The following is a 230686-nucleotide window of genomic DNA, read 5'->3' as shown; positions in this document are numbered from 1 at the left end:
CAGGTACGCCGCCAGTGCGGTGTCGGTGGTCAACCCGTCGAGGGTCCAGCCGCGCCCACGAACCGCATGCAGGGCCCACTTGGCCTCGTGCAGCGCCTTGGGTTGCGCCGGATCGGCGAGCCAGGCGGCGAGTGCCTGCTCGTCGGATTCGTCCAGAGCGGTCGTCGTGACGAACGCCCCCTCACCGTCGGCCGCAGCGATCGCCACCGACGTCGCGTCGCTGTCGAACGGCCGACGCGGGCCGAGGACCGACAGCCCGCTTCGCCGGCCGTCGGCTGCGTGTTCTTCCAGCCATGCGGCGAGTTCGCCCGGCGCGACGATGCCGCCGCGGACGTCGAAACCTTCCTCCGCTTCGGGTTCGACCGACGCGAGAGTCTCGAACAACCGGTCCCGCAGAATGCGGAATTCCAGATCGTCGAACAAGGCGTGGATCTTCTCGCGATCCCACGGAGCCAGTTCGAGCTGATCGGGGGTGTAGGGCAACGGCACATCGCGCACCATCTCGGTGAGCTCGCGGTTGAGCACCACACTCGACAGGTTGGCGCGCAGTGCATCTCCCACTTTGCCCTTGACCTTGTCCACGTTGTCGACGAGAGCGGTGAGGGAACCGTATTCGATGATCCACTTGGTCGCCGTCTTCTCGCCGACCCCGGGAATGCCGGGAAGGTTGTCGCTCGGGTCTCCGCGCAGGGCCGCGAAATCCGGATACTGCGATGGCGTCAACCCGTATTTGGTGGCGACCTCGTCGGGGGTGAACCGAGTCAGATCCGAGACTCCCTTGCGCGGATACAACACCGTGACGTTGTCGGTCACCAGCTGAAGCGCATCGCGGTCGCCGGTGACCACCAGGATGCGGTAGCCGAGCGCCTCCGCCTGGGTCACCAGCGTGGCGATGACGTCGTCCGCCTCGAAGCCCGCCTCTGCCATCACCGGGATACCCATGGCCCCGAGTACGTCCTTGGTGATGTCGACCTGACCGGCGAACTCGTCCGGCGTCTTGCTGCGGTTGGCCTTGTACTCGGGGAACCGCTCTGCGCGGAAGGTCTGCCGCGAGACGTCGAACGCCGCCGCGATGTGCGTCGGCTTCTCGTCCCGCAGCAGATTGATCAACATCGAGGTGAACCCGTACACGGCATTGGTGGACTGACCGCTGGTGGTCTTGAAGTTGTCCGCAGGCAACGCAAAGAAGGCCCGGAACGCCATCGAGTGGCCGTCGATGAGCAGCAACGTGGGCCGTTCCCCACCCGCTTTCGCATCGGTCTCGGCTGCGGGCGCTGCACTTCTGTCCGTTACTGGGCTCACGGTTGACCAGTCTAGGGAGCCGGTCCGACAACTCGTAGCCGGATGCACGCCCCACGACGCGATGGCACTCAGGGCCAGCGTCGCGCACCGCGAAACACAACCGATACTTTCCGGAAATCTCAGTCGCCGATTTTGCGTCGTTTCAGCGGATAGAGTCCGACAATTGCAGGAAACCCACATACCCGTGGCATAACGACAACCGTCCGGAGGACGTGCGTGGCTCCAAATGTTCGATGGACCAGAAAGGTGCAACCGCCGAGGTTGCGCGCAAGATCTGCCGTTCGGCTCTTCCAGCGAACACTCCTACTCGCCGTACTGAGTTCCATTGCCGCGCTGCTGTTCAGTGCGCCGGCATTGGCCCAGGAACCCACCCCCACTCCCCCGGTAGCACCGGGGACCAGTGCCGAACAGGCACCGCCGGCGGACGCGGTCAGCGTCGCCGGATCTCTCAACAACGGTGGCGAACGACTCATCGGCGTCGACGTCGCAGCGCTCGACGCGTCCGGCTCCGAAGTCGCCCGCACCACCAGTGAAACCGGCGGCCGGTGGACCCTCGAATTGTCTCCCGGCACATACACATTCCAGGTCGTTCAGGAAACGCTCCCCGATGGAGTCAGCGTCCAGGGCGAGGTCCAGCGCGATGTGCAGGCCGGGCGTTCCAACACCGTCATCTTCTCGTTCGGTGAGGCCAGAACGGCCACCAGCATTCCGTTCTACGAGAAGTTCGTCCGCACCACGGTCGACGGCTTTCGCTTCGGCCTGGTCATCGCGCTCGCCGCGGTCGGACTCAGTCTGATCTTCGGCACCACCGGCCTGACGAACTTCGCGCACGGAGAACTCGTCACGCTCGGTGCCGTCGCGGCGTGGTTCTTCAACGTCAGTGTCGGGATACAACTGATCCCGGCCACGCTGCTGGCGATCGTCGTGGGAGTCGCGATCGGCTGGCTCAACAACGCCCTGATCTGGCGGCCGTTGCGCAAGCGACGAACCGGCCTCATCGCTCAGCTGGTGGTGACGATCGGCCTCGCGATCGCGCTCCGCTATCTCATCCTGATCTTCTTCTCGGACCGCTCCGAACCCTTCGACGACTACCAGGCTCAGACCGAGAACGACTGGGGTCCACTGTCGATCACCAACGTCAACCTCGCTTGCATCGTCATCAGCATCGTCGTCCTGGTCGGCGTTGCACTGATGTTGCAGCGCACCAAGATCGGCAAGGCCATGCGCGCGGTGGCCGACAACCGGGACCTCGCCGCATCCTCCGGCATCAACGTCGAGCGCGTGGTCACGTTCGTCTGGTGCCTCGGTGGTGGCCTGGCTGCCCTCGGCGGCGTGTTGTTCGGGCTCTCCGAACTCGGCGGGCGCGTCCAGTGGGAGATGGGCTTCAAACTCCTGTTGCTCATGTTCGCCGGCATCACACTCGGTGGACTGGGAACGGCCTACGGCGCATTCCTCGGTTGCGTCATCGTCGGTCTGCTCGTGCAGTGGTCGACGCTGGTCATCAATCCCGATCTCAAATACATCGGAGGGTTGCTCGTCTTGATTCTCATCCTCGTCGTCCGTCCACAGGGCATCCTCGGCTCGCGACAAAGGATCGGGTGACCTTCACATGGATATCATCGGCGCACTTCAGATCTCACTCGCTCAGCTCGTCGGCCCGTCCGCCATCTTCTACGCTCTGCTCGCCATCGGCCTGAACCTGCACTTCGGCTACGCCGGACTGCTCAACTTCGGCCAGATCGGCTTCGCACTGCTCGGCGGATACGGCGTCGGCATCACCACGATCACCTACGAACAGCCGCTCTGGCTCGGCATTCTGGTCGGACTCGCCGCGGCGGGGCTGCTCGCCCTGGTGCTCGGCATTCCGACCCTACGACTGCGAGCCGACTATCTCGCGATCGTCACCATCGCCGCCTCCGAAATTCTGCGACTGGTGTTTCGTTCGACCGCAACGGATTCGGTGACCAAGTCGACCAACGGCATCACCGGCTTCGCCGGCCCGTTCACCAGCATGAGTCCGTTCGAGGGCGGCAAGTCGTACAGCTTCCTCGGCGTGCGCTTCCTGGGCAACGACCTGTGGGCCATGCTCGTCGGCTGGACGCTGGTCCTGCTGCTGTGCGGCGTCGTCTACCTCCTGACGCACAGCCCATGGGGACGCGTACTCAAGGCCGTTCGTGAAGACGAGGACGCTGCCCGCTCACTGGGCAAGAACGTCTTCGTCTACAAGATGCAGGCGCTGGTTCTCGGTGGCGTCATCGGCGGCATGGGCGGTGTGTTCAATGCATTGCAGACCCAGTCCATCAACCCGGACTTCTACTCGACGGCGCAGACGTTCTTCGCCTTCGGTGCCCTGATTCTCGGTGGTGCCGCCACGGTGTTCGGCCCCGTCCTCGGCGCGATGCTCTTCTGGTTCCTGCTGTCCATTCCCGATGCGATTCTGCGACAACTGATCTCCGGCGACGACCCGGTGCTCAACCTCACCGGTGCCCAGGTCGGTGCCACGCGATTCGTGCTCCTGGGAATCCTGATCGCCGTCTTGATGGTGTTCAGACCTCAGGGCATTCTCGGCAACAAGCGAGAGGTTCAACTCAATGCCTGACCCGAGCAAGGATGCCGCCGCACCCGCGGCACCGAGCAAGAAAGCAAGCACCCTCGAATCACGTGCTGCCAAAGCACTGTCGAGTGATCAGCGGTCGGCGTTGTTCGCCGGTGTCGCCAACGAACCCGGATCCCCCAAGCCCGACGCCACCCTCGTGGTCGACGGCGTCTCACGCACCTTCGGCGGCCTGAAAGCCGTCGACGTGGCGCACCTGGAAATCCAGCGTGGCTGCATCACCGGACTCATCGGGCCCAACGGCGCAGGCAAGACCACCCTGTTCAACCTGCTCACGGGATTCGATCGACCCGACACCGGCACGTGGTCGATGGACGGCCAGGAACTGGGCCGGATGCATCCGCACCAGGTGGCACGCAAAGGTGTGGTGCGCACGTTCCAGTTGACCAAGGCGCTGTCGAAACTGACTGTGCTGGACAATGTTCGGCTGGGCGCTACCGGTCAGCGCGGCGAGCGCATGATCAACACGTTCATGCCGTGGACGTGGAAGGCCCAGGAACGTCAGATCACCGAACGCGCCTACGAGCTACTGAGCCGCTTCAAGCTCGACGCCAAGGCCGACGACCTGGCCGGCTCGTTGTCCGGCGGCCAGCGCAAGCTGCTGGAGATGGCGCGTGCGCTGATGACCGATCCGTCGGTGGTCATGCTCGACGAGCCGATGGCCGGAGTCAATCCGGCTCTGACGCAGTCACTTCTGGGACACATCAAGTCGCTTCGCGACGACGGTATGACGGTGGTGTTCGTCGAGCACGACATGGACGTCATCCGCGACATCAGTGACTGGGTGGTGGTCATGGCGCAGGGCAGCATCATTGCCGAGTCCACCCCGGAGGAGCTCTCCAACAACGGAGCCGTCGTCGATGCGTATCTCGGTAGCCATCACGATCAGGCTCTGGAATTCGATGCCGACGGCAATCCGGTCGGAGCCACCGCCGAACTGGCAGAGGCATTGAAGCAGGCCGAGAAAGAGGAACTCGAAGCGGGAGGCGATCTTTCGGAACCGGAGTTCGTCAGCCCAGTGCTGCCCGACGTGGCCGAGGGCGGCTCACACCGGGCCAAGGAGGACAACTGATGAGCGAACAGACATTGACGCCGGCGGAATTCGCCGCAACACCCGGGGAGCACGCCCGCCTCGCCGAAGGTGCGCTGCTGCGCGCCGACGGCTTGGTGGCCGGGTACATCCCCGGTGTCAACATCCTCAGCGAATGCAACTTCTTCCTCAACGACGGCGAGATCGTCGGCATCATCGGGCCCAACGGCGCCGGCAAGTCGACACTGCTCAAGACCCTGTTCGGGCTGGTCGCCGTCCGTGAGGGCAGCGTCAAACTGCGAGGTGACAACATCACCTCCGCAGAAGCGCATGTCTTGGTCACCAAGGGAGTCGGCTACGTTCCGCAGACGCAGAACGTGTTCCCGTCGCTCACCATCGAAGAGAACCTCGAAATGGGAATCTATCTGCGCCCCAAAAAGTTCGGCGAGCGTTTCGAGTTCGTCAGCGAGCTGTTCCCTCTGCTCGGTGAGCGCAAGAAGGTCAAGGCCGGCGCGCTGTCCGGCGGCGAGCGACAGATGGTCGCCATGGGACGCGCACTGATGATGGAGCCGTCGGTACTGCTGCTCGACGAACCGTCGGCCGGATTGTCACCGATGTTCCAGGACGAGGTGTTCATCCGCTGCAAGAAGATCAATGCAGCGGGCGTCTCGATCATCATGGTCGAGCAGAACGCCCGTCGCTGCCTCCAGATCTGCGACCGTGGCTACGTCCTCGATCAGGGCCGCAACGCCTACACCGACACCGGTCCGGCATTGATGAACGACCCGAAGGTGATCGAGCTGTATCTCGGCACACTGGCAGGAAGCAAAGAGAAGAAGTAGCTGCTCGGCAACGACGAAGGCCCCGGTTCGATCGACATCGAACCGGGGCCTTCTCGCTGCCGTCGAACGTGCGGCACATACGCAAGACTCTGGGCCCGAGTCCTGATCGAGGACTCGGGCCCAGAGGCTGTGTGACAGTTACAGATCACTCACCGACGACGATGTAATCTTCCGTCGTCAGGGTGTTGTCCGGTCCGAAGACCAGGTTGCCGTAGGAACCGGTGGCGGGCTCTCCTGCGTCACTGAAGTTCAGCGCGCCGGTGACTCCGTCGTAGTCGATATCGGTTCCGGCCTTGACGAGCGGAAGGCACTCGACGTAGCTGGTGCACTTGGTGCCGTCCTTGGTGACGCTGTTGATGTTGGCAGCGATGTCGGTGCCTGCCGTCGACTTGGCCTGCTCGGCAGCGAGCGCCGAGATGACCACTGCGTCGTAGGACTCGCCTGCGTAGTTGAAGTCCACCAGGGCCGGATCGACGCTCTTGAGACGATCCTGGAATCCGGTGCCGACATCGGTCAACGGGGTGGTGCCGCGCATCGTGTCCAACAGACCCGCTGCCACCGACTCGCCGAGGGCGTTACCCATGTTGCCGTCGACGCCGTAGACCAGCGTGCCGTCGGACGGTCCGACGCCGATCTCGTGCATACGGGTGATGATCTTCGCGGACTCCTCGAAGCCGATGATGGCCACGGCGTCCGGATTGAAGTTCTTCACACCGTCGACCTCTGCGTTGAACGACTGTGCGTTCGGGTCGTAGATCGTGGTCTGGATCTGGTCCGCCGCGATGCCCGCCTCTTCGAGGTTGTCCGCGGTGTTCGCGGCCAGGCCCGTGCCGTACGGGTCGTTGAGCGCGAGGATGGCGACGCGCTGCGCACCGTCCTGGGCGATCAGCTGGGACAAGGCCTGTGCCTGCAGCACGTCGGTGGGTGCGGTACGGAAGTACTGCCCCTTGTCCGGGTAGCAGACGAACTGATCGGATGTGTTGGCCGGCGAGAACTGCACGACGCCTGCACTGGCGATCTTGTCGATGACCTTGAGCGAGACCGAGGACGACGCTGCACCGACGATGACGTCGGAGCCGCCGGCGAGCAAGCGGTCGACCGTGGTGTTGGCGGTATCGGTCGTCGTGTCGCCCGAGTCACCGGGGATGAGCGTGACAGGCTGCTCGAGGACGCCACCGGCACCGTTGACGTCGTTGACGGCCAGCTGCACACCGGCAACTTCGGGCGGGCCGAGGAAGGCCAGGGTTCCGGTCTCGGGGAGGAGGGTTCCCACCACCAGCGGTGCCGTGTCCGGGGTTGCCCCGGCAGTGGCCTGCTCGGGCGTGCAGTCGGTGGAGACGGTCGTTTCCGCGGCTGCAGTGCCGCCGCTGGCACTGGTGGAGTCGGTCGAGCCCGAGTCGTCGCTCGACGAACAGCCGAACAGTGCGAGCGAGGTAACGCTCAGCACCGCAGCCGTGCGGACATAGGTCCGAATTGCCATCTAGGTTCTCCTTGAAATTGCTCGTCGATGAAGCGCACCTGAGTTACATGTGGCTCACGTGTGGATCAGACGCTAATGCTCGGAGCTGATTCGCAAGGCCTAGAACGACGCTCGTGACCTGACTGTGACCTAGGGAGTCGAAGTTTTACGTGGCCGTAGCTTTCGCGGGCCGATCAGCTCTCTGCCACAGGCTTGTTCGCAGGGGTACCGAGCGTGTCGATCACGACCTCCGCTACGGCCTTCATCGTCGTCCTGCGATCCATCGCGGCACGCTGAATCCACTTGAACGCCTGCGGTTCTGTGAGCGATTGCGATTCCATCAGGATGCCCTTGGCCTTCTCGATGAGCTTGCGCGTCTCGAGCCGATCCTGCAGATCCACGATCTCGGATTCGAGCGCGGAGATCTCACCGAAACGGCTGGCGGCCAACTCCACCGCAGGCATCAGATCGGCTTTCGTGAACGGCTTGACCAGATACGCCATCGCTCCGGCATCGCGAGCCTTCTCCACGAGCTCACGTTGACTGAACGCGGTGAGAATGACCACGGGCGCAATGCGCTTCTCGGCGATCTCCGATGCCGCATCGATTCCGTCCCGACGCGGCATCTTCACATCCATGATGACCAGATCGGGACGCAGTTCGACGGCCAACTCCACCGCCTGCTGACCGTCGGCCGCTTCACCGACCACGTCGTAGCCCTCCTCGCGGAGCATCTCCACGAGGTCCAATCGGATCAGGGATTCGTCCTCTGCCACCACCACGCGAAGCGGGGGCTTGCCAGTACCGTGCGCACCAGGAGCATTCATCTGTATCGGTCTCCTTTGACTGTCATCGCCCATCAGGGCCGTCGAGCATCTGAAGGGTACCGGTGCGCGCCGCCGAAAGCGCATCTTCTAAACTCGTCAATCGTTGCTTGAAAGACGCCAGCCCTCGTATCCCAATTGGCAGAGGAAACGGATTCAAAACCCGTCCAGTGTGAGTTCGAGTCTCACCGAGGGCACCACAGCAACGCAGGCGAGTCGCCACGACGGTAAACGCTGCCCACGATCGCGCCTACAGTGGAGTGATGTACATACCCAGCAGTCTTCGTTGCCATGACACCAGTGCGGGCAGTTTGTGCGCAGCGAAGGTCGACCATCGTTTCGGGGATTCGGCGGACCAGTCGGCGCAGTGGGTCTACTACTCCTGCAGCGCCGATTCCACCCACGAGACCGGTTACGTCGACCGCCTGGTCACTGCCTGAATCATGTTCGTAGAACGCGCCTATGTCCACGCCGACGATGTCGGATCGGCCTGGCCCTTCACCGTGCCTGCAGTCGCCGACCTCGCTCGCGACGGACTCGAGTTCCTCGCACCGGTCACAATTCTTGTCGGCGACAACGGTTCCGGTAAATCGACCCTCGTCGAGGCGATCGCCGAGGGTTTCGGAATCGATGCCCGCGGCGGTCGGGCGGCGCAGCAGTCGCGTCGACTCGACGAGGTGACCAGCGCCCTCGGCGAGGTACTCGAACTCGAGACCACGCCGCGGGGTTCTCGAATGCTCCGTGGCCCGCGACTGAACAAGCGCGGCTTCTTCCTGCGCGCCGAGACCGCATTCGACATGGCCGAGAACCTCGGCGGCATACCGGGTTTCTGGGACGAGAACACCGCCGAGATGAGCCACGGCGAAGGGTTCCTGACCATGTTCGGTGCGATGTTGACCGAGCCCGGTTTCTACGTTCTGGACGAGCCGGAATCGGCCCTGTCGTTCACCGCGAGCCTGCAGCTCGTTGCTCTGATGTCCGAGCTGGGCGACGAGGGCGCGCAGATCGTCTGTGCCACCCACTCACCGATTCTGGCGTCGACCCCCGGTGCCGACATCGTCGAAGTCGGCGAACACGGTCTACGCCGAAGTGCCTGGGACGAACTCGAATTGGTACAGCACTGGCGTCGCTACCTCGACGACCCGAACAGCTATCTCCGTCACCTGCTCGACTGACCGTCGGCCATCGACACCGCTTCTCGACGGCGCACACTTCCCGGGGAGATGCCCGTCGCGCGTTTGAACGCCTTACCGAACGCCGCCTCCGACAGATATCCACTGCGCCGGGCCAATTCGGCCAACACCACATCCTCGGATCGCAATGTCTCGTAGGCGACCTGCATCCGCCACGTTGCCAGATAGCTCATCGCGGAGTCGCCGACCAGCTCGGTGAACCGTGCCGAGAACGCCGAGCGGGACATGTTCGCCCTCGATGCCAGAGCCGCAACGGTCCACCGCTCATGAGGGTGTCGATGAATCAGCGCCAACGCCGTTCCGATCCGATCGTCCTGCAATGCGCCGAGCCAACCCGACTGCGCGCCCGGCGTGTTCGCGATCCACGACCGTAACGCGTGGATCACCAGAATGTCGGACAGCCGGGTGATCACAGCTTCTCCCCCGGGCTCGAGCACGCGCGCTTCGTCCGCGACCATGGCCAGCACGCTCTGCATCCTCGATTGCCTCGGGCCGGGATCGGCGTCGACCACCACCAGCGCGGGCAGCAGGCGAACGAGCTTCTGCGCTGCAGGATGATCCAATCGAACCGCCCCGCAGACGAGGCTCGCAACATGGCCGGCACCGCCCGCGTCGTGAGTGATCACCGCGTAGCGATCGCTGATGTACTCGTGCGGGAGGTCGTGGACGCTCGTCGCGCGAACCGACGCGTCGACGCCTGCTGCGAGCACGTGCCCTCGCCCGTGCGGTACCAACGCGAAATCGCCGGGCACCAGCTCACGCGTCGGCTCGCCGGGAACCGACAGCAGGCACCGACCGTCCACCACAGTGTGAAACCACAGCGCATCCTCCATGGCGGGCAGTGCGAGACCCCAGGATCCGCTCAGCTCGGAGCGGACGTAGAACGATCCGGTCATTCGTAGAAAGTGCAGCGCTTCACCCAAGGGGTCGGAGGACTTCCAGGGATCCGCGCCGCGCATGCGCCGATCGTCTCACGAGATGGACGATCCGACATCGAATGCAGCTTTTCGGGCATTGCCCATCCAGCTTTTCGGGGCCACAGTGGACAACAGAACGCCACCGGACGAAAGGAACCACCTGATGGACCGAATGCTCGCAGTCGCCGCCGCCGTTGCCGCCGTCGGATGCGGGCTCGTCGCAGGAGTGCTGCTCGCCTTCTCCATCAGCGTGCTTCCCGGCCTGGCAACATTGCCGGTGCCCGACGCGATCGCCGCGATGCAGAGATTCAATGCGGCGATTCTCAATCCGGTGTTTCTCGGCCTGTTCTTCGGGACGGCCGTATCGTGCACTCTCGCAGCGATTCTCACCGTGTCGACAAGTCGGGGTTCACCCGTGCTCGTGGTGAGCGGTGCCGTTCTCTACGTTCTCGGATGCTCCGCGATCACGGCCGTTCTGAACGTCCCCCTCAACGACGCGTTGGCCGGCGTGGATCCCGGCAGTGCTGCCGGCGCCCAGGCGTGGCAGAACTTCACCGACAAGTGGACGCGATGGAACAACATCAGGACAGTTGCTGCGACTGCCGCCTGCGCCGTCCTGATCTTGGGTCAGGGCAAATCGGCACTGGGCTGATCTGACACCGAATCCTGGTGTCGCTTGCGGATTTCTTCCTCGAACCGCGCGATGAGGTGGTCGGTGTCGGCGGTCGAGACATCCCGCGCGCCTTCGTCCATCGCGGCGTCACGCCCCCGGCGCAGTGCGGCGAGTTCGGCTTCGAGTTCGTTGTTGTCGAGTACGCGTGGATCCAACATGACATCCATTGTGGTCCCCCGTCCGGTGCCCCCGCGGGGATTTGCTGTAATCACGGAATGAACGTCGTGCACAGCTTCGAGCCGATAGTCGGACCGGACGCAACCATCCTGATCCTGGGGTCCATGCCCGGCGTCGCGTCGCTGACCGCGCAGCAGTACTACGCCCACCCACGAAATGCGTTCTGGCCGATCATGGGAACGGTATTCGGTGTCGGCCCCGAACTTCTCTACGACGATCGCACCGAGCGCCTTCGCAGCCACGGGATTGCGGTCTGGGACGTACTGAAACTGTGCACACGTGCGGGAAGTCTGGACTCGGCGATCGTCGAATCCTCGATCGTGGCAAACGATTTCGAGAATCTGTTCGCCGAGAATCCCGGCATCGACAGGGTGTTCTTCAACGGAGCCAAGGCCGCCGAGAGCTACCGTCGCCACGTGAAGACGGTGACGCCCGACGTGACATTCACACGACTACCGTCGACCAGCCCGGCGCACGCCTCACTGAACCTGGATGCGAAGACGCGCGCGTGGTCGGATGCACTCAGGCCCGGACCCGCTTCGGAAAGTGGCGAATGAGACCTTCCTGCACGACGGTAGCCAGCAACAGACCGTCCATCGAAAAGAAGCGGCCGGTGGCCAGGCCGCGCGAGCCGGCGGCGACCGGTGATTCGGTGGCGTAGAGCGCCCACTCGTCGAATCGGAACGGGCGGTGGAACCAGATGGAATGGTTGACCGTCGCCGCGACGATGCGGTCGAGTCCCCACGACAGGCCGTGGGTGGTGATGATCGAGTCGAGCACCGTCGTGTCCGACGCGTAGCCCATGGTCGCGGCGTGGAAGATCGAGGCGTCGGGCAGGTCCCCGTCGGCCTTCATCCACACGCGATTGTGGTTGAGCTTCTCGCCGGTGCCGTGCATGATCCACGCCGGATCGTTCGCATAGCGCATGTCGATAGGTTTGAGGGCGTCTACGAACATCTGTAGCCGGTCCTCGTACCCGACGAAGTGATCGCCGAGCGGAGGCAGTGCGTCGGGGTACGGAACCTCGGGCACCTCGACGCTGTGCTCGAGTCCCTTGCCGAAATCCTGGAAGGCCGCGAGCATGACGAACAGCTCGTTGCCGTCCTGCATCGCGGTGACCTGGCGGTTGGCGAAGGCTCGGCCATCGCGTTGACGAGAGACCCGGTACTCGATGGGCTTCTTGACGTCGCCGCCGCGGATGAAGTGCGCATTGATCGCGTGCACGTCCCGCGAGGTACCGGAGACGGTACGGCCGGCCGCGATCAAGCCTTGAGCAACGAGTTGCCCCCCGAACGTACGGCTCCCCACCTGCTCGGGGTGTACTCCGACGAACACGTCCTCCTCGATCTCCTCCAGTGCGAGGAGATCGAGGAGCGTCTCGAGATCGGTCTTGCGTACAGCTGTACTGCTCGACGCGCTTTCGCTGACGCCGGTTCCCCCCGCTTCGACCACTTACCGGTCCTCTTCTCCGATTCGGTGCACATGGATCAAGTTGGTCGAGCCTACTGTGCCGGGAGGGGCACCGGCCACGATCACGACCTGATCGCCCTTGTTGTACCGACCGAGTTCGAGCAGCGCCTTGTCGACCTCTTTCACCATCGCGTCCGTCGAGCCCACATCGGGGACCAGGAACGTTTCGGTTCCCCAGCTCAGCGACAGTTGGCTCCGGACCTCGGAGATGGAGGTGAAGGCGAGCAACGGAAGCTTGGTGTGCAGACGAGCCAACCGTCGAACGGTGTCACCCGACTGGGTGAACGCCACGAGTGCCTTCGCGTCCAGGCGCTCGCCGATGTCACGGGCGGCGTACGAGATGACGCCACGCTTGGTACGCGGGACGTGCGTCAGCGGAGGAACACTGTCACCCTCGGTCTCGACCGTCTCGACGATGCGGGCCATCGTCCGCACAGTTTCCATCACGTACTTACCGACCGAGGTCTCACCGGAGAGCATGACCGCGTCGGTACCGTCGAGCACGGCGTTGGCGACGTCGGACGCCTCGGCGCGCGTCGGGCGGGAGTTCTCGATCATCGATTCGAGCATCTGGGTCGCGACGATGACGGGCTTGGCGTTGGCGCGGGCGATCTGGATGGCCCGCTTCTGCACCAGCGGCACCTGCTCGAGCGGCAACTCGACGCCGAGGTCACCGCGGGCGACCATGATCGCGTCGAACGCGAGCACGATGGCTTCGAGGTTGTCGACGGCCTCGGGCTTCTCGAGCTTGGCGATGACCGGAACTCGGCGGCCGACGCGGTCCATCACGGCGTGGACGAGTTCGACGTCCGCGGGCGAACGCACGAACGAGAGCGCGATGAAGTCGACACCGAGGGCGAGGGCGAACTCGAGGTCGGCGATGTCCTTCTCGCTCATGGCGGGAACGGACACGTCCATGCCCGGCAGGGACACGCCCTTGTTGTTGCTGACCGGTCCACCTTCGGTGACACGGCACAACACGTCGTTGCCTTCGACACCGGTGACCACGAGGCCGACCTTGCCGTCGTCGACGAGCAGGCGGTCGCCTTCCCTGGCGTCCTGGGCCAGCTCCTTGTAGGTGGTCGACACCCGGTCGTGAGTGCCCTCGCACTCTTCGACGGTGATGCGGATCAGCTCGCCGGCCGCCCAGGTGGTCGAGCCCTCGGCGAAACGCCCGAGACGAATCTTCGGTCCCTGCAGGTCGGCCAGAATGCCCACGGCTTTGCCGGTGGCGTCCGATGCTGCTCGAACTCTCTCGTAGTTGGCCTGATGATCGGGATGATCACCATGGCTGAAGTTCAGTCGTGCGACATCCATTCCACTCTCGACGAGTTCGCGGATGCGCTCTGTGGTTGCGGTTGCGGGTCCAAGGGTGCAGACAATCTTCGTACGTCGGCTCACGAAAGCGAGCCTAGCCGCTGGACGCCGCGTTCTCTATCGCAGACGCATCCACCGCAATACTACCGATCGGTAGCCACGCTACCTTGCTGCTGGGACGGTCTGTACCGGTTCAGAGACACGGGTCACACGACCGCCAGAGGCAGTGCAGTCGGGTGCACCGGCGACGGTAATTCCGAGTGTCCGGTGAGGAAAGCATCGACTCCGTGGGCCGCCGAACGACCCTCCGCGATCGCCCACACGACCAACGACGCACCGCGATGCGCATCCCCGCACACGAACACCCCGGGTGCCGTGGTCTGCCAGTCGGGACCACACGAGAGCGCGCCCCGCTTGGTCAGCGCGAGGCCGTATTCGTCGAGTAGCGGACCGTGCTCGACGCCCTCGAAACCGATGGCGAACAACGCCAGATCACAGGGCAATTCGATCTCCTCCCCGATGGGCGTGACGATGCGTCGACCGTCCGCGTCGCGCTGCACCTCCACCTCGGCGAGCACCATCACGCGAACGTGCCCGCGCTCGTCACCGAGGAATCGCTGGACCGCGACCTGATGACGCACGACGCCACCCTCGGCGTGGGCAGGCGAGGTGCGCAGTACCAACGGCCAGGACGGCCACGGCGAGAGACTCTCGTCGCGAGCCCCGGGCAGCGCGGGGTTGTAGTCGAGTTGCGTCACCGACGCAGCGCCCTGTCGGTGGGCCGTTCCCAGGCAGTCGGCTCCGGTATCGCCACCGCCGATGATGACCACATGCTTGTCCGCAGCGGAGATGGAGGTGGGACCGTCGCCCTCGCATTCCTTGTTCGACGGCACCAGATGCTCCATGGCCAGGTGAATGCCGTCGAGATCACGACCGATGACCTCGGCGTTGTCACGAGCCCGCAGAGCTCCGACCGCGAGAACGACTGCGTCGAAGGATTCGCGGAGTTGCTCGACGGTGAAGTCGATGCCGACCTCGCAGTCGGTGACGAAGTGTGTTCCCTCGGCTCGCATCTGCATGAGGCGCTGATCGAGTACGGACTTCTCGAGCTTGAACTCGGGGATGCCGTAGCGGAGCAGTCCGCCGAGACGATCGTCCCGCTCGTAGACGGTGACGTCGTGCCCGGCGCGTGTGAGCTGTTGCGCCGCAGCCAATCCCGCAGGACCCGATCCGACGACGGCGACCCGCTTGCCGGTGGTGATCGTCGGCGGCTGCGGAACGATGCTGCCGTCTTCCCAGGCCAGGTCCGCGATCGTCTGCTCGACCCGCTTGATCGTCACGCTACCGCCGGTGGCCGCCTCGGAGATCGACAGCACACACGCCGATTCACACGGGGCCGGGCACACCCGCCCGGTGAACTCCGGAAAATTGTTGGTCGCATGGAGTCGGTCGCTGGCCGCATCCCAGCGGCCACGGCGCACCAGGTCATTCCACTCGGGAATCAGATTTCCCAGCGGGCAGCCCGCAGTTCCCGAGTGGCAGAACGGGATACCGCAGTCCATGCAGCGACGCGCCTGGTCGGAGACCTCGGCGGCACGCTCGCTCGTCGGCTGGTGCGAGTACACCTCGCTCCAGTCCTTGACGCGATCGCCGATCGGACGCTTGACAGCCTCACGCTTGACGACTTTCAGAAATCCCTGTGGATCAGCCACGTGCAGCCTCCATGATCGCAGCATCGACGTCGCGCCCTTCGGCTCGCGCCATTCTTGTCGCTTCCAGCACTCGCTGGTAGTCGACGGGCATGACTTTGGTGAACAACGCAGACCGGCGGGGCCAGTCGGCCAGCAACGAGGTCGCAACGGTCGAACCGGTCCAGCGCTGATGATTCTCGACGGTCTCGCGCAGCCACACCAGATCGTCCGGGTTGGGCACCTGCAGTTCGACCATCGCCATGTTGACGTCCGCAGGATCGAGACCGAGGACGAATGCGATGCCACCGGACATACCCGCCGCCATGTTGCGGCCGGTCGGCCCGAGCACCACGACACGACCGCCGGTCATGTACTCGAACGCGTGGTCGCCCACACCCTCGTTCACCGCGATCGCGCCCGAGTTACGGACCGCGAACCGCTCCCCCGCCTTACCGCGCAGGTACACCTCGCCCGAGGTGGCACCGTAGAGAATCGTGTTTCCTGCGATCACGTTGTCCTCTGCGACGAACGGCGCATCCTCGGCGGGGCGCACGACTATTCGGCCGCCCGACAATCCCTTGCCGACATAGTCGTTCGCGTCACCGACCAGGTCGATGGTGATACCCGGCGGCAGGAAGGCCCCGAGAGACTGACCGGCCGATCCGGTGAACGCGATGCGAATGGTGTCGTCCGGCAACCCGACCGCGCCGTAGCGCCGAGTGACCTCGGACCCCAGAAGTGTTCCTACCGTGCGATTGACGTTGCGTACCGGCAGCTCCAACGTGACCGGGTGGGCGTCCTCGAGCGCTCCCTCGGCCAACTGGATCAGCGTCCGATCCAGCGCGAGGTCGAGACCGTGGTCCTGCGCGCGGAGGCGTCGACGCTGCGTCATCGGGGCACCGTGCCGGTCGACGGGCATCGCGAAGATCGGCGCGAGATCGAGTCCCTTGCTCTTCCAGTGCGCCACTCCGGCTGCCGTCTCGAGCACATCGGCGTGACCGACCGCCTCGTCGATACTCCGGAAACCGAGCTGCGCGAGATACTTTCGCACGTCCTCGGCGATGAACTTGAAGAAGTCCTCGAGGAACTCGGGCTTGCCGGTGAACCGCTTGCGCAGCTCCGGGTTCTGCGTCGCGACACCGACCGGGCAGGTGTCGAGGTGGCAGACGCGCATCATGATGCACCCCGCCACGATCAGCGGAGCCGTCGAGAATCCGAATTCCTCAGCGCCGAGCAGCGCCGCGACGATGACGTCGCGTCCGGTGCGCATGCCGCCGTCGCACTGCACAGTGATCCGGTCGCGCAGGCCGTTGAGCACCAGCGTCTGCTGAGCGTCGGCCAGCCCGATCTCCCAGGGAGCGCCTGCGTGCTTGAGCGAGGTCAACGGCGCAGCACCGGTTCCACCGTCGTATCCGGAAATGAGGACGACATCGGCGTGCGCCTTGCTGACGCCCGTCGCCACCGTGCCGACGCCGACGGAACTGACGAGCTTGACGTGCACGCGAGCCTTCTCGTTGGCGTTCTTGAGATCGTGGATCAGCTGCGCGAGATCCTCGATCGAGTAGATGTCGTGGTGCGGGGGCGGCGAGATGAGGCCGACACCCGGCGTCGAATGTCGGGTCTTGGCCACCCACGGATACACCTTGTAACCGGGCAGCTGACCGCCCTCGCCCGGCTTGGCACCCTGCGCCATCTTGATCTGAATGTCCGTGGCGTTGACCAGGTAGTCGCTGGTGACGCCGAACCGACCACTGGCGACCTGCTTGACGGCACTGCGTCGCGTCGGGTCGTACAGCCGGTCGACGTCCTCGCCGCCCTCGCCCGAGTTGGACCGTCCGCCGAGATTGTTCATCGCGACGGCCATCGTCTCGTGCGCCTCGGCGGAGATGGATCCGTAGCTCATCGCGCCGGTGTTGAACCGCGTGACGATCGACTCGACCGATTCCACCTCGTCGAGGGGAACCGGCGGTCGCACATCGTCCTTGAACTCGAACAGACCGCGCAGTGCACCGCCTTCGCGAGCGAGCCGGTCCACCTCGTCGGTGTACTTCTGGAACACGTCGTATCGGCCGGTACGCGTTGCGTGCTGCAGCAGGAACACAGTCTCGGGGGTGAAGAGGTGCAGCTCGCCTTCGCGACGGAACTGGTATTCGCCGCCGATGTCCAAGCGGCGATGGACGCGGTCGGTCGGATTCTCGGGGTACGCCCGACGATGGCGCAGCTTGACCTCCTCGGCGAGCACGTCGAGACCGACGCCGCCGAGCTTGCTGACCGTGCCCTTGAAGTACTCGCGCACCACCTCGCGGTCGAGACCGACGGCCTCGAAAACCTGTGCGCCGGTGTAGGACCCGACGGTCGAGATGCCCATCTTCGACATCACCTTCAGTACGCCCTTGCCGAGCCCGTACAGATAATTACGTACCGCGATCGTCGGTTCGACTCCGGTCAGTTCGCCCTCGCCGACCAGATCCTCGATCGACTCCATCGCCAGATACGGGTTGACCGCTGCGGCACCGAAGCCGATGAGCAGCGCCAGATGGTGCACCTCGCGCGCGTCACCGGACTCGACGACGAGTGCGATCTTGGTGCGCTCCTTGGTGCGAACCAGGTGATGGTGCACCGCCGAGGTGGCCAGCAGGGACGGGATAGGGGCCCGAGTGTGGTCCGAATCGCGATCGGAGATGATCAGCGTGGTGTACCCCGCAGCGATCGCCTCCGACGCCCGGGCACGCAACTCCTCGATGGCCTCGGCGAGACCTTCGCCGCCTCGCTCGACCTCGTACAGTCCACGCAGGACCGTGGCCGACAGTCCTGGATGGTCTCCGTCCTCGTTGATGTGAATGATCCTGTTGAGCTCGTCGTTGTCGAGAACCGGCCACGGCAACACGATCTGCCTGCACGACGCCGCAGTGGGCTCGAGCAGGTTCTGCTCCGGACCCATCACCCGCGCGAGCGAGGTCACGATCTCCTCGCGGATCGAATCCAGCGGCGGGTTGGTGACCTGCGCGAACAGTTCGATGAAGTAGTCGTAGAGCTGACGCGACCGCTGCGACATCACTGCGGCCGGAGTATCGGTTCCCATCGAGCCGAGCGGCTCGCCCCCGGATGCGGCCATCGGCGTCAGCACGACGCGTAGGTCTTCCTCGGTGTAGCCGAACGCGACCTGTCGGCGCACCACCGAGTCGTGGTTGTACAGGATGTGAGCACGCTCGGGCAGGCTCTTGATCTCGAGCAGGCCGGCATGCAGCCACTCCTGGTACGGATGTTCGGTTGCCAGTTGGAGTTTGATCTCCTCGTCCGGCACGAGACGTCCGGCGACAGTGTCGATCAGGAACATCTTTCCGGGCTCGAGACGACCCTTGGCGACGACCTCGGATTGCGGCACGTCGAGCACGCCTGCCTCACTGGCGAGGATCACGCGGCCGTCCGCCGTCTGCCACCAGCGGCCGGGGCGAAGGCCGTTGCGATCCAACACAGCTCCGACATAACTGCCATCGGTGAACGTCACGCAGGCCGGACCGTCCCAGGCCTCCATCATCGACGAATGGAACTGGTAGAACGCCCGCACCCGCGGGTCCATCGTGCGGTGGTTCTCCCACGGCTCGGGCACCATCATCATCACCACGTGCGGCACGCTGCGGCCGCCGAGGTGCAGCAGTTCGAGCACCTCGTCCAGGGACACCGAGTCCGAGGCATCGGGGTTGCAGATCGGGAACAAACGCTCCAGGTCCCCGGGAATCAGGTCGCTCGACAGCAGCGCTTCGCGAGCCCGCATCCGGTTTCGGTTGCCCTTGACGGTATTGATCTCGCCGTTGTGCGCAACGTAGCGATGCGGGTGCGCCAGCGGCCACGACGGGAACGTGTTGGTCGAGAAGCGACTGTGCACGATGGCAATGGCACTCTTGCACAAGGGGTTACGCAGTTCCGGGAAGTACAGCGGCAGCTGCATCGTGGTGAGCATGCCCTTGTAGACGATGGTGCGCGAGGACAACGACGGAAAGAACAGCCCCGAACCCTCGGCCTCGATCTCGGGGGTGACCCGCTCGGAACGCTTGCGTAATCCGTACACCAGACGGTCGAGAGCGAGACCGGCCGGGCGCGTGCCGTCGAGCTCGGGGGCGGTGACGTAGAGGTAGCTCATGTACGGCATACATCCGAGGGCGGTGAGGCCCACGTCGGCTCGATCGGGATCGACCTCGACCGGAACCCAACCCAAGATGTCCAGACCCTCTTCGGCCGCAACGGATTCGACGCGCTCGACGGCCATCGCTCGCTCACGGATGCCCTGCGGCAGAAAACACACTCCGGCCGCGAACGTGTTGTCGCCGTCGGCTCCGGCCGCGGGCAGATCGAACGGCGCGAGCGAGGCGAGGAGTTCGACCGGCAGCTGAATCAGAATGCCCGCGCCGTCACCACTGTTCGGCTCGGCACCGGCAGCTCCGCGATGTTCCAGGTTCTCCAGTGCCAGAACCCCGTCGGCGACGATCGCATGGGAGCGGCGACCCGCGATGTCGGCGATCATCGCCACCCCGCAGGAATCCTTCTCCAAGCTCGGGTCGTACAGACCTTGCTCCGCAGGCATCCGAGAAAACAGCACCACGATCACCTCCACGTAGGCCGGTGGGGTGCGTGAAGGCGGTGCAGTGTCTTCGACCCTGCACCGGAAGTCTCGGCAACCCCGCCGGCTGGTCGGCTCGAGTCGACCGAAACGGTCGGAAGAGCCGAATTGAACTGCCTGTCGGGAATTCACCGGGACAGCTCTGGCCCGCGAAAGAATCCGGGATCTCTCCCGGATGGCGAAATCGTAGCAGCTGGCATTCGCATCGATGCAACTGCGAATGCCGGCTGTGACGAATGTGATCGTCAGTCGCGCAGCGGTCGACCGTGCTGATCACGCACGCTGCCGGTGAGCATCATGATGCCGTCGATCAACGGCCAGATTCCGCCGATACCGCAGGTGAGCCACGTGACGGCTATCTGCGCCACCGCCATGCCCGGCTGGTTGAGATAGAAACGCCCGGCTCCGAACGCGCCCAACAGAATGCCGAGCAGACCTGCCGTCAGCTTCTGCTTGTCTGAGAACGGCTCACCGGTGACCGGGTGCCGACCGTACGGAGCCGTCGGGTCCATGTATCCGGGCCCGCCTGCGTACTGGGGACCACCGTATTGGGGACCGCCGAACTGTGGAGCGCCGTACTGCCCGCCCGCATACGGCGGGGGCGGCGGCGCACCGTACTGGCCGGAACCGTCGGATGGTGGTGGGTAACCAGCGCCGGTTGGAGGTCCGAAGTGCCCCTGATCGTCGGCGTCGGGAGTGCCGTAGTTCGGGGTGCTGTAATTCGGGGTGGTGTAGTTCGGGTCGGGAACCCCGTACACGGGACCCGAGCCTGCGGGAGAGCCCTTGTCGAACGAGATGGTCGGCTCCGACGGACTGGATCCGTCGCCCGAGGATCCGTCCGAGGACGATGTACCTGAGTCACTCACGTCGAGCTCCCTTACTTCCGATGCAGTATCAGCAAGGGCATCAGTCTCTCAGTTTTCGCCCCTGAGCGTCCGTCACATTGCCCACCAGTATCAGCACGCCGTCGACGACGTGCCATACGAAGAGCCCCAACAGCAGAATCACTCCGAGGCCGAACGCTGCGGTGAGGAGGAATCCGAAGAAGAACAGGAGCAATTGCGCGATGCCGATTCCGGTACTTCCGAGGTAGAAGCGGCCGACTCCCAACCAACCGAGAAACAGCTGCAGCAGGCCGCCGACGATCTTGGACTTGTCCGACAACGGCACGCCGGTCACCGGATCGCGCCCGTACGGTGCATCTGGGCCCACGCCGAACGCGGGTCCACCCGGATAGCCAGGGGGTACGCCGTAACCCTGTTGGCCGTAACCCTGCGGGCCGTAACCCTGCGGGCCGTAACCCTGCGGGCCGTAACCCTGCGGGCCGTAACCCTGTTGGCCGTAACCCTGCTGTTGCCCGAAGCCCTGCTGGCCGTAGCCCTGCTGGCCGTAACCCTGCTGGCCGTAACCCTGCTGACCGAAACCTTGTGGGCCGTAACCCTGATTCGGGTCGGTCTGCCGGCCGTACTCGTGCTGTGGGTAACCGGGGGGTGCCGGAAATCCGCCGAGCGGATTGTCGGTACTGCCGTCCGGGCTCGGCGCCGGGTAGCTCGGCGTGCTGGACCAACCCGGCCCGTTTCCGATACCCGAGTATGTGTCCCACCCCGGGCCCGTGGGACCGGTCGGACCGTGCGAGGGCGCGGACTCCGAGGTTCCGGGCGGCTCCGAGAGCGACGCTTCGGCCGTGGCGTCGTAGTCGAACGGCGTGCCGAACGACGCAGTCGGCTTCGTCACGCCGTCGCTCGAATCGGCAGTGGAACCCGGTTCGGGATCGGGTTGAGGGGTCTTGTCGAAATCAACCACGCGTACTGCCTTCTTCCTCGGCTTTCTTGTCGGACGCCTGAGCGGGCTGCGCGTCGACGGTGCCTGCGTCCGTGGTGTCGTCGGCCGGCGTCGGGCGCGAGCCTTCCGCATCCGAGGAGGTGTCCTCGGAAGCGGCCTCGCGATCCTCGTCGTCGTTCGACCTCAGCGTCGCCGGTTCTTCACGGCCCTTGGTGGCGATCACGAAGTACGCGAGCGCCAGAACGAAGATGATGGCGGAGGTGAAGGTGTTGACGCGTATGCCGGCGATCGTCGTGGCGAAGTCGTCTCGCATGAGTTCCACCCAGAAGCGTCCGGCGCAGTATCCGGCCACGTACAGCGCGAACAATCGACCGTGGCCGATCGTGTACTTGCGGTCGATGAGAACCAGAAGCACGACGACCGCGACGCTCCACAACAGCTCGTACAGGAACGTCGGATGCACCACCTTTTCCACGAAACCGGTCGAGATCCCGTTGAGTGGATCGAGCCGTCCGTTGGCGTCGACACGTTCGTAGATCTCCAGACCCCACGGCTGTGTGGTGGCGCGTCCGTACAGTTCCTGGTTGAAGTAGTTGCCGATGCGGCCGATCGCCTGGGCCAGCAGAATCGGGGGGCCGACGGCGTCACCGAACGCGGGCAACGGAATTCCGCGTCGACGGCAGGCGATCCAGGCACCGACGCCGCCGAGGAACACCGCTCCCCAGATTCCCAGCCCGCCGTTCCAGACGTACAGCGCTTCGATCGGGTTTCCGCCGGGACCGAAGTACGTCTTCCAGTCGGTCGCCACGTGGTACAGACGTCCGCCCAGCAGACCGAACGGGACGGCCCAGACTGCGACGTCGAGGACTGTGCCCTTGGTTCCACCTCGGGCCACCCAGCGTCGATCACCCCACACCACGGCAACGACGATGCCGATGATGATGAACAGGGCGTAGGCCCGCAGAGCCAGCGGTCCGACGTGCCACACCCCCTGTGGCGGACTGGGAATGTAGGCCAGGATCGCGGTCGAAGTCACGACGCTACGTTAGCGGAACGGACACCCTCGGCGAGTTCCGTCGTCAGGTCACGCACGGCGTCGAGTCCCTTGTCGACGGCACTGACCAACGCCGAACCGACGATCACGGCGTCGGCGTACCGGGCGATCTCGGCGGCCTGAGCACCCGAGCGAACCCCGAGGCCGACGCCGATGGGGATGTCGGAATGCTCACGGATGCGCGCCGACAGCGCGGGAGCCATCGAAGACACCGCGTCGCGGGCACCGGTCACGCCCATCGTCGACGCGGCATAGACGAAGCCGCTGCTGGCTTCGACGGTGCTCACGAGACGCTCCTCGGTGGACGACGGGGCGACGAGGAAAATTCGGTCGAGTCCGTAGGTGTCGGAGACCCCGATCCACTCCTTGGCCTCGTCCGGAATGAGATCAGGGGTGATGATTCCGAGCCCACCCGCATTGGCCAGATCCCGAGCGAAGTTCTCGATGCCGTACTTGAGCACCAAATTCCAATACGTCATGACGACCGCTTTCCCACCCGCGGCAGCAACCTGCTCGGTGACGGCGAACACGTCCTTGACTCGCGCACCGGCTCTCAACGCCACATCCGCTGCAGCTTGAATCGTGGGACCGTCCATCACCGGATCGGAGTACGGAATGCCGACCTCGACGATGTCGCATCCCGCGTCGACCATCGTCTTGAACACCTCGACCGAGCGCGGCACGGTGGGAAAGCCTGCGGGTAGATACCCGACGAGCGCTGCGCGCCCTTCGGCGCGGCACTGCGCGAAAGTACCCGACAGGCGAGAGTTGTTGTTGCTCATGGCTTGATACCCACTTCGTCGTCCACGTTCGGTTCGCCGTCTCCGTCGATCAGTCCGAACCATTCGGCCGCGGTGTCGACGTCCTTGTCGCCGCGTCCGGACAGGTTGACCAGAATGATCGCGCCCTTGCCCAGCTCCTTACCGAGCGTCATAGCGCCGGCGATGGCGTGCGAGGACTCGATGGCGGGAATGATGCCCTCGGTGCGGCACAGCAGCTTGAAGGCGTTCATCGCTTCGGTGTCGGTGATTCCGCGGTACTCGGCCCGCCCGATGTCGTGCAGGTAGGAATGTTCCGGACCGACACCCGGGTAGTCCAATCCCGCTGAGATGGAATGAGAGTCGACGGTTTGACCGTCCTCGTCCTGCAGTAGGTAGGAGTACGCACCGTGCAGCGCACCAGGCGTTCCACCGCTGATGGTCGCAGCGTGACGACCGGTTTCGACGCCGTCACCCGCCGCCTCGAAACCGATCAGCCGAACATCGGCATCATCGATGAAGGCATGGAAGATTCCGATGGCGTTGGAGCCACCGCCGACGCAGGCAGCAATGGCATCGGGCAGCCGTCCCGTGGAGGCGAGCACCTGCTGCCGCGCTTCGAGGCCGATGATGCGCTGAAAATCGCGCACCATGACCGGGAAGGGGTGCGGACCGGCGACGGTACCGAAACAGTAATAGGTGTTGTCCGCGTTGGTGACCCAGTCGCGCAGCGCCTCGTTGATGGCGTCCTTGAGAGTTCGTGATCCCGACTTCACGGCCACCACACTCGACCCGAGCAAGCGCATGCGGGCGACGTTCAGAGCTTGCCGCTCGGTGTCGACCTCACCCATGTAGACAACGCATTCGAGCCCGAGGAGGGCGCATGCCGTCGCGGTGGCCACTCCGTGCTGGCCGGCACCGGTCTCGGCGATGATGCGGGTCTTGCCCATCCGCTTCGCCAGCAGCACCTGGCCCAGAACGTTGTTGATCTTGTGAGAACCGGTGTGGTTGAGGTCTTCTCGCTTGAGGAGAATTCGAGCGCCGCCTGCGTGCTCGGACAGCCGGGTCGCCTCGAAGACCGGAGAGGGTCGGCCGGTGTAGTCACGCTGCAGCCGATCGAGCTCACCGAGGAACTCGTTGTCGCTGCGCACCTTCTCGTACTCGGCGGTGACTTCCTCGATCACACCCATCAGCGCCTCGGGCACGAATCTGCCGCCGTAGACACCGAAGTGACCGCCCACATCGGGCTCGTGCGCGCTGCGATCGGTGAGGCCGATGCTGCTCTGCGGCAGATCAGCGCCCTTGAAACGGACTACCTGTGGGGCGTCCGTAGTGCCTGAAGAATTGCTGGTGCTCACCGGTCCAGTGTGCCCCAACGGCGGACAGCCGCCGCGCTCGGGTCGGGTGCCGGGTCAGCCGTGTTCGGGTCAGCGTGCGGGCTTGGGGCACGACGGATGCGTTCCCGCCGTCACCAGGTCCGAGACGGCCGTGCGCGGATCTCCTGCGGTGACCAAGCCCTCGCCGACGAGTACCGCGTCGGCACCGGCACCGGCGTAGGCGAGCAGATCTGCAGTGCCACGCACCCCGGACTCCGCGATTCGAATGATCTCGCTGGGCAACCCGGGCGCGATGCGGCCGAAGCTGTCACGATCGATCTCGAGTGTCTTCAGATTGCGGGCGTTGATGCCGATGACGCTGGCACCGGCCTCGAGGGCGCGATCCGCCTCGGCCTCGGTGTGCACCTCGACCAGCGCCGTCATACCCAGCGACTCGGTGCGGTCGAGCAACGACGTCAACGCGTCCTGTTCGAGAGCGGCGACGATCAGCAGAATCACGTCGGCACCGTGCGCCCGAGCCTCGTGGATCTGATACGGACCGACGATGAAGTCCTTGCGCAGCACGGGAATCGAGACGGCGGCACGGACTGCGTCGAGGTCAGCGAGAGACCCGTGGAACCGACGCTCCTCGGTGAGAACGCTGATGATCCGAGCGCCGCCCTGCTCGTACGCGCGAGCCAGAACGGCCGGATCACCGATGTCTGCCAGCGCGCCCTTGGACGGGCTCGCCCGCTTCACTTCGGCGATGACTCCGATGCCGTCCTCACGGAGGGCAGCTGCCGCGTCGAGGGGGGCCGGGGCTGCCTTCGCCGCTGCTTTCACGGCGGCGAAATCGACCACCGATTCACGCGCGGCCACGTCGGCTCGTACACCGTCGAGAATCGAGTCGAGAACAGTCATGGTGCCCCCAGTCCTTTCTGAGCGTCGACGTCCGATGTGAGGAATCTCATCGGGGTCGGATCTAGCGTAGAGGGCCGTTTCAATCCGACGAACGCCGGGTACCGGACTCGTCGGTAGGGTCTTCACCGGCATCGAGCGCGTCCCACATCATGCGTTCGGTGAGGTCCTCTCCCTCGTCCTGCACGCCGGCACCGGATGCCGTGGTCCGCGCGCGCCGAGCGACCTCGTCGCGACGCACCGCCGGGGCGTCGTACTTGGATGAGAGTACCTGCGGGGCAAACGTTTTCCGAATCGACACCACGGCAGCAGCGAAGGCGCAGACTGCACCGACGAGGGTGACGATCGCAGGCAGAAGCGAGACGTCCGTCATCGAGACCTGGGCGCGTGCCGGAAGCTCCGCCAGCGCCGCGGACTCCGAATCGGATGCCCCGGCAGTGAGCAAACGAACCGCCGGAATCGCGGCCGCCGCGGCCACCACCGCGATCAACAGGGCCAGCACCCGAGAGGCCCACCCCCGCACGGCGAACGACGCGGCGATCGCCGCCACGAGCACCAGCGCGAGCGGCGTCGTGGCAGCAGCCCAGGTGCTGCCGAGAAGCTCGTCGGTTCGGCTCTCTCCGAGGCCGTCGAACGACGTCACCCGAACCCACGTCATCCTCGACGCGCCCCACAGGCACGCCGCAGCAACGACCAGAAGGGCGACGGGTAGAGCGGCCGACCCGCGGCGACCGGTCATCGGCCGCCGACCTCACGGAGCGATTCCGCTGCGGCGACGGCTCCCAGCACCGCCATCGCCTTGTTCCGCGCCTCGTCGTCCTCGTATTCCGCAACCGAGTCGGCCACGACGCCTGCCCCGGCCTGAACGTAGGCGGTGCCGTCCTTGATCAGTGCGGTGCGAATCGAAATGGCAGTATCGGCGTCCCCCGCGAAATCGAGGTAGCCGACGATGCCGCCGTAGATGCCGCGTCGCGTCGGCTCCAGCTCGTCGATCAGTTCCATCGCGCGCACCTTCGGTGCCCCGGACAGGGTGCCCGCCGGGAAGCAGGCCTTGACCGCGTCGAGGGCGCGCTTGCCCTCGGCCAACCGTCCGGTGACCGTCGACACCAGATGCATGACGTGGCTGTATCGCTCGATGTGTCGGTAGTCGCTCACTCGCACGGTGCCGGGAGCGCAGACGCGTCCGAGGTCGTTGCGTCCGAGATCCACGAGCATCAGGTGCTCGGCGTTCTCCTTCTCGTCGGCCAGCAGATCTTTCTCGAGCAGCACGTCCTCTTCCTCGGACGTGCCGCGCCAACGAGTGCCCGCGATGGGATGCGTGGTGGCCAGACCGTCGACCACCGTCACCAATGCCTCGGGGCTCGATCCGACGATGGAGAAGGCCGTTTCGTCGTTCTCCCCCGGTACGTGCATCAGATACATGTACGGGCTCGGATTGGAGGCCCGCAGCATCCGGTAGACGTCGAGGGGTGACGCGTCGGTATCCATCTCGAAACGCTGGGAGAGCACCACCTGGAACGCCTCACCTGCTTCGATCTCCTCCACCAGGCGAGCGACGTCGGCACCGAAGCCCTCGGACGTGCGCTGTCGGCGGAACTGCGGCGCGGGCTTGGACACGGTGGAGACGGTGGAGGCAGCGGGCTTCGACAGGTCCGCGCACATACGGTCCAGACGACGCACCGCGTCGTCGTACGCCTCGTCGACGCGATCGTCGGTGCCGTTCCAGTTCACCGCGTTCGCGATCAGGGTGATCGCGCCCTCGTGATGGTCGACGGCCGCGAGATCGGTGGCCAGCAGCATGACCAACTCCGGAACACCGAGGTCGTCCTGCGCGTGCTCGGGCAACTTCTCGATGCGCCGCACCGAGTCGTATCCGAGGTAGCCGACCATGCCGCCGGTCAACGGGGGCAGACCGGGCAACCGCTCCGAGTGCAACAGCTCCAATGTCCGCGCCAGCACTTCGAGAGGGTCGCCGCCGCTCGGCACCCCCGCGGGGACGTTGCCGCGCCACGCGGCCTCACCGTCGATGACCGTGAGCGACGCCGGCGCGCCTGCACCGATGAACGACCACCTGGACCACGAACTGCCGTTCTGTGCGGACTCGAGCAAGAAGGTTCCGGGTCGGTCGGCACCGAGCTTGCGGTACGCCGACAGAGGAGTCTCGGAGTCGGCGAGCACCTTTCGCGTCACGGGCACCACGCGGTGCTCTGCGGCGAGCTGCCGAAACACCTCGCGCGAGGTGGTCGAGTCCGAGTTCTCGGTGTCGGGGGTAGGGCTGGGGTCGGTGGTCGTCTCGCCGTGCATCGCTCCATCCTCCCAGGTTCGGCGCGAGGGTCGTCGCTCGCGGTAACCTGCCCAGCATGAAACCAGGCGAGCTCGTTCCCGATTTTTCCCTGCCGGATCAGACCGGAGAGACCCGAACACTGACCGAATTGCTGGCGAACGGTCCGATCGTGCTGTTCTTCTACCCCGCTGCCTTCACCCCCGGTTGCACCGCCGAGGCATGCCACTTCCGGGACCTGGCATCGGAGTTCGCCGAGGTCGGAGCAACCCGCGTCGGCATCAGTGCCGATGCCGTCGCCAAGCAGGCAGAGTTCGCCGCCGCCAAGTCCTTCGACTACCCACTGCTCTCCGACGAGGACGGCACCGTCGCCACAGCATTCGGCGTCAAGCGCGGTCTGTTGGCCAAGCTCTCCCCGGTCAAGCGCGCGACGTTCGTCATCGGCACCGACCGGAAGGTCCTCGAGACCTTCTCGAGCGAAGTACGGTTCGAAGCCCATGCGGACAAGGCTCTGGAGTACCTGCGGGCACACCGCACGTAGAGCACTGTCCGACGCGATGCCTCGGGTGGGGGGAACCTCGAGGCATCATGTGCAGACCACAACTATCTGTATAGGAGTGGAGCCTGCAGGAACGACCCAGAGACACAGCAGTGGAGCCTGCAGGAACGACCCAGAGATCGAGAGGTTCCCCGCGATGGATACGCCGGCTACACCGAAGGAGGCGACACCCGAGGATATGGTGGATGCCCGCTGGCTCACCGAGAGCCAACAGCAGGCGTGGCGATCACTCGTCGCTCTGGTCACTCGGTTGCCGGCAGCTCTGGACGCGCAGCTGCAACGCGATGCGCAGCTGACTCACTTCGATTACTTCGTCCTCGCAGTGGTCAGCGAGAACCCACAGCGCCGCATCCAGCTCCGGGATCTGGCCGAATACGCCAACGCGTCACTTTCACGCTTGTCACACGTGATCACCAAGCTGGAGAAAGCCGGGTGGGTTCGGCGCGAGAGCATCCCGGGCAGCCGAGGATCCTATGCGGTGCTGACCGACGCCGGAATGGACAAGGTCGTCGGATCGGCACCGGGTCACGTCGCCACCGTGCAGGCGCTGATCTTCGACGGTCTGTCCGAGTCGGAGGTCGGCGAGCTCGCCACCCTGAGCTCGACTCTGCTGGCGCAGTTGGACAAGGGAATAGCAGCAGGAACCGGTCACGCCTGAGCGTCGGGGCCCAACAGGACGTCGGCATCGAAACAGGTGTGAGCGCCGGTGTGGCACGCCGCGCCGGTCTGATCGACGACCAGGAGCACGGTGTCACCGTCGCAATCGAGCCGAACCTCGTGCACGTACTGCGTGTGACCCGACGTCTCACCCTTGACCCAGTACTGCTGCCTGGACCTGGAATAGTAAGTGCCCTTGCGGGTTTCGAGAGTTCGAGAGAGCGCCTCGTCGTCCATCCAGGCGACCATCAGTACCTGACCGGTCGACCGTTCCTGCACGACGGCGCTGAACAGTCCGGCCTCGTTGCGCTTGAGCCGCGCGGACAGCGTCGGGTCGAGTGTCATCGGTAATCCTCTTCGCTATCGAACGACGATGTGCTCGGCGCGCATCGCATCTTTGACCTGGCCGATGGTGAGATCGCCGAAGTGGAAGACGCTCGCGGCAAGAACCGCGTCCGCTCCGGCGTGCACTGCCGGCGAAAAGTGTTCCACGACGCCCGCTCCGCCGCTGGCGATCACCGGCACGTGCACCGCGGACCGGACTGCAGCGATCATCGGCAGATCGAATCCGGCCTTCGTTCCGTCGGCGTCCATCGAATTGAGCAGGATCTCCCCAACGCCCAGTTCTGCACCACGTACCGCCCATTCGACGGCGTCGATGCCGGTGCCACGTTTGCCGCCGTGAGTGGTGACCTCCCAGCCCGACGCGGTGTCCTGCTGCCCCTGCGGGACGGTTCGGGCGTCGACCGAGAGCACGATGCACTGTGAGCCGAACCGTTCGCTGAGCTCGCGCAGCAACTCCGGTCGGGCGATCGCAGCGGTGTTGACACTGACCTTGTCCGCCCCGGCTCGCAACAGTCGATCCACGTCGGCGACGGTGCGCACTCCCCCGCCGACGGTGAGCGGGATGAACACCTGCTCGGCGGTGCGGCTGACGACGTCGAGCATCGTGCCTCTGTCCGACGTCGACGCGGTGACATCGAGGAAGGTCAGTTCGTCGGCCCCCTGCGCATCGTAGGCGGCCGCGAGCTCCACGGGATCGCCTGCGTCACGGAGGTTTTCGAAGTTGACTCCCTTGACGACGCGTCCGGCGTCGACGTCGAGGCACGGAATCACTCTGACCGCGACGCTCATCGCACCGGTCCTTCCAGATAGTCGACGGGATCACCGAGTTCGGTGATCACCTTCAGCAATTCGTCGTGCACTCCTGGTCCAGCTGCGAGGACCGACGCCGAGTCGACCGTCCATGGTTCACCCGCGAGGTCGGTGACGATTCCGCCTGCCGCGCGCACCAGCAGCGCACCGGCTGCATTGTCCCAGGCACGGTGACCGAAGACCACCGCGCCGCCGAGGACTCCGCTGGCCGTGTAGGCCAGATCGACCCCGGTGGCACCGTGCATCCGCAGTCGCGAGGAATGCATCGACAACTCTTCGAGAATGCGAAATCGGAACCGACCAGGCAGAGGACCGCGGCTGGCGACGTTGAACGCACCGAACCCGATCATGGATTCGCGCAACGCTTTCGGCTGCAGCGCCGGAAGGACGACGCCGTTGAGCAACAGGGGGCCGCCTGCCACAGCGGCGAAACGCTGATCCACCAACGGCAGCCAGGTGAGCCCGAGGACCGGCTCGCCATCGTCGAGCAACGCCAACAGCGTTCCGGCCGAGGGCAATCCCGACGAGTAGTTGAAGGTGCCGTCGATCGGGTCCAGCACCCAGACGAGTCCCGAGTTCAGATCCGGTCCCCCGAACTCCTCACCGTGAACGGCGATTCCGGTGGCCTCGAACAATTCCGCACTGAGCCGCCGCTCGAGTTCCAGGTCCACTGCAGTGGCGAAGTCGTCGGGGCCCTTCTGCACTGCGCTCGGTGCGCCGACGCCGGCGACGAACCGATCGTGGATGCCGTCGAGCAAACCACCGGCGATCTCGAGCAGACGAGTCGGTTCCTCGGGAAGGGTCATTACTGCGCTACCGAGACACCGCAGCGAGGGCGTCCGGGAGCGTGAAACGTCCGGCGTACAGCGCCTTTCCGACGATGGAACCTTCGACACCGCGGTCGACCAGTCCGGCGATCGCTTCCAGGTCTGCAATCGTGGACACGCCGCCCGATGCGATGACCGGCTTGTCGGTCTTGGCGCACACATCGGCGAGCAGTTCCAGGTTGGGCCCGGTCAACGTGCCGTCCTTGGTGACGTCTGTGACGACGTAGCGCGAGCACCCGTCGCGTTCGAGCCGCTCGAGAACCTCCCATAGATCGCCCCCGTCGCTCACCCAGCCGCGGCCGCGCAACCGCGGTGCTCCGTCGACGATCAGCACGTCCAGACCGACGGCGACGCGATCGCCGAACTCGCTTATCGCGCGGGAGCACCACTGCGGATCCTCCAGGGCTGCGGTGCCGAGATTGACTCGCGCGCAACCGGTCGCCAGCGCCGCGCGCAGCGACTCGTCGTCACGAATTCCGCCCGACAGCTCCACCTTGACGTCGAGCTCGCCGACGACCGACGCCAGCAGCTCGCGGTTGGATCCGCGTCCGAACGCAGCGTCGAGATCCACGAGGTGGACCCACTCGGCACCGTCGTTCTGCCACGCGAGTGCGGCGTCGCGAGGCGACCCGTACTTCGTTTCGCTTCCTGCTTCTCCTTGAACGAGACGGACAGCTTCGCCGCCTGCGACATCGACAGCAGGCAATAAGACCAGGCTCACGTGCGGTTATGCTACGGGCCGAGCGGCCGTGAACTCAAAACGGGTCGTCTGTGGTCCTACCGGAGTTCCTTGCGCGTAATGCGCGTGGACACCACACCCATGGCCGCGATCGCGCCGACCACACCGGCCAACGCGATGACCAGACCTACCCCGGCACTCGGCTGCAGCACAGCGATCAATGCCGTCGCGAGGGCCAGCACGGCCACAGCCGCACCGAGGGCTCGAAAGGCCAAGCGCCCGAGTGAGAACTCGCGGTCGCTCACACCGATCGGACCCAGTTCTCCAGCAGCGCGGCCCCGGCGTCACCGGACTTCTCCGGGTGGAACTGGGTGGCCGAGAGCGCGCCGTTCTCGACCGCGGCGAGGAACCGGCCGCCGTGATCGGCCCAGGTGAGCAACGGGGCGGCGATGGTGTCGCTCGGTTCGAGCTCCCACTGCTGCGCGGCGTAGGAGTGGACGAAGTAGAACCGGGTCTCGGGATCGATGCCGTCGAACAGCACGCTCTTCTCCGGTGCCTCGACGGTGTTCCACCCCATGTGGGGCAGCACCTCGGCCTGCAAACGCTCGACCGTTCCCGGCCACTCCCCACACCCGTCCGCCTCGACCCCGAACTCGACGCCGCGGTCGAACAGGATCTGCATTCCTACACAGATGCCCAGCACGGGGCGTCCGCCGGCCAGACGACGCCCGATGATGCGCTCGCCCTTCACCGCCAGCAGACCTTCCATGCAGGCGGCAAACGCACCGACACCGGGAACGACCAGCGCTTCTGCATTCAGGGCCTCGTCGAAGTCCGAGGTCACGGTCACATCGGCACCGACCCGGGCGAGAGCCCTCTTCGCCGAGTGCAGATTGCCCGAGCCGTAATCGAGCAACACCACAGAAGTCATGCGGGAAGTCTATCGGGGCGTGGTCTCGCGATGAGCGCCACCGCCGCGACGACGACCACCGTGGCAGCGGCTGCGCTGAATCCCGCGGTGTACCCCACACTTGTCGCCAGGACACCGAGGGCGAGTGCGCCCGCCCCGGTACCCGCGTCGAAGCTGATGTTCCAGACGGCACTCGCGCTGCTGTAGCGGGCAGGACCGGCTGCGTCGAACGCCATCACGAGACTGTCGTTCTGGCATGCGCCGTACCCGATTCCGAACAGGACGGCTGCGACGAAGAACAGCGCCGCGGGCATTCCGCCGAGCGCAGCGAGCGCGAACAGAGCGATACCGATCGCCGCCGACACCAGCGCCGGAAACACAGAGCGTCCGATTCCGATGCGGTCCGCCACCGACCCCGCGGCGTAACGCCCGACGAGCATCGCGGCACTGACAACGGCCAGTGCGAGTCCGATCATCGCGGCTCGGTTCGACTCGGCGATGGGCAACAGACTGGTGATTCCCCCGTAGGCCGCGGACACCGAGGCCACGACGAGACACGGCACCAGAAATTGACGCACGTCGAGACGAACCCGCTCGATCCTGGGCGGCTGCGGCGCGGGTCGGGTCGGCGGCAACAGCGCCACGCCGATCAGGCCTGCTGCGGGCACCAGAGCACCGAGTACGAACACGGCCGTCGGACTCGCCGCGAAAATCACCAGACCCAGTGGCAGCGTGACCATCTGAGCCAAGGCGACAGCGATCCCCTGCGCGCCCGTCGCCCGGCCGAGCAGCGCTGTCGGAGCGAGCTCGGCGACGATGGCGGCACCGGCGACCGTCAACAGTCCGAAACCGGTGCCCCGCAGCGCGGACACCGCCAGCGCCGGTACGGCCTCGACGGAAACGATGAACAGCAGTGCAGGCAACCCGAGGAGCAGACACCCGGCAGCCAGAACCGCACGATGGCCGACTCGCATCAGCATGCTCGGCACGAACAACTGAGTGATCACCGTCGTGGCCATGAAGATCGCGGTGCTGGCAGCGGCCACCGCGTCCGATGCCCCCGACTGGGACACCGCGAGGGGAACCACCGGGAGCAGCAATCCCCAGCCGCCGAACGACGCCGCGCCCATGGCCATCGCGGCCGGAAGACCGCGGATGGAGCTCAGGCCACTCAACGCACGAGCGCCGATCGACCGATCACAGACTTCCCTTGGTGGACAGCACGCCGGTCACGCGAGGGTCGTACTCGGTGGCCTGACGTAGTGCCCGAGCCACGGCCTTGAACTCGGCTTCGGTGATGTGGTGCTGATCGCGGCCGTAGATCACCCGGACGTGCAGTGCGATCCGAGCGTTCGACGCCAGCGTCTCGAACACGTGCTTGTTGATCACCGTGGAGTACGGAACGCCCGGATAGCCGCCGATGACGGAGTGCACCATGTAGTCGGGCTCACCGGTGTGCACGCAGTACGGACGACCCGACACGTCGACGGCCGCGTGCACGAGCGTTTCGTCCATCGGAATGAACGAATCGCCGAACCGGGTGATGCCGGCCTTGTCGCCGAGGGCCTGACCGAGCGCCTGGCCGAGCACGATCGCGGTGTCCTCGACGGTGTGGTGCGCCTCGATCTCGATGTCGCCCTTCGCGCGCACCGTCAGGTCGAAACGAGCATGGGTGCCGAGCGCGGTGAGCATGTGGTCGTAGAACGGAACGCCGGTGGAGATGTCGACGATGCCGGTGCCATCGAGGTTCAGCTCGACCGAGATGTCGGATTCCTTGGTGGTGCGCTCGATCTTGGCGATGCGGGGAGCGGGAGTGGTCACTTCGATGCCTCTGCTGTTTCGGTCGATGCGAGTGCTGCGCTGACGGTGAGGAATCGGTCGTTCTCGTGCGCCAGTCCGATGGTGACACGTAGATATCCGGGAATTCCGACGTCCCGGATGAGCACGCCTTCGTCCAGGTACCGCTGCCACGTCGCGGCCGCATCGGAGAACCGGCCGAAGAGCAGGAAGTTGGCGTCGGACGGCACCACGTCGTAACCCTGGTGGCCGAGGGCCGCTGCCACCCGATCTCGTTCGGCGGAGAGTTCGGCCACGCTCCCGAGAGTGTCCGAGGCGTGCCGCAGCGCCGCGCGCGCAGCTGCCTGCGTGACGACCGAGAGGTGATAGGGCAAGCGCACCAACAGCATTGCGTCGACGACGGCCGGGGCAGCCACCAGATATCCCAGCCGACCGCCGGCGAACGCGAACGCCTTGCTCATGGTTCGGCTGACCACGATCTTGCTGGGGTAGCTCTCGATCAACCCGATCGCGCTGGGCGCAGAGGAGAATTCCGCGTAGGCCTCGTCGACCACCACGATTCCCGGTGCGGCGTCGAGGATTCGGCGCAGACCCGCCTCGTCGATGCTGTGGCCCGTCGGATTGTTGGGGCTGGTGACGAACACGACGTCGGGCTTACGTTCCGCGATCGCCTCCACCGCGTAGTCGACGTCCAGTGAGAAATCTGCCCGACGCTTCGCCGGAATCCATTCGGTCTGCGTCCCGGAGGAGATGATCGGGTGCATCGAGTACGACGGCACGAAGCCCAGCGCGGTGCGATCCGGTCCCCCGAACGCCTGCAGCAACTGCTGCAGAATTTCGTTGGAGCCGTTGGCCGCCCAGACGTTGGCGGTGTCGACAGCGAAGCCGGTCTGCTCGGTGAGGTAGCGAGCGAGGTCTGCCCGCAGCGCGTCGGCATCGCGATCCGGGTAGCGGTGCAGCTGCCCGGCGGCGATCCGAACGGAGTCCGCCACATCGTCGATCAATGCCTGCGTCGGCGGGTGCGGATTTTCGTTGGTGTTCAGCTGAACCGGCACGGTGAGCTGCGGCGCACCGTACGGTGACTTGCCGATGAGCGCCTCGCGCAGCGGGAGGTCGTCCAACGAGACCGACTGTCCCACAGGATCACTCATGACGCATCACCGGTACGCAGCCCTTCGAACCGCAGCCGCACCGCTTCGCCGTGGGCCGGCAGATCCTCGGCATTGGCCAATGCAATGACGTGCGCCGCAACATCTTTCAGCGCGGTCTCGCTGTAGTCCACCACATGGATTCCGCGTAGGAATGTCTGCACACTCAGGCCGGACGAGTGCCGCGCGCATCCTGCCGTCGGCAGTACGTGATTCGAACCGGCGCAGTAGTCACCGAGGCTCACCGGCGACCACGCTCCGACGAACACGGCACCGGCGCTGCGCACCCGGGCTGCGACGTCGGATGCGTCCTTCGTCTGGATCTCGAGGTGCTCGGCGGCGTAGGCGTTGACCACGGCCAATCCCTGCGTGACGTCGTCGACCAGCACGATGCCGGACTGGCTTCCGTTCAGTGCGGTGGCCACGCGCTCGGCATGCCGGGTGGACGCCATCTGTGCGTTGACGGCCTGGTTCACGGCATCGGCCAGTTCGATGCTGTCGGTGACCAAAACGCTGGCCGCCATCACGTCGTGTTCGGCCTGGCTGATGAGGTCCGCTGCCACGTGAATGGGGTCCGCGGTGGCGTCGGCGAGAATCGCGATCTCGGTGGGCCCTGCCTCGGAGTCGATTCCGATGAGCGAGCGGCACAGTCGCTTGGCAGCGGTGACGTAGATGTTGCCGGGACCGGTGATCAGATCGACCGGTGCCAATTCACCGCCGTCGGTATCGACACCGCCGTACGTGAGCAGCGCAACGCCCTGGCCGCCGCCGACAGCCCAGACCTCGTCGACGCCGAGGAGCTGCGCGGCCGCGAGGATGGTCGGGTGGGGCAGGCCACCGAAGTTCTTCTGCGGCGGTGACGCCACCACCAGCGAACCGACACCTGCAATCTGGGCCGGAACGACATTCATCACGACCGAGGACGGGTACACGGCGTTGCCGCCGGGTACGTAGAGCCCTACGCGATCGACCGGAATCCAGCGCTCGGTCACGGTGCCGCCGGGTACCACCTGAGTGGTGTGGTCGGTTCTGCGCTGATCCGAGTGCACCAGACGGGTTCGCTCGATCGCGACCTCGAGCGCCGCCCGGACGGCCGGATCCAGCTCCTCGAGTGCTCGAACCAATTCCTGCTGAGGAACTCGAATGCGGTCCGGTCGAACTCCGTCGAACTTCTCGCTGAACTCGAGGGCCGCGTCGGCACCGCGCTCCTTGACCGCGTCGACCACTGGGCGAACCTGATGCAGCACCGAATCGACATCCACTCCGCCTCGGGGAAGTGCGCCGCGTAGTTCGGCGGTGGATGGAGTTCGTCCGCGTAGATCGACGCGGGCGAGCTCGATGCGGGCAGGCATAGTGGGCCCCTTCGTGAAGTCGGTTCGGTGCCGGGGTTCGGTCGAATCAGTGTTGTCCGAACTCCCAGGATAGTTCCACCGAATTCGGCTCAGCCCCGCACGTCCCACAGATGGTGAATCGGATCGTGGATGTAGTACGCGGCCAGTGATTCGACGGAGAAGTTCGACCCGTCGCTGCGTCGACCCGCCCGGTGCCGCTTCTCCGGCGGTACAGCGGCGAAATCGTCGGCCAGAGCGCGGGCGGCGTAGCCGAGTTCCGACGCAACCTCCCCAGGATTCTGTGCGTTGTAGTCCTCGGCCAGCGCGGTGGCATCTTGGTCCCAGTTCGCGAACTCCGGATCGTCCTCGGTCAACACCAACGCGAGCCGGGTGCGGAAGATGCGGTGCGCGTCACGTACGTGCGCGGCGTACTCCAGCGCTGACCACGTCGAGTCGTCGGGGCGCAGTGCTACGTCGTCGCGCCGCAGAACTGCATCCCAACGCTCGACGTCGGCGCGGATCAGGTCCGGGATGTCGTCGTAATCGACGGCACTCGAGTCGAACCCGCAATCCGGGCACGCTCGCTCGAGTACCCAGGTCCAGTTCTTGGTGTCGGGATCGATCGGCATGCCGGTCAGGATAGATTCAGGTCAGGCGTAGCGAGCAGCCAGGTTGTGCAGTGTGCTCTTGATCCCCTGCGCGTTCTTCTGCGGCATCTTGAACAGCTCGAGCATCTTCGGGACCTTGGCGGTGCCGTACTTGAAGCTTTCGGTCACCGTGGTCAGCCCCGGCTGCTTCTCCTCGAACTCCCAGCGCCAGCTGTGACCCATCGGGTGCTGCCACTCGACGACCTTGTGCTTGTCGGCGTCGACGAACTCGGTGACGGTGCTGGTGATCTTGTACGGCACGCCGTACTGCTTCATGCCGACAGAGAACTTCGCGCCGGTGCTGAGGCGATCGGGACCGCGGACGGTGTCCTTGACCGTGCCCGATCCATCCAGTTCGCCGTGCCGGGTGGGATCAGCAACGATGTCGAACAATTCGGACGCCGACGCCCGCACCTCGGTCTGACGGGTGACTTGCTGCGGACCTGTGTCGATAGTTCTGATGTCTGCCATTTCCCCGGCCTACCCCACAGCGCCTCGTTCGACACACCGGTCGAGACGAAAGCGAATTGACGGGCATAGTTCAATGAACACATGTCCTGGTCAGTGTGGCTCGCCTTCCTCGGTGCGAGCATCGTCATCAGTCTGTCCCCCGGTGCCGGTGCCATCGCATCGATGTCGACCGGGCTTCGCTACGGCCTGCGCCGCGGTTACTGGAACATCTTCGGTCTGCAGATCGGCTTGCTCCTGCAGATCGGCATCGTCGCCGTCGGACTGGGTGCAGTACTCGCCAGCTCGGCGCTGGCGTTCACCGCGATCAAATGGTTCGGCGTTGCCTACCTCGTCTACCTCGGCATTCGGCAATGGCGGGCGGCCCCGACCGAGGTCGCCGACGCCCCGGCAGTGGCCGACCGTGGCACGACGATGCTGGCACGAGGCTTCCTCGTCAACGCCAGCAACCCCAAAGCCGTCGTCTTCATGGTCGCGGTGCTCCCCCAGTTCCTCGATCCGACACGACCTCTGCTCACTCAGTACCTCGTCATCGCGGCCACGATGGTCGCGGTCGACATGCTCGTGATGACGGGCTACACCTCGCTGGCCTCGCGGGTGCTGCGCTTGATGAAATCGCAGCGCCAGCAGAAGACGATGAACCGCACGTTCGCCGGACTGTTCTTTGCCGCCGCAACATTCTTGGCGACCGTTCGGCGCGTGACTCCGTGAGGAAATACCGCGTGATCATGAAAAATGCCCTCGGCGGCGATCCGATTCCACTGGGACTGTTCGACACACTCCTCGAGGCCAACACGTGGATCCAGGACGTCGGCAAGCGGGACGAACACGAACTCGGCACGTACACAGTCGAAGTTGTCGACGAGTGAGTGGACGGTGTCCGTGTTCGAGTGGTGACACGTTCGACGCATGCTGTGAGCCGTATCTGCTCGGTGTGGAGAACGCACCGACGGCGGAGAAGCTGATGCGATCGCGATTCACCGCATTCGCCGTCGCAGACGTGGCCTATCTCCGCGCATCGTGGCATCCCGACACCGCCCCGGCCGAGCTGGAGTTGGACCCCGACCAGCGGTGGTATCGACTCGACATTCTCGCAACCGACGCCGGTGGATTGTTCGACGACGCGGGAACCGTCGAGTTCCGAGCTCGATACAAGCAACCCGAGGGTGCGGGCTCGATGAGTGAGGTGAGCCGCTTCGTCCGAGTGGACGGCCGGTGGCTCTACCTCGACGGGATCGTCTCGCGCTAGAGGTTGCGCAGCTTGGTCGGTCGGTTGCCCGAGGTACGACGCGCTTCCTGCTTCTCCTTGATGCGTTCGGCATCCTTGCGCACCTGAACCTGGGTGCGACGCTCGCGAACCAGCCACTGCGGCGGGCTGGCGACGAGTTCCTCGATCGCCTCGGTGGTCAGCGCTTCGGTGACACCGCCGCGGGCCAGGCCTGCGATGGACACGCCGAGCTTCTTCGCGATGACGTCGCGCGGGAAGGGTCCGTTGGCCTGCAGGTCGGTCAACCACTGCGGCGGATCGCTGCGCAGTGCGTCCAGGTCGGACCTGCTGACCATCGAGTTCTGGAATTCTTCGGGTGCTGCGGGAAGGTAGATGCCGAGCTTGTTCGCCGCGGTCAATGGCTTCATGGTCTGCTGCTTGTTCTCCGGGCTCACCGCACCAGCTTATCCGGCCGTCGACGCTCTCGACGCCACCGTCCCTCACTGCCCTCCTCGTCCCATAGGCTCGACCCCGTGAACATCGATGTGCAGACACTGCGCTGGTACGCGGCGGTGGCGCAGCAACTGCATTTCGCGCGCGCTGCTCAGTCACTGGGAATCTCGCGAATCCGCTTGAGCAAGACGGTTGTGGAACTCGAGGAACAGCTCGGCGTCGATCTGTTCGTGCCGAGAGCATCCCCCACCGAACTCACTTCCGACGGCCGCGACCTGCTCGAGCGGGCGCTGGCGGAGATCGCCGAAGACGATCGGCGGTCGGAACTCGCTCAGGTTGCTGCGGCGGAGCCGACGACCTTCACCATCGGATACGCCGAGGGAGTGACGCTGACGAAGTGGACACGCATCTGGGCGGATCGGTTCCCGGACGTCACGCTGTCCGTGGTGGCGACCACACCGGAGAACCAGGTGGCGGCCTTGCACGACGGCACGGTCGATGTGAGCTTCGTTCGACCGCCGATCGACCGCGAGGGGCTCAACGCCATCGGTCTCTACCAAGAAGTACAGGTCGTGGTGGTACCGAAGGACCACGCGGTCGCAGCGTTCGATTCGGTCACCGCGAGCGATCTCGCCGACGAGCATCTGCTCGCCGACCCTGCGACGGTGCCCGAATGGGCTGCTGCGGCAACCGAACTCGTGGTCGGCAATCGACCGGAACTGCCGCCGATGAATTCAGTCGCCGAGACGTTCGAGTACGTGGCCGCCGGGCTGGGGGTGGCGATCGTGCCGCACTCGGTCGCCCGATTCAACGCCCGTAAGGACCTCGTCTACCGACCGGTGACCGACGTCGAGCAGTCGCAGATTGCACTGGCCTGGGTCGCCGAACGCGAGGACGACCGCATCGAGGAATTCATCGGCATCGTCCGCGGCCGCTCGACCCGCAGCTCGCGCGGACCGTCGGACGAGGCACCCGCAAAGAAGAAGAAAGCGCACCCCTCCAAACCTGCTCGCCCCGTTGCCAAGACGAAGACGAACGCCCGGCGCAGCGGCAAGCGTCGCTAGGCGGACTCACGACCTGCGAAGAACCGGGCGCACTAGAGGCCGAGGCCCCGCAGTCGGTCGATCTCGCGACGATCGCGCTTGGTGGGCCTGCCTGCCCCTCGATCACGCCTCGGTGCGGAGGCCAGAACTTCTTTCGGTGGCGGCGCAGGACTGCGATCGATCAAGCACTCGGGAACGACCGCTGCGCCGACGCGTTTGGTGATGGCCCGCACCACGACAACGATCTTCTCCACTCCGTCCGCCCGGAGCCTGATTTCGTCGTCGGGGCCGATGCGATGCCCGGGTTTGGCGGGAGTCCCGTTGACGCGGACGTGTCCGCCGCGGCAGGCAGCAGCCGCGGCAGACCGCGTCTTGAACAACCGGACCGCCCAGATCCAACTGTCGAGGCGGACACTCTGAACTTCCATCTTCGAACGAATTCCTCACATTGCGAGGCTCGATTACATGTCCAGGCCGAGATCGAGCACTGTCACCGAGTGTGTCAGACCGCCCACCGCGAGGAAGTCGACCCCCGTGCGCGCGTAGTCCCGTGCCACGTCGACGGTCAGGCCGCCCGAGGATTCCAGCTTCGTCTGCGGCGCGAATGTGTCGCGACGTTGCACCGCCATCTGCGTCTGCCACAGCGCGAAGTTGTCCAGCAGAACCAGTTCGACGTTCTCCGCCAGCACCTGGTCGAGTTGCTCGAGGCTGTCGACCTCGACCTCGCACGCGATGTCGGGAGCCGCAGCCCGTACCGCCTTCAAGGCAGCGACAACCGAACCGGCTGCCGCCACGTGATTGTCCTTGATGAGCGCGGCATCTCCCAGACCCATCCGGTGATTGACGCCGCCACCTGCGCGCACCGCGTACTTCTGCAGTGAACGTAGCCCCGGCAACGTCTTTCGGCTGTCCCGGATCTTGCACTCGGTGTCCGCGACCTCGGCGACCCAGCCGGCAGTCGCGGTGGCGATCCCCGAAAGGTGACAGACGATGTTGAGCATCGTGCGTTCGGCAGTGAGCAAACCACGAGTCGGGGCCTCGACCGTCAGAACGGCTTGTCCGGGTTCGACATCGGATCCGTCCTCGATGCGATGCACGACGGAGTATCCGTCGGCTCCGATCACCTCGTCGAGAACCAGGAGGCCGACATCGATCCCGGCGATCGTGCCGAAGTGGCGCGAGACCACCGACGCCGTTGCGACGGCATCCTCGGACACCGTTGCCAGCGTGGTGATGTCGGGTCCGTACCGCAGGTCCTCGTCGAGCGCGGTACGAATCAGTGCGAGTACCTCGGCGCGATCGACGCCCGGGTTCACCTCGTTCGGGGTATCGGTCATGTCAGCGTGCTCCCGTCATCACATCGTCGTTCACTATCGCCAACCGTCCATCGAGATCTCGTTCGACGAACAGACTTCGGCGTTGCGCCGGATCGCTCTCCGGGACATCGCGTCGGGTGTGGCACCCTCTGCTCTCGCGACGCTCGGACGCGGCCAGCACGATCACGTCCGCCGCAGCGGTCAACGCTGCGTCCTCGACTGCGCGCGCATCCACTGGTGGCTCCGATACCACGCCGTGCGCCAGAATACGGTGCGCTGCAGCAAGACCCGGTGCATCTCGTACGACGCCGACCTCGGCGGTCATGGTGCGCTGCAGCACTGCGCGGTCGATACGGCGATACGTGGGCAACGCGACATCCGAAACGCTGCCGGTGCGTCCGACCCGTTCTGCAGCCACGTACGCCGCACGCTCACCGACGACGAGACCCTCGAGGAGACTGTTCGACGCCAACCTGTTGGCACCGTGCAAGCCGGTGCGCGCCACTTCCCCTGCGGCGAGCAAGCCGGGAACCGAGGTGCGTCCGGATGTATCCGTCGCCACGCCCCCGCACGAGTAGTGCGCTGCGGGTGCCACCGGAATCAGGTCCGTCGCCGGGTCGATGCCGGCCTGTAGGCACGAGGCGGTCACGGTCGGGAACCGTTCGTGGACGCGTTCCACTCTGCGGGCGTCCAGCAGAACGTGGTCGTCGCCGCGCTCGTGCAGCAGTTCGGCGATGGCACGGGACACCACGTCGCGTGGCGCGAGGTCACCGAGCGGGTGCACTCCCGCCATGAAGGCCCGACCGGTGACATCGACCAGGCGAGCTCCCTCTCCTCGCACCGCCTCGCTGATCAACGGGCGGCGGCCCGTGGACCCGGCGGCGAACAGCACCGTCGGATGGAACTGCACGAATTCCAGATCCGCGATCCGGGCACCGGCATCGAGTGCGAGTGCAATGCCGTCGGCCGTCGCGCCCGGCGGGTTGGTGCTGCACGAGAAGAGTTGTCCCAGTCCGCCGGTGGCGAGCAGCACCGTCGGGCAATGAACGACGCCGACGCCGCGAGGCCCGTGCACGAGGAGACCGACAACCTCGCCGTCGGTGGTCAGCACCCGCAGCGCGGTCGTGTCGAACTGCACCGTGGGCACGGAGGCGTCCAGCGTGCGCTGCACCTCTGCCCCGGTGGCGTCTCCCCCGGCGTGAATGATGCGACGAACGCTGTGGCCGCCCTCGCGGGTCCGCGCAACCGCGCCGTCTGCCGCCAGGTCGAACTGTGCGCCCGCAGCTTCGAGCGAGGTGATCGCCGCGCGGCCGCCTGCGACGATGGAGCGCACCGCGTCCTCGTCGCACAGACCGGCACCGGCAACGCAGGTGTCGGCCACATGCGATTCGATCGAATCCTCGAGTTCCGGACCGACGACCGCGATCCCACCCTGGGCGTACTGCGTCGCCGTGTCGGTGGACTGTCCCTTGCTGACGGTCATCACCCGCAGGCCGCGGGCAGCCGCGGTGCGGGCCGCGGTCAGTCCGGCAATTCCACCGCCGACGACGACGAGATCGGCCGCGGTTTCCCACGCGACCGATGGATTCACTCGCCGCCGCCCGGGGTGCCGATCTCGATCATCCGCTGCACCGACTTGCTCGCGATGTTCGCGGTCTCGAGGTCGACATGCACCTCGTCGCGCCCCTCGACGAGGCAGCGCAGCAGAGCCGCAGGAGTGATCATCTTCATGTAGCCACACGATGCACGGTCGTTGACGGCGAGGAAGTCGACGTCGGGTGCCGCCATCCGCAGCTGATGCAGCATGCCGATCTCGGTGGCGACCAGAACCTGCTTGGACGCGGTGGTGCGCGCAGCGTCGAGCATGCCGCCGGTGGAGAGGATCTTGACCTTGTCGGCTGGTACGAATCCCTCGCCTGCTAGATACAGAGCCGAAGTGGCGCAACCGCATTCGGGGTGTACGTAGAGCTCCGCATCGGGGTGGGTGCGCGATTTCTCGGCCAGCTCGTCACCGTTGATACCGGCGTGCACGTGGCATTCTCCGGCCCAGATATGCAAGTTCTCGCGCTGCGTGATGCGCTTGACGTGTGCACCGAGGAACTGATCCGGCAGGAACAGGATGTCGCGGCCCGGATCGATCGACTGCACGACCTCCACCGCGTTGGACGAGGTGCAGCAGATGTCGGTCAGCGCTTTGATCTCGGCGGTGGTGTTGACGTACGACACGACGGCTGCGTCGGGGAAATCGGCCTTCCATTCGCGGAGCTGGTCCGCGGTGATGGAATCGGCGAGCGAGCAGCCGGCGCGCTGGTCCGGGATGAGAACCGTCTTCTGTGGGCTCAGAATCTTCGCGGTCTCGGCCATGAAGTGGACGCCGCAGAACACGATGGTGTCCTCGGAGACCTCGGCTGCGATGCGCGAGAGCGCGAGAGAGTCACCGACATGGTCGGCGACATCCTGGATCGCAGGCAGTTGGTAGTTGTGCGCAAGCAGCGTCGCACCGCGCAGATGGGCGAGCCTTCGGACCTCGGCTGCCCATTCCGGTGTCGCTTCGACTCCCCCGTAACCCCCTGCTCCGTCGACGATGTCGCGAACTCCGGCGAATGCCGAGTCCAGGATGTTCACCCGGGTAGCGCTGCTGGTCATGACGGTTCTCCTTCACCGATCATCCGGTCGTCGGTGACCGAATTTCCTCCGAGGGAGTTTTCGACCTATGATCGAAAACATGATTCATCGTAGCACCGTCCACGAAGTGCTCATTGCGGTGTTCCAAGTTCGAGCCTTTTCCGACCCCGACACCCCCGAGCTGGCGGTGCTGCTGTGGCAGCGCGCTCTCGACCCCGAGGCCGGCACCTGGTCATTGCCCGGTGGCACGTTGCGCGACGACGAGAATCTCGCCGCGTCCGCGCGTCGCCAGCTCGCCGAGAAGGTCGATGTGCGCTCGGTGGCACACCTCGAGCAGCTGTCCATCTTCAGCGAACCCGACCGGGTGCCGGGAGACCGACGGATCGCGTCGACCTTCCTCGGCCTGGTGCCGATCTCGGCCGAGCCGACACTGCCTGCGGACACGGCGTGGCACCCGGTCTCGGCACTGCCCGACATGTCGTTCGATCACGGAACCGTCGTCGCGCACGCAAGACATCGACTGGTCGCGAAACTCTCGTACACCAACATCGGATTCGCACTCGCACCGGTCGATTTCGCGATCTCGTCGCTGCGCGAGATCTACGGTGCCGCACTCGGATATCAGGTCGATGCCACTAACCTGCAGCGCGTACTGAGCCGGCGCGGCGTCATCGAACCCACCGGACGGCGCGCGCCGTCGGGCAAGGCAGGTGGCAGACCGCCTGCACTGTTCCGCTTTGCCGACAACAGCATTCGAGTCACCGACGAGTTCGCTGCATTGCGCCCGCCCAGCCCCAACACTCCCTAGCCCGCGCGCTCCCGAAGGCCGGACGTCGGCGGGACAACCATGGCACCCTCGACCTGTTCGCCGGTAAGTTCCGTGCGGTGGAAGAAACGGCATTCGATTGGTATCTACGAGACGTCATGGATCCAGTCGATACCTCGACGATCGGCCTCTGCGACGAAACGAACGCCGAATACTGCGGCCTGGTGGCGCAGCTCCACGGTGAACGGTGGAGGGTGCGCACAGCTCGCGTGACGCCGCGTAAACCCGGTCTTTTCCTGGCCTTTTGGCGACGAGGGGCGGACGGAACCACAGAACCGTTCCGATCGACGGACCAGGATGGACTTCTGGTGTTGATCGACACGGACGGTCACCGCGCGGGATTCAGATTCACGGCAGAACAACTCGACCGACTCGGGATCACCGCATCCCAGGCACACCCGGGAAAGCGGGGCTTTCGCGTGTACCCGACCTGGTGCACCGGGCTCAATCCCCAGGCACGACGAACGCAACAGCAGCACGCGGAGTCATTCTTCGAGGTCTGATCCTTCGGAGCTGCCGACGTCGAGCCCTGGACGCACCGCTGCTCTCGTGCACGCAGAAAGATCGCACAAATGAATAGACGTCAGTCGGCGCGATTCGAGTCGAACGACGGTGGCGGCGGGTAGAACTCGACGTCGAGGTCGTCCGGTTCGGGATCGGTATGTTGCAGGTTGTCGTTGGGATTCATCGCCGCAAGCAGCAGGATCACCAGCGAGGCCGTCAGCGCCTGAACGATCAGCACCAGCGGAGTCTCGATACTCGGCGCAACGGTGACGATCGACCCGATCGCAGGGTCGGTGGCCTTCGGAAACCGAAGAGCAGCAATCCCGTTGCCCACGAGGATCGCCGCGACCGAGCCGGCGAGAGCGCCGACGAACACGGCACCGAACAGCCGCGGACCTCGCTCCGATCTCCACAGCCACCACCCGATCGGGAGAACGAGACCGAGGGCCAAGGACACGAACGAGAAGAGCGCGAGGCCGTCGAAGCGGTGCAGACTCTCCCCGGTCAGGGCCGCCCCGCGATCCTGCGCCACCACGAGCAGCTGCTGCGCCGGTGCAAGGAACCCCCACAGCACTCCGCCCAGGGCCGACACTGCCACCGAGATTCCGACAACCACCGACAGCACACGAACGGTGCTGCTCCGCGATGGGACTTCGAGAACTTCCGACGTGACCACCTAGCGCCTACCCGTCGCGGCCGAATCGACGAGGCCGTGACGCGAGCACAGCGACGTCCACCCGTCGGGGACGATCTGCACCACCATGCGGCGGCCGCATTCAGCGCAGAACCGCGGCGGCTCCAACCCGAGCCGGACGGCGACGGACAACGAATTCGCGCCCACCTCGGCTCCGGCTTCGACAGGCCGACCGGTGTGCGGGTCGTAGTGGGTCTCGCTCGTCATTCGACCCACCCTAATACGCCCATCAGATAGTCGAGTTGAGCGCTTTGATCGGCATCTGCAGCTCGCCGAGAAGATCGAGATCCTGTTCTGCCGGACGACCGAGCGTCGTCAGGTAGTTGCCGACGATGACCGCATTGATACCGCCGAGAATGCCCTGCTCGGCGCCCAGATCACCGAGGGTGATCTCGCGGCCGCCGGCGAATCTCAGAATCGTGCGCGGCAGAGCGAGGCGAAACGCTGCGACGGCGCGCAGAGCATCGGATGCCGGCAGCACATCCAGGTCTCCGAACGGGGTTCCCGGTCGGGGGTTGAGGAAGTTCAGGGGCACCTCGTCGGGTTCGAGCGCGGTGAGATCGGCAGCGAACTCGGCCCGCTGTTCGAGTGTCTCCCCCATACCGAGAATTCCGCCGCAGCACACCTCCATGCCCGCCTCCCGCACCATCCGCAGGGTGTTCCATCGCTCCTCCCAGGTATGGGTGGTCACCACGTTCGGAAAGTACGAGCGAGAGGTCTCGAGGTTGTGGTTGTAGCGATGCACACCCATCGCCGCGAGCTGATCGACCTGATCCTGATCGAGCATGCCCAACGAGCAGGCGATATCGATCTCGACCTCGTTTCGAATGGCTTCGATACCTGCGGCGACCTGCGCGAGCAGCCGAGCGTCGGGTCCGCGTACCGCGGCGACGATGCAGAATTCCGTCGCTCCGGTCTTCGCGGTCTGCTTCGCAGCTTCCACCAGCGACGGGATATCGAGCCACGCAGCACGAACCGGGGAAGCGAAAAGTCCGGACTGCGAACAGAAGTGACAGTCCTCGGGACAGCCGCCGGTCTTGAGGCTGACGATTCCTTCCACCTCGACCTCGGGCCCGCACCACTTCATCCGCACCTCGTGGGCCAACAGCATCGTCTCTTCGAGACGGTCGTCACCGAGCTCGAGAACTTCGAGAACCTGAGATCGATCGAGCGCGATGCCGTCGCCGAGCACCTGAGTACGCGCCGTGCGCAAAATGTCCATTCCGGGTCCCCTCGTAGTCGAACGGCGTCGTCATTGAACACCGTTCAAGTTGAACGGTGTTCACGTTAGGCGCCGCGCTCGGCTACTGTCAAAGCGACGAGGCGTCGAACGACTTGGGGGAAGCAGTGCAACTGAACAGGCAGGACGTCCTGGACGGCGCGATCGCCATTCTCGACGAGTACGGCCTGGCAGACCTGACGATGCGGCGTCTGGCGACGTCCCTGCACGTGCAGCCGGGCGCGCTGTATTGGCACTTCCCCAATAAACAGACTCTGCTCGGTGCCATCGCCGACCACATACTCTCGGGTGCCGATGCACCGTCCACCGAGGATTCGTGGGACGCACAGATCGCGCAGATCGCGCACCGACTGCGCGACGCCCTTCTCTCCCGACGCGACGGTGCCGAATTGGTGGCCGCGACCTACGCGTCGAGGCTGACCACCAACCACATTCGCGAACGTATTGCCGCCGTGTGCATTCGAGCGGGACTGCCGCGCCGCGACGCGGAACTCACCGCCGACACGTTGCTGTACTACATCCTGGGTCAGACCGTGGACGAGCAGGCACGACTCCAGATGGACTCCGCCGGAGCCCTCACGCCCGACGCGTCACCGCTCTTCGAAAGTCCCGACCCGACGAGCAGATTCGATTTCGGACTGAAGCTCTTCCTCGACGGAGTACGCCACACCGCGGCGGACCGCATCCGCCGTTGATCGATCAGAATTCCGCGAAGACAATGCGCTGACTCCCGCTGTCCAAGGTCATGGTGCCGTTGTCCCGAGACCACTGTGGAGTGGAGGTCAGGAACGCCGACAGCCAGCGGTCCTGCTCCATCAACGCCTCCGGGCAGGCCATCCGCGTCGACCCGAGAGAGTCGATGATGATCCTGCCCTGCGAGGTGTCCACAGTGCCGAACAGCCTGTTGCACCCCGCCTCGGCCGAGATTCGGTCGTCGACGAATTCGAGCCTGACCGTCGTTCCGGCGACCGGCGTGTAGGAGTCGGGTGAGTCGACCGACGAGTACGTCTTGCCTGCCGGGAATTCGCCGTACGAGTCGGCACACCCGGAGGCCACCACGGTCGCACCGAACGCGAGAGCGACCAACGCGCGCCGCGCGTCAGCCACCGAAAATCGGCCCCAGACCGGCCGCACCGGCATTTCCGCGGGACGCGAACGGGTTGTCGTGCACCATGTACGTCCAGGTCGACGTCGGTCGACGCAAGCCGGCGTCGTCCAGATCGATTCCGTCCGAGGTGATCTCGGCCGACTCGAACGTAGCGTGCGAGAGATCCATCGCCTTGGAGGACACCGTCTTGAACGCCTCGACCGCGATCCGGTGATACTCGTCCAGCGGATTCTCCCGACCGAGTGCACGCAGGTGAATGCTCTCGCGCACGTCGGCGAGGTGCGCGAGGTAGTCCGACCACGACCGATCGAGGTGGTACAGAACGATCTGACGGGCGACCTGGACCAGAGTCTCCTCGGACACGGTCTCGCGCAACTCCTTCGAGCGCGTCGGTGCGTGCTGCTCGAGCAACGTCAACGCCTCGTCGGAGTCGAGCAGCGTGGCCCGGCGGCGATCGAGGATCTCACGGTGCTGAGCCGTCAGCTGGTTGTAACGCCACGTGCGCGAATGTATTTCGAGCATCTGCCCCTCGGCGATACGTTGCGCATGATCGACGCGGTCGGCCGCGGCCGAGGAGGTGTACATTCCGCTCTCGTCGGTGCCCTTCGGTGCATCCTTGTCGCCGATGTTGTTCTTGACGACGTCGTCCTCCCAACTTCCGAAGAACAGCGACCGGCCTGGATCTCCCTGCCTACCTGCGCGTCCTCGGAGCTGATTGTCGAGTCGCTCGGTGGTATGGCGACCGGTGCCGAGAACGAACAGTCCGCCGAGCTCGGCAATCCGTTCGCGATCGGCACCGTCGGGACCACCGAGCTTGATGTCGGTTCCGCGTCCGGCGATCTGCGTCGATACCGTCACCGCGCCGTGTACACCCGCCGCCGCGATGACCGCCGCCTCCTCGGCGTCGTTCTTGGCATTGAGCACCACCACCTCCACGCCCGACGCAGTGAGCGTGGAGGCCAGCGCCTCGGACTCGGCGACATCGTGGGTTCCGATGAGGATCGGCTGACCGGTCTCGTGAACGTCCTTCACCTGCAGCGCAATTGCGGCGTTCTTGTGCTCGATCGTGTCGTACACGTGGTCGTCTTCGTCGACGCGCACCGTCGGCACATTGGGCGCAATGACCGAAACTCCGAGGCCGTAGAACGTGCGAAGCTGCTCCCCCGCCGCCATGGCCGTGCCGGTCATTCCGCACACCGTTGCGTACCGATTGATCAAGGCCTGCACGGTGATCGTGTCGAGAATTTCACCGGTCTCGGTGGGGGCGAGCCCTTCCTTGATCTCGACCGCGGCCTGCAACCCGTCCGGCCAGCGCTGCAACTCGGCCACCCGGCCACGCGAAGCGTTGATCAGCTGCACCCGTCCGTCACGGACGATGTAATCGACGTCGCGCTGGACCAGCACCTGGGCGTGCAGTGCCACGTTGACCGCCACCAACGTCGTCCCGACGTGATGCTCGGAGTACAGGTCGATTCCGCCCAGTTCCTTCTCCATCCGCAGCGCGCCCTCGTCGGTGAGGAACACGTTGCGTCCTTCGGTATCGGTGTCGAAATGAACACCCTTGTCCAACAACCGAACTGCATCCATGACCGTCGACGTCGAGACGTCGCCGGAGACCGAACCGGCCAACACCAGTGGAACGAGCGCCTCGTCGACCAGCACGGAATCGGCCTCGTCGATCAGGGCAACGTCCGGCGCGGGCGCGACCAGATCGTCTCGGTCGTTCACCAGATGATCACGCAGAACATCGAAACCGATCTCGTTGACCGAGGCATAGGTGATGTCGCAGGCATAGGCGGTGCGCCGCTCCTGTGCTGTCGACGACTCGCCGATGGAACCGACGGTGATGCCGAGGGACTCGAACAACGGCTGCATCCATTGCGCGTCACGTTGCGCGAGAAAGTCGTTGACCGAGATGACGTGCACCGCACGCCCCGACAACACATATCCGACGGCACCGATGGCACCGGCCAACGTCTTGCCCTCGCCGGTTGCCATTTCCACCACGTCACCGGCGAGCAATCGCACGGCACCGTGCAGCTGCACATCGAAGGGCCGTAGCTTCAGGGCACGCTCACTCGCCTCGCGCGTCAACGCCAGATACCGCGGAACGTCGAGACGCTCGGCATTGTCGACACGGAGCGCGGTCGCCTCGGTCGCCAACTCGCTCTCGCTCAGAGCAGCTGCCCACTCCGCATGCTCCTGGGCTCGGTCGACGCGTCGACGCGAGGTGCTCTGCGCCTTCTGCGCGGAGCGGCCGAGTACACGCCAGAATCGGTCGGAGCCCAAAGCCATCTGTCATCCCTACCTGAGAAAGAAAAACCGTTCCCACCCACAGTACCGAGTGCGGCTCCGCCCAGCTCTAGGCATCGAGCGGCGTCGTCACCGCGATCCGGCGCGTGCCGTCGTCCAGCGTCACCACCTGATAGGCATTGCGCTCGGTTCCCACCGGCGAACCGTCGGAGTCGAGGTTCTCCAGGAGAAGATGCCCGACCCAGATACCCGGCACCTCTGCCTCGGTGACGATGTCGCGGGCCCGCACACCCTGTATTCCGCGCGACCGATAGTAGGTCTGCCCCTGCTGAAAGAACTCTCGGGTCTGCTGCGGCTCGGCGATCGCCGCACAACCCCGCGCCGTGACCGCCAGAGCCGGATAGTTGTAGATCTCGGCCAGACCGTCGAGATCACCCGAGGTCAGGTACCCCGTATAACGAGCGAAGAAGCTGTCGATCGATTCGGTGTCAGGTGTCATATCGACAACGGTAGGACCCATTCCCGTCAGGGCTGTGTCGGGAATCGGGAAAAATTCGGACGGTGCCGAAGGAAAATGCGCCCCAGTCACTCGACAGCGTGCTGACCCTGCGCCGCGTCGCGCGTCAGCAGCGGATCGTCGAATGGCTGGGGTCGGCGGCTGCGCCGTTGACCTCGCCCGAACTCGCGCAGCGGCTCGGGGTTTCCGTGCGCACCGTGGAACGCGACCTTGCCCGGTTGCGTGAGTCCGGGGTTCCTATCGATGCGGTGCCGGGCGTACACGGCGGATCTCGGCTGGCGAGTGTCGCCGCGCCCCGGCCGGTGCGGTTGACCGCCCCCGAGATAGCAGCACTCATCGCCAGCCTCGCCGCTCTGGGACCCAGCGAAACCGACAGTGCCGCATCGGCAATGAGCGCTCTGATCGAGGCATTGACCACCGACTGACCGCGAAACCTGGACAAACCGAGGAGTTCGCATTACCGTCTTTCACTAATCAACTAGTGAAAGGGTCTTGATGATCGCGTACCGCATCGATCGTCAGTCCGGCATCCCCACCTATGTCCAACTGATACTGCAGACCAAACAGGCCCTGCGCCTCGGATCACTCGCTGTCGGCGACAAGCTCCCGACGGCAAAGGACGTGGTCACGGCACTCGCCATCAACCCGAACACCGTGCTCAAGGCCTACCGCGAACTGGAACGAGAAGGCCTGGTCGAACCACGGACCGGATCGGGAACCTTCGTGGTCGCCTCGCTGGCGAAACCCGGTATGGCCGAAAGATCGGCACTCGAGGCCGAACTCGGCCGCTGGATTCGCCATTGCCTGGCAGCGGGACTGGACAGACCGGACCTCGAGGCCATCGTCACCGCAGCACTCGACACGCAATTCGACCGACCCGAAAGAGACGATTCATGACCGACACGGTTCTCACCATGGACGAGGTGGTCAAGTCGTTCCGACGCAGGGCCGTACTCGACGGATGCTCGTTCGACATCGAAAAAGGAAGCGTCACAGCATTGGTCGGCTCCAACGGTGCAGGCAAGTCGACTCTGATGTCGTTGGCCGTCGGGCTGCTCACGCCGGACGCCGGATCCATCCGGGTGCTCGGTGAAGTCGTGGGCCAACGAGGAATAGCGCCCGGCCTGTCCTACCTGGCCCAGCACAAACCCCTGTACCCCCACTTCACCGTCGACGACATGCTGAAATTCGGCCGAAACACCAACGTGCACTGGGACGATGCCTACGCCGCCGAGCTCGTCGAGTCAGCCGGCATCTCCGTCTCGGCGCGAGTGAAATCACTCTCTCCCGGTCACCGCACCCGCGTCGCCCTCGCACTCGCATTGGGACGACGACCGGAAGTACTTCTGCTCGACGAGCCTCTTGCAGACCTCGATCCTGTTGCTCGACGTGCCGTGGCCCGAACACTGATGCGCGACGCGGCCGAGAACGGAACGACCATCGTCCTGTCCTCGCACGTGCTGTCCGAACTGGTCGACGTCGCCGATCGACTACTCCTGTTGCGCGACGGACGAATTCGACTCGACGGCGAACTCGACACCATCACGGCCGAGCACTACCTTCTGGTCGGTAGCACCGATGCCGAACCCACCGTCGACGACGGAACCATCGTCTCCGACGTATCCGGTTCCAGCGCAGCAGTATTCGTCGTCCACGGCACCCGACCGGACACGGCGCGACCGGGCTGGACCGTCGAAGACGCCACCCTGGACGACGTCGTGCTCGCCCACCTCGGTGCGGCGGTGGCGGCATGATCTGGGTGACGTGGAGACAGTTCCGCGCGACAATTCTGTTCGGGGTGCTGACCCCACTGCTGTTGGCAGCGATCACCGTTGCGATCACCGTTATCGACGGTGGAGTTTTCCCCACGGCTTCCCTGAGTGGATGCTTGTCGTTCGACGCCACGGAGTGCAGGGCGGAAACCGCCCAGACTGTTGCCATCATGCTGACCGTCGTCCTACCGGTGGCGCTGGGTGCCTTCGTCGGCGTGACGGTGTTCTCCCGTGACCTCGAACGTCGAACGCACGTACTGGGTTTGAGCCAGTCGGTCAGCCGACGGCGGTGGTACACGACGCGAGTGGCCGTGGTGTTCGTGCCCACTGTGCTCGCCATGACGCTGCTCGGATGCTCTTTGTACTGGGCCAAGTACCAGACCGTGCCCGATGAGTTCGCCGTCGCGTTCGGCGGATACGATTCGGCCCTCGAGTTTCCGGTTTTCGGTGCAACAGGATTCGTCGCAGGTGGGTACACCGCCGTCGGATTGATGCTCGGTGCGGCCCTTGCATTGGCTCTACGAAACACAGTGGCAGCGATGGTAGGGACCGTAATCGCCACCTCGCTACTGATCGCGTTGTTCCCCACACAGATTCGGGAGCACTACGCGGTGGCGTCCGTCGAAGAGCTGACCCTGGAACAGAAAAGCAACGAGATGTACGGCGGCGATACCCCGGACTTCTATCTACCGGTGGATTCGAGTGACCTTTTCTATGCGCGTTGGGTTTTTTCGTCTGACTATGTCGATTCGAATGGACAACCCGTGGCGATCGACTGGCAACAATGCGCCCAACTCGAGAACCGTCGAGAGATGAGCGAATTCGAGACGGTCGCCGAGTACGAGGAATACTCGGACGGTCTACTCGAGCGAGTCAAGGGCCTACATCTCGACTGCTTCCGTAGTCAGGGTGCCGAGGCCTTCGAGACGAAGTACCACGAGGATCGGCTGTTCTGGCGATTCCAGGCGATGGAGACAGCCCTGACTCTGGTGATCGCTGCCCTGTTCGGTGGGCTGTCACTGCTCCTGGTTCGGAGACTGCGCCCGTGATGGCAGGTCCTTCACCATACGAAGCGGCGAGTTGCCACCGGGATCAGAGTTGCGCAACCAACGCAGGCAATGCCGCCGCGGCCGTGGTGCGCCACCGGTGATCGGCCATATCCGAGACCTCGGTCTCGACCGGGTTGATCTCGACCACCGTTGCTCCGGCGCTGCGGGCGATCGCAGGCAGCCCGGCGAACGGATACACGACTCCCGACGTGCCGACGACGAGAACGAGGTCGGCCGCGCGAACAGCGTCCTCGGCCGCGCTCCAGGCGTCCTCGGGCAGCGATTCGCCGAACCACACCGCTCCCGGCCTGATCAACCCACCACACAGCGGGCACTCCGGCGGCGGAACCCGCTGGTCCGCCTCGGCCGGTGCGTCGGCGGCACCGTCGAACTGCGCTCGTGTCCCACAGTCGCTGCAGTACGGCTCGAACAGACTGCCGTGGACGTGCGAGAGGACCGTGGCCCCGGCCCTCTCGTGGAGGTCGTCGACATTCTGGGTGGCGATGTCGACGTGCGCGCGGGCCTGCCACCGCGCCAGCGCCACATGACCGGCATTGGGCTCGGAGCGTCGGACCAATTCGGCTCGCCATCGATACCAGCCCCACACCAGATCGCTGTCGGCCAGCCACCCCTCGGGGCTGGCGAGATCCTTGGGGTCGAAGTCCTTCCACAAACCGCTCTGGGCGTCCCGAAATGTTGCGATCCCCGACTCCGCAGACATGCCTGCGCCGGTGAGTACGGTGATTCGCGATGCCTCTCGCGCGGCGTCGACGACGGGCTTCGGAACGGAAACGGGCGACTGATTCTCGAAAGTGGTCACCCGGCTATTGTGCCGAGCGGTGTGCCACGTCGCGCTACCGTGGTCGCATGAGCATCGACACCACCGTGCGCACTCGACGACGCTGGCCCCTGTGGTCGGCGGCCTGCACTGCTGTCGTCGTCGTGGTGGCGGTCGGGGTTCTGTGGTTGGCGCCGAGCCGGTATCTCCCGTGGGACACCGAAGCATTCCCCGAGGCGAACGCCGGCGAGCTGACCACCGATCAGGCCCGGGTGGTCGAACTCCTGCGCACCGAGCACGAGCTGCAGCGGCCGGGAACGTTCTACGCCGAAGGGATCGACGAGGCCTGGTGTGCCGACTTCGTCAGCTGGATCATGAAGGAGGCCGGACTGCCGCTGTCGAACCCCCATTCGGGTTCGTGGCGCATACCCGGCGTCTACACCCTGCAGGAGTACTACCAGGAGCAGGGACGATTCGAGGCCGTCGGCGATTACACGCCATCGGTGGGCGATGTGGTGCTCTACGACAACACCAGCTGGATCGGCCAACACACCAATGTGATCGTCGCGGTCGACGGCGACGAGGCCATCACCGTCGGCGGCAACGAAGCCGGCAAGATCAGGGTGCACACGCTGCACTACGCATCCGATTCCGGAGTCGTCGGATTCGGTCGCCTGCAGAGCTGACGGTCACTACGTCGGGATCGCGTCTGCGTCGCCGTACGAACGCGCACCACCGTCTCGTTTGGCTCGGTAGAGCAGCAGGTCCGCGCGGTCGAAGCAGTCGTCGACGGACTCCCCCACACGCAGTGTCGTGTAGCCGGCAGAGAAGGTCTGTCCGTCGGGCACGACCGCCGACAACTCGGTCAGCACGGCCGATATGGTCGTCGAACCCACACCGGGCATCGCGAGAGCGAACTCCTCGCCGCCCCACCTGGCGATGGAGGCGCGGCCGCCGAGCAGGTCCTCGGCAGCAGCAGAGAACTGAATCAACAGCCGATCTCCGCGTCCGTGACCGTACTTGTCGTTGTACGACTTGAACCGATCGAAGTCGACCATCGCCAGAGCCAATACGACATCGGCACCACCCGGTGTCGTCAACTGATGCAGCCGATCGCGCCATCCACGCCGGTTGAGCAATCCCGTGAGGGCATCGGTCTGCGCGGCCTGGCGGAGGTCGTCCTCGATGCGCCGACGGTCGGTGGTGTCGTGCACGACGGCCATCGTCCACCGAATACCCCCGGGGCCGGGAACCTCACTGGCCGAGATCCACCCCCACCGGACCGTGCCGTCGGAATGCAGGTAGCGCTTTTCGAGGTGAACCGATTCCCCGCGCGCCTTGGCGTCGGCCATGATGTGTTCCATCGCGGCGTGCTGGGCCAGATCGTCGGGATGGGTGAATTCGCGAGAGGACCGGCCGGCCAACAGGTGGCGCGGGCAACCGACGATGGCCGCGTACGCCTCGTTTGCGAGAACCAACAATCCGTTCTCGTCGGCCAGCGCCAATCCGTGACGTAGCGTCACGGTTCACACTGAACACATGAAGATCGGATCCCTGGCCGACGCAGCCGGAACGACACCTCGAACAGTGCGGCACTATCACCGTCTCGGCCTGCTCGATGAGCCACGCCGTCTGTCCAACGGCTATCGCGAGTACACGATCGACGACGTGGTCCGACTGATGAGAGTCCGCTGGCTCGCCGATGCCGGAATGCCCCTCGGCGCGATCGCGGCCGCCCTCGACCGGTCCGCGACGGACGAAAACGATGTGGTCGCCGATCTACGCGCCCTGCTGGCCGGTATCGAATCGGAGCAGAAGGCGCTGGCGCACAGGCACGCTCGCTTGTCGGCCCTGCTCGACGACGCCATCGAGCATCGTTCGCTGACAGCCCTGCCGCGCGATGCAGCGGACACACTGGCCGCGTTGATCGATGCTGCTACCGAGTCCGACCGAGAAGCGCTGCTCCGTGAGCGTGACCTGCTCGAGGTGATGGCGATCTCGGGCACCGTCCCCGCGTCGTTCTTCGAAACGATGACAGCGACGCTGGCCGATCCCCGCACCCGGCAGAAGTACCTGGCGCTCCTTCGCAGATTCAGCGCGCTCGAAGGCCGAGACGTAGACGATGCCGCAGGTGACATCGATGCGCTCGCAGCAGAATTGGCGTCGATACTCGATATCCGCGCCCTCGCTTCGGCGGAGCCCGATCTCACTGCCCACGAGACCGGCCCGCTCCGTATCGACGACATCGTGCCCGATCCCGCTCAGCGCGCAGTCATCATCGAAGCCACGGCACGTCTGCAGACCACCGAACCGAGCCGACCGGGTGATGCTCGATGACGGTCCACACCCCGGTCCAGGTCGGCAGATGGCACGCACTGCTGCTGTGGGCTCGGGGACGGCATGCGCCGATCGGCGCGGATTCGGCAGCATTCAACGCAGTGCGTGGAACTCTTGCGATGCCTGTGATGTTCGGCGTCGTCACTGTCATCGAGATGGTCGTTCTGCATCTGCTGATTCCGGTGCTGTGGATCAGCGCAGTGGTTGCAGCCCTGTCGGTGGCGTCACTGGTGGTGCTCACCTCTTCGGTCGCGCTGGCCCGCGTCCATCCTCACGTTCTCTCGCCGACGACGCTCACTCTGCGAACCTCAGGGAGGGTCGTCGCGACGGTGGACCGAGCGACCATCGTCTCCGCCCGAATCCATCGCCGCTACGGCGTCGTGTCACCGGCTCTCGACGGCGGCCGACTCGTCCTACCGAATCAGGACGGCACCACCGTCGACATCGACTTGGCTTGCGCCACAACGGTTACCGTGCCCGCACCCCTGCGGCGATGGAGGGTCGACGGCAGTGCCGACTCCTTCGGCCTTCAGGTGGACGATCCCGCGGCACTGGTTGCAGCGCTCACTCTGCCCGCCCCCGCGATCGGATCGGCGTCGGCGCATCGGAGCAGACCGGTGGCGAACAACAGAACCATCAGAGCCGCCGCGGTGATTCCGGATCCGGCCCAAATGGGTGAGGTGTAGCCGAGACCGGCCGAGATCGTGACACCGCCGAGCCACGCGCCCACGGCGTTTCCGAGATTGAACGCGGCGATGTTCGCGCCGGACGCCATCGTCGGAGCGTCGGATGCGAACGACATCACCCGCATCTGCAGCCCCGGGACCGTCGCGAAGCCGAACGCACCCATGAGCACGAGAGATGCGATCGTCGCGGGGCGACTCTCCGCGGTGAGCGCGAAGAAGACGAGTACCACGGTCAATGCACCGAGCAGAACCGTCAGTGTGCCGGTGAGGTTGCGGTCTGCCGCCTTTCCGCCGAGGTAGTTGCCGACGAACAATCCGCCGCCGAACAGCACGAGGAGCCACGGCACCGAACTCGACGCGAAGCCACTGACGTCGGTGAGCGTGAACGCGATGTATGTGAACGCACCGAACATGCCGCCGTACCCGAGCACCGTGACCGCGATGGACAGCCATACCTGCACCGACCGGAAGGCGCGCAGCTCTCGGCGCAGATTGCTCACCTCACCGCTCCCGGTGTCGCGAGGAACGAGGGCGGCGATACCGATCAGCGCGACGATGCCGATCACCGTGATCGCCCAGAACGTCGAGCGCCAACCGTGGCTCTGACCCAGGAACGTCCCGAACGGAACTCCGAGGACGTTGGCGGCGGTCAGACCGGCGAACATCATGGCGATGGCTCCGGCCTTCTTCGCCGGCTCGACCAGGCCGGCCGCGACGACGGCACCGATGCCGAAGAACGCTCCGTGACACAGCGCTGCGAGAACGCGGCCGAGCAACATCATCTCGTAGCTGCTCGACAGTGCGGAGACGAGATTGCCGACGATGAACAGACACATCAGAGCGAGCAAGACGTTCTTGCGAGGAAACCGTGTCACGGCGGCGGTGACGACGAGTGCCCCGACGACGACGGACAGCGCATAGCCGGTGATGAGCCAACCGGCGGTGGCCTCGGTGACCGCAAAATCGGCCGCGACTTCGGGCAGTAGGCCCATGATGACGAATTCGGTCAAACCGATTCCGAATCCCCCGATGGCGAGGGCGAGTAAGCCGAGTGGCATGTCTGAACTCCTGAATGGAAGATGCGTACGCAATTAGCGAGCTATCGCGCGTAGTTGCACGCGCCTGCTAAATGCTTGCATACGCCTCATGTATGCGCAAGCCGGTCAGTGTGCCGATCGGCCCGACACCATCCGCGAACTGGGACTATCGCCGCGACCAGACTCCGAGGGGTACTTCACCTCACGTACACGTATTGTTTGCCCCTGAATCCCGATCTCACCAGAATCGGGTACCACCGTCCGCGACCCCCGACCGAGTGGTCGATACAGAGCCGGGAAGTCACTTCTCCTCCATGCACGTAACCCAGAGCAGCGCCGAGACCGATTCGGTCGCCGACGCCTCGACCCCAGTTGCGGACCCGGCTCAGGGGGACACAGCTCCGCCGCCCAGCGGACCGCGTCGGCCGCCGCAGCGGAATGATCTCAACGGCCTGCGCGGTGTCGCCATCGCCCTTGTTGTCGTCTTCCACATCTGGATGGGTCGAGTGTCGGGCGGCGTCGATGTATTCCTCACTCTGTCCGGCTTCTTCTTCACCGCATCTCTGCTGAGATCGGCCGAGTCCGGCGCGAGCCTGAACCCGATCACTCGCATCTCGCGGGTACTGCGCAGACTCGGGCCGCCGTTGCTGATCACCTTGTTCGCGGTGGCCGTCACATCGGTGTTCCTGCTTCCGCGGACCCGATGGGCCGACCTGGGCGATCAACTGGTTTCCGGTGTCTTCTACTTCGTGAACTGGCAGCTGGCGACGACGGCGAACGACTACCTGGCGGCCGACCCCTCGGTGAGTCCCGTTCAGCACCTGTGGTCGGTGGCCGTGCAGTTCCAGTTCTATCTACTGGCCATTGCCGTCGTGTTCGGTCTCGCATGGGTCCGACGCTTGGCCCGACCCGAGGGACCACGAAGTCTCGGGCCACGCACCTTCGCCGTGATCTTTGCGCTCATCGCCGTGCTGTCCTTCGTGTATGCCGCGGACGGTGTTCGACGCCACCAGGCGTGGAACTACTACGACACCGGGGCGCGGCTGTGGGAGATCATGCTCGGGGCCGCAGTCGCCGCCGTGTTCGCCGCACGCCGCGGCAACCCGGCGGCCGAGCCGTCGTCCCGTGACAGCCGAACGTGGTCGACCGCACGCGGGGCCCTTGCCGTCATCGGCATGGCCGTCATCGTCGCGTGCGGCTTTCTCGTGGACGGTGTGGCTGCCTTTCCCGGTCCCCTGGCCCTCGTTCCGGTGCTGGCCACCCTCGCATTGATCGTCGCGGGCCCCAAGACCGCCGTAGCGGCCACGCTCTCCAACCCGTTCTTCGCCTGGCTCGGATCAATCGCGTTTCCGCTCTACCTGTGGCACTGGCCGCTGCTGATCTTCTACCTTTCTGCCACCGGTCGGTCCCACGTCGACGTCCTCGGCGGCCTCGGCATCGTCGCTGCCTCGACAGCACTCGCGTTCCTCACCGTCCGGCTGGTCGAGCGACCCACGCAGTCGACGACGTTCACCCCGGGACGCATCGCGGTGACCGCCTGCGCAGTGGTGGCCGCGATCTCGGTCACCGCGAGTTCGATCGGATGGAACGCCTACGTCAGCCGATCGATCACCGCCGTGCACGCCGATGAATCGGTCGACGAGCTGACCCACCCGGGGGCGCTCGAGTTGACCGACGGGATTCGCGCGGACCCTGCCGACCTGAGCCCGCCGCTGTACTCCGCACCCGAGGACTTGCCGGCCACCACCCTCGAGGGCTGCATCGCGGACTTCGAGACCCGGGACGCGATCTCGTGCTCCTACGGCGACGTCGACGCGACCCGAACCATCGTGCTGGCGGGCAGCTCGCACGCCGAGCACTGGGTCACGGCCCTCGACGCCCTGGGACGCGAACACGGCTTCGCGGTGGTCACCTTCCTGAAGATGGGATGCCCGCTGAGCGCGAACACGATGCCGATGCTCGGTCCGAACGAGTACCCGGATTGCCTGGACTGGACGCAGACCGTGCTCACCGACATCGCCGACATGAATCCGGACTACATGTTCACCCCCGCCACCCGGCCTCGGGAGGACGCCCCCGGCGACTTCACGCCCCCCTGGTACGCCTCGGTGTGGCAGCAACTGACCGCGGACGGCGTCGGAGTTCTTGGCGTCCGAGACACACCGTGGCTCGCGTATCGGGCCATCGACTGCCTTGCCGACGGCGGCACGGCCATCTCCTGCGGTATCCCGAGGGACGAGGCGTTGGACCCCGTCAACCCGGCCCTGGCGTCCTCGTTCCAGCTGCGCGGGTTCTCTGCTCTCGACCTGTCCGATGCGGTGTGCGACGACAGCGTGTGCCGCGCCGAGCAGGGAAACGTTCTGATCTACCGTGACGAACACCATCTCACCGCGACTTACGTGCGAACCCTCACCACCGAGCTGGGCCGACAGCTCGGATCGGCCACCGGCTGGTGGGCCGGACCGTGAGTGGAGCGGCTCGCGCTCGGTAAGCCCGGGCTCACCCGCCACAGTAGGGTTGATCCATGCTGCACGAAGCCTCCGACGACACGCCTGCCATCGCAGTATGGCCGGGATCCGCTTATCCGCTCGGCGCGACCTACGACGGAGCAGGAACCAATTTCGCACTGTTTTCCGAGGTGGCGGAGGCCGTGGATCTGTGTCTGATCGCCGACGACGGAACCGAGACCCGCATCCGTTTCGAGGAATCCGACGGCTACGTATGGCATGGATATCTGCCCACGGTGGTACCGGGTCAGCGCTACGGCTACCGCGTTCACGGCCCGTGGGATCCGGCAGCCGGGCATCGTTGTGATCCGAGCAAGCTGCTCGTGGATCCGTACGGCAAGGCATTCGAGGGATCGTTCGACGGCGATCGATCGCTGTTCTCGTACAACATGGACGCGCCGGCTCCCGAACCCGAGGCCGAGGTACCGATCGACGAGGAATCCGCGGATTCACTCGACTCCGAGGCCCCGTTCGAGGACGCAACCGATCTCGCCGATCCCGACGACGAGATCATCGAGGAAGCTCCGATCGCGCACGACGACGTGCCGAACAACGGCTTCCCCCAGCACGATTCGCTCGGGCACACGATGACCACCGTCGTGATCAACCCCTTCTTCGACTGGCAGGCCGATCGCGCCCCCAAGCGCCCGTATCACGAGACGGTGATCTACGAGGCCCACGTCAAGGGCATGACGATCAACCATCCCGACATCCCCGAGGCCGAGCGCGGCACCTACGCGGGCCTGGCGCATCCGGTGATCATCGACCACCTCAACCACCTCGGTGTCACGGCCATCGAGCTGATGCCGGTGCACCAGTTCATGCAGGATCAGGTTCTGCTGGACAAAGGATTGCGAAACTACTGGGGCTACAACACATTCGGCTTCCTCGCCCCGCACGCGGAGTACTCCTCGCTGCAGTCTCCCGGTGCCGCGGTCACCGAGTTCAAGGCCATGGTTCGTTCGTTCCACGCCGCCGGCATCGAGGTGATCCTCGACGTGGTCTACAACCACACCGCCGAGGGCAACCACATGGGCCCGACCATCAGCTTCCGCGGCATCGACAACGCCGCATACTACCGGCTCGTCGACGGCGACCTCGAGCACTACATGGACTACACCGGTACCGGCAACAGCCTCAACGCGAGACACCCGCACACGCTGCAGCTCATCATGGACTCACTGCGCTACTGGGTCACCGAGATGCACGTGGACGGATTCCGATTCGACCTCGCATCCACCCTGGCACGCGAACTGCACGACGTCGATCGCCTGAGCGCGTTCTTCGATCTGGTGCAACAGGATCCGGTCGTCAGCCAGGTGAAGCTGATCGCCGAGCCCTGGGACGTGGGAGAAGGCGGCTACCAGGTCGGCAACTTCCCCGGCCTGTGGACGGAGTGGAACGGCAAGTACCGCGACACCGTGCGCGACTACTGGCGGGGCGAGCCTGCCACGCTGGGCGAGTTCGCGTCGAGGCTGACCGGATCCTCGGATCTGTACGAGGCCACCGGTCGTCGCCCCGGTGCCAGCATCAACTTCGTCATCGCGCACGACGGGTTCACGCTCAACGACCTGGTGTCGTACAACGACAAGCACAACGACGCCAACGGCGAGGACAACAACGACGGCGAGAGCCACAACCGCTCGTGGAACTGCGGCGTGGAGGGCCCGACGGACGATCCGGAGATCCTGGACCTGCGTGCCCGCCAGATCCGCAACATCATGGCGACGTTGCTGCTCAGCCAGGGCACGCCGATGATCGCTCACGGCGACGAGATGGCGCGCACTCAGCAGGGCAACAACAACGTCTACTGCCAGGACTCCGAACTGGCCTGGATGGACTGGTCGTTGGCCGAGAAGAACGCCGAACTGATCGAGTTCACCCGCAACGCCATCGCACTGCGCGCCGACCACCCGGTGTTCCGGCGTCGACGGTTCTTCGAGGGCCGGCCCATTCGAACCGGCGAGCAGGCCCGAGACATCGCCTGGCTCACCCCCGCGGGCGAGGAGATGACTCCGGAGGACTGGGACAGCGGATTCGGCAAGTCGCTCACGGTGTTCCTCAACGGTGACGGAATCCCGGAACCGAACCAGCGCGGCGAGCGCGTGGTGGACGACTCGTTCCTGTTGTGCTTCAACGCACATCACGAGACCATCGAGTTCGTGACCCCGGACGGAAACTACGCCAAGGAATGGACGGTGGCGCTGAACACCGCGTCGCGAACCGGGACAAGTGAGAAATCGATCGAAGCGGGTACACCGGTGGAAGTCACCGCTCGTTCCCTACTCGTTCTACGAAAGACTGCCTGACACATGCCGCTGCCCACCAGTACATACCGGTTACAACTGCGGGGCGATGCCTTCACCCTGGCCGACGCCTCCGACGTGGTCGATTACCTGCACGACCTCGGGGTCACCCACCTCTATCTGTCGCCCATCCTCACTGCGACCGAGGGCTCGACTCACGGTTACGACGTCACCGACACCGCCACGGTCTCGGCCGCACTCGGGGGCCGAGAAGCATTGACGCAGTTGCATTCTCGGGCCGCCGAACTGGGCATGGGGATCATCGTCGACATAGTGCCCAACCACGTCGGAGTGGAGGATCCGCGACAGAACGGATGGTGGTGGGACGTTCTGCGTCGTGGTCGCGACTCCGAGTACGCGACGTACTTCGACATCGACTTCGGAGGCGACAACGGCGTCGACGGCAAAATCGCCATTCCCGTCTTGGGTAGCGCGAGCGACGTCGGCGAGCTGACCGTCGACCGCTCCGAGGACCAGCCTCTGCTCGCGTTCTACGAGCACCGCTTCCCCATCGCCGACGGCACGGACAGCGGCGACGCGCAGGCCGTGCACGACCGTCAGTCGTACCGACTGGTGAGCTGGTCCGACGGGCTGATCGGGTACCGACGATTCTTCTCGGTGAACGGCCTGGCGGGAATCCGGCAGGAAGACCTCGACGTCTTCACCGACTCCCATCGTCAGGTGGCCAGCTGGATCGAGGACGGTCTGATCGACGGACTTCGCGTCGACCATCCCGACGGCCTGGCCGACCCCGCCGGCTATCTCACCGAACTACGCGGTCTTCTCGGTCCCGACCGATGGCTGGTCATCGAGAAGATCCTGGCCGACGGCGAACCGCTGGACGAGTCGCTCCCCGTCGACGGTACGACCGGATACGACGCCTTGGCCGCGGTCGGCGGAGTGTTCGTCGACCCCGAGGGCGTGCACGCGCTCACCGCGTTGTCCCAGGTGCGCTCGGGCATCGCCTACGACAGCGAGACGCTGCACGAGACGGAGCTCGACCTCAAGACCGGCGTCGCCCGCGGTGATCTGTCCCCGGAGGTGCGACGCCTCGCGCGGGCCGTCGTGCGCGAGTCCGGCACCACCGTCGATCTCGAGTCCGTCATCGACGCGATCGTCGCCGTCGTCGCGGCCGTCCCCGTGTACAGGACCGACTACGCGCCGCTCGCCCGCGTACTGCCCGGCGTGATCGCGGAGATCGGCGAGGAGCAGCCCGAGCTGGCAGCCGGCCTCGGCGCGTTGACGACAGCCCTCATCGGCGGTGCCGAATCGCCGGTGCGATTCGATCAGGTGTGCGGTGCCGTCACCGCCAAAGGCGTCGAGGACTGCCTGTTCTACCGCGCGAACCGGCTCATCTCGTTGCAGGAGGTCGGAGGCGATCCCAGCCGATTCGGTTGCAGCACAGAGTTCTTCCATCTCACCAACGCGGACCGCGCGAAGCGCTGGCCTGCGGCGATGACCACGCTGTCGACTCACGACACCAAGCGAGGCGAGGATGTGCGGGCTCGCATCGGCGTGCTGTCGCAGACTCCCGAACTGTGGGCCCGATGCATCACCGACTGGGAAGAACTGGCCCCGAGTCCCGATGGCTCCACCGGAATGTTCCTGTGGCAGAACCTGTTCGGAGTCTGGCCGACCGACGGAGTGATCACGTCCTCGTTGCGTGAACGCGTACACGCGTACGCGGAGAAGGCGATCCGCGAGGCCGCCCTTCGCACGACGTGGACCGACCCGGACGAGGAATTCGAGTCCGCAGTACACAGCTGGCTCGACGCGATCTTCGACGGTGCCGTCTCGCGTTCCATGTCGATGCTCGTCGAGAAGCTCGCTCCGCACGGCCATTCCGACGCACTGGGTCAGAAGCTGTTGAACCTGGCCGGGCCCGGCATCCCCGATGTGTACCAGGGCACCGAGTTGTGGGAGGACTCGCTCGTCGACCCCGACAACCGCAGGCCCGTCGACTACTCGGTCCGTCGATCGATGCTCGCCGCGTCGAGCACCGCCGCGCTCTCGATCGATACGGGTGCCGCCAAGCTCGCCGTCGTTCGCTCCGCACTGCACGTGCGACGCGAGCGGCCCGAGAGTTTCGTCGGCGGAACCTACACCCCCATCGTCGCCGACGGATCCGCAGCCGAGCACCTCGTCGGATTCGCACGTGGCCCACTGCCCGGCAACGCCGACGTGATCGCACTGGCCACCAGGCTCTCGCTCGGCGTATCGGAGAAGGGCTGGGGCGCGACAACAGTGACCCTGCCCGACGGCCGCTGGCGCGACCGCATCACCGACGTCGAACACACCGGCACCGTGTCGGTGGCCGAGGTGTTCGCCGCACTCCCGGTCGCACTTCTGGTGCGCGACAACGAAGAAGGGTCCGTGCAGTGACATCCTCGGCAGCGACTCGTCGGTTCCAGGTCTGGGCACCGACCCCGAAGACGGTCCGCCTCCAACTGGACGACACGGTGCATCCGATGCAGCGCTCGTCGAACGGGTGGTGGCATGCGGACGTCGACTGCAGCCCGACAAGTCGCTACGGCTTCTTGCTCGACGACGCAGACAAGGCGCTCCCGGATCCGCGTTCGCCGCGGCAGCCCGACGGCGTCCACGAACTGTCGCAGGTCTTCGAGATCGATCCGACGCTGTGGACCGACGCGGCCTGGACCGGACGGCAATTGCCCGGTTCGTCGATCTACGAGCTGCACATCGGCACATTCACGGACGAGGGCACGTTCGACGCGGCCATCACCAAGCTCGATCACCTCGTCGACCTCGGCGTGACGTTCATCGAGATCATGCCGGTCAACGGGTTCAACGGCGTGCACAACTGGGGCTACGACGGTGTCCTCTGGTACACCGTGCACGAAACGTACGGCGGCCCGGAAGGGTTGCAGCGCTTGGTCGATGCCTGCCATGGCCGCGGCATCGGCGTCGTTCTGGACGTGGTCTACAACCACCTCGGCCCGTCCGGCAACTACCTGGACCGCTTCGGCCCGTACATGACCGAGGGCGCCAACAGCTGGGGCCAGGCGATCAACTACGCAGAGGCCGACTCGGGCGAGGTGCGGCGCTACGCCCTCGACAACGCGCTGCGTTGGTTCTCCGAGTTCCACATCGACGCGCTGCGACTCGACGCGGTGCACGCGATCGTCGACCACACTGCGGTGCACCTTCTCGAACAGCTGTCGATCGAAACTCGCAGTCTCTCGGCACATCTGGGCCGGCCACTGACCCTGATCGCCGAGAGCGATCTCAACGACCCGATGCTGATCACTGCCCGCTCGGGCGGCGGTTACGGACTCGACGCCCAGTGGGACGACGACATCCACCACGCGATCCATGCCGCGGTCTCCGGCGAGCGGCAAGGTTACTACGGCGATTTCGGATCACTGCAGGGATTGGCGAACACGTTGCGGCAGGGCTTCTTTCATGCCGGAACGTACTCGAGCTTCCGCGGCCGCATCCACGGTCGCCCACTGGACACCCGGCGTATCCCGGCCAGTTCCCTGGTGACCTACACGACCACGCACGACCAGGTGGGCAACCGCGCGATCGGCGACCGACCGGGCTTCTACCTCTCCCCCGGCCAGCTCGCGATCAAGGCCGCCCTGGTGCTGACCTCGCCCTACACTCCGATGCTGTTCATGGGCGAGGAATGGGGAGCGTCGACGCCGTTCCAGTTCTTCACCTCACACCCCGAGCCCGAGCTGGGCAAGGCCACCGCAGAGGGGCGCAAGGCGGAGTTCGCCGAGCACGGTTGGGACAAGAGCGATATCCCGGATCCGCAGGATCTCGAGACGTTCACGAGGTCGAAGCTGAACTGGTCGGAGCTGGGCGACGGCGATCACGCGCGACTGTTGGCCGTCTACCGCGATCTGTTGCGGCTGCGCCGTGACCGGACCGAACTGACCGATCCGTGGCTCGACCACGTGAAGGTGGAGTACGACGAGGACGCGCAGTGGATCGTCGTTCGCCGAGGCCGCATCAGCGTGGTGTGCAACCTGTCCGAGTCCGCGGTGACGGTGCCGGTCGGCGGCTCCGCACTGCTCGAGTGGGAGCCGACGACCTCGGACGACACCGGCTCTGCCACCACGGTTCCCGGTCACTCCGTCGTCGTGCTGGAGTCCTGACGCTTACGTAGATTGACCAGGACGAACACGGCGGTGATCGCCAGCACCACCGCGGTGGCGACGGCCGCGACATGCATGCCCGATACGAACGCAGCATGTGCGGAATCGAGCAGAACCGTCGCCACCGAGTCCGGCAACTCACGAGCCACCGCATCCGCGCCGCCGAGTGTTTCCCCTGCCTTGGCTCCGAGTTCGGGGGTCAGCTGGCTGACGTCGATTCCGCGACGGAAGATGGCCATCACCACGGTGCCGAGAACGGCGACACCCAACGCGATACCCAGCTCGTACGCGGTCTCCGACACCGCCGAGGCAGCTCCCGCTCGTTCGGGCTCGACAGAGCTGACGACCAACTCGGAAGTCAGTGTGAGCGCCACACCGACGCCTGCTCCCACCAGGACGAATCCGGCGATGAACATGGCCGGTCCGCTGTCCGTCGCGAGTCCGACCAGGATGCCTGCGCCCACAGCGGCGACGATCATCGCGACGCCGAGAACCGTTCCCGCGCTGAAGTATCGAACCAGGACCGCGACCAGCAGTGAGGTGACGATACTGGCGGCGGTGCCGGGCAGCAGTAACAGTCCGGCCTCGAGTGGGCTGTTGCCGAGCACGAGCTGCAGGTACTGCGAGCCGAAGAACAACACGCCTGCGAGTGCGAAGACCGACAGGAAGTTCGTGGCTACGCCCGTCGAGAATGCCCGGTTGGCGAACAGTCGCAGATCGATCATCGGGGCGGCAAGAGTCCGCTGCCGACGGACGAACACGAACCCGGCGATGACGCCGACCACCGCGGAGAGCAGGTAGATCACGTCGAATCCGTGTGCCGCAGTCTCTTTCACCGCGAACACCACGGGAACGATGGCGAGCATCGACAGTGCCGAGCTCGTCAGGTCGAAGCGCCCCGGGTTCGGATCCTTGGACTCGGGGATGACCAGCGGCCCAAGAGCGATCAGCACGATCATCACCGGGATGTTGATGAGGAACACCGATCCCCACCAGTAGTGCTCGAGCAGCCAGCCGCCCACGAGCGGCCCTGCGGCGGCACCGCCACCGGCCATCGCGCCCCAGACTCCGATCGCGGCGACGCGCTGACGCGGGTTCAGGAAGATGGTCCTGATCAAGCCCAGGGTCGCAGGCATCAGAGTTGCGCCGGAGATGCCCTGAAGCACTCGGGCGGCGATGAGCATCTCAGCGCTGGTCGAGACGGCGGCGACGAGCGAGGCGATACCGAAGCCCGCTGCTCCGATCAACAGCAGTCGACGACGACCGATTCGATCGCCGAGCGTGCCCATGGTGATGAGCAGGCCGGCCAGGACGAACGAGTAGACGTCGATGATCCACAGCAGCTGGTTGCTGGTCGGTGCCAGATCCGAGCTGACGAACGGCAGAGCCAGATCGAGGACCGTGCCGTCGACAGCGATGAGCAGTACCGCGAACGCCAGCACCACCAACCCGAGCCAATCTCGGGGGCCGGCCCGGTGCTCGGACGCTCTGTCGACCTCGTGCACCGAACCGGTGCGCACGTCACTCACGACGATCTCCTACATTCTGCGCTCGGAGACCGTGCAAGCCGGCCTGAAGCGACGATGAGTACCGACCGTCCAGCCGGTACAGTGATCGAGAGTACCTCGAACCGTCCAGCCGGTAAAGTGACTTTCATGTCATCGGACACCCGCGACCGAATACTCGACGCACTCGAATCGATGCTGATCGAACACGGCATGACCAAGGTGACCCTCGACAGCGTCGCCGCCGCCGCTGGCGTCTCCAAGGGCGGACTGCTCTATCACTTCAAGACCAAGGACGCGCTGATTGCCGCCATGGTGCGACGACTCGGTGCCCAGGCCGATCAGCAGCGCGCCGACGCCGCAGCAGGCGGCACCTCGGTGGCCGAGTGGTATCTGCAGCCACCCGACTCCATCTCCGAGAAGGAGATCGCACTGTATCGATCGACCCTGGCCGCGTTGCGCAGTGTCGACGGCAATTCCGGCGAGGTGCAGGACGCCGTCACGGAGATGATGCGGTTGTGGGACGAGGGTCTGCGCACCGAGATCGACGATCCGGTTCAGGCCGAGATCATCCGACTCGTCGGCGACGGGATCTACCTCGGAGCCCTTCTCGATCTCCCGGGCGTGGACCCCGACCTGCACCGACAGGTAGTCGATCGCCTCCTCGGCCGGTGACTCCGCGCAGGTAGGTCCCGGTGCTCCGACTCAGGTCAGGTAGCGGTAGACCGGGGAACCCGGCTCCAGCTGCTCGACGTGCAGGTGGGACTCCCGCATACGTTCGAGGAGCGGGCTCAATCCGCTCGCGAACCCGAGTTGGATGCCGACCAGAGCAGCGCCGGTCTCGCGGTTGTTGCGCTTGACGTACTCGAACAGCGTGATGTCGTCCTCGGGGCCGAGCACCTCGTCGAGGAATCGGCGAAGCGCTCCTGGTTCCTGCGGGAAATCGACCAGGAAGTAGTGCTTGAGCCCCAGGTGAACCAGAGAGCGCTCGAGAATTTCGCCGTAGCGGGAGACGTCGTTGTTGCCACCCGAGACCAGGCACACAACGGTACTGCCGGGGGCGATGTCGAGGTGCTCGAGCGCAGCCACCGCGAGTGCGCCCGCGGGCTCGGCGATGACGCCCTCGTTCTGGTACAGCGCCAGCATGGCAGTGCAGATCGCGCCCTCGTCGATCTGCGTGATCAAGAACGCACCGGGGCCTGCACTGTCGAACACCGGCGCGGTGAGCAATGGCAACGACGCGTGCGAGACCACGCTCGCCCCCAGCGACCGCAGCGCGGCGTACGGCACGTCTCCGATGCGGCGGACGGCAGCTCCGTCGACGAACGGATCGATGTCGGCGAGCGTCACCGGACCACCGGCGATCAGTGCGGCGGTCATCGACGCGGCTCCGGACGGCTCGACGCCCACGAGCGAGGTCTGCGGTGCGCGCTCCCGGAGGTAGCTCGAGATGCCCGCGATGCATCCACCGCCGCCGACGGGCATCACGACGACGTCCGGCGCGCTACCGAGCTGGTCGACTATCTCGGCGGCGATGGTGCCCTGTCCGGCGACGGTACGAGGATCGTCGAACGGCGGCACCATCGTGGCACCGGTACGAGCGACATCCTCGGCGGCCGCGGCAGCTGCCGCGTCGAACGTGTCGCCGATGACGATGAGATCGACGAACTCGCCGCCGTGCACACGGATGCGGTCACGCTTCTGCTTGGGGGTGTTGGCCGGGACGTAGATGCGGCCACGGACCTGCATCGTGCGGCATGCGAACGCGACGCCCTGCGCGTGGTTCCCGGCGCTCGCCGTCACCACCCCCACTGCGCGCTCGGCATCCGTCAACTGATCCATCAGGTTGTATGCGCCGCGAATCTTGTACGACCGCACGATCTGCAGGTCCTCGCGCTTGAGGTAGACCTTCGCGCCCGTCTCCGCAGACAGCCGCTCGCACAGCTGCAGGGGTGTCGCGGCCACCACCGAAGAAATTCGCACCGCAGCGGCATCGATGTCGGCAGCGGTGACGGCTACCGACGATGAGTGCTGGGAAGCGAGTTCAGGGGATGAAGACACCAGGACATGCTGCCACCAGCGTGGAACGGTTGCCCATCCGGGACCGTTCCACTTACCCGGCGACGGCGTTTCAGGCGCGTGAGAGTACGAGAACAGGTATCTCGCGGTCGGTCTTCTTCTGGTACTCCGCGTAGTCGGGGTACGCGGCAACCGAGCGTTCCCACCATACGGCCTTCTCGTCGCCGGTCACCTCGCGTGCGATGTAGTCGTGCTTGTCCACACCGTCCTGCAGCTCGACGAGCGGCTCGGCCTTCACGTTGTGGTACCAGACCGGGTGCTTCGGGGCACCGCCGAGCGAGGCGACGATGGCGTACTCGCCGTCGTGTTCGACCTTCATCAACGGCGACTTGCGGAGCTTGCCGCTCTTGTTGCCCTTCGTGGTCAGCAGCACTACCGGCATGCCGTTCATCATCGTGCCTTCGGTTCCGCCGGAGTTCTCGTACAGCTCGGCTTGCTTGCGGGCCCAGTCGGATGAACTCGGTTCGTATTCTCCAGTCAATGGCATGACTTTCAGTCAACACCTCCAGGCGTCGGGACGCCACGGGATCGACGACATTACCAGGCCTGGACCCCAAGTTCGGTGGACCGAATTTTTTGCCGGGTATAGTCTGAACTTCCCGCAGCGGATACCCGAACCTGCCGGTGTCACCAGAGGAGAACGCGATGACCTACACGAGTACCCAGGTGAGCCGTCGACCCGCTGCTGCCCTCCGTACCGCGGACGTGGCAGGCATCGCGTGGCCCATGTACAAGCTCGAAGCCCTCGCACTCGGATTGCTGGTGTTCGCCGCGACCCTCGTCGTTGCCGGCTCCCTGCAGGTAGCAGTGCTGGCCGGCGCAGCGGTCGCCGTCGTCGCCTGGTGGACACTGCGCCTGACCGAGCTGGGTTCGATCCGTCCGGCGTCAGCCCGTCAGGCAGCCCGGCCCCAGTAGCGCTTTCAGGTCTCCCATCAACGCCGATGTCGGCGTGACGCGCAGACTGTCGTCCAGCTTCATCGTGGTGATCTTGTCGCCACTGACCAACCGCAGGTGCACATCCGAGGTTCCCGGGTGGCTCGACAACACCCGCTTGAGGGCACCGACCTTGTCCGCCGTGCACAACCGAGTCGGCAGGCTCACCGCGAGTGGCTTGTCGATGCCGATCGCGGACAGGTCGGGTACCGCAAGATCGTTGGCGATCAACGAGATTCGATCGTCGCGCACCGATACGCGGCCCTTGACCAGCACGACGGAGTCCTCGGTGACATCGGCACCGAACACCGAGTACGCCTGCGGGAAGAACAGCACCTCGATACCACCGGCCAGGTCCTCGAGCTGAGCCGACGCCCACGTCAGGCCGTTCTTGTTGATCCGACGATTCACCGAGGCCAGAATGCCGCCGACGGTGACCTGAGTGCCGTCCTTGATGTCACCCTCGAGGATGGTGGGGATGTTGCAGTCGGACTTCGCGGCCAACATGTGCTCGACGCCCAGGAGCGGGTGGCCCGAGACGTAGAGGCCCAGCATCTCGCGTTCGAGGGCGAGCCGATGCTTGGATTCCCACTCCTCGTCCGGTACGCGGACGTTGAACACCGCGGAAATGGACTCGTCGGCATCCTCGCCGCCGAACAGGTCGAACTGACCGATCGCCTCGGCCTTCTTGGTGCCCATCACCGCATCGATCGCGTCGGCGTGGATGAGCATCAGGCCCTTGCGCGGATGATCGAGCGAGTCGAAAGCGCCTGCCTTGATGAGGGATTCGGTGACCTTCTTGCTGCACGCGATGGCGTCGATCTTGCCGAGGTAGTCGGAGAAGTCGGTGTACTTCGACTTCTCCGATCGCGCCCTGATGATCGACGCGACCACATTGGTACCGACGTTGCGGACAGCGCCGAGACCGAACCGGATGTCCTTGCCCACCGACGCGAAGTTCAGTTCGGATTCGTTGACGTCCGGTGGCAGCACCGTGATGCCGAGCTTGCGACAGTCGGCGAGGTAGATCGCGGCCTTGTCCTTGTCGTCGCCGACGCTGGTGAGCAGGCCGGCCATGTACTCGGCCGGGTAGTTGGCCTTGAGGTATGCCGTCCAGTACGACACCAGGCCGTAGCCCGCGGAGTGAGACTTGTTGAACGCGTAGCCCGCGAAGGGCAGCACGGTGTCCCACAGCGCCTTGATGGCCGCCTCGGAGAAGTCGTTGTCCAACATGCCCTGTCGGAACCCGGCGTAGGCCTTCTCCAGCTCGGAGAGCTTCTTCTTGCCCATGGCACGACGCAGTAGGTCGGCCTGGCCGAGGGTGTATCCGGCCACCTTCTGCGCCAGCTGCATGATCTGCTCCTGGTAGACCACCAGGCCGTACGTCTCGCCGAGAATCACCTTGAGCGGCTCTTCGAGCTCCGGGTGAATCGGCTTGACCTCTTGCCTCCCGTTCTTGCGGTCGGCGTAATCGTTGTGCGAGTTCATGCCCATCGGACCCGGCCGATACAGGGCCAGGACGGCGACGATGTCCTCGAAGCCTGTGGGCTGCATACGGCGGAGCAGATCGCGCATGGCGCTGCCGTCGAGCTGGAAGACGCCGAGAGTGTCTCCGCGAGAAAGCAAGTCGAAGGTCGCCGGATCGTCGAGCGGGAGAGCGTCGAGATCGATCTCGATGCCGCGGTTGGCCTTGATGTTGTCGATGGCGTCGCCGATGACGGTGAGGTTGCGCAGTCCGAGGAAGTCCATCTTGAGCAGACCGATGGCCTCGCACGACGGGTAGTCCCAGCCGGTGATGATCGCGCCGTCCTGCGCGCGTTTCCACACCGGAATGGCATCGGTGAGCGGCTCGGAGGACATGATGACGGCGCAGGCGTGCACACCCGCGTTACGGATCAGGCCTTCGAGGCCCTTCGCCGTCTTGTAGATGGTGGCGACATCGGGATTCGAGTCGATGAGCGCTCGAACCTCGACGGCCTCCTTGTAGCGCTCGTGCGCTGGATCGGTGATTCCCGCGACCGAGATGTCCTTGGCCATGATGGGCGGCGGCAGCGCCTTGGTGATCTGATCGGCGATACCGAACCCGGGCTGGCCGAACTGCACACGTGCGGAGTCCTTGATGGCAGCCTTGGTCTTGATGGTGCCGAACGTGATCACCTGGGCCACTCGATCGCTGCCCCACTTCTCGGTGGCGTAGCGGACCATCTCACCGCGGCGACGATCGTCGAAGTCGATATCGATATCGGGCATCGACACGCGCTCGGGGTTGAGGAATCGCTCGAACAGCAGACCGTGCGGCAGCGGATCGATGTTGGTGATGCCCATGGCGTAGGCGACCAGCGACCCGGCAGCAGAGCCTCGGCCCGGTCCCACGCGGATGCCGACGGCCTTGGCATGGTTGATCAAGTCGCCGACCACGAGGAAGTAGGCCGGGAAGCCCATTTCGAGGATGACCTTGATCTCGTATTCGGCCCGCGCGAGGTAGTCCTCGGCCGGGCCGTCGGGGAAACGACGCTCGAGGCCGGTCATGACCTCGTGGCGCAGCCAGGTGCCCTGGGTGTAGCCCTCGGGCACGGGGAAGATCGGCATCCGGTCGCGGTGCGCCCACACCTCGTCGTAGGGCTGCACTCGCTCGGCGATGAGCAGAGTGCTGTCGCAGGCACCGGGCACCTGATCGTCCCAGAGCTCGCGCATCTCCGCTGCGGACTTCAGGTAGTAGCCGTCACCGTCGAACTTGAAGCGAGTGGGATCGCTGAGCGTCTTACCGGTCTGGATACACAGCAGCGCCTCGTGGTTCTCGGCGGCGTCCTTGGTGACGTAGTGGCAGTCGTTGGTGGCCAGCGGCGGAATCGAGAGCTTCTTGCCGATGTCGAGCAGGCCTTCGCGGACACGCCGCTCGATGGACAGGCCGTGATCCATCAGTTCGAGAAAGAAGTTCTCCGGGCCCCAGATCTCGCGCCACTTGGCGGCGGCCTCGAGCGCCTCACGCTCCTGGCCGAGTCGCAACCGAGTCTGTACCTCGCCCGACGGGCAGCCGGTGGTGGCGATGATGCCCTCGGCGTGCGAGGCGATGATCTCCTCGTCCATCCGGGCCCACTTGCCCAGCTGACCCTCGATGGAGGCGAGGGAGGACAGCTTGAACAGGTTGCGGACTCCGGTGGCGTTCTCGGCGACCATCGTCATGTGCGTGTACGCACCACTACCGGAGACGTCGTCGGACTTCTGGCTGCGGTCACCCCACAGCACGCGCTTCTTGTTGAACCGGGACTCCGGGGCGATGTAGGCCTCGATGCCGATGATCGGCTTGATCCCGGCCTTCTTGGCCTCGTTGTAGAACTCACTGGCCCCGTACATGTTGCCGTGGTCGGTCATGCCGACTGCCGTCATCTCCAACCGCGCCGCCTCGGCGAACATCGCCCCGATCTTGGCGGCACCGTCGAGCATCGAATATTCGGTGTGGTTGTGCAGATGAACGAACGAATCGGCCACGAAGGTTCTCTCCTGAAGGTCGTGCGCTATCGAAATTACGAGCCGCGAATGCACTCACTCTAAGCGGTGGAACCGACAGATTTTTCGTAGCAGCCGGTGTGTCCTGGGAGGACGTGACAGGTGTGACGGATGCGACGTGAGTTCCCCTCATTCGGTCGGTACGGGACCGTCGTCCGGCAACGGTGCGACGACGTCGACGTACTCCGGCAGGAGCGGCTCGACCGCGAACTTGCCGGACACTGCATCCGGCGGAAGCGCCTGCACCGCTCGCACATCGGCACGGCCGGCCAGCTCGGTCATTTCGGCAGGGGTCCCGCGCACCACCACTGTCACCACACACGCACACCCGTCGAGCAGACGTTGCTGCGACACTGCGGCGATCTGCGCCTGCCGATCCCCCGCCCCGAACGATTCCTCCGCCAGGCTCGCCGCACGCGCGGTCGAATTCAGGACCGAGCGTTCGCTGCCCGGCACGCCGACGGTGAGAATGGGAGTTTGTACGCGATCGAGCGGAACACGCAGGAGCACCTGCGAAATCCGGACTCCGTCGGCGACGGCGTAGGCCTGTTCGACGGTGAGTTCGCGATCGAACGATACCGAGCCCCATCGAGGTTCGGCGTTGTCGCTCCGCAGGCTCGCCTCGGCGCGGGCCAGATAATCGGTCACCTGCTCGCCGCTCTCCGGGCCGAGCCGGTCGGTGCTCACGCTCAGCTGTCGTACCGGATTCAGGTACCCGACCACTGCGAGCGCCCCGATCACGAGTGCAGCGACAACGACGCCGCCGAGCACACCGGAGACTCCCCTGGTGCGCATCACGCCTTCCGAAGCACCTCGAGTGCGTGCTCGAGGTCGGCCGGATACTTGCTCTCGATCTCGACCCAGCGGCCGTCGGACGGATGCGCGAAGCCGAGCGACCGTGCGTGCAGCCACTGTCGTTCCAGGCCCAACCGTTCGGCCAGCCGCGGATCGGCGCCGTAGGTCAGATCGCCGCAGCACGGATGCCGCAGAGCCGAGAAGTGCACCCGAATCTGATGCGTGCGACCGGTTTCCAAGTGCACGTCCAGCAGGCTCGCGGCCTGGAACGCCTCCACCGTGTCGTAATGGGTGACGCTGGGCTTGCCGTCGGCACGGACGGCGAACTTCCAGTCGTTGCTGCAGTGTCGACCGATCGGAGCATCGATCGTTCCACTGCTCGGATCCGGGTGGCCCTGTACCAGTGCGTGGTAACGCTTGTCGATGGTCCGCGCCTTGAACGCCCGCTTGAGGACGGTGTACGCCCGCTCGGACGTGGCGACCACCATGACCCCGGACGTGCCGACGTCGAGGCGATGGACGATGCCCTGCCGCTCGTGCGCACCGGAGGTCGAAATCCGGAAACCGGCGGCCGCGAGTCCACCGATGACGGTGGGGCCGGTCCAGCCGACGCTGGCATGCGCGGCGACCCCGACGGGCTTGTCCACGGCCACGATGTCGTCGTCGGCATAGAGGATTTCCATCCCCTCGACCGGCTCCGCCTCGATCGTCAACTCTCGGGCAGGCTCGGGCAACGTCACTTCGAGCCACGAACCAGCGGCCAGCCGGTCGGATTTGCCGACGGCACCGTGATCGACCAGAACCGAGCCCTCCTCGGCCAGGGTCGCGGCGACGGTACGCGAGAGCCCGAGCAGCCGAGCGAGACCGGCGTCCACCCTCATTCCGTCCAGACCGTCGGGCACCGGCATCGAGCGCGATTCCCTCACTTGTCGGCCTCGCCTGCGGCGTCGGAACTCGACTTGGTGGCCCGTTCGCCGTTCGGCTCGAACCCGAACAGGCTCAGGACGACGAGCAGGATCGCACCACAGACGATGGACGAGTCGGCAACGTTGAACACCGGCCACCAGCCCACCGACACGAAGTCGACGACGTGTCCCTGGAACGGCCCCGGTGCACGGAAGAAGCGGTCGATCAAGTTACCGAGTGCGCCGCCGAGGACCAGACCCAATCCCAGTGCCCACCACGGCGATCGCAGCGTCCGACCGATCTTGATCACTCCGATGACGACCGCGACGGCCACGACCGTGAGCAACCAGGTCATCCCGGTGGCCATGGAGAACGCTGCACCGGGGTTGCGTACCAGCCGCAACGTCACGACGTCTCCGAAAATCGCGATCGGATTGCCGGGCTTGACGTAGTGCACCACCACGATCTTGGTCACGAGGTCGAACAGCAGAATCACGGCCGCGATCGCGATCAGCAACCGCGTCCTGAGCGGCTTCGGAAGTCGATTCACGGCGCTCTCGGTATCGGTCACCTGCGAGTCCGCGGTCTCGTTCGGTGCCGGAACACTACTCGTCTCGGCTGGCGGATCGTCGGCGCGGTCTTCACTCACCTGTCCATCATGGCGTATGGACGGCGGCCGGTCCTCATCCGTGCCGCGCACCACCCGTCACTACGGGCGGTGTCAGTAGCCTGGTGCCCGTGAAGTCGACCTTTCGTATCCGCACCGTCCGCTCCGGCACCGTCCGCTCCGGTTTTCTCGCTGCCTGCTGCGCAGTGGCTCTCGTCGCCGGATGTTCGAGCACCGACACCGACACCGATCCCGCTCCCGAGCAGGCCGCGTCCTCGAACGAGGTGACGATCGCCGTGACGCCGACGACCACCACCGTCGTCGACCCCGGCGCCGAGCCGCGGCGCGTGCTGGCTTTCGACACCTCCGACTCGGACGAGCAGAACGTCGACCTCACCACCACCTCCACCGTCTCGCAGCAGATCAACAACGATGCTCCGCAGGACTTCTCCAGCCCCGAACTGACTGTGCCCCTGTCCGCATCGACGTCCGACGCCGTCCCGGACGACGACGCCGCGACCGGCGCGACACGCTCCGTCGAGCTGACGATCGGAGCTGCGACGTCACCCGACGAGGGACTGACCGACGCACTCTCCGCGTCCGAGAGCTCGACGGCGCGGCTGGCGACCACCGACTCGGGAGCGATCACCGCACTGCACATCACCCCCGCCGACGCCGCGCTCGATACCGCCCGCGCGGCGATCGAACGCTCGTTGAACGCAGCGGTGTACCGCTCCGTCGACTTCCCCGACGCAGAGGTGGGAGTGGGCGCGGTATGGACCGTGGAACAGCAGGTACTGAGCGGCATCACGTTGAACCAGCGCACCACGGTCACGCTGCGAGCACTCGACGGTGACCGCGCGACTCTGGACGTCGCGATCACCCAGACGCCCGAATCGACGACATGGAACCTGCCCGACGATTCCGGCACGCTGAACATCGCGACGTACACCTTCACCGGCTCGGGAACGCTCGAGGTCGATCTGACCCGACCACTTCCTGTCGGCGGGTCGATCACCGCAGGTGGCGAGCAGATGTACACCGACCCCGACAGCACGACGGTATTGCGCCAGACCGTCGGAGACTCGATCACCTGGGCTGCCCGATGACGGCGCGGACCACGACGCAGTTGCTGGCGGCGCTCTCGCTCGTCGGCGTTGCCGCGGCCGGGTGCGGCGCGGACGAACCTGCCTCGACCCCTGCACCCGCGCCAAGCTCCGTCGCCGCGCCCGATCCCCTGCTCGGTGCCCCCATCACCGACTCCGGCGTCCTGGCCGCAGCGATGTTGGGTCTCGGCGACCTCCCGGACGGGTTCTCCTCGATCCCCGACCCGGTCCAGGATCTGGGACTCGACCCGGCTCCCGAGTACGACTCCCCCGACAAGTCCGGTACCGACCCGGCCGAGTGCGCCGCGGTCCTGGCACCGACGTCGGAACAGCAGGGCGGTGCGGCGTCGAACGCGGTCGCCCGCTTCTCGGGACCGAACTTCTCGTCGATCGACGAGGATGCGGCCAGCTACCCCGATACGGGCACGGCCGAGGCCTTCACTGCGGTTCAGCAGGCATGGGCCGGATGCACGGCGTTCAGCGGCACGGATGCGGACGGGGTGAGCGTCGACTACGCGTTGGCAGGCCGGGAGCAGTCGTCGGTCGGCGATGCATCGGCCTCGGTTCGCCTGACCACCAGCAGCGAAGGGTTCACCTTGATCTCCGATGTGGTGGTGGCCGTGGTCGACTCGACCGTCGTCCAGATCGTCGTCTCGGATCAGCGCGGCCTCGAACCCGAGACCGTCACCGCTGTCGCCGAGGCCGCCGTCGAGCGCATTCGATCGGTGACACCCAGCATGTGAATCGGGCCGGTCGGCCGACGAAAACTGCCGGTGACACATCCCCGAGGGGACATGTCACCGGCAGTTCGTCATGTCGGTCAGAGACGATCGGCAGGACTCAGGGTGCGGGGCACGCCGGGCTGGTCAGCTGCGCGAGCGAAACGATGCCGCAGGCGTTGTCCTTCGACAGCTTCCAGACGCCGTCCTCGGGGACGAACTGGAAGGTGCCGGGGTTGGCCTGACCGTTGAGCGTGATCGTGATGCCGGCGTTGAGGACTCCGGTACCGAGATCGTCGATGCTGGTGATCTCGATCTGCGCGTTGTTGGCCACAGCAGCGGCAGCGACCTGGTTGATCAGATCCGGGTCCTCGGCCGCGCCCTGGATCAGAGCCGCCTTCTCCTCGACCGGAACGTTGGGATCGAGTCCGCGCATGAGCTGAGTGTTGAGTTCCTCGACCGTGGGTGCCGGCGGGTACGCGGCATTCTCGGTCGGGGTCGATGCCGTCGTGGTGGCAGCGGTCGTCGTGGTGGCCGTCGTGTCACCCTCGTCGGAGCTGCAGGCGGTCATGGTGAGCGCTGCGGCGATGGCGATGCCGGCAACCATTGCCCGTCGGGTGTTGCGAAGCTTCAAGTGCTTGTCCTTTTCACTCTGAGTCACGTCTCGATCGTTCTGTGACTCGTCGGTCGTCTGGGTAGTGGTCGTCTCGGACCGGAGTCCACTATGTCAGCTCGGATCGGTCGAGTCACAACCCGCGACCCCTACCTGTGAAACCTCACAGAGTTTCCTCAGCGATGCCACAACTCACGTCAGGCTGTCGAGAACGTCGGCAACGACCAGGTTCTCGTCCGATTCGGCGAAGGTGCGCGCGATTCCAGGCCCGCTGGTTCGGGTCTCGAATCGGACGGTCACCACCGAGTGACCGGCCCCTTGAACCCAGCCGTGACCGAAGTCGGGATGCCGGACGTCCATACCCGGTTGCCACCGCGGGCCTTCCGGAACGACGACATCCGCGGCGGCCTCGATCGGGGCGGGCGACTCCTCGGTCGCATCGGCGACCGGCTCGTACTCCAGTTCGGGAAACAGCGATCCCTGGCGCACGGCCGACAGCCCGGCCAGTCCGACCCCGACCAGCCTGATCGGACCGACGTCGACCGGATCGACGGCAAGTCGCTGGGCCGTGGCCACGATGGTCTGCTTGTCCACCGTCGCGTACGGCAACGTTGCCGATCGGGTGATGATGCTCATGTCGGACTTTCGCAGCTTGAGCACCACCGTCCTGGCACCCCGGCCGTCCTTCAGCAACCGGCGATGCGTCGAGTCGACGATGGACTCGATGGCCGGGCGGAGCTGAGCAAGGGAGATCAGGTCCTGTGCGAACGTCGTCTCGGCGCTGACCTGTTTGGCCTCGGCCCGCTCGGCCACGACACGATTGTCGATTCCGCGTGCGAGCTGATGCAGGCTCGGCCCCATCGTGGCCCCGAGAATCGACGCCACCTCGGACTCGGGCGTGGCCACGAACTTACCGATGGTGTCGATGCCCAAGCGTCGCAAACGCTCGCCGGCCACCGGTCCGATCCCCCACAGTTTCCGCACCGGAAGAGCCGCCATCAGCTCGGCCTGGATTCCCGGAGCGACGACGGTGATGCCGTCGGGTTTGGCCAGTCCCGACGCGATCTTGGCGATCTGTTTTCCGGACCCGGCACCGATCGAGGCGACCAGCCCGGTCTGGGCGAGTATCAACGCGCGTAGGCCCGCGCAGAACTGCTCGACCTCGTGCACCGTCGCTCCGGCGAGTTCGAGCGGCTCACCGAACGCCTCGTCGATCGAGAGTTGTTCCAGGACGGGCATGGGTCCCCGTAGTGCCTCGAAGGCTCGTCGGCTCAGCTCCGAGTAGAGAACGAACCGCGGCGGCAACACCACGGCCCCGGCTCCCACGAGTCGGCGAGCCTGATGCATCGGCATGGCCGAACGCGCCCCGAACGCACGGGCCTGGTAACTGCATCCGGCCACCACTCCCCGCCCGCCCGCGCCGCCGACGAGAACCGGGCGACCCCGCAACGTGGGGCGAGTCAGCTGTTCGGCGGAGGCGAAGAACGCGTCCATGTCCAGATGCAGCACCCAACGACGACTCCGCAGGGTGTCGTCGGTGATATCGGGCACGGTCGTCAACGACGGTCGTCGGTGGCGAATCCGAGAGCCCGTGAGGCGCGCTCGGGTGTCGGATCAGACCACAGCTCGCCGTACACCTCGCTCGTCGTCAGCGATCGCATGTGCGCAGTGTCGATGTACAGGGTGCCGTGAAGATGATCGGTCTCGTGGGCCACGATCCTGGCCGGCCAGCCACGCATCACCTCGTCGATCTCGCGGCCGGTCTCGTCGGTGCACTCGAGCCGCACCTCGGCCGCTCGCGTCACGACGGCCTGATACCCGGGAACACTGAGGCAACCCTCGTAGAAGCCGGCAGTCCGCGCTCCGACAGGGGTGTACCGGGGATTGACCAGTACGCGGAACGGAAGCGGCGTGCGCTCCCGGACCCGGGCGACATCCGCTCCGACGTCGCAGCGATCCTCGATCACCGCGATCTGCAGCGGGATTCCGATCTGCGGAGCGGCCAGACCGACACCGGGCGCGTCGTGCATGGTCGCGCGCATCACCTCGATCAACTCCGCGAACGTCTCGGAGCCGAGCTGACCGGAATACCGCGCAGCCCCGGACCGCAGAACCGGGTCACCCGCGGCGACGATGGGCACCACGCCGCCGCGAGCTTCGGCGAGAAGCTCACGGACGGCGTCGACCGATACGTCGCCATTCATCATGACGACTTGGTGATCGCTGCCCGCACTCCCTCACCGAGATCGCTGCCGTCGTCCCCGACGCGTCCGTCGACGAGCGAGAGCGCGAGCACCTCGCCTGCGATCAGATCGCGATGGGTGTCGAGCCACGCCTGTCGGTGTTCGGGCACCTCGATGACGATGTCGATGCGGTCCGAGACGTCGAATCCGTGATTACGACGCGCGTCCTGCAGTTCGCGGATGCGGTCCTTGGCCCAGCCCTCCGCTTCGAGCTCCTCGGTGACGGCGGAATCGAGCACGACCAGTCCGGCGTTTCCGGGCAGCGGCGCTGTCGATTCGGGCTCGGCGGCAACGAGTTTGCGTGTGTACTCCTCCGGCAGCAACGCGATGCCTGCGGCGCTCACCACTCCGTCGGCGTCCTCGGACCAATCGCCTGCCTTGACGGCCTTGATGACCGTCTGGACGTCCTTGCCGATACGCGGCCCCGCAGCACGGGCGTTGACGACGAGCTCGAACTTTCCGTGTACGGCAACGTCTTCGGTCAGATCGACCTTCTTGACGTTGACCTCGTCGGAGATGATGTCGACGAACGGGCGCAGGCGCTCCGCATCGGCGGCCGCGACCGTCACCTCGGGCAGCGGCAACCGCACGCGCAGGTTCTGTGCCTTGCGCAGACCCAGCACCGTGGAGCACACGGTGCGGACCTCGTCCATGCTCTCGACCAGTTCGGGATCCGACGGCAGTTCGCCTGCCTCGGGCCAGTCGGTCAGGTGCACCGAGCGTCCACCGGTCAATCCACGCCACACCACTTCGCTGATCAGCGGCAACAGCGGGGCGGCGATGCGAGTGAGCACCTCGAGCACGGTGTGCAGGGTGTCGATCGCGTCGGCGTCCTCGCTCCAGAACCGCGAACGCGACCGTCGCACATACCAATTGGTCAACGCATCGCAGAACGTGCGCAGCTCGTCGCAGGCACCGGCGATGTCGTTGCCCTCGAGCGCATCGGTGATGGCATCGCGGGTGGCCGACAGCTTCGCCAACACGTAACGATCGAGCACGTTCGGCGAATCGGTTCGCCACTGCCCGGGCGTCGACGCGTAGAGCTGCAGGAAGCTCCACGCATTCCAGATCGGCAGCAACGCCTGGCGAACGCCCTCGCGGATGCCCTGCTCGGTGACGATGAGGTTGCCGCCGCGCAGGATCGGTGAGGACATCAGGAACCAGCGCATGGCGTCGGAGCCGTCGCGGTCGAAGACCTCCTTGACGTCCGGGTAGTTGCCCTTGGACTTGCTCATCTTCAGGCCGTCGTCACCGAGCACGATGCCGTGTGCGGCAACGGTCTTGAACGCCGGGCGGTCGAACAGCGCAGTCGCGAGCACGTGCAGGGTGTAGAACCACCCGCGCGTCTGCCCGTTGTACTCGACGATGAAATCGCCCGGGTTGTGCGTGGAGAACCACTCCTCGTTCTCGAACGGAAAGTGCACCTGCGCATACGGCATCGAGCCGGATTCGAACCAGCAGTCCAACACCTCGGGGACGCGGCGCATCGTCGACTTGCCGGTCGGATCGTCCGGGTTGGGCCGGGTCAAATCGTCGATGTAGGGGCGGTGCAGATCAGTCGGTCGCACGCCGAAATCACGCTCGAGCTCGTCCAGGCTGCCGTACACGTCTAGGCGCGGGTAGGCCGGGTCGTCAGAAGTCCACGCCGGAATCGGGCTGCCCCAGTACCGGTTTCGGCTGATGTTCCAATCGCGTGCACCTTCGAGCCACTTGCCGAACTGGCCGTCCTTGATGTGCTCGGGAACCCAGGTGATCTCCTGGTTCAACTCGACCATGCGATCACGGAACTTGGTGACCGCGACGAACCACGACGGCACCGCCATGTAGATCAGTGGCTGACCACTGCGCCAGCTGTGCGGGTACGAATGCTCGATGGTCTCGTGCCGCAGCAACCGACCCGAGGCCTTGAGGTCCTTGATGATCACCGGATTGGCGTCGAACACCATCAGGCCCTCGTACGGCGGCACCAGCGAGGTGAACTTGCCGCCCGCATCGAGCGGCTGCACCACCTCGATTCCGTTCGCGGTGGCGACGTCCATGTCCTCTTCACCGAAAGCCGGTGCGAGATGGACGATTCCGGTACCCGAATCGGTGGTGACATAGTCGGCCTGCAGCACGCGGTGTGCGTTCTCGTGGCCGAGGAAGAACTCATACGGCGGCGTGTACGCGAGCCCGACCAATTCCGCACCGGTGTGCTCCGAGAGCACCTCCGGATCTTCCCCGAGCTCCTTCGCATAATGCGAGAGTCGCAGCGCGGCAAGCACGTAACGCTCGCCGTCTGTTCCTCGCACCTGCACGTACTGCACCTCGGGGTGCACCGCGATCGCCAGGTTCGACGGCAGGGTCCACGGCGTGGTGGTCCAGATCAGCGCGTTCGCGCCGTCCAGGGGCGAGCCGGGGGCCGTCAACGGCATCGTGACGGTAACCGCGGGATCCTGACGCATCTTGTACGCGTCGTCCAGGCGGGTCTCCTGATTGGACAAGGGCGTCTGCTCGTACCAGCTGTACGGCAGCACCCGGTATCCCTGGTAGATCAGGCCCTTGTCGTGCAGCGTCTTGAACGCCCACATGACCGACTCCATGAAGTCGACGTCGAGGGTCTTGTAGTCGTTGTCGAAGTCGACCCACCGCGCCTGCCGGGTGACGTAGTCCCGCCACTCATCGGTGTACTGAAGTACCGACTGCTTGCAGTAGGCGTTGAACTTCGCCAGGCCCATCTCGTCGATCTCGGACTTGTCCTTGATACCGAGCTGCTTCTCCGCTTCCAGCTCTGCGGGCAGACCATGGCAATCCCAGCCGAAGCGACGCTCGACCTTCTTGCCCCGCATCGTCTGGAAGCGCGGGACGAGGTCCTTGACGTAGCCGGTGAGCAGATGGCCGTAGTGCGGCAGACCGTTGGCGAAGGGTGGGCCGTCGTAGAAGACGAACTCCTCGGCATCTGCTCGATTGTCGATGCTGGCTCGAAAGGTGCCGTCCTCTGCCCACTCGTGCAGAACGATGCGCTCGAGATCCGGGAACGGGACGCTGCCCGAACGGCCCTCGGCCAGGTCGACCAACGGGTACGACCCCGAGTTCGGACGTGCTGTCGCATCTGTCATGTCATGTCTCCTCCGTGCCGGCCGCGTACGAGACGCTGCGCAAAGTTGGCACGGGGACGACATCCGGGCGATCCGTTCACCCGATACCGCGGTACCACCCCGCTTGCACGCTCTCGACGACCCTGCGTCGGAGTGCGCCACTCCTGATGAGCTGTGACGGGCTCACCCGTTCGGTTCTACTGAACGCCGTTCCGAAGCACCTGGGCGCTTCGTGCCGTCGTCGTTCTTCCGAAAGCTCCCCGGTGATGGCCGGATCGACGCCTGAAATCTGACTGCCTGGGTCGTGATGTTACCTGTCGAGCTCGGACGGAGGCCGTCGGCCCGTGAGCGCTCCGACCAGTAGTAGCACTGCACCCACGATACAAACGACGATGCAGGCCCACGCCCAGACGACGGACCCCGTCATCAGGGCGAGAACCAGAAAGCCGAAGCCGATCGCTGCTGCGCCGAGAGTCAGGACCAACACACCGATTCCTCGCTCACCACTCGACGCGACAACTTGGTCCGACGCTGTCGAAATCGACAGCGTCGGAGGTCGGGTGGTGCGTCAGTTGCCCTTGGCGTACGACTGGCTGTACCCCGACGACTGGTTGTCCTGGTTGAAGTTGTCCTGCCCGTTGTCCACCGGCAGCGCCGAGGAACGGTTCTCGAGCTCTTCGAGCTGCGATTCGAGGTAGGACTTGAGCCGCACGCGGTACTCGCGCTCGAACGTCTTGAGCTGCTCGATGCGACCTTCGAGCACGGAACGCTGCTGGTTGATCGTCGCCATGATCTCGGTGTGCTTGCGCTCGGCGTCGGCCTGCAATGCGTCGGCCTTCTCCTTGGCCTGACGCAGCTGGGTCTCGGACCGTGTCTGCGCGTCGGACAACAGCGACTCGGACTTCTGCCGAGCCTCCGACATCATCGACTCGGAACGCGTACGTGCGTCCGACACCAAACGCTCGGCGTTGGTGCGCGCGTTGCCGAGCAGCTGCTCGGACTCCGACTTGGCATCACCGGTCAGACGATCGGCCATCTCCTGAGCAAGGCCCAAAATCTTGGCGGCCTGCATGTTGGAGTCGCCGCTCTGCTGCGGAGCTGCTGCAACGGGCGCGACCGGCGCGGGCTGCACGACGGGCGGTGGCTTGGGGGGATCCACCGGGCGCTGTGGCTCGGCCTTCGGTGCCGCGACCTGAGCCGGTTGCGGGTTCTGCCGCGCAGCGTTCTTGGCATCCGCAAGCTCCTGGTCGAGCTCACCGACCCGCTGGCGTAGGTCGGCGTTCTCTTCGATCAGTCGCGACAACTCTTGCTCGACGAGGTCGAGAAAAGCGTCGACCTCGTCTTCGTTGTAACCGCGCTTACCGATGGGCGGCTTGCTGAACGCAACATTGTGCACATCAGCTGGAGTCAGCGGCATGGAAGGATCCCTTCACGCGTCTTGGGGCGGTAGAGCAAGCATTCAGTTATATGCCATTCCGCGCGAGTGCAGAACAATCAAACTGTAACTGGCGTCCATTCTGTCACACAGGACACGCAGCATGCGCTGGGTCCCGCGTTCTAACATTTCGTCTGCAGCCTCAGGCCGCGAGACCGCTGGTCACATTCCACGCAATGAAGACGACGAACAACAGGACCATGATGGACAGGTCCAGTCGAACTCCACCCAGGTTGAGCGGCGGAATTATCTTCCGGAGGAACTTCACCGGCGGGTCGGTGACCGTGAAGATCGCCTCGAGCACGATGACGACCAACCCGGTCGGTTGCCAATCTCTCGCGAAAGTTCTGATGAACTCGACGATGATTCGACCGATGAGAAGGAGCCAAAAAAGAAACAATACGATGTTGATCACCGTGAACACGATCACGGCTATACTCTGCCTGACTTCGCCGGGCTGAGCAAAGCGCGCTGGTCACAGCCCCGAACTACCACCCCGAACAGCGAATCTCTCACTGCTGACTGTAGAAACCGGTCTCGGCGATTCGCCTGCGCTCCTGCGGCGAGACGTCGACGTCGGCAGGCGAGAGCAGGAAGACCTTCGTCGCCACCTTGTCGAAGGAACCGCGGAGTGCAAAAGCGAGCCCGGCAGCGAAATCGACCAGCCGCTTGGCGTCCGCGTTGCTCATCTCGACCAAGTCCATGATGACCGGGGTGCCGTCGCGGAAGCGCTCACCGATGGTGCGTGCCTCGCTGTAGTCACGCGGTCGCAGCGTGGTGATCTTCGAGAGCGGGCCGCCGTCGTCCACGATCGGGCTACGTCGGGTCTCTGCGCGCACGTCCATCCGAGTGTCCATGGCAAGCGCTCCTCGAGTTGCCGCCCCTCGCGTGGTCGGTGTCGCGCCACGTCCTCGTCCACCGATCGGCGCGAGCGTGGCCGCCGGACGGGGTGCCTCGTAATCGTCGTAGTCGTCCTCGACCTGTGAGTGCCGAGACCCACCGAAGGACGGCTTCACGAATTCACGCTCATCGATGTCGTCGTAGCTGTCGCGACCACCACGGGAGCTGCGTCGCGTGTCCGGATCGTCGAGGTAGTCGTCCTCGTAGTCGGCGAGCGGAACCATGCCGAAGTACGCCTTGAACTTGTGCAGGGTGCTCATCGTTCTGCCTTCCGTGGCGGTGTGTCTACTGTCCATCTCCAGGTTCGCAAGTGTCTGTTGTGACTGATGTGATCCATGGACTGTTATTGCGAGGTTATCGGCCGCGCGCCGAGTATTGCGGTACCGACACGCACGCACGTCGATCCGTGCCGCACAGCAGCTTCCAGGTCTCCGGTCATGCCCGCGGACAGCTCGAGCGCTCCGGGATGATCGGCCGACAGCCGACGGTGCAGACTCTCGAGGTCGGCGAATGCGGCGTCCGGATCGGCATCGAGCGGTGGCACCGCCATCAACCCCGCGAGACGCAACCCGGACGCATTCGACACCGCGTCCGCAAGCTCGTGTAGTTCGTCGCGTTCGACGCCTCCGCGATGCACATCCCCGTCGAGACTGACCTGAACGATCATGTCGAGTTCGGTCCGACGCACACCGTCGTCCAGGGCCGCGGTCGTCGCCTTCGACAGTGCAGCCACCAACCGCGCACTGTCCACGGAATGAATGGAGTGCGCCCATGCGGCCACCGACTTCGCCTTGTTTCGCTGCAGGTGTCCGATCATGTGCCACCGGGGCGGATCGCCGCTGAAATCGTCTGCCGTCTCGGCGACCTTCGGCGACGCGTCCTGCTCCCGGGACTCTCCGAAGTCGCGGCACCCGAGGTCGTACAGGATCCGCACATCCGAGGCGGGGAAGAACTTGGTCACCGGCATCAGAGTCACGTCGGCGGGCGACCGTCCCGCGTCGACACAGGCGACGTGCAACCGCTGGCGCACCGACGTCAACGCCGTCTCGATCTCTCGCGCCCGGTCCGTGCCCGACGCGCTGTCGGTGGGTTCGCTCATGACAACCTTCTCTGCCGATTCACCGATCGGCCGTTTCGGGCCGATCACCTGGGGACGTGCTGTCCATCCACACGACACTGGCAATTCGGCCGGTCGATCCTTCGCGACGGTGACTGAACAAGGCCCGGTCCTCGATGGTGCATCGCGGATCCTGAGCCACCCCCGACACTCCCGCAGCGAGCAGTTGAGCGCGGATACCGGCGGGAATGTCGAGCCCGGGCGTGTGGCGGACGGTCGTCGTCGCGCTGCCGGGGAGATGCTTGTCGACGTCCGCTCGCATGGACGCGGGTACCTCGTACTGGCGACCGCTCGCGGCCGGACCCAGAAATGCACCGATCCGCGCCGGGACCGCACCGAGCTCGACCATCGCGGCCAGCACGCGAGGAACGATCCCGATGCGAGCTCCGACCCGACCTGCGTGCACGGCGGCGATCACTCCGGCCTCCTCGTCGGAGAGCAGGACCGGCACGCAGTCGGCAGTCAACACCACCAAACCGAGATCACGTTGCGTCGTCACCAACGCATCGGTCATCGGCAGCGGCTCGGACACCGGACCGTCGACCACCGTGACGGTGCGTCCGTGGACCTGCTCCATGAAGACGAGCCGTTCGAGTCCCATGCCCAATCGATCGCCGAGGCGTCGACGGTTGGCCTCCACCGCAGCGGGGTCGTCACCGACGTGGTCGCCGAGATTGAACGTGTCGAACGGCGGTACCGAGACGCCGCCCGCCCGCGTCGTCGAGACGCGTCGGACACGAAACGGACCGGCGGATGCGGTGTCACTCACCGCCGCATGAAGGACGGCACATCGACTTCGTCTTCGCCCTCGTCCTCGGCGATCGGCACGCGACGGCCGGAACCGACGGACTCGCGGCCCTGACCGGCCGAGTCACGGCCGTAACCGGCTGCGGATTCGCGGCTCGACGATTCGCGGTTGGACGAGCTCGACGAGTTCAGCGGCGGCAGACTGCTACCACTCGGTGCGCCGACCGGGTCGCGGAACACAGCACCGTCGGAACTGTCGTTCGACCTGGAGGACACCTCGCCCGAGCGAGCCGATCCGATCGGGCCACGGGTGGAGGTGGCCGCTTCGACCGGACGCCGCGTCGGAGTTCCGCCGTCGAAGCCCGCGGCGATGACGGTCACCCGGACCTCGTCACCGAGCGAGTCGTCGATGACGGTGCCGAAGATGATGTTGGCGTCGATGTGTGCGGCTTCCTGCACCAGCGAGGCGGCCTCGTTGATCTCGAACAGGCCGAGATCGGATCCACCGGCGATGGAGAGCAGCACTCCGCGTGCACCTTCCATCGAGGCTTCGAGCAGCGGCGAGTTGATCGCCGATTCGGCTGCCTTGATGGCTCGACCCTCACCGCGTGAAGATCCGATGCCCATCAATGCACTGCCTGCGCCGGACATGACGCCCTTGACGTCGGCGAAGTCGACGTTGATCAGGCCGGGGGTGGTGATCAGGTCGGTGATGCCCTGGACGCCGTTGAGCAGTACCTCGTCGGCGCTGCGGAACGCGTCCATGAGGCTGACGGCGGCGTCCCCGAGCTGGAGCAGTCGGTCGTTGGGGATGACGATGAGCGTGTCGCAGGACTCACGGAGCTGCTGGATGCCGGTGTCGGCCTGTCCACCGCGCCGCTTGCCCTCGAACGAGAACGGCCGGGTGACGACACCGACGGTCAGCGCACCGAGCTTGCGAGCGATGTTGGCGACGACGGGAGCACCGCCGGTGCCGGTGCCGCCGCCCTCGCCTGCGGTGACGAACACCATGTCGGCACCCTTGAGTACCTCTTCGATCTCGTCCTTGTGATCGTCCGCTGCGCGGCGGCCGACCTCGGGATCGGCACCTGCGCCGAGTCCGCGGGTCAGTTCGCGGCCCACGTCGAGCTTGACGTCTGCGTCACTCATCAGCAAGGCCTGAGCGTCGGTGTTGACCGCGATGAACTCGACTCCCTTGAGTCCCTGTTCGATCATGCGGTTGACCGCGTTCACGCCGCCGCCGCCGATGCCGACGACCTTGATTACGGCGAGGTAGTTGTGCGGGGGCGTCATGGGCTCTCGCCTTCCGTGGATTGTTGCGTGAAATGTGGAAAACCCTCAACCTAAACCACAGGCTTAGAGTTATGTCAAGTACTGAACTGGTCGAAACGCTATTCATCGCCGACGACTATCGCCATTAGGCGCGCCGACGCCGCGCGAGAAATTCCCATCCCGCGCGTCGAAACTATTTGGTGGTGGGCAGATCCGGACTCGACACGTCGAAGATCTGACCGGGCTGAGACAGCAACGCAATCGCCACCGCAGCCTTGCGCTCCGAGTCGTCCTTGCTGCCCCACACCACGGTGCGCCCGTCGAGCAGCAGAATCGAGATGTCGGACAGCGTGCTCGCCCGCAGCTCACCTGCCTGATCGCGCAGCAGCGGTGGCAACGTATCGAGCACCGCGAGTGCATCTTTCGTCACCAGATCACCGAACACCGGGTTGTCGGTCACCAGACGCACCACCCCGGGCGGTGGCGGCGCGATCGCGAAATCGACCCCGGTGGAGTCGAGCAGATGGGTGCCGTCAGGAGAATCGAAGAACGCCACCGGAACTCGCTCTTCCACCGTCACCTGCACCGTGGACGGATACTTCCGTTGCACGCGAACCGTAGCCAGCGCCGGAATCGTCGCCACCCGCTGCGCCGCGGTCGCCGTGTCCACCCGAACCAGCGGAAGGCCGACGGGTACGTCGAGCCGATCGAGGATCTCCTGCTCCGACACCGACGATGCCCCCGCGACCGCGATGGTGCGAACGGACAACAGCGGTGTGAAGTACACCAGCGCAGCCGATCCCACCACGACGACCACGACGGCCAGCGCGATGACCAGGGCCTTGCGCCGCGACCGCTTCACCCGGGCGCGCTCTTCTTCGCGCGCCAGAGCGCGCGCCTGCTTGTCGGTGATCGCGGACGGCGAATCACCCTCTCCTGCAGCTGTTCCCGACCTCGAAGAACGGACTCGATCGGAGCGGCGGGTCACGTCGACGGCCGATCCTTCGGTACTCCGCGGCCGGTAGCAGCACCGAAATCGGTCTTCGACCGAAGCGCATCGAGAATCGGTCCGCCGAGCATCGTCACGTCGCCGGCACCCATGGTGATGACGACATCGCCGGGCACACTCAGATGTGCGACCTGCTTGGCCACCAACGACAGATCCGGCTGATAGTTGACCGGCTTGGTCACCGAAGCGGCAACCAGCGCCCCCGTCACACCGGGCAACGGCTCCTCGCGCGCGCCGTAGACGTCGAGCACGACGATCTCGTCGGCCAACGACAGCGCGGCACCGAACTCCTCGGCGAACGTCGCGGTCCGCGAGTACAGGTGCGGCTGGAACACCACCACCACCCGTCCCTGCTCGAGACCCGAACGGTCTTGGCCTGCGACCAGGGCCTGCGCGGCCGTCAACACCGCACGCACCTCGGTCGGGTGGTGCGCGTAGTCGTCGAACACACGGACGCCGTGCTCACGCCCGGTGAACTGAAAGCGTCGATGCACTCCGCCGAAACCGGTGAGCCCGGCCAGCAGTTCCTCGACTCCGGCACCGACCTGGCGCGCCGCGACGAACGCCGCCAGCGCGTTCAGTGCGGTGTGCCGGCCGGGGACGCCGAGCCGTACGGTGCGCGCCGCGTCCTCGCCTGCGATCTGCAACTGCGCGACGCCGCCGATGTCCTCGGGCTCCCACGCCAGCAGTCGCACGGCCATCTCGACCGGCCCGGCGTCGACGTCCGAGGACCCGTAACCCAGCACCTTCACTCCGGGAAGGTTCCGCTCGACCACGCGTCGAGCGAGCGCCGCCGAACCCGGGTCGTCCATGCAGGCCACGAGCACACCGCCGGGACCGAGGAGCGCGGCGAAGTCGTCGAACACCTGCACGTAGGCCTCGGTGGTTCCGAAGTAGTCCAGGTGATCGGCCTCGATGTTGGTCACGATGATGACGTTGGCCGTGTACTGCAGCAGCGAGCCGTCGCTCTCGTCGGCCTCGGCCACGAACACGTCGCCGCTGCCGTGATGAGCGTTGGTCCCGGCCTCGTTGAGCTCGCCCCCGACGGCGAACGACGGATCGAATCCGCAGTGCTGGAGGGCAACGACCAACATCGAGGTCGTCGACGTCTTTCCGTGCGTACCCGAGACCAACAACGTGCGGTATCCCTGCATGAGAGAAGACAGCACGGCCGGACGCAGGACCACCGGGATTCCGCGTTCACGAGCTTCGACGAGTTCGGGATTGGTCTTGGGAATCGCGGCGTGGGTCGTCACCACCACGGTGGGTCCGCCGTCGATCATGTCCAGGGCGCTGGCGTCGTGACCGATGCGGACCTGGGCACCGCGTGCGCGCAGTGCGAGCACGCCGCGCGACTCCTTGGCATCCGAACCCGACACCTGTCCCCCGCGAGCCAGCAGGATCCGCGCGATGCCGGACATTCCGGCACCACCGATTCCCACCATGTGTACTCGTTCGAGCTCTGTCGGCAGATCCGACATCGCACCATCAGTTGTCACGCGGACGTCTCCCTCGTTCTCTTCTCATGCTCGACGCCGCCCAGCTCAGCGCCGCGCCGCGTGTGCGGTATCGAGCACGATCTGCGCGACGGCAGCTGCTGCGCCCTTGTGCCCGGCACCGGCGGCGGCACGAGACATGGTCGCAATTCGTTCGGTGTCGGCCAGCAGCGCGACCACCGTCTCGCTCACGTACTGCTCGGTCAGTGTCGCATCGGATACCAGGATGCCACCTCCGGCGTCGACCACAGGACGGGCGTTGAGTTCCTGCTCGCCGTTGCCGTGCGGCAGGGGCACGTAGACGGCAGGCAGACCGGTCGCGGAAACCTCGGCGACCGTCATGGCACCGGACCGGCATATCGCCAGGTCTGCGGCCGCATACGCCAGATCCATCCGGTCGATGTACGGCAGCGCGACGTACGGCGCGTCCGGATTGCGCTGCTCGACGTCGAGCGAGTTCTTCGGACCGTGAGCGTGCAGAACCGAGATGCCGGCACCGGCGAGGGCAGCCGAGGCTCCGGACACCGCATCGTTGAGCGATCGTGCCCCCTGGGAGCCACCGAACACCAACAGCACCGGGCCGCTCTCGGGTAGGCCGAAGTGCGCGCGAGCTTCCGCGCGGACGGCAGCCCGGTCGAGGCCGGTGATGGTGGGACGCACGGGAATTCCGATCACATCCGCGTCGGCAGCACCGCGCGCAGCGATCCCCGAGCCCGCGACCGCAGCGAGCACCCGCTCAGCCGACCGGGCACCGACCTTGTTGGCGATGCCCGCTCGCGCGTTGGCTTCGTGGATGACCACAGGAATTCGGCCGCCACGGCCGAACAGTCGACCGCGGGCGGCGAGATAGGCCGGCAACGCGACATAGCCGCCGAATCCGACGAGCACGTCCGCCTCGACGGCCGCGAAGATCTCCCGGGTGCGATGCACCGATCGCACGACGCGCAGCGGCAACTTGAGCAGGTCAACAGTCGGCTTACGGGGCAGCGGAACGGGCGGAATGAGTTCGAGTGCGTACCCGCGAGCCGGCACGAGCGTCGTCTCCAGACCACGGCTACTGCCGAGAGCAGTGACGGTGACAGTGGGGTCGAGAACACGCAAGGCGTCGGCCACAGCGAGCGCGGGCTCGATGTGCCCGGCCGTTCCGCCCCCGGCAACCACTACGGAAATCGGTCGAGATGTCTGCTTCACCGTCGATATCCTCGCTCACCCGAGCGGACGGGTGGGCGACCGGGTTGTGGTTCCGGCCGCGGACGGTAAGCCGATCGCGATCCTGCGGCGGGCTCTCGCCGGACCGGCTCACTACGACGGGGGTTGCCGCGGGACGAGTCGCCCCGATACGCAGTCGATGTGGGCGACATCGTGTCGGTCCGTGAGCTGGACACTCGCGTGCGGGTACGTCCAGGCTCGGCAGCTCTCGCTGCGCGCCCGGGCTCGGCTGCCCTCGCTGCGCGCCCGGGCTCGGCTGCCCTCGCTGCGCGTCCGTCCTTGCCCTTACGGGACTCGAGGCGCTTGCGATCCTGCGCCGCCAGCGTGGGGCGAGTGGACTTCGAGCGTGCCATCGCGGCTCGCTTGGGCGAGAACACGGCGGGCAGCGGCAGCTTCAGAGCTCGCGCGATACGGCCCTCCTGACCCGCGTGCAGGGCTGCGATCGCCTCCGGTTCGTGCCGGGCGGCGCTCGCGACGATGCCGAACATCAGCAGCGTGATCGCGGTCGAGGTACCACCGTAGGACACCAGCGGCAGCTGCAGACCGGTCACCGGCAGCAGCCCGACGACGTAGCCGATGTTGATCATGGCCTGACCGAACACCCAGCACGTGGCACCCGCGGTCAGCAGACGCAGGAACGGATCGACCGAACGCATGGCGATGCGCAGGCCGGTGTAGACGAAGAGGCCGAACAATCCGATGACTGCCAGGCAGCCGATCATCCCGAGTTCCTCGCCGATGATGGCGAAGATGAAGTCGTTGTGCGCGTTGGGCAGGTAACTCCACTTCGCGCGACTCTGTCCGAGCCCGCGACCGAACATTCCGCCGTCGGCCAGTGAGTATTTCGCCTGGGTGGACTGATACGACAGACCCTGGGTGTCCTCCCCCGGATTGAGCCAGGCCTTGACGCGATTGGATCGGTAACCGGCGGTGAACGCGAGCACGGTTGCCAGCGCCAGACCGGTCATCAGCACCGCACCGAAGAGCCGAGCGTTGAGGCCGGCGAACCACAGCAGCGCCACCAGGATGATGCCGAGGGCGATGGCGGTACTGAGGTTCGGCTGCAGCACGACGAGCAGACACATCAGCAGACCCGCAGGCAGCAGTGGCACCAGCAGCGACTTGATGTTGCCGTGTTCGCTGCGGCGCGAGGCCAACAGGTGCGCGCCCCACAGAACCAGTGCCACCTTGGCGAGCTCGGACGGCTGGAAGGACACGACGCCGAAGTCGAACCAGCGGCGCGCACCTTGGCGTTCGGCACCGATACCGGGAATGAGCACCAGCATCAGCATCGTGATCGAGACCAGGAACAGCGGAAACGACAGCTTCCTGAGGTACCGAACCGGCAGCCGGAGAGCGACGTAGAACGCAACGACTCCCAGCGCGACACCGATCAGCTGCTGGGTGAAGAGCGCGTACCCGGACTCGTCGGCTGCGAAGGATTCCGCGGACGACGCCGACAGCACCATCACCAGGCCCAACACCGTGAGCAGGACTGCGATCGTGACGATGAGGTGGAAGGACGCAAGCGGCCTGCCGAACCACAGGCCGAGTCGGGTGCGCGGAGCGGTGGTGCGGCGAGGTGGACGCGGCGGTTGACCGGCGGCGGTCACGATCGCGGCGATCCGATGTCGGTGGCATCGAGGCGCTGGACCGACTCGGCGAAGCTGCGGCCGCGGTGGCCGTAGTCGGCGAACATGTCCAGTGACGCGGCGGCCGGGGCCAGCAGGACCGTATCCCCCGGAGCGGCGAGTTCGGCCGCATGGGCCACGACCGCCCGCATCACCGCATCAGCATCTTCAGCACCATGAGTCACACCAGCATCGTCTCCCGAAGGGAGCCTGACGACCGGAACATCGGGCGCGTGTCGCGCCAAAGCCTCTGCGATCTGCATCCCATCGCGCCCGAGAACGACCGCAGCCACGAGCCGATCGGCGATCTCGACCACCAGATCGTCGATCACCGCACCCTTCAACAGCCCACCCGCGATCCACACGACGCGATCGTGCGCCGAGATCGAGGAGCGCGCGGCGTGCGGGTTCGTCGCCTTCGAGTCGTCGATGAACGTCACCCCGCCGAGCTCGCGCACCACCGCCGCACGATGCGGTCCCACCCGGTAGGTCTGCAGACCAACCCGAACAGCGCCGGCCTCCACCCCGATCGATCGAGCCAGTGCGCCTGCCGCGAGTGCATCGAGGACGCCGGACGGGCCGCTCGGCTCCACGTCGTCGGCAGCGAGAAGCTCGACGTTCTCGCCGAAAGCATTGTCGACGAGCATTCCTGCCCGCACTCCCAGCTCACCCGAAGCCGGCTCACCCAACCGGAAACCGACGACGGTCGACGCCGCAGACCCGGCCGACAATCCCGCCGCCCTGGAGTCGTCGAGACCGACGACCGCCACGTCGCCGCTCAACGCACGAGCCTTGGCCTGGACGTATCCGTCCATACCGCCGTGCCAATCGAGATGGTCCTCGGCGATGTTGAGCACCACCCCGGCCGCCGGACGCACCGACGGAGCCCAGAACAACTGGAACGACGACAACTCCACGGCGAGCACACTCGGATGTGGGGTACCGCGCAACGCCTCGGCGATGGGGAGTCCGATATTGCCGCAGGCCACCGACTCGATGCCGGCGGCGTCGAGTATCGACGCCAGCATCGAGGTGGTGGTCGTCTTTCCGTTGGTGCCGGTGACCACCAGCCAGCGAGTTCGGGGTCCGTACAGCTCGGCCCGGTCCACGTGCCAGGACAACTCGACATCGCCCCACACCGGAATGCCCTGTTTCGTGGCAGCCGCCAACACCGGCGAGTCGGGACGAAAACCGGGACTGGTGACGACGAGCGAAAACGCTGCGAGCGCCGCGGGATCGGCGAGCAGGTCGTCCTGCAGCACCACCGCGGCACCGGAGTTCGACGCCTCGTCCAACGCGGCGCGATTCGAGTCGGTGACCGTGACGACGGCACCGAGATCGAGCAGTGGTCGCACGACGGCGAGTCCCGAGATGCGGGCACCGGTCACCAGCACCGCACTGCCGCGCAACCAGGTCAGGTCGGTCGAGGATTCGTCCATGCCCTATCCGCCGACAGCAGCGAGATACTCGCTGTAGAACAGGGCGAGCCCGACGGCCGACGCGATGGCGGCCAACAACCAGAACCGGATGATCACCGTCGTCTCGGCCCATCCGGCCAACTCGAAGTGATGATGGAACGGTGCCATTCTGAACACGCGTCGGCGACTGGATCGGAACACCGCGACCTGGATGACCACCGATGCGGCCTCGGCGACGAACAGTGCACCGATGACCACCATGATCAGCTCGGTCTTGGTCACCACCGACAGGCCTGCGATCAGACCGCCGAGGGCCAGGGATCCGGTGTCGCCCATGAAGATCTTGGCCGGCGCGGCGTTCCACCACAGGAAGCCGATGCAGGCTCCCGCTGCCGAGGCGCAGACCAGGGCCAGGTCGAGAGGATCCCGAACGTCGTAGCAGCCGGGGGCAGGCCCGGCGGGGCCTGCGCACGCCTGGCGGTACTGCCAGAAGGTGATGACGGTGTAGGCACCGAGCACCAGCGTCATCGACCCGGCTGCGAGGCCGTCGAGTCCGTCGGTCAGGTTGACCGAGTTGGACCACGCGATCACGAGCAGGCAGACGAAGAACACGAAGACCACCGCGGACATCGACCAGGTTGCGATATCGCGAACGTACGACAGTTGGGTGCTGCCCGGAGTGAGCCCGCTCTCGCTGCGGAACTGCAACACCAGGATCGCGAACAGCACGGCAGCCGTTATCTGACCGACGTACTTACCGGTGGCGTTCAGACCCAGGTTGCGCTGTTTGCGGATCTTGATGAAGTCGTCGAGAAAGCCGACGAGACCGAGCACCGTGGTCAGGCCGAGAACGAGCAGAGCCGAGGCCGACGGACCGTCTGCGTCGTAGCCGATGCCGATCAGGTGCGAGCCCCAGTAACCGGCCCAGATGCCGACCAGAATTGCGACGCCGCCCATTGTCGGTGTGCCCCGCTTGGACTGGTGACTCGCCGGGCCCTCCACTCGAATCTCCTGGCCGAAGCCCTGTTTCGAGAAGGTCTTGATCAGCACCGGGGTCAGCAGGATCGCGACCGCGAGTGCGATGCCTCCGGCGAACAGGATCTGCCTCACTGCTCACCCTCCGCAGTGGCGCTCGACGAATCGGCAAGCAGGGCGTCTGCGACGGTCCACATCGCCCCGGACTGCGAGGCCTTCACCAGCACGATGTCGCCGGGTCGCACCTCCTCGTGCAGTACTTCGATCGCCGATTCGCGGTCGGGCACCAGCATCGATTCCTCGCCCCACGAACCCTCCATGACCGCACCCTGATGCAACGCCCGAGTAGGACGGCCGCTGTCGACGATGATCAGGCGATCGACGTCGAGGCGGACGGCGAGGCGGCCGATCGCGTCGTGCTCGACCACCGAGTCCGAACCCAGTTCGCCCATCTCCCCCAGCACCGCCCAGCTGCGGCGTTTCGGTCCATCGTCGCGACGCGACATCGACACCAGTGCTTTGAGTGCGGCGCGCATCGAATCGGGGTTGGCGTTGTACGAATCGTTGACGACGGTGACGCCGTCGGCGCGGGTGCGCACGTCCATCCGCCTGATCGACGTCGGTGCGGCGGCCCCGAGCGCCTCGGCAACCTGCGTCAGCGTTGCTCCACACTCGAGTGCGACGGCCGCTGCCGCAAGGGCGTTGCCGACCTGATGCTCACCGTGCACCGCCAGGGTGATCGGTACCGAGCCCGCTGCGCATTCGAGCGTGAACGACGCCCGGGCGTCGGTGTCGACCTGCACGTCGAGTGCTCTGATGTCGGCCTCTGCGTTGCGTCCCACCGTCACGACGGATGCCGTTGTGCGCGTAGCCATTTCGGCGACGAGTCGGTCATCGATGTTGAGAATCGCCACTCCCCCGTCGGCAGCACTCGGCAGAGCCTCGACCAGTTCGCCCTTTGCCAGTGCGATGGCCGCGCGCGAGCCGAACTCGCCCAGGTGCGCGGTTCCGACGTTGAGGACCACCCCGATCCGGGGCGGTGCGAGCGTGGCGAGTTCGGCGATGTGGCCGATTCCTCGGGCGGACAACTCCAGACAGAGGAAATCGGTCTCGGCATCCGCTCGCAGCGCCGTCCAGGGATGTCCCAGTTCGTTGTTGAACGATCCGGGCGGTGCCACCACCGAGCCCAGAGGCTCGAGAACCGCAGAGATCAGATCCTTGGTGGAGGTCTTCCCCGAGGATCCCGTCACGCCGACGACGGTCAGGCCGTGCTCGGCGGTCAACTCGAGCACCGATGCCCTGGCCAGAGCGCCGAGTGCGGTCAACACTGCCGAACCGGAGCCGTCCGGGTCGTTTTCGAGTGCCATCGCGCGACTGTCGTGCGGAACCGGACGCACAACCACGGCCGGCACGCCCACCGGACGCGCGGCCAGGACCAGTGCCGCACCCGCGGCAACCGCGTCGGCGGCATGGTCGTGACCGTCCACCTTCGCTCCGGGAAGGGCGAGGAAGATACTGCCGGGGGTCACCTTGCGGGAATCGAACTCCACCGGTCCTGGCACCACGAACGTCGGATCCGGCGCGTCGTGCACCGTGCCTCCGACGATCTCGGCGATGCGGTCGATCGAGAGCGGGATCACCGTACGCCCGCGCTCGTGCCGACCCGACGCGCATCGATGGCCGAGGCGAGTATCACTCGATCGTCGAACGGATACTTCACGCCCGCTACCTCTTGGCCGGTTTCGTGCCCTTTACCTGCGATCAACACAACATCCCCTTCGCGTGCCCACGCCACGGCCTGCTCGATCGCCGCTGCGCGGCCTGCCACGTTCCGTACTTCACCGCGGGCCTCGTCCGGCACCGACAGCGCGCCGTCCTCGACGGCCTGCCGAATGGTGGCCGGATCCTCGCTGCGCGGGTTGTCGTCGGTCACCACCAGCAGCTCGGCACCGCGCGCTCCGGCGGCACCCATGAGAGGACGCTTCGCGGTGTCGCGATCGCCACCTGCTCCGAGCACCACTGCTATCCGTCCGCGCGACGATTCGCGCAGCGTCGCGAGCACGGCCTCGACGGCCGCAGGCTTGTGCGCGTAGTCGACCACCGCCAGGAAGTTCTGTCCACGATCGATCCGCTGCACGCGACCCGGCACGTCGACCGTCGCGACCCCGGTCACGGCTCTGCTCACATCGGCCCCGGCGGCCGCGCAGGTCGCCAAGGCCAACACTGTGTTCGCGACGTTGTAGCGCCCCGGCAACCGGACCGAGACCGGCAGCGACGCACCCTGCGGATCGGCGACGGTGAACGACTGCGTTCCGTCGTCGTGCTTGGCCCAGTCCGAGACCGTCCACTGTGAATCGGCACCGGTCGACGCGGTCACCACGGTCGACCCAGCCGATCGAGCGATGTCTGCCATCCGCACGCCCCACGCGTCGTCGACACAGACGACGGCCGTGTCGGCACGAACCGCCGAGTCGGCCGCGAACAGACGACTCTTGGCCGAGAAGTAGTCCTCGAGAGAATCGTGAAAATCGAGGTGATCCTGCGAAAGATTGGTGAACGCACCGATCGCGAAGCGGGTGCCGTCGACCCGGCCGAGGGACAACGCATGCGAGGACACTTCCATCACCACCGTGTCGACACCCTCCTCGACCATGACGGCGAAGAGCGCATGCAGTTGCGGAGCCTCGGGCGTGGTGAGCGCGCTCGGTACGTACCGGCCCAGAACACGTGTCTCGATGGTGCCGATCAGACCGCACCGACGACCGGCAGCGGTCAGTCCGGCTTCGAGCAGATACGACGTCGTCGTCTTTCCCGACGTACCGGTGATACCGATGACGGTCATCTTCGACGACGGGTTGCCGTACACCAGAGCGGAGACCGCCCCCAACACCTGGCGTGGACGATCGTGCACGAGTACCGGAACCTGTCGATCCGTGCCTGCGAGCGCTCCCCGCACGATCTCGAGTCCGGCCGGGTCGGTGAACACCGCCACCGCACCACGCTCGACTGCGTCGGCGACGAACTCGGCACCGTGTCGAGCCGATCCGGGCAGTGCTGCGAAGAGATCGCCGGGAAGAACGGACTGTGCGCGCAGATCGATACCGGTCACGCTCACACCGGCGGGGTCGCCCTCGCCGATCGTTGCACCGACCGCGGACGCCACCTCCCGGACTTCGGTGTGCGGTGGATGCGCCGGACGTGAACCCGGAGCCGGTTGTGAATCCGATGACACAGTCACTCCTGCTCCCTTCCTCTCTACTGCCGGCCGCGCGCCTGCCGCGGCTCGATCACGCCGCGGCGGCAGCCGAACGAAGACGCCCGAGCCGATGTGTCAGATTACCGGCGTCCAGGATCGTGATGTCGCCGCCCCGACGCGAAGGACCGGCGGGTTCGGATCTCAGTCCGCCTGCAGAACCAGCTTGGGGCCGGGGTCGGCGGACATCGGCACGCTGTCCCGCTGCAGCATCCAGCTGGCGATGTTGTGGAACAGCGGTGCTGCCGACTGGCCGCCCGAACCGTCCGCGCTGCGCGTCGGGGCGTCGAGCATGATCCCGATCACGTAGCGGGGATCGTCGGCGGGCGCGATGCCGGCGAACGTGATCCAGTAGTTCGAGTTCGAGTAGCACTTGCACTCGGGGTCGACCTGCTGAGCCGTACCTGTCTTGCCACTGATCTGATAGCCCTCGACCCCCGCGGCAACTCCGGTACCGCGCTGGTTTCCGGTGTCGTCCTGGGTGACCGATCGGAACATGTTGCGGACCGTCTTCGCGGTATCGGGACTGACCACGTACACACCGTCGGGCTGCTGGGTCTCGGTTCGCTGACCGTTGGCGTCCACCGTCGCTTCGACGATCCGCGGCGGGATGCGGACCCCGTCGTTGGCGATGGCCTGATACATCCCGGTCATCTGCAGCAGCGTCATGGACAGTCCCTGGCCGATGGGGAGGTTGGCGAACGTGCCGCCCGACCACTGATCGCGGCTCGGTACATTTCCCGCGCTCTCGCCGGGCAGACCGACGTCGCTGCGTTGGCCGAGGCCGAACTTGGTGAGCATGTCCGCGTAGCGGTCCTCGCCGACGCGCTGCGCGAGCATCAGCGTGCCGACGTTGGAGGACTTACCGAACACGCCGGTCGTCGTGTACGGCGCGACACCGTGATCCCACGCATCCTTGACCGACACGCCGGACATGAAGATGCTGCCCGGTACCTGCAGCACCTCGTCGGGCGTGGTGAGTCCGTACTCGATGGCTGCGGCCGCGGTGATGATCTTGTTCACCGAACCGGGCTCGAACGGCGTGGTGACGGGCAGATTGCCCATTTCCTTGGTGCGCTCGTTGTTGCCGACTCCGATACCGGGGTTGAAGGTGTTGTCGTTCGACATGGCGAGCACCTCGCCGGTGTGCGAATCCTGCACGTATGCCGAGGCGTTCTTCGCTCCCGACAGGTCCTTCGCCAACTGCACCTGCTGCTGCACGTAGTACTGCAGATCTGCATCGATGGTCAGTTCGACGCTCGAACCGTTGACGGCCGGCTGCTTGTCCCGCCAGCTTCCGGGAATGACGGCACCGTCGGATCCGCGGTCGTAGGTCTGCGAACCGTCGGTTCCGGCCAGGGTCGCGTCGAGCGAATCCTCCAGACCGAGCAGACCGTGTCCGTCCCATCCGGTGGCTCCGACGATGTTCCCGGCCAGCGATCCGCCCGGGTACTCACGGATGTCCTGACGCTCCAGTCCGACCTGCTTGAAATCCTTGCTGATCTTCGACGCCACGGTGGCGTCCACCCCGCGGGCGAGGTAGGTGAATTCGTCGTTGCTCTTCAACTTCGCGAGCAGGTCCTTCTCGCTGATCACATCACCGAGGTCGCTGTGGATGCGCGCGGCGATGTCCTCGAGGTACTGATCTGTCTCCGGTTCGGTCGGGTCCTTCGCCCGGGCCTCGTCGAGTTCCTTTCGAACCCGAACCGGTTGGAACGTCAGCGCTTTGGCCTCCATCGTGAAGGCGATCGGATTGCCGTTGCGGTCCAGGATGGATCCACGCATCGCCGGATCGACGAGAGTGGTGGTGCGTTGCGACGCCGACTCGGCCGACAACCTCGGCGCGTCGAATCCCTGAATCCACAGCAACTGTGCCGCCGCGACGGCGAGCGCCAGATACATCAGAACGCGGCCGGTGCCGTGACGAAACCGAAAGGTGGACGAGTCCATACGCTTTCGGCTCGGTGGCCGGCGGCGTGGAGCAGGCGAAGGCCTGGTCACTGCCCGTCACCCGATGCTTCGCCGGTGGACTCGGGGGCTTCGACCGCAGGTGTTTCGAGCGAGGGGATGCTCATGGGAACCAATTGTTCAGCAAGCGCAGTGTTTCCAGCTCCATTGCTCGAATTCGGCGTGGCGGCGCGGGTGTCTGTCGTGCCCGACGTTCGATTGGGCTGCGACGCGCTTCTCGGCGTCTGCTGCTGTGGTGACTGCGTGCTCGGATTCGCGACGGTGCCCTCGCCTGCGGCCGCGGACGACACCGGATCGAGCGGTGCCACCGGTGCACCGTCCGCCGGAGCAGGTGCGCCGACGACCTGGACGCCGCCGTCCGGCGCGACGATCAGACGCGCGGGGTTCTTCGCCGGGACCATTCCGAGCTCGGCTGCCCTGCGCGCCAACTCCGGAGCCGACTCCGCCAACTCGACATCACGCTGCAACGACGCCCGCTCCTGAGCCAGCTCGGCGTTGACGGCCTTGGCGGCGCTGAGATTGTAGGAGTCGCCCGCGGACCGTGTGGTCAGGAGCAATGTCAGACCGAGACCGATGGCGAGCAGGCCGATGATCAAGGCGACGAACGGAATTCGCGCAGCGATAGCGCTTCCGTTCAGCGAAGGCCGCGCACCGGCTCCGGAACCATGCGCAGAATCCGAGGTATGGATCGACGCGCGCTGCTGCCTACGCTCGTATGCGCGCAGTGCAGCACCGGATCGTCCACCGCCCTTGCTCGTACGTTCGTGCCGCGGCGCTGGAACCCGATTGCGTTGTGTTCCAACGGTTGTGCCTGGAACCGTCATTCCGATCTCCTTGCAATCCGCTCGGCGGCGCGCAATCTCACCGGAGCCGAACGTGGGTTGACGTCGATTTCTGCATCCGAGGCACGCTCGGCACCTCTGGTCAGGAGCCGGAACTCCGGACCCATTCCGGGAAGCTCGACCGGCAGCCCCTCGGGACTGCGCGACTTGATCCGAGGTGCCAACTCCTGCTTGACAACTCGGTCTTCGAGCGATTGATACGACATGAAGACAACCCGACCGTCGACAGCCAACGCGTCGAGCCCGGCAGGTACCGCCGCCTTCAACGACTCCAGTTCACCGTTGACCTCGATGCGCAGCGCTTGGAAGGTGCGCTTGGCAGGGTGTCCGCCGGTGCGCCGCGTTGCGGCCGGAATTGCGGCATAGAGCAATTCGACCAACGGGCCGCTGGTGGTGAAGGGCGTGTGCTCTCGGCGACGCAGTACAGCGGAGGCGATCTTGCCGGCGAACCGTTCCTCGCCGTAGGTGCTGAGGACCCGTGCGATGTCGCCGTGCGAGTACGTGTTGAGGACGTCCGCGGCGGTGATTCCCACGGTCGGATTCATCCGCATGTCCAGCGGGGCGTCGACGGAGTACGCGAATCCGCGATCGGACTCGTCCAACTGCATGGACGACACTCCGAGATCGAACAGGATGGCGTGAACGGCGTCGACCGCAGGCAGGCCGGCCTCGTCGAGCGCTTCGGCGATACCGTCGTAGGTCGTGTGCACCAACGTGATTCGATCGGTGAATGGAGCCAACCGGGCTCCGGCCAACGCGAGCGCGTCGGGATCCCGGTCGAGTCCGATGAGATGCAGGTGCGGATAGGTCCGTAGGAAGTGCTCGGCATGACCGCCGAGTCCGAGTGTTGCGTCGATCATGACTCGGGTGGCGCCGGTGGATTCGAGTGCGGGTCCGAGCAATTCGTCGGCTCGTTCGAGACGAACCGGAACGTGGACCGGGCCCGCGGATCGACGGTGGGTTCGGTCGGCGGACGACTCACTGTCGTCCGGTCCGGTGCCCTCCGTCATGGTTCCTCCCGGTCGCGCGTACGTACTTCTCGCCCGGGTCCGGGCCGTGCGGGTCGCCCACCGAAGCCGATGCGAATGCATCGAGGTCCCTGTCCGATAGGGAACCTGGCGTTGGGGAAGAACGTCAGGGTCCTGATCTGCGAAACCTGGCGTTGGGGAAGAACGTCAGGGTTCTGATCGGGCAGAGGCCTCGCTGCACTCGCAGGCGACCTGGTCGGGCTACAAGATCCCTCCGAGGGACTCGTCGAAAGCGTCGGAGAAATCCTGCTCGTTCTCGGCGGAGTAGCGCGCCCACGCTTCGTCGTTCCAGATTTCGATGAAGTCCATCGAACCGATCACCACGCAGTTTCGTTCGAGCCCCGCATAGCGGCGATGCTCGGGACTGATGGTGATACGACCCTGTCCGTCCGGCCGCTGTTCGTCGGTTCCCGAAAAGAACTGGCGAACGTAGGCACGGGCTTTGGGGTTGGCACGAGAAGCCGCCGTCAATTTCCGTGAGCGCTCGGCGAAGTCCGCCGCGGTGTAGACAGCGAGGCTGAAATCCTGCCCCTTGCTCACCATGACACCTCCCGCAAGCGCGTCCCGAAACTTGGCCGGCAACGTGAGTCGACCCTTGTCGTCGAGCTTCGGCGTGTAGGTACCGAGAAACACTCGCCACCTCCAGCCTCGACTCTCCGCTGCGGACCACTTTACCCCACTCTCCCCCACTTCGAACCATTCGCGGCCGGAAAACTTTGGCGAAGTTGATATCTGCGCTGCTCAGCACGCACAAGATCGACACTTGCCGACAGCGATACCGCGGGCGCCGTCGTGCGTTCGATTCGGAAGCTACGGCCCACAATTCCAGCGCCCGAGCAATCTGACCAGCGCCTCAGCACCAAGCGTGGCAGTCGAAGGTCGATCCCCGCCCTCGCGTGGGGCCCTGGTGGGGAGAAGTGGGGAATGTGGGTGAAAGTGGGGAACATCGGGGAGGTATCCCAGAACTCCCGTGCGCGGGGACGATCGAGTCGGCCCTCGACGCGGAGCGGAGGGCTGCAGGCGATTCGGCGGCGTCTGTTCGAGGGCAGAAACGACAACAGCACCTCACCGAAGATGAGATGCTGTTCTACGTTGACGCGTGAAGTTGTGGAGACGAGCCGGTATGGGTCGGTTCGGTGGAACCCGGTCGACTCAGTCCTGCTCGAACCTCTTTCGGAACCGATCTTCCATGCGAGAGGTGAAGCTGCCGCCTTTGCGACCACCCTTCGATTTCTGCCCGGTACTACGTCCGGACGTTTCGGCAGCATCGTTGGCTGTGCTGCCTTCGTCCTGCGACGCTGCGGCTCCCTTGTTGGAACCGCCGAACAGGAACAGTGCACCGGCACCGAACATGAACAAAAAGCCGATGAGACTGACGACGAGAAAAGCCAGACTGTTCGTCGACAATGCAACACCGGCGACGAGCAACACGAGTCCCACTACGAACAGCGCGGCAGCCTGAAAGCGCCTCCTGCTCGACGCCGCGCGTACGCGACCGCCCCTCACATGAGACGCGAATTTGGGATCCTCGGCGTAGAGAGCGCTCTCGATTTGATCGAGCATGCGCTGCTCGTGCTCGGAGAGTGGCACGGTACCTCCCCCTGCACAGATATTGAAGGTCATTTCGGTTGCGAAACGACGGGAAGCTGACCTTGGCGGCTACCTGCTGTCGATGATACGAGCTGAATCGGCCGCTTACCACCTACTCGGTCGATGTGTTCCTGAGAAACAACGAAGTTTTCGAGACGGACGTCCCGAAAACTCCGGGCGAACACCGTATGACGTGGCGATTGTCACCTGACGTCCAGCTCGATGAGCTACGCCGACAAGGGTGCAGTCATCGGGTCGACGGACGCGAATCGAGCCTGGCCGCCGAGTCGATCCTCGACCGAGTTCAGAAAACGACCGACATGCCGATGGAAATCGTCGGCGTCGAGATCGGCGATCGTGCTCGACGCTCCGGCCTCGACCGCAGCCCGGGTGGCCGAGAAGGACGCGAAATAGTCGGCCCAGACCGCGAGATCCGGTGCCGCCTTTGCCATCAACACCCACGCACTGCGCGAACGAGGACGCGCTCCGATCGAATTCGGCAACGACGCCAGCACAGCTGCCGCCCCTTTCAATGCCGCGGCGTAGCTCCCGAGAAATCGATCGCCGGCATCGCTCTCCCCGATGGACTCGGACAGCAGAGCATCGGCTCGACCCAGCAGAACCTGAGCCTGACGCGACACCGGCGACCGCACTCCGGCATCGAATGCCTTCGTGATCGTCATACTCGAACACCTCCAGTTCGAATCTCCGGCGCGCACCTGACGCGGCCGGAACCGTGGCGAAGCCTTACAGTCGAACTCCGGAGAATCCGACTCGAGGACCCGAGCCGAAGCCACCGGCGCACTCGGCCCCGATTGTCGAACACCCGTTCGACACATTCAATATAGCTGTGCCCACCGACAAGTTGCCGAAGAAAGGTTGAGAACAGTCGTCACCGATGCGCAGACAACGCCGTACCTGGTCGATCTGACGCCCCCGGAATTCCGCCAGCGACTGTTCGAGGCACTGTCCATCTACGTCGAGGCCATGGGCTATCCGCGTGGAACCGAACAGAGCAGAGCCCCGATGTGGAGCGAACACCTGCACCGGCCGGGCTGGCGAGCAGTCGGTGCACTGCTCCCGAACACAGACCCGACACAGCCCGATTCGCTGGTGGCCGTCGCATACGGCTACCACGGCGCTGCGCACCAGTGGTGGCATCAGCAGGTTCGCGACGGATTGCGGCGCACGGGGCATTCCCCGCATCGCGTCGAAGCCACTCTCGACGACTACTTCGAGCTCACCGAGTTGCACGTCCTCCCGAGCGCTCAGGGGCACGGCCTCGGCGGACGACTGTGCAGCCGACTGCTGGGCGGCGTCTCCGCGGACAACGTGATGTTGTCCACACCCGAGGTAGCGGCAGAGGACAACCGAGCCTGGCGGCTGTACCGGCGGCTCGGCTTTCAGGACGTGCTGCGCGACTTCACCTTCACCGGCGACCGACGCCCCTTCGCAGTCCTGGGCCGCCGGTTACCTCTCGACGGGCCAGTAGCCTGAAGATGTGATCGATGCTGTGGTGGTGGGCTCCGGCCACAATGCCCTGACCTCTGCCTGTTACCTGACCGATGCCGGCATGTCGGTGGAGGTTCTCGAGCGCGACTCCGTCGCGGGTGGCGCGGTGTCGACGGTGGAACGCTTTCCGGGCCACCGTGTGGACCGTGGTTCGTCGGCGCACATCATGATTCGTCACACCGGCATCATCGAGGAGCTCGGACTCGCCGAGTTCGGACTGCGCTACATCGACTGCGATCCCTGGGCGTTCGCGCCGGGAGCCGTCGACACCGACGAACGCGGCATCGTCTTCCACCGCAACCTCGACCGAACCTGCGACTCCATCGCCGCCGCCTGCGGCCCAGCCGACGCGCGCGCCTACCGCACCTTCGTCTCCGTCTGGGGTCCCCGCAGCGAACGCACCATGCGTGCGTTCGGTGGGCCACCCACCGGCCCGAAACTGCTCCGATCCTTCTGGGGCCTCGGCGCGCCCGACGGCGGCAGCATGCTCTCGCGTGAATTCCTCGCCACCGGCGACTCCCTGCTGGACGAGATGTTCTCGAGCGAACGACTCAAGGCTGCGCTCGCCTGGTTCGGCGCACAGTCGGGTCCGCCGATGTCCGAGCCGGGTACCGCACCGATGGTCGGCTTCGCTGCCCTCATGCACACCCTTCCGCCGGGCCGGGCCGTCGGCGGCAGCGGAGCCCTGACCGAGGCGATGATCGCTCGGCTGCAGCGCGACGGTGCCGAACTGACACTCGGCGACGCCGTGGTCTCGCTCGTACGCCGCCCGCACGGCTGGACCACCAGGACCGCGTCGGGACGGGAGATCGACAGCCGCATCGTCGTGGCCGGCTGTCACATCGTGACCACCCTCGACCTTCTCGAAGCCGGCGGGCACGACTCGGCGCAGCTCGCGCGGTGGCGCAGCACGATTCGCGTAGGGCCCGGGATCGGTACTGCGGTCAGACTGGCCACCGACGCCCTCCCGACGTACCCGAGCGCCGACCGGATCGAGGACGGCACCCACGGCCTGGCGCTGCTGGTACGCGACCGCAGCCAGCTGCGGTTGGCGCACGGGCACGCGTTGGCCGGCGATCTGCCGCCTACCCCGGCCGTGCTGGGAATGTCTTTCAGCGCACTCGATCCCACCATCGCGCCGCCGGGACAGCACCAGATCTCACTGTGGTCGCAGTGGCATCCCCACACCCTCGCCGACGGCAGACAGTGGCGATCGAACGTTCCGGGCGAGCGCTCGTTGGCCGAGTTCGAGGCGGATCGGATCGTGGCCGAACTGGACCGGTACGCACCCGGTTTCGCGGGATCGGTGTTGGATCGGTTCGTTCAATCGCCGCCGGACATCGAGCGTGAGCTCGGTCTGATCGGAGGCAACATCATGCACCTGGACATGTCGTTGGACCAGATGATGATGTGGCGGCCACATCCTCAACTGGCCGGGCATCGGGTCCCCGGTGCCGACGGGCTCTATCTCACCGGCGCATCGACCCACCCCGGCGGAGGGGTCACTGCGGCCAGTGGTCGGTCGGCGGCGCGAATCGCGATCGCCGACGCCCGCGCAGCCCGCCGTCGCACGTTCTTCGGAAGGAAACGGGAATGAAGGTTGCGCCGATCGTCGTGGCGGCCGCTGCTGTCGGCTGCCAGATCGTCTACCCACTGGTGTCGGGATCGACCAGGGACGCAGTGACGGTGGCGGTGGTGGCCCTGCTCGCGCTCGCGTCGATCCTGCACGCGGCGCTGAACCGCGGCGTCGTGTGGGCCACCGTTCTCGTCGTCGTGACCGCAGGTACCGGGTTCGCGTCCGAACTCGTCGGCACGGCCACCGGCATCCCGTTCGGCGAATACTTCTACGCACAGAATCGCTTGGGCCCGAGCCTGTTCGAGGTGCCCGTCGTGGTTCCCCTGGCGTGGACGGCCGGGTTCTACCCGATCTGGTGTGCAGTGACCTTCGTCGTTCGCCGGCTCGACACGACGCATACGCGCGCCACCGCGCTCCGAATCGTGGCGGTGGCGGTGGGGATGGTCGGCTGGGACCTCTACCTCGATCCACAGATGGTCACCGACGGACAGTGGACCTGGACCGCCGGTTCCGTCGGGCTGCCCGGTGTGCCGTCGATTCCGCTGACCAACTACCTCGGCTGGCTGGTGGTGGCCACGCTGATGGCTGCGGTGATGGAATCGCTCGACCGAGCCGTCGGTCGATCACAGCAATCCGACGACAGGGTGCCCATCGGGTTGTTCCTGTGGACATGGCTCGGGTCGGCGCTCGCGCACGCGGTATTTCTCGACGGCCCGGAGCTTCGGTACTCGGCGGTGTACGGGTTCGTCGTCATGGGCGTCGTCGGTGTACCTCTGTTGTGGAATGCCCGTCGCGGTCGACCACTTCGGTCCGGGCCGCGTGTGGCCGTCGATCGCTCCGGTACCGACACGCCTCGCTGACAACCCCTGCCGACTGACATCACCTCGATGCCCTGGCACGATGTCGCTGTGCAGTCGACATCGCGAACATCTCATCGAACCCACCGCCGCCGTGTTCTCTCGGTGGTCGCACTGGCGCTGCTGGTCGCGCCGATGCTGGCCGGTTGTCTGCGCGTGCAGGTCACGATGGGCGTGTCGGCGAACGACCGCGTCGCGGGTCAGATCGTGGCTGCCAGTGTGCCGACATCGGACTCCGACACCGGCCCGGAACTGGTGGTTCCCTCTTCGATCGAGGACAAGGTTCGCGTCGAGCCGTACAACCAGGACGGATACGTCGGGTCGCAGGCCATCTTCGACGATCTTTCGTTCGGCGACGTGCAGACCCTCGGCTCGATCTTCCAGAACGCGGCCGGATCGTTCCAGCTGACACTGCAGCGCTCGGGTGACACCGTCACTCTGGCAGGCAACGCCGATCTGTCCTCCGTTCCGGTTCAGGGCTCGGACGTACAGTTCACCATCGCGTTCCCGGCCCGCATCGGCACCACCAACGGCACTCGCGAGAGCGACAACTCGATCTCGTGGAAGTTGCCGGCAGGCGAGGTCACCTCGGTGCGCGCCGAGGTCAACTACCCCGATCCCAACACCCGAAGCTTCGCCGGCTGGGCCGGCATCGTGGGCGGCGTGACCGTCGGCGTCGCAGCCATCATCGGAGCCATGGCCTGGGTGTCGCGCAACCCACCGCTGCGGGGCCGCGGGTCGCGCGGTACCGAGTCCGGAAGCTCGACCGACAGAACGTCTGTGTGAAAGACCGCCTGCTCGCGCGTACGACGGCGACCGCAAGCGTCCTCGCGACGGCGTCGGCCGCGGTGTCCGTGTTCAACTCTCGGTTCATGCCGACCCTGAGTTCCCCGGAGCAGGACGTCACCGAGCGCGTCGTCGTCTGCATTCCCGCCCGCAACGAGGTCGCGACACTGCCTGCGCTGATCGGCGATCTCGCGCGGCAACGATCGTGCACAGATCTGCGGGTCATCGTCCTCGACGACGACTCGACCGACGGAACGGCGTCCGCTGCCCGTGCGGCTGCGGACGGTGATCCGAGGATTCGCGTCGTGACCTCCGGTGTCGCTCCCCCGGCCGGCTGGACCGGTAAGGCCGCAGCGTGCGCCGAACTCGCGAGACTGGCCGACGATGACGACCCGATGGCGTCGGTGATCGTGTTCGTCGATGCCGACGTGCGCCTCGAACCGGAGGCCGTGGCGGCAGCGGCCTGGATGCTGCGCCGTCGCGGCTCCTCCCTGCTGTGCCCGTGGCCGGAGCAACTGGCCGAGAGCGCCGTCGAGCGACTCGTCCAGCCCCTGCTCGCGTGGTCGTGGATGTCCACGCTTCCCGTCCCTCTGGGCAACGCGACGCTCGCACCGTCGATGGCGGTCGCCTGCGGGCAGTTCATGGCTTTCGACGCCGCCGCCTACCGCGCCATCGGGGGCCACGGCAGCGTCGCCGCGAGCGCAACCGAGGACCTGGATCTGGCACGCGCTCTGCGTCGGCGGGGATTTTCGACGGCGGTGGCGTCGGGTGCGGGTTTCGTTCGCTGCCGGATGTACCGATCGGCCGCGGAGTTGCGGTCCGGCTACAGCAGGTGGCTGTGGAACGAGTTCGGTGGACCGGCCGGTTCGGCTGCGGCGGCCCTGACACTGACCGCCGTGTACGTGTTGCCCCCGATCACCGCGCTCACGTCCTCGGGTTTCGCGCGTCGCCTCGGCTGCGCCGGGTATCTCGCCGGCACGGTGTCTCGGATGTCCACGCGGCGGAGCGAGGTGGGATCGCGGTTCGGGGTGGGCGACGCCGTAGACGCTGCACTGCACCCGGTGTCGATTCTCGCCTTCGTCGGACTCGTCGCGGAATCCCACCTGCGCAGGCGTCGCGGCTCGCTGTCGTGGAAGTCGCGCCCGATGCCCGCGCCGCAACCCTGATCCGTCTCACACTCGCGCGGCCGCGAGCCCCAGGTTGCTCAACACCTCACGCGTCGCGCGCGCGAAGTTCAGGGTGATGAAGTGCAGTCCGGGCGCGCCCTCGGAGATCAGGCGCTCACCGATGTTCGTGGCGAGTTCGATGCCCACCTCTCGGACGGCGGCGCGGTCCTCCTCAGGACCGGATCCGGCAGCGCGAGTGAATTTCTCGTCCAGGTGCGACGGGAGCGTCGTGCCCGAGAGCTCGAGCATCCGGCGAACCGACCGAAGCGAGGTGATGGGCATGATCTCGGGAATGATCGGCTTGGCACCCTGCTCGGCGTCGAACGCACACACGCGATCCCGTAAGCGCAGGTAGTCGTCCACATCGAAGAACATCTGGGTGATCGAGTACTCCGCCCCCGCCCGCAACTTGCCGACCAGGCATCGGGTGTCCTGCTCGAGGTCGCCGGCGCGGTGGTGTCCTTCGGGGAACGACGCCACGCCGACGTGGAAGTCGCCGAGATCGCGCACCAGCCGGACGAGCTCCTCGGCGTACTCGACTCCGTCCGGATGCTTCTCCCAGTCGCCGAGTGGATCTCCGGGGGGATCTCCGCGCAGTACGAGAATGTTGGTGATACCGCGGTCCGCGTACGACCCGACCATCGATCGCAACTCGTCCACACTGTGCGAGACGGCAGTGAGATGCGCCACAGGAAGGAGGGTGGTCTCCTCGGCGATCTGCCCGGTGACGCGCACCGTCCGATCGCGGGTTGAGCCGCCTGCGCCATAGGTCATCGACACGAATGCGGGCTGAAGTTGCTCGAACTCACGAACCGCCCGCCACAGCCTGGCCTCGGCGGCCGCGTCTCGTGGAGGCGAGAACTCCACCGAGAACGGGATCCTGGCCTCGGGTTCTGTCCGTAGTCGGTCGACGATGGACGGCGTTCTCGTCACGAATCCTCGACTCGACCGCCCCCTGACGGAATCTTCGCTCACTCGAGAATCATAGGTTGCGCCCCACCGGAGCCCGTCGGGCCTCCCTGACGAAAGATGTTCGCTGGACGTCGGTCCAGGGTTTCCAGGGCCATTACTGTGGGAATCAGCATCCACGCAATCCACAGCAACCTTGGAGGATCGTCCTGTCCGGAGACTTTTCTTCGCCCGTAGTCGACACCCCCGCCGCCGCGAACGACCCCAAGGCGATGCGCACGGCGGTCGACGCGACACTCGCCGAGTTCTTCGCCTCACGCCGAGGTGTCGTCGACACCGTCGGCGGCGGCTATCCCGCGGCGGTGGCCGATCTCGAGGCGTTCGTGCTTCGTGGCGGCAAGCGCATGCGCCCCGCGTTCGCCTGGACCGCGTGGCTCGGTGCAGGTGGTGAATCCACCGGTGCCCGCGCGGAGGCAGTGCTGCGGGCGTGTTCGGCGCTCGAACTGATCCAGGCCTGCGCTCTGATCCACGACGACATCATCGACTCGTCCAGCACGCGACGCGGTTTCCCGACCGTGCACGTCGGCTTCGCCCAGCGGCACCGGGACGCGGGCTGGTCCGGCTGCGCGGACCATTTCGGTGAATCGGCAGCGATCCTCGTCGGCGATCTCGCCCTGTGTTGGGCCGACGACCTCCTGCGCGAGTCGGGTATCGACGCCGATGCCGCGCGGCGAGTCCAGCCGGTGTGGTCGGCGATGCGCACGGAGGTTCTCGGCGGCCAGTTGCTCGACATCGAAGCCGAGGCAGGCACCGACGAGAGTGTCGCGGCTGCAATGCGCGTCAACCGCTACAAGACCGCTGCCTACACCGTCGAGCGGCCGCTGCATCTCGGCGCAGTACTCGCCGATGCCGACGAGAACCTGATCTCGGCCTACCGCAACTTCGGTGCAGACATCGGAATTGCGTTCCAACTGCGCGACGACCTCCTGGGAGTGTTCGGCGATCCCGAGGTGACCGGCAAACCGTCGGGCGACGACATCACCGAGGGCAAACGCACCGTGCTGATCGCGCTGGCACTACAGAAAGCAGACGAGACCCGGCCGGATCGTGCAGCCACGATCAGAGCCAGCCTCGGAACCGAACTCGACGCTAACGAAGTGGCCGACATCCGTTCCATCCTCGTCGAACTCGGCGCAGTGGACGCGGTCGAGAAGCAGATCGACGAGCTGGGGACCCGGGCCGTTGCAGCCCTCGACAACAGTTCGATCGAACCGGTCGCTGCCGCGCACCTGCGCGCCATGGCAACCGCCGCCATCCAACGGCAGTACTGAAAGAGAGCGTCATGTCTTCGATCCGCACGGTCTCCGGCACCACCGACTCCGTCGTCGTCGTGGGAGCCGGATTGGCCGGCCTGGCCGCCGGTCTGCATCTGCTGGGAGCAGGCAGGAAAGTCACCATCGTCGAGCGCGACGAGACCGTGGGCGGCCGCGTCGGGGTGTACCCGGTATCGGACGCCGACGGATCGCACCTGTACGACATCGACAACGGCGCGAGCGTGCTGACGATGCCAAACCTGGTGCTCGAGGCGCTCTCCGCCGTGGGTGCCGACTTCGAGTCGACGACGCCGCCGATTCGACTGACGACACTGTCGCCGTCCTATCACACGCGCTACGCCGACGGCACCTCCATCGACGTCTACTCCGATCCCGAGGCCATGGCGGCCGAGGTGGAACGCACCTGCGGCCCCGCCGAGGCGAAGGGATATCGCGAACTGCGGCGCTGGCTCGCCGACATCTTCGACGCCGAGTTCGACCGCTTCATCGACTCGAACTTCGATTCACCGCTCGATCTCGTGGGATCGAAAGCTGCGATCTCCGACACCGCGACGCTGACGAAGCTGGGCGGCTTCGGCCGCCTCGGGCCACGCGTCGACAAGTTCCTGAAGGACACCCGTCTGCGCCGCGTGTTCACGTTCCAGGCGCTCTACGCAGGCATGGCACCCCAGAAGGCCCTCGCGGTCTACGGAGCCATCGCGCACATGGATACCTCCCTCGGAGTGTTCTTCCCCGAAGGCGGTATGGCGGCCATCGCCAAGGCCATGGCCGACGCGTTCGTCACCGCAGGCGGCACGCTCGAACTCGGCACCGAGATCGTCGACATCACCGTCGACCGAGGTCGTGCCGACTCCGTGGTCACCGCAGCCGGTAGTCGAATCGCCTGCGATGCACTCGTTCTCACCGCAGACCTGCCCGTCGTCGATCGACTCCTCGACCGGGCGTCGGTGTCGAAGAAGGGCCGACGGAACGGATACGGCGTGGTCTCGCCGTCGGCGGTCGTCGCGCACGGAACCGTTCCCGTCGAGCTGACTGCGACGTGGCCCGCCCGCGCGCACCACACCATCGACTTCGGCGACGAATGGGCCGAGACGTTCCGCCGCATCACCGCACGATCGGGCAAGGGATCCTTGATGGCCGATCCGTCCCTGCTGATCACTCGACCGTCGGTGAGCGATCCCGATCTCGAAGTGGTGCGCGGCGGAGTCCGCAGCGAGCCGGTATCGATCCTTGCACCGTGCCCCAATCTCGACAGCGCTCCACTGCCGTGGGGCGAGCTGGCGCAGCCGTACCTCCGTGAGATCCTGACGACTCTGGAAGCTCGCGGATACAAGGGCTTGCTCGAGGGATTCACGCTCGACCACATCGACACACCCGAGACCTGGGCACAGAAGGGCATGATCGAGGGTTCTCCGTTCTCGTCCGCCCACGTGTTCAGGCAGACCGGGCCGTTCCGACGCAAGAACATGGTCGCCGGGCTCGACAACGTGGTTCTCGCCGGCTCGGGTACGACGCCGGGAGTGGGCGTTCCCACGGTTCTGGTGTCGGGAAAGCTCGCCGCAGAGCGGGTGACGGGGCGCACGGGACGGTAGGTTCGTTCGATTCACTGCGTCGACCAACTAAGCTGAGCGCGACCGTTTGCCGGTCGCGCTCATTGCTGCGACCATGATCGTTCGGTGACCGGCGTGAACCACCGGCCGGCGTACAGATCTCGACCCACAACTCGTTGCAGAGGAGGAGCAGGCGGCAATGTCTTCGATCTCGTCGCACTCCACCTCCGAGGATCGATCGTCTGACGGCGGCCCCCCGTCCTCGGCTTCGCGACGACCGTCCAGACTGACCGCAACGGGCAATTTCCTGCGCAGTCCCGAGGGCAAGGCGGCACTACTCGGTGTGGTCGGTGCCGTCTGCATCGTGTTCGGCGGGTTCGGCGCCGGCAGTGTGCGCCGACGTGATCCGTTGCTCGAGGAGATGCACCTGTCGTGGCTGCGATTCGGCCACGGATTCGTACTCTCGACCATCATCGTCTGGGTCGGCGTCCTGCTGATGATCACCGCCTGGGTTCGGCTCGGGCGCGCGACCCTGCACGGCCGCACCACGGTAGGCGAACTGCGCTGGATCGTCCCGGCATGGACCGCACCGCTGCTGCTGTCGGTGCCGATGTTCAGCCGCGATGCGTACTCCTATCTGGCGCAGGGCGCTCTGCTCCGCGACGGATTCGACCCGTATGCCGTTGGACCCGTTGCCAATCCAGGAGTTCTGCTCGACAACGTCAGCAATGTCTGGACCACCACCACTGCGCCGTACGGCCCGTTGTTCCTGCTGCTCGGTCGCGGAATCACGAGCCTGACCGGCGACAACGTCATCGCCGGAACCATGCTGTTGCGCCTGACGATGTTGCCCGGTCTGGCCCTGATGATGTGGGCGGTCCCGCGGCTGGCGAAGCACCTCGGCGGCAGAGCGACCACCGCGGTGTGGCTCGCCGTCCTCAACCCTCTTGTCCTGATCCACCTGATCGGCGGAGTGCACAACGAGTTGCTCATGGTGGGCCTGATGACCGCGGGGATCGTGCTGACGCTCGAGCACAGACACGTGGGCGGCATCGCCCTGGTCGCGATCGCGGTGGCGATCAAGGCAACAGCAGGCCTGGCGCTGCCTTTCCTGGTGTGGATCTGGATGATCCATCTGCGGGAGAAGGCGCGGGCGGAGGGTCGAACGCCGATGTCGCCCGGCCTGGCGTTCATCAAGACCGCAGGCATCGGTGCCGCCGTCTTCGTCGCCGTGTTCGCCGTGGCATCGGTGATCGCCGGAGTCGGAATCGGTTGGCTGACGGCTCTTTCCGGATCGGCCAAGATCATCAACTGGCTCTCGCTCCCCACGATCCTGGCGCACCTGGTGACCGTCAGCACATCATGGTTCCTCGATCTGCGCCTCGGACCCGTCCTCGATGTCACCCGTCTCCTGTGCGCGATCGCACTGGTGGTCGTTCTTGCGGCGGCCTGGTGGTTGGGCCGCAGATCCGAACGCGATGCGGTCAAGGGCATCCTGATCGCCCTGGTTGCCACCGTGGTCCTCTCCCCCGCAGCCCTGCCCTGGTACTACTCGTGGCCACTGGCGATCGCCGCCGGCTTCGCACTCTCGCGCACGACCCTGATGATCCTGACGGGTCTGTCGACATGGCTCATGCTCGTATTCCAACCCGACGGATCGATCGGCCTGTACACCTTCGGACACGTCGCACTGGCGATCTTCGCCGCGGTCGTCGCAGCTCTGGCTCTGACGCGCGTCGATCCGCTGCGTTTACGATCGGACCGATCCAGGGAACACCGTGCCGTGCCGAACGCGCCCAAGACCCCAGCAACGGAACCGACCGGAGACGAATCCACGTCATGAAGGCCCGCGTGATGAAAGAACTGGACGGTATCGATCCGGAGCTGCACGAGGCTTACCGCATCTGTCGCGAACTCAACGCCCAGCACGGCAAGACGTACTTCCTCGCCACTCGCCTACTCCCCACCGACAAGCGCGCAGGCGTGCATGCGCTGTACGGGTTCGCCCGGATGGTCGACGACATCGTCGACCTCGAGGGCACCGACATCGCCGTGGGATCGGACGAGCTCAACGCCCGTCGCATCGTCGAACTCGACGTGATCGAATCCCGGGTGCGCGACGCATTGGCGGGAAAACCGTTGTCCGACAGCGTGTCCGATCAGGTATTGAGCGCGTTGTGCGACACCGTGAAGCGCTACGACATTCCGCACGACTATTTCTTCGCGTTCATGCACTCGATGCGCATGGACATTCCGGGAAGTCCGATGTTCGTCTCGCGCTACCGCACGATGGAGCAGTTGCGCGAGTACATGTATGGCTCCGCTGCGGTCATCGGACTGCAGATGTTGCCGATTCTGGGAACCGTCGTCGAACGGTCGGAGGCCGAGCCGTCCGCCGCAGCCCTGGGCGAGGCGTTCCAGCTCACCAACTTCATCCGAGACATGGGTGAAGACCTCGATCGCGACCGCATCTATCTGCCCACCGACGAACTCGCGGCGTTCGGCGTCGACGAAGAACTACTCCGGTGGTGCCGCACCACGGGGAATGTCGACGCCAGGGTCACCAGGGCCCTCGCACACCTGATCGCCGTCACCCGCTCGATCTACCGCACGTCCGACGCGGGCATCGAGATGCTGGATCCGCGAGTGCGACCGTCGATGCGCACGGCGTCGATCCTGTACGGCCGCATACTCGACGAGGTCGAGTCACAGGGCTACCGTGTGCTCTCCCAACGCGCGACGGTGCCGCAGTGGACCCGAGCACGCATCGCGCTCCCGCAGTTCGCCGTCACCGGCTGGAAGCGCGCGACGGTCCGCTAGAAGGCCATTGCCTGTGCGCGCCTGATCACTTCGCGCATCAGGTCGCCGTGCAGAGCGGCGACGGGTGCACCGGGCAGGCTCTCGTCCTCGGTGAACAGCCACCGCAGGATTTCCTCGTCCTCGTAACCGCCGTCGTGCAGCACCGCCAGCAGACCGGGGAGCCCTTTGACGATGGTGCCCTTGCTCGTGTCGAGGAACTGCTCGGGTACACCGGGCACCCGGGAACGTTTCAGTGCCAGCAGCTGGCGGTCTCTGATGAGTTGTTCCACGCGGGTCTTGGGGACGTCGAGAATCTTCGCGACGTCGGCGAACTGCAGCAAAGACACCGACGGATCGAGCACGTCGTCGGCATAGGGAATGGCACTCACGCAGGTAACGTTAACGGGTCCGGCGTCCAGACTTCAAAAGCGTGACAGCCGGGCCCGCAGGACCGAAGACACGATCCGCGATCGTCGGTCACCACCTCCGGCACCGATACGATCGTCTTCAGCGTCCGGCGACCGAGCCGGAAAACGAGTGGACGACGAAGGGAGGTTCGGTGATACCGGGTTCGATGCTCGATCGTCGATACCGAATAGACGCACCGATCGCGCGCGGCGGTATGTCGACGGTCTACCGCGGACTCGACACCAGGCTCGACCGCCCCGTAGCGGTGAAGATCATGGACCCGAAGTTCGCCGAGGACCCGCAGTTCGTCCAGCGCTTCGAGTTCGAGGCGCGGGCCGTGGCCAGGCTGAGCCACCCGGGCCTCGTCGCCGTCTACGACCACGGGCGCGACGGCGAACACGCCTTCCTCGTCATGGAACTCGTCGAGGGCGGCACTCTGCGCGAACTGCTACGCGAGCGCGGACCGATGCCCCCGCACGCGGCAGCGGCCGTCATCCGGCCGGTTCTCGACGCCCTCGCAGTCGCCCACCGAGCCGGTCTGGTACACCGAGACATCAAGCCCGAGAACATCCTGATCAGCGACGACGGCGACGTGAAGATCGCCGACTTCGGCCTCGTCCGAGCCATCGCAGCCTCCACCGTGACGTCGAGCAGTGTGATTCTGGGCACCGCCGCGTACCTGTCTCCCGAGCAGGTCACCACCGGCTCCGCGTCCGCGAGCAGCGACGTCTACGGCGTCGGTGTCGTGTTGTTCGAGCTGCTGACCGGACGCACGCCGTTCACCGGCGACACCTCACTGTCCATCGCCTACCAGCGAATCGACAACGACGTACCGCTCCCCTCCACCCTCATCGCGGGCGTACCCCCGCAGTTCGACGAGGTGGTCCAACGCGCCACCGTCCGCGCCCCGGAACACCGGTACCGCAATGCCGACGACATGGCCCGCGCCCTGCGCGCTGCCGCGTCGGCGCTCGCGCTGCCCGAGTACCGAGTGCCCGCACCCAAGCGCTCGGCCGAACACTTGAGCTCGGCCGCAGCCGGAGCACCGACGACGGTCGCAGGCAACCGTCCGCCGTCCGCTCGCGCTCAGGTCGTGGACAATTCGCCGCCCCCACCCCCGCAACACGGGGTGCAGCACACCCGAGTGGTCACCTCGCCCACGTCCCGAGGTGTCGACGACGGCCAGGAACCGTTCGATCCGCCACCGGCCGGGCCACCGCCGACCGGCAGACGGCACTACGAGTTCCCCGACTTCGACGCCGATCGCCAACGCTCGCGTCGAGCGATCGTCATCTGGCTCCTCGTCGTCGCCCTGCTCGCCGTGCTCGTCGGCGTCGGCGGATGGTGGATGGGCTCGGGTCGTTACACCGCCGTCCCGGTGGTGGACGGACTCGACACCACCGGTGCCACGAGCGCCGTGGAAGCTGCCGGTCTCGAGGCTGCGGTGCGCGGAACCTACTCCGACTCGGTGGACACCGATCTTCTCATCGGCACCGATCCCACCGGCGGATCGCGAATCGCCAAGGGCGACACGGTGTTTCTCTTGGTGTCACTGGGTCGCCCCACCGTTCCCTCCATCGACGCGGACGCATCCGTCGCAGACATGGAACAACAACTACGAGACCGGACCTTCACACCCGTCGACGGCGGCGAGGCCTTCAGTACCTCCGCACCGATCGGTGGGGTCGCAGCATTGGACCCACCGCCCGGCACCGTACTGTCCACCGGAACCGCGGTCACAGTGCTGCGCAGCAAGGGAGCACCGCCGGTCGAAGTACCCGACGTACGCGGGCAGAGCGTCGACCAGGCCCGAACGACGCTGGAATCGGTGGGCATCACCGTCGGCGAGGTTCGGGAGACCTTCGACGAGGACACCGACGGCGGCAAGGCGATCGCAACCACGCCGGAAGCCGGCCAGACGGTGAGATCCGGGTCCTCCGCGGTGCTCGAGGTGTCCAACGCCGTGACCGTGCCGTCGCTGCTGGGTCGCTCGGTCGGCTCGGCCCGGACCACTCTCGCGACGTTGGGCCTGACGATCGACGTCCGTCAGGTGGTGGACACCGACGGGTCTCTGGTCATCACCCAGAGCCCCGGAGCCGGTTCTCGTGTGGAACCGGGCTCCGAGGTCATGGTCGTCTCGCTGCCCTGATCAGTCGCGGAGCATCTCGGCGACGAGGAACGCCAGTTCGATGCTCTGCTGCGTGTTCAGACGCGGGTCGCAGGCGGTCTCGTAACGGCCGGCGAGGTCGAGGTCCGAGATGTCCTGGGCACCGCCGAGGCACTCGGTGACGTTGTCGCCGGTCAGTTCGACGTGAATTCCACCCGGATGCGTTCCGAGGCCGTTGTGCACCTCGAAGAATCCCTGCACCTCGTCGACGATGCGGTCGAAGTGACGCGTCTTGTAGCCGGTCGACGCCTCGTGGGTGTTGCCGTGCATCGGATCGCACTGCCAGATGACCTGGTGGCCGGTGGCCTGAACCTTCTCGATGATGGCGGGCAGGATGTCGCGCACCTTGCCGTTGCCCATGCGTGAGATCAGCGTCAGACGTCCCGGTTTGTTGGTGGGATCGAGACGCTCGACGTACTCGACGGCCATCTCGGGCGTGGTCGTTGGCCCGATCTTGAGGCCGATCGGGTTGGAGATCAGCTCGGCCAGCGCGATGTGTGCCCCGTCGAGTTGGCGGGTGCGGTCGCCGATCCACAGGAAGTGCGCGGACAGGTCGTACAGCTTCGGGTGATCGTCGGTGTTGTCCAGGCGCAGCATCGCACGCTCGTAGTCCAGGACAAGGGCTTCGTGGCTGGCGTAGATCTGTGCGGTATGCAGATTGGGGTCGTTCACGCCGCAGGCATCCATGAAGCGCAGGCCGCGATCGATCTCTCCCGCGAGTGCTTCGTATCGTGCACCTGCGGGTGAATTGGCGACGAACTCACGGTTCCAGTCGTGCACCTTGTGCAGATCCGCCATACCCGCGCCGGTGAGCGCGCGGACCAGGTTCATCGCTGCGCTGGCATTGGCGTAGGCGCGCACCAGTCGCGACGGATCGTGGCCGCGGACGCTTTCGTCTGCGACGAGCGAGTTGATCATGTCGCCGCGGTAGGACTGCAGACCGAGCGCGTCGATGTTCGACGAACGCGGCTTGGCGTACTGCCCGGCGATACGGGCGACCTTGACCACCGGCATGCTCGCGCCGTAAGTGAGCACCACCGCCATCTGCAGCAGCGTGCGGATATTGCCCTTGATATGCGGCTCGGTGTTGTCGACGAACGTCTCGGCGCAATCGCCACCCTGCAGCAGGAAGGCCTCACCGCGGGCGACAGCGGCAAGCTTGTCCGACAACGCCTCCACCTCACCGGCGACGGTGATCGGTGGAACGCTCTCGAGCACCTTGCGCATGTCGGCAGCATGCTCCGGATCCCATTGCGGTTGCTGCGCAGCCGGCTTGGCCAACGCATCGTCCAATCGAGACCGCAGCGTCGGTGACAGCGGCGGCAGGTCGGGCAAGCGATCGATGGGTACGTCGACAGTCCAGTTCACCGCTACAGGATATTCGCACCGCCGAAGCCGCAGGACAACGGGTATTCACCCGCGGTACGAGTACTCCTCGATCGCCTGGAACTTCGCCAGATTGTGCCGCGCGTCGGCAAGGGCGTCGTGAGCGTCGTCGGGCACCGACGGCAGCTCGGGACTGCCGCGATCCTCCCAGTGCTGCCGCAGCTCACGGGTGAACCGCGGCAACGAACGCGGCAACTCGGTCATCGAGCCCCACAGCTGGCAGAGCGCCACATGGTCGTACGCCGCCACCCACGCCCACAGTTCGACCTCGGCACCGTAGTGCGGAACGAGAAATTCGAGCAGTTCGTCCCGGATTCGCGACCGGCTCATCCACAGCGGCGACGAGTACGGTGGCAGCTTGGGAAGCACGTTGCGTCGAACCCAACGGCCGGCGCGCTCGGGGTCGAACTCGGAGGACACCGCATAGAACTCGCGACCGTCCTCCGACACCACACCGATCGAGACCAACTCGATTGTGCGACCATCCTCGATGAACTCTGTGTCGTAGAAGTAGCGCACGCGGCTCACCCTAGCGCGTCCCCGACACGTCCCCCACGTACCGGTAGCCCCGATCCGAACAGCCCTGAAAGGGAACGTTGTGACTTCGCCCGACACCAACCGTCCGGTCGCCGAAGCATCGGAGCCGGCCGCGCCGACGCGACGCCGGTGGCCGAGTTGGGCGGTGGCGTCGAGCAGGGTCCTCGTCCTGATCGGTGCCGTCGTCGGCGTGCTGTTCCATCTCAACGGCTTTCCGGGTCTGCGTCCGATCGGTGAGCATTACCGACTCGATCTGGATGTGTATCGACTCGGCGGTCAGGTGTTCGCCGAGGGCGGGGATCTCTACGGTCAGCTGCCACCGATCGCGACCGGTACGACGCTGCCGTTCACCTATCCCCCGATCGCTGCGGCGATCTTCAGCCCGCTGTCGTCGGTGTCGCTGTACGCCGCCTCGATCGCGGTCACCGTGCTGTCGATGCTCTTGCTGCTGGTGACCGTCGTGGTGACCCTCACCTCGCTCGGTGTGCGTCCCCGGACGCTCGTATGGTGGTCTGCCGGCGCAGTGTTCGCCGTGGCCGTGCTGCTCTTCGAGCCGGTCACCTCGACGCTGAACTACGGGCAGATCAACATCGTGTTGATGGCGTTCGTTGCACTGGACTGCCTGCCGAAGAAGACGCCGTGGCCCCGAGGTGTGCTGATCGGTCTCGTGGCCGCCGTCAAGCTCACACCCGCGGTGTTCGTACTGTTCTTCTTGTTGCGTAGGGACTTTCGAGCAGCGGTGGTGTCGGTACTGAGTTTTGCGGTGTTCACCGCGATCGGTTTCGCGCTGACGTGGTCGGATTCGGTGAAGTACTGGACCGAGACGATCGTCGATTCCGACCGAATCGGCGGCCCGGCGTACCCGCCCAACCAGTCGATCACCGGAGTGCTCGCGCGGCTCGGGTTGGACGAAGTGCCCCGGTCGATCCTGTGGCTCGCGCTGTCGGTGGTGGTGCTCGCCATCGCGGCGGTGGCGATGCGAAAAGCGTTCGCCGCAGGCGAGACTGCGCTCGCGCTGACGATCAACGCCATGTTCGGTCTGCTGGTGTCGCCGGTCTCCTGGTCACACCACTGGGTGTGGGCCATTCCGTTCACCGTGGTGCTCGCCGTCCTCGGCTACCGCCGCCGCAGTGCGCTGCTGGCGACTCTGGTGGCCGTCGGGCTGGCGTTGATGCTCTACCCGCCGCACTGGAAGCTCGGCGAGGGCCGATGGAGCGGTCTCGGCTGGCCACTCGTGGATCAGTTCGCTGCCTCGGGCTACGTGTGGTGGGCGCTCGCGTCGATCGTCGCGTTGGCCGCGATCAGGTGGACCGACCGAACCGATACGACAGCCGGCACCCGCTCCGCACTCTGATCGCGGTGCGGGCCGGACAGATTCAGCTGGCCTTGGAATCCGGGATACGTTGCGCGGTCGAAGCCGACTCCGCTGCGGGTGCAGCCTTCTTCAGCGAAGCGGCGTACACGTCCACGTACTCCTGACCGGAGAGCAACATCAGGTCGTACATCACCTCGTCGGTGACGGCACGCTCGACGAAACGGTTGCCGGCCATACCCTCGAAGCGAGAGAAGTCGATGGGCTTTCCGATCCGGATGGTGACCTTGGCCGGACGCCACACGCGCGAACCGATTGGGTTCATCTTCTCGGTACCGATCATCGCGACCGGTATCACCTGGACTCCGGTCTGCAGCGCCAGACGCGCCATCCCGGTCTTGCCCTTGTACAGCCGCGCGTCGGGTGACCGTGTGCCCTCGGGGTAGATACCGAGAACCTTGCCTGCTTCGATCACGCGCACACCTGCATTGAGCGCGTCCTGTGCCGCGTCGGCTCCGGTGCGATCGATCGGCACCTGCCCGACCGCGGTGAAGAACCATTTCTGGAACGCGCCCTTGAGGCCCGGCCCGGTGAAGTACTCGCTCTTGGCGAGAAAGGTGATGCGTCGAGGAGTCTTGAGTGGGAGATAGAAAGAATCGAGAACGGCCTTGTGGTTGCTGGCCAGAATGACCGGACCCTCCGTCGGGATGTTCTCCGCACCCTCGATCGTGGGCCGACCCAGAGCGATGAGAAGGGGACCGACGAAAATGTACTTAACCAGCCAGTACCACATTGACATGCTCCCTGATGATGGTCGGGAAATCGTTTGGTGCCGCCTCGCCCTGGAGCGAATCGACTGCGGTCGTGCATCCTCGAACCGTGCCGCGTAGTGAACTGTACCCACGGTTTATGACACCAGCCACATCATCGCCGACACGGGGACAGAGGTCACAGGAAGCGAACCCGAACAGTCAGCGAACCCCGGTGACGAACTGCGCCCGGGCCAATTCCGCGGCCCCGATCATGCCTGCTGCCTCACCGAGTTGAGTACTGCGAATTCGGGCCAGGGGTCGATGCCCCCCACCGGTCACCAACTCCGCGTACTTGTCGGTCGCGCGGGCCAGGAACTGACTCGACGACGTCGCAACTCCACCGGCCAACACGATCAGATCGGGGTCGTACACGTCGCTGACCATCGAGAGCCCGACGCCGAGCCACTGCGCGAAGTCTTCCATCGTGCGACGGGCGATCGAGTCACCCTCGTGCGCAGCACTGGCGATCCGGCGGCCGGTCAACGAACCCGGATCGAGGAACACCTCACGTGCCAGGGTCGTCGAGGACGCCGGGTCCGCCGCCAGCAACTCGACTGCGGTGTCCACCAGAGCGGTGCCGCTGCAGTACCGCTCCCAACAGCCCCGCTTGCCGCAGGGGCATGCCCGGCCGTCCGGCACGACCTGAATGTGACCGAGTTCCGGTGCCACGCCGTGGCTACCCCGATAGATCCTGCCGTCGATCAGCAGCGCCGCACCGATGCCGGTACCGATGGCCACCATCACCACATTGCGGCCCCCGGACGCGGCACCGAAGCGATACTCGGCCCACGCCGCAGAATTGGCGTCGTGCTCGAGCAACACCGGCAGACCGATGCGCATGCTCATCTCCGTCGCCACGGGGGTGTTCACCCACGGCAGATGCGGGGCGAAGAGAACCGTGGTGCGATCGGAGTCGATGAACCCGGCGACGGCGAGCCCGACGGCTGCGATGTCGTGTCGCCCGGCCAGCTCCTGCACGGCCCGGTCGAGACCGCGTTCGAGCGCGCGTGCAGTGTGCGGAGTAGGAGCGGCCGTCGAGTCGAGCACCTGACCGTCCTCGTCGACGACGGACGCGCGCAGGCTCGTCCCGCCCACGTCGATCCCTACCGTCAATCTCTGGTGGTGCCGCTTCATTCGTTCACGCCTTCCTCGGCCGTCCCCCACGCGGCCTGCACCCGAGTCGCTCCGCTCACGGACGCTCCTGCCCGTCCGAACGCGAATTCTTCACTCGAACGGTAATCGGAACGAACGACGCGGGGCGGTCATCTCGAAGTTTCGTGTCGATCGACACGTCCGCGACCTCCGCCGGGTCCGAGGGGGTTCCGGCGCTACCGGGCCCGGATTCGGCCGCGGTCCCAGGTGACGGCGGGGTGGTCGGAGCCTGCGCTGCGGAGTGCGCCGCCCCGGAGGTCGTGTGATCGGCGAGCAACTGACGCAACAGCGCGATCACCACGGCGCTCTCGGAGGCCACGAGCTCGACGAGATCGTGACGCTCCCCGCGCACCAGTGCCGCGAGTGCGCAGACCGGACACCAACTGCATCCCTGTTGGTCACGATCCTGCTGTGTCTCGGCGACCCGGCGCAGGATGGGCTCGAGTCGCGTCAACACGGTGTCGGCCAGGGCCATCAGGTCCGCCCCCAGCTCGGAATGGTCCGAGTTCATCGCCACACCCCGACCGTCAGGGTTGTAGGAGTCACAGTGGCCACACGTCGGGGTTCGGACGAAAACGCACCACCAGGCACGGTCCGTCGAGCTCGGCGGAGTCGGCGACGCACCGACGCAGCACCGACGCCAATCTGATGCGCCGTCGCCTCCCGTCGGCACTGACTATCAAGTCGTCCTCCACTCGCCCCAGGCCCAAGGTCGTCGAATCCACCACCGGCAGCAGCATTCTCATCGCGTACACGGATTCGAGACCGCCACCCGACTCGAGCACCACCGAAGGCTGCTCACCCCAACCCGGCGCGCGCCGTTCGAGGGAGTCCGGTTCGAGGCGATCGGCCACATCCTGCAAGGGCCCCAACCCTACCGGTTCACCGGGAGCGTGCTCCACCTCCACGATCGGCACCGTACCGATGCGTCGGCGCAGCTCGGCGACCGCGTCGAGCTGCGCCGCCCGCCACCTCTCGAACCAGAACACGGCCGGATGAGCGCCCACCAGACCGATCGACGACGCATTGAGCTTCGGCAGGATCTTGTTGACCAGAACACGATCGATTCTGATTCCGAGCAGAGCAGCTGCCGACAGAGTTCTTTCCGCGTCGACGACCGAGAGCTGTTCGGCGGTGACGACCACGGTGGCACCGGTACGGGCGGAGTCGGTGATCAGGGACCGCACGGAGTCGACCTGCGCAAGGATTCGCTCGATCATCGCCACCACCAGGGTGAGACGTACATCGGAGCCGGTACCGGCGACCATCCGAGCGTGCAGCGGCCAGATCCGTTCGACGTACGCGGCGACGGTGTCGGGCAACTGCAGCGTGCGTAGGGCATCCGCCGATGCGGGAAGGTCGACTATCACTGTGTCCCAGCGATTCTCGTCGGCAAGACGGCCGACCTCGTGCATTCCGAGCAGCTCCTCGACCCCGGGAAGACCGAGCAGCTCCTCCGGTTCGATCGCTCCGAAGCTCACCCCGTGCTCGTGTCCCGCGGACGCGACGGCCATCAGCGAGCCCAGCCCCCGGTACCGCGCCTCGAGCAGCGTCATCGTGTCGATCTCGACGATGTCGAGGCCAGGCGCGATCGAACGAACGCCGGACGGGTCCTGCGCCTCGCCGTCTCCCGCGAATGCATCGGCGAGCGAGTGCGCCTGGTCGACGGAGGCGATCAGTACCCGTTCACCGGCCTGGGCGAGTCGCAGCCCCGACGCAGCCGCCAGCGTCGTCTTGCCCGCGCCACCTTTGCCGAGGAACAGCAACACCGTGGTGCGGGCTTCGGTGCGAGCTTCGCTCAGCCTTCGACCCGCTTCTTCAATTCCTTGAGTGCAGTGTCGGTGATGACTTTTTCTGCCTTGCGCTTGAACAGACCGATCATCGGGATGTTCAGATCGACGGTGAGCTCGTACGTCACGTCGGTGCCGCTGCCGGTCTCTTTCAACGAGTACGAGCCGTTCTGCGACTTCTGCATCTCACCCGATACGAGATTCCAGGACACCGAGTTACCGTCGGCTGCCCAGTCGTACTCGAGCTCGTAGGTGTCTTTCACCATTCCCGCGTCCAGCACGAACTTGACGCGCTTTCCGCGGCCGTCCGCACCGACCTCGAGGACCTCGACGGATTTCGCGGCCGACACCCACGTGGGATATGCGTCGAAATCGGCGATGACGTCCATGACCCGGCTCGGTGGGGCTTCGACGACGATCGACCTCTGGGTTTTCTCCGCCATGACTACTGGTCCGCTTCCTCTCGGGTACTTCGATCAGCTCGGTTCGCTTCGGTGCAGTCGAACTCGCGCAGGCCTATCTCACACGATCGATCCGCCGACGCACAACGCGAACCGGCCGACCGTATCGCGCGGTTCATTCGCGAGCCGAAGTCGACGCTACGTGGTGGGGTGCCTCACCTGCAGACCGACCGGCCTCGAGCTCCCGTTTGAGCTCGAACGTCATCGCACGTCCGGCCACCCGCCGGGCGTGCTGATGCGCCGCCACGTCGGCGTCTGCGGCGGGTTCGGCATGCAGGAAATAATGCACGATCACTCCGTCGAGCGCGGGCTCGAGCCACAGTTCCATAGTTCCGACGACACCGCCGCGCACTGCCCAGCGGATCCCCTTCTCACCCCGGTCCTCGGTGATGGTCAGGTTCAGGTCCGGCCACCATCGACGCCACCGCGCGGGTGACGCGAACGCCTGCGCCACCCGCTCGCCGGGGGCGGCCACGAATGTCTGATCCGCAACTTGAATACTGCTCATCGACAGAGCTTCACATATCGGGTCCCCGGCCGTGCGCGTCCCCTCTCTTCCCGGTCGTTCCTGCAGGCTCCACTCCGGTCTTTTCCGGGTCGTTCCTGCAGGCATCATTCGAGGCGCATTTCGACGCCGTGAGCCCGGGTCTAGAGTATCTGTGAAGCCGACCTATCGACTTTCGTTCTCCCCGTTCTATCCGGAGGTAATCCCGTGCGCGAGTTCACCGTTGCCGCAAAATACGACATCGCGGACACCGACTCGGCTGTCGATACCGTTTTTGTCCGCGCCCGTAACTCACCGGACGCGGTGGTGTTCCGCCGCCAGGCCGATGGGCAGTGGCTCGACGTCACCGCCGCCGAGTTCGAGCAACTGGTGGTGGGCGTGGCACAGGGCCTGATCGCCGCTGGCATCGAGCAGGGCGATCGCGTCGCCCTGATGTCGTCGACGCGATTCGAGTGGTCGGTTCTCGACTACGCGATCTGGGCCGCGGGCGGCGTGACGGTGCCGATCTACGAAACCTCCTCCGCCGGGCAGGTGGAATGGATCCTCGAAGACGCCGAGCCCGTCCTGCTGATCCTCGAGAACGACGCACACGTGCAGGAGACGAAGGCCGTTGTGGCAGCTGCCCCGTCGGTGCGGCAGACGTTCGTCGTAGTGAACACATCAGGCACAGACGCCGTGCAGGCACTGATCGACAACGGTGCCGCGGTCTCCGAAGACCAAGTGCACGAACGTGTTTCAGCACTCGCCTCGTCCGACCCCGCCACATTGATCTACACCTCCGGAACCACCGGCCGCCCCAAGGGCGTCCAGCTGACCCACGCAAACCTGCTCGCCGAGTCACTCGGCATTCGTGAGACGTCGCTGAAATCGTTGATGACGCAGGGCCGCAGCACGCTGATGTTCCTTCCACTCGCGCACGTCCTGGCACGCGCGGTGAGCATCGCGTCGTTCGACGCCGGGGTCACCCTCGGCCACACCAGCGACATCCCCAATCTCGTCGCGACGTTCGGCACGTTCCAGCCGGATTTCATCCTCTCGGTACCGCGAGTGTTCGAGAAGGTCTTCAACACCGCCAAGCAGAAGGCGCACGCCGACGGCAAGGGAAAGATCTTCGACCTCGCCACCGAATGCGCAGTGGCGTGGAGTGAAGCACAGGACACCGGCGGACCGGGAATAGTGTTGCGCGCCAAGCACACCGTGTTCGACAAGCTGGTGTACGGCAAACTCCGTGCAGCGCTCGGCGGCAAGTGTGAACTCGCAATCTCCGGCGGAGCGCCCCTCGGTTCCCGTCTCGGCCACTTCTACCGGGGCATCGGCGTGACGATCTACGAGGGCTACGGGCTGACCGAAACCACCGCGGCGTTCGCGGTCAACACCATCGGATTCCAGCGCGTGGGCAGCGTCGGGCGTCCACTGCCCGGCAACACCGTGCGCATCGCCGAGGACGGCGAGATCCAACTCCGCGGACCGGTCGTGTTCGACGGCTACTGGCGCAACGAGGTCGCGACCGCCGAGTCGCTGGACGACGGCTGGTTCCGCACCGGCGATCTCGGTTCCGTCGACGACGACGGATACATCACTATCTCGGGTCGCAAGAAGGAACTGATCGTCACCGCAGGCGGGAAGAACGTCTCACCGGCAGGACTGGAAGATCAGCTGCGGGCGGGCGCGCTGATCAGCCAGGCAGTCGTCGTGGGCGATCAGAAGCCCTTCATCGGCGCGCTCATCACCCTCGATCCGGATGCGTTCGATCGCTGGAAGTCCGCCCACGGCAAGGCCGCCGACGCCACCGCAGCGGATCTGCAAACGGACCCCGAACTCGTAGCGGAAATCGACGCCGCCGTCGCCGACGCGAACAAGTCCGTCTCGCATGCAGAGTCGATCAAGAAGTATCGGCTTCTCCCCCACGACTTCTCTGAGGAGAACGGCGAGCTGACTCCCACCATGAAGCTCAAGCGCAACGTCATCACCGCGGCCTACGCCGACGAGATCGAGTCGATCTACGCCCGTTGAGCCGCACTGTCTAGATCAACGAACGCAGCTTTTCCGTCAGTACGTCCCAGCGCCATTCCGCGTCCACCCAGGCGCGGCCGGCGTTGCCCATCTGTGCGGCGAGTGTGCGATCGGACAGGATTTTCACGATCGCGTCGGTGATGTCCGAGACCGATGTCCCGTCGACGACGAGGCCGGTCTTGTTGTGCTGCACAGCTTCCGGCGCACCCCCGGACATGCCTGCGACAACTGGTACACCGCAGGAAGACGCTTCGAGGTAGACGATGCCGAGACCTTCGACATCGAGACCGGCGCCTCGGGTTCGGCTCGGCATCGCGAACACGTCGGCGATGGTGTGGTGGGCGGCGAGCTCCGCCGACGGCACCGTTCCGGTGAACACCACGTGTTGCTCCATCCCGGTGGATCGAACGAGCTCGCGCAGAGTGTTCTCGTACGGCCCGCCGCCGACGATGACCAGAACGGCTCCGTCGACGGCCCGGCGGATCCCCGGGAGCGCCCGGATCAGGAAATCCTGACCCTTGCGCGGAACGAGCCGGGACAGGCACAGAACGGTGGGGCGATCACCGAGGCCGTAGCGCGCGCGAAGTTCCGCTCGCGCGGCGTCGTCGGGCACGAAGCGATCGGTATCGACACCGGGCGGCAGATGTTCGAGGGCGGCAGACCGACCGAACGCCGAGCTGAAGCGCCCCCGGGTGTACTTGCTGACGTAGGTCACCACGTCGGTGTTCTCCCCGATCGTGCGCAGGGTCGCACGCCCGCCCGGAACCATCGACCAACCGACCTCGTGACCGTGCGTACTCGCCACGATGCGGTCGGCCCCGGCCTTGCGCAGGTACGACGACATCACCGCCAACGGAGCCGACGCACCGAACCACACCGAATCGCAGCCTCGGGACTTCAGGATTCGAGCCGCACGACGTGCGACGAGCGGAGTCGGCAACATCAGCGTCGTCGGATGCCTGATCACCTCGAAAGGCTGCCTGGCGTCGAACTTCTCGTGCGAGTCGCCCCGCCACCGGGGTGCGTAGACCACCAGCTCGTCGGCCGGCAGCTGCGAGGCGAAGCTGTGGAGATAGGACTGAATACCGCCCGGGCGAGGAGGAAAGTCGTTCGTCACGAGCAGAGTACGACGCATGGCGTCAACCGTAGCGCCCCGTCTCAGCGGGACTGGAGAGCCACCCAGTCGCCCCATGAGGCCACGAACTGTGCGCGGCTCGACCCCAGCACCGACGCGAAGGCAGAATCTGAGGAGCTCTCGGACGCGAGCGCTTCGTACAGAGTGCGCAGCGTCGGTTCCCCGAACCGATCGGCCACGAATGCGAACACCGACCACGCCGATTCGTAGGCCACACTCGACCTGGCACCGCCGGCACCGAAATCCTCGTTCTTCGGCAGCACCGTCGGCGGCCCACCCGCCGCCACGATCGCCGCGAGAGTGGGGGCCAATTGCGCGAACTCGGCGCCGGAATTCCGGTAACCGGAATAGTCGGCGAACCCCTCCGACACCCACAACTCCGTACCGTCGGACGTCCGCGCCCTCGCTGCCACATGAGTCAACTCGTGTCGCAGAACCGAGCGCACAGTGAACGGCGTCAACCGCGACGCGGCGTCGGGACCGAACACCACCCGCTGACCCGTCGGACGGGAGCCGTCGCCCGCAACCGCGTCGGACACCGTCACCGCGGCCACATCGGTGGACGGATCGGACCCCGTCAGTTCGGCGAACTCCTCCGCAGAGGATGCGACGAAAACCAGCCCGTCGCGCGCCCAGTCGTCTCCCCAGAAATCGGTGACGGCCGCGGTTGCCGACGGAAGTTCGGCCGCAAGGCTCTCGACGAACTGCTCGCGGTCCGGATGCCCCATGACCACCGATGTACCGGCTGCGGTGGGCACCGAACGCACAGTGAGAGGCCCGAAATCCCACGGCCCACACCAGGTGTGGCGTCGGTATTCGGTCAGGTCCGCGTCGTCGACCAGCCGCCATCGACCGTCCCGCTCGGCGACGACGAGTGAGACCGGCCGACGCGTCGGCGAGGCGTCCGGCCCGGTGACCGCGTACCGCAGATACACCGAGGGTGCCCAGACATCGGTGGAATCCAGCGCCTCGGCGATCGGCGGCGGCACCGGAGTTTCGGGCTCGTCACCCAGGTCGTAGTCGAACTCGGAGAAGGGGACGCCCGGTACCACTGCTGCCCGGCGAACCTGTGCTTCCACGAAGTCGGGGTCGGCCTGCGGATCCATCAACTCCCGCAGTGCATCGAGATCGCCTGAGCGAACCGCACGGGCCCACTGGTCCAGGAGAACGGTCACATCGGCGCGGCGCTGCTGATCGTAGGTCGGCGGGTCCTGAGCGACTGTCACGTCGGCGGTCCCTGCGCTGGACGTGCCGTCGAATCGGTGAATCAGGACGACCGAGACCGCCACGAGTGCGACGACCACGACCGCTAGCCAGCGCAGCAATGACGATCGGAGGAGAACATGCAACCCGGATGGCCGGTTCGGGGCGCTCATGCCGCCATTCGTCGATCGTCGAGACACACCCTCAGTATCGACGCGCCCCGTAGTACGGGAACGATGCCATCGACTGCACCTTCACGGGGACACCGAAGGTGGAGGCATGCAGCACGTTGCCGTTTCCGGCGTAGATGCCGACGTGCGAGATGTCCGGATAGAACAGGACGACGTCCCCCGGCTGCAGATCCTTCTGATCGACCGGAGTTCCGCCTGCTGCCTGTGCCTGACTAGATCGCGGCAACGTCTTGCCCACCTGCTTGTACGCCCACACGACCAACCCGGAGCAGTCGAAGCCATCCGGGCCGGTTCCGCCCCAGACGTACGGCTTGCCGATCTGCGTCAGGCCGGCCTGCAACGCACTGGCACCCGATCCCGGCGTCAGGTTCTGCAGAATCGTCGTGGGGTCGAAGCCGTCGGGCATGGCCGAACCGGCCAGAGCCAGTTGCTCCGAGGACGAGAGGGCACTGTAGGCGGCCATGACCTCGGCGATCTGACCCTGCAGCTCACTCTGCTTGGCCTGAAGGTCGTCGCTGACGGCCTTGGCCTGTTCGGCGGCGACACGTGCCTGGTCGGCGGCCGTCGTCGCGGCCTGCTCGGCCGTCACTGCATCCGAGCTCGCCTGCTTGAATCGAGCGACCTGGTCGGCGGTCTCCGCAGAGATCACGTCCAGTGCCGACATCTGGTCGAGCAACTGCTGTGGCGAGTCGCTGACCATGACGGCGAACAGTCGGTTGGTTCGCGCACCCTGATAGTTGACGTTGGCGACCTTGTCCATGGCCGGTTTGAGCTGCGCCAACTGAACCTTCGCTGCGTCCAGGGCGGCACGGCTCTGGTCGACGACGACCTGAGCGTCGAGTTGCTGCTGGTTCTTGGCATCGAGATCGATCTGAGCGTTGTGTATTGCTTCGTTGGTCTGTTCGGACTCGTCGGAGAGCTCGGCAAGCTGTGCCTGTGCGTCGGACGGGGAGTCGAATCCCGGCTGCGCGGTCGCCGTCGTCATCGGCACGACGGCGATGCATGCGGTCAGTGCTACAGCAACCACCGAATTACGGGCCAGCCGAAACGCACGGGTAGATCTCGATATCGCCACGGAAAGCGACTCTCCGTCCTCACACATGTCGCCTCGACCGAGGCAACGGTTGGAAAAGTAGACCGGAAACGAACCATACCCATGCTCTTACCGGCGCGGACGTGAACACGGTCCGAAATCGATGGGGGTTTCAGGTGACAGGTCACAAAGTAAACATCGACCAGGTCTCGATCAGATTACGAACTGGATGCTTCCCTGTCCACCGGACCGGCGTGTCGCGCGGTCCGTGTCCGGATACGACGACAGGGCCGAGCCGATACACGGCTCGACCCTGTCGGTCGATCACAGCAGACGTGGGTCGCTCGAATCAGTAACGGCGAGCACCATCGAACGGCATCGAGGCAAGCGGAGCAACCTTGACCGGCACGCCGGATGTGGATGCGTGCACTACGTTGCCGTTGCCGATGTACATGCCCGAGTGCGAGCCGTCGTAGAACGAGACGACGTCACCGGGTGCCAAGCTGTCACGCGAGACCGGAGTGCCCGCGGCTGCCTGGTCGTAGCTCGTGCGGGGCAGGCTGACGCCGGCCTGCTTGTAGGCCCACTGGATCAGCCCCGAGCAGTCGAACGAATCCGGACCGGAAGCGCCGTACACGTACGGTGCTCCGATCTTGGATTCTGCGGCCTGAACGGCCTTCGCTGCCGGGGTGACCTGCGGTGCCAACGGCGCACCTGGCGCAGGCACACCCGGAATGTTGAGGGGAGGGAGGCCCGGGATGTCAGGAATCTCGAAGGTTCCGACGCCGGGAATGGTGAGGGGGGCCGCCATTGCGGGTGCAGCGGGAAGAATGACCACGCCTGCCGTGAGCGCTCCGGCTACGAGAACTCGCCGCAATGATCGGTTGGAAAGTTGTGACGCCACGAAAGATGGTGCTCCGTTTCTTCCTATCGTCCGCCGACCGAGTTAGCTGACGGGTTCGGGCTGGGAAGAGCAGCCCTACCCACCGGCCACCGTGTGGTGGCTCAGCGGGATTCACCCCAGTAGATATCGGGTTCCCGGTACGAACACTCTCGCGAGTGAACGATTAGGCGGTGACTTGCGACGCCGCTCCGGTTTGGATTGGCGAGACTCCGCAAGGTCTCAGGAAGGTTACGAAATGGCATACCCCCGTGTCGACCCCAACTCGCCGACGGGAGTGGATTCGGCTCGATTCTCGCTAGCCGGCGCGCTGATCCCCCGGTGTGTCACGAGTCGATAACAACGGAACCTCGGCGGCGTCGTCGTCGTTCACCACGAGCTTGAGAGTGGGCACGAGACCGACATCGGCGAGCACGCCCATGGCGCCGAGTTCTTCCTGCTCGAGAGTGATACGAGACGGCGGACCGACCCACCGCCCGTCCGATCTCGTCGGCATCCCCGGAGCCCCCAGAAGCACCGTCACGACGCAGTCCGCGCAGGCGATGTCACGGACCAGGCAGTCACTGCAGTCGATGATCATTGTGATCCTTGTCTCTTTGCGGTTTCCGGCGGCCGAATCGGCCGACGAAGCGAAAGATAGCGTCGGGCACCGACAGGTTTCACGACACGACGACGTTCGACGGCGCGATGAGCGTTCTTGTCGGAGGTCGGCCCTAACGTCGTCCCGGTGAGCCTGCCCATCCAGCTGACGTTCGACGAACTCGATACCCCGCTGCACGAGACCACGTTCGTCGTCGTCGACCTCGAGACCACCGGCGGAAGCGCGGACACCGAGGCCATCACCGAAATCGGGGCAGTCAAGGTTCGAGGCGGCGAAATTCTCGGCGAGTTCGCCACACTGATCGACCCGGGCAGGTCCATCCCGCCGTACATCGTGGAGCTGACCGGAATCACATCGGCGATGCTCATCGGCGCGCCGCGCATCGAACGGGTTCTTCCCGGTTTCCTCGAATTCGCACGAGGTTCGGTGCTGGTGGCGCACAACGCCGGCTTCGACACGGGATTCCTCAAAGCCGCCGCCAGTCGTCTCGACATCGCGTGGCCACGGTTTCAGGTGCTGTGCACGGTCAAGCTGGCTCGTCGAGTTCTGACGCGCGACGAGGCTCCGTCGGTGAAGCTGTCCGCGCTGTCGACGTTGTTCCGATCCGGCACCAGGCCTACCCACCGCGCGCTCGACGACGCCAGGGCGACCGTCGACGTTCTGCACGGCCTCATCGAACGCGTCGGCAATCAGGGGGTCCACAGCTACGCCGAGTTGGTCGACTACCTACCCGCGGTATCAGCCGGCCAGCGCGCCAAACGCGGCCTGGCCGCTCATCTTCCCGGTACGCCCGGTGTCTATCTGTTCCGCGGCCCGTCCGACGAGGTGCTGTACGTCGGTACGTCCAACAACCTCAAGCGACGTGTGCGCAACTACTTCACCGGCTCGGAGACGAGAGGCCGGATGAAGGAGATGGTGGCACTGGCCACTCGCGTCGACCACGTCGAGTGTGCGCACGCGCTCGAGGCCGGGGTCCGCGAGTTACGTCTGCTCTCGGCGCACATCCCGCCGTACAACCGCCGCTCGAAGTTCCCCAGGAAGGGGTGGTGGATCACCCTGACCGACGAGGCGTTTCCTCGCCTGTCGATCGTTCGCACACCGACACCGAACAGTCTCGGACCGTTCTCGGTTCGCGGTGACGCCGCGGAAGCCGCTGCGCTCGTCGCGGAGTTCTGCCGCCTACGAACGTGCACGCGACGTCTGGCTCGCTCGGTTCGCCACGGTGACCACTGCCCGGCAACCGACGTCGGAGGCTGCCCTGCGGCACTGTCCGGCCCGTTGACGGCCGACGAGTACTCGGACGCCCCGACGCAGTTTCTCGCGCTCGTGTGCGGTCAGGACGACACCGTTTTGTACTCCATGCGCCGCCGCGTCGGCGAGCTCGCGGACAAGGAGCTGTACGAGACGGCCGCTCGTCTGCGCGACCGAATCGCGATCACCGTCGATGCACTACGCAGGATGCACCGATCGGCAGCAGTGGCATCCATTGCCGAACTCGTTGCGGCGAAGCGGACGGCCGACGGCGGGTGGGAATTGATCGTGGTGCGCTTCGGCCGTCTGGCCGGCGCTGCCGTCGCGCCGCGCGGAGTGCATCCGATGCCCGTTGTCGATGCCATCACCGCGTCGGCCGAAACGGTGCTGCCCGATACGACCCCGCTTCGCGGCGCGCCGCCGGAGGAAGTCGGACTGATCGCGGCCTGGTTGCGCACAGACGGAGTCCGGATCGTGCGCACGAGCAGTGGGTACTGCAGCCCGGCACGGTCGGCGGGTTCGTGGGAGTCGTGGTGTCGGACGGCGAGAGAAGCAGCGAGGGCAGGAGTGGAGCCTGCGGAACGACCAATGAGGGCAGGAGTGGAGCCTGCGGAACGACTAGTAAGGGCAGGAGTGGAGCCTGCGGGACGACTCCTGGAGTACGGCAGCAACTAGGGTCTGGGGGTAGCTCGCGTCGGACACCGAGCTCGAGATGCTTGAGGAGCACAGATGATCAATGCCATCGTCTTGATCGACGCCGAGGCCGACTTGATTCCGGAGGCGGCGCAGGCTGTTGCCGACGTCGACGGGGTGTCGGAGGTCTATTCGTGTGCTGGGGACGTCGATTTGATCGCCATCGTCAAGGTTCGTGATCATGCGTCGATCGCAGAGGTCATCACCAAGCACATCAATCGTGTGCGGGGTGTGCGCAGCACCACCACTCACATTGCGTTTCAGTCCTATTCGAGTGCCGATGTCGATGCGGGGTTCTCGATAGGCGAGTAGGTGCGCTCGACGTCAGCCGGCGAGTTCGGTGGTGCATCGACCCCAGTCGGCGAGTAGCCGTGCTGCCGCGCCTGAATCGACTGTCTTTGCGGCAGTGGCCAATCCGGCTTCGATCCGGGTGTGGAGGTCGTCGGACACGCCGTGGTGCGCTGCCATTGCTGCGGCGGCATTGAGCAGTACTGCGTCGCGGACGGGGCCGTGTTCACCGGCGAACACGCGGTGCGCCACGGCCGCGTTGAAGTCGGCGTCTCCGCCTCTGAGAGCTTCGATGGGCGCTCGGGCGATGCCGTAGTCGAGCGGGTCGATCCTCTCGACGGTCACCGAACCACCGGACACCACATGCACGGTGGTGGTGGTGGACAGAGTGATCTCGTCCAGTCCGTCGTCGCCACGTACGACGAGCACCGAGCTGCCCCGGGCGGCGAACACGTCGGCGACCACGGGGACGAGGTTCTCGAACGCGCAGCCGATCAGGCCTGCGCGCGGGCGGCCCGGGTTCGTCAGTGGCCCCAGCACGTTGAAGACCGTGGGGATTCCGATTTCCTTGCGCGGTGCGGCAGCGAAGCGCAGTGCGGGGTGGTGAATCGGCGCGAAGCAGAAGCCGATGCCGATCTGCTCGACGCTCGCCGCGACTGCGTCGGCCCCGAGTGTCACGCGGACACCCAACGCCTCGAGCACGTCGGTCGTGCCGCTCTTCGACGACGCTGCGCGGTTGCCGTGCTTGACGACTCGGATCCCGCTGGCAGCCACGACGACGGCGGCCATCGTGGAGATGTTGACGGTGTCTGCTCCGTCCCCTCCGGTCCCCACGACGTCGACGGCGTCGGTGTCGGTGTGCACCAGCACTGCGTGCGCCAGCATCGATTCGGCGAGCCCGTTCACCTCCGCCGGCGTCGGACCTTTCATCTTGAGCGCTACGCCGAAGGCTGCGATCTGCGCGGCTGTCGCGTTGTCGGCCATGATCTCGTCCATGACCCAGCCGGTGTCGGCGCTGGACAGGTCGGTGTGGTTCGTCAACGCGCCGAGGATTCGACGCCAGGTTCGCGGCTGTTCGTCGCTGATCGCTGCGGTCATGGTGGTTCTGCCGTGCCCTTCTGCCGTCGATGCACTCGGTGCCGTGGAAGCTTAGCCAGACGCTGCGTCGGGCGGCGCAGGCTGCAATGCATCCCACCCCAACACCGCACCCGCTCGGCGCTGGGCGAGGCCGGCCATCCGCGAACGCTCCTGCGAGCAGTGCAGCGCGTCGAGCACCTGCACACGTTGCAGTACCAGTGGGACGCCACCGTCGACCTTCGGGCGGTAGCCCTCACTGTCCGCGAGTTCGACGTTCGGTCCGACTTCGTAACCGTCCTGCGCCGCGACGGACGCGGCGTCCTCCACTTCGTGTGCGGGCAGCAACAGATGATGCCGAAGCAGCACGTCCGACGCCTCCGTCCACACCGGCTGCGTTCTCGCGGCATCGTCGAGCACAGCCGAGCATGCCTGTGCGTCGTCGAAGCAACTCGCCACTATCACCAGATCCTCGCGCGTGGGGTCCAGACGTTCTGCGGTCGACCGCGAGAACAGCCGCCGAAACCACCCACCTTCGGTGCTCTTTGCCATGAGGCCAGCCTTGCACGACTGGACCCTACCGGCCCGTACGGGGCCCCTGACCAGCCCGGGAACTACAAGGCTTACGAATTCGTTGCGTCGCGACGCGCCAAGAGCGGACCCGGATATGCCTTCCGTACTACGACGGGTCATACTTCTTTCTGTGACGAGCGCTGTAGGGACTCAAGGATCGGCAATCACCCAACGCGTGCACTCGCTGAACCGTCCCAATATGGTCAGCGTCGGCACGATCGTGTGGCTGTCGAGTGAACTCATGTTCTTCGCCGGGCTGTTTGCGATGTACTTCGTCGCACGAGCCCAGGCGAACGGAAATTGGCCGCCGGAACCGACCGAGTTGAACCTCACTCTGGCCGTTCCGGTGACGGCCGTGCTGATCGCATCGTCGTTCACGTGCCAGTTGGGCGTGTTCGCCGCTGAGCGTGGCGACGTCTTCGGCCTTCGGCGTTGGTACATCATCACGCTGGCCATGGGCACGTTCTTCGTGTCCGGCCAGGCGTACGAGTACTACCACCTGGTGCACGAGGGCACGACGCTGTCGAGCAGCGTGTACGGCTCGGTCTTCTACATCACGACCGGCTTCCACGGACTGCACGTCATCGGCGGACTCATCGCGTTCGTCTTCCTGATCACCAGAACCCTGGTCAGTAAGTTCACGCCCGCGCAGGCCACCGCCGCCATCGTCGTCTCGTACTACTGGCACTTCGTCGACATCGTCTGGATTGCCCTCTTCGCGACGATCTACTTCATCCGCTAGTGACAGCAAGCACGCCAAAGATAACGAACGAACGGATTCAGCCCCCGACGTTCGGCCCGTCCCGACACGACAAGGGATAGAAGATGAGTACATCTCCCCCAGCAGCATCCGTCGACAAAGCCGCCCCCAAGACGAGACGGCAGCGTAAGACGCGTCGACGCATCACCGGTGCTCTCGTTCTGATGATGGGCCTTCTGAGCGCGGGATTCCTCGCTTCGGCCCTCACCCCGACCCCGCAGGTCGCAACCGCCGATACGGACTCGGCTGCGCTGATCCGCGAAGGTAAGCAGCTCTACGACACGTCCTGCGTGACGTGCCACGGTGCCAACCTGCAGGGCGTCCAGGATCGCGGCCCGAGCTTGATCGGCGTCGGCGAAGCCGCTGTCTACTTCCAGGTCTCGAGTGGCCGTATGCCGGCCGTGCGTAACGAGGCACAGGCGCTGCGGAAGCCGCCGAAGTTCAACGACAAGCAGGTCGACGCCCTGGGTGCTTACATCAACGCCAACGGCGGCGGACCCACGGTCATCCGCGACGAGAACGGCGAGATCGCTCAGGAATCGCTGCGCGGCGAAGACATCGCGCGCGGCAGTGAGCTCTTCCGGTTGAACTGCGCGTCCTGCCACAACTTCATCGGTCAGGGCGGTGCCCTGTCCTCCGGCAAGTTCGCGCCGGATCTCGGCCCTGCCAACGAGCAGGAGATCTACACGGCGATGGTCACCGGACCGCAGAACATGCCGAAGTTCTCCGATCGTCAGCTGACGATCGAGGAGAAGTCCGACATCATCGCGTACGTCAAGTCGGCTCAGGACACGAAGGCCGCGGGCGGTTGGGGTCTGGCCGGCTTCGGACCGGGCACCGAAGCCATCGCCCTGTGGGTTGTCGGCATCGCCGCAGTCGTCGGCGCAACACTGTGGATCGGAGCTAGATCATGAGCGACGGCGATTCCGGCCGTAAGGACGCGAACAACGATGACGAATCCGGGCGCAAGGATGCACCCGGTGCCGAGGGCGTGAACGCGGACAAGAAGTACACCGACGAGGAACTCGCCGCGATGAGCCGCGACGAACTGGTCGAGCTCGGCACCAACCTCGACGGCGTCGACGTGGCATTCCGTCGAAACCGCTGGGCAGTAGAGGGCACCCGCGCCGAGAAGCGGGCCGAGCGCAGTGTGGCGATCTGGTTCGCCATCGCAGGCATCTCCGCCGTCGCGTTCATCGGTATCTACCTGTTCTGGCCATGGCAGTACGCCGGTATCGGCGACGAGAACTACAACCTCTACTCGCTGTACACGCCGTTGATCGGCGGCACGATGGGTCTGGCAATTCTCGCCGTCGGCGTCGGTGCCGTGCAGTTCACCAAGAAGTTCATCCCCGAAGAGGTCTCCATCCAGGACCGCCACGACGGAAGTTCGTCGGAGACGGACCGCAAGACGTTGGTTGCCGAGCTCGGCGACTCCCTCGACACCTCGACCATCGGTCGACGCAAGGTGATCAAGCGCTCACTGTTCTTCGGCGGCGGCGCACTCGGTGTCATGGCACTGCTCCCCCTGGGCGGACTGATCAAGAATCCGTGGGCCAAGGGCGAAGATTCTCCGTTGTGGGTATCCGGCTGGACTCCTCGGTACGATGGAGAGACCATCTACCTCCGACGAGACACCGGGCGACCGGAAGATGTAGTTCTCGTTCGGCCCGAGGACTTGGACGCTGGTGCCATGGAGACCGTCTTCCCGTTCCGCGAAGCGGACCGCGAGAGCGAGCACGAACTGCTCGTGTCGTTGCGCGGCATTCGCAACGCCGTCATGCTCATCCGCCTGCGTACCGACGACGCCACTACGGTCGTCAAGCGCAAGGGCCAGGAGAGCTACAACTACGGCGACTACTTCGCCTACTCCAAGATCTGCACGCACTTGGGTTGCCCGACATCGTTGTTCGAGCAGCAGACCAACCGCATTCTCTGCCCTTGCCATCAGTCGCAGTTCAACGCGCTCGAGTACGCCAAGCCGATCTTCGGACCGGCCGCGCGCGCGCTGCCCCAGCTTCCCATCACAGTCAACGAGGAGGGATACCTAGTGGCATCTGCAGATTTCAACGAAGCACTGGGCCCCGCCTTCTGGGAACGTCGACCGGAGCGTGATTCATGAGTCCTTCACTGCAAACCCTCGCAGCCAAGCAGGCCGACGACGTAGACAGTCGTTACCACCTGGCACCGGGACTGCGCCGTCAGATCAACAAGGTGTTCCCCACCCACTGGTCGTTCCTGCTCGGTGAGATCGCGCTGTACAGCTTCGTGATCCTGCTGATCTCCGGCGTGTTCCTCACCCTGTTCTTCGATCCATCGCTCAGCGAGGTCGTCTACCAGGGCGCATACACCCCGCTCAACGGTGTCACCATGTCGCGTGCGTACGCCACTGCCCTCGACATCTCGTTCGAGGTCCGCGGCGGTCTGTTCATGCGACAGATCCACCACTGGGCAGCGTTGATGTTCGCCGCCTCGATCATCGTGCACATGGCGCGCATCTTCTTCACGGGTGCATTCCGTCGCCCCCGCGAGGCCAACTGGGTCATCGGCTGCCTGCTGCTGATCCTGGCCATGTTCGAGGGCTTCTTCGGTTACTCCCTCCCTGACGACCTGCTCTCGGGCACCGGTCTTCGTGCAGCCTTCTCCGGCATCACGATGAGCATCCCGATCGTCGGCACCTGGATGCACTGGCTGATCTTCGACGGCGACTTCCCCGGCACCATCATCATTCCGCGCCTGTACGTGGCCCACGTGCTGCTGCTACCCGCGATCATCCTGGCGTTGATCGCAGCTCACCTCGCGTTGGTCTGGTACCAGAAGCACACGCAGTTCCCCGGACCGGGCCGTACCGAGACGAACGTCGTCGGCGTTCGTATTCTCCCGGTGTTCGCGGTCAAGTCCGGTGCATTCTTCGCCGTGACTTTCGGTGTTCTCGCCGCAATGGGTGGTCTGCTTCAGGTCAACCCGATCTGGAACCTGGGTCCGTACAACCCTGCGCAGGTCTCGGCCGGCTCGCAGCCCGACTTCTACATGATGTGGACCGACGGTCTGGCTCGACTCTGGCCGGCATGGGACATCTACATCGCCGGTCGCTACACCATTCCGGCCGTGTTCTGGGTCGCCGTGATCATGGGTCTGGTGTTCACCGTCATGATCGCCTACCCATGGATCGAGAAGCGTCTCACCGGAGACACTGCGCACCACAACCTGCTGCAGCGTCCCCGCGACGTGCCCGTCCGTACGGCAATCGGTGCGATGTCCATCGCGTTCTACGTCGTTCTGACGCTCTCCTGCGTCAACGACCTGATCGCGTACAAGTTCGACATCTCGCTCAACGCCATGACCTGGATCGGTCGAATCGGCGTCTTGATCCTGCCTCCGATTGCCTACTTCGTTGCCTACCGGTTCTGCATCGGCTTGCAGCGCAGCGACCGGGCAGTGCTCGAGCACGGAATCGAAACCGGAATCATCAAGCGGCTTCCGCACGGCCAGTACGTGGAAATCCACCAGCCGCTCGGACCTGTCGATGATCACGGACATCCGATTCCCCTCGACTACCAGGGCGCACCGGTACCCAAGAAGATGAACAAGCTCGGCTCGGCCGGAAAGCCCGGCTCGGGATCGCTGTTCACCCCGGACCCGGTGGCACAGAGCAAGGCTCTCGAGGACGCGCTGCACAAGGGTGAACACGAGCAGCTCGCGATGCTCCGCAACTACCAGGCGGGAATTCTCGGTAGCGGCTCGAACGGTCACTCGAACGGCAACGGCAACGGCCATGCCAATGGCAACGGCCACTCGAACGGCAACGGCCACTCGAACGGCAACGGCCACTCGAATGGCCATGCCAATGGCAATGGGAACGGTCATTCCAACGGCAACGGTCACGAAGACGCTGCAATCACATCGGGTCGACAGGACAACAACGGCGATCGCTGACATGTGAACACCGAAGAAGGGCGGCACCGGCTACGGTGCCGCCCTTCTTCGCGTCTGTAGTCGTTTGCGGACGTAGTCGCCCCGCCTCCGGTACGCCGGAGGCACGACAGCCACTCCCCTCCCCCGGCCTCGACTGCGCCCGCACGCCAGGAGCAGGACTCCTGATGAACGATCTCGTGCGGCAGGACGACGAGCCCGCGGTGTTTCTCCCTACCGGTATTACTATCGGTAGATGGTCCGCATTCCCCTCACCCCCGGCGAACTCGCCCGCGGTGCCCGGCTCGGCACGGCCCTGCGTCGATCGCGAGGCACCCGCACCATGACCGATGTCGCCGACGCGGCCCGCATCTCCGTCGAGACGCTCAGGAAGATCGAGACCGGACGGATACCGACTCCTGCATTCTTCACCGTCGCGGCACTGTGCGAGGCGCTGAACATCTCACTGGACGCCTTGGCCGACTCGACCTCGAATACCGCCCCTACACACTCCGAGGCCGACGCATCCTGAGGACCATCGTCGAACTATCCTCTTCCACGCTTTCGTCGACCGGTATCCGCCGCACCGGCCCCTCGCTCCATGGCCTCTGTGAGCCTGTCGGTTGCATCGCCCTTGCCTGTTGACAGCGAAAAAGGCCCCAGCCGTTCGTGAGAACAGCTGGGGCCCTTATCGGCTATGCCTGAATCAGTGGCGCTCGGCACCGACGTGGTACTCGAAGACCAATCCTGCGGCCGAGACAATTACGCACACGACTCCCAGTGCGATCAACCATGGCTGGAAGAAGGCGAACCCGAGGGCGGTGATGGATGCGGCTCCTGCGAGCACGATCGGCCAGAAGCTGCCGGGGCTGAAGAAGCCCAGGTCGCCTGCTCCGTCGCTGACCTCGGCGTCGTCGAAGTCCTCGGGTCGGGTGTCGAGACGGCGCGCAACGAACCGGAAGTAGGTGCCGACGATCAACGTCAGGCCTACCGACAAGAAGATCGCGGTGACTCCGGCCCACTCCACTCCGGTGCGGCTCAGACCTGTGAACAGTGCGTACACGATGCCGACCAGCAGGAAGAAGACAGTGAGGATTTCGAAGATCTTCGCTTCGATTTTCATATCAGCATGCTTCCTTGGTCAGTTGCCTTCGGCGACGGTGGCGGTGCGGACAGTGCGATCGGTCTCGAACGGCGAGGTGCTCGTTGCGAGGGGACTCTCGCCGATACCTTCGAGGGCCTGCGCGTTGGTGAGCGCTTCTCCACCCTCGGACAGCGGCTTCCTGAGTTCGATGTACTGCTCGAACCGCTCCGGCGATACGGCGCGCACCTCGAAGTTCATCATCGAGTGGAAGGTGCCACACATCTCGGTGCACCGCCCGACGAAGGAGCCTTCGCGTTCGATTTCGCTGATCTGGAAGACGTTGTCGGAGTTGTTTTCCTCAGGGTTCGGCATCACGTCGCGCTTGAAGAGGAACTCCGGCACCCAGAATCCGTGGATGACGTCCGAGGACGCGAGCACGAATTCGATGCGCTTGCCTGTCGGCAGAACCAGCACCGGGATCTCATCGGAGGAGCCGACCGTTTCGATCTTGTTGTAGTGCAGGTACGACAGATCCTGGGTGGATGCTCCGTTGATCGGTCCTGGAACGAACTCGCCGTCCTCGCTGCCCTCGGCACCTTCGCCCGGGGTGGCGGCGGCCTCGGCGGCAGCCTGCTCTTCCTCGTCGGTGCCCTCGTACTTGGCGGCACCGTCCTTGAGGTCGATGGTCCGGTATCCGAACTTCCAGTTCCACTGGTACGCCGTGACATCCACCTGGACGTCGGGATCGGCCTGCTTCTCGTCGACGTAGTTCTGCACCACGACGGTGAAGTAGAACAGTACGGCGATGATCACGAACGGAACCGCCGTGTAGAACAGCTCGAGCGGAACGTTGTACGCCGTCTGGCGGGGGAACTCCGGTGAGCTCTTCTTCTTACGGTGGAACAGCACCACCCAGAAGATCAGCACCCACACGATGATGCCCATGACCAGGGCAGCAATGACCGACCACGTCCACAGGTCGCCGATGCGTCGCCCCTGAGGGGTGACGCCCGAGGCGAAGCCGAAATTGAGTACGTTGTCGCTGCTGATGGAACAGCCCGACAGCATCAACGCGGCTACACCGAGAAATGCTGTCAGCCCCGCTCGCCGAAGGATCCGACTCTGCGCCACGTTCACGCCTTCCTGATCGCCCACCACTGAAGAATGAGGGCTTCCACATGGGATGCCCTAGTACTACGCAGCGTAGACCAAAGCCGGCGAAGAACCACCCTTGGGTCGTTACCTACGACCGAGCGTGTCTGCGGCATACTCGGATCCTGATCTACAGTCCCGCTGACGACACTCGCGGAGACCAGGACCCCTGCACTGTCCCCAACTGCGAGAAGAGGTAGCAGACGCCGTGTGTGGACTGCTCGGAGTACTCACGTCTCACGGAACGACCGCCGCCGGAGTCGAACTCGTCGCTGCGGCGACCCATTGCATGCGTCACCGCGGCCCGGACGAGCCCGGTGGCACCTGGCACGACGACGACGTCGTCTACGGCTTCAATCGGTTGTCCTTCATCGACATCGAACACTCCCATCAGCCGATGCGTTGGGGTCCACCGGAGTCACCGAACCGGTACGCGCTCGTCTTCAACGGCGAGATCTACAACTACCTGGAACTGCGCGCAGAACTGGCACGCGATCACGGTGCCGAGTTCACCACCGAGGGTGACAGCGAGTCCATCGTCGCTGCGTTCCACTACTGGGGCCCTGCTGCAGTACAACGACTGCGAGGCATGTTCGCGTTCGCCGTCTGGGATACCGAGACCCGCGAGATGTTCATCGCCCGCGATCCCTTCGGCATCAAGCCGCTGTTCCTGGCCACCGGTCCGGGTGGCACCGCGTTCGGTAGTGAGAAGAAGAGCGTGCTCGAGCTGATGGATTTGCTCGGCGTCGGCACCGATCTCGACCCGCGCGCTATCGAGCACTACACCGTGCTGCAGTACGTCCCCGAGCCCGAAACCCTGCACGCAGGCGTTCGCCGGCTCGAATCCGGTTGCTACGCCACTCTGTCTCCCGGTACGCCGCCGAAGGTCACCCGCTACTTCACACCGAAGTTTCCGGTGCAGCCCTTCGCACCCGGCAGCGAGAAGGCGCGGTACCAGGAAATCGCCGAGGCACTCGAAGACTCGGTTGCAAAACACATGCGCGCCGACGTCACTGTCGGCTCGTTCCTCTCCGGCGGCATCGATTCGACGGCCATCGCGGCCCTGGCGATTCGTCACAATCCCGACCTGATCACGTTCACCACCGGATTCGAGCGTGAGGGCTACTCCGAGGTCGACGTGGCAGCGGAGTCGGCGGCCGCAATCGGTGCCCGGCACATCGTGAAGGTCGTCGGGCCCGAAGAGTTCGCGACGTCCATCCCCGAGATCGTCTGGTATCTGGACGATCCCGTGGCCGACCCCGCGTTGGTGCCGCTGTACTTCGTCGCCAAGGAAGCACGCAAGCACGTGAAGGTGGTGCTTTCCGGTGAAGGTGCGGACGAGTTGTTCGGCGGCTACACCATCTACCGCGAACCGCTGTCGTTGAAGCCGTTCGAGTCGCTTCCCGCCTTCCTTCGACGTGCGGCCGGCTCGTTGAGCGAGCGAATCCCGGAGGGCACTCGCGGCAAGAGCCTGCTCAACCGTGGATCGATGACTCTCGAAGAGCGGTACTACGGCAACGCTCGCAGCTTCAACGACGCGCAGTTGCGCTCGGTGTTGCGCGAGTTCCGATCCGAGTGGACCCATCAGGACGTCACCGCGCCGATCTACGCGCAGTCGCAGGGATGGGATCCGGTGGCTCGCATGCAGCATCTGGATCTGTTCACCTGGTTGCGCGGCGACATTCTGGTCAAGGCCGACAAGATCACCATGGCGAACTCACTCGAGCTGCGAGTCCCGTTCCTGGACTCCGAGGTCTACAAGGTCGCCGAGAAACTCCCGCTCGAGCAGAAGATCACCAAGAGCACCACCAAGTACGCTCTGCGTCAGGCGCTCGAGGGAATCGTTCCCGGTCATGTACTGCACCGCGCCAAGCTGGGATTCCCTGTGCCACTGCGCCATTGGCTGCGCGGCCCGGAACTCTTCGACTGGGCGCACCAGCAGATCGCCGATTCGCAGACCGATCACCTGCTGAACAAGGCCGCCGTCGTCGCAATGCTCGACGACCATCGCGCCGGCAAGTCCGATCACAGCCGTCGACTGTGGACGCTGCTGATCTTCATGGTGTGGCACGGAATCTTCGTCGAGAAGCGCATCGTGCCGCAGATCGCCGAACCGGAGTACCCGGTCAACATCTGATCGGGTCACCTCGCCGCCCCTGATATCTCGGGGGCGGCGAGATCGGCCTCAGACGGGGAGCAGTGCCCCGATCTCCTCGCCCGCTTCGGCACCATAGGCCTCGGTCAGACGCTTGATCGCGTCGTCGCGGTTGAGATCCCACTCCTGAGTGCCGGTGGTCTCGAGTACCAGCACGGCCACGAGCGAACCGAGTTGCGCTGCACGTTCGATGCTGGCTCCGGCCATGTGCGCGGTGAGAAAACCTGCCCGGAAGCCGTCGCCGACACCGGTCGGGTCGACCTTGCTCGTCTCGGGTACGACACCGATGTGAGTGTGTTCGCCGCCCTTGGCAACGATGTCGACGCCGCGCTTACCCAGGGTGGTGACACGCAGATCCACCTTCGCGGCGATGTCTTCGTCGGACATGCCGGTCTTCTGCTTGAGGAGTGCCCATTCGTACTCGTTGGTGAACAGGTACGCGGCGCCGTCGATCAAGTCGGTTGCCTGCGCGGCGTCGAGCCGGGCGAGCTGCTGCGACGGGTCGGCCGCGAACGGGATGCCGGCAGCGCGGCACTGCGCCGTGTGCGCCGTCATGGCGTCGGGGTCGTTTGCACCGATCAGAACCAGGTCCATCTCGTGCTGCGCCGCGAGTGCCTCGATGGAAATGTCACGGGCCTCGCTCATCGCTCCGGGGTAGAACGACGCGATCTGCGCCATGTCCTCGTCCGTGGTGCAGACGAAGCGGGCAGTGTGTGCGGTAGCGGACACGCTCACACCACTGCAGTCGACTCCGTGCTCTTCGAGCCAGGTCCGATATTCGGCGAAGTCCGGTCCCACAGCTCCGACGAGCAGAGGCGCACCGCCGAGAACTCCGAGTGCGTACGCGATGTTTCCGCCGACGCCTCCCTTGCGGATGACCAGATCGTCCACCAGAAAGCTCAACGAGATGTTCGAGAGCTGATCGGCGACAATCTGCTCGGCGAACCGTCCGGAGAATCGCATCAGATGGTCGGTCGCTATCGAGCCGGATACCGCGAGAGTCACGAAGAAGGGCCTTTCGGTTCATAAATGCTGGGGAGCTGATGGGCAGACACCACTGTGACCGGTACACGCATGCGTGTACCGGTCACAGTCGAGTACGAGTCAGCTCAGTTGAACGAGTCGCCGCACGCGCACGATCCCGTGGCGTTCGGGTTGTCGATCGTGAAGCCCTGCTTCTCGATCGTGTCCACGAAGTCGATGGATGCACCCTCCACGTACGGGGCGCTCATCCGGTCCACTGCGAGGGTGACGCCGTTGAAGTCGACCGCGAGGTCGCCGTCGAGGCTTCGGTCGTCGAAGAAGAGCTGGTAGCGCAGTCCTGCGCAACCACCTGGCTGCACGGCGATGCGCAGCGCGAGGTCGTCGCGGCCTTCTTGGTCCAGCAACGCCTTGGCCTTGGTCGACGCGGTCTCCGTCATGGTGACCTTGTGCGCTGCGGTTTCGGTCGTTGTGGTCTCATTCGAAACGGTCATGGGCTCTCCCTATCAGTCGTACAAAACCCGTGAACTACTCAACCGTACTCCCGGTGGCTCTATTCCTCACGCTCGCCGCCTCGGTTGCACAGCGGTGTCGGCCACCTTGGCCGCGACGCGCGCGGCCAGCTGTTCGAGCTGGTTCGCCGCGTCGGACATCGCCAGCTCGACCGATCCAGCGAACTCACTGATCGAGTGCGCAGCCGAGATACCCGCCGATTCCAGTTCGTCTTCGGACAGCGTGACCTGTCCCGCGAGCACGATCGTGTCGATACCGGTCGCACCGCCCGCGGCAGCGATTCTGGTCACCAGCTTTCCTCGCAGCGATTGTGAGTCGAACTTCCCCTCACCGGTCAGCACCAGGTCGACGGTCTCGAGCAGTTCACGTTGCCCGGTTCTCTCCGCAACCACGACGGCACCGGGTTGCTGCCTGCCGCCGAGGGCGAACAGGGCCGCGCCCAGACCGCCCGCGGCTCCGGCACCGGGTCGGTCTGCCACGTCGTAGCCGGCGGCCGAGAGCACTGCGGCCCAATCGGTGTTCGACTCCTCGAGCCGAGCCACGGTGTCTGCGTCGGCACCCTTCTGTGGGCCGAACACTCGGGCTGCACCGGCGTCGCCCAGCAGCGGGTTCTCCACGTCCGACGCGGCGACGAGGTCGACGTCCGACAAGCGCGCGACTGCTGATCCGAGTCCACCCAGCGCACGAATCATCGCCCGCCCGCCGTCGCTGCAGCTACTTCCGCCGAGTCCGACGAATACCGTTCGAGCCCCGGCGTCGAGGGCGGCGTCGAGCAGCTGACCGACGCCGTAGCTGCTTGCCTTCAGTGCGGAGAGTGGAGTGGGCGGGCCGTCGAGCAGATGCAGTCCGCAGGCCTGAGCCGATTCGATGTACGCCGCCATACCGTCGAGCAGCCAGTGGGCTCGCACCGGGTTGCCGAGGGGCCCGTCCACGTCCGCGAACTGCACGATGCCGATGCGCGAGGCCAAGACCTCGACGAAGCCGGGGCCGCCGTCGGATTGGGGCGCGAGTTCGAGTTCGTCGGTCTCGCGAACCGAGGCCCATCCCCTGGCGATGGCGTCGGCCGCAGCGGCGGCAGTCAGGGTGTCTCCGAACGAATCCGGCGCAATCATCACTCGCATCGTCGGAAGTCTAGGGCTGCAGCGCCGGAACGGCATCCGCTGTTTCACCGCTGACCTGGCCGGTGTTCGATACCGACGAGCCATCCCATACTCTGAGTGCGTGAAGCTGCTACGCCGTGGAAACTCTGACAATTCGGACGGAAACGACTCGAACGAATCCGAGTCGACGACGGCCGGGAGCGACGCGACCTCTTCGGTGTCTCTCGGCAAGGGCCGGCCGACCCCCAAGCGTCGTGATGCCGAGGCTCGGCGTCGCGGACCGGTCGCCCCTGCTCCCCTGACGAGCAAAGAGGCACGCGAGCGTCGCAAGGCGAACAAGGGCACCAAGGAAGATCGCAAGGCCGCCTCCAACGAGCGACGCGCCGCCGCAGCCGAACGACGAGCACGCATGCTCGCGGGCGACGACAAGTACCTGCTCCCCCGCGACAAGGGTCCGGTGCGCGCATACGTGCGCGACATCGTCGACGCGCGGCGCAACCTCGTCGGTCTGTTCATGCCGCTCGCGTTGATCCTGATCTTCGCGTTGTTCCTGCAGCCTCAGGTGCAGCAATACGTCACCCTCGGCATGTTCGTGATGATGCTCTTCATGGTCGGCGAGGGCGTCTACCTCGGCAAGATGATCAACAACAAGATTCGGGTGCGGTTCCCCGAGACCACCGACGGCGGTTTCAAGATCGGGTGGTACGCCTTCGTCCGCGCATCCCAGATCCGCAAGATGCGCGCTCCCAAGCCGCGGGTCAGCGCCGGCGAGGCCGTCTGACGTCGGTGGGCGTACCGACTCGAACCCTCGTGCTCGGTGGAGCCAGATCCGGCAAGTCCGGGCACGCCGAATCGCTTGCCGTTCTCGAGCCGGTTCGCTACCTCGCCACCGGTAGGCGGGACGCAACCGACGAGGACTGGCAGCGCCGTATCGAGCGGCATCGCGCGTCGAGACCGAAGCATTGGTCCACCGTCGAAACCGTCACATCCCTGGCCGGTGTCGTCTCGCAGCCGTGGGACGGCACCACCGTCGTCGACGATCTCGGGACGTGGCTGACGGGAATGCTCGACGACGCGCAGGCCTGGGAGCGTCCCCGCGGCACGATCGCACCGGCTGTCGACAACCTGGTCGGGGCAGTCGCGAACTGCGCGTACCCCCTCGTGCTCGTCAGCCCCGAGGTCGGCCTGTCCGTCGTGCCCGAATCCCGTTCCGGTCGCCTCTTCCGAGACGAGCTGGGCTTGCTCAATTCTCGGCTCGCCGCAGTGTGTGACAAGGTTCTGCTGGTCGTCGCAGGACTCGCGCTGACCCTCAAGGAACCTCCGGCGGACTTCATCACCGCGAAAGGCACAGTGTGACAATTCTTTCGGAAGAGGATTCGGCGTCGTCGTCACCGTTTCGTCCGGTGACCGCTCCATCGGACTCGGCTCGATCGGCTGCCGTGGACCGGCAACGGGAATTGACCAAGCCTGCCGGAAGCCTCGGTCGCCTCGAGGCGCTCGGTGAGTGGATCGCCGCCTGCCAGGACGCCTGCCCGCCACGATCTCTCGAGCGAGTGCGTGTCGTCGTTTTCGCCGGAGATCACGGCGTCGCTGCGCACGGGGTCTCTGCTTATCCTCCTGAAGTGACGGCCCAGATGGTCGAGAACATCCGCGCCGGAGGTGCCGCGGTCAACGTGCTCGCCGATATCGCCGGTGCCACCGTTCGGGTTGTCGACATCGCGGTCGACGCCGATACAGATTCTTCGGTGTCCGCGTTCAAGATTCGACGGTCAAGCGGATCGATCGACCGCGAGGATGCGTTGAGCGAGGACGAGGTTCGGGCCGCGATTGCCGCCGGAGCCGCCATTGCCGACGAAGAAGTGGACGGCGGCGCAGATCTTCTCATCGCAGGCGATATGGGAATCGGAAACACCACTCCTGCAACGGCATTGATCGCCACCCTGACCGACACCGAACCGGTAGCCGCTGTCGGTCGCGGCACTGGAATCGACGATGCGGGGTGGATCAGTAAGACCGCAGCGATCCGGGACGCGATGCGTAGAGCACGACCGGTCGCGAAGAACCCCACCGACCTACTGCGGGTCGCGGGCGGTGCCGACATCGCGGCACTCGCCGGTTTCCTTGCGCAGGCCGCCCATCGACGGACGCCGGTGATACTCGACGGCCTCGTGGTGACGGCAGCAGCGCTCGTGGCCGAGGATGCCGCAGCCGGTGCCAGAGCGTGGTGGGTTGCCGGGCACCGCTCGTCCGAGCCGTCACACTCACTTGCGCTGCGGCACTTACGGATCGAACCGTTGGTCGAATTGTCCATGCGCCTCGGTGAAGGCTCGGGCGCGCTCGCAGCATTGCCGCTGGTTCGCGCAGGCATCGACACCCTGAACTCGATGGCGACCTTCGCCGATGCCGGGGTCAGCACCGGCGACACCGAAGCCCGCTGACCGTGCGGTGGCGAGCCGAAGGGCTGGTGCTCGCGTTCTCCTGGCTGACAGTGCTACCGGTACGCGGCCCCGCCGACGTCGATCGAGACTCGGCCGGGCGAGCCATCGCATGGGCTCCACTCGTCGGCCTCGCCCTCGGCGGTGTCGCCTCGGCAATCCTGTGGGTGACGACCGCGGCGGGGTTGTCACCTGTTCTCGGCGGGCTGATCTGCGTTGCGGCCGCCGCACTGCTCACCAGGGGCATGCACCTCGACGGATTGGCCGACACTGCCGACGGGCTCGGCTGTTACGGCCCTCCCGAGCGCGCTCGGGAGGTCATGAAGTCCGGTAGCGCAGGCCCGTTCGGTGTGGCAGCACTTGTTCTGATCCTGGGGATACAGGCCGCGAGCGTCGGCCAGCTCGCTCAATTGCACATGTGGTGGGCCATCGTGTTCGTCTCGGTGATCGGCCGTGTGTCGGCGGTGCTCGCCTGTCGTAGAGGCATCGACGCGGCAGCACCGAGCGGTTTCGGCGCACTCGTGGCAGGCACACAGTCGAGCGCAGCGGTGGCGTTGTGGGTAGGCGCGGCAACGGCGATGTCCGTCTACGCGCTGCCCGACCGACCGTGGCAGGGACCGTTGGTGGTCGTCACCGTGCTCGCCCTCGCGGTGGTTGTCGCTCGCCACTGTGTCCGACGCTTCGGCGGGCTCTCCGGCGACGTGCTCGGAGCCGGAATCGAGACCACCACCGCGCTGGCCGCGGTCGGCCTGCTTCTGGGGAGCTAGCGGAGCGTGGTCATCCAGCCGTGCGTATCGGCGAACGTTCCGCGCTGAATGCCGGTGAGCGTGTCACGCAGTGCGAGCGTGATCTCGCCCGGCTCGCCGCCTGCGATCTCGAACGTTCCCTCGGTGGACTTGACGCTGCCCACCGGCGTGATGACGGCTGCTGTACCGCAGGCGAACACCTCGGTGATCTCGCCGGAGTCGGCACCCTTGCGCCACTCCTCGGTGGAGATCCGCCGCTCTTCGACGGGGATGCCTGCGTCGGTCGCCAGGGCAAGCAGCGAGTCGCGGGTGATGCCGGGGAGAAGCGATCCGGACAGCGACGGCGTCACCAGGCGTGCATCGGAACCCGAGCCGAAGACGAAGAACAGGTTCATGCCGCCCATTTCCTCGACGAAGCGGCGCTCGGTGGCGTCGAGCCAGACCACCTGGTCACATCCCTCGTCGCTGGCCTGCGCCTGCGCGAGGAGTGATGCGGCGTAGTTCCCGGCGAACTTCGCCGCACCGGTCCCGCCCGGTGCCGCCCGGACGTACTCGGTGGAGAGCCAGACGCTCACCGGCTTGACTCCCCGGGGGAAGTACGCACCCGCGGGCGAGGCGATCAACATGTAGCGGTACGAGTCGGCGGGGCGCACACCCAGCCCGGCTTCGGTGGAGAACATGTACGGCCGGACGTACAGCGCGTCTTCGCCACCGGCCGCGGGAACCCAGTCGTGGTCGAGTTCGAGGAGCTTCTCGATCGATCCGATGAACAGCTCGTCGGGCAATTCCGGCATCGCCAGACGGCGAGCCGAGGAGCGGAAGCGCTCGGCATTGGAGTGCACCCGGAAGGTCGAGAGGTCGCCGTTCGGCTGACGATAGATCTTGAGTCCCTCGAAGATGGCCTGGCCGTAGTGCAGGACCATCGCGGCGGGGTCGAGCTCGATCGGACCGTACGGCGCGATCGTCGCATCGTGCCAACCGCCGTCACGGGTGTAGTCGATGTACACCATGTGGTCGGTGAAGTGTTTTCCGAAACCGGGTGCAGCGAGCACCGCGTCGCGCTCCGCGGCAGTCGCGGGCGAGGAATGCTGCACGTACGTGAACTCGGAAACACCTGTCATGCCGGAGATCCTATCGTCAACGCCACCGAGTTCTCGCGCGGTCACCTGGTCTTCGCTGCGACGAACGGTGGCGCGACCACTTCGCAGCGCAACGCTCGCCCACGAACGTCGACCTCGACCTCCGTGCCCACCTCCGGAGCGGCTTCTGCGTCGAGCAGGGCCAGGGCGATTCCGATCTTGAGCGACGGCGAGAACGTGCCGGACGTCGTCGTTCCGATCTGCTGTCCCGACGCCCTGACGGCGAGGCCGGGGCGCAGGACACCGCGGTCGAGGGCCTTCAGTCCGCGCAGCACTCGCGCCGGTCCGCACGCCTTCTCGGTGGACAGGGCTTCCTTGCCCCAGAACGCGTCCTTCTTCCACCCGATCGCCCAGCCGCAGCGCGCCTCGAGTGGCGAGATGTCCAGTGCCAGTTCATGTCCGTGCAACGGGTATCCCATCTCGGTACGCAACGTGTCGCGTGCACCGAGCCCGCACGCCTGCCCTCCGCGCGAGCGCACGGCAGCCATGAGTGCCCGGAAGAGCGGTTCCACATCTCCCGCGGGGGGAACGAGCTCGTAGCCGTGTTCGCCGGTGTATCCGGTCCGGCAGACGCGGACCGCCACCGAATTCCAGGTGGCGTCCTCGAATGCCATGTAGTCCATGTCGGTCGGCAGGCCGAGTTCCTGCAGAACCTCGGTCGACTTCGGTCCCTGCACGGCCAGCACTCCGAACTCGCGGTGCTGGTTCACCACCGAAACCCCTTCGGGTGCCTGCTCGGCCATCGCCGCGACGACGGCCGCCGTGTTGGCTGCGTTCGGCACCAGAAAGACGTTCTCGTCCGAGACGTAGTACGCGATCAGGTCGTCGACGACACCGCCGGATTCGGTGCAGCACAGGGTGTACTGCGCCTTGCCCGGTTCGATTCGGTTCAGATCGTTGGTGAGCACGGAATTGACGAAGGCAGCGGCTCCGGGTCCGGTCACCGACGCCTTACCGAGATGCCCGACATCGAAGAGGCCGACGGCCTCTCGCACTGCCGTGTGCTCGACGACCACTCCGGCGTACGACACCGGCATGGTCCAGCCGCCGAAAGGTGCGAATGTCGCGCCCAATTCGGTGTGCACGGCATGAAGTGGTCCCTCGATCAGCTCGGTGTCGGTCATGGCGGTCACGCTAGCTCACATCGCGGCCGTCGCGGGCCCGGCAGACCGACTGCGTCCCTCGACGAGTCGTCATTAGGATCGAGGTACGTACACGTCAACCCCTACAGGAGCAGCCACGTGCCTTCATCCTCGACGCCTTCCCGCACTCTCGGACCCGACCTGGTCCTCGCGGGCAAGCTCGGCAAGAAAGTCGACGTTCTCGTCGTCGCGCTGAGTACCAGTGACGACGGTCTCGAACTCGCCATCACCGACGACATTTCCGACGACGCCATCGCTGCAGCGCTACTCGACTCCTTCGAGTCCGTCGGTGCCACCGGCAAGGCCGACGAGCTGGTGCGCATTCCGGCACCGTCCGGCCTGTCCGTGGACAGCGTGCTGGCGGTCGGCCTCGGTAGCGCCGCCGACATCGACAGCGAGCGCATCCGCCACTCGGCCGGTACCGCAGCTCGCGCGCTCAAGGGCGTCGAATCTGCCGCGACCACGTTGTCGGCGCTCGATCTCGGCGCGGCCGCGGAAGGCTTCTTTCTGGGCGCGTACCAGTTCACCGAGTTCAAGTCGGCCTTGTCGGCACCGAAGTCCGACGCGCTTCCGCTCACCCGCGTCGAGTTGCTCGTTCCCGACATCCGCTCCAAGGAAGCCAAGAACGAGCTGGCACGATCGCTCGCCATTGCCGAATCCGTCGCTGTGGCACGCGATTTCGTCAACACCCCGCCGAGCCACCTCTACCCGGAGGAGTTCGCTGCGCAAGCCAAGGCCCTCGGTACGGCTGCGGGCCTGAAGGTCGAGATCATGGACGACAAGACACTGGAGAAGGACGGCTACGGCGGCATTCACGGCGTCGGCAAAGGTTCTTCACGCCTGCCCCGACTGGTTCGCCTGACGCACTCGGGCGGTAAGCGGGGTGCGAAGAAGGTCGCCCTGGTGGGCAAGGGAATCACGTTCGACACCGGCGGCATCTCCATCAAACCCGCTGCGGGCATGGAGAACATGACCTCGGACATGGGCGGTGCGGCTGCGGTCATCGCGACGGTGATCCTGGCCGCGAAGGTCGGTCTGCCACTCGATGTCATCGCGACGGTGCCGATGGCCGAAAACATGCCGTCGGGTACAGCGCAGCGTCCGGGCGATGTATTGACCCAGTACGGCGGCATCACCGTCGAGGTCATCAACACCGACGCCGAAGGCCGCTTGGTGTTGGCCGACGCGATCGTGCGTGCCTGCGAGGACGATCCGGATTACCTCATCGACACCGCGACATTGACCGGGGCTCAGGTGGTCGCGCTCGGCAATCGAACGCCAGGAGTCATGGGCACCGAGAACTTCCGCGACCGCGTCGCCGAGATCTCTCAGGCCATCGGCGAAAACGCATGGGCGATGCCGTTGCCGAAGGAGATCCGACGCGAACTCGATTCCAAGGTGGCCGATCTGGCCAACGTCACCAACGGCCGGGCCGGTGGAATGCTCGCTGCCGCTCTGTTCTTGAAGGAATTCGTCGCCGACGGCGTCGAATGGGCTCACATCGACGTCGCGGGCCCTGCGTACAACACCGGTGGACCCTTCGGTTACACCGGCAAGGGCGGCACCGGCGTTCCCGTACGGACGATGTTCGCGGTCCTGGAGGACATCGCCGAGAACGGCTGATCGCGACAGTCCGTGCGTGCGGATCGGCGTCCGCACGCACGGGCGAGGTCAGAGATCGCGCTGCTGCTGTTCACGCTTCCTGATGACCTTCTGGCGGGCATCGTGATCGCGCATGCGCTGGGGGTAGCCGGTCTTGCGTACGTCGTACACCGGGATCTTCAGGTCGGATCCGATCTTTCGTACATATTTTTCATCGAGTGGTCGACGGGTCCATTCGCCGTCGTTCGCGATCAGCACGACGGTCAGCGGGGTGACCGTCGTCTTCGGCTCGACGTAGGCCTCGACACCGATTCGCGCGTCGGTCCAATCGGCCAGGTACTGGGCAACCGACCCCTCCGGGGCCCGTTTCGCGCCCCCGCCGCTTCGCTTGAGTCGATCGAACAATCCCACGAGAGCATCCTTTTCGTACGGCCGATGGATCATCGGTTCTGGTGCCGGAATGTTGTTACCCGCCAGTTTGCCAGGCGTGTTGCACGCCCTAGGGGAACGGCGAGGCGATATCAATGGAAGGATGACATTAGAGGGTTCAGCTCTCTTGATAGTGAACCAAGGCTCGTGAAGTGAGTGAGTGAATTGCCGAGAGGGAGTGTCTACGTGGGCGCTGAGTCGAGCCGCACACGCTCGATCGGTGCCGTGTGCACCGACGCCTCCGTCGAACCGAATCACGCAACTCTCGTCCATGAACCCTGTTCCGCCAGCACAATGGTCTGCGACCACAAGTCGTCGAACCACATCACCCGCATACAACTGTCGAGGAGTCAACAGACATGGCCTTCTCCGTCCAGATGCCAGCTCTTGGTGAGAGCGTCACCGAGGGAACTGTCACGAGGTGGCTCAAACAAGAAGGCGACACCGTCGAAGTCGACGAGCCATTGCTCGAAGTCTCCACGGACAAGGTCGATACCGAGATCCCGTCGCCTGCAGCCGGTGTTCTGACCAAGATCGTCGCTCAGGAAGACGACACCGTCGAGATCGGTGGCGAGCTCGCCCAGATCGGTGACGCAGGCGAGGCACCCTCGTCCGATGCACCGGCCGAGGACGCCGCGCCCGCCGAGGAGTCGGCACCCGAGGAAGCTGCCGAGGAGCCCACTCCCGCAGCCGAGCCCGAGCCACAGGCCGAGGAGGAGGCACCCGCAGCGAGTGCATCGTCCGACTCGTCGGGATCCGGCACGCCGGTGACGATGCCCGAGTTGGGTGAGTCCGTCACCGAAGGCACCGTGACTCGATGGCTCAAGGCCGTCGGTGACGAGGTTGCTGTCGACGAGCCGCTGCTCGAGGTGTCCACCGACAAGGTCGACACCGAGATCCCGTCTCCGGTCGCCGGAACTCTGCTCGAGATCTCCGCCGAGGAAGACGACACGGTCGCCGTCGGTGGCCAGCTGGCCGTCATCGGATCGGGATCGCCGGCCGAGAAGGCCCCCGAGACCGAGGCCCCGAAGTCCGAGGAGCCGAAGGCCGAGGAGCCGAAGGCCGAGGAGCCGAAGAAGGAGGCTCCCAAGCAGGAAGCCCCCAAGCAGGAAGCCCCGAAGGCCGAGCCCAAGCCCGAGCCCAAGCAGGAGGCTCCCAAGGCCGCTCCCGCCAAGGAGTCGGCACCGTCGGGTGATTCCAGCCCGTACGTCACTCCCCTGGTACGCAAGCTGGCGTCGGACAACGATGTCGATCTGTCGACCGTGAAGGGCACCGGTGTCGGTGGACGCATCCGCAAGCAGGATGTGCTCGCCGCAGCCGAGGCCAAGAAGGCTCCGGCCGCTCCGGCTGCCGCTGCTGCGCCTGCCGCCGCAGCGAAGCCCGCTGCCCCGGCCACCGCTGGTGTTCGCCCGGAGCTCGCGCATCTTCGCGGAACCACGCAGAAGATCAACCGAATTCGTCAGATCACCGCGAAGAAGACGCGTGAGTCGCTGCAGACTTCTGCACAGCTGACGCAGACCTTCGAGGTCGACGTGACGAAGATCGCCGGTCTGCGCACCAAGGCGAAGGCGAAGTTCGCCGAGAACGAGGGCGTCAACCTGACGTACCTGCCGTTCTTCGCGAAGGCCGTCGTGGAGGCTCTCAAGGCGCACCCCAACGTCAACGCGAGCATCAACGAGGACGCCAAGGAGATCACGTACCACGCCGATGTCCACCTCGGTATCGCCGTCGACACCGAGCAGGGTCTGCTCTCCCCCGTCATCCACAATGCGGGCGACCTGTCGCTCGCCGGACTGGCTCGGGCGATCAACGACATCGCCACCCGTGCACGCTCGGGTGGACTCAAGCCCGACGAGCTGTCCGGTGGCACGTTCACCATCACCAACATCGGCAGCCAGGGTGCGCTGTTCGACACCCCGATCCTGGTTCCGCCGCAGGCGGCCATGCTGGGCACGGGTGCGATCGTCAAGCGTCCGGTCGTCGTCAAGGACGACTCGGGCAACGAGTCGATCGGTGTTCGCTCGATGTGCTACCTGCCGCTCACCTACGACCACCGTCTGGTGGACGGGGCCGATGCGGGACGCTTCCTCACGACGATCAAGCAGCGTCTCGAAGTGGCGTCGTTCGAGGCCGATCTCGGCCTGTAGGCAACCGGCGAATCGCGTCTCTCACGTATTCTGGTGAGAGCGCGAAACATTCGCATCGGAGTCTCGACAAGAGGGGCACGAACCGTGCATCCGGGGCATCATTCGTTCGCGAATGATGCCCCGTTTGCGTCAAGGAGGCTTTCGTTCACATGCGCGTAGTCATTGCAGGTTCATCAGGTTTGATCGGCACAGCTCTGGTCGCAGCATTGAGAGGCCGGAGCCACGACGTCACCCGGCTCGTTCGGCGCACGCCGGCGGGACCGGACGAGTCCCAGTGGGATCCGTCGCACGGGAGCATCGACGCGGCAACGCTCGACGGTGCCGACGCAATCGTCAACCTCTGCGGCGTCGGTATCGGCGACAAGAGATGGTCCGGGGCCTACAAGCAGTTGGTACGAGACAGTCGCATTGCCCCGACCGAGGTACTCGCTGCAGCTGCAGCCGACGCCGGGGTCCCCACCTTGATCAATGCCAGTGGCGTCAATTTCTACGGCGACACCGGAGATCGGGTGGTGGACGAGAGTGCCCCGGTCGGTGACGGCTTTCTGGCCGAAGTCTGTCGCGACTGGGAGAACGCAACGTCGAAGGCGTCGGAAGCCGGTGTCCGAACGATCCTTCTGCGCAGCGGTGTGGTGCTGTCGCAGCGCGGCGGCATGCTGGGCAAACTTCGGCCGCTGTACCTGTTCGCGCTCGGCGGGCGGTTGGGCAGTGGCCGTCAATACTTCCCGTGGATTTCGTTGGAGGACGAGATCGGGGCCATCGTGCACGGCATCGAGAACGACGCACTGCGGGGACCGGTCAACATGGTGGGCCCCACTCCGGTGACCAACGCCCAGTTCAACAGTGCGATGTCGCGAGCGGTGCATCGACCGGCCCCATGGGCGGTGCCCGGCTTCGCGTTGAAGGCCGTGATCGGTGAGTTCGCCGAGGAGGCGATTCTGACCGGGCCACGGGCAATTCCGAAGGCTCTCGAGGACGCGGGCTACACCTTCGAGCACAACACCATCGGGGAAGCACTGCGGGTGGCCGTCGGCTCGTGACGCGGCGTACCGTTCCGATTCATGAGTGATGCGAACTCTTCGTCGGCCGCAGTGTCGGCACGCGCGAGCTCCGAGCCGGTCGTGGTGCGTGAGTTGGGCACCGTCGAATACACCGAGGCCTGGGCACTGCAGCGCGAGCTCGCCGGTGCCCGGGCGGACGGCGTCGGCTCCGACACGCTGCTGTTGCTCGAGCATCCGTCCGTCTACACGGCGGGGCGGCGTACATCCGAGGAAGACATGCCGCGGGACGGTACTCCCGTTGTCGAGGTCGATCGTGGCGGCAAGATCACCTGGCACGGCCCCGGTCAATTGGTGGGGTATCCCATCGTCAAGCTCGCACAGCCCATCGACGTCGTCCGGTACGTGCGCCGTATCGAAGAAGCTCTGATCTCCGTGGTGTCCGCCTACGGCATCACCTGCGGGCGCGTCGACGGTAGATCCGGGGTGTGGCTCGCGGCGCAGATGCGGGACGGCGCGTGGCTGCCCGAGCGCAAGATCGCGGCGATCGGGGTCCGTGTTCAGCGTGGAGTGACGCTGCACGGCTTCTCACTGAACTGCAATGCGGCCATGACCGGATTCGATGCGATCGTGCCGTGTGGAATCGCCGATGCCGGGGTGACATCGCTGTCGCTCGAGCTGGGCCGAGACGTCACGATCGATGACGTCACCGCTGCTGTCACCGAGGCGATTCTGGCCGCCCTGGACGGATCGATGCCCGTGCAGGATCACGAGATCGAGCATCCGCCGGTCACGGAGGCGTCGACCAACCCGCAGTTCACGACGGTTCGCTTCGGCGCGTAGCATCGATCCTGTGACTGTGGCCCCAGAAGGACGCAAGCTGCTCCGCCTCGAGATCCGAAACGCGGAGACCCCCATCGAACGCAAACCGAGCTGGATCAAGACCAAAGCGAAGATGGGCCCGGAATACACCGAGCTCAAGGGTCTTGTGAAGCGCGAAGGTCTGCACACGGTGTGCGAGGAAGCCGGCTGCCCCAATATCTACGAATGCTGGGAAGATCGCGAAGCGACCTTCCTCATCGGCGGTGAGCAATGCACCCGCCGTTGCGATTTCTGTCAGATCGACACCGGCAAGCCGGAGGATCTCGATCGAGACGAGCCGCGCCGGGTGGCCGAGAGCGTGCAGGCCATGGGTCTGCGCTACTCCACGATCACCGGCGTCGCTCGTGACGATCTCGAGGACGGCGGCGCGTGGCTGTATGCCGAGACGGTTCGTTACATCAAGAAGCTCAATCCGAACACCGGCGTCGAACTGCTCATCCCCGATTTCAACGCCAAGCCCGATCAGCTGGCCGAGGTTTTCTCGTCACGCCCCGAGGTGCTGGCGCACAACGTCGAGACGGTGCCGCGCATCTTCAAGCGCATTCGTCCCGCCTTCCGGTACCAGCGGTCGATGGACGTCATCACCGCAGCCCGCGACGACGGTCTGGTCACCAAGTCCAATCTGATCCTCGGCATGGGCGAGACCCCGGAAGAGGTGCAGGAGGCCATTCGCGACCTGCACGAGGCCGGTTGCGACATCCTGACCATCACCCAGTACCTGCGCCCGTCGCCGCGCCACCATCCGGTCGAGCGTTGGGTCAAGCCGGAGGAGTTCGTCGAGCACTCCGATTACGCAACCGAAATCGGGTTCGCGGGTGTGCTGGCCGGGCCGTTGGTCCGCTCCTCTTACCGCGCCGGACGCCTCTACGCACAGGCCATGGCTCATCACGGCCGTGAATTGCCCGAGAGCATGAGTCACCTGACCGATGGTGGCGAAGCCTCTCAGGAGGCGAGTTCGCTGATGGCGCGTCTGGCGGCTCGCTGATCCTTTTGCCAACCCGCCGCGGTGCACGTGAGCGCCGGCACAGGACGTATCCTGTGAGGTATGGCGAACGGCAGTAAGGCTGGCAAAGCAGCAAAGCCCAGCAAGGAAGTAAAAGCGGCTGCCAAGGCAGCGCGCAAGCAGGCATCGAGGGAACGGCGCAAGCAGCTCTGGCAGGCGTTTCAGATGCAGCGCAAGGACGACAAGGTTCTCCTTCCGCTGATGATCGGGTCGGTGGTCGGCCTGGGGCTCCTCGGGTTCCTCATCGGCCTGGCCTTCGATTTCCAGTGGTTCCTGCTCCCCATCGGACTGCTCCTGGGCGTCCTGGTTGCGTTCATCATCTTCGGTCGCCGTGTGCAGAAGTCGGTGTACAAGAAGGCCGACGGTCAGGCCGGCGCGGCCGCGTGGGCCCTGGACAATCTGCAGGGGTCGTGGCGGGTGACCAATGCGATCGCCGGAACCACCCATCTCGACGCCGTGCATCGTGTCATCGGCAAGCCCGGTGTCATTCTGGTGGCCGAGGGTGCACCACATCGCGTGAAGTCACTGTTGGCTCAGGAGAAGAAGAAGACCGCCCGTTTGGTGGGCGACACTCCGATCTACGACATCATCGTCGGAAACGAAGAGAACCAGATTCCGCTCTCGGGTCTGCAGAAGTACCTGTCGAAGTTGCCGAAGAACATCGACGGCAAGCGCATGGACACCATCGAGTCGCGGCTCTCTGCTCTGGGCACCAAGGGGGGCCCGGCGATGCCGAAGGGCCCCATTCCCGGCGGGGCCAAGATGAAGGGCGTTCAGCGGACCATGAAGCGCCGCTAGCCACTCACGACCACTCGGACAGCCCTGGTGCGCCGACCCCTCAGCGGGTCCGCAGCAGGGCTGTTCCCGTTGCGCGGTCGTGCATTCCTCGGCCGTCCATGTCGGTGACGACAGCCGGGACGACGAACAGCAGAATCAACAGACGAACCAGCGCGCGGACGAAGCCGACCCGCGCCTGGGCATCGATGCGTGCCACCTGAATACCTACGACGAACTGCCCCGGGGTGAACGAGAACAGCGAGACGCTCACCAGTCCGACGCCGAACCACACGGCCAGCACGATCGTCGAGATCAGTCCGCTCGTGGTGTACCCACCGAGAATGAGCGACGCCACGCCGGTGGCCATCGTCCAGTCGAGCAGTAACGCGAGGACTCTGCGTCCGGTACCTGCCAGCGCGCCGACGCCCTGCTGCGGTAGGCCCAACTCCTCCCCGCGGAAGTTCTGAGGTTCACGTGGGTTCGCGGAGCCCGGTCCGGACAACCAGGACCCTGTCATTCGTGCCATGATTTCCAGGATAGGCGCGGTCGAGCACACGGGAAAACACCTGGACGTACTGTTGTTCGTGCCAGTCGTGAGCCAGGACGCGTAACACGGGCGAAACACGGGCTTGACGGGCGGGCAACACCAAGTCCATACCGTCAGGTTGACGGACTCAACAAAGGAGCAAAAGCGTGGCGTTTTCCACGGCCCAAGAGGTCATCAAGTTCATCGCAGATGAAGGAATCGAATACGTCGACATCCGGTTCACGGATCTGCCGGGTGCACAGCAGCACTTCTCGATCGCCGCCAAGGCGTTCACGGCAGACACGCTGGAGGACGGCCTCGCGTTCGACGGCTCGTCCGTTCGCGGCTTCCAGTCGATCCACGAGTCCGACATGATTCTGCTTCCGGACTACGCCACCGCTCAGATCGACCCGTTCCGCAACGCGAAGACGCTGAACATCGACTTCTTCGTCCACGACCCGTTCACGCGTGAGGCCTACAGCCGCGATCCGCGCAACGTCGCACGCAAGGCCGAGGAGTACTTGGCCAGCACCGGCATCGCCGACACCGCGTACTTCGGTGCCGAGGCCGAGTTCTACATCTTCGACTCCGTGCGCTTCGATTCGCAGGCGAACTCCGCGTTCTACGAACTCGATTCGTCCTCGGGTTGGTGGAACACCGGAGCCGAGACCGAGGCCGACGGCAGCCCGAACCTCGGCTACAAGGTCCGCTACAAGGGTGGCTACTTCCCCGTCGCTCCGTACGACCACTACGTCGACCTTCGCGACGAGATCTCGACCAACCTGCAGAATGCGGGCTTCGAGCTCGAGCGTGCGCACCACGAGGTCGGCACCGGCGGTCAGCAGGAGATCAACTACAAGTTCAACACGCTGCTCCGTGCGGCCGACGATCTGCAGCTGTTCAAGTACATCGTCAAGAACACCGCATGGAAGAACGGCAAGTCGGCGACGTTCATGCCGAAGCCGCTGTTCGGCGACAACGGCTCGGGCATGCACGTGCACCAGTCGCTGTGGAAGGACGGCAAGCCTCTCTTCCACGACGAGGCCGGATACGCCGGACTGTCGGATCTCGCTCGCCACTACATCGGCGGCATCCTGCACCACGCACCGTCGCTGTTGGCGTTCACCAACCCGACGATCAACTCGTACCACCGTCTGGTGCCGGGCTACGAGGCCCCCATCAACTTGGTCTACAGCCAGCGCAACCGCTCCGCTGCGGTTCGTATCCCGATCACCGGCAACAACCCGAAGGCCAAGCGCCTCGAGTTCCGTGCGCCGGACTCCTCGGGTAACCCGTACCTGAACTTCGCCGCTCAGATGATGGCGGGTCTGGACGGAATCAAGAACAAGATCGAGCCGATGGCACCGGTCGACAAGGATCTCTACGAGTTGCCGCCCGAGGAAGCCAAGAACATCCCTCAGGCACCTACCTCGCTGAATGCCGTGATCGACAGGCTCGAGGCCGATCACGACTACCTCACCGAGGGTGGCGTGTTCACCACCGACCTGATCGAGACCTGGATCTCGCTCAAGCGCGAGCAGGAAATCGCTCCGGTGAACCTGCGTCCGCACCCGTACGAGTTCTCGCTGTACTACGACGTGTGATCCACCTGTAGGCCCTGACCTGCGGACGGCGTGAGCCCACAGCTCCACCGTCCGCAGTCAGTCCGCAGCAGCTTTCAACGAGTCCATTCGAGCCGCAATCACAGCACCAACAGCGGCACGGGTGGACTCGTCTGCGTCCGGCCACAGGTGCCCGTAGATGTCGAGCGTGGTCTTCGCGCTCGCGTGCCTCACCCGCGCCTGGACGGTCTTGATATCAGCGCCGGAATGGATCAGCAGAGACGCGAGGTAATGCCGCAAATCGTGGAACGTGAACTCCTCGGGCAACCCCTCGATGTCCGGCCGGACACGCCGAATCTCCCGATCGATCACCCAAGGCCCCGCCGCTCCCCCGCGGCCGTTCGTGACCATGTTCTCGTGTGGCCACAGCTTCACGAACGACGAAAGCAGCAGCGTCATCTCGTGCGGGATCGGGATCGGTGCCTCACTCCCCTCCGTCTTCAGCGGCTTGGCCGGCCACTGCAACTTCGGGTGGACCACCCCCCTGATGAAGTCGACGTCGTCGACCCGTAGCGCCGACGCTTCAGCAACGCGGAGACCCGCGAACGCGCCGAGGAGGATCGCGGGCTTCAGGTGGTCCGCCATCGCCTCGTACAGCGCCCACAGCTGCGCGGTCGTGATGAGGTAGATCTTCGCCTTACCCATCGGCGGCGATGTCCGCCTCGAGCAAGGGTTGCGGCCGAGCAGGTTGTCATGGACCGCATCACTAAGGATCTGCGAGAGCCGCTGATGGAGGGCATGCACGTACGAGTCGGCCATCCCCGCCTTGGCCAGCTTCGCGGTCCACGCCTTCACCATCGACGGTCGAATCCCCGCGAGCGGCAGCGTCCCGAACTCGGCCGTGATCTGTGCGATGTGAGTCCGCGCCTGCCGCACCGTGCTGTCCCGATTCACGCCGTAGCCGACGATCCACTGATCGCACCACTGCTGCACTGTCAGCTTCGCGTCGCGGGGTGCAACGTGAGTGCCCTGAACCAGGGTGGACACGGTGCCGTCGAGCCAGCCCTGCGCGTCTGCCTTGCGATCAAACGACCGCGCGTGCTCCTTGCCTAAGTCGTCCACATATCTTGCGCGCCAACGCTTTCCGACCCCAAACTGGGCGGACTTGTCCTTGTTCGCTTTCAGCCAACGATCCTCGACGCCCGATCGCCGATTACGATTCGCCATCGCCCGCCTCCTCTAGATCCTCCAAAACCTCCGAGAGCAGAGCCTGGCGGAATGCAGCATCGATGTGCCCCTCCGTCGGTGCAACCAGCCGTTCATTCTCGGTCGATCGCTGCTTCTGCAAGACGGCGATGATGTACTCGAGAACCTCTTCGTGAGTGTTGGGCGGATTGACCTGCGAGTTGAGATCTGGCCGATGAACCATGTAGACGTACTCGGCGTCATTAATGAACCGTCGCAACGCTTTTCGCGCCTCCAGGTAGGAGTGAGACGCCGCCTCGACCGCCCCGTGGTAGGCCAGGCTATTCCGTCCGTAGTCCAGCACGGCCAGATCGATGTCCAAGTAATCGCAGAGTGTCATTGCCTCCGACAGTTTGGGCTCACGCTGCCCGGTCTCCATTCGAGTGATCGCCGAAGGATCGATCGGAAACCCAAGCTCTGCAAGCTTTTCCGCTAGCGCACGCTGGCTCAGCCCCCGCGCGACTCGACGATCTTTCAGCAGTTCCCCGAATTCCTGATTCATATTTGCAGCATAGTGCTTGACAAGCATCATCCTCAACAGCCAATATTGACAGTGCAGTAATGCAGCACACATCAAATTTGAATCACACCGGGAGGCCGGACATGGAACGAGATGACTTTCTGCAAGCGCCGCAGTGTGAAGAGCTGACGGGCACACCCGCCGGTACTTGGCGCTACTGGGCGTCGGTCGGCAAAGGCCCTGCGTCTTTCAAGCTCGGCCGCCGCAGGGTTTGGCGTCGCAGCACGATTTTGGCGTGGATTCAGGAGCAGGAAGCGGCTACCGGGCCCGAGGCGGCCTGATGCCCCTGACCCGCGATCCGTACGAACTATCAGAAGAAAACGCCCCCGACGCGGCGGCAACCGCGATCGAGGGCGAGGCAATCAACTCCGACATCCCAGAAGGAACTGATCGAACATGACCACTATAGACCGTAGGAACGCTGACGTGGCATCGCGAGCTAAAGCACGTCGCTTCACGTACGACGATCTGCGCGACCTGCTCTTCACGTTGCTCGGGTTCGTGCCGAACGGGTCGGCCCTCAAGCAGCTCTACAAGGTGGCCAACGATGCGCACATCGATTTGTCTACCCAGACCGATGCCATCCACACTGCCGCTTGTGAGCTGCTGGGCGAGGTCAAGCCGCCCACGTCTGCGCAACGGAACATCGCGGCCTTCAAGAAGGACATGACTCCGCAGCTCTTCATCGCGGCCAATGCGCCCGTCGACTGTCTCGAGGGCCCTGATCGTCCGTACTGGGCATCCAAAGATGGCGACCAACGTGTATTCGACTCAGGCGACAGGGTGGCTGACAGGACATCGATGTCGTGGCGATCCGAGGCGGTTTCAGTTCCGTTGTTCGCGACTTACTTCGGTCGATGGCACGACAACGGGACATTTGAGACGGCTCGAATCATGGCAGACGTACGACAGGGGGTAGCGGACGCATCGCCTCGCATCGGGTTCGAGCGTCACGGCTTCAAGCAGGTGGACGGTAAGGCCGTCCGCGTGTCCGGCGAGGCTCACTACAGCCTGAGCATCGATGAGGCGGCCAACCTGGCTCGCGCCCTACTGCTGTTGGTAGATCTCGCCACCGGCGCATCTGACGAGTCGGCGGTGGCCTGATGTTCGCCCAACTCGACGAGATGACAGACGAGCCGGTGACGGCTGAGGTCGTATCCGGCAACCGGATCCACATCGCGTACGGCCGCAGTGTGTCGATGAGCCTCGACATCGGCGAAGCCGTCGACCTGGTCGACGCCACAGTCACGGTGCTGGCACTTCTCAGTGATGCCCCTGAAAAGGGTGTGTCGCAGACGCACACCCCCGCAGGCGGCACCGAACTTTTCGGTGACGCCACCGAGAACGACCTGGCCGACTTGGGCTCATCGGAGTTGCCGGACCCGCCGCACGGGTTCGATGCCGTTCTTCCATCCGAGTGGATGCTCCACGACGGGCTGTTGACGCGGCAGTGGAACCTCGAGCTCGACGGTGGCCACGTCTTGTGCGTCGAAGACCTTGTGAACTCAGAGGGTGAAGTCACCCGCGCTGGGCTGTCGATCAACCTCGTCGGGCTCGACGACACCGAAGATCCGACCGCGCTGCTGGACTACATGCGCACTGTCGAGGCCGCGATCGACACGTTCCAGAGATTGCGGGGCCTCTGACCTATGACCGAAGCGGACATGCCCAGGGTGTCGAAGCTGGACTGGCTGAAGTCCCTCCGTGGTGTGGAGGAGCTGACTCATGCCGAGTTCCGGGTTCTCGTCATCCTGAGCACGTTTGCCGACGCCGATCTCCGCAACGCATATCCGAGCAACGAGCGTCTCCAGCGGGACGCCGCGGTGAGCCGTACCGCCCTCAAGAGCGCGTTGAAAACGCTCCGTGCGAAGGGGTACATCTCGCTCGAATCTCTCGGCGGAAACCAGTACGGGAAGGGACGTGCAAACGTCCATCGGGTTATCCCCAAGCCCCCCACTGAGTGGCCCCCTTCATCCGACAAAGGGGGTCACTCAGTGGACCCCTTGGAGGCCCATGAAGGGGGTCACTCAGTGACCGGAAGGGGGTCACTGAGTGTGCAACAAGGGGGTCACTCAGTGGACCCCCATCAGGTCATAGATCAGGTCATAGATCAGGTCAGTTCTTCTTCTCACCTAAGTAACGCACGCGCGAGCGAATCTGTGGACGAGCCTAAATCGGATGAGAACCCCCTCGCATGGTTGGACTGGAAGATCCAGCAGGGCTTCATGACCGGCGAGCGTGCCGCCGCCGAACAGATGCTCGCGGGCGGCTGGTCCGTCAGTAAGACGTACTACCAACTCGTGGCCGACCGTCGAGACCGACGACGGCGCAACCCCAAGAGCGCCTAGGAGACGTGATGAAAGACCGCACCGGCGAGGACGTCGATGATCGGCACTTGGCAGTGGTCCAGACGCACCACTGCCGCGACGGCTGGATCGGCTACGACGACGAGGCACGACCGATCCCGTGCCTCCGATGCCGCCCGCACCTCGCGCAGACCGCGACCATCAACGACTCAGGGAAGAACCTGTGACCCGCCGCAGTCGGAATATCACCGGCGCTGCCGATCCACGTTCGCCACTCGAGCTGATCCTGACCGACATGCTTCGGGACACCGTGCAATTGCCCGACGCGGCCTGTGTCGGTCGTGGCGAGCTGTTCGACCCGATGAGTGAGGGTGAGTCCCGCGAGGACGTCGACGAGCGCCACAGGACGGCCGTGCGGCTGTGCTGGGAGTGTCCAGCAATCGGGCCGTGTCGGGATTGGTCGATCGGCGAGCCCGCATCGGACGGTGTGCTCGCCGGACGACTTCCCGAATTCCGCCGGCCACCGGGCCGACCTCGCAGCAATGACGTCGCGTGACAGCCCGACAGAACGCGGTCCAGTGCGAAGCGGCGGGCTGCGAGACGCGGACACGCTCGCGCTCCAAGCGGTGCGGCGACCATCGCGAGCAGATCCCCGTCGCGCTCGGATCACCCGGCATCGTCGCCATCGGCGGCCGACCCCACACATTCACCGAAGCGGCCAGGCTCGCTGACCGCATCATCGATACGATCGAACAGTCAAGGGAGACAACGTAAATGGAAGAGAAGAACCGCCAACGTATGGCCGCCTATTACGCCGACCGCCGTCGCGCGGCTACGGCCTGGCAGGTGTTCCTGACCTCCGAACACATGCCGGACCGGAGCGTCGAGGTGCTCACAGAGCTGGTCGACTCGGCCACCGAAGAGGGCCGCCTCGATCGACTGCTCTACGCAATCCTCCACGTCGCCCGCGACATCGTCCCGCAGCTCCACACCTCGGCACGCTCGGAGCTGTTCGCGGTCACAGCAAATCGGTATGCGAACCTCGAAGCCGACGTGAACGCCCCCGACTCCGAACCGGGGAAGCCGGACGCGAGTCTCGTGCAGTGGCTGGAGGACTGGCGACGTCGAGACGAGCGCGGTGAGTGAGATCCGCCGCGTCGTCGGCGTCGTGCTCACGACGGAGGATGCGCGCACACTCGCGGAGGCGATGAGCCTGTTCGTCAACCTGCTCCGACGCAACGGTTCTCGGCCGACACCGAAGCTCGAACTACTGCGCTCACAGCTCGAATCTGCCGCAGACGTCAGAGAATCTGACGCAGACGTAAGACTTTCGAGGGAAATCGGTACGCGGGGTGCATCATCGGGGCGTGACCTCGATACCGCTACCGCCGCAGCCATTCTCGGCAGCACCCCGGCTGCCGTCCGCGACCTCGCACGCCGTGGCAGCATCCGTGGCCGCCGTATTGGTGGCCGCTGGTTTCTCAGCGCAGCGGCCGTGCACGAGCGGGCGGCGCGTCAACCACGTGGGTGATCACCGTGGTTGAGACCAAGACTATCCCCGGCGTCGAGCTGGTCAAGGTCGGCCGTTGGGAAATCTCCACCGGCACATGGAACGTCACCCCGCGACTGCTCCGTGCCGCTCGTGACGCCCACGCGTCGGCCGCAGTACCGCGCCCGATCGTCAAGCTCGGTCACGTCGACGATCGGTTCGACGGTGAGCCTGCTCTCGGACAGGTCGCGAATATTCGTCTTGCTGATGGCGGTCGAACGTTGGTGGGCGATCTCGTCGGCGTCCCGGCCTGGCTCAGTGACGTTGCGGCCAGCGCCTATCCACGGCGCAGCGTCGAGGCCGTTCACGACGTCGAGATGCCCGACGGCACGAAATACCCACTGGTGCTGACCGCCGTCGCGCTGCTCGGTGTCACCCGACCCGGCATCAGCACGCTGGCCGACATCGGGGAGTTGTTCGGCGTCGCAGCGTCGGCCGGAACACCGGTCACGCTCACTCGAGCATCGTCACCCGCACCGCGTCGAGCGGACGCTCTCACCGCCCGCCAGCGCGCTCAACTCAAGGTTGCGGCCACTCGCCGCCGCCACCGCACTGCCATCGCAGCACTCACGCTGCACGACACTCGAAAGGACCGATGACCCATGGTCAATGTCTCTGTGTACCAGCCCGGTGCGGACGTCACTGTGTTCGCCACCGCAGCCTTCCTGGCGAAGCGACTCGTCGCCGTCAGCGGCAACCGTAGGGGCGGCAACATCGCCGTAGCTCCCGCGCCGGCCGCAGCCCGCGCATTCGGCGTGGCCAAGGAGGACGCCGGATTCGGTGAACTCGTCGCCGTCAGCCGAGGCGCATCACGGGTGGTGCTCATCCGCGCCGCCGGCACGATCGCCGCCAACGCCGAGGTCGAGGTCGGCGATGCCGGACAGGTCGTCACCAAGACCTCCGGCATCGCGATCGGCTTCGCAGTAACCGGTGCCGCATCCGGCGCTGACGCCGAAATCAGCTTGTACTGAAAGGAATTCACACATGGCAAACTCCCTCATTCCCGAACTGAACGGGCGTCGGCTCACCGTCGACGTCGCACTCAAGCAGCAGAGCGTCATCCGCAATCGCATTGCCGCGCTGGCCGATCCGCAGCTCGTGCTCGACAAGTTCTTCACCTCTCTCGGTGCTCCCGTCGAAGGTGGCGGCCTGCTCTACTCGGTCATCAAGGCGTCGGACTTCTACACCTCGAAGCCGATCGAGCAGCGCGTTCCCGAGACCGAATACGCCATCGTCGAGGGCGTCGACCCCGAGTCGAAGCTGGCAAAGCCCGAGGACTGGGGCGGTAAGTTCTCGATCTCCGACGAGCGGGTCAAGCGCAACGACGCGAGCTACCTCGATCAGCAGACCACGCAGCTCACGAACACCATCGTCCGCAAGCTCAACGACTCGGCTCTGGCCGTCGTCGACGCGGGTATCGGTGCCGAGAACACCATCGCCGGTCACAACTGGAACACCGTGATCACCACCGGACCCGAGGCGAACCTGACGCCGAACGCAGCACGACCGGCCGCCGACTTCGCCGACGCACAGCTCGCGAACGACCTCCAGGAACTCGGCGTGCAGAACGACCTGCTGGTGCTGCATCCGAATCAGGAGCGCGCGCTCAAGGTCGCCTACGGCGAGAACCTCGACGACGTGCTCAAGTCGGCCGGACTGACCGCGGGCATCTTCTCGACACCGCGCCTGACGCCGGGCACCGGGTACGCCCTGCAGAAGGGACAGGCCGGAACGGTCGGATTCGAGTTCCCCCTGACCGTCGACACCTGGGACGACCGCTCGATCCGCTCGAAGTGGGTCCAGGGCTTCGCAGTCCCCGCGTTCGCGCTCGAAAGGCCCTACGCGGTGAAGAAGCTCGTCGGATTGGCGGGCTGAGCCATGGCCCTGGTGACCATCGCACACGCGCTGTTCTCGTGGACCGAGGACGGCACCGCGCGCCTGGCGACACACGGCCAGACAGTCGACATCGACGACAGCATCGTCGCCGAATTCGAGCACCTCGGCGTGTTCGAGCCCGAAAGAGCGTTACCCGAAGCAACTCACCCTGACACGGCAACAGAGGTTCAAGACGAACCGCTCTCGGCAGGCGAACCCGGCACCACCGAGGGCACGTCCATCCCGAACGTCACCGCGACGCCCCCGACCTCCGATCGACCGAAGGCGTCGGCCACGAAAGCCGTCTGGGCGGCCTACGCGCAGAAGCGAGGCATCGATGCCGACGCGCTCGACAAAGACGAAATCATCGCTGCCATAACGCAACTCGACACCCCGAAGGAGAACACGAATGGCTGACACCACCGTTCCCGAAGCCACATGGACCGCACTGCTCGAGGCATTGGCCCTGCCCGCCGACGCCGCGGTCGATACCGTGCTCGCCGCCGTCGAGGAACTGGTCACCGCACCGGAACCGACCCCCGAGCAAGTCGCAGCGGCCGCAGGACTCGACCCGACCGCGCTCGCACAGCTCCGACACGACGCCGAGCAGGGCAAGGTCATTGCGGCCGCCGAGCAGACCCGTCAGGTGCGCGCGAAGGTCGAGGATGCCGTGGCACGCGGCGCGATCGCCCCCTCACGCGTCCAGCACTGGGTCACAGCGATCACAGCCGACCCGACGATGGCCGACACGCTCGCCTCGATCCCCAACGAGCTCGCAGTGCCGCTCAGCGAGGCCGGACACGGTCAGGAGCACGAAGAGGTCGTGCAAGAGGCTGCCTGGTTCCGCTGACCCTCCGATCTTCGGCGTCAAACTCACCGCACCCGACCTTTCGAGGCCTTCCGAGGGCAGCGGAATGCATGGCGGCACGCGGGTACTCGATGGCACCCCCCGGGGTGTCTACCCGTCATCTAAGCCCGCCAGCGCCGAACTCGAAGCCCCTGACCTCGCACAGTTGGTCAGGGGCTTCGTTCATCACTCACACCTCGACAGGAGCGCCGACATGGCCGGATTGAGCCAGTCCAGGCACGAACGTGGGTATGGATACGACCACGTGAAGACGCGGGCCGGTCTTCTGCACGTCCACGTCGACGGGACACCGTGCTACTGGTGCGGGCTGCCGATGCACAAGGCCCCCACCGCCAACTGGGACGGCTCCCCGCTCGCTGCCGATCACTCCGAACGACGCGCACGAGACGGCGGTAAGGCCGACCGACTTCTGCACGGACGTTGCAACTCGCAGCGCCAGGACGGCTCACGCGACGACGAGCGCCCCGCAGTGACCGGTGTGACGCCCTGGGAGTGGGCTGGAACGGCCCCGCCAGCAACCGCAGCCGAGCCTGCGTCTGACGAGTCCTACATGGACCTGGGGACGACGTTCTTCGACTGGCCGGACCTCGTATGACCCCCGTCGACTTTTACAGACCCCACCCCATCCCCATGGGGACTGCCCAGTCCCCATCCTTTTTTACACATCCCGTCAAAACGTCCCGGCAAGTAGCCCCACCAGCCACGATGCCGACACCGGCACCCTGTTTTCCGAAAGGTCACCAGCCATGACGACGATCACCGGCATTCACGGCACGCGATCGAGCACTCGGTGGCAGACCAACCCGGGCCGCCTCGACGCGCTCAACCTCCGGACGCTGTTTCCGTCGAGCAACGAGCACGGAATCCCGGATCTCGCGCCATCGCTCACGGTGCCGGCCAACCTCGCAGCGTGGCACGTCGAGCGCCAGCGCCAGCACGCCGCCGACACCGGTGGCGCTGTGCACTGCTTCCTCGACGACTACCGATTCGAGACGGTCTGGTCCTCACCCGAGCGGTCTGCTCGTCGCGCCGTCGCTGTCGGCCGCGCACTCTCGCCCGACTTCTCGCTGTGGCGAGGAATGCCGCGGGCCGCGTCGATCTGGAACGTCTACCGCTCCCGGTGGGTGGCCGCGTACTGGCAGGCCCTCGGCGTCGACGTCATCCCTACCGTGTCCTGGTCCGACCGAGCGAGCTACGACTACGCATTCGCAGGGCTGGAAGCCGGCGCGACCGTCGCCGTGTCCAGCGTCGGAGTGCGATCGGGCGACACCGACAGCATTCGTGCATTCCGTGACGGACTCGAGCAGGTTATCGAGCGGCTGCAGCCGTCGACACTGCTCGCCTACGGCAAGCTGCGACACTGCGATGGGGTAGATCTACCCGAGGTCATCGAATACCCGACCCACTGGGACCGACGACGCCGAGTCGATGACTCGAAGGGTCGCATCTCACATGCAACCCTCGGCGGTCTGTGATGGGCGGCCGTGGCTCGACGGGCCGCACCGTCGCAATCCCTCCGAGCGTCACCCCACCCTCGGCCACACCGAAACGTGCCCAGTCGGTGGCCGACCTCGCTCAGATCGCACGAGGCCTCGAGAACAGCGCCGGTGTGGTCAAGGTGATCGACCTCTACGACGCGTCGGGCATGTCGATGGACGAGTTCGCCGACATGCTCCGCGCCGGTCGACGCGCCGACGTCTGGGTTGTGTACGAGCACGCCTACAGCGGTGACCTGACCGACCGCGAGCGCAAGCTACCGGTGATCGGCGGCAACCAGATGCACCGACTCGAACTGATCTAGCAACGTAGCGAACCTGAGCAGGTATGACGCGAGTGGGTGACATTGAGTCACGCTCAAAATCAGGGGTACACGCAAGTGAGTACCCCTTTTTACGGTCAACCGTGACGACTGGGGAGGCCGGTTTCGGCCGATCGTCCGCAGTGCGTCCGCAGCGCAGCATGAACTGTCCCTATGCAACCAACAGACTCAACACGTTTGACCAGCAGGAACCCAAGTAACCAACGGCGTCAACGACAACAAACGCCCAGGTGATAGTTCTCGCTGTACTACGACGTGTGATCGACGCGATTTCACGCTGAGAACGCCCGGCCGAATCTTTTCGGCCGGGCGTTCTTGCGTTCTCGGGTCGTACCCGATCGTCGACGTTTGCGGCAATCGGCCAAGTATTCGGACCGGTCGGCGTTTGATAGTCGGTACGTGGGGTAAAGGTATTTATCCGCTAACGGCGAACAGAGGACGACAACTGCATGGATGCACTGTGGGATTTCGTCGTAGGACGGCGAAGGCAACTGGCGATCGACTCCTATCTGCACGTCTCGGCCGTCGTGCAATGCGTCGTCATCGCCACCGTCATCGGGGTCGCGATCGGAGTTCTCGTCTACCGCAGCCCCGCTGGCTCGGCGATCGCGACGGCTCTCGCCAGCACGATCCTGACGATCCCCTCGTTCGCGCTGCTGGGTGTCCTCATCCCCATCATGGGATTGGGCGTTCGGCCCACGGTGACCGCGTTGGTCCTCTATTCCCTGCTGCCGATCATCCGCAACACCGTGGTGGGCCTCGCTGCAGTCGATCCGGCCGTCGCCGACGCCGCCCGCGGAATCGGCATGAGTCGCACACTGGTGCTTCGCCGCATCGAAATCCCTCTCGCCTGGCCGTCGATTCTCACCGGAATGAGGATCAGCACGCAGATGGCCATGGGCATCCTGGCCATTGCTGCGTACGCGAAAGGCCCTGGCCTGGGCAACCTGTTGTTCTCCGGGCTCGCACGCGTAGGCAGCCCCACGGCCCTACCGCAGGCCCTCACCGGCACTGTCCTGATCGTCCTGCTGGCGTTGATCCTGGACGGGATCTACGTGTTGATCGGCAAACTGACCACCTCGAGGGGTATCCGTGAGTGACTCGACCCGTACATCGAACGTCTCCGGCGCGGAAATCGTGCTCGAGAACGTCACCAAGAGCTACCCGGGGCAGAAGCTCGCGGCCGTAGACAACGTGTCCATGACGATTCCCGCCGGCGAGGTCGTCGTTCTGGTCGGGCCCTCGGGCTGCGGTAAGACGACGACGATGCGTATGATCAACCGGCTGATCGAGCCGACGTCGGGCCGCATCACCATCGGCGGCAAGGACGCGCTCTCGATCGACCCCAACGAGTTGCGTCGCACCATCGGCTACTCCATCCAGCAGGCGGGCCTTTTCCCGCACATGACGATCGCGCAGAACGTCGGCATGGTGCCCGGGCTCATCGGGTGGAACAAGAAGCGCATCGACGACCGTACCGACGAGATGCTCGATCTCGTCGGGCTCGATCCGGCGGTCTACCGCGAGCGCTATCCGCGTCAGCTCTCGGGTGGCCAGCAGCAGCGTGTCGGCGTAGCCCGCGCTCTCGCCGCCGATCCCCCAGTGCTGTTGATGGACGAGCCCTTCGGCGCGGTCGATCCGATCACCCGAGGACTGTTGCAGGACGAGTTGATGCGGCTGCAGGCGGAACTCGGCAAGACCATCGTGTTCGTCACCCACGACTTCGACGAGGCCGTCAAGCTCGGCGACCGGATCGCCGTTCTGGGCAACCAATCGACCATCCTCCAGTACGACACTCCGGAGGCCGTTCTCGCCAACCCCGCAGACGACACCGTGGCCGGTTTCGTCGGTGCCGGAGCGGCATTGAAGCAGTTGACCTTGATGCGGGTACGCGACATCGAACTGTCCGACGTCCCTGTTTTCGGTGAGGACGATTCGGTGGAGACGATGAACACCGCTCTCGGCTCCGATCCCGAGGCGTGGGGAATCATCCTCGACTCGCGCAAGCGCCCGCTTCGGTGGACCGATCGACGCCACCTCGTCGGAGTCGGTAGCCTGCGCGACGTCGGTGTGCCGATGGGCGAAATGGTCTCGACGCAATCCACCCTCCAGGACGCGCTCGAAGCTCTTCTGTCCGAGGGCAACGCGACGGCCACCGTCACCGGAAACCGCGGCGAGTACGTCGGCACCGTGACGATCGACGTACTGATCGACACCATCAAATCTCTGCGGTCTCAGCACGCGAACGATCACGACGAGGCGCGCAGCGACGTCGGGACGCCCTCGTGACCACACTCGCGGATACCGGCGACGACACGAAAGACACCGCGCGAGCCGCCAAGCGGGCCGAGCGAATACGGCTTCTCATCCAGCCGGTGGTCGTTCTCGTCATCGTGGCGGCGCTGCTGGTCTACACGTTCAGCCGGGACCTCACCGCCACCCAGTCGGGCACCCTCAACGCCGGCAGCATCTTCACGGCGGTTCGCGAGCACGTGGCGATCACGTTCGTCGTGACGGCACTCGTACTCGCCATCGCGGTACCGCTCGGGATTCTGCTGACGCGCCCCGGGTATCGGAAGCTGGCTCCGCTCTTCATCGGTATCGCCAACATCGGCCAGGCCGCCCCTGCGGTCGGTCTGTTGGTTCTGCTGTTCCTCGCCACCGGGTGGACGGGGTTCACCGCGGGTGTTCTACCCATCGCGTTCTACTCACTGCTCCCGGTTCTGCGCAACACCATGCTGGGTTTCCAGACGGTGGACCCGAACTACATCGACGCCGCGCGCGGGCAGGGAATGTCGAACATGGGCATCCTGCGGCGCATCGAGTTTCCGCTGGCGGTTCCATTCATTCTCGCGGGTCTGCGGACCTCGCTGGTGCTGGCCGTGGGAACGGCAACGCTGAGCTTCCTCGTCGGAGCGGGCGGTTTGGGCGTGTTGATCGATACCGGCTACAAGCTCAACCAGCCGATCATTCTGGTGGTGGGAGCAGTTCTTGCTGTTGCTCTCGCACTTCTGGTCGACTGGCTGGGCGCTCTCGCCGAGGCGTTCCTCGGACCGAAAGGACTCCGCTGATGCGGCGCACCACTCGACGACTTGCGGCCTTGTGCGCCGCGGCAACCTTGGCGATCTCGGGATGCGGGTTGCAATCCGGCGGCGCCATGCCGTTGTCCGTCGAACCGGGAAGCATCACCCCGCTCCCCGGCCTCGAAGGTGCCCAGTTCACCGTGGGATCCAAGGACTTCACCGAGCAGATCATCCTCGGCTACATCCTCGAATTCGCACTGAGCGCGGCCGGCGCCGACGTTCGCGACCTGACCAACATCGCCGGCTCGCAAAGCGTGCGGCTGGCCATGCAGAGCGGTCAGGTGGATGTCGCCTACGAGTACACCGGCACCGGCTGGATCAACTTCCTGGGCAACGAAACTCCCATTCCCGACGCCACCGAGCAGTTCGAGGCCGTGCGCGATGCGGACAAGGCCAACGGCATCGACTGGGTCAACCCTGCGCCGATGGACAACACTTATGCATTGGCCATGAACGAGCAGGTTGCACAGGAGACCGGGGTTCGCACCCTGTCCGACTACGCCGCTCTGGTGAACCGCGACCCCGCCGCCGGCGCGCTGTGTGTGGAGACCGAGTTCAACAGTCGCCAGGACGGATTGCCCGGGCTTGCGGCCACCTACGGGTTTGACGCGAGCACGTTGCCGGTGCAGATTCTGCAGACGGGTGTCATCTACCAGGCCACGGCCGAGGGCGCGCAGTGCCGGTTCGGTGAGGTGTTCACCACCGACGGACGTATCAAGGGCCTCGATCTGACGGTCGTCGAAGACGACAAGTCGTTCTTCCCGCGCTACAACGCCACGGTCATCATCCGCCAGGAAGTCGCCGATCAGTACCCCGAGATCGCCGAGGTGACCGCGCCGATCTCGGCCGCGTTGACCAACGAGGCCATCTCCGAGCTGAACAAGCAGGTCGACATCGACGGGCGCGAGCCTGCGGACGTCGCACGGGACTGGATGGTTCAGCAGGGGTTCGTCACCGTCGGCAGTGATTAGAGGGGGCTGGGACTAGTTCCCGCCGAAGGTCCGCTCCACCACTGCCTTTGCCCGACGCGTCACACGCAGGTAGTTGTCGAGGAACGCTCCGGCGTCGCCGTTCTCCCAGCCCGCCACCTGCGCGACTGCAGAGAGCACAGCTCCCGGTGCAGGCAGTTGATCGGTCGGCTTTCCGCGGACCAGTACCAGTGCGTTGCGCGCCTTCGTCGCCAGGATCCATGCCTCCCTGAGCAATTCGACGTCGGTTTCGCTCATGAGCTCGGCCGCACCGATGGCGTCGAGTGACTGCAGGGTCGAGGTGTTGTGCAGCGTCAGGACCTTGTGCGCGTACCTGAGCTGGATCAGCTGAACAGTCCATTCGATGTCTGCCAGTCCCCCACGTCCGAGCTTGGTGTGGGTGGAGGGGTCGGCACCCTTGGGCAGACGCTCGGAGTCGATGCGCGCCTTGATGCGTCGAATTTCGCGGACCGCATCGGCGGACACGCCGCCCTCGGGGTAGCGCACCTTGTCGGCCATCAGCAGGAATCGGATTCCGAGATCCTGGTCGCCGGCCACCTGGTGTGCGCGCAGCAGCGCCTGCACTTCCCATGCCTGAGCCCACTGCGAGTAGTACGCGGCGTACGAAGAGAGAGTGCGCACCACCGGTCCACTTCGGCCTTCCGGCCGCAGACCGGTATCGACTTCGAGGGGCGGGTCGGTGCTGGGCGCGCCGAGTAGTTTGCGGATGCGATCGGCAATGGTGTTGGCCCACTTGACCGCAACGGTCTCGTCGACTCCGTCCACCGGATCGCAGACGAACAGTACGTCTGCGTCACTGCCGTATCCGAGTTCACCGCCGCCGAGGCGTCCCATGCCGATGACGGCCAGGGTTGCCGGTGCCGATTCGCCGCGCTCGATCTCGCTGGCCCGAACAGCCGCTGCCAGAGCGGCGTTGATGACCGCGGCCCAGACCGAGGACAGCGCCCGGCACACCTGAGGCACGTCCAGCATGCCGAGGATGTCCGCCGAGGCCACCCGCGCCAGTTCGTGGCGTCGTAGTGCCCTGGCCGCATTGATCGCCCGTACCGGATCCTCGTACCGCGCCGAGGACGACAGGATCGCCCGGTACGTCTCCTCCGGTTCGACGTCCAGCAGCCGCGGGCCTGTGGGTCCGTCGGCGAACAACCGAATGACCTCGGGGGCTTTGATCAGCAGATCCGGAACGTAGGCCGAGGAGCCGAGCACGATCATCAGTCGCTGTGCCACAGCGCCTTCGTCGCGCAGCACGCGCAGGAACCACGTCTGCTCCCCCGCTGATTCCGACAGCCTGCGGTAGTTCAGCAGGCCGGCATCCGGGTCGGGGGTGTCGGCGAGCCACTCGAGCAAGGTCGGCAGCAGTACGGCCTGAATCTGGCCGCGCCGAGTGCCCGAGCCGACGAGCGCTCGCAGATGACCCAACGCGTTCTGCGGAGTCTTGTAGCCGAGCGCGGCGAGCTGACGCGTCGCAGCGTCGGGCGTCAGACGCACTGTCTCGGAGTCGAACTTGACCACCGAGTCGAGCAACGGCCGGTAGAAGAGCTTCGCGTGCAACCGCCTGATGCGCTGCGCGTTACGTTTGATCTCGGCGTTGAGCACGCCGAGGGCGTCGCGGTTGCCGTCGGGTCGCATGTGCGCCGAACGGGCCAACCACCGCAGGGCTTCCTCGTCGTCCTGAGGAGGCAGGGTGTGTGTGCGACGCATTCGCTGCATCTGCAGGCGGTGCTCGATCAGCCGAAGAAACTCGTAGGAGGCCGTCAGGTTTGCAGCGTCGTCGCGGCCTACGTAGCCGCCCTCGGTGAGTGCGGTCAGTGCGTCGGTCGTGCCGAGTACGCGCAGCGACTCGTCGGTTCGACCGTGCACCAATTGCAGGAGCTGGACGGCGAATTCGACGTCCCGCAGGCTGCCGCGTCCGAGTTTGATCTCGCGCTCGCGGAGCTCCGGCGGCACCATCTCCTCGACCCGACGCCGCATGGCGCGCACCTCGGGCACGAAATCCTCGCGCTGGCTGGCCAACCACACCATAGGGTTGACCGCGTCGACGTAATCGTTGCCGAGCGCGATGTCGCCGGTCATGGGGCGAGCTTTGAGCAACGCCTGGAACTCCCAGGTCTTGGCCCAGCGCTTGTAGTAGGCGACATGCGAATCCAAGGTGCGGACCAGCTCGCCGCGCTTGCCCTCGGGACGCAGTGCCGCGTCCACCTCGAAGAATGCCGAGGATCCGATGCGCATCATCTCACCGGCGATGCGGCTCGCTTGCGAGTCGGCGGGCTCGGCGACGAACACGACATCGACGTCGGAGACGTAGTTGAGTTCGCGCGCACCGCATTTGCCCATCGCAACGACGGCCAGACGCGTCGGACACGGGGCGTCCGGGCACACGGTGGCCACGGCCACGGCCAGCGCCGCGGTGAGTGCTGCGTCGGCCATGTCGGACAGTTGGGAACCGACCACCGTGTACGGCAGGACGGGTTCGTTCTCGACGGTCGCGGCGAGGTCGTATGCCGCCAGCACCATGATCTGGTCGCGGTACTTCTTGCGCAGCGCGATCACGGCGGGCGGCCCGATGACGGACGCGCGGTACAGGTCCGGTGCGGCGTTGGGTCCGGTCTCGGGCTCGGCGCCGACGGCCTCGAGCAGTTCCGCGACCAGGGTGGCCTTGGTGGGTAGCTCGATCTTGGCCGAGACTCCGCTGCTCTGACCTTCCTTGGTCAGCAGCAGACGCCAGGTGCTGTCGTCGGCAACCAGGTGATCGGCGAGCGCACTGGAGGCACCGACGAGACCGAGGATGCGACCGCGGAATCCCTTGTCGGTGCGCAGTGCGGAGTCGAACTCCGCCCACCCGGCACCGAGCAGTTCGTACATCCGCACCAGGGTGCGCAGGGCGAGGTCCGCGTTGGGCGCACGGGAGAGCGACCAGAGCAGCTCCAGGCTGTCCTCATCAGTCCAACCGAGAGTGCGCAGATCGGACGGCGCAGTTTCTTCGACCAAGCCGAGACGGCCCGGTCCGGGAACGACGGATCTGGAAGTCGGAGGACGCACCATCAGAATCCACCTCGGCGTGCCACAGTTTTACCCCGTCGTCGGTAATGCGACGCGAGGGTGCCCACGCCGGCATCGGAACTACATTCTCGATCGACTAGAACGTAGCCCATGACGACGCCGCGCTGTTAAAGACCCAGGTAGGCCTTCAGCTCGTACGGCGTGACGTGACTGCGGTATTCCTCCCACTCGCGACGCTTGTTGCGGAGGAAGAAGTCGAAGACGTGCTCGCCCAGTGCTTCGGCGACCAGTTCGGAGCCTTCCATCGCGTTCAGTGCCTGATCGAGGTTGCCCGGCAGTTCCTTGTAGCCCATGGCGCGACGCTCCGCGGAGGTCAGTGCCCACACGTCTTCCTCGGCCTCGGGCGGCAGGGTGTAGCCCTTCTCGATTCCGCGGAGACCGGCCGCGAGCAGCACCGCGAATGCCAGGTACGGGTTGCAGGCGGAGTCTGGGCTGCGGATCTCGACGCGACGCGAGGAGGCCTTGTTCGGGGTGTACATCGGCACGCGGATCAGTGCCGAGCGGTTCGCCGGTCCCCACGACGCAGCGGTCGGTGCTTCACCGCCGCGCACGAGTCGCTTGTAGGAGTTGACCCACTGGTTGGTCACGGCGCTGATCTCGTTGGCGTGTTCGAGGATGCCGGCGATGAACGACTTGCCGGTCTCCGAGAGCTGCATCGGGTCGTCCGGGTTGTGGAAGGCGTTGGCGTCGCCCTCGAACAGGCTCATGTGCGTGTGCATCGCCGAGCCGGCCTGATCGCTGAACGGCTTGGGCATGAACGTCGCGCGCACACCCTCCTCGATGGCGACTTCCTTGACCACGTAGCGGAAGGTCATGATGTTGTCGGCCATCGACAGTGCGTCGGCGTAGCGAAGGTCGATCTCCTGCTGACCGGGCGCGGCCTCGTGGTGGCTGAACTCGACCGAGATTCCCATCGACTCGAGCGCGTCGATGGCGTGCCTGCGGAAGTTCGGGGCCGAGTCGTGCACGGCCTGGTCGAAGTAGCCGCCGTTGTCGGCCGGGGTCGGCGGTGAACCGTCCTGCGGGGCGTCCTTGAGCAGGAAGAATTCGATCTCGGGGTGCACGTAGCAGCTGAATCCGAGGTCCGCGGCCTTGCTCAACTGGCGACGCAGCACGTGGCGTGAGTCGGCCCAAGAGGGCGAGCCGTCGGGCATGGCGATGTCGCAGAACATCCGCGCCGAGTGCTGGTGACCCTTGCTGGTGGACCACGGCAGAATCTGGAACGTCGACGGATCGGGCTTTGCCACGGTGTCGGCCTCGGACACGCGGGCGAATCCTTCGATGGCGCTACCGTCGAAGCCGATTCCCTCGTCGAATGCCCCTTCGAGCTCGGCGGGGGCAATGGCCACCGACTTGAGGTACCCGAGGACGTCGGTGAACCAGAGGCGGACGAAACGAATGTCGCGCTCTTCGAGGGTCCGGAGCACGAATTCCTTTTGACGATCCATGAACGCGAGAGTAAGCAAACGGAGTTAAATCTGTGTTACATCGTGAATTCGGTCTCACTTCGTGAAACTCTCAGCACGCTTCCCAGGTCGTGAGGTAGCACGTCAGCACCGCAATCCGTCCTGCGGCGGAGCCAGATCGACGAGGTAGTTCACCAACGGATCGTCGATGCACTCGACGCCCGAGAAGGCGACCGTGTGCTGGGTGCCCTCGTACGTCACCAGATCACCGCGCAGCTGAGCCGCCAACTCCACACCTGCCTGATAGGGCGTGGCCGGATCGTTGGTCGTCGAGACCACCACCAGCGTCGGCAGTCCCTCGACGTCGACGATGTGCGGATCGCTCGTGTTCGGCACCGGCCAGAAGGCACACAGGTCGAGCGGCGCATTGCCCGTCGCCCGGCCGTCGTCCAGATACGGCGCGGCGGCACGGAACCTGGCGTCTGCCTCGTCGGCCGCCGCGCGATCGGTGGTCGGCGGGCCGTCGACGCAACGAACGGCATTGAACGCGTCGTCGATGTTGGTGTAGCTGCCGTCCTCCAGCCGTCCGGAGTAGGTATCGGCGAGCCGGAGCAGTGTGTCGCCCCGACCGTCGCGCAGTTCGTTCAATCCGGCCCGCAGCAGACGCCACAGTTGCTGCGAGTACAGCGCCTGCTGGGCACCGGTGATCGCGTCGTCGTAGCTGAGACCGCGGGGATCGGTCGTCTCGGCTGGCCGGTCGATCAGCGGTTCCACCAGCGATCGGAACTGCTCGACGGCCTGCGCCGGATCGGTTCCGAGCGGGCAGGTGTCGGTCTGTGCGCAGTCCGCCGCAAACTGATCGAACGCGGTCTGGAACGCCGCGCCCTGGGCGACGGCCTCGTCGACAGGTGACTGGTCGGGATCGAGCGCACCGTCGAGCACCATCGCGCGAACGTTGGACGGGAACTCTTCGGCGTACGCGGTCCCGATCCGGGTGCCGTAGGAGTAGCCGATGTAGGTCATCTTCTCGTCGCCGAGAACCGCGCGGATGACGTCCATGTCGCGCACCACTTCCCGGGTACCCACATGCTCGAGCACGTCCGCCCCGGTGCGCTCGACACACTGCGCGGCGTAGTCCCGATGGTCGGACTCGGTCGCCGCGATGCCGTCGGGGCTGACGTCGACGTCGGGTTCGCGACGCTCCTGGTCGACCTCCTCGGCCGTCAGGCACCGCACCTCAGGTTCGGATGCTCCGATCCCGCGCGGATCGAATCCGATGCGATCGAAGCGATCGGCGATGTCGGTGCCGTCGGCCTGCGTGGCCAGGTACAGCCCCGAGGAGCCGGGACCACCGGGGTTCATCAGTATCGATCCGATCTTCTCGCCCGTTGCCTGCGTCCGGGAGATGGCGACCTCGATCGTCGTGCCGGTGGGATCGGCGTAGTCCAACGGCACGGTCACCATCGCGCATTCGACGGCACTTCCCAGTTCGCTGCCGTCGGTGTTGTACCGGTCGCAGGATTCCCACTCCAGCGTCTGGGTGTAGAACGTCTCGAGCCCCGAGGGGATCGGGCCGACGGCGGATGCCGATGAGGAACTGTCGGGCGCAGCGGAGTTCTCGGGAGTGGCTGTCGGCTCGGAGGTGGAGCAGCCGACGGCCAACACGGCGACCGTGGACAGTGCCGCGGCCGTGCTCCTGGTGCGCGTTCTCATGGGCACGATCGTGCCAGGTCTTTCGAGCGCTTCGCTCCCGCTGCCCGGCGGGGACGTCGTCCGAGCACTAGCGTGGGCGCAGTGCAGGCACTTCGACTCGCCCTCGCCCAGATCAACTCCGTCGTCGGCGATCTCGCGGCGAATTCCGCAGCGATCGTCGAGTGGACGGTCCGCGCAGCCCACGATGGTGCCAACGTGGTGGTGTTTCCCGAGATGGCGCTGACGGGATACCCCGTCGAGGATCTGGCTCTGCGGCCGTCGTTCGCCGCCGCATCGGCTCGCGCCCTCACCGAGTTGGCGACCGCCTTGGACAATGCCGGGTGCGGCGATCGCATCGTGGTGGTCGGCTACCTCGATCGCGACGCCGAGGGTTCGCGAAACAGCGCGGCAGTGATCGTCGACGGACGGGTGACAACTCGATACGACAAGCACTCGCTCCCCACCTACCGAGTGTTCGACGAGGCCCGCTACTTCGCTCCGGGATCCGGCCTGAGCATCACAACGGTGAACGGCCTGCGGCTCGGTGTCGTTGTCTGCGAGGACATCTGGCAACCTGGCGGATCCGTTCCCGCCTATGCCGCGGCCGGGGTTGACATGTTGCTCTGCCTCAATGCCAGCCCCTTCGAGCAGGGCAAGGACGAGGTGCGGCGCTCCATCGCCCTGCGACGGGCCACCGAGATCGACGCTCCGGTCGCCTACGTCAACGTCGTCGGTGGCCAGGACGAGCTGGTGTTCGACGGAGCGAGTTTCGTCGTCGGGCCGGACGGTTCCACCTGGGGCCGCTCCCCGCAATTCCTCGAGCATCTCCTGATCGTCGACGTCGATGCCCCGACGGCACCACATCCGGATGCTGCCGAGGTGCCCGGCTGGACCATCGATCGGGTGACGCTCCCCGACGTGGCCGTCACCGGCTGGCAGCGAGCCGAGCCGTACCTCGCAGAGATCGCGAGCACCGAGGAACAGGTGTGGGGCGCACTGGTGACCGGACTACGAGACTATGTGCACAAGAACGGTTTTCGATCGGTGGCCCTCGGATTGTCCGGCGGTATAGATTCGGCGGTGGTCGCCGCCATCGCCGTCGACGCACTGGGCCATGATGCGGTACACGGAGTGTCTATGCCCTCGACGTACTCGTCGGATCACTCCCGCACCGACGCAGAGGATTTCGCGTCGCGCACCGGTATTCATTTCCGCGTCGAGCCGATTGCCGACATGGTCGCCTGCTACGTCGACCAGCTGCATCTGACCGGCTTGGCCGAGGAGAACATTCAGGCCCGCTGCCGGGGCATGGTGTTGATGGCGCTGTCGAACAGCTTCGGCCATCTGGTGCTGGCCACCGGCAACAAATCCGAACTGGCCGTTGGTTATTCGACGATCTACGGGGATGCCGTCGGCGGCTTCGCGCCGATCAAGGACGTGCCGAAGTCGCTCGTGTGGGATCTGGCGCGGTGGCGAAACAAGTCCGCTGCCGACCGTGGGGACATCCCTCCGATCCCCGAGTCGAGCATCGACAAGCCGCCGTCCGCCGAGCTCCGGCCGGGCCAGCTCGATACCGACTCCTTGCCCGACTACGACGAACTGGACGCCATCGTGTTTCGCTACGTCGACCACGATCAAGGCTTCGCGGACATCGTGGCGGCCGGGTTCGACGCGGCGGTGGTGGCGGACATTCTGCGCAAGGTCGACGCGTCGGAGTACAAGCGGCGTCAATATCCGATCGGCACCAAGGTCACCTCTCGTGCGTTCGGGCGCGACCGCCGCATACCGATCACCAATGGCTGGCGGGACTACTCGGCGCTCGGCGAGGTGTGACGAATTGCACTGCTGGTAGCGCTCCGGTAGGTCGCATGCAGTGGCAGACTTACGCACGTCATCACACCCCATCCCGGGGACCCGCCGAGCGGGCCTCGAGGACCAGAAAGGGACAAAGATGTCCGAAACTGCTGTGTACGGCGGATCTGCTCAGGAAGCACCCTCCACCGCATTGACCCGCAAGACCCGCACCCACCACCTTCTGCAGATGAAGGCCGACGGTGAGCGCTGGGGAATGCTCACCGCCTACGACTACTCCAGCGCCCGCATCTTCGAGGAAGCCGGCGTTCCTGTTCTCCTCGTCGGCGATTCGGCGGCAAACGTCGTCTACGGCTACGACACCACCGTGCCGATCACCGTCGACGAGCTCCTTCCGCTGGTCCGCGGAGTGGTCCGCGGCGCACCGCACGCCCTCGTCGTCGCAGATATGCCCTTCGGCACGTACGAGGCATCGCCGCAGCAGGCCCTCGAAACCGCTGTCCGGTTCATGAAGGAAGGGCTCGCGGGCGCAGTCAAGCTCGAGGGCGGCGAGCGCGTGGCCGCTCAGATCGCCGCGATCACTGCCGCGGGCATCCCGGTGATGGCCCACGTCGGCTTCACCCCGCAGAGCGTCAACACGTTGGGCGGCTTCCGCGTCCAGGGTCGCGGAGACGCGTCCGAGCAGCTTGTGGCCGACGCCATCGCAGTCCAGGAGGCGGGTGCATTCGCCGTCGTCATGGAGATGGTTCCCGCCGACATCGCCGGCCAGGTCACCCGCAAGCTGACCATTCCGACCGTCGGTATCGGTGCGGGCAACGAATGCGACGCGCAGGTTCTGGTGTGGCAGGACATGGCCGGATACACCAACGGCAAGACCGCGAAGTTCGTGAAGAAGTTCGCCGACGTCGGCGATTCACTGCGGACAGCGGCAACCACGTACCTGTCCGAGGTGCGATCGGGAGTCTTCCCCGGGCCCGAACACAGTTACTGATCGTTACCCTTCATACCGAGTGCGGATGGCACACTCGGACCATGAAACTCAGACGGGGTTCGACCTTCGATGCACGGAGAAGCGCAGTCGCGGTAGTCAGCGCGGCTGCGCTGCTCACGCTGGTGGGCGCATGCAGCACCGACACCACCAACACCGGTTCGTCATCCACCACGACGGTCGCACCGACCACCACGGTCACCGCACCGCCTGCGGACGCAGTGATCACCGATGCGCAGAAGCAGCAGTTGTGCACCGACCTCGAGGCGCAGCTGTCCAATTGGCGCGTTCAGGGGCCCACCCTGGGCCGAGGTGGGCTGAACATTCTGGTGCAGACCTGGGCGGCGCAGAGCGGCGTCATCAATCTGCAGGTGGTGCAGAACCGAGCGATCGTCGACGACATCACGACCGAGACATGCTCGGACGTGCGGGACGAGGCCATCCGGTCCCTCGACATTCCGGACCTCGCGGCCGGTCTGGTGGGCTTCTAGGATGCGGACCCTCTACCCCGAGATCGCGCCCGTCGAGACCGGACACCTCGAGGTCGGTGACGGCCAAAAGATCTACTGGGAGGTCTCGGGCAACCCCGACGGTGCGCCGGTGGTGTTCGTGCACGGCGGTCCGGGCGGTGCCACCAATCCGTTGCAGCGCCGGTACTTCGACCCACAGGCCTATCGAATCGTGTTGTTCGATCAGCGGGGCTGCGGGCAATCGACCCCGCACATAGCCGACGGAGCCGATCTGTCGGTCAACACCACCCACCGCCTGATCTCGGACATGGAGAAGCTCCGGGAGCACCTGGGTATCGACACGTGGTTGGTCTTCGGCGGATCCTGGGGCTCGACCCTGTCGCTGGCGTACGCGCAATCGCATCGCGATCGCGTGCGGGGGCTGGTACTGCGGGGGATATTCCTGGTGCGGCCGTCGGAGATCGACTGGTACTACGGCGGCGGGGCAGGCCACATCTTCCCCGATCTGTGGGAGAAGTTTCTCGAACCCATTCCGGAGGACGAGCGCGACGGCGATCTCGTCGAGGCATACCACCGGCAGCTGATGTCCGACGATCACGAGGCCGCGACGCGAGCCGCGGTGGCGTGGTCTACGTGGGAGGCGGCAACGAGTTACCTGCTGCCCAAACCGGATGCAGTGCAGGACAACTCGGATGCGCGGTTCGCCCTGGCGTTCGCCGGTATCGAGAACCACTACTTCCGCAACAACTGCTTTCTCGAAGAGAATCAACTGCTACGTGACGCCCACCTGCTCGACGGCATTCCGGGTGTCATCGTGCAGGGCCGCTACGACGTCGTGTGCCCGGCAACGAGCGCGTGGGCGCTGCACAAGGCCTGGCCCAGTGCCGATCTGGTGATCGTCGACGACGCCGGGCACTCGGCCGCCGAGCCCGGCATCGTGCATCACCTCGTCGAGGCGACGGATCGCTTCAGGCAGTGACGGCCGGGTAGTCGAACCGGACTGTGCGAGAGTCGGTGTCGGCCCGGGTCAACCGTACCTTCACCGACTCCCCCGCGGGCGGTTCTCCGTCGCACTTTCCGAGAACGATCGGCTGTGACACCAACACCTCGGCGTCACGCTTCCCCTCGGCACCGCGCAGCACGACCGCCGAGAACTCCCCGCCCACTTGATCTTTCAGTACGTGCGCTTCGGCGAGGTCGATGCAGGCGCGGTCCACTTTCGACGCCGCAGAATCCGATCCGCGCATGGTGGCGGGCAACTCCGGCAATGCCTGCGCCGCCCAGTCAGGTACCGGCGCTCCGGCCACGACGGCGAGGCACACCTCGGTGGCGAAACGATCGGACAGCCGACGCAGCGGTGCCGTCACGTGGGCGTACGGCGCACCGATTCCCGAATGCTCGACCGATGCGTCACTGTCCACAGGGTTCGTTGTTCGGTCGAACGCGAGGTAGTCCGCACCGCGCAGCAAACCGGTCGCCTGGGTCATCATCGCCAGCGTCGACGGCTCGTCGGCGGGCAGGCCGGCCAGCACAGATCCGGCGGATGCGCCTGCAGGCCAGTCGATTCCGAGTGCTTTTGCCGTCTTCTTCAGTGTGTCCACGGATTCGGACGAGGCAGGCGGCAGGGTGCGCACGATGCCGATTCCGGCGTCGAGCATGATTCTGGCGGCGCACATTCCCGTCAGCAGCGATACCTCCGCGTTCCAACCGTCCACCGCGGTGCGTGGTTGCAGGACGATGCGCCAGCCCTGCCCGTCGGGCACCACTTCCTGCTCGGGCAGGGTGATGTCGACGGCTCCGCGCCGTCTGGCTGCAGCTGCGCGCTGGGCCCCGAATTCGGCCAGCGCTGCGATGGACGGGTGCGGTGTCCCCGCGTCCACATCGGCTTGCACTGCGGCGTAGTCGAGCCGGGCGGTCGATCGAACGAGCGCGCGGGTCACCGTCCATGCGGCCGCCTCGCCGACGTCGTCGAGTTCGATGGTCCACAGCGCCGCGCAGCGGGTCTGCCCCTCCAGCAGGCTGCCCGAACCCTCCGACAGCTCTCGTGGATGCAACGGCACCGATCCGTCCGGGAGGTAGAACGTCTGGCCGCGTCGACGGGTTTCGGCGTCGAGCGCTCCCCCTGGCATCACCAGTGCGCCCACGTCGGCGATCGCGTAGTGCACCACCAATCCGTTGGACGTCTTCTCGATGTGTACGGCTTGGTCGAGGTCCTTCGAGCCGGGTGGGTCGATGGTGACGAACGGGATGTCGGTGCGGTCGATTCTGCTGTCGGCGTGCAGGTCTCGGGCTTCGACCGCCTCGCGCATCACGTCTTCGTCGAAAGCTTCGGTGAGCGCGAACTCGGATCTGATGGCCTCGAAGTCGAAGCCCGGAGCCCTCAGCCGGGTGAGCAGCACCGTCAGTTGTTCCAGTCGTCGTCGGAATCGGCGGCCTTGTTGCGAGCCGCGGCGATCTTCAGCGCCTGCTCCGCGGTGGCCTTGTCCGGATAGGGGCCCATGCGGTCGAGGGCGTTGGTCTGCTTGCCCTGTACGACCTGCTTGGCGGCGATGTCGTAGTACCAGGAGGTGTCGTCGTCGGTCATGACTTCCAGTGTGCCCCATGGAGCGACGCCGCAGGAGAACTGCGGGAGAAATAGTGGGTGCGAACGAGTCGGCCTGTAAGCCGGATCCTGTCTGCCGTTCCTGCTTTCGCAGGTTCGACTGGACGACCATCCATCTGGGCACACCGTTGCCGGGTACCTCGAGCAGTCCACCCGCAGGCTCGGGCGAGCAGCCCTCGAGCACCTGCGCAGCTGCACCGCTTGCGCGATGCAGCCTTCGACCTTGCTCCGGGCGGGGTTTACCTAGCCATCCCAGTCACCTGGGATGCTGGTGCGCTCTTACCGCACCGTTTCACCCTGACCTGCAGTTCGATTCCGAAGAACCGATCCGCAGGCGGTCTGTTTTCTGTGGCACTGTCCCGCGAGTCACCTCGGGTTGCCGTTAACAACCGCCCTGCTCTGTGGAGTCCGGACTTTCCTCGGCTCGAAGCGCGACGACACTCGTTCGCCGGTCCTCCGAGCCGCAGCCGTCCGGCCAACTCGTTCGCAGTTGCGTACTCTACTCGGCTCGCATCGAGGGACCGGCGACTCCCCGCCTGCGAAAAATGGTTGCGCTCGCGACGGCCGCGGCAGCGGTGACGGCCATGCCGACCCAGGCGGCCGACGTGTAGGACCCTTCCGTGGGAAAGGCAGAACCGGCATTCGTTCCGCCGGCCAGAACCAGACCACCGATCGCACTACCGAACGCAAACCCGACACTGCGCACCACCTGGTTGACGCTCATGGCACTGGAGGTCTCCCCCGACGGAACCACCGAGAGAACGACGGTCGGCATCGCCGCCGAAAAACTCCCGACACCGAAGCCCAGGATCGACATCGCGATGCAGAGTTCCATCAGACCGGTGCGGGTGGTGGCGAACAAAGCCAGCGCGGCGAGGACGATGAAGGCACTGATGGTGAGCGTGCCGGCGGGACTCACCCGACGCAACGCAGACGGCACAAGTTTGCCGGCCAGGAAGCCGCATACCGAGAAAGGAACCAGAACGAGTCCGGCGGCGAACACACCCAGCCCGAAGCCGTATCCGGCACCGGACGGCGTCTGTGCGTATCGCGTGACGATGGTGAGCAGCAGGTACATTCCGATACCGCCGAGGAACATAACGCTGTTCGCACCGACCACGGACCGGTGGCGAAGCAAGCGAAGGTCGACCAGGGGTGCCGAGCTTCCGATCTCGATCCGCACCCAGATATATGCTGCGATGGCAGCAGTTGTGGCCATCGCTCCCGCCCACCAGGGATAGCTCGTCCACAGCGCCGTCTCGCTCACGAGAATCAGGACCATCGACAGAACGAGCGCAAGCAGCACTGCACCGGGGACGTCGATCCGCATCGAATGTTTTTGCGCAGCAGCAGGAATGACTCTCAGGGCCACAAGCAGTGCAAGGACGGTGATCGCAGCACCGAATCCGTAGGCGGCGCGAATTCCACCGTGCTCGGTGAGCAGCCCGGACAACGGGTACCCGACGCCGACACCTGCCGTCGATGCGATCGACAACAGCGCGATGGTCGACGCAGACCTTTTGTCGTACAGATGATCTCGCGCAACCCCCATCAGCATCGAGGTAAGAGCCAGCCCCACTCCCTGTGCCGCTCGGCCGAGGAGCAACCAGGCGAAGGACAGCGGGAGTGCGGTGAGCACTCCTCCGATCGACACGATGCCGAGTGTCCCGAGGATCGCCGCCCGCCGATGCGGACCGGATCCCAGCCGGCCGAGCAGCGGCGTCGTCACGGCACCTGTCAACAAGGCCAGCGTCAACGTCCACTGCGCACTCGACAGCGAGACATCGAATGTGGTTGCAACACTGGTGATCAACGGAGCACCGAGGCTGCCGACGGCGGCCACGACCACTCCGATGAACACCAACGCAGGCACGAGCAGTCGCGAGTCGCTGCACTCGGCGTCGGCGGTCATCGGTTCGTATCGCTCGTGATGTGGTCGAACAATCCGGCGTGGATGCGAGTGCCCACTCCGTTCGCCCATGGTGCGTCGATGTCGTCGATCTGCAGGGCCGCACCCGTGTTGAGCAGCATGCCGAACGCGAGAAATGCTTTGACGGTCACCGCGTCGAGCCCGGTGACCTCCGCGACGGTGTTCCACATCCGACCGAAGCCTGCCCGCACCGCGTCCCGGACCTCGGGATCGCCACATGCAGCGATCCCTTGTAGTTGCAGCAACAGTGAGGTTCGATCCTCGAGCATGGTGTAGTAGCGCTCCCCCATCGACGCCAACGCCTGTTGCCCGTTGTCCGTACCCGCCGCTTCGCGCATTCCGTCTGCCAACCGATCGAAGGACGCGACGACCAGTTCGGAGAACAGCGCCTTCTTGGTTCCGAATATTCGAAAGATGTACGCCTGGGTGATCCCGGCTGTGCGGGCGATCGCCTCGGTCGAACCGCCGTGGAGTCCGGCCGTGGCGAATTCGTCCGCTGCGATCCGCAGGATCTGCTCGCGACGGTCAGGTCCGGTCATGCGTTCGCGCTGCGTCATGGTCGTAAAGTTACTGGTTACTAACTACTTACTCAAGGGTGATCGGCGAGCACTTCACTACAGTTCCTCCCATGAGCGAATGGGTCGTGCTGCTGCGCGGCATCAACGTCGGTGGCATCAACATCAAGATGGCCGATCTCCGTGAAGCTTTGGCCTCGGCCGGCTTCACCGATGTGCGTACCGTTCTGGCGACCGGCAATGTCCTGCTGGACTCCCCATCGCCTGCCTCCGCGGTGAAGGCACAGGTGGAGAACACGCTGGCCCAGGCGTTCGGTTACCAGGCCTGGGTTGTCGTACTGGACGTGGCGACACTTCGGGTGATCGTGGAGTCCTACCCGTTCGACGCCGAACGAGAAGGCTGGCATCCTTATGTGGTGTTCGGTAGCGATGATAGCCATTTGACCGAATTGTCCGCTCTTGCAGACGAACTCAACCCCGACCTCGAAAGGATCGCCGAGGGGAACAGCGTGCTCTACTGGGAGGTGCGCAAGGGCAGCACCACCGACAGCAAGTTCGGGAAAGCCACGGCAAAAGCCAAGTACAAGGCTACGACCACCACTCGAAACGTTCGCACGCTCGTGAAGATTCTCGCGTGACAGTTCTCGCCGCGGTATTGGTCGCTGCTGTTCTCGTCTTCGCGATCGTGCGACCTCGTGGTCTCCCCGAGATCGTCGCTGCACTTCCGGCTGCGGCGATCGTTCTTCTCGTCGGTCTCGTCAGCCTCGACGCCGCACGAGAGCAAGTACTCGAACTCGCTCCGACCGTGGTGTTTCTGGCATTCATCCTGATTCTGGCGCATCTCTCCGATGCGCTCGGGGTGTTCAGTTGGATAGCGGCGAAGCTACGACGAGGCGCGAAGGGCAGCCCCCGCAGACTGTTGACACTCGTGTTCGCTGCGGCGGCGTCGACCACGGCAGTCCTCAGTCTCGACGCCACCGTGGTTCTGCTGACGCCGGCCATCATCGGTGCAGCTCGGATACTGGGCATGTCGCCGCGCCCGCACAGTTACGCCACTGCGCACCTGTCCAATTCGGCGTCGACGCTGCTGCCGGTGTCGAATTTGACCAACCTCCTCGCCTTCGCGGCGACCGGACTCACCTTCCTGCACTTCACCGCTCTGATGGCACTGCCCTGGATATTCGCGGTGGCCATCGAGTTGGCGGTGTTCCTGATCTTCTTCCGCAAGGATCTGACCCGCACCACCGCACCGCAGGAGAACTCGACCCAGCAGAGCGCCGACGACGTTCCCGCACCGCGGTCCACTCTCGCCATCCTCGCCGCGACACTCATCGGCTTCGCAGTGGCAGGCCTGTTCGATATCGAACCGTTCTGGGTGGCGGCGGTGGGGTCGATTGCACTCGCGATCCCGGCACTTCGAGCTCAGCGCACCACGCCACGTGCCATTCTGCGCGGTGCCGATCTGCCGTTCTGTGGCTTCGTCTTCTTGCTCGGCATCGTCGTTCTCGGCGTCACGACAGGCCCGATCGGAGACTGGCTGACGCGAATCCTGCCGTCCGACACCACCTTCGCCTCGCTGCTGGCCGCCGCAGCCATCGCGGCGGTGTCGTCGAACATCGTCAACAATTTGCCCGCGACGCTGCTGCTGCTCGCAGCGTTCGGTGCCGATGCTCCCCCGGCACTGCTGTTGGCCATGGTGATCGGGGTCAACCTCGGCCCCAATCTCACCTACGTCGGGTCGCTGGCCATCATGCTGTGGCGACGCGTCGCATCGGCCAATGACGAACCGGCAGACCTGCGCACCTTCACCGTGTTGGGCGTCATCACGACGCCGCTGACGATCGTCGGTGCCGTGGCGGGCCTGTGGCTCGCCCTGCAGGTCTAGCCTGCGAGTCCAGCCAGCGGCTGCAGCGTGTATCCATACGGACAAAGAATGCATGAAAGTCCAAGCGGTCCCGTTTTTGTGCGATGACCGAAGAGCGAGCGCCTCGACTACAACTTCGGTCAGGTAGCCCGGAGAGGCGACCAAAATTGACGAGAGATGTCGTAGCAGGCGCTAGAGCTTCGGACACTACCCACACAATGAACTAATCGGATAGCGTCCTGGCATGTCCGTTAACGATGGCCCAGAACCTTCAAAGGCCGAAAACGGTGAAGACCGGTTAGCTGACATGCACAGGCAACGGAGGTCCATCGAGGAAGCCCTGAACAGAATCTCAGGCCGTCCCTCCCATCCCGGTTCGCGCACCGTCCAGATTCTCGGCGTTCTGGCGTTAACTACTGGTTTCGGGGCTGCGGTCATATCCGGGATTGTGAACAGATGGTGGGGATGGCAGGTCGAGCTGGGTGTTCTTTCGGGTTGGGTTGCCGCGCTGCTCACTGCAATCGCGGTTATTGTTGCCCTTACATCGAATCGCCGCTCCGCGTCCATCTCATCAAGCGCCCTCGAAGAATCACGACGGTCGTATATTTTGTCAGAAAGAGCGCTTGAGGACTCTCAAACCAAAACTGTGTCGGACCGGGTCTATACCCACCGCCGTGGAAATGTTAAGGCGATTGCCGACATGTGGGCAGCTCTCGACGAATTCGATACCACCATGGAAATTTTTCGGGCAACACGCGTAGCCACGATTACGACCTCGGGGATTGCGTCGCCACCGTCGAAGCTGGACGAGTTGGGCCGTGCAAAGGCGGATGCGGCGAACGCATCGTCGAAGGCCGATGCGGGAATCATGTACGCCCGGGTCCTTACCGACGTGGGCCCGGTACTAGATCATGTGGAAACGACCGAAAAGCTGTTTAGAAAGCTGGCTCACGAGACGTTCAACACGCCGAGGATTACAGCGTCGGGGACTGAGGTGCAAAGCTGGGCAGCCAATCTCGAAGATCACCGCCAAGCTCTGTTCAAGCTCAGATCGAAGGTCGTAAAACTGCTGCGAGATCAACTCCCGCTTCACGATCAAGCCGCCGAGGTCGCCAGGGCGCAACGTAGGCGGGACGCCGGCGCACGTGGCCTGCAGCGTGCCGTGAGTGAGCACAAATCAAGCGACAGCATTGAAGCGCTCATCGATAAGGTAACCAAATACGGTGAAGAAGAGCTTGCAAAAGAGGGTCTTACTCGGAAGGAATAGCGGATGCGGCGCAATACATCAACTAGCCTATTCCTTGATCATTGATTTCGGTCAAGATGTGCTCGATCTCCTGACTCCAGGCCCTTCGACGCGTCCAAGATCGATGCTCACGGACCGTCACTAGCTATCGGCTAGCAGGTCAAACGGCGTTCGTGGCCATGTTTGCCCTTGAGGAGAGAGTCGGGACTTCATCGGATGCGGGAAGACTCGACTGGACGTATCGAGGAATTCCTAAACAACCGGCACGCCATTGCAGCAAACTTCGCATCGCCACTGTTTGGTCGACTTGCGGACGGGTCTGTTCGATTAAGCCAGGTGCGACGTGTCGTTGACCAATCGAACCGATGCCCCGCCGTCGGGGTAGAACTCGGCGATGCTCAGTGAAGCGAGGTCGAGGTGCAGTCGATACAGCAGCGACGGTCCGACGTCGAGTGCGAGTTGCAGCAGCATCTTGATCGGAGTCACGTGGGTGACCACCAGAAGGGTTTTTCCGGCGTACTCGGCGAGCAACCGGTCGCGGGTCGCTTCTATACGCACGCGCACCGCGTCGAAGCTTTCCCCGTTCGGCGGTGCGACGGAGGTGTCGCCGCGCCAGGCCTTGTGGCCCTCGGGGTGACGTTCCATGGCCTCGGTGAACGTCAGTCCCTCCCAGTCGCCGAAGTCGGTTTCGATGAGGCCGTCGACGGTGGTGACAGGCAATCCGAGACGGGCGGCTGTCGCCGCGGCAGTCTGTTGGGCGCGCGCGAGCGGCGAGGCCACGATGGCGTCGATATCGGTTCGCGAGCCCAGAACCGTTGCGGCAGAATCGGCTTGGCGTTGTCCCAGGTCGGTCAGATCGGGATTGCCGCGGCCGGAGTATCGCCGGTCGACCGACATGGCGGTCTGGCCGTGACGCAACAGCAGCAGGCGGGTCGGCTCCCCCATCGCACCGGTCCACCCGGGTGACTCGGCCTTCTTCGCAACCGGCTCGGCATCGGGCAATTCCGTTAGGTCCACGCCCTCGGCCGCTGCGTCCATCGCCTCGTTCGCCAGCGCGTCGGCGTGCGAGTTCTGCGCGCGCGGAATCCACTCGTAGGTGACGGAATCGAAGCCGCGGGCCAGTTCGGCCGCTTTTCGCTGAAGCGGAATCATGTCCGGGTGCTTCACTTTCCAGCGCCCGGCCATCTGTTCGACTACGAGCTTGGAGTCCATGCGGACCGCGACCTCACGAGCCCCGACGTCGCGTGCGGCGCTCAACGCTGCGATCAGGCCGTTGTACTCGGCGACGTTGTTCGTGGCCACGCCAAGCGACGCCCGACGCTCGGCCAGAACCTGCGAGCGATCGGCGCTGAACACCACTGCGCCGTAGCCAGCGGGCCCGGGGTTCCCACGCGATCCACCGTCGGCCTCGGCAACGACCCTCGATACCTGACTCAAATTCCGGATTCCTTGGTGCGCACCAGGATTGCATTGCACTCGGAGCAACGAATGAGAGCATCCGCGGGCTTGTTGGCGATGCCCGCGATCTCGTTGCGATCGAGTTCGATGCGACACGCTCCACATCGGCGAGCCTGCAGCAGTGCCGCACCGCGGCCGGTGAGCGCTCGCTGCTTCTCGTAGAGCGCAAGCAGATCCGCGGGCAATCCCGAGGCGAACGATTCGCGGCGCTCGGCGCTGCGCTTCTCGGCGACATCGAGATCTGCGACGGCGTCGTCGCGACGGCGGCCGGCGTCGACCAATTCGTCTTCGATCTGCGTGAGCTGCGCGCCGGCGTGCTCGTGGTCTCGCTCACTGGCCTCGCGCTGTTCCATGACCTCGAGCAGTTCCTCTTCGAGGATGCCCTGGCGACGTTCGAGGCTACCGAGCTCGTGCTGCAGTTCGGTCATCTGCTTCGGGGCGATCGTGCCGCTCTCGAGCATCTTCTTGTCGCGGGCCTCGCGCTTCCGAACTGCGTCGACCTCGCCTTCGAGTTTGCGGATGTCCCGATCGAGGTCGTCCATCGAGATCTGCACCGTCACCGCTGCGTCCTTGCGGGTGGTGCGCTCGGTCTCGAGCTTGTCCACCTCCTGCTGCTCGGGGAGGCTCTTACGGCGGTGGGCGATCTGCGAGAGTTCGGTATCCACACCGGCCAATTCGAGCAGCGAGGCCTGGACTTTGGGATCGACGTTCACGCTTGATGACTCCTGCGACTATGGAAGTTGGTTCCGATCACCCTACCGGCTGCTCGAAGGCGAGAATGTCCGATCGGCTCCGAGCGCCGGTCGCGGGGTTCGATGGTCACAGCGTCCACGGGTCGGTACGGACCTCGGTGACCCGGCTGCTCCACCCGTCCGTGTCACCGAATGCGGCGTCGACGATGCTGCGCGCCTGTTCGCACCACGGGAACTCCGAGGCCCAGTGCGCGGTGTCGATCACGGCGGGGCCACCCGCGCGCAAATGCTCGTCGACAGGGTGGTGGCGCAGATCCGAGGTGACGTACACATCGGCGTCGGTGCGCGCCACCGTGGAAAGGAACGAGTCACCCGCTCCCCCGCACATTGCAACCACCGAGACCGTGGCCTCAGGGTTTCCTGCAGCGCGTACTCCCCACGTCGTAGTGGGCAACGCCTCGCGGACGACCTCGGTGAATTCGGCCAGTGTCATCGGACTCGGCAGCTTTCCGATGCGGCCCAGGCCGGTGCACGACGGTAGAGCCGCGGATTCGAAGACGTCGAACGCGGGCTCCTCGTAGGGGTGTGCCCGACGCATCGCCGAAAGCACCTGAGCACGTATGCCTTTGGGGGCAACAACTTCGATGCGATCCTCCGCCTCGGTGTGCACCTCTCCCAGAACACCGAGCGTCGGGTGTGCGTTCGGGCCCGGACGGAATTGACCGAGACCCGGACTCTGCCAGCTCGCTTCGCTGTAATCGCCGATCTGTCCGGCTCCGGCGTCGAACAAGGCCTGTCGCACCGCGGCCGAGTCGGACGTCGGCACGAAGACCAGCCACTTGTCTTGTGCGGGACAAGGAATGGGGTCGAGTGGCCTGGTGTCGATCACCCCGAGCGCGGACGCGAGTGCGTCGGACACGCCGGGATCGGCGGAGTCGGCGTTGGTGTGGGCGGTGAACAGCGCACAGTCGGCCTTGATCAGGCGATGGATCACCGAGCCCTTCGCGGTGTCGGCCGCGACGGTGTCGACGCCTTTGAGCAGCAAGGGATGGTGGGCGACGATCAGATCGGCACCCCAGGCGATGGCGTCGTCGACCACTGCCTCGGTAACGTCGACGGTGTAAACAACCTGCTGCACAACAGCTCCGGGATCTCCGCACACCAGGCCCACCGAGTCCCAGCTCTCCGCCAGACGGGGTGGGTACGCGTCGTCGAGTACCTCGATGACGTCCGCCAGTGTCACTGCCATGTTCGCTGCTCTCCTCACAGAACGGTGTTCAACGCGTCCACCAGTATGTCGACCTGCTGCGAGTCCCGTACCGCGACGCGCAGGTAGTGACGGTCGAGCCCCGGGAACGTGTCTGCGCGCCGCACCGCGATACCCATCGTGCGCAAGCGTTCTCGAACGAGATCGGCACCGTCGACGCGCAGCAGCAGGAAGGGCGCGCGGGCCGGGCCGGTGATGTCGAGGCCGAGAGCCTCGAGTCGCGGGGTCATCGCGGTTCGTTCGCGGTGGATGCGCTCGGACTCGGCGCGTGCCTGATCGACGGCGAACGGTTCGGTGCAGGCGCGGATCGCTTCGAGCTGCAGACTCCCCAGGGGCCAGTGCGCGCGGCCGTACTGCAGCCTCGCGAGGACGTCGGGGTGGCCCAGTGCATATCCGCATCGCAATCCCGCCAGCGCCCACGTCTTCGTCAGGCTGCGCAGTACCAGCACGTCGTCCAGGCTCTGCGACGCGACCGATTCCCCAGACCCGAGCACTGCGTCGGCGAAGGCCTCGTCGATCACCAGCATGCGTCCGGATCCACGCAGACTCAGTACCGCCTCACGGGGATGCAGAACCGATGTGGGGTTGGTCGGGTTGCCGAGGATCACCAGGTCGGCGGCGTCGGGCACGAGCGTCGGATCGAGCTCGAAGGGTGGCGGCAGGAGCACTCGGTGCACCGGAATGCCCGCCTGCTCCAGCACCCAGTCGGGCTCGGTGAACGACGGGTGGATCGTCGCCACCAGCCGGGGCTCGAGCCGCGGCAGCATCGAGAAACCCTCGGCCCCACCGCTGAGCAGCAGCACCTCGTCCGGTGAGCGGCCGTGATGTTCGGCCACCTGTTCTCGTGCGGCCTTGTCGGCGGCCGTGCTCGGGTACGAACCCAACGAACTCAGTGCCGCGGCCAGCCGATCGCGAAGCCATGCCGGCGGTCCGTCGCCCCGCACGTTGACGGCGAAGTCGACGAATCCGGAATCGACCTCGACGTCTCCGTGGTGACGGAGTAGCGCATCGGGATCTGCAGCTGTGTCGGACATCGCGACGAGCGTAGCCGCGCCGTCACCAAACAGCCCGCACCGATAGGCTTCGACCATGTCTGTCGATGTTCCCGCGTCCGTTGTCCTGTTCGATCTCGATGGGACGTTGACCGATTCCGCACCGGGAATTCATGCCGGTTTTCGTCATGCATTGGCGTCGGTGGACGCCCCCGAACCGACCGAGGAACAGCTGTCGATGGTCGTCGGACCGCCCCTGATCGACACGTTGCGCGGTCTCGGCCTGGACGAGGATGCGGCGCAGCGTGCACTGGCGGCGTACTTCGAGCGCTACGACGAGCGGGGCTGGGCCGAGAACACCGCGTTCGACGGTATCGAGTCGGTGTTGACGCGATTGCAGGATCGCGGCGTTCGCCTCGGTGTGGCGACGTCGAAGTCGGAGCGATTCGCCGTTCGGATTCTGGACCACTTCGGCCTGTCGCGGTACTTCGAGTTCATCGGCGGTGCCAGCAACGACGGCACCCGTCGGGCGAAGTCCGATGTGATCGCGCATTCGTTGACCAACCTCGGCATCGACCCGGTGGAGTCCGCGGACGGCGGCACCGCCGGGGTGATCATGATCGGTGATCGTGACCACGATGTGCACGGTGCCGCTCGATTCGGCATTCCCACGGTGTACGTGGAATGGGGCTACGGCGTCGACGGCGAGAGCGACGACGCCGCGTTCACCGCGTCGAGCATGGATGAACTGGCCACCGTGCTGGAGCAGAACACGGCGGCCGTGCAGTGAGCGAGCCACTGCACGTGACGTTCGTGTGCACCGGCAACATCTGCCGATCACCGATGGCCGAGAAGGTCTTCGCGGGGCATCTGCGCGACGCCGGTCTGGGCGATGCAGTGCGAGTGTCGAGCGCCGGGACCGGAGGTTGGCATGTGGGCGACGGCGCAGATCCACGAACCGTCGCCGAGCTCGATGCCCACGGATACGACAGCGAGCACGAGGCGGCGCAGGTCGGGCCGGATCATCTGGCGGCAGATCTGATCGTCGCGCTCGATACCGGCCATGCTCGCGCCCTGCTGCAGCTCGGTGCTCCGGCAGATCGTGTCGCCTTGCTGCGCTCGTTCGATCCCGATGCCGACGACTCGTCGGTGGCCGATCCGTACTACTCGTCCGATTCGGCGTTCACCGAGGTGCGCGAGCAGATCGAAAGTGCCGTTCCCGGCATGCTGGACTGGGCACGGTCGCGACTCTCTCGCTGACCCGGCTACCGTGGTGGAGTGCGAAAGTTAGCGTTCTTGCTGCGACCCAAATGGTTGGTGCTGGCTGCGGTGGTGCTGGCGTTCGCGTTCCTGTGCTTCAGCGTGCTCGCTCCGTGGCAGTTGGGGAAGAACACCTCGACGTCCGAGCGCAACGATCTGATCACCCGATCCGTCGACGCGGACCCGGTGCCGATCTCGGACGTTCTCACCGCCGACGGGTTCCCGGCCGAGGACGAGTGGCGTCGGGTCATCGCACCCGGGTCCTATGTCGCAGATTCCGATGTCCTCGTGCGGCTGCGTAGCATCCGTGATCAGCCCGCATACGAGGTCATCACCCCGTTCGTGATCGACGGCGGGCCAACCGTGCTCGTCAATCGCGGGTTCGTGTTGCCGGTGGAGGGAACCAGAGCGCCCGAGTTCGAGGCGGCACCCGCCGGTGAAGTGACCCTGAACGCACGGGTACGCCAAGCCGAGGGCACCTCGCGCGAGCCCATCGAGGACGACGGTCGGCTGCAGGTCTACAACATCAACCCGGAACAGATCGGCGCAGCGGTCGGAGTCGATGCCATCGACGGATACCTACAGCTCGACGACGCTCAGCCGGGCGGTCTCGGCCTGATCGAATTGCCACAGACCGACGCAGGCCCATATCTGTCCTACGGTCTGCAGTGGCTGGCATTCGGCATCATGGCACCGCTGGGTCTGGCCTATTTCGCCCGGGCGGAGATACGGGAACGTCGCAACTCGCGTGCCGAACTCGCGAACGCGATGTCCGGCGAGCCCGACACCGAGCCCGAGGACGAGGCCGGTCCCGACGAGGAAGAAGAATTCACGCTGCCCACACGCCGCGAGAAGCGAGCAAGGGCGCGCGCGGCGTTACGACCGACGACGCCGTCGGATCCTCGCTTGGCCGATCGCTACGGCAAGAATCGCTGACGCGAGCGCCGACAGTTCCTGCACTCGGCTCGACAGTGCGACCGATCGACGAAGATCGCGTGCGGTCGGCGAGTGTCCGTCACCGAGTGTCGGCCTGATCTCGACTCCGTGTCGGTACTGCGTTCTGCCGCCGAGCTGCAACCTTAGGGCCCCGGCAGCCGAGGCTTCCGCAACACCCGCGTTGGGGCTGGGGTGCTGCGCAGCGTCGCGTCGCCACATCTTCAGGGCTCCGGCAGGCGAACCCTGCACCGAGGGAGCTGCGACAACCGTCGCCACGCCGGTGACGCGAGCCGGTAGCAGGTTCAGAACGTCGTCGATTCGTGCTGCGGCCCAACCGAAGCGCAGATACTTCGGAGACCGGTAGCCGACCATCGCGTCGAGCGTGTTGCTCGCTCGGTAGGCCAGAATTCCCGGCACCCCGGCCAGTGCTCCCCACACCAGCACTCCGACCGTCGCGTCGGAGGTGTTCTCCGCGATGGACTCGAGTGCGGCGCGTGCGAGGCCGTCGGAGTCGAGTTGTTCGGGATCTCGACCGCACAGTGACGGCAGCAGTGCGCGTGCGCTCTCGAGGTCGTCGTTGTCGAGGTGGTCCGCCATCTGCCGGCCCACCTTCGACAGGGACGTGCCTCCGAGCGCGGCCCATGTAGCGGCCGCGACCAGAGCAACCTCGGCAGGTGCACCCACACGACCGGCCACGCGACTCGACCCGACGCCGAGTGCGGTCACCGAGCCGATCAGCGCGACTGCATGGACGACGCCCAATGCCCGGCTGTCGCGATAGAGGACGTGTTCGACGCGCAGGGCCATGGTGCCGAATCCTGCAACCGGGTGCCAGCGTTGCGGGTCTGCGAACACTCGATCGAGTCCGTAGCCGACCAGTAAGCCGACCGCTCGGGGGTGTGTCAACATCCCACGAATCTTGCCAACTGCGCACCCGAGGCAGGAATTCGGTATGGCGGACTCAGCGCTGGCGGTACACGCCCGCCAACTGGCGACCCCGGAAATCGATGTCGCTTCCGTCGTTGAGCAGTGCAATTGCCATTCCCACGAAGCCGACCGTTGCCATTACGAACAGTGTCATGATTCCCCCAGAATTTCGGGTGGATCCGCCATTGCGGACTTGTCTGTAACAGATTGTTACCCCTATGTTCGCTGTTTCCCACTTCTTTGAGGTCGGCGTCACGTGTGTCCGTCATCACGAGACGGCCGTCTCATCGGAACGTCCAAATGTCAACGGCCACCGACACTCTCGGACTGTGCGGATCTACTGTGGTTTCTGTTGCACAGCAAAGAGATGCTGCTCGTCGGTCACGACCGATCTGAGAAATTCGTCGACAATCTTCACCCTCGCCAGACCGGTCAGCTCTCGCGGCACCACAGTCCAGTAGGTTCGCTCCACCGATACGACTCCGGGTAACACCGATGTCAGGGCGGCGTCCGGTTCGCCGATATAACTGGGCAAGGGCGCGATTCCCACACCTGACCTCGCGGCGATCCATTGGCCGGTGATGTTGTTGGTCTGTATCCGTGCACGCCCTTCGGGAAGAATGGCGTCCAGTATTCGCAGCGGTGCGACATCGAGCAGAGCGTCGACATACGAAATGAGAGTGTGTTCTCGCAGATCCTCGACGGTGTCGACAGGGGGCATCGCAGCGAGATACGGTGCGGCAGCGTAAAGCCCGAGGGAATAGGTCGCCAGCCTGCGAGTCACGACGAATCTCGGCGACGGCCGCTCCAACGTGATTGCGATGTCGAACTCCCTGGTGGCCAACGAATTGTGCTCGGTGGCGGTGACCAGCTCGATGTCGAGATCGGGGTGCTTGTCTCTGAGTACGCCGAGTTTCGGTGTCAGGACGAATGCACCGAACCCGTCCGGGGGCTGCGATGCGCACCGTCCCTCGCAGTGAGCCGGTATCGGAGGTCTGATCCTCGAACGCGGCAATGAGTGTCGATTCGACGGTCTCTGCGTATCCGACGAGTCGTCGACCCGCCTCGGTGAGTCGCCAGCCCGACGGTGTTCTGTCGAACAGGCGCTGCCCGGCCGATTTCTCGAGCGCCGTGATGCGCCGACCGACGGTGGTGTGGTCCACACCGAGAGTGTGCGAGGCGTCGGTCAGACGACCGGTCCTCGACACTTCGAGGAAGTAGCGGAGATGGTCTGCGTTGAACACCCACCGAGACTATCGCCGGCGTGCATTTCTGCACAGCGATCTGCGCATTTGGCCTTTGACATGTGCATCCGTACAAGTGAGACTCGAGACACACCAATGGAAGGATCGAACGTTGACCGACGTCATTGCGCACTGGCTCGATGGAAAGACTCATTCCGGCACTTCCAACCGGACCGCCCCCGTCACGAACCCCGCTACCGGCGAGGTCACCGGCACGCTCAGCCTTGCCGATCGCGGCGACGCCCGCGCGGTCATCGACGCAGCTGCAGCCGCATTCCCGGCGTGGCGCGATACCTCCCTCGCCAAGCGGACCTCTATCCTGTTCTCGTTCCGAGAGCTGTTGAACGCGCGGAAGAACGAGCTCGCCGAGATCATCACCGCCGAGCACGGAAAAGTACTCTCCGATGCACTCGGCGAGATCTCCCGCGGCCAGGAAGTAGTCGAATTCGCCTGCGGTATAGCACATTTGCTCAAGGGTGGGTACACCGAGAACGCGTCGACCGGCGTCGATGTCTACTCCATCCGGCAGCCCCTGGGCCCCGTCGCGATCATCTCCCCCTTCAACTTTCCTGCCATGGTCCCGATGTGGTTCTTCCCCATCGCCATCGCGGCCGGCAACACCGTGGTACTCAAGCCCTCGGAGAAGGACCCGAGCGCGAGTATCTGGCTCGCCCGGCTCTGGGCCGAGGCAGGCCTGCCCGACGGCGTGTTCAACGTCCTTCAAGGCGACAAGGTGGCCGTGGACGAACTTCTCGAGAACAAGAAGATCAAGTCCGTCTCCTTCGTCGGCTCCACCCCCATCGCCCAGTACGTCTACTCCACCGGCACCGCCCACGGTAAGCGCGTCCAAGCCCTCGGCGGCGCGAAGAACCACGCCGTCGTACTCCCCGATGCAGATCTCGATCTCGCCGCCGACGCCATGGTCAACGCCGGCTTCGGCTCCGCAGGCGAACGATGCATGGCCATCTCCGCACTCGTCGCCGTCGGGAACATCGCCGACGAACTCGTCGCCAAGATCGCCGAACGGACAACACCGTTGGTCACCGGCGACGGCACCCGCGGGGCAGACATGGGACCGCTCGTCACCAAGGCCCACCGCGACAAGGTCGCCTCGTACGTCGATGCAGGCGAAGCGGCCGGGGCCACCCTGGTCGTCGACGGCCGCACCGTCCAGCCCGACGGTGGCACCGACGGATTCTGGCTCGGCCCCACCCTCATCGACAACGTGACTCCCGACATGAGCATCTACACCGACGAGATCTTCGGACCCGTACTCTCCGTCGTCCGCGTCGACACCTACGACGACGCGCTTGCGCTGATCAACGAGAACCCGTACGGCAACGGCACCGCCATCTTCACCAACGACGGTGGGGCGGCACGGCGCTTCCAGAACGAGGTCGAGGTCGGCATGGTCGGCATCAACGTCCCCATCCCGGTTCCCATGGCGTACTACAGCTTCGGTGGCTGGAAGAACTCCCTCTTCGGCGACAGCCACGCCCACGGCACCGAGGGCGTCCACTTCTTCACCCGCGGCAAAGCCGTCACCAGTCGCTGGCTCGACCCGAGCCACGGCGGCATCAACCTCGGCTTCCCTGAAAACGCCTGACCGCGAAGGAGCACACCATGGTTGCCAATATTTCGTTTCCTCGGTTCCTCAAGCTGGGCGGCGGTGCCGTCGAAGAGCTGGGGAGAGTACTGACCGACCTCGACGTGTCACGGCCGCTGCTCGTCACCGATGCGTTCATGGCCGGCAACGGCTCGGCAGATCGATTGATGAAGATCATGACCGAGGCCGGGAAGACGCCGGCATTGTTCTCGGGCACCGTTCCGGATCCGACGACCGATTCGTTGGTCGCCGGTCTCGACGCGGTGCAGCAGCATTCGGCCGATTCGATCATCGGGTTCGGCGGCGGCAGTCCGATGGACACGGCCAAGGCACTGGCCATTCTCGCGGTGCAGGGCGGCACGATGCGGGACTTCAAGGCTCCCGTACTGTCGACCGGCCCTGCCCTACCGATCATCGCCATCCCCACCACGGCCGGAAGTGGTTCGGAGGCAACTCAGTTCACCATCATCACCGACGTCGCCTCGGACGAGAAGATGTTGTGCCCCGGGCTGTCGTTCCTGCCGATCGCCTCGATCATCGACTTCGAGTTGACGATGTCGATGCCGGCACGCTTGACGGCCGATACCGGTGTCGATGCACTCACCCACGCTATCGAGGCGTACGTGAGCAAGAAGGCCAACCCCATTTCCGACGGTTTGGCGCTCAGTGCGATTCGCACGATCGGGACGTCGTTGCTGCGGGCGTATCGGGACGGCGACGACCGGCAGGCGCGCGAGGCGATGATGCATGCCTCGACGCAGGCGGGAATGGCATTTTCGAATGCGAGCGTCGCTCTGGTGCACGGTATGAGTCGGCCGATCGGCGCGCATTTCCATGTTGCACACGGGCTTTCCAACGCGATGCTGTTGCCTGCCGTCACGGCATTCTCGATCGACGGGGCGCAGGCGCGTTACGCCGACTGTGCACGCGCACTGGGCGCGGCGTCGGAAAGCGATTCGGATCAGGTTGCCGGTGGCAAGCTGCAGGATGCGATCGTCACACTGTGCCGCGAGGTGGAGGTTCCGACGCCGGAGACCTTCGGTATCGACAAGGCGAAGTGGAACGACCTGTTGCCACTGATGGCCGAACAGGCTCTCGCCTCGGGTAGCCCGGGCAACAATCCTGTGGTGCCTACCGCCGAGCAGATCGTCGACCTGTATCGGCAGGTCTACGCGGGTATCTAGTCGACATCACTCCGATGCGCGGGCGACGACACTGTCGCGCCGCGCATTTCGGCGTTGAACCAAGATTCCGCCGATCACGGTAACTGCGGCAAGGACGGCCGAGAGCAGGATCGACGACCGCTGCTCCGGCCGCACCACCATCATCACCAGGACGAACACGATGAACCCGATGGCCAAATAGGTCAACCACGGGTACAGCCACATCCGAACAGCTGGGCGTTCGCCGTCGCGGTCGAGTTGACGTCGCAGCACCAGCTGACTGCTGGCGATGGCGAGGTAGACGAAGAGCGCGACAGCACCGGTGGTGGCCAGCAGGTAGGTGAAGAGCTTCTCGGGCAGGATGTAGTTTCCGACGACGGCGAGGAACCCGAGCACCATCGAGGCGATCACCGCAACCCACGGCACCCCGTTCGTGGTGATCTTCTTGACCGCCCTGGGTGCGTCGCCTCGATCGCCGAGCGAATACAGCATGCGCGACGCGGTGTAGAGCGCCGAATTCAGGCACGACGCGACGGCGGTCAGGATGACGATGTCCATGATGGTCTCTGCATGGGGAATTCCCATCTTGGACAGTACGAACTGGTACGAGCCCGTTGCTGGATCCAGTTCGTTCCAGGGCACCAACGCGACGATGATGAAGATCGACCCGAAGTAGAAGATCGAGATACGCCAGATCACCGAGTTCGTCGCGCGGGTGATTCCCTTCGCCGGGTCCTTGGATTCGGCGGCGGCGATGGTGACGATTTCCGAGCCCATGAACGAGAACATCGTGGTGAGCATGGCGGCTATCACCGCGCCGAAGCCGAGCGGCATGAAGCCGCCCGAAGCCCAGAGTTGATCGACTCCACTGACTTCGGAGTTCGGCAGCCATCCCAGGATGGCTGCGATACCGAGGCCGATGAAGGCGATGATGGCCACCACCTTCACCAGCGCGAACCAGAACTCGAATTCACCGTAGTTGCCGACGCTGATCAGATTGGTCGCGGTGAGGGCAACGACGATGATCAGTGCCCACATCCATTGGGCTCCGCCGAGCCAGTTGGTGAGAATTGATGCGGCCGCGGTGGCTTCGACCGGGATCACCAACACCCAGAACCACCAGTAGAGCCATCCGACGGAGAATCCGGCCCAATGTCCCAGTGCGCGTGTGGCATACGTGGAGAACGAGCCGGTGTCGGGATTGGCCGTCGCCATCTCCCCCAGCATGCGCATCACCAGGATCACGAGTGTTCCCGCGAACAGATACGCCAGCAACACCGCTGGGCCCGCCGTCGCGATGGCGTTGGCCGAACCCACGAACAATCCCGCGCCGATGACTCCAGCAATCGAAATCATCGTCACGTGCCGAGGCTTGAGGCTGGTGCCGAGTCCTTGCTCACCGGTTTCCGGCTTGTCCGTAATTGACATCCCTGTAGTCGAACACAGAGTAAGCGTTGTTGCAGTCGGTGCCCGAAATGTCCAGACGACCAGTGATACAGAACTTTCCACGCGCAGCGCATCACAGTTGATATCGTCTGGTCCCGTGGAAGTAGGCTCATGATCTTCACCGTCGCTGTTGCGCGAGCGATCGCCGACGGTACGGTCCGGCGGGTCTATCGGCGGTGGTCGAGTGCGAGGGTGACCGCCGGGTCGGTGCAGCGCTCATCCTCGGGCATGATTCGCATCGACTCCGTCCACGAGGTGGATCCGGCAGGGCTGACCGACGCGGATGCCCGGGCCGCAGGGGAAGAATCGCGCAGTCATCTCGAGAAATCGTTCTTCGGGCCCAGCTCGCTTCCCACCTATCTGATCGAGGTCTCCTACCTCGGCACCGATCCTCGTGATGTCTTGGCCGACGATGCCGAACTGGACGAAACTGCACTGAATGCTCTCAGGACAACGCTCTCCCGGATGGACTCTCGGTCCGAATCTGCCTGGACACGAGCAGTATTGACGGCCATCGCTGCCGAACCTGGACGCCGCGCAGCGGACCTTGCCGAGCAGGTAGGACTGGATACGAAGGCGTTCAAAGCCCGCGTACGCCGGCTCAAGAATCTGGGGCTGACGATCAGCCTCGAGACCGGCTACCGACTCTCACCCCGCGGAACCGCATTCCTTCGGCTCACCGACAACGCTGTGGACTGATCCCGGCATACTGGACCGATGAACTCCGAAGCGGGCACCATCACCGATCCGGTCACCATCGTCGGTGCGGGCATAGCCGGCGCGGCCTGCGCGCGGGTTCTCCGCGACGCAGGCGTGCCGTTCCGCATCGTCGACCGAGGCCGCGCGCCGGGTGGACGGATGTCCTCACCGGAGTTGCACGGACGTCGCGTCGACCTGGGTGCCGGCTACTTCACCGTCCGAGATCAAGAATTTTCGACCGTGGTCGCCGAGTGGGAGTCGGGTGGATTGGCGCGCCAGTGGGCCAACACGTTCGGCATCCTCAAGCCCGAAACGGTTCCGTGCACTACGACCGGACCGGTTCGCTGGGCGACCCCGAACGGGCTTCGATCCTTGGTGCGAAACATGCTCGACGGCTTCGACATCCACCATTCCACCGAGTTGACCGAGCTGCCCGACGGCCACGTCGTGGTCGCCATGCCCGACCCTCAGGCGAAGCGACTGACCGCAGTTCCCGATGCCGTCGACTACGTACCCGTCATCGCGGTGGCGTGCGGGTTCGACGGGCTCGACATCCCCTTCCGGGACGCAGCGTTCGTCAACGATCATCCCGATATCGATTTCGTCGTCGACGACGGTGCACGCCGCGGCGACGGTGCTCCGGTTCTGGTGGTGCACACCACGTCGGAGCGAGCGCAGCAGCATCTCGACGATCCCGACGGCGCGATCGCCCCGGTTCTCGACGCCCTCCGCGAATTGTCCGTCGTCACGGCGACACCCACGTGGACCCACGCTCATCGGTGGACGTTCGCAAAGCCTGCGGCGCAGCACGATTCCAATTTCGCGCTTCACCAGCAGGACGGACGCTTCGTCGGATTGGCCGGCGATCAGTGGTGCGAATCCGGAGTACCCCGGGTGGAGAGCGCTTGGCGTTCGGGCACTGATGTAGGCCGGGAGCTGGTCCGAGAACTCGGCCGTTGAACCAGGCTCAGCGGACGAATCTCACCGTCTCATCGAGAGGCGCTCGGCTGGTACGGAATCCGTTGATCGGGTGTGTCTCGTCGGGATAGCCGAAGGAGATGCCGGCCACCACTTTTCGGCTGTCCGGGATGTCGAACCATTCGTGCAGAAAGGGCGAGTACGCGGCCAGGGCTGCTTGCGCGATCGCCCCGAGACCGAGGCTCTGCGCCGCGAGGAGGAAAGTCTGTAAATACAACCCGCAATCGACCGCCCCGTACACACCCAGATCGGCATCGGTGGTGATGATGGCCGCGTGCGGGGCGTCGAACAGCTCGTAATTGCGAATGAACTGACGCGTCGTCGCCTCCGTGTCGGACTTCACCACACCGATGCTCTCGTACAGTGCGCCGCCGCATTCACGTCGCCGGGCACGGTGCAGAGCGTTGTAGTTCGCCGGAAACGGAAAGTCCGGTTGCGGCACACCGGACGCCACGTGCTCCACCAATGCTCCGGAGAACTTACGGGTGGCATCGCCTTCGGTCACGATGATCTGCCACGACTGGGTATTGGACCAAGAAGGTGTGCGCCGGGCGGCTGACAGTAGCTGATCGAGTACCTCGCGCGAGACCTGCTTCGGCAGGAACTGCCGGCACGAGTACCTCTCATCGAGCAATTCTGTCAGCGCTTCGTACCGGGTCACATCGTCCGCCTCGTGTCGGTGTCGTCGGGTGCGGATCGAACGTAACACCACGGCTGCGCCCGACGGTCAGCTGCTGGACCGTCGGGCGCACGGTGCCGCTACTGCAGGGGCAGCAGAATGTCTTTCACTCGCGGGTCGGTGGCCAGGAATTCCTGCACCGCAGGGTCCTTGAACGCTGCGACGAGATTCTTGATGTTGTCCGTATCTGCCCATCGGCTACCGATCGTCAGCTGCCCGGCGAACTCGTCCGGGGCCGGCGGCGCGAAGATCTGCTTCTCGACGGGGATGCCTGCGGCGAGGTAGTACTCGGTGTAGCCCACAGCTGCGTCGAGATCCGGCAGTGCCCGCGACTGTGCGGCGAAATCCAGCAGGGTGAATTTCAGGTTCTTCGGGTTACCGACGATGTCCTTCTGCGTAGCCGTCGACTTGTCGACAGCCGGGTCGAGCGTGATCAGCCCCGCTCGCTCGAGTACCCACAGGCCCTGGGCTTCGTTGGCCGGGTCGGAGTAGAGCGATACCGTTGCGCCGTCCGGCAGTTGCGCTGGGTCGGAGTACTTGTCGGACCACAGTCCGAAGCCCCAACGAAACACCGGGGTTGCGGCTTCTTCCTGGAAGTCCGGATTGGATTCGAGTACCTGCCCGAGCCACAGCTTGTGTTGGTAGACAGTCGCCGCTACTTCACCGTCGCTGACAGCGCGGTTGATGGTGTTGCTGTCCGCGAGTCCACGGAACTCGACTGTGATGCCGTACCTGGGAGCGACCTGATCGGCAACGAATTCCACGAGGGCCTGCTCGGATGCATTGCCTTCGGCAGTGGCGACAACAAGAGTTGCGCCCTCGGTCTCGTTGGCCGATGCAGTGTTGCCGAAGAACGCTATTCGAATCACTGCGGCGAGAGCGATCAGCAGCACAACGGCGGCGATGATCCAGGGAGCTTTCCGACGGTTCTTCAGCTCGAAGCCGTGCGCCTCGGTGGACGTTGTCATGGTGGGTGGACCTTTCGAGTGTGAATCAGGCTGTGCGCAAGGCGCGCTGGTGGGGTGTGGTGAAGCGAACAAGTGCATCGCCGACAAGCTGGACGGCGGCGACGGTGAGAATCAGGATGACGATCGTTGCGATCATGACGGTGTGATCGAATCGTTGGTATCCGTATGTGACTGCGACATAGCCGATTCCGCCAGCACCGATGGTGCCCGCGATGGCTGAATATTCGATCATGGCAATGACGTTGATGGTCAATCCACCGATGATCGACGGCACCGCCTCGGACAACTGTGTGGTGGTGACCTGCACTGTGGAGCCACCCGACGCGCGGGCCACGTCGACCACCGACGTCGGAACGGAGCGCAGAGAGTTCTCGACGATGCGGGTGAAGAATGCAATGCCCGCCAACGACATCGGCACCACAGCGGCTGCGATACCGATGTTGGTTCCGGTGATCCATCGGGTCACCGGAACCAGCGCGGCCATCAGAATCAGGATCGGCAACGACCGTCCGATGCTGACGATCCAGCTGACCGGCGTGTGCAGCACCGGGTTCTCGAACAATCCGCCGGGCCCCAGGTTGAACAACAATGAGCCGAGCGGCACCCCCACGATCACCACGATGAACATCACGATCCCGACCATCGTGAGGGTGTCGCCGAGGGCAGGCAAAAGCAACGCAGGCAGTTCATCGACCGGCACCTTGTTGCCTGCAGCGAGCACCGCGCTCATGACGCGACCTCGAATACCGGCTGCTCAGCGGTTGCGGAACCGGACAGCCCGAGTGCCGCCAAAGCTTCGGGCACTCGGGGGCCGAGGTGGGCACCGATCCCGAGGGACGCGCTGCCGACAGCTACTCCGGCGACAATCTGCACGGACGCTCCGAGTAGCGCGACAGGCGCGCCGAGATCCTGACCCAGCCGCCCGATCCAGTCCGGCGGAACGTCGGGCGAATCATAGGTGACGTGCCACAGCAGATCGCCGGGCGTTACCTCTGCGTCGTCGCGGCGTGGGCGTAATTCGCGGCCAAGGCCCGAGCGATGGTCGGTGAGCAGGTCGACGAGCCTGCCCGATTCCACGATTCGACCGTGATCGAGTCGAGCCACCGAATCTGCAGCTCGCAGAACGGTATCCATTTCGTGGGTGATGAACACAATGGCGAGGTCGAGGTCGCGGCGCAGTTCGCGCAGCAGCTCGACCACCGATTCGGTGGTCTGTGGATCCAAGCCGGACGTGGCCTCGTCGGACAACAGCACCGACGGCCGAAGCGCCAACGCTCGCGCGATTCCCACTCTCTGACGCTGACCGCCCGACAGTTGAAACGGATATCGAGCGGCTTTGTCGGACAGGCCTACTCGATCGAGCAGTTCGGATACGCGCCTGGCCGTCTCTGCTTTCGTCACCCCGAGGAAGTCCAGTGGCAGGGCGACGTTCTCCGCCACGGTTCGACGCGACAGCAGGCTCGACGACTGAAAGACGGTACCGATTCGACGCCGAGCGACGCGAAGTTGCTTGGCATTCAACGACGTCAGGTCGTCGCCGTTGACGATCACCGAGCCCGAGGTAGGTCGCGTCAGGAGGTTGATGCATTGGGCCAGCGTGCTCTTGCCTGCACCACTGGGGCCGACGACGGCGAGAATCTCGCCGGCCTGAACCGAGAAATCCAGCCGGTCGAGCACGACGGTTGTGCTCTCGCCGGTCCCGTAGGTCTTGGTCAACTGCGCTATTTCGATCATGCTCCGACGCTCTTTTCAGTGATGTGACGGCGCAACACTGGGGTATCGGCGGTTCCATGACCAGCTATCGACTCATCACGATCCGAACTGTTCCCACCTGCCTCGGTCGTCGGTAGCGTCGCACCGCTGTCGATATTCGGACAGGTCGTCCCGCCGAAGGAGTTCCCCGTGTCACGCGAGATTCGTTTCAATGCCTTCGACATGAATTGCGTCGCGCATCAGTCCCCCGGTCTCTGGCGGCATCCGCTCGATCAGTCGTGGCGGTACAAGGAACTCGGCTACTGGACCGATCTGGCACAGCTGCTGGAACGGGGCCTGTTCGACGGCCTGTTCGTCGCCGACGTTCTCGGCACCTACGACGTGTACGGCGGCAATCACGATGCTGCCATCCGGCACGGTGCACAGATACCGGTCTCGGATCCACTGCTGCTCGTCAGTGCGCAGGCCGCGGTCACCGAGCATCTGGGGTTCGGCATCACCGCAGGAACCGGCTTCGAGCACCCGTATCCGTTCGCACGACGGCTCTCGACGCTCGACCACCTGACCAACGGACGGATCGGGTGGAACGTGGTGACCGGGTATCTGCCGTCGGCGGCGCAGAACATGGGCCACGACGACCAGTTGAAGCACGACGACCGCTACGACCACGCAGACGAATACCTCGAGGTGCTCTACAAGCTGTGGGAGGCGTCGTGGGACGACGATGCGGTGGTCCGCGATCGCGAGTCCGGTGTGTTCACCGATCCCACCAAGGTGCATCGAATCAACCACCGCGGCAAACACTTCACGGTGCCGGGTATCCATCTCGCCGAGCCGTCCCCGCAGCGGACGCCGGTGATCTTTCAGGCCGGTGCGTCGCCGCGTGGTGTTCGGTTCGCGGCGCAGAATGCCGAAGCGATCTTCGTCGGCGCACCCACCAAAGAGATTCTGGCGCAGACGGTTTCGAATATTCGTCGAGCGTTGCGCGATGCCGGCCGTGATCCGTATTCCGCGCGTATCTATCAGCTGCTCACCATCGTCACCGATGAGACCTCCGAACTCGCCCATGCCAAGCACGACGAGTATCGGTCGTATGCCAGTGCAGAGGGTGCGTTGGTGTTCATGTCGGGTTGGATGGGCGTCGACCTGTCGCGGTATGCACTGGACGAGCCGCTCGGCAACGTCGAGAGCAACGCGATTCAGTCGTTCGTCGCGTCGTTCCAGTCGATCGGGGCCGACGGCAAGGAATGGACGGTGCGCGATATAGCCGAGTGGGGCGGTATCGGCGGTGCCGGCCCACGCATCGTCGGCTCCCCCGGCGAGGTCGCGGATCAGTTGCAGGAGTGGGTGGACGAGACCGACGTAGACGGCTTCAATCTCGCGTACGCCATCACTCCGGGAACATTCGAGGACGTAGTGCGGTACATCGTCCCCGAATTGCAACGCCGCGGCGTCTATCGCACCGAGTACACGCCGGGCACATTGCGTCACAAGCTCTTCGGCAAAGGTGATCGACTGCCCGAGGAACACCGGGCGCAGCAGATCGTGCGGGAGGTTCGGGCGAGCCGAGACACCGTGTGATCGTGGTCATGAGTGGAGAACTCTCGAACCCCGAAACTGCGCGTCAACTGACCGCACTGGCGCTCTCCGGCCCTGCCACCCTCCCGTACCCCGTGCAGACCCGAAGCCGATGCGTCGCCGAAAGGCCCTCACGGACGATGAAGTGAGGCGCGCCACCGCTGAGTACGCGACCGGACGAACGGTGAAACAACTCGCATTAGAGTTCGATGTCCACCACACCGTAGTCAGCGACTCTCTGCGGGAGGCTGGTGTTCGGCTTCGCGAGACGGGCCTGCTTCCTACAGACATCGATGCCGCCCGGCGGCTGCGAGTCCGAGGATGGTCATACCCCCTCATCGCTGCTCATTTTGGATGCGGAACCGACACTGTCGGACGACGACAATCCAGTGCACGTTCCGAACCCTGAGCGAGGGAAAGACGCACCCGGGTCATTCAACCGATCAAGGTGGGGAGAATTGGCCTCCCGCACTTCGTATGGACTGATTCGACGCTGATCGCGCTAGGTTCAAATTCGACCGTTCTCCGAGGTTTGCAGCATAAATATCGCCGTAGTGCCCGATTCGGTCCAAGACAATTCTGAGCCAGCCATCCGACAATCCCCACCGGGGAGCAATACCTTCCGTCTCACCTACCAGTAGTGCAAGGGCGTCGGCTGAGTCGACAGCAGCAACCTCCGCGTTCAGTAACGTGAACAGCACATGTCGGCAGATACGAAAAAGATCAACATTCTCGGACGAAACGAAAGGTGACATCGGTTCGTAGGAGATGGTGTCCGAGAGTATCTGATGAGCGTCCGGATCCTGGAAGTGTGCGCGGATGCCGGCTAGTGCGGAGCGGTCCAACACGTATGCGGTCGTTTCACCGCTCAGGTAGGTCTGAAGCGCGGCGTCAGGAGTTGGAGCCTCGATAGCCTCGAGAGTTATCCCGTGTTCCCGATGTAGGCGGTCCAGATTCACAGTGGTCGTCGTTCCTGCCTGCACGGAAACCGAGCTACCGTGCAACTCCGCGAGCTCAGTGACTGAACTCGACGTCAAGAAGCCTTCCCCATCGTGGCAAAGGACCCCAACGAACAGCACGTCGGCGTCACGAGTGGTAGTCCATGAAGTGTTCGACGCGCCGAGGTCGGCAAGCCCAGCCGAGACGGTTTGGATGCGGTCTTCAGGTGCGGTCGGCAACCACTCGATGGACGAATCGTCTCCCGTCAATGCAATCGAGACTGCGCGAGCGACGTCGACGTCAAGTCCTGTGGCAGTGCCATCGTCGCCGACAAGCGATAGCCCCGGTATCCCGAGAGAAACCGAGACACGAAGGCCGGTCCGCTTTACCTCGGCCAAGCTTCGACTAGTCACGTCAGAACCCGATCTACGCCGCCAGACAGTTGTTCCCGGTCGAATCGGGTTTGGTTGTAGTTCAGCACAACCAAGAGTTGGTCAGAGCGTAACGGTGCTGCGCCGGAGACCGCCGAAATCGGCATCCGTCCGGTATCACTCCATTCCAATCGCCCGTCTGCTCGAACCGTGGCGCGTGCGAGATTCGCGTTGTCGGTGTGCAGACAGAATGGGACGTCCAACAGGCCACGGCTGAAGGCGAGGTTCAACGCGTGACCGATGTTGTCTGATTGCTCCAGCGTCGCAGCGATCAAACGGTCGGCTTCGGACATGATCGATAGGACCTCTTCCTCTGATGCTTGGCCGAGTCGACCTGTCGGGCGCATGCGACCGGCCAGTTCGAGTGCCGCGACGTTTTCCTCGATTGTCGGGATTCGGTGCGCTTCAGCTGGGGTCTTGACGATCAGTCGCTCCGCGCCGGATGCGTGCGCGAGCATGACGCTTCGTTCGAGCAACCTGTTCGATCCGACTGACGTGAGTGGGTAAACGCCCATGTAGGTGTAGATGACGGTGTGGCGTTCGGCCCGGTCTCCGATGTACCGGTCAGCGAGATTGCGAAGTGCAGTTACGGCCGCGACATCTTGGTCGAGATTGGTCTGCTGCGCGTAGCTCAACGAGATGCTTTGGACACCGTACTGAGCAAAGAACAGTCCTTCGAGCACGCTCAGCGCTACCAGCAAGCTGGGTGGGCAGAGCTGGCCGAGCATGCAACCACCGAAAGTTTCGAGGTGGAGATCGTGGTCGGCCGCTACCTCCGCGGTTTCGGCCCATGCGTCGACGGCAGCACTGATCGGGAGGCGACTGTATGGCAGGCAGTAACTGACCGGTCCTCCTTCGGTTGCTGGGAAGCCCGCGTCGATGAGAGTTCGCACAATGTCCTGAGGCTGAGCTGATCCGTGGCGTATCTGTATCGGGAACTGACTGTCGTGAACGTCAGCGCACATCAGGGCTGTCGATTCTGCTCCGTGCGCAACCAGCGGGTAGCCGTTCAGTGCCTCCCCAGTTGTTATCGCCGATGCGGCGGAGTCGTGGTCGCCGACTCGGGTGAAGCTGTCAATCGTGATTGTCCCAAGCGTTGCGGCATCGGCGTTTCGAGTTGCGATCAGTCCGTCTCTCATTTTTGTTTGATCTGAGAAACCCATCCGAGGCTGGACAGCAAGTTTGCCTGACGCCTTTGCATTCATAACGCGTTCATGAAACGGATTCGACATCGTGCTATACCCCCTCTTCTATTTGCAATTCTGACCCCATGATGGCGCGCTGGCCTTGGTTGGTGCCGAGCATCTCCAGTAACGCGTTCTGCTGAAGAGATGGCGACGCCGTGGCCTCGAACACAGCATTGAATCCGGCCTCGATCAGCCCGCTTGCGTGTTCGATGTTGGCATCTCCTGTAACGCCTAGTTTTCCTCCGACCACCAGGATGACGTCGGAGCAGCGGTTATCTTGGCGAATGCTCCTCGCCACGGCCGGAGCGTCCAGATGCCCGTGGCCATTGACGCTGCTGATGACAACTGCGGACGCGCCAACCCTTGCAGCGGTTTCCGCGATGAGCTCGACCGGTGTGCACGGCCCCAGGTTGACGACGGTGTGTCCCGCCTCGGTTAAAAGCAGATCGAGAAATACTAGATTCCACATGTGGGAGTCGGATTGTATTGTCGCGAGGATCACAGACTTCTTTGCGGGTCGCTCCAGCGTCGAACTTCTTCTGGTTTCGAGCATCGGGACTGGATTTCCTTCCGAATTTGTCGGGAAGCATGAGGCTGGGCCGTCAAAGAATGTTCCACAGGTAGTGCGGATCTGGAATTCGGGTGCCATCCGAAACTTCGATAACCCTATCGAACAGACCGATCGGTCGGTGGTGCCTGCGCGAGAATTCGATAGACCCATCGAAAGCTTGAATGCCGCCCCGTTCACATTTGTGCAGGCAGCTTGCAGAATCAAGTGGTTCCCCGCCGGGGTATGCAAACTCATCATGAAGATGTCATTCAACCGTAGGAGACCGTTAATTATGATCGACGTCAAACCGCAACCTTCGAGCAAGGTCGGCGTGATCGAACTCATCGCGGCAATGGTTCTGTCAGGAACGATCGGTGCCTTCGTTCTCGAATCCGGCGCTAGCCCTGGAACCGTCGTGTTCTTCCGTTGCGTGTTCGGAGCAGTGGCGCTCGCGATCTACTGTGCCGTGCGCGGCTTCTTCAGTGGCAGTGGGATCAACGCTGCCAAGCTGGGGCTTGCGGCCCTGGGGGGTGTTTTCATCGTTTACAACTGGACTCTTCTGTTCGCCGCATACGGAAGCACCTCGATCTCCGTAGCGACGGTGGTTTACCACACTCAGCCGTTCTACGTGCTCATACTGGGAGCCCTGATCCTTCGTGAGCGAATCACCCTGAACAAGTGGGCCTGGATGGTGGTCGCGTTCGTCGGAGTCATTCTTGTCTCTGGGCTGACCAGCGGGCACCTGTTCGGTGATACCCAGTACATGATCGGCATCGGCTACGCCCTCGGGGCTGCAGTTCTGTACGCAATCGCCACCATTATCGCCAAGCGGCTTTCGGGAGTACGCCCACACATCATCGCCCTTGTTCAGTGCGTCGTTGGAATTCCGCTCCTCGCACCGTTCATCACCTACTCCGAGCTCGGCGATCTCGGTGCAGGATGGTTGTGGTTGATCGGGCTCGGAGTGATCCACACCTGCGTGATGTACATCTTGATGTACTCGTCGTACCAGAAGCTCCCCACGCCGATGATTGCCGTGCTCGGCTTCGTCTACCCCGTTGTTGCGGTCATCGTCGACACGACATTGTTCGGTACTCGAATCACCCTTCTCCAGGTACTGGGCATGATCCTGATCGTTGGGGCGAGTCTCGCCGTGAGCTTCAACGTGGGTGGACGTCGCAAGGCAGCTGCTGAGTCGGACACCGAAGCCTCGGCCGCCCTCGAAGCGCCGGCAGCGACACGATGAACGTCAATTCACCAAGAATCGCGGTCGTCGGTGCGACAGGCGCGGTAGGAACGACACTGCTCGAACTCATCCACGATCGTGGATTCGAGTACAGCCGCATCGACGCGGTTGCATCGGAACGCTCGGCCGGGAGCTCGGTGCCGTTTGCGGGCGGTGAGCTGGAAGTGCAGTCGCTCAACAGTTTCGACTTTTCCCAGACGGACATCGCGTTCTTCTCTGCCGGCACTTCAGTCAGTCGGAAGTGGGCGCGTGAGGCTGCGTCGGCCGGCGCACTTGTCATCGACAACACAAATGCGTTCCGAATGGATCCTGACAGCCCCCTCGTCGTTCCCCAGGTAAACGGCAGTCTTGCCGAGGTGCGGCCGACGTCAGGAATTATCGGCAATCCGAACTGCTCAACGATCCCGCTCGTGCGAGTTCTGCACTCGTTACGTTCATGGACGCCCAGGACAGTCATAGTCACGACCTTTCAGGCAGCATCCGGCCAGGGACTCCGCGGTCTGGACGAACTACGCAATTCGTCGCGCGCCGTCATAGCCGAGGACACTGTCGACCGTCGAGAATCCGACCGGTTTGGGCGAATGCTGGCTTTCGACGTACTTCCGATGATCGACGTCCCGTTGGACTCTGGGTTCTCGCTCGAAGAGCAGAAAATGACCCAGGAATCGACAAAAATTCTGGACGACCCGGACATCGCTGTCACCGCGACGTGTGTGCGCGTCCCTGTCTTCAACTGCCACTCAGAATCGGTCTACATCGAATTCGAAGATAAAGTCGACGTAAGCGAAGTGGTGCAGGCGCTTTCGACTGCGGACGAAGTGACTGTCTATCCGAACGCCACGGAGTTTCCAAGTCCCGCAACGATTAGCGACCATGACCGTGTTCACGTGGGTCGAATCCGGGCGGTCCCTGGCAACCCGCGTGCGTTGTGGCTCTGGCTCGTTGCAGACAATGTTCGGATCGGCGCAGCCCTCAACGCGATTCAAATTGCGGAACGTGTCAAGATAGGAGCGGTTGCATGAGCCGCTCGACACCCCTTGTGGTCAAGTTCGGCGGATCGACCTTTCTGAACGGCCATAGTGACTACAAGCGAATCGCCGAGTACTTGATCGGAGTGCATCGCGAATATTCAAGACCAATTATTGCTGTCGTATCAGCACCGCCCGGAGCAACGGAAGCCGCCCGTGGCCGGATACACCAGGTAAACCCGAACGCGGGTGCGAAATATGCGGCAACCTTGTTTAGTTTGCCGGACACGGAGTCGGCGGTACTACTCGCGGCCGCAGTGGAAGCCAGTGGGACGAGAGCTGATGCACTGAACAGTCATCAGAACGGAATTGTCACCGACCGCACGCCCCTGTGGTCGCGAATTCAGTCTGTTGACACCGAGTTACTCTGGCAGGCCCTTGAAGGGGCTGACATTCTATGTATAGCAAGCGGCCATGGCGCTGATTCGTCTGGTCGATTCACATGGATGGGGAAAAACAGTGGCGATCTGTCTGCCTTGATCATTGCTAGCGCCGTCGGCGCAGACACTGTCGAAATCTATTCTGATGTCGACGGCGTCTACACAGCTGATCCCCGTTTGGTGTCCGACGTCCACCTTTTATCCGAACTGAGTTACGACGTGGCGCGGACCATGGCCTCGCGCGGTGCGAAAGTTCTGGACCGTCGAGCCCTTGATGTTGCGCGGGCTCATGGGATTGCCATCAAATGCCGCGTGAATCATGGCGACTACCACATTGGCACCACGGTGACGGACGAAGCCAGTCACATGCGAACTGCCGTCATCATCGATACAAAGTCCGTTGTCCTTGGCGCGGCCACACCCGAGGACGCTGATCTGACCCTCGAGTACTTACTCGACCGCGGCCTGTCGTGTATCCGAGTCGAGGACGGTGACTACAAGAATGTTGTGGTCGTGACGGGTGGCTACACCGACATCGAGGCTCTGATTGCTCGGCGCGAGGCGCCGGCCGAAATTACGGGGGCACGCCTGGTTTCGGTGGTCCGATGTCGCCATGCGTCCGACTACATCGTGGAGAACACCAACGCTGCAATTGACCTCGGGCGTGAACTGCATCGCCAATCGGACTCGTTCACCACCACCTGATTTGTCCAACACCCTAGACTGAAAGAGATCCCGAATGACCACCGTGATTGCAGCACGTAAGACACTCGGCCGGATCGACTTACCCGAATCGGTAACGTCAGGGCTTCGAGACAAACTGATCGAGATGGAGAATCCTTCCGACAATCCGGATCTGTCGACAACTCGACTACTGCAAGCTTTCGCATCGGTTCTCGACACAGAAGATCTACAACAGATTCTCGATGCGGGCAGACACCCTGATACGCCGGGCGTCACCCTCCTCACTGGACTCCCTACCGATCCGAATCTGCCGGCTACACCGCCTGACGGTGGCCCAGCGGCAGACAAAGCCACGTACGTCTCGGAGGGCACAGTTCTCGGCCTATCAGCGTTGGTTGGCGAGCCCTACGGCGTCCATTCGGAGAAGGACGGGCAGCTCGTCCACGACGTCATCCCTGTGCAAAGTGGAGCCAACACACAGACCAATATGGGTTCGACCGTGTTTCTGAATTTTCACAACGACATCATTCACGACCCGATCGGCCATTACACGCTCGCAAACCCCGACTTTTTGATTCTTCTGTGCGTCAGATCAGACCCAGAAGGGAAAGCCCTGACTTACTATGCGGATGCGCGCGATGTGGTTTCCCGACTCAGCCCCAACCACACCGAGCAACTCCGACAGGCGCAGTTTCAGTTGAATGCGCCCGGCAGTTATTGCCGCGCGGTGGGGCAGGTTCAGGTCCTGTCAGATGTGACTCCAATCATCACAGGCCCCCATGAATTCCCGGAAGTGGCGACGTCGGCGAACGGAATCGTCGCCCTGACCCGCGCCGGCGAGCTGGCGCTCGCCGCCTTTCAGATCGCATGCCGGGAGGTTGCCCATGAGGTCGCCTTGCGTCCCGGCCAGGCACTGATCATCAACAACCGCAAAGGCCTGCATGCCCGCAGTAGCTTCATCGCTCGGCACGACGGCTCCGATCGGTGGTTGCAGAGAACCTATGTGCGGCGGTCATTCTGGAATTCTCGCTACCGTGCTGAACAGGATCGTCGCCTTCTGTAATCGGTCCGGAATGGACTGAGCGCTCACTCATCGGGTCTCGGGCGCGTTTCGATTACGGTGCGGACGCAGTCTGCTCTCCGGCCACCTTGCGTGCAGCCACCAGAAGTTCAGCAACCTTACGAGTGACCCGCCGGCTTTCTGGATGAAGCAACAGCGTCCGCACCGTGAATGGCACCTCCCATGCCACCTCGACGAGTTCCTTCGCGTCCAGAGCATCCTGCACGGTCACGCGGGGCAGCAGGGCGACCGCGTCGATTGTCAGCAGTGCTCGTCTAATCGCCTCCACCCCACCGAGTTCCACGATCGGGAAGGGCTCGCCGTCCGGTCGGCTGAGTAGCAGTTCAAATCGATCCCGGTACGCACATCCCGGTTCTGTACCCACGACCCGAGTTGCACGGATCTCATCCAGAGTGACGACCTCTTGATGCACGAAAGCATGTCGCGGTCCACACACGAGAGCGAGCGGTTCTTCACAGAGAATCTCGGTTCTGACGCCAGGCAGGGCGGTTCTGTCGTCGACCACGAATGCTGCATCGAGGTCACCCCGTCCGACGGCCTCGATTGCCTCCGCGCAGAGGCTCGGCCGCAGCTGAACAGTCAGGCCCGGATGCAGGTTCGACAGATACTCGAACATGGGAAGGATTCTCGATGACGTGATCGACTCCATCGCCCCCAACACCATCGGCCCACGTAGCTCGTCGCCTCGTACCGATTGACGTGCTTCGGAGATGGCCGCGAGGACCGCCCTTGCATGCGGCAGGAAGAGTAAGCCTTCAGATGAGAGCTTCATTCCCGTCGACCCACGGTTGAGCAACGTCACCCGCAGGTCCTTCTCGAGGTTCTTGATCTGCGTCGTCACCGTAGATTGCGCGTAGCCCAGCTTTCGTGCAGCGTCCGTGACCGATGACAACTCAGCCACTGCAACAAATGCTTCCAGTCCTCGTAAATCCATCCGGTGCCTCCCCCACTCGGAAACCGATCTTACGGTTTCCTAAGGAATAGTCACAGCTCAGCTCGAATTGTGCACATATACGAAACCGGGCGCAGGACGATCAACCAGCGTCGATGAATTCGAGGTTGCGCACACCGAGGCGGATGCAACGGACTGTATCGACGCATTGAGACCATCGTCGGCGGATGAAAACCGCACGGTCGTTCGAGGAGAGGATCACCTGAAGTTGCGGATGCCCTCGATGGTCAAGGGTTGGAACGTCGCTTCCCTGGTGGTCCTGAGTGGAGAACTCTCGAACCCCGAAACTGCAAGTCAACTGACGGCACTGGCTCTCTCCGGCCCTAGTCACCCTCCCGTTCCACGTGCAGACCCGAGGCCGATGCGTCGCCGAAAAGCCCTCACAGAGGATGAAGTGAGGCGCGCCACCGCTGAGTACGCGAGCGGACAAACGGTGAAACAACTCGCAGTCGAGTTCGATGTCCACCACACGGTAGTCAGCGACTCGCTGCGGGAGGCCGGTGTTCGCCTTCGCCAGTCAGGATTGTCGGCGACAGAGGTCGAAGCCGCACGGAGCTTGCGGGCAGCGGGATGGACGTACGCGCGTATCGCTGACCATCACAACTGCGGCATCGAAACAGTTCGACGGCGTCTAAGGAGTCCCGGGCCGGAGGGCTCAATCTGACCGATCAAAACACGGCACAGACATCAAGTCCAGCAATTCACCCGCCGCACGTACACGAACCCGTAGCGCGGACTGTCGTGAAAATCGGCAGACGAAGTCACTGTCACAACCTTGCGAGAGCTATTCCTTGCACCTAGCGAGCTGTCCGCAGATCAACCAATGCTGGGCCTACCTTGTTCTTTTGCTATCAGAATCCGCATTACGCCATCGATCAGAATAGCAACTTCTAGTGGTGTGTCTCCAAAATAATCGATGATTCGTGCATTAGAATTTCGTTCATGAGAGCACCAGTTCCCGCACTAC

General features: G+C 65.0%; 224 protein-coding genes, 1 tRNA gene, 1 other RNA gene, 1 pseudogene and 1 riboswitch (1 of these 228 cut by a window edge). Of the genes and pseudogenes, 101 read left to right on the top strand and 126 right to left on the bottom strand.

Going from position 1 to position 230686, the window contains the following annotated elements; all coding sequences use genetic code 11:
• Positions 1-1302, bottom strand: the 5' end (the start) of a protein-coding gene (gene polA, locus R4P57_RS20795; RefSeq protein ID WP_317804723.1) for a DNA polymerase I. It extends 1440 nt beyond the left edge of the window; 1302 of the gene's 2742 nt are visible here — the first part of the coding sequence; its start codon is at positions 1300-1302; its stop codon lies beyond the left edge, outside the window.
• 261 nt (positions 1303-1563) lie between these two features.
• On the opposite strand from polA, the gene R4P57_RS20790 reads away from it, so the two are divergent.
• Genes R4P57_RS20790 through R4P57_RS20775 form a run of 4 tightly spaced genes read left to right on the top strand, consistent with a single transcriptional unit; the run spans position 1564 to position 5788 of the window.
• Entirely contained in the window at positions 1564-2904 is a 1341-nt protein-coding gene (locus R4P57_RS20790; RefSeq protein WP_317804722.1) for an ABC transporter permease subunit, read from the top strand.
• Positions 2905-2911: 7 nt separating this feature from the next.
• On the top strand, positions 2912-3901 hold the full coding sequence (locus tag R4P57_RS20785; RefSeq protein ID WP_317804721.1) for a branched-chain amino acid ABC transporter permease: 990 nt from the start codon (positions 2912-2914) through the stop codon (positions 3899-3901).
• Complete coding sequence (locus tag R4P57_RS20780; protein WP_317804720.1) at positions 3894-4988, top strand: ABC transporter ATP-binding protein; 1095 nt, start codon at positions 3894-3896, stop codon at positions 4986-4988. Before R4P57_RS20785 ends, R4P57_RS20780 begins: the two co-directional genes overlap by 8 nt.
• Positions 4988-5788, top strand: a complete 801-nt coding sequence (locus R4P57_RS20775; protein WP_317804719.1) for an ABC transporter ATP-binding protein — start codon at positions 4988-4990, stop codon at positions 5786-5788. The genes R4P57_RS20780 and R4P57_RS20775 overlap by 1 nt, the downstream gene beginning before the upstream one ends.
• A 145-nt stretch (positions 5789-5933) precedes the next feature.
• Here the strand turns inward: R4P57_RS20775 and R4P57_RS20770 are convergent, their stop codons facing one another.
• Positions 5934-7268, bottom strand: coding sequence for an ABC transporter substrate-binding protein (locus tag R4P57_RS20770; protein WP_317804718.1), 1335 nt, complete (start codon positions 7266-7268; stop codon positions 5934-5936).
• Between the two features lie 173 nt (positions 7269-7441).
• Positions 7442-8074 carry an ANTAR domain-containing response regulator gene (locus R4P57_RS20765; protein ID WP_032394317.1) on the bottom strand — a complete coding sequence of 211 codons (633 nt, stop codon included), beginning with the start codon at positions 8072-8074 and terminating at the stop codon, positions 7442-7444.
• A gap of 120 nt (positions 8075-8194) precedes the next feature.
• On the opposite strand from R4P57_RS20765, the gene R4P57_RS20760 reads away from it, so the two are divergent.
• Together R4P57_RS20760 and R4P57_RS20755 are read left to right on the top strand one after the other, a co-directional pair.
• Positions 8195-8271, top strand: a tRNA-Leu gene (locus R4P57_RS20760).
• A 243-nt stretch (positions 8272-8514) separates the two neighbouring features.
• Entirely contained in the window at positions 8515-9246 is a 732-nt protein-coding gene (locus R4P57_RS20755; protein ID WP_317804716.1) for an AAA family ATPase, read from the top strand.
• Here the strand turns inward: R4P57_RS20755 and R4P57_RS20750 are convergent.
• Positions 9231-10223: an AraC family transcriptional regulator gene (locus R4P57_RS20750; protein WP_317804714.1), complete on the bottom strand. Its 993-nt coding sequence runs from the start codon at positions 10221-10223 to the stop codon at positions 9231-9233. The two genes, R4P57_RS20755 and R4P57_RS20750, sit on opposite strands and share 16 nt — an antisense overlap.
• 121 nt (positions 10224-10344) lie before the next feature.
• Between R4P57_RS20750 and R4P57_RS20745 the strand changes: the two genes are divergently transcribed.
• Entirely contained in the window at positions 10345-10833 is a 489-nt protein-coding gene (locus R4P57_RS20745) for a DUF1772 domain-containing protein (RefSeq protein WP_317804713.1), read from the top strand.
• Here the strand turns inward: R4P57_RS20745 and R4P57_RS20740 are convergent.
• Entirely contained in the window at positions 10809-11012 is a 204-nt protein-coding gene (locus R4P57_RS20740) for a hypothetical protein (protein ID WP_141217065.1), read from the bottom strand. The two genes, R4P57_RS20745 and R4P57_RS20740, sit on opposite strands and share 25 nt — an antisense overlap.
• A gap of 57 nt (positions 11013-11069) precedes the next feature.
• Here R4P57_RS20740 and R4P57_RS20735 point away from each other — a divergent pair, with 57 nt between their 5' ends.
• Complete coding sequence (locus R4P57_RS20735) at positions 11070-11588, top strand: DNA-deoxyinosine glycosylase (protein WP_317804712.1); 519 nt, start codon at positions 11070-11072, stop codon at positions 11586-11588.
• On the opposite strand, the gene R4P57_RS20730 is transcribed toward R4P57_RS20735, so the two are convergent.
• From R4P57_RS20730 to R4P57_RS20675, 12 genes are all read right to left on the bottom strand, one after another.
• Entirely contained in the window at positions 11554-12387 is an 834-nt protein-coding gene (locus R4P57_RS20730) for an acyl-CoA thioesterase II (RefSeq protein WP_317804775.1), read from the bottom strand. The genes R4P57_RS20735 and R4P57_RS20730 overlap by 35 nt on opposite strands.
• A 96-nt stretch (positions 12388-12483) precedes the next feature.
• Positions 12484-13902, bottom strand: coding sequence for a pyruvate kinase (pyk, locus tag R4P57_RS20725; RefSeq protein WP_317804711.1), 1419 nt, complete (start codon positions 13900-13902; stop codon positions 12484-12486).
• Positions 13903-14024: 122 nt separating this feature from the next.
• Entirely contained in the window at positions 14025-15530 is a 1506-nt protein-coding gene (locus R4P57_RS20720) for a glutamate synthase subunit beta (protein ID WP_317804710.1), read from the bottom strand.
• Positions 15523-20106 (bottom strand): glutamate synthase large subunit, encoded by a 4584-nt coding sequence (gltB, locus tag R4P57_RS20715; protein WP_317804773.1) that lies wholly within the window; start codon positions 20104-20106, stop codon positions 15523-15525. The genes R4P57_RS20720 and gltB overlap by 8 nt, the downstream gene beginning before the upstream one ends.
• Positions 20107-20372: 266 nt before the next feature.
• The gene (locus R4P57_RS20710; RefSeq protein ID WP_317804709.1) at positions 20373-20993 is read right to left on the bottom strand and encodes a TM2 domain-containing protein; all 621 of its coding nucleotides are present in this window, start codon (positions 20991-20993) and stop codon (positions 20373-20375) included.
• 40 nt (positions 20994-21033) lie between these two features.
• Positions 21034-21930, bottom strand: coding sequence for a TM2 domain-containing protein (locus R4P57_RS20705; protein ID WP_317804708.1), 897 nt, complete (start codon positions 21928-21930; stop codon positions 21034-21036).
• Positions 21923-22945: a prolipoprotein diacylglyceryl transferase gene (gene lgt / locus R4P57_RS20700; RefSeq protein WP_317804707.1), complete on the bottom strand. Its 1023-nt coding sequence runs from the start codon at positions 22943-22945 to the stop codon at positions 21923-21925. The genes R4P57_RS20705 and lgt overlap by 8 nt, the downstream gene beginning before the upstream one ends.
• The gene (gene trpA, locus R4P57_RS20695; RefSeq protein ID WP_317804706.1) at positions 22942-23745 is read right to left on the bottom strand and encodes a tryptophan synthase subunit alpha; all 804 of its coding nucleotides are present in this window, start codon (positions 23743-23745) and stop codon (positions 22942-22944) included. Before trpA ends, lgt begins: the two co-directional genes overlap by 4 nt.
• Entirely contained in the window at positions 23742-25013 is a 1272-nt protein-coding gene (gene trpB, locus R4P57_RS20690; RefSeq protein WP_411742406.1) for a tryptophan synthase subunit beta, read from the bottom strand. Before trpB ends, trpA begins: the two co-directional genes overlap by 4 nt.
• A 135-nt stretch (positions 25014-25148) precedes the next feature.
• The gene (trpC, locus tag R4P57_RS20685; RefSeq protein ID WP_037192691.1) at positions 25149-25958 is read right to left on the bottom strand and encodes an indole-3-glycerol phosphate synthase TrpC; all 810 of its coding nucleotides are present in this window, start codon (positions 25956-25958) and stop codon (positions 25149-25151) included.
• Between the two features lie 79 nt (positions 25959-26037).
• Positions 26038-26694, bottom strand: coding sequence for a TIGR02234 family membrane protein (locus R4P57_RS20680; protein ID WP_317804704.1), 657 nt, complete (start codon positions 26692-26694; stop codon positions 26038-26040).
• A complete protein-coding gene (locus R4P57_RS20675; RefSeq protein ID WP_317804703.1) occupies positions 26691-28259 on the bottom strand; it encodes an anthranilate synthase component I in 1569 nt (522 codons plus the stop codon). Before R4P57_RS20675 ends, R4P57_RS20680 begins: the two co-directional genes overlap by 4 nt.
• Before the next feature lie 56 nt (positions 28260-28315).
• Between R4P57_RS20675 and R4P57_RS20670 the strand changes: the two genes are divergently transcribed.
• Positions 28316-28777: a peroxiredoxin gene (locus R4P57_RS20670; RefSeq protein WP_094612620.1), complete on the top strand. Its 462-nt coding sequence runs from the start codon at positions 28316-28318 to the stop codon at positions 28775-28777.
• Positions 28778-28931: 154 nt separating this feature from the next.
• Positions 28932-29453, top strand: a complete 522-nt coding sequence (locus R4P57_RS20665; protein WP_317804702.1) for a MarR family winged helix-turn-helix transcriptional regulator — start codon at positions 28932-28934, stop codon at positions 29451-29453.
• On the opposite strand, the gene hisI is transcribed toward R4P57_RS20665, so the two are convergent.
• The 12 genes from hisI to R4P57_RS20605 all read right to left on the bottom strand — a co-directional run bounded on the left by hisI (position 29444) and on the right by R4P57_RS20605 (position 38417).
• Positions 29444-29797 carry a phosphoribosyl-AMP cyclohydrolase gene (gene hisI / locus R4P57_RS20660; RefSeq protein ID WP_317804701.1) on the bottom strand — a complete coding sequence of 118 codons (354 nt, stop codon included), beginning with the start codon at positions 29795-29797 and terminating at the stop codon, positions 29444-29446. The two genes, R4P57_RS20665 and hisI, sit on opposite strands and share 10 nt — an antisense overlap.
• Positions 29798-29812: 15 nt before the next feature.
• Positions 29813-30586, bottom strand: a complete 774-nt coding sequence (gene hisF, locus R4P57_RS20655; protein ID WP_317804700.1) for an imidazole glycerol phosphate synthase subunit HisF — start codon at positions 30584-30586, stop codon at positions 29813-29815.
• Positions 30583-31413, bottom strand: coding sequence for an inositol monophosphatase family protein (locus tag R4P57_RS20650; protein ID WP_317804699.1), 831 nt, complete (start codon positions 31411-31413; stop codon positions 30583-30585). Before R4P57_RS20650 ends, hisF begins: the two co-directional genes overlap by 4 nt.
• Positions 31414-31420: 7 nt before the next feature.
• Positions 31421-32155 carry a bifunctional 1-(5-phosphoribosyl)-5-((5-phosphoribosylamino)methylideneamino)imidazole-4-carboxamide isomerase/phosphoribosylanthranilate isomerase PriA gene (gene priA / locus R4P57_RS20645; RefSeq protein ID WP_317804698.1) on the bottom strand — a complete coding sequence of 245 codons (735 nt, stop codon included), beginning with the start codon at positions 32153-32155 and terminating at the stop codon, positions 31421-31423.
• A gap of 56 nt (positions 32156-32211) precedes the next feature.
• On the bottom strand, positions 32212-32418 hold the full coding sequence (locus R4P57_RS20640; protein WP_317804696.1) for a hypothetical protein: 207 nt from the start codon (positions 32416-32418) through the stop codon (positions 32212-32214).
• Positions 32415-33044 (bottom strand): imidazole glycerol phosphate synthase subunit HisH, encoded by a 630-nt coding sequence (gene hisH, locus R4P57_RS20635; RefSeq protein WP_094612626.1) that lies wholly within the window; start codon positions 33042-33044, stop codon positions 32415-32417. The genes R4P57_RS20640 and hisH overlap by 4 nt, the downstream gene beginning before the upstream one ends.
• Positions 33041-34159, bottom strand: coding sequence for an MFS transporter (locus R4P57_RS20630; protein ID WP_317804772.1), 1119 nt, complete (start codon positions 34157-34159; stop codon positions 33041-33043). The genes hisH and R4P57_RS20630 overlap by 4 nt, the downstream gene beginning before the upstream one ends.
• 61 nt (positions 34160-34220) lie before the next feature.
• Positions 34221-34844, bottom strand: a complete 624-nt coding sequence (gene hisB / locus R4P57_RS20625; RefSeq protein ID WP_032394340.1) for an imidazoleglycerol-phosphate dehydratase HisB — start codon at positions 34842-34844, stop codon at positions 34221-34223.
• Positions 34841-35971, bottom strand: coding sequence for a histidinol-phosphate transaminase (locus tag R4P57_RS20620; protein ID WP_317804694.1), 1131 nt, complete (start codon positions 35969-35971; stop codon positions 34841-34843). Before R4P57_RS20620 ends, hisB begins: the two co-directional genes overlap by 4 nt.
• Complete coding sequence (gene hisD / locus R4P57_RS20615; RefSeq protein WP_317804693.1) at positions 35968-37320, bottom strand: histidinol dehydrogenase; 1353 nt, start codon at positions 37318-37320, stop codon at positions 35968-35970. The genes R4P57_RS20620 and hisD overlap by 4 nt, the downstream gene beginning before the upstream one ends.
• Positions 37321-37409: 89 nt before the next feature.
• The gene (locus R4P57_RS20610; protein WP_317804692.1) at positions 37410-37928 is read right to left on the bottom strand and encodes a DinB family protein; all 519 of its coding nucleotides are present in this window, start codon (positions 37926-37928) and stop codon (positions 37410-37412) included.
• Between the two features lie 21 nt (positions 37929-37949).
• Positions 37950-38417, bottom strand: a complete 468-nt coding sequence (locus tag R4P57_RS20605; protein ID WP_317804691.1) for an SRPBCC family protein — start codon at positions 38415-38417, stop codon at positions 37950-37952.
• A gap of 81 nt (positions 38418-38498) precedes the next feature.
• Here R4P57_RS20605 and rhtB point away from each other — a divergent pair, with 81 nt between their 5' ends.
• The 3 genes from rhtB to R4P57_RS20590 are packed head-to-tail and all read left to right on the top strand — an operon-like array spanning position 38499 to position 39663.
• Positions 38499-39125 carry a homoserine/homoserine lactone efflux protein gene (gene rhtB, locus R4P57_RS20600; RefSeq protein WP_317804690.1) on the top strand — a complete coding sequence of 209 codons (627 nt, stop codon included), beginning with the start codon at positions 38499-38501 and terminating at the stop codon, positions 39123-39125.
• A gap of 11 nt (positions 39126-39136) precedes the next feature.
• Entirely contained in the window at positions 39137-39283 is a 147-nt protein-coding gene (locus R4P57_RS20595; RefSeq protein ID WP_155292933.1) for a hypothetical protein, read from the top strand.
• Positions 39280-39663, top strand: a complete 384-nt coding sequence (locus R4P57_RS20590; RefSeq protein ID WP_317804689.1) for a YchJ family protein — start codon at positions 39280-39282, stop codon at positions 39661-39663. The genes R4P57_RS20595 and R4P57_RS20590 overlap by 4 nt, the downstream gene beginning before the upstream one ends.
• Here R4P57_RS20590 and R4P57_RS20585 read toward each other — a convergent pair.
• Complete coding sequence (locus R4P57_RS20585) at positions 39660-40076, bottom strand: DUF5997 family protein (RefSeq protein WP_411742402.1); 417 nt, start codon at positions 40074-40076, stop codon at positions 39660-39662. The two genes, R4P57_RS20590 and R4P57_RS20585, sit on opposite strands and share 4 nt — an antisense overlap.
• A 78-nt stretch (positions 40077-40154) precedes the next feature.
• Between R4P57_RS20585 and R4P57_RS20580 the strand changes: the two genes are divergently transcribed.
• A complete protein-coding gene (locus tag R4P57_RS20580) occupies positions 40155-41138 on the top strand; it encodes a LysR family transcriptional regulator (RefSeq protein ID WP_317804688.1) in 984 nt (327 codons plus the stop codon).
• 32 nt (positions 41139-41170) lie between these two features.
• Here the strand turns inward: R4P57_RS20580 and R4P57_RS20575 are convergent, their stop codons facing one another.
• From R4P57_RS20575 to nadA, 4 genes are read right to left on the bottom strand one after another with little or no spacing between them, the layout of a single operon-like run.
• Positions 41171-41545, bottom strand: a complete 375-nt coding sequence (locus R4P57_RS20575) for an RNA-binding S4 domain-containing protein (RefSeq protein ID WP_317804687.1) — start codon at positions 41543-41545, stop codon at positions 41171-41173.
• 33 nt (positions 41546-41578) lie between these two features.
• Positions 41579-42454: a carboxylating nicotinate-nucleotide diphosphorylase gene (nadC, locus tag R4P57_RS20570; RefSeq protein ID WP_317804686.1), complete on the bottom strand. Its 876-nt coding sequence runs from the start codon at positions 42452-42454 to the stop codon at positions 41579-41581.
• A gap of 1 nt (position 42455) precedes the next feature.
• Positions 42456-44024 carry an L-aspartate oxidase gene (locus tag R4P57_RS20565; RefSeq protein WP_317804685.1) on the bottom strand — a complete coding sequence of 523 codons (1569 nt, stop codon included), beginning with the start codon at positions 44022-44024 and terminating at the stop codon, positions 42456-42458.
• Positions 44021-45079 (bottom strand): quinolinate synthase NadA, encoded by a 1059-nt coding sequence (nadA, locus tag R4P57_RS20560; RefSeq protein WP_317804684.1) that lies wholly within the window; start codon positions 45077-45079, stop codon positions 44021-44023. Before nadA ends, R4P57_RS20565 begins: the two co-directional genes overlap by 4 nt.
• A gap of 79 nt (positions 45080-45158) precedes the next feature.
• On the opposite strand from nadA, the gene R4P57_RS20555 reads away from it, so the two are divergent.
• Together R4P57_RS20555 and R4P57_RS20550 are read left to right on the top strand one after the other, a co-directional pair.
• Positions 45159-45866, top strand: coding sequence for an NUDIX hydrolase (locus R4P57_RS20555; protein WP_317804683.1), 708 nt, complete (start codon positions 45159-45161; stop codon positions 45864-45866).
• 116 nt (positions 45867-45982) lie between these two features.
• Positions 45983-46387 (top strand): MepB family protein, encoded by a 405-nt coding sequence (locus tag R4P57_RS20550; RefSeq protein WP_317804682.1) that lies wholly within the window; start codon positions 45983-45985, stop codon positions 46385-46387.
• An 80-nt stretch (positions 46388-46467) separates the two neighbouring features.
• On the opposite strand, the gene R4P57_RS20545 is transcribed toward R4P57_RS20550, so the two are convergent.
• From R4P57_RS20545 to bioB, 3 genes are read right to left on the bottom strand one after another with little or no spacing between them, the layout of a single operon-like run.
• Positions 46468-47013: a DUF2567 domain-containing protein gene (locus R4P57_RS20545; RefSeq protein ID WP_317804681.1), complete on the bottom strand. Its 546-nt coding sequence runs from the start codon at positions 47011-47013 to the stop codon at positions 46468-46470.
• Positions 47014-47064: 51 nt separating this feature from the next.
• Positions 47065-47289, bottom strand: coding sequence for a hypothetical protein (locus R4P57_RS20540; protein WP_317804680.1), 225 nt, complete (start codon positions 47287-47289; stop codon positions 47065-47067).
• A 22-nt stretch (positions 47290-47311) separates the two neighbouring features.
• Positions 47312-48304 (bottom strand): biotin synthase BioB, encoded by a 993-nt coding sequence (gene bioB, locus R4P57_RS20535; RefSeq protein WP_317804679.1) that lies wholly within the window; start codon positions 48302-48304, stop codon positions 47312-47314.
• A 125-nt stretch (positions 48305-48429) separates the two neighbouring features.
• Here bioB and R4P57_RS20530 point away from each other — a divergent pair, with 125 nt between their 5' ends.
• On the top strand, positions 48430-49017 hold the full coding sequence (locus tag R4P57_RS20530; RefSeq protein WP_121869652.1) for a TetR/AcrR family transcriptional regulator C-terminal domain-containing protein: 588 nt from the start codon (positions 48430-48432) through the stop codon (positions 49015-49017).
• A 4-nt stretch (positions 49018-49021) separates the two neighbouring features.
• Here the strand turns inward: R4P57_RS20530 and R4P57_RS20525 are convergent, their stop codons facing one another.
• From R4P57_RS20525 to R4P57_RS20515, 3 genes are all read right to left on the bottom strand, one after another.
• On the bottom strand, positions 49022-49429 hold the full coding sequence (locus R4P57_RS20525) for an META domain-containing protein (protein ID WP_317804678.1): 408 nt from the start codon (positions 49427-49429) through the stop codon (positions 49022-49024).
• Entirely contained in the window at positions 49422-51725 is a 2304-nt protein-coding gene (gene secA2, locus R4P57_RS20520; protein WP_317804677.1) for an accessory Sec system translocase SecA2, read from the bottom strand. Before secA2 ends, R4P57_RS20525 begins: the two co-directional genes overlap by 8 nt.
• A 67-nt stretch (positions 51726-51792) precedes the next feature.
• Entirely contained in the window at positions 51793-52182 is a 390-nt protein-coding gene (locus R4P57_RS20515) for a hypothetical protein (protein WP_094612644.1), read from the bottom strand.
• Positions 52183-52244: 62 nt separating this feature from the next.
• Here R4P57_RS20515 and R4P57_RS20510 point away from each other — a divergent pair, with 62 nt between their 5' ends.
• From R4P57_RS20510 to R4P57_RS20495, 4 genes are all read left to right on the top strand, one after another.
• Positions 52245-52625, top strand: a complete 381-nt coding sequence (locus R4P57_RS20510; RefSeq protein ID WP_317804676.1) for a helix-turn-helix transcriptional regulator — start codon at positions 52245-52247, stop codon at positions 52623-52625.
• Positions 52626-52695: 70 nt separating this feature from the next.
• Complete coding sequence (locus R4P57_RS20505; protein WP_317804675.1) at positions 52696-53097, top strand: GntR family transcriptional regulator; 402 nt, start codon at positions 52696-52698, stop codon at positions 53095-53097.
• Positions 53094-53954 carry an ABC transporter ATP-binding protein gene (locus tag R4P57_RS20500; protein WP_317804673.1) on the top strand — a complete coding sequence of 287 codons (861 nt, stop codon included), beginning with the start codon at positions 53094-53096 and terminating at the stop codon, positions 53952-53954. The genes R4P57_RS20505 and R4P57_RS20500 overlap by 4 nt, the downstream gene beginning before the upstream one ends.
• Complete coding sequence (locus R4P57_RS20495) at positions 53951-55021, top strand: hypothetical protein (RefSeq protein ID WP_317804671.1); 1071 nt, start codon at positions 53951-53953, stop codon at positions 55019-55021. The genes R4P57_RS20500 and R4P57_RS20495 overlap by 4 nt, the downstream gene beginning before the upstream one ends.
• A gap of 43 nt (positions 55022-55064) precedes the next feature.
• On the opposite strand, the gene R4P57_RS20490 is transcribed toward R4P57_RS20495, so the two are convergent.
• Positions 55065-55841 (bottom strand): NAD-dependent deacylase, encoded by a 777-nt coding sequence (locus R4P57_RS20490; protein ID WP_317804670.1) that lies wholly within the window; start codon positions 55839-55841, stop codon positions 55065-55067.
• Between the two features lie 47 nt (positions 55842-55888).
• On the opposite strand from R4P57_RS20490, the gene R4P57_RS20485 reads away from it, so the two are divergent.
• On the top strand, positions 55889-56485 hold the full coding sequence (locus R4P57_RS20485) for a CHAP domain-containing protein (RefSeq protein WP_317804668.1): 597 nt from the start codon (positions 55889-55891) through the stop codon (positions 56483-56485).
• Positions 56486-56491: 6 nt separating this feature from the next.
• Here the strand turns inward: R4P57_RS20485 and R4P57_RS20480 are convergent, their stop codons facing one another.
• The gene (locus R4P57_RS20480; RefSeq protein WP_317804667.1) at positions 56492-57322 is read right to left on the bottom strand and encodes a sensor domain-containing diguanylate cyclase; all 831 of its coding nucleotides are present in this window, start codon (positions 57320-57322) and stop codon (positions 56492-56494) included.
• Between the two features lie 16 nt (positions 57323-57338).
• On the opposite strand from R4P57_RS20480, the gene R4P57_RS20475 reads away from it, so the two are divergent.
• Positions 57339-58136: a MerR family transcriptional regulator gene (locus tag R4P57_RS20475; protein WP_317804665.1), complete on the top strand. Its 798-nt coding sequence runs from the start codon at positions 57339-57341 to the stop codon at positions 58134-58136.
• Between the two features lie 529 nt (positions 58137-58665).
• On the opposite strand, the gene R4P57_RS20470 is transcribed toward R4P57_RS20475, so the two are convergent.
• Entirely contained in the window at positions 58666-59880 is a 1215-nt protein-coding gene (locus R4P57_RS20470) for an MFS transporter (protein WP_317804664.1), read from the bottom strand.
• A 293-nt stretch (positions 59881-60173) separates the two neighbouring features.
• On the opposite strand from R4P57_RS20470, the gene R4P57_RS20465 reads away from it, so the two are divergent.
• The 4 genes from R4P57_RS20465 to treZ are packed head-to-tail and all read left to right on the top strand — an operon-like array spanning position 60174 to position 68796.
• On the top strand, positions 60174-62327 hold the full coding sequence (locus R4P57_RS20465) for an acyltransferase family protein (RefSeq protein WP_317804663.1): 2154 nt from the start codon (positions 60174-60176) through the stop codon (positions 62325-62327).
• A 56-nt stretch (positions 62328-62383) separates the two neighbouring features.
• Complete coding sequence (gene glgX, locus R4P57_RS20460) at positions 62384-64675, top strand: glycogen debranching protein GlgX (RefSeq protein ID WP_317804662.1); 2292 nt, start codon at positions 62384-62386, stop codon at positions 64673-64675.
• A gap of 3 nt (positions 64676-64678) precedes the next feature.
• Positions 64679-67054 (top strand): malto-oligosyltrehalose synthase, encoded by a 2376-nt coding sequence (gene treY, locus R4P57_RS20455; protein ID WP_317804661.1) that lies wholly within the window; start codon positions 64679-64681, stop codon positions 67052-67054.
• The gene (gene treZ, locus R4P57_RS20450; RefSeq protein WP_317804660.1) at positions 67051-68796 is read left to right on the top strand and encodes a malto-oligosyltrehalose trehalohydrolase; all 1746 of its coding nucleotides are present in this window, start codon (positions 67051-67053) and stop codon (positions 68794-68796) included. Before treY ends, treZ begins: the two co-directional genes overlap by 4 nt.
• On the opposite strand, the gene R4P57_RS20445 is transcribed toward treZ, so the two are convergent.
• Positions 68769-70325, bottom strand: coding sequence for an MFS transporter (locus R4P57_RS20445; protein ID WP_411742401.1), 1557 nt, complete (start codon positions 70323-70325; stop codon positions 68769-68771). The two genes, treZ and R4P57_RS20445, sit on opposite strands and share 28 nt — an antisense overlap.
• A gap of 126 nt (positions 70326-70451) precedes the next feature.
• Between R4P57_RS20445 and R4P57_RS20440 the strand changes: the two genes are divergently transcribed.
• Positions 70452-70976, top strand: coding sequence for a TetR/AcrR family transcriptional regulator (locus R4P57_RS20440; RefSeq protein WP_317804659.1), 525 nt, complete (start codon positions 70452-70454; stop codon positions 70974-70976).
• 30 nt (positions 70977-71006) lie between these two features.
• Here the strand turns inward: R4P57_RS20440 and ilvA are convergent, their stop codons facing one another.
• Both ilvA and R4P57_RS20430 read right to left on the bottom strand, forming a co-directional pair.
• Entirely contained in the window at positions 71007-72362 is a 1356-nt protein-coding gene (ilvA, locus tag R4P57_RS20435) for a threonine ammonia-lyase IlvA (protein WP_317804658.1), read from the bottom strand.
• A 70-nt stretch (positions 72363-72432) separates the two neighbouring features.
• Positions 72433-72867, bottom strand: coding sequence for a nitroreductase family deazaflavin-dependent oxidoreductase (locus R4P57_RS20430; protein WP_317804657.1), 435 nt, complete (start codon positions 72865-72867; stop codon positions 72433-72435).
• 158 nt (positions 72868-73025) lie between these two features.
• Here R4P57_RS20430 and R4P57_RS20425 point away from each other — a divergent pair, with 158 nt between their 5' ends.
• Positions 73026-73295, top strand: a complete 270-nt coding sequence (locus tag R4P57_RS20425; RefSeq protein WP_317804655.1) for a hypothetical protein — start codon at positions 73026-73028, stop codon at positions 73293-73295.
• Here R4P57_RS20425 and dnaE read toward each other — a convergent pair.
• From dnaE to lspA, 4 genes are all read right to left on the bottom strand, one after another.
• Positions 73266-76802, bottom strand: a complete 3537-nt coding sequence (dnaE, locus tag R4P57_RS20420) for a DNA polymerase III subunit alpha (protein ID WP_317804654.1) — start codon at positions 76800-76802, stop codon at positions 73266-73268. The genes R4P57_RS20425 and dnaE overlap by 30 nt on opposite strands.
• A gap of 147 nt (positions 76803-76949) precedes the next feature.
• Complete coding sequence (locus tag R4P57_RS20415; protein ID WP_317804769.1) at positions 76950-77615, bottom strand: hypothetical protein; 666 nt, start codon at positions 77613-77615, stop codon at positions 76950-76952.
• A complete protein-coding gene (locus R4P57_RS20410) occupies positions 77615-78541 on the bottom strand; it encodes an RluA family pseudouridine synthase (RefSeq protein ID WP_317804653.1) in 927 nt (308 codons plus the stop codon). Before R4P57_RS20410 ends, R4P57_RS20415 begins: the two co-directional genes overlap by 1 nt.
• On the bottom strand, positions 78538-79170 hold the full coding sequence (lspA, locus tag R4P57_RS20405) for a signal peptidase II (RefSeq protein ID WP_411742400.1): 633 nt from the start codon (positions 79168-79170) through the stop codon (positions 78538-78540). Before lspA ends, R4P57_RS20410 begins: the two co-directional genes overlap by 4 nt.
• Before the next feature lie 89 nt (positions 79171-79259).
• On the opposite strand from lspA, the gene R4P57_RS20400 reads away from it, so the two are divergent.
• Together R4P57_RS20400 and R4P57_RS20395 are read left to right on the top strand one after the other, a co-directional pair.
• Positions 79260-80237, top strand: coding sequence for a hypothetical protein (locus R4P57_RS20400; protein WP_317804652.1), 978 nt, complete (start codon positions 79260-79262; stop codon positions 80235-80237).
• Complete coding sequence (locus R4P57_RS20395; RefSeq protein WP_317804651.1) at positions 80234-80977, top strand: hypothetical protein; 744 nt, start codon at positions 80234-80236, stop codon at positions 80975-80977. The genes R4P57_RS20400 and R4P57_RS20395 overlap by 4 nt, the downstream gene beginning before the upstream one ends.
• A gap of 97 nt (positions 80978-81074) precedes the next feature.
• On the opposite strand, the gene R4P57_RS20390 is transcribed toward R4P57_RS20395, so the two are convergent.
• The 25 genes from R4P57_RS20390 to R4P57_RS20270 form a co-directional block, all read right to left on the bottom strand.
• Positions 81075-81560, bottom strand: a complete 486-nt coding sequence (locus R4P57_RS20390; protein WP_317804767.1) for a hypothetical protein — start codon at positions 81558-81560, stop codon at positions 81075-81077.
• A gap of 198 nt (positions 81561-81758) precedes the next feature.
• Positions 81759-83075 (bottom strand): DNA polymerase IV, encoded by a 1317-nt coding sequence (locus tag R4P57_RS20385; protein ID WP_411742405.1) that lies wholly within the window; start codon positions 83073-83075, stop codon positions 81759-81761.
• A gap of 47 nt (positions 83076-83122) precedes the next feature.
• Positions 83123-83773, bottom strand: coding sequence for a peptide deformylase (locus tag R4P57_RS20380; RefSeq protein ID WP_317804650.1), 651 nt, complete (start codon positions 83771-83773; stop codon positions 83123-83125).
• On the bottom strand, positions 83770-86907 hold the full coding sequence (gene ileS, locus R4P57_RS20375) for an isoleucine--tRNA ligase (protein ID WP_317804649.1): 3138 nt from the start codon (positions 86905-86907) through the stop codon (positions 83770-83772). The genes R4P57_RS20380 and ileS overlap by 4 nt, the downstream gene beginning before the upstream one ends.
• Positions 86908-87196: 289 nt before the next feature.
• On the bottom strand, positions 87197-87373 hold the full coding sequence (locus tag R4P57_RS20370; RefSeq protein WP_037192792.1) for a hypothetical protein: 177 nt from the start codon (positions 87371-87373) through the stop codon (positions 87197-87199).
• An 81-nt stretch (positions 87374-87454) separates the two neighbouring features.
• Positions 87455-88303: a DivIVA domain-containing protein gene (locus R4P57_RS20365; protein WP_317804648.1), complete on the bottom strand. Its 849-nt coding sequence runs from the start codon at positions 88301-88303 to the stop codon at positions 87455-87457.
• Between the two features lie 160 nt (positions 88304-88463).
• Positions 88464-88751: a YggT family protein gene (locus R4P57_RS20360; RefSeq protein WP_032394379.1), complete on the bottom strand. Its 288-nt coding sequence runs from the start codon at positions 88749-88751 to the stop codon at positions 88464-88466.
• Positions 88752-88833: 82 nt separating this feature from the next.
• The gene (locus R4P57_RS20355) at positions 88834-89481 is read right to left on the bottom strand and encodes a cell division protein SepF (RefSeq protein WP_317804647.1); all 648 of its coding nucleotides are present in this window, start codon (positions 89479-89481) and stop codon (positions 88834-88836) included.
• Positions 89482-89564: 83 nt separating this feature from the next.
• Positions 89565-90320, bottom strand: a complete 756-nt coding sequence (locus tag R4P57_RS20350) for a YggS family pyridoxal phosphate-dependent enzyme (RefSeq protein ID WP_317804646.1) — start codon at positions 90318-90320, stop codon at positions 89565-89567.
• Positions 90321-90339: 19 nt separating this feature from the next.
• Complete coding sequence (pgeF, locus tag R4P57_RS20345; protein ID WP_317804645.1) at positions 90340-91107, bottom strand: peptidoglycan editing factor PgeF; 768 nt, start codon at positions 91105-91107, stop codon at positions 90340-90342.
• Positions 91104-92378 (bottom strand): cell division protein FtsZ, encoded by a 1275-nt coding sequence (gene ftsZ / locus R4P57_RS20340; RefSeq protein ID WP_317804644.1) that lies wholly within the window; start codon positions 92376-92378, stop codon positions 91104-91106. The genes pgeF and ftsZ overlap by 4 nt, the downstream gene beginning before the upstream one ends.
• Positions 92379-92550: 172 nt before the next feature.
• Positions 92551-93345, bottom strand: coding sequence for a cell division protein FtsQ/DivIB (locus R4P57_RS20335; RefSeq protein ID WP_317804643.1), 795 nt, complete (start codon positions 93343-93345; stop codon positions 92551-92553).
• Positions 93342-94847 carry a UDP-N-acetylmuramate--L-alanine ligase gene (gene murC / locus R4P57_RS20330; RefSeq protein ID WP_317804765.1) on the bottom strand — a complete coding sequence of 502 codons (1506 nt, stop codon included), beginning with the start codon at positions 94845-94847 and terminating at the stop codon, positions 93342-93344. The genes R4P57_RS20335 and murC overlap by 4 nt, the downstream gene beginning before the upstream one ends.
• A 63-nt stretch (positions 94848-94910) precedes the next feature.
• A complete protein-coding gene (gene murG, locus R4P57_RS20325; RefSeq protein ID WP_317804642.1) occupies positions 94911-96053 on the bottom strand; it encodes an undecaprenyldiphospho-muramoylpentapeptide beta-N-acetylglucosaminyltransferase in 1143 nt (380 codons plus the stop codon).
• Complete coding sequence (gene ftsW, locus R4P57_RS20320; RefSeq protein ID WP_317804641.1) at positions 96050-97684, bottom strand: putative lipid II flippase FtsW; 1635 nt, start codon at positions 97682-97684, stop codon at positions 96050-96052. Before ftsW ends, murG begins: the two co-directional genes overlap by 4 nt.
• Positions 97681-99141, bottom strand: coding sequence for a UDP-N-acetylmuramoyl-L-alanine--D-glutamate ligase (murD, locus tag R4P57_RS20315; RefSeq protein WP_317804640.1), 1461 nt, complete (start codon positions 99139-99141; stop codon positions 97681-97683). Before murD ends, ftsW begins: the two co-directional genes overlap by 4 nt.
• Before the next feature lie 3 nt (positions 99142-99144).
• Positions 99145-100230, bottom strand: coding sequence for a phospho-N-acetylmuramoyl-pentapeptide-transferase (gene mraY, locus R4P57_RS20310; RefSeq protein ID WP_032394385.1), 1086 nt, complete (start codon positions 100228-100230; stop codon positions 99145-99147).
• Positions 100227-101735, bottom strand: a complete 1509-nt coding sequence (locus tag R4P57_RS20305; RefSeq protein ID WP_317804639.1) for a UDP-N-acetylmuramoyl-tripeptide--D-alanyl-D-alanine ligase — start codon at positions 101733-101735, stop codon at positions 100227-100229. The genes mraY and R4P57_RS20305 overlap by 4 nt, the downstream gene beginning before the upstream one ends.
• On the bottom strand, positions 101732-103333 hold the full coding sequence (locus R4P57_RS20300; RefSeq protein WP_317804638.1) for a UDP-N-acetylmuramoyl-L-alanyl-D-glutamate--2,6-diaminopimelate ligase: 1602 nt from the start codon (positions 103331-103333) through the stop codon (positions 101732-101734). Before R4P57_RS20300 ends, R4P57_RS20305 begins: the two co-directional genes overlap by 4 nt.
• 159 nt (positions 103334-103492) lie before the next feature.
• Positions 103493-105298: a penicillin-binding protein 2 gene (locus tag R4P57_RS20295; RefSeq protein ID WP_317804637.1), complete on the bottom strand. Its 1806-nt coding sequence runs from the start codon at positions 105296-105298 to the stop codon at positions 103493-103495.
• 47 nt (positions 105299-105345) lie between these two features.
• Positions 105346-106140: a hypothetical protein gene (locus R4P57_RS20290; RefSeq protein WP_411742399.1), complete on the bottom strand. Its 795-nt coding sequence runs from the start codon at positions 106138-106140 to the stop codon at positions 105346-105348.
• Positions 106137-107168 (bottom strand): 16S rRNA (cytosine(1402)-N(4))-methyltransferase RsmH, encoded by a 1032-nt coding sequence (gene rsmH, locus R4P57_RS20285; protein WP_317804636.1) that lies wholly within the window; start codon positions 107166-107168, stop codon positions 106137-106139. Before rsmH ends, R4P57_RS20290 begins: the two co-directional genes overlap by 4 nt.
• 219 nt (positions 107169-107387) lie before the next feature.
• Positions 107388-107819 (bottom strand): division/cell wall cluster transcriptional repressor MraZ, encoded by a 432-nt coding sequence (gene mraZ, locus R4P57_RS20280; protein ID WP_027497352.1) that lies wholly within the window; start codon positions 107817-107819, stop codon positions 107388-107390.
• A 519-nt stretch (positions 107820-108338) separates the two neighbouring features.
• Entirely contained in the window at positions 108339-108776 is a 438-nt protein-coding gene (locus tag R4P57_RS20275; RefSeq protein ID WP_317804635.1) for a DUF3040 domain-containing protein, read from the bottom strand.
• A gap of 227 nt (positions 108777-109003) precedes the next feature.
• Positions 109004-109459, bottom strand: coding sequence for an SAV_6107 family HEPN domain-containing protein (locus R4P57_RS20270; RefSeq protein ID WP_094741758.1), 456 nt, complete (start codon positions 109457-109459; stop codon positions 109004-109006).
• Between the two features lie 196 nt (positions 109460-109655).
• Here R4P57_RS20270 and R4P57_RS20265 point away from each other — a divergent pair, with 196 nt between their 5' ends.
• The 5 genes from R4P57_RS20265 to R4P57_RS20245 are packed head-to-tail and all read left to right on the top strand — an operon-like array spanning position 109656 to position 114673.
• The gene (locus R4P57_RS20265) at positions 109656-110273 is read left to right on the top strand and encodes a GNAT family N-acetyltransferase (RefSeq protein ID WP_317804634.1); all 618 of its coding nucleotides are present in this window, start codon (positions 109656-109658) and stop codon (positions 110271-110273) included.
• Positions 110274-110277: 4 nt separating this feature from the next.
• Positions 110278-111885 (top strand): NAD(P)/FAD-dependent oxidoreductase, encoded by a 1608-nt coding sequence (locus tag R4P57_RS20260; protein WP_317804633.1) that lies wholly within the window; start codon positions 110278-110280, stop codon positions 111883-111885.
• The gene (locus R4P57_RS20255) at positions 111882-112724 is read left to right on the top strand and encodes a carotenoid biosynthesis protein (RefSeq protein ID WP_317804632.1); all 843 of its coding nucleotides are present in this window, start codon (positions 111882-111884) and stop codon (positions 112722-112724) included. The genes R4P57_RS20260 and R4P57_RS20255 overlap by 4 nt, the downstream gene beginning before the upstream one ends.
• Before the next feature lie 27 nt (positions 112725-112751).
• Positions 112752-113507: an LppM family (lipo)protein gene (locus R4P57_RS20250; protein ID WP_317804631.1), complete on the top strand. Its 756-nt coding sequence runs from the start codon at positions 112752-112754 to the stop codon at positions 113505-113507.
• Positions 113504-114673, top strand: a complete 1170-nt coding sequence (locus R4P57_RS20245; RefSeq protein ID WP_317804630.1) for a glycosyltransferase family A protein — start codon at positions 113504-113506, stop codon at positions 114671-114673. The genes R4P57_RS20250 and R4P57_RS20245 overlap by 4 nt, the downstream gene beginning before the upstream one ends.
• A gap of 6 nt (positions 114674-114679) precedes the next feature.
• On the opposite strand, the gene metF is transcribed toward R4P57_RS20245, so the two are convergent.
• A complete protein-coding gene (gene metF / locus R4P57_RS20240; RefSeq protein ID WP_317804762.1) occupies positions 114680-115606 on the bottom strand; it encodes a methylenetetrahydrofolate reductase [NAD(P)H] in 927 nt (308 codons plus the stop codon).
• 248 nt (positions 115607-115854) lie between these two features.
• Between metF and R4P57_RS20235 the strand changes: the two genes are divergently transcribed.
• The 4 genes from R4P57_RS20235 to R4P57_RS20220 all read left to right on the top strand — a co-directional run bounded on the left by R4P57_RS20235 (position 115855) and on the right by R4P57_RS20220 (position 121286).
• Positions 115855-116913: a polyprenyl synthetase family protein gene (locus R4P57_RS20235; protein WP_317804628.1), complete on the top strand. Its 1059-nt coding sequence runs from the start codon at positions 115855-115857 to the stop codon at positions 116911-116913.
• 11 nt (positions 116914-116924) lie between these two features.
• Positions 116925-118508, top strand: a complete 1584-nt coding sequence (crtI, locus tag R4P57_RS20230; RefSeq protein ID WP_317804627.1) for a phytoene desaturase family protein — start codon at positions 116925-116927, stop codon at positions 118506-118508.
• A gap of 157 nt (positions 118509-118665) precedes the next feature.
• Complete coding sequence (locus R4P57_RS20225; protein WP_317804626.1) at positions 118666-120309, top strand: alpha-(1->6)-mannopyranosyltransferase A; 1644 nt, start codon at positions 118666-118668, stop codon at positions 120307-120309.
• An 11-nt stretch (positions 120310-120320) separates the two neighbouring features.
• On the top strand, positions 120321-121286 hold the full coding sequence (locus R4P57_RS20220) for a phytoene/squalene synthase family protein (RefSeq protein ID WP_317804761.1): 966 nt from the start codon (positions 120321-120323) through the stop codon (positions 121284-121286).
• Here the strand turns inward: R4P57_RS20220 and R4P57_RS20215 are convergent.
• Positions 121283-121654 carry an Rv2175c family DNA-binding protein gene (locus R4P57_RS20215; protein ID WP_317804625.1) on the bottom strand — a complete coding sequence of 124 codons (372 nt, stop codon included), beginning with the start codon at positions 121652-121654 and terminating at the stop codon, positions 121283-121285. The two genes, R4P57_RS20220 and R4P57_RS20215, sit on opposite strands and share 4 nt — an antisense overlap.
• 185 nt (positions 121655-121839) lie before the next feature.
• Here R4P57_RS20215 and pknB point away from each other — a divergent pair, with 185 nt between their 5' ends.
• A complete protein-coding gene (gene pknB, locus R4P57_RS20210) occupies positions 121840-123822 on the top strand; it encodes a Stk1 family PASTA domain-containing Ser/Thr kinase (protein WP_317804760.1) in 1983 nt (660 codons plus the stop codon).
• Here pknB and R4P57_RS20205 read toward each other — a convergent pair whose 3' ends face one another.
• Both R4P57_RS20205 and R4P57_RS20200 read right to left on the bottom strand, forming a co-directional pair.
• Positions 123823-125208 carry a class II 3-deoxy-7-phosphoheptulonate synthase gene (locus R4P57_RS20205; protein ID WP_317804624.1) on the bottom strand — a complete coding sequence of 462 codons (1386 nt, stop codon included), beginning with the start codon at positions 125206-125208 and terminating at the stop codon, positions 123823-123825.
• A gap of 45 nt (positions 125209-125253) precedes the next feature.
• Positions 125254-125745 carry a polyadenylate-specific 3'-exoribonuclease AS gene (locus tag R4P57_RS20200; RefSeq protein ID WP_027497365.1) on the bottom strand — a complete coding sequence of 164 codons (492 nt, stop codon included), beginning with the start codon at positions 125743-125745 and terminating at the stop codon, positions 125254-125256.
• A 79-nt stretch (positions 125746-125824) separates the two neighbouring features.
• Between R4P57_RS20200 and R4P57_RS20195 the strand changes: the two genes are divergently transcribed.
• Complete coding sequence (locus tag R4P57_RS20195) at positions 125825-127117, top strand: glycosyltransferase 87 family protein (protein WP_411742398.1); 1293 nt, start codon at positions 125825-125827, stop codon at positions 127115-127117.
• 22 nt (positions 127118-127139) lie between these two features.
• Here R4P57_RS20195 and R4P57_RS20190 read toward each other — a convergent pair whose 3' ends face one another.
• The 6 genes from R4P57_RS20190 to R4P57_RS20165 all read right to left on the bottom strand — a co-directional run bounded on the left by R4P57_RS20190 (position 127140) and on the right by R4P57_RS20165 (position 131798).
• Positions 127140-127868, bottom strand: coding sequence for a lysophospholipid acyltransferase family protein (locus R4P57_RS20190; protein WP_317804758.1), 729 nt, complete (start codon positions 127866-127868; stop codon positions 127140-127142).
• A gap of 178 nt (positions 127869-128046) precedes the next feature.
• Positions 128047-129021 carry an ROK family protein gene (locus tag R4P57_RS20185; protein ID WP_317804623.1) on the bottom strand — a complete coding sequence of 325 codons (975 nt, stop codon included), beginning with the start codon at positions 129019-129021 and terminating at the stop codon, positions 128047-128049.
• Positions 129022-129076: 55 nt separating this feature from the next.
• Positions 129077-129550: a hypothetical protein gene (locus R4P57_RS20180; protein WP_317804622.1), complete on the bottom strand. Its 474-nt coding sequence runs from the start codon at positions 129548-129550 to the stop codon at positions 129077-129079.
• A 31-nt stretch (positions 129551-129581) separates the two neighbouring features.
• Positions 129582-130808: an ArsA family ATPase gene (locus R4P57_RS20175; protein ID WP_317804621.1), complete on the bottom strand. Its 1227-nt coding sequence runs from the start codon at positions 130806-130808 to the stop codon at positions 129582-129584.
• Between the two features lie 29 nt (positions 130809-130837).
• On the bottom strand, positions 130838-131272 hold the full coding sequence (locus R4P57_RS20170; RefSeq protein ID WP_121869600.1) for an SRPBCC family protein: 435 nt from the start codon (positions 131270-131272) through the stop codon (positions 130838-130840).
• Positions 131273-131405: 133 nt separating this feature from the next.
• Positions 131406-131798 (bottom strand): polyketide cyclase / dehydrase and lipid transport, encoded by a 393-nt coding sequence (locus R4P57_RS20165; RefSeq protein WP_317804620.1) that lies wholly within the window; start codon positions 131796-131798, stop codon positions 131406-131408.
• Positions 131799-132002: 204 nt separating this feature from the next.
• Here R4P57_RS20165 and R4P57_RS20160 point away from each other — a divergent pair, with 204 nt between their 5' ends.
• Positions 132003-133808, top strand: a complete 1806-nt coding sequence (locus R4P57_RS20160) for a long-chain fatty acid--CoA ligase (protein WP_317804619.1) — start codon at positions 132003-132005, stop codon at positions 133806-133808.
• A 10-nt stretch (positions 133809-133818) separates the two neighbouring features.
• Here R4P57_RS20160 and R4P57_RS20155 read toward each other — a convergent pair whose 3' ends face one another.
• The 5 genes from R4P57_RS20155 to R4P57_RS20135 form a co-directional block, all read right to left on the bottom strand.
• Positions 133819-134943: a glycosyltransferase family 4 protein gene (locus R4P57_RS20155; RefSeq protein WP_317804618.1), complete on the bottom strand. Its 1125-nt coding sequence runs from the start codon at positions 134941-134943 to the stop codon at positions 133819-133821.
• A 23-nt stretch (positions 134944-134966) separates the two neighbouring features.
• Positions 134967-136319 carry a hypothetical protein gene (locus tag R4P57_RS20150; protein ID WP_317804617.1) on the bottom strand — a complete coding sequence of 451 codons (1353 nt, stop codon included), beginning with the start codon at positions 136317-136319 and terminating at the stop codon, positions 134967-134969.
• 31 nt (positions 136320-136350) lie between these two features.
• The gene (locus R4P57_RS20145; protein WP_411742397.1) at positions 136351-137412 is read right to left on the bottom strand and encodes an NlpC/P60 family protein; all 1062 of its coding nucleotides are present in this window, start codon (positions 137410-137412) and stop codon (positions 136351-136353) included.
• A 307-nt stretch (positions 137413-137719) separates the two neighbouring features.
• Positions 137720-138274 carry a C40 family peptidase gene (locus tag R4P57_RS20140; RefSeq protein WP_317804615.1) on the bottom strand — a complete coding sequence of 185 codons (555 nt, stop codon included), beginning with the start codon at positions 138272-138274 and terminating at the stop codon, positions 137720-137722.
• Positions 138275-138292: 18 nt separating this feature from the next.
• Positions 138293-138454, bottom strand: a riboswitch (cyclic di-AMP (ydaO/yuaA leader).
• Positions 138455-138569: 115 nt separating this feature from the next.
• On the bottom strand, positions 138570-138851 hold the full coding sequence (locus tag R4P57_RS20135; protein WP_317804614.1) for a hypothetical protein: 282 nt from the start codon (positions 138849-138851) through the stop codon (positions 138570-138572).
• A 147-nt stretch (positions 138852-138998) separates the two neighbouring features.
• Between R4P57_RS20135 and R4P57_RS20130 the strand changes: the two genes are divergently transcribed.
• Both R4P57_RS20130 and R4P57_RS20125 read left to right on the top strand, forming a co-directional pair.
• Positions 138999-140798 (top strand): DEDD exonuclease domain-containing protein, encoded by a 1800-nt coding sequence (locus R4P57_RS20130; protein WP_317804612.1) that lies wholly within the window; start codon positions 138999-139001, stop codon positions 140796-140798.
• Positions 140799-140852: 54 nt separating this feature from the next.
• Positions 140853-141128, top strand: coding sequence for an Lrp/AsnC family transcriptional regulator (locus R4P57_RS20125; protein ID WP_027497377.1), 276 nt, complete (start codon positions 140853-140855; stop codon positions 141126-141128).
• Positions 141129-141140: 12 nt separating this feature from the next.
• Here R4P57_RS20125 and trpD read toward each other — a convergent pair whose 3' ends face one another.
• Entirely contained in the window at positions 141141-142202 is a 1062-nt protein-coding gene (gene trpD, locus R4P57_RS20120; RefSeq protein WP_317804611.1) for an anthranilate phosphoribosyltransferase, read from the bottom strand.
• Positions 142203-142253: 51 nt separating this feature from the next.
• Positions 142254-142730: a hypothetical protein gene (locus R4P57_RS20115; RefSeq protein WP_317804610.1), complete on the bottom strand. Its 477-nt coding sequence runs from the start codon at positions 142728-142730 to the stop codon at positions 142254-142256.
• A 151-nt stretch (positions 142731-142881) separates the two neighbouring features.
• On the opposite strand from R4P57_RS20115, the gene R4P57_RS20110 reads away from it, so the two are divergent.
• From R4P57_RS20110 to R4P57_RS20090, 5 genes are all read left to right on the top strand, one after another.
• On the top strand, positions 142882-143493 hold the full coding sequence (locus tag R4P57_RS20110) for a heme-copper oxidase subunit III (protein WP_317804609.1): 612 nt from the start codon (positions 142882-142884) through the stop codon (positions 143491-143493).
• 83 nt (positions 143494-143576) lie between these two features.
• Positions 143577-144425, top strand: a complete 849-nt coding sequence (locus R4P57_RS20105) for a cytochrome c (protein WP_317804608.1) — start codon at positions 143577-143579, stop codon at positions 144423-144425.
• Positions 144422-145633, top strand: coding sequence for a ubiquinol-cytochrome c reductase iron-sulfur subunit (locus R4P57_RS20100; protein ID WP_317804607.1), 1212 nt, complete (start codon positions 144422-144424; stop codon positions 145631-145633). Before R4P57_RS20105 ends, R4P57_RS20100 begins: the two co-directional genes overlap by 4 nt.
• A complete protein-coding gene (locus tag R4P57_RS20095; RefSeq protein ID WP_317804605.1) occupies positions 145630-147447 on the top strand; it encodes a cytochrome bc complex cytochrome b subunit in 1818 nt (605 codons plus the stop codon). The genes R4P57_RS20100 and R4P57_RS20095 overlap by 4 nt, the downstream gene beginning before the upstream one ends.
• Positions 147448-147679: 232 nt before the next feature.
• Complete coding sequence (locus tag R4P57_RS20090) at positions 147680-147955, top strand: helix-turn-helix transcriptional regulator (protein ID WP_317804604.1); 276 nt, start codon at positions 147680-147682, stop codon at positions 147953-147955.
• A 174-nt stretch (positions 147956-148129) separates the two neighbouring features.
• Here R4P57_RS20090 and R4P57_RS20085 read toward each other — a convergent pair whose 3' ends face one another.
• Entirely contained in the window at positions 148130-148546 is a 417-nt protein-coding gene (locus R4P57_RS20085) for a cytochrome c oxidase subunit 4 (RefSeq protein ID WP_317804603.1), read from the bottom strand.
• A gap of 18 nt (positions 148547-148564) precedes the next feature.
• Positions 148565-149644 (bottom strand): cytochrome c oxidase subunit II, encoded by a 1080-nt coding sequence (locus tag R4P57_RS20080; protein WP_317804756.1) that lies wholly within the window; start codon positions 149642-149644, stop codon positions 148565-148567.
• Positions 149645-149867: 223 nt separating this feature from the next.
• On the opposite strand from R4P57_RS20080, the gene asnB reads away from it, so the two are divergent.
• The gene (gene asnB / locus R4P57_RS20075; protein ID WP_317804602.1) at positions 149868-151796 is read left to right on the top strand and encodes an asparagine synthase (glutamine-hydrolyzing); all 1929 of its coding nucleotides are present in this window, start codon (positions 149868-149870) and stop codon (positions 151794-151796) included.
• A gap of 48 nt (positions 151797-151844) precedes the next feature.
• On the opposite strand, the gene R4P57_RS20070 is transcribed toward asnB, so the two are convergent.
• From R4P57_RS20070 to R4P57_RS20060, 3 genes are all read right to left on the bottom strand, one after another.
• Positions 151845-152819: a carbohydrate kinase family protein gene (locus tag R4P57_RS20070; RefSeq protein ID WP_317804601.1), complete on the bottom strand. Its 975-nt coding sequence runs from the start codon at positions 152817-152819 to the stop codon at positions 151845-151847.
• 104 nt (positions 152820-152923) lie between these two features.
• Positions 152924-153289, bottom strand: coding sequence for an iron-sulfur cluster assembly accessory protein (locus R4P57_RS20065; protein ID WP_317804600.1), 366 nt, complete (start codon positions 153287-153289; stop codon positions 152924-152926).
• 66 nt (positions 153290-153355) lie between these two features.
• A complete protein-coding gene (locus tag R4P57_RS20060; protein WP_317804599.1) occupies positions 153356-154429 on the bottom strand; it encodes a glycerate kinase in 1074 nt (357 codons plus the stop codon).
• A gap of 100 nt (positions 154430-154529) precedes the next feature.
• Between R4P57_RS20060 and R4P57_RS20055 the strand changes: the two genes are divergently transcribed.
• Genes R4P57_RS20055 through R4P57_RS20040 form a run of 4 tightly spaced genes read left to right on the top strand, consistent with a single transcriptional unit; the run spans position 154530 to position 157610 of the window.
• Entirely contained in the window at positions 154530-155189 is a 660-nt protein-coding gene (locus R4P57_RS20055) for a DUF3043 domain-containing protein (RefSeq protein ID WP_317804598.1), read from the top strand.
• A 5-nt stretch (positions 155190-155194) separates the two neighbouring features.
• On the top strand, positions 155195-155764 hold the full coding sequence (cobU, locus tag R4P57_RS20050; RefSeq protein ID WP_317804597.1) for a bifunctional adenosylcobinamide kinase/adenosylcobinamide-phosphate guanylyltransferase: 570 nt from the start codon (positions 155195-155197) through the stop codon (positions 155762-155764).
• A 2-nt stretch (positions 155765-155766) separates the two neighbouring features.
• A complete protein-coding gene (gene cobT / locus R4P57_RS20045) occupies positions 155767-156846 on the top strand; it encodes a nicotinate-nucleotide--dimethylbenzimidazole phosphoribosyltransferase (RefSeq protein ID WP_317804755.1) in 1080 nt (359 codons plus the stop codon).
• 2 nt (positions 156847-156848) lie between these two features.
• A complete protein-coding gene (locus R4P57_RS20040) occupies positions 156849-157610 on the top strand; it encodes an adenosylcobinamide-GDP ribazoletransferase (protein WP_317804596.1) in 762 nt (253 codons plus the stop codon).
• On the opposite strand, the gene R4P57_RS20035 is transcribed toward R4P57_RS20040, so the two are convergent.
• Together R4P57_RS20035 and gcvT are read right to left on the bottom strand one after the other, a co-directional pair.
• The gene (locus R4P57_RS20035) at positions 157607-158710 is read right to left on the bottom strand and encodes a branched-chain amino acid aminotransferase (RefSeq protein WP_317804595.1); all 1104 of its coding nucleotides are present in this window, start codon (positions 158708-158710) and stop codon (positions 157607-157609) included. The two genes, R4P57_RS20040 and R4P57_RS20035, sit on opposite strands and share 4 nt — an antisense overlap.
• A 41-nt stretch (positions 158711-158751) precedes the next feature.
• Positions 158752-159852, bottom strand: coding sequence for a glycine cleavage system aminomethyltransferase GcvT (gcvT, locus tag R4P57_RS20030; protein WP_317804594.1), 1101 nt, complete (start codon positions 159850-159852; stop codon positions 158752-158754).
• A gap of 117 nt (positions 159853-159969) precedes the next feature.
• Between gcvT and R4P57_RS20025 the strand changes: the two genes are divergently transcribed.
• On the top strand, positions 159970-161493 hold the full coding sequence (locus R4P57_RS20025; RefSeq protein WP_317804593.1) for a leucyl aminopeptidase: 1524 nt from the start codon (positions 159970-159972) through the stop codon (positions 161491-161493).
• Positions 161494-161541: 48 nt separating this feature from the next.
• Here R4P57_RS20025 and R4P57_RS20020 read toward each other — a convergent pair whose 3' ends face one another.
• Complete coding sequence (locus R4P57_RS20020; protein WP_317804592.1) at positions 161542-161883, bottom strand: oxidoreductase; 342 nt, start codon at positions 161881-161883, stop codon at positions 161542-161544.
• Positions 161884-162260: 377 nt separating this feature from the next.
• On the opposite strand from R4P57_RS20020, the gene sucB reads away from it, so the two are divergent.
• The 5 genes from sucB (at position 162261) to R4P57_RS19995 (ending at position 167729) form a co-directional block, all read left to right on the top strand.
• Positions 162261-164048, top strand: coding sequence for a 2-oxoglutarate dehydrogenase, E2 component, dihydrolipoamide succinyltransferase (gene sucB / locus R4P57_RS20015; protein WP_317804591.1), 1788 nt, complete (start codon positions 162261-162263; stop codon positions 164046-164048).
• A 149-nt stretch (positions 164049-164197) separates the two neighbouring features.
• The gene (locus tag R4P57_RS20010) at positions 164198-165088 is read left to right on the top strand and encodes a TIGR01777 family oxidoreductase (RefSeq protein ID WP_317804590.1); all 891 of its coding nucleotides are present in this window, start codon (positions 164198-164200) and stop codon (positions 165086-165088) included.
• Positions 165089-165109: 21 nt separating this feature from the next.
• A complete protein-coding gene (lipB, locus tag R4P57_RS20005; RefSeq protein WP_317804589.1) occupies positions 165110-165889 on the top strand; it encodes a lipoyl(octanoyl) transferase LipB in 780 nt (259 codons plus the stop codon).
• A 10-nt stretch (positions 165890-165899) separates the two neighbouring features.
• Positions 165900-166913 carry a lipoyl synthase gene (gene lipA / locus R4P57_RS20000; protein ID WP_317804588.1) on the top strand — a complete coding sequence of 338 codons (1014 nt, stop codon included), beginning with the start codon at positions 165900-165902 and terminating at the stop codon, positions 166911-166913.
• Between the two features lie 60 nt (positions 166914-166973).
• Positions 166974-167729, top strand: coding sequence for a DUF4191 domain-containing protein (locus tag R4P57_RS19995; protein WP_317804587.1), 756 nt, complete (start codon positions 166974-166976; stop codon positions 167727-167729).
• Between the two features lie 40 nt (positions 167730-167769).
• On the opposite strand, the gene R4P57_RS19990 is transcribed toward R4P57_RS19995, so the two are convergent.
• Positions 167770-168234, bottom strand: coding sequence for an RDD family protein (locus tag R4P57_RS19990; RefSeq protein WP_317804586.1), 465 nt, complete (start codon positions 168232-168234; stop codon positions 167770-167772).
• Positions 168235-168401: 167 nt separating this feature from the next.
• Here R4P57_RS19990 and glnA (R4P57_RS19985) point away from each other — a divergent pair, with 167 nt between their 5' ends.
• On the top strand, positions 168402-169838 hold the full coding sequence (glnA, locus tag R4P57_RS19985; protein ID WP_317804585.1) for a type I glutamate--ammonia ligase: 1437 nt from the start codon (positions 168402-168404) through the stop codon (positions 169836-169838).
• Positions 169839-169895: 57 nt separating this feature from the next.
• Here glnA (R4P57_RS19985) and R4P57_RS19980 read toward each other — a convergent pair whose 3' ends face one another.
• Together R4P57_RS19980 and R4P57_RS19975 are read right to left on the bottom strand one after the other, a co-directional pair.
• Positions 169896-171023, bottom strand: coding sequence for a site-specific integrase (locus R4P57_RS19980; protein WP_317804584.1), 1128 nt, complete (start codon positions 171021-171023; stop codon positions 169896-169898).
• Positions 171010-171543, bottom strand: coding sequence for a helix-turn-helix transcriptional regulator (locus tag R4P57_RS19975; protein WP_317804582.1), 534 nt, complete (start codon positions 171541-171543; stop codon positions 171010-171012). The genes R4P57_RS19980 and R4P57_RS19975 overlap by 14 nt, the downstream gene beginning before the upstream one ends.
• 253 nt (positions 171544-171796) lie before the next feature.
• Here R4P57_RS19975 and R4P57_RS19965 point away from each other — a divergent pair, with 253 nt between their 5' ends.
• The 20 genes from R4P57_RS19965 to R4P57_RS19870 all read left to right on the top strand — a co-directional run bounded on the left by R4P57_RS19965 (position 171797) and on the right by R4P57_RS19870 (position 184032).
• Positions 171797-171961 carry a hypothetical protein gene (locus tag R4P57_RS19965; protein WP_317804784.1) on the top strand — a complete coding sequence of 55 codons (165 nt, stop codon included), beginning with the start codon at positions 171797-171799 and terminating at the stop codon, positions 171959-171961.
• 26 nt (positions 171962-171987) lie between these two features.
• Positions 171988-172665, top strand: a complete 678-nt coding sequence (locus R4P57_RS19960) for a hypothetical protein (protein ID WP_317804580.1) — start codon at positions 171988-171990, stop codon at positions 172663-172665.
• Complete coding sequence (locus tag R4P57_RS19955; RefSeq protein ID WP_317804579.1) at positions 172665-173207, top strand: hypothetical protein; 543 nt, start codon at positions 172665-172667, stop codon at positions 173205-173207. The genes R4P57_RS19960 and R4P57_RS19955 overlap by 1 nt, the downstream gene beginning before the upstream one ends.
• Positions 173208-173210: 3 nt before the next feature.
• Positions 173211-173909: a helix-turn-helix domain-containing protein gene (locus tag R4P57_RS19950; RefSeq protein WP_317804578.1), complete on the top strand. Its 699-nt coding sequence runs from the start codon at positions 173211-173213 to the stop codon at positions 173907-173909.
• An 8-nt stretch (positions 173910-173917) separates the two neighbouring features.
• On the top strand, positions 173918-174094 hold the full coding sequence (locus tag R4P57_RS19945) for a hypothetical protein (protein WP_317804577.1): 177 nt from the start codon (positions 173918-173920) through the stop codon (positions 174092-174094).
• Entirely contained in the window at positions 174091-174423 is a 333-nt protein-coding gene (locus R4P57_RS19940; RefSeq protein ID WP_317804576.1) for a WhiB family transcriptional regulator, read from the top strand. The genes R4P57_RS19945 and R4P57_RS19940 overlap by 4 nt, the downstream gene beginning before the upstream one ends.
• A 218-nt stretch (positions 174424-174641) precedes the next feature.
• The gene (locus R4P57_RS19935) at positions 174642-175013 is read left to right on the top strand and encodes a hypothetical protein (RefSeq protein ID WP_317804575.1); all 372 of its coding nucleotides are present in this window, start codon (positions 174642-174644) and stop codon (positions 175011-175013) included.
• Positions 175006-175398, top strand: a complete 393-nt coding sequence (locus R4P57_RS19930; protein WP_317804574.1) for a helix-turn-helix domain-containing protein — start codon at positions 175006-175008, stop codon at positions 175396-175398. Before R4P57_RS19935 ends, R4P57_RS19930 begins: the two co-directional genes overlap by 8 nt.
• A 5-nt stretch (positions 175399-175403) precedes the next feature.
• Positions 175404-176015 carry a hypothetical protein gene (locus R4P57_RS19925; RefSeq protein ID WP_317804573.1) on the top strand — a complete coding sequence of 204 codons (612 nt, stop codon included), beginning with the start codon at positions 175404-175406 and terminating at the stop codon, positions 176013-176015.
• Positions 176016-176018: 3 nt separating this feature from the next.
• Positions 176019-176387 (top strand): capsid cement protein, encoded by a 369-nt coding sequence (locus R4P57_RS19920; protein WP_317804572.1) that lies wholly within the window; start codon positions 176019-176021, stop codon positions 176385-176387.
• Positions 176388-176400: 13 nt separating this feature from the next.
• Positions 176401-177291: a major capsid protein gene (locus R4P57_RS19915; protein ID WP_317804571.1), complete on the top strand. Its 891-nt coding sequence runs from the start codon at positions 176401-176403 to the stop codon at positions 177289-177291.
• A gap of 12 nt (positions 177292-177303) precedes the next feature.
• A complete protein-coding gene (locus R4P57_RS19910; RefSeq protein WP_317804570.1) occupies positions 177304-177708 on the top strand; it encodes a hypothetical protein in 405 nt (134 codons plus the stop codon).
• Positions 177701-178141 (top strand): hypothetical protein, encoded by a 441-nt coding sequence (locus tag R4P57_RS19905; protein ID WP_317804569.1) that lies wholly within the window; start codon positions 177701-177703, stop codon positions 178139-178141. The genes R4P57_RS19910 and R4P57_RS19905 overlap by 8 nt, the downstream gene beginning before the upstream one ends.
• 211 nt (positions 178142-178352) lie before the next feature.
• Positions 178353-178754 (top strand): hypothetical protein, encoded by a 402-nt coding sequence (locus R4P57_RS19900; RefSeq protein WP_317804568.1) that lies wholly within the window; start codon positions 178353-178355, stop codon positions 178752-178754.
• A gap of 151 nt (positions 178755-178905) precedes the next feature.
• On the top strand, positions 178906-179634 hold the full coding sequence (locus tag R4P57_RS19895; RefSeq protein WP_317804567.1) for a DUF4417 domain-containing protein: 729 nt from the start codon (positions 178906-178908) through the stop codon (positions 179632-179634).
• Between the two features lie 86 nt (positions 179635-179720).
• Entirely contained in the window at positions 179721-179960 is a 240-nt protein-coding gene (locus tag R4P57_RS19890; protein WP_317804566.1) for a hypothetical protein, read from the top strand.
• A gap of 467 nt (positions 179961-180427) precedes the next feature.
• Positions 180428-181078, top strand: a complete 651-nt coding sequence (locus R4P57_RS19885) for an ABC transporter permease (protein WP_317804565.1) — start codon at positions 180428-180430, stop codon at positions 181076-181078.
• Positions 181071-182267, top strand: a complete 1197-nt coding sequence (locus R4P57_RS19880) for an ABC transporter ATP-binding protein (RefSeq protein WP_317804564.1) — start codon at positions 181071-181073, stop codon at positions 182265-182267. The genes R4P57_RS19885 and R4P57_RS19880 overlap by 8 nt, the downstream gene beginning before the upstream one ends.
• Positions 182264-183049 carry an ABC transporter permease gene (locus tag R4P57_RS19875; protein ID WP_317804563.1) on the top strand — a complete coding sequence of 262 codons (786 nt, stop codon included), beginning with the start codon at positions 182264-182266 and terminating at the stop codon, positions 183047-183049. Before R4P57_RS19880 ends, R4P57_RS19875 begins: the two co-directional genes overlap by 4 nt.
• Positions 183049-184032 carry a glycine betaine ABC transporter substrate-binding protein gene (locus R4P57_RS19870; RefSeq protein ID WP_317804562.1) on the top strand — a complete coding sequence of 328 codons (984 nt, stop codon included), beginning with the start codon at positions 183049-183051 and terminating at the stop codon, positions 184030-184032. The genes R4P57_RS19875 and R4P57_RS19870 overlap by 1 nt, the downstream gene beginning before the upstream one ends.
• Before the next feature lie 12 nt (positions 184033-184044).
• Here R4P57_RS19870 and R4P57_RS19865 read toward each other — a convergent pair whose 3' ends face one another.
• The 3 genes from R4P57_RS19865 to R4P57_RS19855 all read right to left on the bottom strand — a co-directional run bounded on the left by R4P57_RS19865 (position 184045) and on the right by R4P57_RS19855 (position 190229).
• Positions 184045-187092 (bottom strand): bifunctional [glutamine synthetase] adenylyltransferase/[glutamine synthetase]-adenylyl-L-tyrosine phosphorylase, encoded by a 3048-nt coding sequence (locus tag R4P57_RS19865; RefSeq protein ID WP_317804561.1) that lies wholly within the window; start codon positions 187090-187092, stop codon positions 184045-184047.
• Between the two features lie 125 nt (positions 187093-187217).
• A complete protein-coding gene (gene glnA, locus R4P57_RS19860) occupies positions 187218-188558 on the bottom strand; it encodes a type I glutamate--ammonia ligase (RefSeq protein ID WP_032379097.1) in 1341 nt (446 codons plus the stop codon).
• Positions 188559-188660: 102 nt separating this feature from the next.
• On the bottom strand, positions 188661-190229 hold the full coding sequence (locus tag R4P57_RS19855) for an alpha/beta hydrolase (protein WP_317804560.1): 1569 nt from the start codon (positions 190227-190229) through the stop codon (positions 188661-188663).
• Positions 190230-190310: 81 nt separating this feature from the next.
• On the opposite strand from R4P57_RS19855, the gene R4P57_RS19850 reads away from it, so the two are divergent.
• The 4 genes from R4P57_RS19850 to pip all read left to right on the top strand — a co-directional run bounded on the left by R4P57_RS19850 (position 190311) and on the right by pip (position 194457).
• Entirely contained in the window at positions 190311-192041 is a 1731-nt protein-coding gene (locus tag R4P57_RS19850; RefSeq protein ID WP_317804559.1) for an NAD+ synthase, read from the top strand.
• A gap of 118 nt (positions 192042-192159) precedes the next feature.
• A complete protein-coding gene (gene panB / locus R4P57_RS19845) occupies positions 192160-193011 on the top strand; it encodes a 3-methyl-2-oxobutanoate hydroxymethyltransferase (RefSeq protein ID WP_317804558.1) in 852 nt (283 codons plus the stop codon).
• Between the two features lie 41 nt (positions 193012-193052).
• Complete coding sequence (locus tag R4P57_RS19840; protein WP_317804557.1) at positions 193053-193499, top strand: hypothetical protein; 447 nt, start codon at positions 193053-193055, stop codon at positions 193497-193499.
• Between the two features lies 1 nt (position 193500).
• Positions 193501-194457, top strand: coding sequence for a prolyl aminopeptidase (pip, locus tag R4P57_RS19835; protein ID WP_317804556.1), 957 nt, complete (start codon positions 193501-193503; stop codon positions 194455-194457).
• Here the strand turns inward: pip and R4P57_RS19830 are convergent.
• The 5 genes from R4P57_RS19830 to R4P57_RS19810 form a co-directional block, all read right to left on the bottom strand.
• Complete coding sequence (locus R4P57_RS19830; RefSeq protein WP_317804555.1) at positions 194447-195877, bottom strand: RNB domain-containing ribonuclease; 1431 nt, start codon at positions 195875-195877, stop codon at positions 194447-194449. The two genes, pip and R4P57_RS19830, sit on opposite strands and share 11 nt — an antisense overlap.
• 2 nt (positions 195878-195879) lie before the next feature.
• Positions 195880-196062 carry a hypothetical protein gene (locus R4P57_RS19825; protein ID WP_317804554.1) on the bottom strand — a complete coding sequence of 61 codons (183 nt, stop codon included), beginning with the start codon at positions 196060-196062 and terminating at the stop codon, positions 195880-195882.
• Positions 196063-196122: 60 nt separating this feature from the next.
• An RNA gene (gene rnpB / locus R4P57_RS19820) (RNase P RNA component class A) lies at positions 196123-196563 on the bottom strand.
• Positions 196564-196579: 16 nt separating this feature from the next.
• Positions 196580-197992, bottom strand: a complete 1413-nt coding sequence (locus tag R4P57_RS19815; RefSeq protein ID WP_317804553.1) for an MFS transporter — start codon at positions 197990-197992, stop codon at positions 196580-196582.
• Complete coding sequence (locus R4P57_RS19810; protein ID WP_317804552.1) at positions 197989-198567, bottom strand: TetR/AcrR family transcriptional regulator; 579 nt, start codon at positions 198565-198567, stop codon at positions 197989-197991. The genes R4P57_RS19815 and R4P57_RS19810 overlap by 4 nt, the downstream gene beginning before the upstream one ends.
• Positions 198568-198638: 71 nt before the next feature.
• Between R4P57_RS19810 and R4P57_RS19805 the strand changes: the two genes are divergently transcribed.
• The 3 genes from R4P57_RS19805 to R4P57_RS19795 all read left to right on the top strand — a co-directional run bounded on the left by R4P57_RS19805 (position 198639) and on the right by R4P57_RS19795 (position 201656).
• Positions 198639-199163 (top strand): DUF1697 domain-containing protein, encoded by a 525-nt coding sequence (locus R4P57_RS19805; protein WP_317804551.1) that lies wholly within the window; start codon positions 198639-198641, stop codon positions 199161-199163.
• Positions 199160-200410 (top strand): SLC13 family permease, encoded by a 1251-nt coding sequence (locus R4P57_RS19800; RefSeq protein WP_317804550.1) that lies wholly within the window; start codon positions 199160-199162, stop codon positions 200408-200410. Before R4P57_RS19805 ends, R4P57_RS19800 begins: the two co-directional genes overlap by 4 nt.
• Before the next feature lie 223 nt (positions 200411-200633).
• Complete coding sequence (locus tag R4P57_RS19795) at positions 200634-201656, top strand: hypothetical protein (RefSeq protein ID WP_317804549.1); 1023 nt, start codon at positions 200634-200636, stop codon at positions 201654-201656.
• 306 nt (positions 201657-201962) lie between these two features.
• On the opposite strand, the gene R4P57_RS19790 is transcribed toward R4P57_RS19795, so the two are convergent.
• From R4P57_RS19790 to cobC, 4 genes are all read right to left on the bottom strand, one after another.
• The gene (locus tag R4P57_RS19790) at positions 201963-203072 is read right to left on the bottom strand and encodes a bifunctional RNase H/acid phosphatase (protein ID WP_317804548.1); all 1110 of its coding nucleotides are present in this window, start codon (positions 203070-203072) and stop codon (positions 201963-201965) included.
• Positions 203069-203806 carry a zinc ribbon domain-containing protein gene (locus R4P57_RS19785; RefSeq protein WP_317804547.1) on the bottom strand — a complete coding sequence of 246 codons (738 nt, stop codon included), beginning with the start codon at positions 203804-203806 and terminating at the stop codon, positions 203069-203071. The genes R4P57_RS19790 and R4P57_RS19785 overlap by 4 nt, the downstream gene beginning before the upstream one ends.
• Before the next feature lie 106 nt (positions 203807-203912).
• A complete protein-coding gene (locus R4P57_RS19780) occupies positions 203913-205034 on the bottom strand; it encodes a Nif3-like dinuclear metal center hexameric protein (protein ID WP_317804546.1) in 1122 nt (373 codons plus the stop codon).
• 14 nt (positions 205035-205048) lie between these two features.
• On the bottom strand, positions 205049-206086 hold the full coding sequence (gene cobC / locus R4P57_RS19775) for an Rv2231c family pyridoxal phosphate-dependent protein CobC (protein ID WP_317804545.1): 1038 nt from the start codon (positions 206084-206086) through the stop codon (positions 205049-205051).
• Between the two features lie 55 nt (positions 206087-206141).
• Between cobC and R4P57_RS19770 the strand changes: the two genes are divergently transcribed.
• Genes R4P57_RS19770 through R4P57_RS19760 form a run of 3 tightly spaced genes read left to right on the top strand, consistent with a single transcriptional unit; the run spans position 206142 to position 208240 of the window.
• The gene (locus R4P57_RS19770) at positions 206142-206834 is read left to right on the top strand and encodes an HAD-IA family hydrolase (protein WP_317804544.1); all 693 of its coding nucleotides are present in this window, start codon (positions 206142-206144) and stop codon (positions 206832-206834) included.
• Positions 206831-207304, top strand: coding sequence for a low molecular weight protein-tyrosine-phosphatase (locus R4P57_RS19765; RefSeq protein WP_317804543.1), 474 nt, complete (start codon positions 206831-206833; stop codon positions 207302-207304). The genes R4P57_RS19770 and R4P57_RS19765 overlap by 4 nt, the downstream gene beginning before the upstream one ends.
• An 18-nt stretch (positions 207305-207322) precedes the next feature.
• Entirely contained in the window at positions 207323-208240 is a 918-nt protein-coding gene (locus R4P57_RS19760; RefSeq protein ID WP_317804542.1) for an SURF1 family protein, read from the top strand.
• On the opposite strand, the gene R4P57_RS19755 is transcribed toward R4P57_RS19760, so the two are convergent.
• Together R4P57_RS19755 and R4P57_RS19750 are read right to left on the bottom strand one after the other, a co-directional pair.
• A complete protein-coding gene (locus R4P57_RS19755; RefSeq protein ID WP_317804541.1) occupies positions 208181-209149 on the bottom strand; it encodes a cobalamin biosynthesis protein in 969 nt (322 codons plus the stop codon). The two genes, R4P57_RS19760 and R4P57_RS19755, sit on opposite strands and share 60 nt — an antisense overlap.
• 355 nt (positions 209150-209504) lie before the next feature.
• Positions 209505-210411, bottom strand: a pseudogene (locus tag R4P57_RS19750) (LysR family transcriptional regulator).
• A 112-nt stretch (positions 210412-210523) separates the two neighbouring features.
• On the opposite strand from R4P57_RS19750, the gene R4P57_RS19745 reads away from it, so the two are divergent.
• Both R4P57_RS19745 and R4P57_RS19740 read left to right on the top strand, forming a co-directional pair.
• Positions 210524-212017 carry a CoA-acylating methylmalonate-semialdehyde dehydrogenase gene (locus R4P57_RS19745; protein WP_317804539.1) on the top strand — a complete coding sequence of 498 codons (1494 nt, stop codon included), beginning with the start codon at positions 210524-210526 and terminating at the stop codon, positions 212015-212017.
• A 17-nt stretch (positions 212018-212034) separates the two neighbouring features.
• Entirely contained in the window at positions 212035-213201 is a 1167-nt protein-coding gene (locus R4P57_RS19740) for an iron-containing alcohol dehydrogenase (RefSeq protein ID WP_317804538.1), read from the top strand.
• A gap of 6 nt (positions 213202-213207) precedes the next feature.
• On the opposite strand, the gene R4P57_RS19735 is transcribed toward R4P57_RS19740, so the two are convergent.
• Positions 213208-214608, bottom strand: coding sequence for an amino acid permease (locus tag R4P57_RS19735; RefSeq protein WP_317804536.1), 1401 nt, complete (start codon positions 214606-214608; stop codon positions 213208-213210).
• Positions 214609-214737: 129 nt separating this feature from the next.
• On the opposite strand from R4P57_RS19735, the gene R4P57_RS19730 reads away from it, so the two are divergent.
• Both R4P57_RS19730 and R4P57_RS19725 read left to right on the top strand, forming a co-directional pair.
• The gene (locus R4P57_RS19730; protein ID WP_317804535.1) at positions 214738-215325 is read left to right on the top strand and encodes a winged helix-turn-helix domain-containing protein; all 588 of its coding nucleotides are present in this window, start codon (positions 214738-214740) and stop codon (positions 215323-215325) included.
• A gap of 18 nt (positions 215326-215343) precedes the next feature.
• Positions 215344-216285 (top strand): NAD(P)/FAD-dependent oxidoreductase, encoded by a 942-nt coding sequence (locus R4P57_RS19725; protein WP_317804534.1) that lies wholly within the window; start codon positions 215344-215346, stop codon positions 216283-216285.
• Between the two features lie 7 nt (positions 216286-216292).
• Here the strand turns inward: R4P57_RS19725 and R4P57_RS19720 are convergent, their stop codons facing one another.
• From R4P57_RS19720 to R4P57_RS19705, 4 genes are all read right to left on the bottom strand, one after another.
• Positions 216293-216964: a nitroreductase gene (locus tag R4P57_RS19720; RefSeq protein WP_317804533.1), complete on the bottom strand. Its 672-nt coding sequence runs from the start codon at positions 216962-216964 to the stop codon at positions 216293-216295.
• 98 nt (positions 216965-217062) lie between these two features.
• Entirely contained in the window at positions 217063-217950 is an 888-nt protein-coding gene (locus R4P57_RS19715) for a MetQ/NlpA family ABC transporter substrate-binding protein (RefSeq protein ID WP_317804532.1), read from the bottom strand.
• A 25-nt stretch (positions 217951-217975) separates the two neighbouring features.
• A complete protein-coding gene (locus tag R4P57_RS19710; protein ID WP_317804531.1) occupies positions 217976-218680 on the bottom strand; it encodes a methionine ABC transporter permease in 705 nt (234 codons plus the stop codon).
• Positions 218677-219684, bottom strand: coding sequence for a methionine ABC transporter ATP-binding protein (locus R4P57_RS19705; RefSeq protein ID WP_317804530.1), 1008 nt, complete (start codon positions 219682-219684; stop codon positions 218677-218679). The genes R4P57_RS19710 and R4P57_RS19705 overlap by 4 nt, the downstream gene beginning before the upstream one ends.
• 168 nt (positions 219685-219852) lie before the next feature.
• Here R4P57_RS19705 and R4P57_RS19700 point away from each other — a divergent pair, with 168 nt between their 5' ends.
• Positions 219853-221244 carry an LLM class flavin-dependent oxidoreductase gene (locus R4P57_RS19700; RefSeq protein ID WP_317804529.1) on the top strand — a complete coding sequence of 464 codons (1392 nt, stop codon included), beginning with the start codon at positions 219853-219855 and terminating at the stop codon, positions 221242-221244.
• 440 nt (positions 221245-221684) lie between these two features.
• Here R4P57_RS19700 and R4P57_RS19695 read toward each other — a convergent pair whose 3' ends face one another.
• Genes R4P57_RS19695 through R4P57_RS19685 form a run of 3 tightly spaced genes read right to left on the bottom strand, consistent with a single transcriptional unit; the run spans position 221685 to position 224693 of the window.
• On the bottom strand, positions 221685-222578 hold the full coding sequence (locus R4P57_RS19695; RefSeq protein WP_317804528.1) for a transporter substrate-binding domain-containing protein: 894 nt from the start codon (positions 222576-222578) through the stop codon (positions 221685-221687).
• Between the two features lie 11 nt (positions 222579-222589).
• Positions 222590-223843, bottom strand: coding sequence for a methylaspartate mutase (locus tag R4P57_RS19690; RefSeq protein WP_317804527.1), 1254 nt, complete (start codon positions 223841-223843; stop codon positions 222590-222592).
• A 4-nt stretch (positions 223844-223847) separates the two neighbouring features.
• The gene (locus R4P57_RS19685; RefSeq protein WP_317804526.1) at positions 223848-224693 is read right to left on the bottom strand and encodes a cobalamin B12-binding domain-containing protein; all 846 of its coding nucleotides are present in this window, start codon (positions 224691-224693) and stop codon (positions 223848-223850) included.
• Between R4P57_RS19685 and R4P57_RS19680 the strand changes: the two genes are divergently transcribed.
• From R4P57_RS19680 to R4P57_RS19665, 4 genes are read left to right on the top strand one after another with little or no spacing between them, the layout of a single operon-like run.
• On the top strand, positions 224680-225594 hold the full coding sequence (locus R4P57_RS19680; RefSeq protein ID WP_317804525.1) for a DMT family transporter: 915 nt from the start codon (positions 224680-224682) through the stop codon (positions 225592-225594). The two genes, R4P57_RS19685 and R4P57_RS19680, sit on opposite strands and share 14 nt — an antisense overlap.
• Positions 225591-226616, top strand: a complete 1026-nt coding sequence (locus tag R4P57_RS19675; protein WP_317804524.1) for an aspartate-semialdehyde dehydrogenase — start codon at positions 225591-225593, stop codon at positions 226614-226616. Before R4P57_RS19680 ends, R4P57_RS19675 begins: the two co-directional genes overlap by 4 nt.
• The gene (locus R4P57_RS19670) at positions 226613-227707 is read left to right on the top strand and encodes a hypothetical protein (protein ID WP_317804523.1); all 1095 of its coding nucleotides are present in this window, start codon (positions 226613-226615) and stop codon (positions 227705-227707) included. The genes R4P57_RS19675 and R4P57_RS19670 overlap by 4 nt, the downstream gene beginning before the upstream one ends.
• 34 nt (positions 227708-227741) lie before the next feature.
• Positions 227742-228749: a TauD/TfdA family dioxygenase gene (locus R4P57_RS19665; RefSeq protein WP_317804522.1), complete on the top strand. Its 1008-nt coding sequence runs from the start codon at positions 227742-227744 to the stop codon at positions 228747-228749.
• 52 nt (positions 228750-228801) lie between these two features.
• Here R4P57_RS19665 and R4P57_RS19660 read toward each other — a convergent pair whose 3' ends face one another.
• Positions 228802-229701, bottom strand: a complete 900-nt coding sequence (locus tag R4P57_RS19660; RefSeq protein WP_317804521.1) for a LysR family transcriptional regulator — start codon at positions 229699-229701, stop codon at positions 228802-228804.
• Positions 229702-230686: the final 985 nt, after the last annotated feature.

The organism is Rhodococcus sp. IEGM 1330 (assembly GCF_033142445.1).
In the GTDB taxonomy this organism is placed as follows: domain Bacteria; phylum Actinomycetota; class Actinomycetes; order Mycobacteriales; family Mycobacteriaceae; genus Rhodococcoides.
Note: the sequence above shows the minus strand (reverse complement) of the source record. Positions and strands in the feature narration are given on the sequence as shown.

What these genes read in the sequence shown, in the direction of transcription:
- R4P57_RS20780 (WP_317804720.1), top strand. Translation starts at nt 3,894, where the DNA reads ATGCCTGACCCGAGCAAGGATGCCGCCGCACCCGCGGCACCGAGCAAG.
- R4P57_RS20750 (WP_317804714.1), bottom strand. Translation starts at nt 10,223, where the DNA reads ATGCGCGGCGCGGATCCCTGGAAGTCCTCCGACCCCTTGGGTGAAGCG.
- R4P57_RS19670 (WP_317804523.1), top strand. Translation starts at nt 226,613, where the DNA reads ATGAGCCGCTCGACACCCCTTGTGGTCAAGTTCGGCGGATCGACCTTT.
- hisF (WP_317804700.1), bottom strand. Translation starts at nt 30,586, where the DNA reads ATGAGCGTCGCGGTCAGAGTGATTCCGTGCCTCGACGTCGACGCCGGA.
- R4P57_RS20180 (WP_317804622.1), bottom strand. Translation starts at nt 129,550, where the DNA reads ATGAACTCGGACCATTCCGAGCTGGGGGCGGACCTGATGGCCCTGGCC.
- R4P57_RS20395 (WP_317804651.1), top strand. Translation starts at nt 80,234, where the DNA reads ATGACGGCGCGGACCACGACGCAGTTGCTGGCGGCGCTCTCGCTCGTC.
- R4P57_RS20630 (WP_317804772.1), bottom strand. Translation starts at nt 34,159, where the DNA reads ATGGCCATGGGCGCGGCGTCGTTCGGCGGCTGGGGATTGCTGCTCCCG.
- pip (WP_317804556.1), top strand. Translation starts at nt 193,501, where the DNA reads ATGCGGACCCTCTACCCCGAGATCGCGCCCGTCGAGACCGGACACCTC.
- R4P57_RS20355 (WP_317804647.1), bottom strand. Translation starts at nt 89,481, where the DNA reads ATGAGCACCCTGCACAAGTTCAAGGCGTACTTCGGCATGGTTCCGCTC.
- trpC (WP_037192691.1), bottom strand. Translation starts at nt 25,958, where the DNA reads ATGACTGTTCTCGACTCGATTCTCGACGGTGTACGAGCCGACGTGGCC.
- R4P57_RS20235 (WP_317804628.1), top strand. Translation starts at nt 115,855, where the DNA reads ATGCGCACGGCGGTCGACGCGACACTCGCCGAGTTCTTCGCCTCACGC.
- R4P57_RS19725 (WP_317804534.1), top strand. Translation starts at nt 215,344, where the DNA reads ATGAACTCCGAAGCGGGCACCATCACCGATCCGGTCACCATCGTCGGT.
- treY (WP_317804661.1), top strand. Translation starts at nt 64,679, where the DNA reads ATGCCGCTGCCCACCAGTACATACCGGTTACAACTGCGGGGCGATGCC.
- lipB (WP_317804589.1), top strand. Translation starts at nt 165,110, where the DNA reads ATGAGTGATGCGAACTCTTCGTCGGCCGCAGTGTCGGCACGCGCGAGC.
- R4P57_RS19710 (WP_317804531.1), bottom strand. Translation starts at nt 218,680, where the DNA reads ATGAGCGCGGTGCTCGCTGCAGGCAACAAGGTGCCGGTCGATGAACTG.
- R4P57_RS20575 (WP_317804687.1), bottom strand. Translation starts at nt 41,545, where the DNA reads ATGGAAGTTCAGAGTGTCCGCCTCGACAGTTGGATCTGGGCGGTCCGG.
- R4P57_RS20425 (WP_317804655.1), top strand. Translation starts at nt 73,026, where the DNA reads ATGACCTACACGAGTACCCAGGTGAGCCGTCGACCCGCTGCTGCCCTC.
- R4P57_RS19980 (WP_317804584.1), bottom strand. Translation starts at nt 171,023, where the DNA reads ATGGCGAATCGTAATCGGCGATCGGGCGTCGAGGATCGTTGGCTGAAA.
- R4P57_RS20295 (WP_317804637.1), bottom strand. Translation starts at nt 105,298, where the DNA reads ATGGACTCGTCCACCTTTCGGTTTCGTCACGGCACCGGCCGCGTTCTG.
- R4P57_RS20550 (WP_317804682.1), top strand. Translation starts at nt 45,983, where the DNA reads ATGGATCCAGTCGATACCTCGACGATCGGCCTCTGCGACGAAACGAAC.
- R4P57_RS20785 (WP_317804721.1), top strand. Translation starts at nt 2,912, where the DNA reads ATGGATATCATCGGCGCACTTCAGATCTCACTCGCTCAGCTCGTCGGC.
- R4P57_RS20165 (WP_317804620.1), bottom strand. Translation starts at nt 131,798, where the DNA reads ATGAGCAGTATTCAAGTTGCGGATCAGACATTCGTGGCCGCCCCCGGC.
- R4P57_RS19685 (WP_317804526.1), bottom strand. Translation starts at nt 224,693, where the DNA reads ATGAGTTCGATCACGCCGACCTTGCTCGAAGGTTGCGGTTTGACGTCG.
- R4P57_RS20010 (WP_317804590.1), top strand. Translation starts at nt 164,198, where the DNA reads ATGCGCGTAGTCATTGCAGGTTCATCAGGTTTGATCGGCACAGCTCTG.
- bioB (WP_317804679.1), bottom strand. Translation starts at nt 48,304, where the DNA reads ATGGACATTTTGCGCACGGCGCGTACTCAGGTGCTCGGCGACGGCATC.
- R4P57_RS20440 (WP_317804659.1), top strand. Translation starts at nt 70,452, where the DNA reads ATGTCATCGGACACCCGCGACCGAATACTCGACGCACTCGAATCGATG.
- R4P57_RS20270 (WP_094741758.1), bottom strand. Translation starts at nt 109,459, where the DNA reads ATGACGATCACGAAGGCATTCGATGCCGGAGTGCGGTCGCCGGTGTCG.
- glnA (WP_032379097.1), bottom strand. Translation starts at nt 188,558, where the DNA reads ATGGATCGTCAAAAGGAATTCGTGCTCCGGACCCTCGAAGAGCGCGAC.
- pknB (WP_317804760.1), top strand. Translation starts at nt 121,840, where the DNA reads ATGCTCGATCGTCGATACCGAATAGACGCACCGATCGCGCGCGGCGGT.
- R4P57_RS19945 (WP_317804577.1), top strand. Translation starts at nt 173,918, where the DNA reads ATGAAAGACCGCACCGGCGAGGACGTCGATGATCGGCACTTGGCAGTG.
- R4P57_RS20190 (WP_317804758.1), bottom strand. Translation starts at nt 127,868, where the DNA reads ATGTGGTACTGGCTGGTTAAGTACATTTTCGTCGGTCCCCTTCTCATC.
- R4P57_RS20105 (WP_317804608.1), top strand. Translation starts at nt 143,577, where the DNA reads ATGAGTACATCTCCCCCAGCAGCATCCGTCGACAAAGCCGCCCCCAAG.
- R4P57_RS19900 (WP_317804568.1), top strand. Translation starts at nt 178,353, where the DNA reads ATGGCCGGATTGAGCCAGTCCAGGCACGAACGTGGGTATGGATACGAC.
- R4P57_RS20350 (WP_317804646.1), bottom strand. Translation starts at nt 90,320, where the DNA reads ATGAGCGAACCCACCGACAGCGCGTCGGGCACGGACCGGGCGCGAGAG.
- murD (WP_317804640.1), bottom strand. Translation starts at nt 99,141, where the DNA reads ATGGACGAATCCTCGACCGACCTGACCTGGTTGCGCGGCAGTGCGGTG.
- R4P57_RS20220 (WP_317804761.1), top strand. Translation starts at nt 120,321, where the DNA reads ATGAAAGAACTGGACGGTATCGATCCGGAGCTGCACGAGGCTTACCGC.
- R4P57_RS20680 (WP_317804704.1), bottom strand. Translation starts at nt 26,694, where the DNA reads ATGACCGGTCGCCGCGGGTCGGCCGCTCTACCCGTCGCCCTTCTGGTC.
- R4P57_RS19840 (WP_317804557.1), top strand. Translation starts at nt 193,053, where the DNA reads ATGAAACTCAGACGGGGTTCGACCTTCGATGCACGGAGAAGCGCAGTC.
- R4P57_RS20090 (WP_317804604.1), top strand. Translation starts at nt 147,680, where the DNA reads ATGGTCCGCATTCCCCTCACCCCCGGCGAACTCGCCCGCGGTGCCCGG.
- secA2 (WP_317804677.1), bottom strand. Translation starts at nt 51,725, where the DNA reads ATGGCTTTGGGCTCCGACCGATTCTGGCGTGTACTCGGCCGCTCCGCG.
- R4P57_RS19805 (WP_317804551.1), top strand. Translation starts at nt 198,639, where the DNA reads ATGAGCGAATGGGTCGTGCTGCTGCGCGGCATCAACGTCGGTGGCATC.
- R4P57_RS19870 (WP_317804562.1), top strand. Translation starts at nt 183,049, where the DNA reads ATGCGGCGCACCACTCGACGACTTGCGGCCTTGTGCGCCGCGGCAACC.
- nadA (WP_317804684.1), bottom strand. Translation starts at nt 45,079, where the DNA reads ATGACCAGCAGCGCTACCCGGGTGAACATCCTGGACTCGGCATTCGCC.
- panB (WP_317804558.1), top strand. Translation starts at nt 192,160, where the DNA reads ATGTCCGAAACTGCTGTGTACGGCGGATCTGCTCAGGAAGCACCCTCC.
- R4P57_RS20085 (WP_317804603.1), bottom strand. Translation starts at nt 148,546, where the DNA reads ATGAAAATCGAAGCGAAGATCTTCGAAATCCTCACTGTCTTCTTCCTG.
- R4P57_RS19770 (WP_317804544.1), top strand. Translation starts at nt 206,142, where the DNA reads ATGTCTGTCGATGTTCCCGCGTCCGTTGTCCTGTTCGATCTCGATGGG.
- R4P57_RS20505 (WP_317804675.1), top strand. Translation starts at nt 52,696, where the DNA reads ATGATCGCGTACCGCATCGATCGTCAGTCCGGCATCCCCACCTATGTC.
- R4P57_RS19995 (WP_317804587.1), top strand. Translation starts at nt 166,974, where the DNA reads ATGGCGAACGGCAGTAAGGCTGGCAAAGCAGCAAAGCCCAGCAAGGAA.
- R4P57_RS19865 (WP_317804561.1), bottom strand. Translation starts at nt 187,092, where the DNA reads ATGGTGCGTCCTCCGACTTCCAGATCCGTCGTTCCCGGACCGGGCCGT.
- R4P57_RS20735 (WP_317804712.1), top strand. Translation starts at nt 11,070, where the DNA reads ATGAACGTCGTGCACAGCTTCGAGCCGATAGTCGGACCGGACGCAACC.
- glgX (WP_317804662.1), top strand. Translation starts at nt 62,384, where the DNA reads ATGCTGCACGAAGCCTCCGACGACACGCCTGCCATCGCAGTATGGCCG.
- R4P57_RS19815 (WP_317804553.1), bottom strand. Translation starts at nt 197,992, where the DNA reads ATGACCGCCGACGCCGAGTGCAGCGACTCGCGACTGCTCGTGCCTGCG.
- R4P57_RS20675 (WP_317804703.1), bottom strand. Translation starts at nt 28,259, where the DNA reads ATGCACGGCGAGACGACCACCGACCCCAGCCCTACCCCCGACACCGAG.
- R4P57_RS20255 (WP_317804632.1), top strand. Translation starts at nt 111,882, where the DNA reads ATGAAGGTTGCGCCGATCGTCGTGGCGGCCGCTGCTGTCGGCTGCCAG.
- R4P57_RS20740 (WP_141217065.1), bottom strand. Translation starts at nt 11,012, where the DNA reads ATGTTGGATCCACGCGTACTCGACAACAACGAACTCGAAGCCGAACTC.
- R4P57_RS20290 (WP_411742399.1), bottom strand. Translation starts at nt 106,140, where the DNA reads ATGACGGTTCCAGGCACAACCGTTGGAACACAACGCAATCGGGTTCCA.
- R4P57_RS19690 (WP_317804527.1), bottom strand. Translation starts at nt 223,843, where the DNA reads ATGTCGAATCCGTTTCATGAACGCGTTATGAATGCAAAGGCGTCAGGC.
- R4P57_RS19795 (WP_317804549.1), top strand. Translation starts at nt 200,634, where the DNA reads ATGTCCGTTAACGATGGCCCAGAACCTTCAAAGGCCGAAAACGGTGAA.
- R4P57_RS20060 (WP_317804599.1), bottom strand. Translation starts at nt 154,429, where the DNA reads ATGCGAGTGATGATTGCGCCGGATTCGTTCGGAGACACCCTGACTGCC.
- R4P57_RS20365 (WP_317804648.1), bottom strand. Translation starts at nt 88,303, where the DNA reads ATGCCGCTGACTCCAGCTGATGTGCACAATGTTGCGTTCAGCAAGCCG.
- R4P57_RS20115 (WP_317804610.1), bottom strand. Translation starts at nt 142,730, where the DNA reads ATGGCAAAGAGCACCGAAGGTGGGTGGTTTCGGCGGCTGTTCTCGCGG.
- R4P57_RS20555 (WP_317804683.1), top strand. Translation starts at nt 45,159, where the DNA reads ATGATTCATCGTAGCACCGTCCACGAAGTGCTCATTGCGGTGTTCCAA.
- R4P57_RS20670 (WP_094612620.1), top strand. Translation starts at nt 28,316, where the DNA reads ATGAAACCAGGCGAGCTCGTTCCCGATTTTTCCCTGCCGGATCAGACC.
- R4P57_RS20620 (WP_317804694.1), bottom strand. Translation starts at nt 35,971, where the DNA reads ATGAGTGATCCTGTGGGACAGTCGGTCTCGTTGGACGACCTCCCGCTG.
- hisI (WP_317804701.1), bottom strand. Translation starts at nt 29,797, where the DNA reads ATGACACTCGACCCGACGCTGTCCGCGCGGCTCAAGCGCAACGAGGCC.
- R4P57_RS20765 (WP_032394317.1), bottom strand. Translation starts at nt 8,074, where the DNA reads ATGAATGCTCCTGGTGCGCACGGTACTGGCAAGCCCCCGCTTCGCGTG.
- R4P57_RS20495 (WP_317804671.1), top strand. Translation starts at nt 53,951, where the DNA reads ATGATCTGGGTGACGTGGAGACAGTTCCGCGCGACAATTCTGTTCGGG.
- ileS (WP_317804649.1), bottom strand. Translation starts at nt 86,907, where the DNA reads ATGACAGATGCGACAGCACGTCCGAACTCGGGGTCGTACCCGTTGGTC.
- R4P57_RS20605 (WP_317804691.1), bottom strand. Translation starts at nt 38,417, where the DNA reads ATGGCAGACATCAGAACTATCGACACAGGTCCGCAGCAAGTCACCCGT.
- R4P57_RS20415 (WP_317804769.1), bottom strand. Translation starts at nt 77,615, where the DNA reads ATGCGCACCAGGGGAGTCTCCGGTGTGCTCGGCGGCGTCGTTGTCGCT.
- R4P57_RS19675 (WP_317804524.1), top strand. Translation starts at nt 225,591, where the DNA reads ATGAACGTCAATTCACCAAGAATCGCGGTCGTCGGTGCGACAGGCGCG.
- R4P57_RS19950 (WP_317804578.1), top strand. Translation starts at nt 173,211, where the DNA reads ATGACCGAAGCGGACATGCCCAGGGTGTCGAAGCTGGACTGGCTGAAG.
- murC (WP_317804765.1), bottom strand. Translation starts at nt 94,847, where the DNA reads ATGTCGGATCTGCCGACAGAGCTCGAACGAGTACACATGGTGGGAATC.
- R4P57_RS20745 (WP_317804713.1), top strand. Translation starts at nt 10,345, where the DNA reads ATGGACCGAATGCTCGCAGTCGCCGCCGCCGTTGCCGCCGTCGGATGC.
- hisH (WP_094612626.1), bottom strand. Translation starts at nt 33,044, where the DNA reads ATGACTTCTGTGGTGTTGCTCGATTACGGCTCGGGCAATCTGCACTCG.
- R4P57_RS20775 (WP_317804719.1), top strand. Translation starts at nt 4,988, where the DNA reads ATGAGCGAACAGACATTGACGCCGGCGGAATTCGCCGCAACACCCGGG.
- sucB (WP_317804591.1), top strand. Translation starts at nt 162,261, where the DNA reads ATGGCCTTCTCCGTCCAGATGCCAGCTCTTGGTGAGAGCGTCACCGAG.
- R4P57_RS19825 (WP_317804554.1), bottom strand. Translation starts at nt 196,062, where the DNA reads ATGACCGACGACGACACCTCCTGGTACTACGACATCGCCGCCAAGCAG.
- R4P57_RS19755 (WP_317804541.1), bottom strand. Translation starts at nt 209,149, where the DNA reads ATGTTGACACACCCCCGAGCGGTCGGCTTACTGGTCGGCTACGGACTC.
- rsmH (WP_317804636.1), bottom strand. Translation starts at nt 107,168, where the DNA reads ATGACGGAGGGCACCGGACCGGACGACAGTGAGTCGTCCGCCGACCGA.
- R4P57_RS19920 (WP_317804572.1), top strand. Translation starts at nt 176,019, where the DNA reads ATGGTCAATGTCTCTGTGTACCAGCCCGGTGCGGACGTCACTGTGTTC.
- R4P57_RS20770 (WP_317804718.1), bottom strand. Translation starts at nt 7,268, where the DNA reads ATGGCAATTCGGACCTATGTCCGCACGGCTGCGGTGCTGAGCGTTACC.
- R4P57_RS20380 (WP_317804650.1), bottom strand. Translation starts at nt 83,773, where the DNA reads ATGATGAATGGCGACGTATCGGTCGACGCCGTCCGTGAGCTTCTCGCC.
- R4P57_RS19905 (WP_317804569.1), top strand. Translation starts at nt 177,701, where the DNA reads ATGGCTGACACCACCGTTCCCGAAGCCACATGGACCGCACTGCTCGAG.
- R4P57_RS20430 (WP_317804657.1), bottom strand. Translation starts at nt 72,867, where the DNA reads ATGCCATTGACTGGAGAATACGAACCGAGTTCATCCGACTGGGCCCGC.
- ftsZ (WP_317804644.1), bottom strand. Translation starts at nt 92,378, where the DNA reads ATGACGCCCCCGCACAACTACCTCGCCGTAATCAAGGTCGTCGGCATC.
- R4P57_RS20185 (WP_317804623.1), bottom strand. Translation starts at nt 129,021, where the DNA reads ATGAAGCGGCACCACCAGAGATTGACGGTAGGGATCGACGTGGGCGGG.
- R4P57_RS20135 (WP_317804614.1), bottom strand. Translation starts at nt 138,851, where the DNA reads ATGATCATCGACTGCAGTGACTGCCTGGTCCGTGACATCGCCTGCGCG.
- R4P57_RS20170 (WP_121869600.1), bottom strand. Translation starts at nt 131,272, where the DNA reads ATGGCGGAGAAAACCCAGAGGTCGATCGTCGTCGAAGCCCCACCGAGC.
- R4P57_RS19735 (WP_317804536.1), bottom strand. Translation starts at nt 214,608, where the DNA reads ATGTCAATTACGGACAAGCCGGAAACCGGTGAGCAAGGACTCGGCACC.
- R4P57_RS20540 (WP_317804680.1), bottom strand. Translation starts at nt 47,289, where the DNA reads ATGACGAGCGAGACCCACTACGACCCGCACACCGGTCGGCCTGTCGAA.
- R4P57_RS19705 (WP_317804530.1), bottom strand. Translation starts at nt 219,684, where the DNA reads ATGATCGAAATAGCGCAGTTGACCAAGACCTACGGGACCGGCGAGAGC.
- R4P57_RS19895 (WP_317804567.1), top strand. Translation starts at nt 178,906, where the DNA reads ATGACGACGATCACCGGCATTCACGGCACGCGATCGAGCACTCGGTGG.
- R4P57_RS20665 (WP_317804702.1), top strand. Translation starts at nt 28,932, where the DNA reads ATGGATACGCCGGCTACACCGAAGGAGGCGACACCCGAGGATATGGTG.
- R4P57_RS19740 (WP_317804538.1), top strand. Translation starts at nt 212,035, where the DNA reads ATGGTTGCCAATATTTCGTTTCCTCGGTTCCTCAAGCTGGGCGGCGGT.
- R4P57_RS20100 (WP_317804607.1), top strand. Translation starts at nt 144,422, where the DNA reads ATGAGCGACGGCGATTCCGGCCGTAAGGACGCGAACAACGATGACGAA.
- nadC (WP_317804686.1), bottom strand. Translation starts at nt 42,454, where the DNA reads ATGACCGATACCCCGAACGAGGTGAACCCGGGCGTCGATCGCGCCGAG.
- R4P57_RS19915 (WP_317804571.1), top strand. Translation starts at nt 176,401, where the DNA reads ATGGCAAACTCCCTCATTCCCGAACTGAACGGGCGTCGGCTCACCGTC.
- R4P57_RS20150 (WP_317804617.1), bottom strand. Translation starts at nt 136,319, where the DNA reads ATGAGCGCCCCGAACCGGCCATCCGGGTTGCATGTTCTCCTCCGATCG.
- R4P57_RS20650 (WP_317804699.1), bottom strand. Translation starts at nt 31,413, where the DNA reads ATGACCCTTCCCGAGGAACCGACTCGTCTGCTCGAGATCGCCGGTGGT.
- R4P57_RS20500 (WP_317804673.1), top strand. Translation starts at nt 53,094, where the DNA reads ATGACCGACACGGTTCTCACCATGGACGAGGTGGTCAAGTCGTTCCGA.
- hisD (WP_317804693.1), bottom strand. Translation starts at nt 37,320, where the DNA reads ATGCCTGCCCGCATCGAGCTCGCCCGCGTCGATCTACGCGGACGAACT.
- cobC (WP_317804545.1), bottom strand. Translation starts at nt 206,086, where the DNA reads ATGTCCGACACAGCTGCAGATCCCGATGCGCTACTCCGTCACCACGGA.
- R4P57_RS20250 (WP_317804631.1), top strand. Translation starts at nt 112,752, where the DNA reads ATGCCCTGGCACGATGTCGCTGTGCAGTCGACATCGCGAACATCTCAT.
- crtI (WP_317804627.1), top strand. Translation starts at nt 116,925, where the DNA reads ATGTCTTCGATCCGCACGGTCTCCGGCACCACCGACTCCGTCGTCGTC.
- R4P57_RS20225 (WP_317804626.1), top strand. Translation starts at nt 118,666, where the DNA reads ATGTCTTCGATCTCGTCGCACTCCACCTCCGAGGATCGATCGTCTGAC.
- rhtB (WP_317804690.1), top strand. Translation starts at nt 38,499, where the DNA reads ATGTCCTGGTCAGTGTGGCTCGCCTTCCTCGGTGCGAGCATCGTCATC.
- R4P57_RS19855 (WP_317804560.1), bottom strand. Translation starts at nt 190,229, where the DNA reads ATGAGAACGCGCACCAGGAGCACGGCCGCGGCACTGTCCACGGTCGCC.
- R4P57_RS20610 (WP_317804692.1), bottom strand. Translation starts at nt 37,928, where the DNA reads ATGCCGATCGATCCCGACACCAAGAACTGGACCTGGGTACTCGAGCGA.
- R4P57_RS20125 (WP_027497377.1), top strand. Translation starts at nt 140,853, where the DNA reads ATGATCAATGCCATCGTCTTGATCGACGCCGAGGCCGACTTGATTCCG.
- R4P57_RS20465 (WP_317804663.1), top strand. Translation starts at nt 60,174, where the DNA reads ATGCACGTAACCCAGAGCAGCGCCGAGACCGATTCGGTCGCCGACGCC.
- trpA (WP_317804706.1), bottom strand. Translation starts at nt 23,745, where the DNA reads ATGAGCAACAACAACTCTCGCCTGTCGGGTACTTTCGCGCAGTGCCGC.
- R4P57_RS19885 (WP_317804565.1), top strand. Translation starts at nt 180,428, where the DNA reads ATGGATGCACTGTGGGATTTCGTCGTAGGACGGCGAAGGCAACTGGCG.
- R4P57_RS20095 (WP_317804605.1), top strand. Translation starts at nt 145,630, where the DNA reads ATGAGTCCTTCACTGCAAACCCTCGCAGCCAAGCAGGCCGACGACGTA.
- R4P57_RS20065 (WP_317804600.1), bottom strand. Translation starts at nt 153,289, where the DNA reads ATGACCGTTTCGAATGAGACCACAACGACCGAAACCGCAGCGCACAAG.
- R4P57_RS19990 (WP_317804586.1), bottom strand. Translation starts at nt 168,234, where the DNA reads ATGGCACGAATGACAGGGTCCTGGTTGTCCGGACCGGGCTCCGCGAAC.
- R4P57_RS19665 (WP_317804522.1), top strand. Translation starts at nt 227,742, where the DNA reads ATGACCACCGTGATTGCAGCACGTAAGACACTCGGCCGGATCGACTTA.
- R4P57_RS20755 (WP_317804716.1), top strand. Translation starts at nt 8,515, where the DNA reads ATGTTCGTAGAACGCGCCTATGTCCACGCCGACGATGTCGGATCGGCC.
- R4P57_RS20470 (WP_317804664.1), bottom strand. Translation starts at nt 59,880, where the DNA reads ATGCCACTCGGCTTACTCGCCCTCGCCATCGGGGGATTCGGAATCGGT.
- R4P57_RS19975 (WP_317804582.1), bottom strand. Translation starts at nt 171,543, where the DNA reads ATGAATCAGGAATTCGGGGAACTGCTGAAAGATCGTCGAGTCGCGCGG.
- R4P57_RS19810 (WP_317804552.1), bottom strand. Translation starts at nt 198,567, where the DNA reads ATGACGCAGCGCGAACGCATGACCGGACCTGACCGTCGCGAGCAGATC.
- R4P57_RS19780 (WP_317804546.1), bottom strand. Translation starts at nt 205,034, where the DNA reads ATGGCAGTGACACTGGCGGACGTCATCGAGGTACTCGACGACGCGTAC.
- trpD (WP_317804611.1), bottom strand. Translation starts at nt 142,202, where the DNA reads ATGACCGCAGCGATCAGCGACGAACAGCCGCGAACCTGGCGTCGAATC.
- R4P57_RS19935 (WP_317804575.1), top strand. Translation starts at nt 174,642, where the DNA reads ATGGAAGAGAAGAACCGCCAACGTATGGCCGCCTATTACGCCGACCGC.
- R4P57_RS19660 (WP_317804521.1), bottom strand. Translation starts at nt 229,701, where the DNA reads ATGGATTTACGAGGACTGGAAGCATTTGTTGCAGTGGCTGAGTTGTCA.
- R4P57_RS20485 (WP_317804668.1), top strand. Translation starts at nt 55,889, where the DNA reads ATGAGCATCGACACCACCGTGCGCACTCGACGACGCTGGCCCCTGTGG.
- R4P57_RS20390 (WP_317804767.1), bottom strand. Translation starts at nt 81,560, where the DNA reads ATGGTTGCCGGCATCGCCATCGCCGCAGCGCTCACCATGACCGCCTGC.
- R4P57_RS19715 (WP_317804532.1), bottom strand. Translation starts at nt 217,950, where the DNA reads ATGACAACGTCCACCGAGGCGCACGGCTTCGAGCTGAAGAACCGTCGG.
- R4P57_RS20155 (WP_317804618.1), bottom strand. Translation starts at nt 134,943, where the DNA reads ATGCGTCGTACTCTGCTCGTGACGAACGACTTTCCTCCTCGCCCGGGC.
- R4P57_RS20515 (WP_094612644.1), bottom strand. Translation starts at nt 52,182, where the DNA reads ATGACACCTGACACCGAATCGATCGACAGCTTCTTCGCTCGTTATACG.
- R4P57_RS20035 (WP_317804595.1), bottom strand. Translation starts at nt 158,710, where the DNA reads ATGACAGGTGTTTCCGAGTTCACGTACGTGCAGCATTCCTCGCCCGCG.
- gcvT (WP_317804594.1), bottom strand. Translation starts at nt 159,852, where the DNA reads ATGACCGACACCGAGCTGATCGAGGGACCACTTCATGCCGTGCACACC.
- R4P57_RS20475 (WP_317804665.1), top strand. Translation starts at nt 57,339, where the DNA reads ATGAAGATCGGATCCCTGGCCGACGCAGCCGGAACGACACCTCGAACA.
- R4P57_RS19955 (WP_317804579.1), top strand. Translation starts at nt 172,665, where the DNA reads ATGTTCGCCCAACTCGACGAGATGACAGACGAGCCGGTGACGGCTGAG.
- R4P57_RS19730 (WP_317804535.1), top strand. Translation starts at nt 214,738, where the DNA reads ATGATCTTCACCGTCGCTGTTGCGCGAGCGATCGCCGACGGTACGGTC.